This window comes from Nocardia sp. NPDC019395 (assembly GCF_040632335.1).
Classification (GTDB): domain Bacteria; phylum Actinomycetota; class Actinomycetes; order Mycobacteriales; family Mycobacteriaceae; genus Nocardia.
The window spans coordinates 922382-1153067 of the sequence record NZ_JBEYBT010000001.1 but is presented as its reverse complement, the minus strand read 5'-3'; the positions used below and the strand labels follow the sequence as shown (position 1 = coordinate 1153067).

General features: G+C 66.7%; 173 protein-coding genes, 3 pseudogenes and 1 riboswitch (2 of these 177 cut by a window edge). Of the genes and pseudogenes, 76 read left to right on the top strand and 100 right to left on the bottom strand.

What is annotated here, in order from left to right; all coding sequences use genetic code 11:
* On the top strand, positions 1–527 hold the final stretch of the coding sequence (locus ABZ827_RS04700) for an LLM class flavin-dependent oxidoreductase (protein ID WP_357232812.1). Its footprint begins 829 nt before the window's first position; only the last 527 of its 1356 coding nucleotides appear in the window; its start codon lies off the left edge, out of view; its stop codon occupies positions 525–527.
* A 164-nt stretch (positions 528–691) separates the two neighbouring features.
* Positions 692–2026, top strand: coding sequence for a DUF2252 domain-containing protein (locus ABZ827_RS04695; protein ID WP_357232810.1), 1335 nt, complete (start codon positions 692–694; stop codon positions 2024–2026).
* Between the two features lie 48 nt (positions 2027–2074).
* Here the strand turns inward: ABZ827_RS04695 and ABZ827_RS04690 are convergent, their stop codons facing one another.
* Positions 2075–3115, bottom strand: a complete 1041-nt coding sequence (locus tag ABZ827_RS04690; protein ID WP_357232808.1) for an NAD(P)-dependent alcohol dehydrogenase — start codon at positions 3113–3115, stop codon at positions 2075–2077.
* Between the two features lie 90 nt (positions 3116–3205).
* Between ABZ827_RS04690 and ABZ827_RS04685 the strand changes: the two genes are divergently transcribed.
* The 5 genes from ABZ827_RS04685 (at position 3206) to ABZ827_RS04665 (ending at position 8213) form a co-directional block, all read left to right on the top strand.
* Complete coding sequence (locus tag ABZ827_RS04685; protein ID WP_357232807.1) at positions 3206–3793, top strand: TetR family transcriptional regulator; 588 nt, start codon at positions 3206–3208, stop codon at positions 3791–3793.
* A 10-nt stretch (positions 3794–3803) separates the two neighbouring features.
* Positions 3804–5339 carry a helix-turn-helix domain-containing protein gene (locus ABZ827_RS04680; protein ID WP_357232805.1) on the top strand — a complete coding sequence of 512 codons (1536 nt, stop codon included), beginning with the start codon at positions 3804–3806 and terminating at the stop codon, positions 5337–5339.
* A gap of 339 nt (positions 5340–5678) precedes the next feature.
* Positions 5679–6143 carry a GreA/GreB family elongation factor gene (locus ABZ827_RS04675; protein ID WP_357232803.1) on the top strand — a complete coding sequence of 155 codons (465 nt, stop codon included), beginning with the start codon at positions 5679–5681 and terminating at the stop codon, positions 6141–6143.
* The gene (locus ABZ827_RS04670; protein ID WP_357232801.1) at positions 6143–6658 is read left to right on the top strand and encodes a hypothetical protein; all 516 of its coding nucleotides are present in this window, start codon (positions 6143–6145) and stop codon (positions 6656–6658) included. The genes ABZ827_RS04675 and ABZ827_RS04670 overlap by 1 nt, the downstream gene beginning before the upstream one ends.
* Positions 6659–6839: 181 nt before the next feature.
* Positions 6840–8213, top strand: coding sequence for an alpha/beta hydrolase-fold protein (locus ABZ827_RS04665; protein WP_357232799.1), 1374 nt, complete (start codon positions 6840–6842; stop codon positions 8211–8213).
* Between the two features lie 9 nt (positions 8214–8222).
* Here the strand turns inward: ABZ827_RS04665 and ABZ827_RS04660 are convergent, their stop codons facing one another.
* From ABZ827_RS04660 to ABZ827_RS04650, 3 genes are read right to left on the bottom strand one after another with little or no spacing between them, the layout of a single operon-like run.
* Entirely contained in the window at positions 8223–9131 is a 909-nt protein-coding gene (locus ABZ827_RS04660) for a formylglycine-generating enzyme family protein (RefSeq protein WP_357232797.1), read from the bottom strand.
* On the bottom strand, positions 9124–10032 hold the full coding sequence (locus ABZ827_RS04655) for an HAD family hydrolase (protein ID WP_357232795.1): 909 nt from the start codon (positions 10030–10032) through the stop codon (positions 9124–9126). The genes ABZ827_RS04660 and ABZ827_RS04655 overlap by 8 nt, the downstream gene beginning before the upstream one ends.
* Positions 10033–10035: 3 nt before the next feature.
* Positions 10036–11586 (bottom strand): arylsulfatase, encoded by a 1551-nt coding sequence (locus ABZ827_RS04650; protein WP_357232793.1) that lies wholly within the window; start codon positions 11584–11586, stop codon positions 10036–10038.
* A 474-nt stretch (positions 11587–12060) separates the two neighbouring features.
* On the opposite strand from ABZ827_RS04650, the gene ABZ827_RS04645 reads away from it, so the two are divergent.
* Genes ABZ827_RS04645 through ABZ827_RS04635 form a run of 3 tightly spaced genes read left to right on the top strand, consistent with a single transcriptional unit; the run spans position 12061 to position 14268 of the window.
* Positions 12061–12480: a nuclear transport factor 2 family protein gene (locus ABZ827_RS04645; RefSeq protein ID WP_357234487.1), complete on the top strand. Its 420-nt coding sequence runs from the start codon at positions 12061–12063 to the stop codon at positions 12478–12480.
* Positions 12481–12488: 8 nt separating this feature from the next.
* On the top strand, positions 12489–13379 hold the full coding sequence (locus tag ABZ827_RS04640; RefSeq protein ID WP_357232791.1) for a TIGR03619 family F420-dependent LLM class oxidoreductase: 891 nt from the start codon (positions 12489–12491) through the stop codon (positions 13377–13379).
* 55 nt (positions 13380–13434) lie between these two features.
* The gene (locus ABZ827_RS04635; protein WP_357232789.1) at positions 13435–14268 is read left to right on the top strand and encodes an enoyl-CoA hydratase/isomerase family protein; all 834 of its coding nucleotides are present in this window, start codon (positions 13435–13437) and stop codon (positions 14266–14268) included.
* A 426-nt stretch (positions 14269–14694) separates the two neighbouring features.
* Here the strand turns inward: ABZ827_RS04635 and ABZ827_RS04630 are convergent, their stop codons facing one another.
* Positions 14695–14937 carry a hypothetical protein gene (locus ABZ827_RS04630; RefSeq protein WP_357232788.1) on the bottom strand — a complete coding sequence of 81 codons (243 nt, stop codon included), beginning with the start codon at positions 14935–14937 and terminating at the stop codon, positions 14695–14697.
* Between the two features lie 376 nt (positions 14938–15313).
* Here ABZ827_RS04630 and ABZ827_RS04625 point away from each other — a divergent pair, with 376 nt between their 5' ends.
* Both ABZ827_RS04625 and ABZ827_RS04620 read left to right on the top strand, forming a co-directional pair.
* Positions 15314–16138: a Mut7-C RNAse domain-containing protein gene (locus tag ABZ827_RS04625; protein WP_357232786.1), complete on the top strand. Its 825-nt coding sequence runs from the start codon at positions 15314–15316 to the stop codon at positions 16136–16138.
* Positions 16139–16501: 363 nt separating this feature from the next.
* Positions 16502–16864 carry a cupin domain-containing protein gene (locus ABZ827_RS04620; RefSeq protein ID WP_357232784.1) on the top strand — a complete coding sequence of 121 codons (363 nt, stop codon included), beginning with the start codon at positions 16502–16504 and terminating at the stop codon, positions 16862–16864.
* Between the two features lie 12 nt (positions 16865–16876).
* Here the strand turns inward: ABZ827_RS04620 and ABZ827_RS04615 are convergent, their stop codons facing one another.
* Positions 16877–18430 (bottom strand): AMP-binding protein, encoded by a 1554-nt coding sequence (locus tag ABZ827_RS04615; RefSeq protein ID WP_357232782.1) that lies wholly within the window; start codon positions 18428–18430, stop codon positions 16877–16879.
* A gap of 277 nt (positions 18431–18707) precedes the next feature.
* Between ABZ827_RS04615 and ABZ827_RS04610 the strand changes: the two genes are divergently transcribed.
* Together ABZ827_RS04610 and ABZ827_RS04605 are read left to right on the top strand one after the other, a co-directional pair.
* Positions 18708–19358 carry a hypothetical protein gene (locus tag ABZ827_RS04610; protein ID WP_357232780.1) on the top strand — a complete coding sequence of 217 codons (651 nt, stop codon included), beginning with the start codon at positions 18708–18710 and terminating at the stop codon, positions 19356–19358.
* A gap of 197 nt (positions 19359–19555) precedes the next feature.
* The gene (locus ABZ827_RS04605; protein WP_357232778.1) at positions 19556–19759 is read left to right on the top strand and encodes a cold-shock protein; all 204 of its coding nucleotides are present in this window, start codon (positions 19556–19558) and stop codon (positions 19757–19759) included.
* A gap of 101 nt (positions 19760–19860) precedes the next feature.
* Here the strand turns inward: ABZ827_RS04605 and ABZ827_RS04600 are convergent, their stop codons facing one another.
* The 11 genes from ABZ827_RS04600 to ABZ827_RS04550 form a co-directional block, all read right to left on the bottom strand.
* Positions 19861–20172: a gas vesicle protein K gene (locus tag ABZ827_RS04600; protein WP_357232776.1), complete on the bottom strand. Its 312-nt coding sequence runs from the start codon at positions 20170–20172 to the stop codon at positions 19861–19863.
* Positions 20169–20360, bottom strand: coding sequence for a gas vesicle protein (locus ABZ827_RS04595; RefSeq protein ID WP_357232774.1), 192 nt, complete (start codon positions 20358–20360; stop codon positions 20169–20171). Before ABZ827_RS04595 ends, ABZ827_RS04600 begins: the two co-directional genes overlap by 4 nt.
* Entirely contained in the window at positions 20357–21127 is a 771-nt protein-coding gene (locus ABZ827_RS04590) for a GvpL/GvpF family gas vesicle protein (RefSeq protein WP_357234485.1), read from the bottom strand. The genes ABZ827_RS04595 and ABZ827_RS04590 overlap by 4 nt, the downstream gene beginning before the upstream one ends.
* A gap of 14 nt (positions 21128–21141) precedes the next feature.
* On the bottom strand, positions 21142–21534 hold the full coding sequence (gvpJ, locus tag ABZ827_RS04585; RefSeq protein WP_357232772.1) for a gas vesicle protein GvpJ: 393 nt from the start codon (positions 21532–21534) through the stop codon (positions 21142–21144).
* Positions 21531–21863 carry a gas vesicle protein GvpO gene (gene gvpO / locus ABZ827_RS04580; RefSeq protein WP_357232770.1) on the bottom strand — a complete coding sequence of 111 codons (333 nt, stop codon included), beginning with the start codon at positions 21861–21863 and terminating at the stop codon, positions 21531–21533. The genes gvpJ (ABZ827_RS04585) and gvpO overlap by 4 nt, the downstream gene beginning before the upstream one ends.
* On the bottom strand, positions 21853–22122 hold the full coding sequence (locus tag ABZ827_RS04575; protein ID WP_357232768.1) for a gas vesicle protein GvpG: 270 nt from the start codon (positions 22120–22122) through the stop codon (positions 21853–21855). The genes gvpO and ABZ827_RS04575 overlap by 11 nt, the downstream gene beginning before the upstream one ends.
* Positions 22123–22126: 4 nt before the next feature.
* Positions 22127–22915: a GvpL/GvpF family gas vesicle protein gene (locus tag ABZ827_RS04570; RefSeq protein WP_357232766.1), complete on the bottom strand. Its 789-nt coding sequence runs from the start codon at positions 22913–22915 to the stop codon at positions 22127–22129.
* Positions 22915–23319 (bottom strand): gas vesicle protein GvpJ, encoded by a 405-nt coding sequence (gene gvpJ, locus ABZ827_RS04565; protein ID WP_357232764.1) that lies wholly within the window; start codon positions 23317–23319, stop codon positions 22915–22917. Before gvpJ (ABZ827_RS04565) ends, ABZ827_RS04570 begins: the two co-directional genes overlap by 1 nt.
* Positions 23316–24497, bottom strand: a complete 1182-nt coding sequence (locus ABZ827_RS04560) for an SRPBCC family protein (RefSeq protein ID WP_357232762.1) — start codon at positions 24495–24497, stop codon at positions 23316–23318. Before ABZ827_RS04560 ends, gvpJ (ABZ827_RS04565) begins: the two co-directional genes overlap by 4 nt.
* 5 nt (positions 24498–24502) lie before the next feature.
* Positions 24503–25108, bottom strand: coding sequence for a hypothetical protein (locus tag ABZ827_RS04555; RefSeq protein ID WP_357232760.1), 606 nt, complete (start codon positions 25106–25108; stop codon positions 24503–24505).
* Positions 25109–25390: 282 nt separating this feature from the next.
* On the bottom strand, positions 25391–26989 hold the full coding sequence (locus tag ABZ827_RS04550) for a GMC oxidoreductase (protein ID WP_357232758.1): 1599 nt from the start codon (positions 26987–26989) through the stop codon (positions 25391–25393).
* A gap of 718 nt (positions 26990–27707) precedes the next feature.
* On the opposite strand from ABZ827_RS04550, the gene ABZ827_RS04545 reads away from it, so the two are divergent.
* Both ABZ827_RS04545 and ABZ827_RS04540 read left to right on the top strand, forming a co-directional pair.
* Positions 27708–28805 carry an exo-alpha-sialidase gene (locus ABZ827_RS04545; RefSeq protein ID WP_357232756.1) on the top strand — a complete coding sequence of 366 codons (1098 nt, stop codon included), beginning with the start codon at positions 27708–27710 and terminating at the stop codon, positions 28803–28805.
* Between the two features lie 4 nt (positions 28806–28809).
* Entirely contained in the window at positions 28810–29082 is a 273-nt protein-coding gene (locus ABZ827_RS04540; RefSeq protein WP_357232754.1) for a ubiquitin-like small modifier protein 1, read from the top strand.
* Between the two features lie 60 nt (positions 29083–29142).
* Here the strand turns inward: ABZ827_RS04540 and ABZ827_RS04535 are convergent, their stop codons facing one another.
* Both ABZ827_RS04535 and ABZ827_RS04530 read right to left on the bottom strand, forming a co-directional pair.
* Positions 29143–30093, bottom strand: a complete 951-nt coding sequence (locus ABZ827_RS04535) for an acyl-ACP desaturase (protein ID WP_357232752.1) — start codon at positions 30091–30093, stop codon at positions 29143–29145.
* Between the two features lie 338 nt (positions 30094–30431).
* Complete coding sequence (locus tag ABZ827_RS04530; protein ID WP_357234483.1) at positions 30432–31574, bottom strand: Glu/Leu/Phe/Val dehydrogenase dimerization domain-containing protein; 1143 nt, start codon at positions 31572–31574, stop codon at positions 30432–30434.
* Between the two features lie 322 nt (positions 31575–31896).
* Here ABZ827_RS04530 and ABZ827_RS04525 point away from each other — a divergent pair, with 322 nt between their 5' ends.
* Both ABZ827_RS04525 and mug read left to right on the top strand, forming a co-directional pair.
* Positions 31897–32895 carry a LysR substrate-binding domain-containing protein gene (locus tag ABZ827_RS04525; protein WP_357232750.1) on the top strand — a complete coding sequence of 333 codons (999 nt, stop codon included), beginning with the start codon at positions 31897–31899 and terminating at the stop codon, positions 32893–32895.
* A gap of 41 nt (positions 32896–32936) precedes the next feature.
* Positions 32937–33530, top strand: a complete 594-nt coding sequence (gene mug, locus ABZ827_RS04520; RefSeq protein WP_357232748.1) for a G/U mismatch-specific DNA glycosylase — start codon at positions 32937–32939, stop codon at positions 33528–33530.
* Here mug and ABZ827_RS04515 read toward each other — a convergent pair.
* The gene (locus tag ABZ827_RS04515) at positions 33515–34192 is read right to left on the bottom strand and encodes a DUF3159 domain-containing protein (protein WP_357232747.1); all 678 of its coding nucleotides are present in this window, start codon (positions 34190–34192) and stop codon (positions 33515–33517) included. The two genes, mug and ABZ827_RS04515, sit on opposite strands and share 16 nt — an antisense overlap.
* 168 nt (positions 34193–34360) lie before the next feature.
* Positions 34361–35328: pseudogene (locus tag ABZ827_RS04510) on the bottom strand (nitronate monooxygenase).
* Between the two features lie 218 nt (positions 35329–35546).
* Between ABZ827_RS04510 and ABZ827_RS04505 the strand changes: the two are divergent.
* Positions 35547–37715 carry an acyl-CoA dehydrogenase gene (locus ABZ827_RS04505; protein WP_357232745.1) on the top strand — a complete coding sequence of 723 codons (2169 nt, stop codon included), beginning with the start codon at positions 35547–35549 and terminating at the stop codon, positions 37713–37715.
* A 239-nt stretch (positions 37716–37954) separates the two neighbouring features.
* Positions 37955–38740: a TetR/AcrR family transcriptional regulator C-terminal domain-containing protein gene (locus ABZ827_RS04500; protein WP_357232743.1), complete on the top strand. Its 786-nt coding sequence runs from the start codon at positions 37955–37957 to the stop codon at positions 38738–38740.
* A 175-nt stretch (positions 38741–38915) separates the two neighbouring features.
* Here the strand turns inward: ABZ827_RS04500 and ABZ827_RS04495 are convergent, their stop codons facing one another.
* From ABZ827_RS04495 to ABZ827_RS04485, 3 genes are all read right to left on the bottom strand, one after another.
* Positions 38916–39686: an SDR family NAD(P)-dependent oxidoreductase gene (locus ABZ827_RS04495; RefSeq protein WP_357232742.1), complete on the bottom strand. Its 771-nt coding sequence runs from the start codon at positions 39684–39686 to the stop codon at positions 38916–38918.
* Between the two features lie 50 nt (positions 39687–39736).
* Positions 39737–40498 carry a crotonase/enoyl-CoA hydratase family protein gene (locus ABZ827_RS04490; RefSeq protein WP_357232740.1) on the bottom strand — a complete coding sequence of 254 codons (762 nt, stop codon included), beginning with the start codon at positions 40496–40498 and terminating at the stop codon, positions 39737–39739.
* 82 nt (positions 40499–40580) lie between these two features.
* On the bottom strand, positions 40581–41762 hold the full coding sequence (locus tag ABZ827_RS04485; protein WP_357232738.1) for a thiolase family protein: 1182 nt from the start codon (positions 41760–41762) through the stop codon (positions 40581–40583).
* A gap of 272 nt (positions 41763–42034) precedes the next feature.
* Here ABZ827_RS04485 and ABZ827_RS04480 point away from each other — a divergent pair, with 272 nt between their 5' ends.
* A complete protein-coding gene (locus ABZ827_RS04480; protein ID WP_357232736.1) occupies positions 42035–43255 on the top strand; it encodes a CoA transferase in 1221 nt (406 codons plus the stop codon).
* A gap of 25 nt (positions 43256–43280) precedes the next feature.
* Here the strand turns inward: ABZ827_RS04480 and ABZ827_RS04475 are convergent, their stop codons facing one another.
* The 7 genes from ABZ827_RS04475 to ABZ827_RS04445 form a co-directional block, all read right to left on the bottom strand.
* Entirely contained in the window at positions 43281–43901 is a 621-nt protein-coding gene (locus ABZ827_RS04475) for a cysteine hydrolase (RefSeq protein WP_357232734.1), read from the bottom strand.
* 27 nt (positions 43902–43928) lie between these two features.
* Entirely contained in the window at positions 43929–44939 is a 1011-nt protein-coding gene (locus tag ABZ827_RS04470) for a Rieske 2Fe-2S domain-containing protein (protein ID WP_357232732.1), read from the bottom strand.
* Positions 44936–45832, bottom strand: a complete 897-nt coding sequence (locus ABZ827_RS04465; protein ID WP_357232730.1) for an alpha/beta fold hydrolase — start codon at positions 45830–45832, stop codon at positions 44936–44938. The genes ABZ827_RS04470 and ABZ827_RS04465 overlap by 4 nt, the downstream gene beginning before the upstream one ends.
* A gap of 195 nt (positions 45833–46027) precedes the next feature.
* Complete coding sequence (locus tag ABZ827_RS04460; protein WP_357232728.1) at positions 46028–47224, bottom strand: acyl-CoA dehydrogenase family protein; 1197 nt, start codon at positions 47222–47224, stop codon at positions 46028–46030.
* Positions 47225–47238: 14 nt separating this feature from the next.
* Complete coding sequence (locus tag ABZ827_RS04455; protein WP_357232726.1) at positions 47239–48279, bottom strand: acyl-CoA dehydrogenase; 1041 nt, start codon at positions 48277–48279, stop codon at positions 47239–47241.
* A 27-nt stretch (positions 48280–48306) separates the two neighbouring features.
* Entirely contained in the window at positions 48307–49140 is an 834-nt protein-coding gene (locus tag ABZ827_RS04450) for an amidohydrolase family protein (protein WP_357232724.1), read from the bottom strand.
* A gap of 2 nt (positions 49141–49142) precedes the next feature.
* Positions 49143–50768: an AMP-binding protein gene (locus ABZ827_RS04445; RefSeq protein WP_357232722.1), complete on the bottom strand. Its 1626-nt coding sequence runs from the start codon at positions 50766–50768 to the stop codon at positions 49143–49145.
* A 518-nt stretch (positions 50769–51286) separates the two neighbouring features.
* On the opposite strand from ABZ827_RS04445, the gene ABZ827_RS04440 reads away from it, so the two are divergent.
* Positions 51287–52093, top strand: a complete 807-nt coding sequence (locus tag ABZ827_RS04440; RefSeq protein ID WP_357234480.1) for an enoyl-CoA hydratase-related protein — start codon at positions 51287–51289, stop codon at positions 52091–52093.
* Positions 52094–52164: 71 nt separating this feature from the next.
* On the opposite strand, the gene ABZ827_RS04435 is transcribed toward ABZ827_RS04440, so the two are convergent.
* On the bottom strand, positions 52165–53400 hold the full coding sequence (locus ABZ827_RS04435; RefSeq protein WP_357232720.1) for a cytochrome P450: 1236 nt from the start codon (positions 53398–53400) through the stop codon (positions 52165–52167).
* A gap of 157 nt (positions 53401–53557) precedes the next feature.
* Between ABZ827_RS04435 and ABZ827_RS04430 the strand changes: the two genes are divergently transcribed.
* The 4 genes and pseudogenes from ABZ827_RS04430 to ABZ827_RS04415 form a co-directional block, all read left to right on the top strand.
* A complete protein-coding gene (locus ABZ827_RS04430; RefSeq protein WP_357232718.1) occupies positions 53558–54343 on the top strand; it encodes a coniferyl-alcohol dehydrogenase in 786 nt (261 codons plus the stop codon).
* A 190-nt stretch (positions 54344–54533) separates the two neighbouring features.
* A complete protein-coding gene (locus ABZ827_RS04425; protein ID WP_357232716.1) occupies positions 54534–55745 on the top strand; it encodes a cytochrome P450 in 1212 nt (403 codons plus the stop codon).
* 210 nt (positions 55746–55955) lie between these two features.
* Positions 55956–56756 carry an enoyl-CoA hydratase-related protein gene (locus ABZ827_RS04420; RefSeq protein ID WP_357232714.1) on the top strand — a complete coding sequence of 267 codons (801 nt, stop codon included), beginning with the start codon at positions 55956–55958 and terminating at the stop codon, positions 56754–56756.
* A 26-nt stretch (positions 56757–56782) separates the two neighbouring features.
* Positions 56783–57454, top strand: a pseudogene (locus tag ABZ827_RS04415) (TetR/AcrR family transcriptional regulator C-terminal domain-containing protein); the annotation flags it as partial.
* A gap of 132 nt (positions 57455–57586) precedes the next feature.
* Here the strand turns inward: ABZ827_RS04415 and ABZ827_RS04410 are convergent.
* The 3 genes from ABZ827_RS04410 to ABZ827_RS04400 all read right to left on the bottom strand — a co-directional run bounded on the left by ABZ827_RS04410 (position 57587) and on the right by ABZ827_RS04400 (position 59722).
* Entirely contained in the window at positions 57587–58015 is a 429-nt protein-coding gene (locus ABZ827_RS04410; protein ID WP_357232712.1) for an NUDIX domain-containing protein, read from the bottom strand.
* Between the two features lie 79 nt (positions 58016–58094).
* Positions 58095–58994 (bottom strand): enoyl-CoA hydratase/isomerase family protein, encoded by a 900-nt coding sequence (locus ABZ827_RS04405; protein WP_357232710.1) that lies wholly within the window; start codon positions 58992–58994, stop codon positions 58095–58097.
* 35 nt (positions 58995–59029) lie between these two features.
* The gene (locus ABZ827_RS04400) at positions 59030–59722 is read right to left on the bottom strand and encodes a PaaI family thioesterase (protein WP_357232708.1); all 693 of its coding nucleotides are present in this window, start codon (positions 59720–59722) and stop codon (positions 59030–59032) included.
* 116 nt (positions 59723–59838) lie between these two features.
* Here ABZ827_RS04400 and ABZ827_RS04395 point away from each other — a divergent pair, with 116 nt between their 5' ends.
* The 5 genes and pseudogenes from ABZ827_RS04395 (at position 59839) to ABZ827_RS04375 (ending at position 66618) form a co-directional block, all read left to right on the top strand.
* Positions 59839–60642: an enoyl-CoA hydratase-related protein gene (locus ABZ827_RS04395; RefSeq protein WP_357232706.1), complete on the top strand. Its 804-nt coding sequence runs from the start codon at positions 59839–59841 to the stop codon at positions 60640–60642.
* The gene (locus ABZ827_RS04390; RefSeq protein ID WP_357232704.1) at positions 60639–61526 is read left to right on the top strand and encodes an enoyl-CoA hydratase/isomerase family protein; all 888 of its coding nucleotides are present in this window, start codon (positions 60639–60641) and stop codon (positions 61524–61526) included. The genes ABZ827_RS04395 and ABZ827_RS04390 overlap by 4 nt, the downstream gene beginning before the upstream one ends.
* Positions 61526–62998, top strand: a pseudogene (locus ABZ827_RS04385) (AMP-binding protein); the annotation flags it as partial. The gene ABZ827_RS04390 and the pseudogene ABZ827_RS04385, both read left to right, overlap by 1 nt.
* A gap of 277 nt (positions 62999–63275) precedes the next feature.
* Complete coding sequence (locus ABZ827_RS04380) at positions 63276–64883, top strand: class I adenylate-forming enzyme family protein (protein WP_357232702.1); 1608 nt, start codon at positions 63276–63278, stop codon at positions 64881–64883.
* Complete coding sequence (locus tag ABZ827_RS04375; protein WP_357232700.1) at positions 64876–66618, top strand: class I adenylate-forming enzyme family protein; 1743 nt, start codon at positions 64876–64878, stop codon at positions 66616–66618. Before ABZ827_RS04380 ends, ABZ827_RS04375 begins: the two co-directional genes overlap by 8 nt.
* 144 nt (positions 66619–66762) lie before the next feature.
* Here the strand turns inward: ABZ827_RS04375 and ABZ827_RS04370 are convergent, their stop codons facing one another.
* Positions 66763–67905 carry a spirocyclase AveC family protein gene (locus ABZ827_RS04370; protein WP_357232698.1) on the bottom strand — a complete coding sequence of 381 codons (1143 nt, stop codon included), beginning with the start codon at positions 67903–67905 and terminating at the stop codon, positions 66763–66765.
* A 123-nt stretch (positions 67906–68028) separates the two neighbouring features.
* Between ABZ827_RS04370 and ABZ827_RS04365 the strand changes: the two genes are divergently transcribed.
* The gene (locus ABZ827_RS04365) at positions 68029–68520 is read left to right on the top strand and encodes a MarR family transcriptional regulator (protein WP_357232696.1); all 492 of its coding nucleotides are present in this window, start codon (positions 68029–68031) and stop codon (positions 68518–68520) included.
* A 67-nt stretch (positions 68521–68587) separates the two neighbouring features.
* On the opposite strand, the gene ABZ827_RS04360 is transcribed toward ABZ827_RS04365, so the two are convergent.
* A complete protein-coding gene (locus ABZ827_RS04360; protein ID WP_357232694.1) occupies positions 68588–70237 on the bottom strand; it encodes a GMC oxidoreductase in 1650 nt (549 codons plus the stop codon).
* Between the two features lie 424 nt (positions 70238–70661).
* On the opposite strand from ABZ827_RS04360, the gene ABZ827_RS04355 reads away from it, so the two are divergent.
* From ABZ827_RS04355 to ABZ827_RS04310, 10 genes are all read left to right on the top strand, one after another.
* Positions 70662–71525, top strand: a complete 864-nt coding sequence (locus ABZ827_RS04355) for an ABC transporter permease (protein WP_357234477.1) — start codon at positions 70662–70664, stop codon at positions 71523–71525.
* Entirely contained in the window at positions 71525–72388 is an 864-nt protein-coding gene (locus ABZ827_RS04350; protein WP_357232692.1) for an ABC transporter permease, read from the top strand. The genes ABZ827_RS04355 and ABZ827_RS04350 overlap by 1 nt, the downstream gene beginning before the upstream one ends.
* A gap of 4 nt (positions 72389–72392) precedes the next feature.
* Positions 72393–73451 (top strand): MlaD family protein, encoded by a 1059-nt coding sequence (locus tag ABZ827_RS04345; protein WP_357232690.1) that lies wholly within the window; start codon positions 72393–72395, stop codon positions 73449–73451.
* Complete coding sequence (locus tag ABZ827_RS04340) at positions 73451–74455, top strand: MlaD family protein (RefSeq protein WP_357232688.1); 1005 nt, start codon at positions 73451–73453, stop codon at positions 74453–74455. Before ABZ827_RS04345 ends, ABZ827_RS04340 begins: the two co-directional genes overlap by 1 nt.
* Positions 74443–75483 (top strand): MlaD family protein, encoded by a 1041-nt coding sequence (locus ABZ827_RS04335; RefSeq protein ID WP_357232686.1) that lies wholly within the window; start codon positions 74443–74445, stop codon positions 75481–75483. The genes ABZ827_RS04340 and ABZ827_RS04335 overlap by 13 nt, the downstream gene beginning before the upstream one ends.
* Positions 75483–76577 (top strand): MlaD family protein, encoded by a 1095-nt coding sequence (locus ABZ827_RS04330; protein WP_357232684.1) that lies wholly within the window; start codon positions 75483–75485, stop codon positions 76575–76577. The genes ABZ827_RS04335 and ABZ827_RS04330 overlap by 1 nt, the downstream gene beginning before the upstream one ends.
* Before the next feature lie 8 nt (positions 76578–76585).
* The gene (locus ABZ827_RS04325) at positions 76586–77665 is read left to right on the top strand and encodes an MlaD family protein (RefSeq protein WP_357232682.1); all 1080 of its coding nucleotides are present in this window, start codon (positions 76586–76588) and stop codon (positions 77663–77665) included.
* Positions 77662–78618: an MlaD family protein gene (locus ABZ827_RS04320; protein ID WP_357232680.1), complete on the top strand. Its 957-nt coding sequence runs from the start codon at positions 77662–77664 to the stop codon at positions 78616–78618. The genes ABZ827_RS04325 and ABZ827_RS04320 overlap by 4 nt, the downstream gene beginning before the upstream one ends.
* Before the next feature lie 42 nt (positions 78619–78660).
* Complete coding sequence (locus ABZ827_RS04315; RefSeq protein ID WP_357232678.1) at positions 78661–79284, top strand: hypothetical protein; 624 nt, start codon at positions 78661–78663, stop codon at positions 79282–79284.
* A 153-nt stretch (positions 79285–79437) separates the two neighbouring features.
* Positions 79438–80631, top strand: a complete 1194-nt coding sequence (locus ABZ827_RS04310; protein ID WP_357232676.1) for an acyl-CoA dehydrogenase family protein — start codon at positions 79438–79440, stop codon at positions 80629–80631.
* Between the two features lie 13 nt (positions 80632–80644).
* On the opposite strand, the gene ABZ827_RS04305 is transcribed toward ABZ827_RS04310, so the two are convergent.
* The 3 genes from ABZ827_RS04305 to ABZ827_RS04295 form a co-directional block, all read right to left on the bottom strand.
* Entirely contained in the window at positions 80645–82282 is a 1638-nt protein-coding gene (locus ABZ827_RS04305) for an acyl-CoA synthetase (protein ID WP_357234474.1), read from the bottom strand.
* A gap of 76 nt (positions 82283–82358) precedes the next feature.
* Positions 82359–83954 carry a coniferyl aldehyde dehydrogenase gene (locus ABZ827_RS04300; protein ID WP_357232674.1) on the bottom strand — a complete coding sequence of 532 codons (1596 nt, stop codon included), beginning with the start codon at positions 83952–83954 and terminating at the stop codon, positions 82359–82361.
* A 20-nt stretch (positions 83955–83974) separates the two neighbouring features.
* Entirely contained in the window at positions 83975–84784 is an 810-nt protein-coding gene (locus ABZ827_RS04295) for an NAD(P)-binding domain-containing protein (RefSeq protein ID WP_357232672.1), read from the bottom strand.
* Positions 84785–84960: 176 nt separating this feature from the next.
* Between ABZ827_RS04295 and ABZ827_RS04290 the strand changes: the two genes are divergently transcribed.
* The 3 genes from ABZ827_RS04290 to ABZ827_RS04280 are packed head-to-tail and all read left to right on the top strand — an operon-like array spanning position 84961 to position 87790.
* Positions 84961–85404: an endonuclease/exonuclease/phosphatase family protein gene (locus ABZ827_RS04290; RefSeq protein ID WP_357232670.1), complete on the top strand. Its 444-nt coding sequence runs from the start codon at positions 84961–84963 to the stop codon at positions 85402–85404.
* The gene (locus tag ABZ827_RS04285) at positions 85364–86905 is read left to right on the top strand and encodes an aldehyde dehydrogenase family protein (RefSeq protein WP_357232669.1); all 1542 of its coding nucleotides are present in this window, start codon (positions 85364–85366) and stop codon (positions 86903–86905) included. The genes ABZ827_RS04290 and ABZ827_RS04285 overlap by 41 nt, the downstream gene beginning before the upstream one ends.
* A 36-nt stretch (positions 86906–86941) precedes the next feature.
* Positions 86942–87790 (top strand): mycofactocin-coupled SDR family oxidoreductase, encoded by an 849-nt coding sequence (locus ABZ827_RS04280; protein WP_357232667.1) that lies wholly within the window; start codon positions 86942–86944, stop codon positions 87788–87790.
* Between the two features lie 313 nt (positions 87791–88103).
* Here the strand turns inward: ABZ827_RS04280 and ABZ827_RS04275 are convergent, their stop codons facing one another.
* From ABZ827_RS04275 to ABZ827_RS04260, 4 genes are all read right to left on the bottom strand, one after another.
* A complete protein-coding gene (locus tag ABZ827_RS04275) occupies positions 88104–89600 on the bottom strand; it encodes a carboxyl transferase domain-containing protein (protein WP_357232665.1) in 1497 nt (498 codons plus the stop codon).
* Between the two features lie 224 nt (positions 89601–89824).
* Positions 89825–91159: an NAD(P)-binding domain-containing protein gene (locus ABZ827_RS04270; protein ID WP_357232663.1), complete on the bottom strand. Its 1335-nt coding sequence runs from the start codon at positions 91157–91159 to the stop codon at positions 89825–89827.
* A gap of 55 nt (positions 91160–91214) precedes the next feature.
* Positions 91215–92363, bottom strand: a complete 1149-nt coding sequence (locus tag ABZ827_RS04265; protein ID WP_357232662.1) for a thiolase family protein — start codon at positions 92361–92363, stop codon at positions 91215–91217.
* Positions 92360–92797, bottom strand: a complete 438-nt coding sequence (locus ABZ827_RS04260; protein WP_357232660.1) for an OB-fold domain-containing protein — start codon at positions 92795–92797, stop codon at positions 92360–92362. The genes ABZ827_RS04265 and ABZ827_RS04260 overlap by 4 nt, the downstream gene beginning before the upstream one ends.
* A 138-nt stretch (positions 92798–92935) precedes the next feature.
* On the opposite strand from ABZ827_RS04260, the gene ABZ827_RS04255 reads away from it, so the two are divergent.
* From ABZ827_RS04255 to ABZ827_RS04235, 5 genes are all read left to right on the top strand, one after another.
* Positions 92936–93328 (top strand): pyridoxamine 5'-phosphate oxidase family protein, encoded by a 393-nt coding sequence (locus ABZ827_RS04255; RefSeq protein ID WP_357232658.1) that lies wholly within the window; start codon positions 92936–92938, stop codon positions 93326–93328.
* A 20-nt stretch (positions 93329–93348) separates the two neighbouring features.
* Positions 93349–94587 (top strand): amidohydrolase family protein, encoded by a 1239-nt coding sequence (locus ABZ827_RS04250; RefSeq protein WP_357232656.1) that lies wholly within the window; start codon positions 93349–93351, stop codon positions 94585–94587.
* A 36-nt stretch (positions 94588–94623) separates the two neighbouring features.
* Positions 94624–95925, top strand: coding sequence for an amidohydrolase family protein (locus ABZ827_RS04245; protein WP_357232654.1), 1302 nt, complete (start codon positions 94624–94626; stop codon positions 95923–95925).
* Between the two features lie 20 nt (positions 95926–95945).
* Positions 95946–97163: an amidohydrolase family protein gene (locus tag ABZ827_RS04240; protein ID WP_357232652.1), complete on the top strand. Its 1218-nt coding sequence runs from the start codon at positions 95946–95948 to the stop codon at positions 97161–97163.
* A 220-nt stretch (positions 97164–97383) separates the two neighbouring features.
* Positions 97384–98313, top strand: coding sequence for a patatin-like phospholipase family protein (locus tag ABZ827_RS04235; protein ID WP_357232650.1), 930 nt, complete (start codon positions 97384–97386; stop codon positions 98311–98313).
* Between the two features lie 23 nt (positions 98314–98336).
* Here the strand turns inward: ABZ827_RS04235 and ABZ827_RS04230 are convergent, their stop codons facing one another.
* Positions 98337–99206: a DUF5995 family protein gene (locus ABZ827_RS04230; protein ID WP_357234471.1), complete on the bottom strand. Its 870-nt coding sequence runs from the start codon at positions 99204–99206 to the stop codon at positions 98337–98339.
* 305 nt (positions 99207–99511) lie between these two features.
* Between ABZ827_RS04230 and ABZ827_RS04225 the strand changes: the two genes are divergently transcribed.
* Positions 99512–100573, top strand: a complete 1062-nt coding sequence (locus ABZ827_RS04225) for a hypothetical protein (protein ID WP_357232648.1) — start codon at positions 99512–99514, stop codon at positions 100571–100573.
* Between the two features lie 116 nt (positions 100574–100689).
* On the opposite strand, the gene ABZ827_RS04220 is transcribed toward ABZ827_RS04225, so the two are convergent.
* A complete protein-coding gene (locus ABZ827_RS04220) occupies positions 100690–101283 on the bottom strand; it encodes a hypothetical protein (RefSeq protein ID WP_357232646.1) in 594 nt (197 codons plus the stop codon).
* 141 nt (positions 101284–101424) lie between these two features.
* Between ABZ827_RS04220 and ABZ827_RS04215 the strand changes: the two genes are divergently transcribed.
* Positions 101425–102504, top strand: coding sequence for a saccharopine dehydrogenase NADP-binding domain-containing protein (locus ABZ827_RS04215; RefSeq protein ID WP_357232644.1), 1080 nt, complete (start codon positions 101425–101427; stop codon positions 102502–102504).
* A 42-nt stretch (positions 102505–102546) separates the two neighbouring features.
* Here ABZ827_RS04215 and ABZ827_RS04210 read toward each other — a convergent pair whose 3' ends face one another.
* From ABZ827_RS04210 to ABZ827_RS04195, 4 genes are all read right to left on the bottom strand, one after another.
* Positions 102547–103320, bottom strand: coding sequence for an ABC transporter ATP-binding protein (locus tag ABZ827_RS04210; protein WP_357232642.1), 774 nt, complete (start codon positions 103318–103320; stop codon positions 102547–102549).
* Positions 103313–104101 carry an ABC transporter permease gene (locus ABZ827_RS04205; RefSeq protein ID WP_357234468.1) on the bottom strand — a complete coding sequence of 263 codons (789 nt, stop codon included), beginning with the start codon at positions 104099–104101 and terminating at the stop codon, positions 103313–103315. Before ABZ827_RS04205 ends, ABZ827_RS04210 begins: the two co-directional genes overlap by 8 nt.
* 37 nt (positions 104102–104138) lie before the next feature.
* On the bottom strand, positions 104139–105173 hold the full coding sequence (locus ABZ827_RS04200; RefSeq protein WP_357232640.1) for an ABC transporter substrate-binding protein: 1035 nt from the start codon (positions 105171–105173) through the stop codon (positions 104139–104141).
* The gene (locus ABZ827_RS04195) at positions 105158–105862 is read right to left on the bottom strand and encodes a TenA family protein (RefSeq protein ID WP_357232638.1); all 705 of its coding nucleotides are present in this window, start codon (positions 105860–105862) and stop codon (positions 105158–105160) included. Before ABZ827_RS04195 ends, ABZ827_RS04200 begins: the two co-directional genes overlap by 16 nt.
* A riboswitch (TPP riboswitch) is annotated at positions 105856–105951 on the bottom strand. (Overlaps the previous gene by 7 nt.)
* Positions 105952–106118: 167 nt before the next feature.
* Between ABZ827_RS04195 and ABZ827_RS04190 the strand changes: the two genes are divergently transcribed.
* Genes ABZ827_RS04190 through eutC form a run of 3 tightly spaced genes read left to right on the top strand, consistent with a single transcriptional unit; the run spans position 106119 to position 108462 of the window.
* A complete protein-coding gene (locus ABZ827_RS04190; RefSeq protein WP_357232636.1) occupies positions 106119–106328 on the top strand; it encodes a hypothetical protein in 210 nt (69 codons plus the stop codon).
* On the top strand, positions 106325–107728 hold the full coding sequence (locus tag ABZ827_RS04185) for an ethanolamine ammonia-lyase subunit EutB (RefSeq protein ID WP_357232634.1): 1404 nt from the start codon (positions 106325–106327) through the stop codon (positions 107726–107728). Before ABZ827_RS04190 ends, ABZ827_RS04185 begins: the two co-directional genes overlap by 4 nt.
* On the top strand, positions 107725–108462 hold the full coding sequence (eutC, locus tag ABZ827_RS04180; RefSeq protein WP_357232632.1) for an ethanolamine ammonia-lyase subunit EutC: 738 nt from the start codon (positions 107725–107727) through the stop codon (positions 108460–108462). Before ABZ827_RS04185 ends, eutC begins: the two co-directional genes overlap by 4 nt.
* 85 nt (positions 108463–108547) lie before the next feature.
* Here the strand turns inward: eutC and ABZ827_RS04175 are convergent, their stop codons facing one another.
* Positions 108548–109702: an acyl-CoA dehydrogenase family protein gene (locus ABZ827_RS04175; RefSeq protein WP_357232629.1), complete on the bottom strand. Its 1155-nt coding sequence runs from the start codon at positions 109700–109702 to the stop codon at positions 108548–108550.
* Between the two features lie 230 nt (positions 109703–109932).
* Here ABZ827_RS04175 and ABZ827_RS04170 point away from each other — a divergent pair, with 230 nt between their 5' ends.
* Both ABZ827_RS04170 and ABZ827_RS04165 read left to right on the top strand, forming a co-directional pair.
* Positions 109933–111126 carry a CoA transferase gene (locus tag ABZ827_RS04170; protein WP_357232626.1) on the top strand — a complete coding sequence of 398 codons (1194 nt, stop codon included), beginning with the start codon at positions 109933–109935 and terminating at the stop codon, positions 111124–111126.
* Positions 111123–112550 (top strand): amidohydrolase family protein, encoded by a 1428-nt coding sequence (locus tag ABZ827_RS04165; protein ID WP_357232623.1) that lies wholly within the window; start codon positions 111123–111125, stop codon positions 112548–112550. The genes ABZ827_RS04170 and ABZ827_RS04165 overlap by 4 nt, the downstream gene beginning before the upstream one ends.
* A 25-nt stretch (positions 112551–112575) precedes the next feature.
* Here ABZ827_RS04165 and ABZ827_RS04160 read toward each other — a convergent pair whose 3' ends face one another.
* From ABZ827_RS04160 to ABZ827_RS04150, 3 genes are all read right to left on the bottom strand, one after another.
* Positions 112576–113646: an enoyl-CoA hydratase/isomerase family protein gene (locus ABZ827_RS04160; RefSeq protein WP_357232621.1), complete on the bottom strand. Its 1071-nt coding sequence runs from the start codon at positions 113644–113646 to the stop codon at positions 112576–112578.
* Between the two features lie 274 nt (positions 113647–113920).
* Positions 113921–114061 (bottom strand): hypothetical protein, encoded by a 141-nt coding sequence (locus tag ABZ827_RS04155; RefSeq protein WP_357232618.1) that lies wholly within the window; start codon positions 114059–114061, stop codon positions 113921–113923.
* 642 nt (positions 114062–114703) lie between these two features.
* Positions 114704–115321: a TetR/AcrR family transcriptional regulator gene (locus tag ABZ827_RS04150; protein ID WP_357232615.1), complete on the bottom strand. Its 618-nt coding sequence runs from the start codon at positions 115319–115321 to the stop codon at positions 114704–114706.
* A gap of 162 nt (positions 115322–115483) precedes the next feature.
* Between ABZ827_RS04150 and ABZ827_RS04145 the strand changes: the two genes are divergently transcribed.
* From ABZ827_RS04145 to ABZ827_RS04135, 3 genes are all read left to right on the top strand, one after another.
* Complete coding sequence (locus tag ABZ827_RS04145) at positions 115484–116524, top strand: Rieske 2Fe-2S domain-containing protein (protein WP_357232612.1); 1041 nt, start codon at positions 115484–115486, stop codon at positions 116522–116524.
* Between the two features lie 81 nt (positions 116525–116605).
* Positions 116606–117691, top strand: a complete 1086-nt coding sequence (locus ABZ827_RS04140; RefSeq protein ID WP_357232609.1) for a dihydrodipicolinate reductase — start codon at positions 116606–116608, stop codon at positions 117689–117691.
* Positions 117692–117835: 144 nt separating this feature from the next.
* Positions 117836–118741, top strand: coding sequence for an SAM-dependent methyltransferase (locus ABZ827_RS04135; protein ID WP_357232607.1), 906 nt, complete (start codon positions 117836–117838; stop codon positions 118739–118741).
* Between the two features lie 134 nt (positions 118742–118875).
* On the opposite strand, the gene ABZ827_RS04130 is transcribed toward ABZ827_RS04135, so the two are convergent.
* The gene (locus ABZ827_RS04130) at positions 118876–120276 is read right to left on the bottom strand and encodes an acyl-CoA reductase (RefSeq protein WP_357232604.1); all 1401 of its coding nucleotides are present in this window, start codon (positions 120274–120276) and stop codon (positions 118876–118878) included.
* Complete coding sequence (locus ABZ827_RS04125) at positions 120273–121622, bottom strand: hypothetical protein (RefSeq protein WP_357232601.1); 1350 nt, start codon at positions 121620–121622, stop codon at positions 120273–120275. Before ABZ827_RS04125 ends, ABZ827_RS04130 begins: the two co-directional genes overlap by 4 nt.
* Before the next feature lie 116 nt (positions 121623–121738).
* Here ABZ827_RS04125 and ABZ827_RS04120 point away from each other — a divergent pair, with 116 nt between their 5' ends.
* Both ABZ827_RS04120 and ABZ827_RS04115 read left to right on the top strand, forming a co-directional pair.
* Positions 121739–122386, top strand: a complete 648-nt coding sequence (locus ABZ827_RS04120; protein WP_357232598.1) for a TetR/AcrR family transcriptional regulator — start codon at positions 121739–121741, stop codon at positions 122384–122386.
* 17 nt (positions 122387–122403) lie between these two features.
* Positions 122404–123324: an SDR family NAD(P)-dependent oxidoreductase gene (locus ABZ827_RS04115; RefSeq protein WP_357232595.1), complete on the top strand. Its 921-nt coding sequence runs from the start codon at positions 122404–122406 to the stop codon at positions 123322–123324.
* A 91-nt stretch (positions 123325–123415) separates the two neighbouring features.
* Here ABZ827_RS04115 and hydA read toward each other — a convergent pair whose 3' ends face one another.
* Genes hydA through ABZ827_RS04095 form a run of 4 tightly spaced genes read right to left on the bottom strand, consistent with a single transcriptional unit; the run spans position 123416 to position 127303 of the window.
* Positions 123416–124804 carry a dihydropyrimidinase gene (hydA, locus tag ABZ827_RS04110; protein ID WP_357232592.1) on the bottom strand — a complete coding sequence of 463 codons (1389 nt, stop codon included), beginning with the start codon at positions 124802–124804 and terminating at the stop codon, positions 123416–123418.
* A complete protein-coding gene (locus tag ABZ827_RS04105; RefSeq protein ID WP_357232589.1) occupies positions 124801–125187 on the bottom strand; it encodes a gamma-glutamylcyclotransferase in 387 nt (128 codons plus the stop codon). The genes hydA and ABZ827_RS04105 overlap by 4 nt, the downstream gene beginning before the upstream one ends.
* A gap of 12 nt (positions 125188–125199) precedes the next feature.
* Positions 125200–126348 (bottom strand): FAD-dependent oxidoreductase, encoded by a 1149-nt coding sequence (locus ABZ827_RS04100; RefSeq protein ID WP_357232586.1) that lies wholly within the window; start codon positions 126346–126348, stop codon positions 125200–125202.
* A complete protein-coding gene (locus tag ABZ827_RS04095) occupies positions 126338–127303 on the bottom strand; it encodes a dihydrodipicolinate synthase family protein (RefSeq protein WP_357232583.1) in 966 nt (321 codons plus the stop codon). The genes ABZ827_RS04100 and ABZ827_RS04095 overlap by 11 nt, the downstream gene beginning before the upstream one ends.
* 174 nt (positions 127304–127477) lie before the next feature.
* On the opposite strand from ABZ827_RS04095, the gene ABZ827_RS04090 reads away from it, so the two are divergent.
* From ABZ827_RS04090 to ABZ827_RS04075, 4 genes are all read left to right on the top strand, one after another.
* Positions 127478–128524, top strand: a complete 1047-nt coding sequence (locus ABZ827_RS04090; protein ID WP_357232580.1) for a LacI family DNA-binding transcriptional regulator — start codon at positions 127478–127480, stop codon at positions 128522–128524.
* Positions 128525–128675: 151 nt separating this feature from the next.
* Positions 128676–129533 (top strand): ABC transporter substrate-binding protein, encoded by an 858-nt coding sequence (locus ABZ827_RS04085; RefSeq protein WP_357232577.1) that lies wholly within the window; start codon positions 128676–128678, stop codon positions 129531–129533.
* Between the two features lie 28 nt (positions 129534–129561).
* Entirely contained in the window at positions 129562–130302 is a 741-nt protein-coding gene (locus ABZ827_RS04080; protein WP_357232574.1) for an amino acid ABC transporter permease, read from the top strand.
* Positions 130299–131078, top strand: coding sequence for an amino acid ABC transporter ATP-binding protein (locus ABZ827_RS04075; protein WP_357232571.1), 780 nt, complete (start codon positions 130299–130301; stop codon positions 131076–131078). Before ABZ827_RS04080 ends, ABZ827_RS04075 begins: the two co-directional genes overlap by 4 nt.
* A gap of 143 nt (positions 131079–131221) precedes the next feature.
* Here the strand turns inward: ABZ827_RS04075 and ABZ827_RS04070 are convergent, their stop codons facing one another.
* Positions 131222–132157, bottom strand: a complete 936-nt coding sequence (locus ABZ827_RS04070; protein WP_357232568.1) for an NADP-dependent oxidoreductase — start codon at positions 132155–132157, stop codon at positions 131222–131224.
* Between the two features lie 269 nt (positions 132158–132426).
* On the opposite strand from ABZ827_RS04070, the gene ABZ827_RS04065 reads away from it, so the two are divergent.
* Positions 132427–132900: a MarR family winged helix-turn-helix transcriptional regulator gene (locus ABZ827_RS04065; protein ID WP_357232565.1), complete on the top strand. Its 474-nt coding sequence runs from the start codon at positions 132427–132429 to the stop codon at positions 132898–132900.
* Positions 132901–132996: 96 nt separating this feature from the next.
* A complete protein-coding gene (locus ABZ827_RS04060; protein WP_357232562.1) occupies positions 132997–133185 on the top strand; it encodes a hypothetical protein in 189 nt (62 codons plus the stop codon).
* A gap of 64 nt (positions 133186–133249) precedes the next feature.
* Here the strand turns inward: ABZ827_RS04060 and ABZ827_RS04055 are convergent, their stop codons facing one another.
* The 12 genes from ABZ827_RS04055 to ABZ827_RS04000 all read right to left on the bottom strand — a co-directional run bounded on the left by ABZ827_RS04055 (position 133250) and on the right by ABZ827_RS04000 (position 145850).
* Positions 133250–134011, bottom strand: coding sequence for a GntR family transcriptional regulator (locus ABZ827_RS04055; RefSeq protein ID WP_357232559.1), 762 nt, complete (start codon positions 134009–134011; stop codon positions 133250–133252).
* The gene (locus ABZ827_RS04050) at positions 134008–134853 is read right to left on the bottom strand and encodes a carbohydrate ABC transporter permease (protein ID WP_357232556.1); all 846 of its coding nucleotides are present in this window, start codon (positions 134851–134853) and stop codon (positions 134008–134010) included. The genes ABZ827_RS04055 and ABZ827_RS04050 overlap by 4 nt, the downstream gene beginning before the upstream one ends.
* The gene (locus ABZ827_RS04045; RefSeq protein WP_357232553.1) at positions 134843–135829 is read right to left on the bottom strand and encodes an ABC transporter permease subunit; all 987 of its coding nucleotides are present in this window, start codon (positions 135827–135829) and stop codon (positions 134843–134845) included. The genes ABZ827_RS04050 and ABZ827_RS04045 overlap by 11 nt, the downstream gene beginning before the upstream one ends.
* Complete coding sequence (locus tag ABZ827_RS04040) at positions 135826–137202, bottom strand: ABC transporter substrate-binding protein (RefSeq protein WP_357232550.1); 1377 nt, start codon at positions 137200–137202, stop codon at positions 135826–135828. The genes ABZ827_RS04045 and ABZ827_RS04040 overlap by 4 nt, the downstream gene beginning before the upstream one ends.
* Before the next feature lie 11 nt (positions 137203–137213).
* Positions 137214–138332, bottom strand: a complete 1119-nt coding sequence (locus tag ABZ827_RS04035; protein WP_357232547.1) for an ABC transporter ATP-binding protein — start codon at positions 138330–138332, stop codon at positions 137214–137216.
* Positions 138332–139174, bottom strand: a complete 843-nt coding sequence (locus ABZ827_RS04030; protein ID WP_357232544.1) for a metallophosphoesterase — start codon at positions 139172–139174, stop codon at positions 138332–138334. The genes ABZ827_RS04035 and ABZ827_RS04030 overlap by 1 nt, the downstream gene beginning before the upstream one ends.
* Before the next feature lie 16 nt (positions 139175–139190).
* The gene (locus ABZ827_RS04025) at positions 139191–139916 is read right to left on the bottom strand and encodes a tyrosine-protein phosphatase (protein WP_357232541.1); all 726 of its coding nucleotides are present in this window, start codon (positions 139914–139916) and stop codon (positions 139191–139193) included.
* A 324-nt stretch (positions 139917–140240) separates the two neighbouring features.
* A complete protein-coding gene (locus ABZ827_RS04020; RefSeq protein WP_357232538.1) occupies positions 140241–141239 on the bottom strand; it encodes an ABC transporter ATP-binding protein in 999 nt (332 codons plus the stop codon).
* On the bottom strand, positions 141239–142360 hold the full coding sequence (locus tag ABZ827_RS04015) for an ABC transporter ATP-binding protein (protein WP_357232535.1): 1122 nt from the start codon (positions 142358–142360) through the stop codon (positions 141239–141241). The genes ABZ827_RS04020 and ABZ827_RS04015 overlap by 1 nt, the downstream gene beginning before the upstream one ends.
* Positions 142357–143268: an ABC transporter permease gene (locus ABZ827_RS04010; protein WP_357232532.1), complete on the bottom strand. Its 912-nt coding sequence runs from the start codon at positions 143266–143268 to the stop codon at positions 142357–142359. The genes ABZ827_RS04015 and ABZ827_RS04010 overlap by 4 nt, the downstream gene beginning before the upstream one ends.
* Entirely contained in the window at positions 143265–144230 is a 966-nt protein-coding gene (locus tag ABZ827_RS04005; RefSeq protein WP_357232529.1) for an ABC transporter permease, read from the bottom strand. The genes ABZ827_RS04010 and ABZ827_RS04005 overlap by 4 nt, the downstream gene beginning before the upstream one ends.
* A gap of 90 nt (positions 144231–144320) precedes the next feature.
* A complete protein-coding gene (locus ABZ827_RS04000; protein ID WP_357232526.1) occupies positions 144321–145850 on the bottom strand; it encodes an ABC transporter substrate-binding protein in 1530 nt (509 codons plus the stop codon).
* Positions 145851–146261: 411 nt separating this feature from the next.
* Here ABZ827_RS04000 and ABZ827_RS03995 point away from each other — a divergent pair, with 411 nt between their 5' ends.
* The gene (locus tag ABZ827_RS03995) at positions 146262–147128 is read left to right on the top strand and encodes an alpha/beta hydrolase (RefSeq protein ID WP_357232523.1); all 867 of its coding nucleotides are present in this window, start codon (positions 146262–146264) and stop codon (positions 147126–147128) included.
* 33 nt (positions 147129–147161) lie between these two features.
* Here the strand turns inward: ABZ827_RS03995 and ugpC are convergent, their stop codons facing one another.
* From ugpC to ABZ827_RS03970, 5 genes are read right to left on the bottom strand one after another with little or no spacing between them, the layout of a single operon-like run.
* Positions 147162–148274 (bottom strand): sn-glycerol-3-phosphate ABC transporter ATP-binding protein UgpC, encoded by a 1113-nt coding sequence (gene ugpC / locus ABZ827_RS03990; protein WP_357232520.1) that lies wholly within the window; start codon positions 148272–148274, stop codon positions 147162–147164.
* Positions 148275–148320: 46 nt separating this feature from the next.
* Entirely contained in the window at positions 148321–149187 is an 867-nt protein-coding gene (locus ABZ827_RS03985; RefSeq protein ID WP_357232517.1) for a carbohydrate ABC transporter permease, read from the bottom strand.
* A complete protein-coding gene (locus ABZ827_RS03980) occupies positions 149187–150155 on the bottom strand; it encodes a sugar ABC transporter permease (RefSeq protein WP_357232514.1) in 969 nt (322 codons plus the stop codon). The genes ABZ827_RS03985 and ABZ827_RS03980 overlap by 1 nt, the downstream gene beginning before the upstream one ends.
* 2 nt (positions 150156–150157) lie before the next feature.
* Positions 150158–151510, bottom strand: coding sequence for a sugar ABC transporter substrate-binding protein (locus tag ABZ827_RS03975; protein ID WP_357232512.1), 1353 nt, complete (start codon positions 151508–151510; stop codon positions 150158–150160).
* Positions 151507–152499: a sugar-binding domain-containing protein gene (locus ABZ827_RS03970; RefSeq protein ID WP_357232509.1), complete on the bottom strand. Its 993-nt coding sequence runs from the start codon at positions 152497–152499 to the stop codon at positions 151507–151509. The genes ABZ827_RS03975 and ABZ827_RS03970 overlap by 4 nt, the downstream gene beginning before the upstream one ends.
* A 207-nt stretch (positions 152500–152706) precedes the next feature.
* On the opposite strand from ABZ827_RS03970, the gene ABZ827_RS03965 reads away from it, so the two are divergent.
* The gene (locus ABZ827_RS03965; RefSeq protein WP_357232506.1) at positions 152707–154212 is read left to right on the top strand and encodes a mannitol dehydrogenase family protein; all 1506 of its coding nucleotides are present in this window, start codon (positions 152707–152709) and stop codon (positions 154210–154212) included.
* Here the strand turns inward: ABZ827_RS03965 and ABZ827_RS03960 are convergent.
* The 4 genes from ABZ827_RS03960 to ABZ827_RS03945 form a co-directional block, all read right to left on the bottom strand.
* On the bottom strand, positions 154195–155607 hold the full coding sequence (locus ABZ827_RS03960; RefSeq protein WP_357232503.1) for an FGGY family carbohydrate kinase: 1413 nt from the start codon (positions 155605–155607) through the stop codon (positions 154195–154197). The genes ABZ827_RS03965 and ABZ827_RS03960 overlap by 18 nt on opposite strands.
* A gap of 78 nt (positions 155608–155685) precedes the next feature.
* The gene (locus ABZ827_RS03955; RefSeq protein WP_357232500.1) at positions 155686–156930 is read right to left on the bottom strand and encodes an MFS transporter; all 1245 of its coding nucleotides are present in this window, start codon (positions 156928–156930) and stop codon (positions 155686–155688) included.
* An 85-nt stretch (positions 156931–157015) separates the two neighbouring features.
* The gene (locus ABZ827_RS03950; protein ID WP_357232498.1) at positions 157016–157618 is read right to left on the bottom strand and encodes a TetR/AcrR family transcriptional regulator; all 603 of its coding nucleotides are present in this window, start codon (positions 157616–157618) and stop codon (positions 157016–157018) included.
* 257 nt (positions 157619–157875) lie between these two features.
* The gene (locus tag ABZ827_RS03945; RefSeq protein ID WP_357232495.1) at positions 157876–158583 is read right to left on the bottom strand and encodes a TetR/AcrR family transcriptional regulator; all 708 of its coding nucleotides are present in this window, start codon (positions 158581–158583) and stop codon (positions 157876–157878) included.
* Positions 158584–158668: 85 nt separating this feature from the next.
* Here ABZ827_RS03945 and ABZ827_RS03940 point away from each other — a divergent pair, with 85 nt between their 5' ends.
* Positions 158669–159571 (top strand): aldo/keto reductase, encoded by a 903-nt coding sequence (locus ABZ827_RS03940; RefSeq protein WP_357232492.1) that lies wholly within the window; start codon positions 158669–158671, stop codon positions 159569–159571.
* Positions 159572–159647: 76 nt separating this feature from the next.
* On the opposite strand, the gene ABZ827_RS03935 is transcribed toward ABZ827_RS03940, so the two are convergent.
* The 12 genes from ABZ827_RS03935 to ABZ827_RS03880 form a co-directional block, all read right to left on the bottom strand.
* On the bottom strand, positions 159648–159956 hold the full coding sequence (locus ABZ827_RS03935; RefSeq protein WP_357234465.1) for a hypothetical protein: 309 nt from the start codon (positions 159954–159956) through the stop codon (positions 159648–159650).
* Positions 159957–160137: 181 nt separating this feature from the next.
* The gene (locus tag ABZ827_RS03930) at positions 160138–161175 is read right to left on the bottom strand and encodes a phosphotransferase (protein WP_357232489.1); all 1038 of its coding nucleotides are present in this window, start codon (positions 161173–161175) and stop codon (positions 160138–160140) included.
* Positions 161172–162242: a phosphotransferase family protein gene (locus ABZ827_RS03925; protein WP_357232486.1), complete on the bottom strand. Its 1071-nt coding sequence runs from the start codon at positions 162240–162242 to the stop codon at positions 161172–161174. The genes ABZ827_RS03930 and ABZ827_RS03925 overlap by 4 nt, the downstream gene beginning before the upstream one ends.
* Before the next feature lie 22 nt (positions 162243–162264).
* Positions 162265–162705, bottom strand: coding sequence for a nitroreductase family deazaflavin-dependent oxidoreductase (locus ABZ827_RS03920; RefSeq protein ID WP_357232483.1), 441 nt, complete (start codon positions 162703–162705; stop codon positions 162265–162267).
* Positions 162706–162736: 31 nt separating this feature from the next.
* Positions 162737–163999 (bottom strand): cytochrome P450, encoded by a 1263-nt coding sequence (locus tag ABZ827_RS03915; RefSeq protein WP_357232480.1) that lies wholly within the window; start codon positions 163997–163999, stop codon positions 162737–162739.
* Between the two features lie 6 nt (positions 164000–164005).
* Positions 164006–164785: an SDR family oxidoreductase gene (locus ABZ827_RS03910; RefSeq protein ID WP_357234462.1), complete on the bottom strand. Its 780-nt coding sequence runs from the start codon at positions 164783–164785 to the stop codon at positions 164006–164008.
* A 5-nt stretch (positions 164786–164790) separates the two neighbouring features.
* Complete coding sequence (locus ABZ827_RS03905) at positions 164791–165021, bottom strand: ferredoxin (RefSeq protein WP_357232477.1); 231 nt, start codon at positions 165019–165021, stop codon at positions 164791–164793.
* A 3-nt stretch (positions 165022–165024) separates the two neighbouring features.
* Positions 165025–166233: an amidohydrolase family protein gene (locus ABZ827_RS03900; RefSeq protein ID WP_357232475.1), complete on the bottom strand. Its 1209-nt coding sequence runs from the start codon at positions 166231–166233 to the stop codon at positions 165025–165027.
* A 26-nt stretch (positions 166234–166259) separates the two neighbouring features.
* Positions 166260–167729 (bottom strand): aldehyde dehydrogenase family protein, encoded by a 1470-nt coding sequence (locus tag ABZ827_RS03895; RefSeq protein WP_357232472.1) that lies wholly within the window; start codon positions 167727–167729, stop codon positions 166260–166262.
* Between the two features lie 43 nt (positions 167730–167772).
* Positions 167773–168996, bottom strand: coding sequence for a thiolase family protein (locus ABZ827_RS03890; protein ID WP_357232469.1), 1224 nt, complete (start codon positions 168994–168996; stop codon positions 167773–167775).
* Positions 168993–169415, bottom strand: a complete 423-nt coding sequence (locus tag ABZ827_RS03885; protein WP_357232466.1) for an OB-fold domain-containing protein — start codon at positions 169413–169415, stop codon at positions 168993–168995. The genes ABZ827_RS03890 and ABZ827_RS03885 overlap by 4 nt, the downstream gene beginning before the upstream one ends.
* Positions 169412–170623 carry a CoA transferase gene (locus ABZ827_RS03880; RefSeq protein WP_357232463.1) on the bottom strand — a complete coding sequence of 404 codons (1212 nt, stop codon included), beginning with the start codon at positions 170621–170623 and terminating at the stop codon, positions 169412–169414. The genes ABZ827_RS03885 and ABZ827_RS03880 overlap by 4 nt, the downstream gene beginning before the upstream one ends.
* Positions 170624–171217: 594 nt before the next feature.
* Here ABZ827_RS03880 and ABZ827_RS03875 point away from each other — a divergent pair.
* Positions 171218–172786: an AMP-binding protein gene (locus tag ABZ827_RS03875; RefSeq protein WP_357234459.1), complete on the top strand. Its 1569-nt coding sequence runs from the start codon at positions 171218–171220 to the stop codon at positions 172784–172786.
* A gap of 86 nt (positions 172787–172872) precedes the next feature.
* Here ABZ827_RS03875 and ABZ827_RS03870 read toward each other — a convergent pair whose 3' ends face one another.
* Positions 172873–173577 carry a TetR/AcrR family transcriptional regulator gene (locus ABZ827_RS03870; RefSeq protein ID WP_357232460.1) on the bottom strand — a complete coding sequence of 235 codons (705 nt, stop codon included), beginning with the start codon at positions 173575–173577 and terminating at the stop codon, positions 172873–172875.
* A 264-nt stretch (positions 173578–173841) separates the two neighbouring features.
* Between ABZ827_RS03870 and ABZ827_RS03865 the strand changes: the two genes are divergently transcribed.
* Positions 173842–175482, top strand: a complete 1641-nt coding sequence (locus tag ABZ827_RS03865; protein WP_357232457.1) for an ABC-F family ATP-binding cassette domain-containing protein — start codon at positions 173842–173844, stop codon at positions 175480–175482.
* A gap of 19 nt (positions 175483–175501) precedes the next feature.
* Here the strand turns inward: ABZ827_RS03865 and ABZ827_RS03860 are convergent, their stop codons facing one another.
* The 4 genes from ABZ827_RS03860 to ABZ827_RS03845 all read right to left on the bottom strand — a co-directional run bounded on the left by ABZ827_RS03860 (position 175502) and on the right by ABZ827_RS03845 (position 226813).
* Complete coding sequence (locus tag ABZ827_RS03860) at positions 175502–175816, bottom strand: hypothetical protein (protein WP_357232454.1); 315 nt, start codon at positions 175814–175816, stop codon at positions 175502–175504.
* Positions 175817–176230: 414 nt separating this feature from the next.
* Entirely contained in the window at positions 176231–225853 is a 49623-nt protein-coding gene (locus ABZ827_RS03855) for a T3SS effector HopA1 family protein (protein WP_357232451.1), read from the bottom strand.
* Between the two features lie 92 nt (positions 225854–225945).
* A complete protein-coding gene (locus ABZ827_RS03850) occupies positions 225946–226479 on the bottom strand; it encodes a YbaB/EbfC family nucleoid-associated protein (RefSeq protein WP_357232448.1) in 534 nt (177 codons plus the stop codon).
* Positions 226480–226483: 4 nt separating this feature from the next.
* Positions 226484–226813: a hypothetical protein gene (locus ABZ827_RS03845; RefSeq protein WP_357232445.1), complete on the bottom strand. Its 330-nt coding sequence runs from the start codon at positions 226811–226813 to the stop codon at positions 226484–226486.
* Positions 226814–227082: 269 nt separating this feature from the next.
* On the opposite strand from ABZ827_RS03845, the gene ABZ827_RS03840 reads away from it, so the two are divergent.
* Together ABZ827_RS03840 and ABZ827_RS03835 are read left to right on the top strand one after the other, a co-directional pair.
* Positions 227083–227418, top strand: coding sequence for a hypothetical protein (locus ABZ827_RS03840; protein ID WP_357232443.1), 336 nt, complete (start codon positions 227083–227085; stop codon positions 227416–227418).
* 1056 nt (positions 227419–228474) lie between these two features.
* A complete protein-coding gene (locus ABZ827_RS03835; RefSeq protein WP_357232440.1) occupies positions 228475–229092 on the top strand; it encodes a TetR/AcrR family transcriptional regulator in 618 nt (205 codons plus the stop codon).
* 63 nt (positions 229093–229155) lie between these two features.
* Here ABZ827_RS03835 and ABZ827_RS03830 read toward each other — a convergent pair whose 3' ends face one another.
* Complete coding sequence (locus tag ABZ827_RS03830; RefSeq protein ID WP_357232437.1) at positions 229156–229992, bottom strand: NAD(P)H-binding protein; 837 nt, start codon at positions 229990–229992, stop codon at positions 229156–229158.
* An 82-nt stretch (positions 229993–230074) separates the two neighbouring features.
* Between ABZ827_RS03830 and ABZ827_RS03825 the strand changes: the two genes are divergently transcribed.
* A protein-coding gene (locus ABZ827_RS03825) for an AraC family transcriptional regulator (RefSeq protein ID WP_357232434.1) crosses the window boundary here: on the top strand, positions 230075–230686 show its 5' portion. 327 nt of this gene lie beyond the right edge of the window; 612 of the gene's 939 nt are visible here — the first part of the coding sequence; its start codon is at positions 230075–230077; the stop codon falls past the right edge of the window.

The window sequence follows — 230686 nt, the reverse complement described above, 5'->3', positions numbered from 1 at the left end:
TCACCATGCTCACCCCGATCGTGGCCGAAACCCGGGAACAAGCGCTGGCCGAACTGCGGTCCTACGAAGAGTTCGTGAGCGTGGAGGGAGCGCTGGCCCTGTTCGGCGGGTGGACCGGAGTGGACCTGTCCCAGGCCGACCCGGACGAGCCGTTGCAGCATGTCGAAACGGAAGCCAACCGCTCGGCGCTGACTTCCTTCACCTCGGACCCGACTCGCACCTGGACACCGCGGGACCTCGCCACCTCGCTCGGGATCGGTGGGCGGGGGCCTGTTGTCGCCGGGTCACCCGGGGAAGTCGCCGATGAGCTGGAACGCTGGGTCGACGAGGCCGATATCGACGGCTTCAATATCGCCTACGTGACCACACCGGGGACCTTCGCCGATTTCTCCCGTCACGTGGTGCCGGAGTTACGCCGCCGCGGGCGGGTTCCGGAGTGCACCGAGACCTCCACCTTGCGGGAGAAGCTGGGCGGTGACGGTCCGCTGCTGTCCGCCGACCACCCGGGCTCGGCATACCGGCGATAGCGGCAGATCCACCGGGACCACATCCGTGTTCGAGGCAGTGCGGACGCGGCGGGCGTGGTTCTGGCACGATCGAACCCACCGCCTCCGCTGCCCGGTCCGGGCGCCCGGCGGAGAAAACTTCCGGACGAGAGGACCGAGCCGACACCGTGGGTACGCAGAACGGGATGAACGAGCGCAGTGCACACGACCGTAAGGCCGAGATCGTCGAGGTCTTCGCCGGCGCTTTCGGGGATATGATCGCCGCCGACCCGAGCGCGTTCCGCAAGAAATTCCGCAAAATGGCGGACAACCCGTTCGCCTTCTACCGCGGGTCCGCCTGCCTGTTCTACAACGATATGGCCACCGCCGAAGACCGGTGGGCCGATGAGCGGACCGGCAGGATCTGGATTCAGGGCGATCTGCACGCGGAGAATTTCGGCACCTATATGGATTCGGCGGGTCAATTCGTCTTCGACGTCAACGATTTCGACGAGGCCTACCTGGGCTCGTTCACCTGGGATATCAAACGGTTCTGCGCGAGCGTGGCGCTACTGGCCCGCCGGAAGGCCGTTTCCGATGCCGATATCGAGGCGTTGATCGCGACCTATGTGCGTTCCTACGTGCGTATGGTGCGCGACTTCCACGCCGGCACCCGCGACGAGCAGGATTTCAAACTGCATCTGCGCAACACCGAGGGCCCGGTGCACGATGTGCTGCTCGATGCCCGGATGAACACCCGCACCGCCCTGCTGGCGAACACCACGGTTGTCGAGAACTACGAACGGCGGTTCCGCCCCGGCAAGGATGTCCGACCGGTGGGCGACGAGGAGCGCGCACTCGTACTGGACGCGTTCACCCGATACCTCGAAACGATCCCGGAGCACAAGCGTTTCCGGAGCATCACCTACGAGGTCAAGGACATCGTTGGCCGCAAGGGTTTCGGGATCGGTTCGGCAGGCCTGCCCGCATACAACATTCTGGTGGAGGGCCAGACCGAGGCGCTGGAGAACGACGTGATCCTGTCCATGAAACAGGGGAACGTGGCCGCGCCCAGCCGGATCGTGCGCGACGAGCGGATCCGCGACTACTTCCACCACCACGGGCACCGCACCGCGGTCTCCCAGCGCGCGCTACAGGCCCACGCCGACCCCTGGCTCGGCTATACCGAGATCGACGGGGAAGGCTTCGTGGTCTCCGAACTCTCCCCGTATGTCGACGATCTCGACTGGTCCGACCTCACCGAGCCGATGGAGATGCAGCCGGTGATCGAATACCTCGGCCAGGCCACCGCGGGTATGCACTGCGTCTCCGACGCCGACTCCGAGCAAACCCTCGTCGAATTCCAGAGCGAGGACGCGATCATCGCGGCCATCGGCTCCGACGAGGAACAATTCGTGCGGGATATGGTCGCTTTCGGTCAGGCCTATGCCCGCCGCACTCGCGAAGACCACGAGCTTTTCGTCGACGCCTTCCGCAACGGCGAGATCCCCGGTCTCGAACGATCGGCACCGGTCGCCTGAGCCGGATACGCCGGGCGATGCGGTGAGATTCGGCGACTCGCTACTCGGTCAGGCCAGGTCGGACAGGTCGAGCACGAAGCGGTAGCGGACGTCGTTACGTTCGAGCCGATCGAGGGCTTCGTTCACTTGTGCCGACGGCAGGACTTCGATATCAGCTGTGATGTCGTGGCGGGCGCAGAATTCCAGTAGCGCGGCGGTGGCCGGGCGGCCACCACTACCTCCCGAGCCGAGTTTCTTGCGTCCGATGAGCAGATCGGTGGTCTGCACGGTGACCGGTCCCAGGTACCCGACCTGACTGAGAGTGCCGTCCAGAGCGACCAGCCGAAGGTAGGGCCCGAGGTCGTGTGGAACCGAAATCGTATCGATAACGACGTCGAAACTGTCTCTGGCGGCGTCCATTTCGGTCTCATTCGCCGAGACCAGGAACTCGTGCGCGCCGAGCCGGCGGGCGTCGGCCGCTTTGTCCCGGGATCTGCTGACCACCACGGTCTCCGCGCCCAGCGCGACGGACAACTTGACCGCCAGATGCCCCAGGCCACCGAGCCCGACCACCGCGACGCGGCTACCCGGCCCGATGCCGAGGGCTCGCATCGGCTCCCAGACCGTGATTCCGGCGCACAGCAGGGGAGCCGCTCCGGCGGGGTCGAGTCCGGCGGGCAGGTGGTAGGCGAACCGCTCGCGGACGAGGTATCCGCGGGAGTAGGCCCCCAAGGTGGTCGACCCGTCCCGCCTATCGGTACCGCCGTAGGTGAGCGTGGGGAATTCGCGGCAGAAGTTCTCCTGACCGGCTCGGCACATGGCGCAGGCACCGCAGGAGTCGACGATATTGCCGACCGCTACCGAATCGCCCACACCGAATCCGGAGACATCACTGCCGACCTCGGTTACCACGCCGGTGAACTCGTGTCCCGGCACGAGCACCGGGTCCGCAGCGCCGTGATGCTCACGGACGGCATGGAGATCGCTGTGGCATACGCCGCAGTAGTCCACCCGCACCGCGAGATCGTCGGGCCGCAGGTCCCGGCGCGGGACAGTTGCCCGCCGTAACGTCATGGCGCTGTCCGCCTGCCATCCGACCGTCGTTCTCATACCAGCTCCCTAAACAGACTGTTCTGTCTATTGAGCATAACCGCCGATCGGCCAGAGGTAAACAGACTGTTCTGTTGTAAGTTGGATGGTATGACCGATCGGCCGCTGACCGCCCGCGGCGCCGCCACCCGCGAGCGCATCCTCGAGGCGGCGAACCGGGAGTTCGCCGCGCACGGTATCGCCGGGGCCCGTATCGAACGGGTCGTCGCCGACGCCCGCACGAACAAGGCACAGCTCTACGGCTATTTCGGCAGTAAGGAAGGCCTGTTCGACGCCATCTTCGCCGATTCGCTGGAACGAATCGTGAACGTCGTCCCCATCGACGCGACCGATCTCGCGGACTGGGCCGTGCGGTTGTACGACGAGTACCTCCGCCGCCCCGACCTCATCCGGCTGGCCACCTGGGCGCGCCTGGAGCGCCGGCCAGCCGGCCATCTGGTCGACGATGCCGACCGGCTCGACGATCACAAACTCCGCGCCATCGCCGAGGCTCAGACAGCGGGCCTCGTATGTCCCGGCGACCCATTCGACGTGATGGCGCTGGTGATCTCCATGTCCATGGCCTGGTCGCCCGTCAGCAACGTCTATGCCGCCACCGGCGAGGAGCCGCGGGAGGCGCACGACCGGCGCCGCACGCTGCTCCGCGAAACCGTCCGGCGTGCGGTGATGACAGCCTGAGGAGTCGCTCATGGTGCGGTTGGATCATCTCGTCAACGTGCTCGGCGGGTACGGCGTGCGGTTGCGCTGCTGTCCGGTGTCGCGGGCGACCATGATCCGCAGTGTCGCGATGCTCGACGCGACCGGGTCGGAGGCCGCACCCGGCGATATCTTCCTCGCCGTCGGCGCCGGGTCCGTGAACGAGGCGGTGCTCGGGGCTCGGGCGGCGAAGGCGGTCGCCGTGCTGGTACGCGGGGGCGCCGACGCCGAACGGGAGACGGCCGCGATCGGGCCCGGCGGCGGGGTCGCGGTGCTGCTGATCGACCCCGCGGTGTCGTGGAGCCAGCTCGCGGGAGTGGTCTTCGGGCTGGTGCTGGAAGGGCGGGAAACCGCGTCCGGACGCGGTCCCACGGACCTTTTCGCGCTGGCGGACAGTCTCGCGGACGCGGTCGACGGGGCGGTGACCATCGAGGATCCGCTATCGCGCGTGATGGCCCACTCCACCCTGCACGGCAATGCCGACCGAGCGCTGGCGGAGACGGCGTTGTACCGGCAGCAGCCGGCCGGGCTGCGGGAACACTTCGAATCGCGCGGTGTGCACGCGCACCTGCTGAGGTCCGACGAACCGCTGTTCGTCGAACCGGATACCGCGCACGGCCTCGACGGACGAATGGTGGTTGCGGTGCGCGTGGGCCGGGAACTGCTCGGCTCGGTATGGGTGGCCTGCGCCGAGCCGTTGCCGAGCGCCCGCCGTGCCGCGCTGGCCGACGGCGCCCGGACCGTGGCGCTGCATCTGCTGCGGTCGCGGGCCAGCGCGGATTTGGAACGCCAGGTGGAATCCGAACTGGTGATCCGGCTACTCGAAGGCAGCCCGGACGCGGCGACCGTGGTCGGCCGCCTCGGGTTGGCGCCGGCCCCGTTGCGAGTGGTCGCGGTGCGTGCCCAGATCTCGGCGGAACGCCATGCCGGGTTACTGCTTGCCTTCGAACAGGCCACCTTCGGTTTCGGCTGGTCACGCCCGGGCCGCAGCACACTGTCCGATAACACCGTCTACACGATCCTGCCCGGCGAACAGGTCCGGACCGCACGCGACTGGGTAGCGGCGCTGCGGGCCGCCCTCCCCGCCCGCGTCACACTGTCGGCCGGTATCGGCGGACCGGCCACGGCCACCGATCTGCCGGCCTCGCGGCAGGAGGCGGACGAATGCCTGGCGCTGCACGAACAAGGCGCGACCGATATCGCCTCCCCGGCCTATGACGAATCCTGGGGCCAGATCCTGCTGCAGCGGTTGCGTGCTGCCGCGCGGACCGGCCGGATACCGGCCCGCGGGCCGGTCGCGGAGCTGCGCCGATACGACGCGACGCACGCCACCACTTACGTCGCGACGTTACGCGCGTGGCTCGACAACCAAGGCGATCTCGCCGAAGCCGCCGGCCAGCTCGGCGTCCACCCGAATACCGTCCGCAATCGGCTGCGGAAAATGCGCGAAGTCGCCGTGCTGGAGCTCGACGATGCCCGCACCCGGCTGGCGATGACGATCGATCTCGCGGCCTTCGGCGACGATTGACCACCGTTGTAGAAATCGAACAACTGGTTGGGCCCGGACTGTGCCGCACGGACATGCGCGCCGCTGATTACCGCGTCATCATGGCTGGGACAGCGCATCGTTCGACGTGGAGGTGAGCATGGCGCGCGTAACGAGTCGGCTCGACCGCGAACGAGCAGCACGAGGCCGGGTGGCGGCCCCGGCATCCGGCTGAGCTCTCGGCCTTTTCCCCATCCGTGGAGCCGGTGTCGTCAGAACCCGGCTCCACGGAGCTCTCTGCCGTCGGGTCGGCGGCGCTGATCCCGCCCCGCCACCCGCCACCCGGCATCCGCTTTCCCTATCGAAACCTGTAGGACGGTTATGACCAGCAGCCCGCCCATCTGGCTGACAACGCACGCCCGCGAACAACTCGAGGCCGAGCTCACCGAACTGCTCGCCGCCGAGACCGCCGGTGACCCCGAAACCGCCGACACGCAAGATCGGCTCGCCGCCCGGCACCAGCGCACGGCCCGTATCGCGCATATCCGGAACCTGCTGAGCAACGCCGTATTCGGCGAAGATCCGCCGGATGACGGAATCGCGGAGCCCGGCATGGTGCTCACCGTCCGCTACGACGGCACCGACGATACCGAGACATTCCTCCTCGGCAGCCGCGACGCCGAACACGCCGATCTCGAGGTCTACTCCCCCGACTCCCCTCTGGGCGCCGCGCTCACCGGGGCCCGCCGCGGCGACCAACGCCGCTACCAGGTACCCAACGGCACCGAAATCGCGGTCACACTGCTCGACGCCGTCCCGTACGGCCACACCGTCACAACCGCCTGATGACCGACCCAGCGACCTCGGGTATGCGCATACGCAACAACGAAATCACCCTGCTGCACATGGATTCCCCGGCGATCCCCCGGAACGACCGGACGATCGCCCTGCCGATCCACTCCTGGCTGTCGGCACAGTTCTGGGACCTCTTCGGTCTCCCCAGCGTCGATTGGGCGCTGTCCGCGCTGTCGTTCGGCACCGAGTCCGCACCCCGCACCTATATCGCCCGGTACTACGACTACCCCACCACCTGGACCGCGGAGCCACTGGCCGTCGACATCCCCGCGACCATCGGACCGGGCCCCGGCGTGCTGGAAGTTTCGGGCCCGATGACCTGGGAGCGCCGCCGCCTGGTCGAACGCACCACCCTGGTCATCGCGCTGGCCCAACCCCTGGAACACCGGCTACACACGGACCTCCCCGCAAATCTGTGGGAAGAAGACCGCTGGCACACCACCGTTCTGGTACCCGACGTCCGCCCGGGCGCGCACTCACCACTGCGGTACAGCGAATCCTGGTAGCGCGGCCGGTCGTCCGTCGAGTCCGGCGCCGAGCCGTTCGAAGCGGCAGTCGAAGGCCGTGCGGGACGGCCGTTCGTTCTCCTGCAACGGTTTCCGCTCGACAACCATATGCGGCCGAGTATGGACAACGAATCCCCAGAGTTGGACACTAGAGCCATCTGCTATTGAACGGGTGGATCGTATGGTCACAACACACACCGTTGTCGCCGGGGAAACGCTGCCGGCCTTGGCATTGCGCTTCTACGGCGACGCGGAACTATACCGCCTCATCGCCACAGCAAGCGGAATCACCGACCCCGATGTCGTCGAGACCGTCGGCCGGATCGCCGATGCCGACGTCGTCGATATCGGGCAACAGCTGGTAATTCCCGACTTCACGAGATACGAATTCCTCGCCGGGGACACGGTGCCGGAGCTGGCGTCACGCTTCTACGGCGACCCGGAACTATCTCGACTGATCGCCGCGGCAAGCGGGATCACCGACCCCGATATCGGTCGGCAACTGATCATCCCCGACCTCACGAGATACAAGGTTGTCGCGGGAGACACGTTGCCGGAGCTGGCGTCGCGCTTCTACGGCGACGCCTCGTTCTCTCCGCTGATCGCCGCTGTCAACGGCATCGACGATCCCGGCGTCGTCGATACCGGAGAGGTCCTGGTCGTATTCGCCGGGCGCGGCAACGGGTTCGGACTATCGATCGTGGACCGCAACGAGGACGACCCCCGCATGTGGTATTACCGGTTCCAGACCAGCGCGATCGGCTGGAACCCCGGAATCAACGTCTTACTTCCCGACGACTACCGCACCAGTGGGCGCACCTATCCCGTCCTCTACTTGTTCCACGGCGGCGGCGACCAGGATTTCCGCAGTTTCGAATTCCTGGGTATCCGCGACCTCACCGCCGGAAAACCGATCATCGTCGTAATGCCCGACGGCGGGCGCGCGGGCTGGTATTCCAACCCGGTCAGCTCGTTCGTCGGCCCACGCAACTGGGAGACGTTCCATATCGCCCAACTGATCCCCTGGATCGAAGCGAATTTCCGGACGTACGCCGAGTACGACGGCCGTGCCGTCGCCGGGTTCTCGATGGGCGGCTTCGGTGCGCTGAAGTACACCGCCAAGTACTACGGCCACTTCGCCTCGGTCAGCAGCCATTCCGGCCCGGCGAGCCTGCGGCGCGACTCCGGCCTGGTCGTGCACTGGGCAAACCTGTCCTCGGCAACCTCGGACCTGGCCGGCGGAACGATCTACGGCGCGCCGGTGTGGAACCAGGCCAGGGTCAGCGCCGACAACCCGGTCGAGCGTATCGGCAGCTACGTGAACAAACGGATCTTCCTGGTCGCGGGCACCAGTCCGGACCCGATCAACTGGTTCGGCAGCGTCAACGAGACCGAAGTGCTCGCCGGCCAACGAGAGTTCCGCGCCCGCCTCGGCGACGCAGGCATCCCGCACGAATGGCACGAGGTACCCGGCGGCCACGTCTTCCGGCCCGATATTTTCGCCGTCGACCTCGACGGCATCATCGCCCGGCTACGACCAGCTGCACTTGTGTAACCCTCGTGGTCAGCGCAGCACGCAGCGGAAGCCGATATGGCTCATACCCGTATCGACCATCTGGGGCCGGCGGGCCGAGGGCCGGTAACGCATGCAGTAGCTGTCCGCGCACAGGAACGATCCGCCCTTGACCACTCGTCGCGGGATGGGGAACTGCGGCTGGGAGCGGTCGTAGGATCCCTCGGCGCAGCACGGTGTGGTGGCGCGGTCCTCGCCGTAGTAGTCGGTGGTCCACTCCCAGACGTTGCCGGCCATATCGAACAGGCCGTAGCCGTTGGCCGGGAAGTTGCCCACCGGGGTGGTCTGCCCGTATCCGGTGTCCGGGAGGTACGGGAATTCACCGTGCCAGTAGTTGGCCAGCTTCCGGCCCGCCGGTTCGGGTTCGTCGCCCCACGTGTAGGTCGCGTGGTCGAGTCCGCCGCGGGCCGCCACCTCCCATTCGGTCTCGGTCGGCAAGGCGAGTCCCGCCCAGTCCGCATAGGCCTCGGCGTCTTCGAACGCGATATGCACCACGGGATGGTTCTCGCGATTACGCAGCGACGAGCGTGGTCCGCGGGGGTGGTTCCAGCATGCGCCCGGCGTCCAGGTCCACCACTGACTCATATGCTTCAGGTCCACCGGGCCGGCCGTCCGGCGGAACACCATCGAACCCGGTTGCAGATTCTCCGGCGGTGCTCCTGGGAAATCGTCGGGATTCAGCGGCCGCTCGGCGACCGTGATGTAGCCGGTGGCGGCGACGAATTCGGCGAACCGGGCGTTGGTCACCTGGAACTTCTGCATCCAGAAACCGTCGGTGGTGACTTCCTTGGACGGTCCTTCCTCCGGATATTCGTTATCGGCTCCGACAGTTGCGGTCCGGGCCGGGATCCAGACCGAATCCGCGGCGACCGCGAGTTCGGATATGCGAGTGTCAGTCACCGAAAACCGTGGTCCAATCGTTTTTGATACCGGCCACGGTCCAGCCCGCGGCGGCCGCCCGGTCCAATATTTTCTCCGCGCCCGCGGTGTAGTCGAATTCGCGTTCGGCATCATCGTGCAGAACCAGCAGTTGCATCGAGGGGTGCTCGGACGCGGCGGTGAACTCCAGCATTTCGATATCGCCGTTCGAATTACCGGCCGCGAAGATCGGCCGGCGCCCGATCCGGCTCCACAGCCGGACGGGTTTGCCGGGCCCGTCGTCGACGAACTCCATTTCGGCGGTCGTGTACACGTCGGTGTTCTCGTAGACGAGACCAACGGTGCTGCCGACCACCCGCTCCGGGGGAATCCCGTACATCGGCCCTGAAACGGGCCGCATGAAATCGCGTCCACCGCCGGAGACGATGTAACAGGTGAATTCGTTCGCTTCCAGATATCGCAGCAATTCGACCATCGGCACATACCCGCATGCCGTGTACGGCCGCCCGAGCGTCGGATGCCGCGCCTCGTCGAAGAACGCCGCGATCCTGGCGGCGTGCTGCTCGACCGTGATCGCCGGATGCGCGGCCAGGATCGCGGCCATCAGCGGTTGGAGATCGCTGTCGTCACCCTGATAGTGCTTGGTCACGGCGTCGCCCAGCCAAGTCAGGTCTCCGGTGTAGGCGGCCCGGTAGGGCTGCTTGTCCCGTAACGACGGGTCCGCCTCGGCCTGTTCCTTGAAGCGGCGCAGCAGGAAGTCCAGCTGGATGTACATGGGTTTTTCACACCACAGCGTGCCGTCGTTGTCGAAAACGGCTACGCGGGCGTCCGGCTCGACATAATCCGGCCCGTCGGTCGTGACCCGGCCGACGAAGTCGACGATCGCCGACTTCGTCCGGCCGTCGGTCCAGGTATCGAGCACGCCTCAGTCCTTGGCCAGGAACTTCTGGAGCTTCTCGACCGCATGGTCGACATTGAAGCTGGCGGGTTCGTGCCGCGGCGGGAATTCCCGGAACGTCTCCAGGAACTGCGATGCCATCGCGCTCATATAGAGGATGAAGTAGTCGTGGCGTAACAGCCACTCGTAGTAGGTATTCGAGGTGACATCGGCGAATTCGAACGGATCGGTGCGCAGATTGAAGAGCTTGGGCACACGTAGATGGACGAACGGTTCGGCCCACACCTTCAGGGTCCCCGGGCACCGCTGCTCCAGGAAGACCGCTTTCCAGTTCTCGAACCGCATGGCGACCAGATCGCCGTCATCGGAGAAATAGAAGAAACCGCGCCGCGGGCTCGTCTCTTCCTCGCCGGTGAGGTACGGCAGCAGATTGAAACCGTCGATATGGACCTTGTACTCGGTCTTGCCGTCGGCACCGGCGACGTGCCCCTTCTTCAGTTTGCCGGCGATATCCGGCTCGCCCGCCGCGGCCAGCAGCGTCGGGAGCCAATCGTGATGCTGGATGATGTCGTTGGACACCGAACCGGCCTTGATCTTTCCCGGCCAGCGGATCAATTCCGGGACCCGGAACGCACCCTCCCAGTTGGTGTCCTTCTCACTCCGGAACGGAGTCATACCCGCATCCGGCCAAGTGTTGCGGTGCGGGCCGTTATCGGTGGAGTAGATGACGATGGTGTCCTCGGCGATACCGAGTTCGTCGAGCACATCGAGCACGGTTCCGACATTGTTGTCGTGGTCGATCATGGCGTCGTGGTAGGACGACTGCCACAGCCCGGCCTGGCCGCGGCTCTCGGGCTTCACGTGGGTGTAGAGGTGCATATGGGTGAAATTGCACCAGACGAAGAACGGATTTCCTTCCGCGTGCTGGCGCTTGATGTAATCGACCGTCGCGTCGGCGATATCGTCGTCGATGGTCTCCATACGTTTTGTATTCAGCGGACCGGTGTCCACAATGCTCTGCTTGCCGACCGGCCCGAACCTCGGATCGTCGGGTTCGGTGGAGACCTCGGGGGTCGCCTTACACCGGAGTACGCCGCGGGGCAGTGCGAATTCGTGCAGCCGGGGGAAGCGGTCGGCGTGCGGGTAGTCGTAGCTTTCGGGTTCCTCTTCGGCGTTGAGGTGATAGAGGTTGCCGAAGAACTCGTCGAAGCCGTGCACGGTCGGCAGGTACTTGTTCAGATCCCCGAAGTGATTCTTGCCGAATTGGCCCGTCGCGTAGCCGAGCGGTTTCAGCAATTCTGCGATGGTCGGGTCTTCGGCGGCCCAGCCGATATCGGCTCCCGGCATACCGACCTTGCTCATACCGGTGCGGTACACGCTCTGTCCGCTGATGAATGCGGCCCGGCCCGCGGTGCAGCTCTGCTCGCCGTAGGAATCGGTGAACCGCATCCCCTCGTCGGCGATCCGATCGATATTCGGGGTGCGATAGCCCATGAGACCGTCGCTGTAGCAACTCAGGTTGGTGATTCCGATGTCGTCACCCCAGATAACGAGAATATTCGGCTTTCCATCAGGCATATCGGCATCCCTCGGTTGTCGCGACCTGCACAGCGTGGAATATCGATCATCGACCGCCGCAGCGGTCCGGCAGCCCTCCCCCGAGATGAGCGTCGAGGGTTGATTCCGGGCGTTGGTCAGCGTACTCGGCCCGCGGCACCTTCCAAGCCTTCGTGCATACGCGTGTTCCAGTGGTGGACCATGCCGACCCGGCCGCCGACTCTCCCCCTCCCTCTCGTCGATTACGCGATTTCGCGAAACCCCCCAGCCGTCCTGTGTGATCACCTAGGTTGGAGAAGGCCATTCTCTCATGAGTAGAGGGCCATTTACCGCGCAGGTCGGAAGGAGTGAACCGTCCATGGCCGTCAGGAACCGGTCCCGGCACGGTGCCGCGACGTGCGTCGGATCATCGGACGCAGTGTGTTCGGGGCGGCGCACTACTCGCAGGACGAACAGGAGAGAACCGAAGTGACGAACGCGCAGGACGCCGGTGCGATCGCCGGTGATGCCCAGATCGCCGCGCTGTTGTATCAGTACGCCCGCGCCGTCGACACCAAGGACTGGGAGCTGTACCGCTCGGTGTTCACCGCCGACGCCCACATCGACTACTCGTCGGCCGGAGCCGCTGTCGGCAGCCGCGACGAGGTCGTCGACTGGTTCGCCGCGAATTTCGGTGCGTTGCCGTGGAGCATGCACTACATCACCAACATCGAAGTGCTCGCGCGCGGTCCCGGGACCGCGACCGTGCGCGCCATGTTCTACAACCCGATGCAACTCCCGGGTTCGACAGAAGTAAGCGCGTGTGGCGGTTATTACCACCACGACCTGGTACTCACCAGCGACGGTTGGCGCAGCCGGGCGCTGCGCGAGGAGAACATCTGGTTCACCGGCCGCCCCACCGATTCCCCTGGCTGAGGACGAGAATGCAGATCTGGACCGGCACAGCGTTCATGCACACCACCGAAGCCGTCCCCGTCGCGCGCATGCTCGATGAGGCGGGCTTCGACGGAATCGCGGTCTCCGACCACATGATCTATCCCCGGCACCTGACGTCTCCGTATCCCTCGCCCACCGGTAAGCCGATGTGGACACCGGAGACCGCCTGGCCCGACTCGTGGGTACTCATCGGCGCGATGGCCGCGGTGACCCAGCGAATCCGGTTCACCAATGCCGTGTACATCGCTCCGGCTCGCCCATTGCTCGAGGTCGCCAAACAGGTCGCCACCGCGGCGGTTCTCTCGGCGGATCGGGTAGCGCTGACCGTCGGCGCGGGATGGATGCGTGAAGAGTTCGAAGTGATGGGCCAGGACTTCACCAACCGGGGCAAACGACTCGACGAGATGATTCGGGCGCTGCCCGCGCTATGGCAGGGCGGCTGGGTGTCGTGGTGTGGAAAGCACTACCAGGTGCCGGAATTGATGCTGGAGCCGCACCCGCGTAATCCCGTGCCGATCATGTGTGGCGGCGAGTCCCACGCGGCGCTGCGCCGGGCAGCACGGCTGTGCGACGGGTGGGTGGGTAACGCCTACACCTGGGAAGACGCCGCACAGAAAGTCACCGAGCTCAATGCCATGCGCCGCGAGTACGGACGCGATCACGAGCCTTTCGAGATCATGCTGGCCCTGCGCGACCAGCCGACGGTCGAGACGTTCACCCGCGCCGAGGATCTCGGCGTGACCGCGGTGATGTGCAGGCCGTGGGCGACGACCGGCGATACCGCTTCCCGTGCCCACCACGGCCACGAACTGCCCGCCGAACGCTACCGGGAACCGATCGAACGGTTCGCCGAGAACGTCCTCACCAAAATCCCGTAGAGCTGCGTACCCGGCACCCGCCGCCGGCAAGACAGTTCCGCTGCGAAGGAAATCAATGACCGAACCCCCTGAAACAACACAACATCCGAGACCTCCGGAAGGCGACTGGCTGGGCACGAAGTTCCTCCGGTTCGACCGCGAGGGCCCGTTCGGGGTCTGTATCCTCGACCGGCCGGAGGCGCGCAACGCCATGACGCCGGCGATGTACTTCGGCATCAAGTACGCGGTCACCCACGTGGCTTCCGATGCCGATCTGGCGGGATTGTTGATCACCGGTACAGGTGATGTCTTCGCTCCCGGCGGCGATATGGGCGGTGGCGGTGACGACAACTGGATGACCTTCGGCCGTGCACTGGGCATGGACGCACTACCCTTCGATACCCTGCGCCAGTCGGCCAAACCGGTGGTGGCCGCCGTCAACGGGTTGTGCCAGGGCGGCGGCCTCCAAATCGCCCTGTGCGCCGATATGGCCGTCGTCAGCGACAAGGCCACTTTCCGGGTGCCCGAGCTGTACCGCGGAATCGCCGACACGTACTACAGCCACATGCTGGCCCGGCTCATCGGACCGGTCCGGACCCGCGACCTGATGTTCACCGGCCGCACCCTGTCGGCCCAGGAGGCGCTGGACTGGGGCATGGTCGCCCGCGTCGTTCCACACGACGACCTACCCGAGGCTGCCCGCGAAGTGCTCGCACAGTGTTGCCGCACCGCGCCGAGTGCCCGCACGGTGGTCAAGGCCAGTCTGGACAACTACATCGGCCTCTACGACCGCATCGGAATGCAATCCGGTCTGGGCGCGCCCGAATCGATCGAGGGCTTCCGCGCCTTCAAGGAACGCCGATCCCCGAACTGGGTGCACCCAGCATTACGAATCGACGGGCGCCTCTAGTAGTGGTAGCGAAAGGAGGCGATCCTGTGAACAGGCCGAATGCAAAGACTATTGTGGTCGCCGCTGCGGTGTTTGTCGCCGTGGCCGCCGGAGTTTTCGCAGCGGCGACGAGCGTCAGTACCCCACCATCCCAATCCGAGACAATGGAGGGCCGACCCGTGACAGCAGAACCCGGAGACCCTGACGAGGACGCCTAGGAACAAGCGCTACTCGACGCCGAGGAACCAGTGGTCGAGGGCGACCCCCCTCCACCGCCGGTGAGTACTACCGCGACTCCGTCGACGGCGAATCGGAATGGGGCGTCACCGGACCCTCGGTCTCCGGTGACGGATGGACAGCTGCAGCACCCGAGACGGAGAATTGACAGAGCGACGATAAGACGCAGCCCTGATCGGCGCACGCCCGAACCAAACCTTTCCGTTTCACCTACAGACTCCGGTGACCCACCACCGCATCACCCACCGCGCCGAAACCGACGCTCACCGCCACGCGCACAACGACCGCGCGGTGATCGCGGCCCGCGACGCCGGTACCCACGCCTTCGTGCCGGTCACCATGAGCGTGCCCACCCTCACCGTTGACACCACCGACGGCTACATCCCCGACCTCGCGGCGATCACTCGATTCGCCACCACACAGCACGGTGATCGAAGCCGCCGCATCGAACACGACCGCAGAGGAATACCGGCCTGTCGTCCCTCCCGTCCCCGACCTCACCGGCGAAAAGGCGCGCGAATGGCGCCGATTCACGCCCTCGCCGGCAGCCACCGACCAGTAGGAGCTGCCCGGTGGCGGATATCCGGCCGCCGTCGTGCTGGCCTACCTCGACGGTTCGATCGTCGCACCAGGATTGTCTCTCGCCTACTTCTCCTGCCGTCTTCTTCAGTTTCTCAGCGATCTCGGAACAGTCCCGGGACAAGCCGGCTGGCCTGGTAGACGGTGCGGATTGCGTTTTCCAGCGCCCGCCGGGCATTGGAAAGTCGCGAGTAGACTGCCAGGTCGGAAGGGTTTCGAGCGGAGTCGGCATTAGCCACGGAGTTCGATCATGAGCACTCATACCGACGATATCGCGGACGGACGGAACACCCTCGAGCTACGCGTGTACGCCGAACTGAACGACTTTCTGCCCCCACGGTCCCGGTTTTCGGTGCTCCGTCGGCCGGTACGGTCCCATCAGACGGTGAAGGACGTCGTCGAGGCGGCAGGCGTACCGCACACCGAAATCGACCTACTGCTGGTAAACGGGGAATCCGTCGGCTTCGGGCATCGGCCCCGCCCGGGCGACCGGCTCGCCGCCTATCCCGTATTCGAGAGCCTCGATATCGCCGCGCTGACCCGAGTACGACCCCATCCGCTCCGTGAACCGCGCCTGCTCGTCGATGTGAATCTCGGCGGCGCCGCGCGGCTGCTACGGCTGATGGGACTCGATGTCCGCTGCGAATTCGACGCAGAGGACGCAGAACTCGCCGAAATCGCCGTGGATGACCACCGCATCCTGCTCACCAGGGACCGCGGATTGCTCGCCCGCCGTATAGTCACCCACGGGCTCTTCGTACGCGCCGGCCTCCCGGTCGATCAGGTGGTGGAGGTGATCGACCGGCTGGACCTGTCCAACTGCCTGACCCCGCTCACCCGATGCCTCCGCTGCGGCGCACCGCTGGCCGATGTGGCCAAGGCCGACGTTATCGACAGGCTCCCTCCCCTCACCCGCCATGAACACAACACCTTCCGACGCTGCACCGGCTGCGACCGGGTCTACTGGGCGGGAACCCACCGAGACCGGCTCGAAGAACTCGTCGACCGGATCCTGTCGAAGATCCGGCGTGCGTCGCCGCCACCGGCTGCTTCACCTCCGGAGAATCGGCTGTGACCGGGTACTTCGGTGATTTCGATCCGAGCTGTTCCCGGAGGACGAACCTCCGATGTTCGAACCGATCCCCCTCGCCTCGGCCGGCCGAGTGCCCGACCTTGCCGCCGCCGCACCCACCGAAGTAAAGTGTGATCCAGCTCATATTCGATTCTTTCTGGTGCGCCGGTATCGACAGCGCCGCAGGTGGGTGGGGATCACGTCGACACAGCGCAGCGAAACTCGACGCTTACCGATCTCGGAGAACAGGTGCTGCGCGAGGGCATATCAGCGATCGGCTGCGTGCCCGGATTCGGTCGCAGTGAGGCGCCCGAGGAGATTCCCATCCATCGGAAAACGGGGACCGCAGTACCGAGGAGAACGGTCATGTCCGGTTTGGTACGCAAGAATTTCGATTCACCCGAGGAAACCCGCCCGTTCGACGCGGGCAAAGGCAAACTCGACCTGGTCAATATGGACGGCGGCCCCGTCGGCCGAGCGGTTTTCGAACCCGGCTGGCGGTGGTCGGAACATGTCAAACCGATCGCCGGAACCGACAGCTGCCAGGCGCCCCATATGGGCTACTGCGTATCGGGTCATCTCACGGTGGTCATGGACGACGGCGAGAAACAGGAATACGGCCCCGGCGATTTCATGATCGTTCCACCGGGACACGACGCCTGGACCGTCGGCGAGGAACCCTGCGTCATGATCGACTGGCAGGGTGTCGCCGATTACGCCAAGCCGTGACGGCAGCGGATATCAGTTGACCTGGCGCCCGCGTCCACTCCAGTACGGTGCGCGGAGTTTGAACTTCTGCAGCTTGCCGGTAGCGGTCCGGGCCAGCTCGTCGCGGAATTCCACCGAGGTCGGTGCCTTGTAACCGGCCAGCCGCTGTTTGCACCAGGCGATCAACTCCGATTCGGTCACGCTGCCCGGTTCGGTATCCGGGCTCAGTACGACCAGCGCTTTGATCGTCTCGCCCCATTTCTCGCTCGGCACCGCGATCACAGCGACCTCGGCGACTGCGGGATGGGAGAACAGACAGTCCTCGACCTCGATCGAGGAGACGTTCTCGCCGCCGGTGATGATCACATCCTTCTTGCGGTCGGCGATTGTCAGGTAGCCGTCGTCGCCGAGGGCGCCGCCGTCACCGGTATGGAACCAGCCGCCGGCCAGTGCCGCCGCGCTTTCCTCGGGCCGGCCCCAGTAACCCTCCATCACTACGTTGGACCGGGCCAGCACCTCCCCCGCGCCCTCCGCGGCCTCCTCGACCTGCAATCGGACGCCCAGGGCCGGTGCGCCGGCGCGGGTCAGCTCCGCCGCCCTCGCCTCGGGGTCGAGGCCGTCCCATTCCGCCCGCGCGCGGTTGACGGTCAGCAGCGGAGAAGTTTCGGTCAGACCGTAGATCTGGATGAACTCCCAGCCGAGTTCCTGTTCGACGCGAGCGACGGTCTTCGTCGGCGGCGGGGCACCGGCCATGATGATCCGCACCCTGTCGCGCCCGGGGATCTCGCCCTCCCATGTCTGCGCGGCGTCGAGCACCGCGGCCGCGACCGCGGGCGCCGCGCACATCACCGTGACGCCGTGATCGCGGACCCTGCGCAAAATCTCGGCGCCGTCGATCTTGCGCAACACAATATGCCGGGCTCCGACACCGGTCATCGCGAAGGGCTGGCCCCAGCCGTTCGCGTGGAACATGGGCAGAGTGTGCAGGTACACATCGCGGTCGCTGATCGTGGCGTGCAGTCCGAAGGTGACGGCGTTGACCCAGATGCTCCGATGAGTGATCTGCACACCCTTCGGGCGCGCGGTGGTCCCGGACGTGTAATTGATGGTGGCGGTAGCGGATTCGTCCGGTTCCCACGCCCGCGGCGTTGTGCCCGGGGCAGCGTAGAGGTCGGCATCGGAGCCCAGCACGAATTTGTGTTCGCATTCGACCGCACCGAGCGAATCCGCGAGCTCCGGATCCACATACAGAACCCGGGCGCCGGAATCCTCGACGATGTAGCGCACCTCGTCCGGGCGCAGGCGGAAATTGACCGGAACCAGTACCCGGCCCCAACCGCTCACCCCGAAGAACGAGGTCAGCAACCGGCTCGAGTTGTGGCTGACGATCGCGACCCGTTCACCGGCTCCGATACCGAGTGCGTCCAGCCGGGCGGCCTGCCTCCGGGCGAAGTCGGCGACCTGGGCATATGTCAGTGCGCCCTGGTCCGGCGCCGGCTGGGCGGGTTCGTCGATCACACCGATCCGGTCCCCGTACACGGTTTCGGCGCGGTCGAGGAAATCGGAGACACTGAACGGAACAAACATGGTTCTCCCTATGGATCTGCCGGCGCCTGAGAGACGATTGTGCGGACCTTCCGACGGCCCGACGATTGTGCGGACCTTCCGACGGCCCGACGATTGTCTCTCCTCGAACCGTCCCGGCGGGCCGGAATTCTTCCGGCAGTCTCCCGCGGGCACGCCGTTCACCGATCCCGCCCGGCCGGAGCACGTGACCCATGTGAGCCAGCTACCGTGACTTCACCGCGACCCTTTCGTAATCTAACGGTGATCTTGTCTCCGAGCGTAATGAGTGGTCACGATAATGCCAGGTCAACACCGCAAACCGGCACGCGCCAAGAAGATCGCCCCATTGGCCGGAAGCGCGATCGCGGCAACAGCGGTGATCGCCCTGTCGGTGACGGCCCGGCCCGGCCCGGATGCGGAACCCGCCGCCACGGCGGTCGACTCGCCGGCAGTACCGGCAGCGGGCATGGACAAGGCCCCGCGGCAGGAGCCGGCGGCACCCGGAGCACCGATAGCCGTCGCCGCGGTCGACCGGCCCCAGGAGCCCGCCAGATACGCGAAGCGCCTCGCGCCCCCACCGCCGCCCCCGATCCCGTGCTCGACGGAACTCGCCGGGGCACAACCGCAGGTGGCCGAGGTCGGCAACCTGATCGACCAGACCTTCGGGGTCGGCGATATCGGTGGCGCCAACGGCCGGTACGACGGCGATCACGGTGCCGGTCTGGCGCTGGACTTCATGACATCCGATCCGGCACGTGGTGACGCGATCGCCGATTTCGTGCTGGCCAACAAGGAGCGCTTCGGCGTGACCTACGTGATCTGGCAGCAGCGGTACAACGACGGCAGCGGCTGGTCGTATATGGAGGACCGCGGGAGCCCGACGGAAAATCACTACGACCACGTACACGTCTCCTTCGACTCGGCCGCCGACGTGCACGTGACCTGCTGATTTCCCACCGGATCACCGGTGTGGGCGAACTCACGACCGGGGATATTCTGTTAACACCGACGACTTTTCGCAGGTAGACGACGATTCGACGATATAACCCTGCGCGCGGATCGCCCCGGGTGTGGCAGGATGGTGTTCGAGACCGGGCCAATCGAAGTGATCTACTCGGCTCACCTACAGAAATGAAGTTGTAAAGCATGGCGCAAGGCAGTGTGAAGTGGTTCAACGGCGAAAAGGGCTTCGGCTTCATCGCCCAAGACGGAGGCGGTCCTGACGTCTTCGTGCATTACTCGGCCATCAGTGGCTCGGGTTTCAAGTCCCTCGATGAGGGTCAGCGCGTGGAGTTCGAGATCGGCCAGGGCCAGAAGGGCCCGCAGGCTCAGGACGTCCGCGCCATCTGAGACGCGTGAGTTCGAGGCTCCGCACCCAGTGGGTGTGGAGCCTTTCTCATTGGTAGGCAGATGTCCCCCGCTTCAGCGTGCGGGACGGCTATGCGGTGGTGTCACGCGCCGCGGCCGGACGGGTTCTCCGGAAGCAGGGGGCCGAGGGGGCCGAGGTCGATATTGAGATCTTCGGGTGTGAGTCCGAAATGCTCGCGTAGCTCGTCCATACGCTGTTCGAGCAGCATCAACGTGGTGCCGATACGTTCGACCTGTGCGTCACTGAGATTTCCGTCGTCCACTCGCCGCAGGGCTTGGCGTTCCATCAGTTGCCGCAGCAGTTCCACCAGGGTGAGGACAAGCGTGACCAGACCGCGTTCGACCGATTCGGGATCGGTGTCGATCCGCGGCGACAGGCCTTCGAATTCGGTCATCGCGGCGGCTCCGGTGGAGGAGCGGACAGCGCACTGATCGAAGAGATCAGAGCTCGCAGCGAAATCTGGACGAGATCCACGTCCGCGATGGCGAGCTTGATATCCCCGGAGACGACCACACCCCCGGCGAGTACCCGGTCCAGCAGGTCGACGAGTGCGACACGGCGCTCGCCGTCGGCGGTACTCACAACGGCTCACGTTCCACGCCCGCGAACGAATACGGTGGCCACGGGCCCGTGAGCTCGAGCCGGATACCGGGGAATTCGTTACCGAGGGCCTCCACTGTCGCGGCGAAATCCCCGGATCGGTCGTTGTCCACCAGGTAGGTGCCGTTGAGTACCATCCAGTCGCGTCGCCCGCTCAACGCCGGATCTGTCGTCGCCTGACGCCGTCCGGCCGCGGCCCGGCGGGTCAATCGAGAGTGGATCGTCTCCGCACGTTGCGCCGCATCGTTTTCCACGGTTTCCTGGGCGGACAACTGCGCACGCCGGCGAGCCAGGTAGGCCGTCCCCGCACCCCGCGCGCTCCCTTCACCCGCGGCCCGCGCCTCGGCCACCGCCGCGGTGAGGGCGCCCCGGTCGCCATAGACTTTCACACCCCACTCGGTCCGGCCACTCACCAGAACCAGTGCCGCCTCCAGGGCCGGCCGCTGATCGCGCAGCAGCTCGCGCACCCGCTCGTCGTCGAGGAAAACGGTGGCCAGGCGTAGCGGAACGGCGGCAGCGCGGCCCACCACGGCGGCGACCACGACATCGTGCGCCCGGGCCGTCGCCGCCAGCCAGTCCAGATCCTCCAGATTCCGGCGCAGCGGCGCTTCCCCGAACACCTCGAGCGGTACCGAACCGACGATCGCGGCCAGCGGATCCTCGGCCACGACCCGCACGGTTTCCCCTGCCACACCTTTGGTCTCGTCGAAGCCGGCCGCGGCGTCCGCGGCGAGCGTCACCGCGTACAGCCAGACTCCGTCGGTCACGACTGCTCGCCTTCCCGGTGCTCCCGCCGGGCTTCGAGGGCTTCACGGCGTTCGTCTCTCGCCTCGAGTTCCGCGATACGGTCGCGTAATTCGCGGTTCTCGAGTTCCAGTGTGCGCTGCGGCCGTTCCACCGACCGGGCTTTGCTGTTCAGCCACGGATCGGTCTCCCACCAGTCGATGCCCACCGCCTTGGCCGTCTCCAGCGAGGCGACCACCAATCGCAGTTTGATGGTGAGCAATTCGATATCGAGGAGGTTGACCTGGATATCGCCTGCGATCACCAAGCCCTTGTCGAGTACCCGCTCGAGAATATCGGCGAGGTTCGACGACTGATGGCCGCCGCCGTAGGGTTGCGGCGCATACGAGCCGCCGCCGCCGACGACCGTCATCGCCGGCCACTCCCACCGATATCGGTGCTGCCGCGGGCGTAGCGGGCCGTTCTCCGGTAGGCGAGCAGATTACCGTCGAAGTCGATCTCCACTTCGTAGAGCGCGAGCATATCCGACGACGACGGAATGCGGTGGTCCTCGAGAACCTCGATCTCCACCAGGCGGCCGTCCTCGATCGGCTCCATCGAGGTGACACCTTCCACCGATTTCGAGGTCAGTTCCACCAGCTGTTCGATCGCCGCGGCCGCGGCGGCCGTGGCGGTCAACGGCTGCCCGGCCGATTCGGTCCCGACGTCTCCGGAGTCGCCCGCGGTTGTTCTACGGTTCACGCTGATCACTCCCTTCCTCGGCCGGTATCGCCCCGGGCGGCCGATTCATCCGGGCGATGACCTCCCGCAGCGCCTGGTCGCGCTCGTCCTCGGAGATCCGCCCGGCCTCGGCCGCCTCCTCGATCTCCTCGATCTCCCGCCGGATGGCGGCGGGGCTGCGCAGCTCCTGTTCGACCTGGTCCTGGATCACTTCACCCAGCCAGATCACACCGCGGACCGGGGCCAGCGGCAACGAAACGATCGCGGAGAGCAATCCCATGACCTCACCCCGTGGGCTCACGTGCGGTGACGAAGTCGTAGGGCGCCATCGGCCCCAGCAGAGTGAGCCGGACCCGTCCGTCCCATTCTTCGCCCAGATCGGTCAGCGCCCGCTCCAGCGCGTCCTCTCGGGACAGATCGATGAGCACAGCGAGGTGAGCGGCGTCTTCTTCGTGCGTGGGCTGCCGCTCCCGCACCGTCGCGTCGACCTCCCCGAGTGCCGCGACCACCCGGCGCGTGTCCTGGGCGCGTTTGGCCTCGATCGCCTGATTCACGATCTCCCCCAGCGCGATCCGCGCGTCCCTGGTCGCGTCTTCGGGTTTGTCGCGGATCTCCGTTCGTAAGCGTTCCGCGTCGGCGTTCTCGTCCAGCACCTCGCGCAGGATCGCGTCCTCGGCGTAGCGTCCCCGGATCACGAACTGCGCGCGGCCCTCGAGCTCGGTCAGGGCGGTCCGGAATTCGTCGTAATTGGGGGCGAGCAGATCGTTGTCCACCGCGTCCGAGTCGGATACGACGCCACCGAACCGCAGCGGCAGCACCGGGGCCACCGCCGCTGTCCCGTCCAGTAACCGCGCGTGCGCGGTGAGGTCGTCAGGTGTGCCGAGCGGGCGATCGCGTGGAACCTCGCTGATCAGGGCGGCGATATCGCCGTGGCGCACGATGGCCACACCGGCGGGGGGATCGCCGATACCGCGGGCGTGCGGTTCGGGTTCGACATCGGCGGTCACGATGCCGTAGACGTATACGGCGGTGCGCTCCGCATGGCCGTTCTCCCGCACTCCGCCGGCGGACATCAGTCGTCCTCCCGCCCCGAAGACCGCCCGGTCGTCCGCTGTTTCTCCTGTACGTCCCCGAGGAAGTCCTGGACCTTCTGTCCCGCGGCTTCGATCGCGCCCTTGGTCTTGTGCTCGGCCGCGCCTTCCGTGATATCGCCGACCAGATCGGTGAGCCCCTTGGGTTCGCTCCCGGAGATCTCGAGGCGGTCCACGGCCTCGGCGAAACGCAGGTAGGTATCGACGCTGGCGACCACGACCCGGGCGTCTATGGTCAGCAGTTCGATTCCGACCAGCGAAACCCGGACGAACGCGTCGACGACCAGTCCTTTGTCCAAAATGGTGTCGACTACCTCGGCGAGTCCGGACGAATTCGGCCGGGCCAGGGTGCCGGCTCCGGCGCCACCGGCGGGTTCGATCGTCATGACCGCGCTCCTCGCCTCTCACGCGTACGCCGTGGCGACGCGGCGCGAGGTCTGGTCGAGCGGCGCCGTCCCGCGGATTCGCCGGCCCGGTCCTGCGCATCGTCCGATGCGTCGGCTTCGTCTGCCTCCTCGTCCTCGTATTCCTCGTCGGTTTCGCCGGATTCCTCGTGCTCCCCCTCCGCCGGTTCGCCGTCGTCCTCCAGCGCCTCATCGGCGCCCTCGTCGGCTCGCTGCCGAGCGGTTTCGTCGTCCTCGACGACCTCACCGTCGTGGATCTCCCCGTGCCAGCCCACGATATCGTCGGGCCGGAGAACGGCCTCGGTCATCAGATACCGCTCGAACAATTTGAGTTCCAACCGGCAGCGGCGACCGGCCGCGCGCCATATGTTGGCGGTCTTCTCGAAGAAGCCGTTGGGGTGATATTCGAGCACCACGATGATCCGCGTCAGATCGGGCCCGATCTCGTGGAATGTCACGGCCCCGTCGATATAGCCCTTGGCCCCTTTCGATCGCCAGACGATCCGTTCGAAAGGCACCTGTTCGAGGATTGTGGATTCCCAGGTCCGCCGGGACCAGAACACATGGCCGGTCCACGAGACCTTCTCGTCGGAGACCTGCTCGACCTGTTCGACCTTCTTCATGAACTTCGGGTAGTCCGCGAACTGGGTCCACTGGTCGTAGACGATATCGATCGGCACACCGACATCGATATGTTCGACGATATTGGTGACCTTCGGCTTCTTCGCTCCGGCCCCCTTGCCCCCGCCACCGGTGAGCGATTCCTTGGCCGCCGAGACCGTGTCCTTGACCGAGTGACCGAGTTTCGTCATACCGGCACTGAACGCCGCCTTCACCGGGGACGCCCCCTCCGCCAGCTTCTCCGCCCCCGTCACCGCGGAGAGAAGATTCCCCCCATCACCCCCGGCGTACTGATCGAGCCGGCCGGCTGCCCCCGACACTTTGCCCGACAGTCCGGACACAGCGCGTTCGGCCAGGGTAACCCCGAGATTCTGCACCGACTGCCGGAGCATATCGGTGGGCGTGGGGACGGCGTCCCCGGTTTTCTGCCGGGCCGCCGAACCTGCCGCCGTCGCCGATCCCGCGGCCCGCCCGGCACCGCCGGAGGCCGCCCGGCCGACGCCGGACACTGTGTCGCGCAGAGCTTTCGCGGCCGCCATGACTCCTACTTTCTCGTACGCCGCACCGGTGCGTCCTCGGCACCGGCCCGGGCACGCCGTCGATTCGGTGCGGCGGAGGCGCTTTCGGTAGCGGCGGTGGATCGACGGGAGGTTCGCGGACCGGCCCGGCTCCCCTTCCCCGTCTCTTCCCGGCGTGCACGCGTCCGCGGCGGGGACTCCCCGGTATCGTCTCGGCCCTTTTCCTCTTCGGGGTACTCGTCGAGATCGTCTTCGACCGACTCCCGCTCTTCGTCCCCGGGAGGTTCGGCATCGGCCTCGGCAGCGCTTCCGCGGTCTACGTCATCTCCGTCGCCGAGTGCGGCGGGAGGCCGCTGCAACCGAGCGTTCAGCGCATCGACCCGATTACTCGCCGCGGTCACGGCGGCGGAGCGCACCGCATCCACCAGTTCACCGCGCACGGTTTCGGTGATCTTGGTCAGCTCCGGAGATTTCAGGGATGCGGCTCCTTGTTCGAGCAGCTCCCCCGCGACTCCCGAAGAGCGCTTCGACATCGCCGCACCGGCCAGTGCCAGCGCCCAGCGCATCTTGCGTGTACGCCCGAGCAGATAACCGACCCCCACCCCTATCGCAATTCTTGCTCCGCCTTTCATGCGCACTCCTGACTTGCCCCGACTGCCGCTGCACCGGCGACGCGGAAGCGGCCGAGACTCGAGAATCCCCAACTGTGGAATAGACCACATCATGGTGGATGGGACTCCAGCGTATTCCTGGTTATCCCCGGGGTCGATAGGTAGGAGTCGCAAAATCCGGCAGTTCGAATATCGAGCGATCACGTAGCGGCGGGTGCCCGGAGATCGCGGTCGGGTTCATCGGGGGCCCGCATCACCGACATCCACCCCCGCGTCGGCGGGCGCGGCCGATCCGTCAGTACGTCAGATCACCGATCCGACGTCCTGGGCGACGAGATTGTCCATGGCGCGTTCGGCCACTGCCGCGATGGTCATCGACGGATTGCACGCCGCGGCGTTGCCCGGCAGCAGGGCTCCGTCGAGAACGTACAACCCCCGCTGCCCCAGAACGCGCCCGTCCAGATCGCAGACCGACCCCATACAGGCCCCACCCAGACCGTGCCAGGTGGACGGGAAGGCCCGGTTGGTGTCATTGACGATCGAGGCCTGACCTGCCACTTTGTGCACGGCTTTCTCGATCTGCCGGTACTGGATCCCGGCATCGCCGTCGGCCGGCCAGGTCAGCTTCGTGGCATCGGTGGCCGAATCGTAGACGAAGTGCCCACGCGCGTCGCTGACCCCGTAACCGACGAGCATCGTGGTGTGGACATCCATTCCGACGGGCGGAATCGACGCCTGGATCACGGTATGCGCCGTGGCGGGGTTGTCCCAATTGAGACTGCCGTAGACGACCGGCCCGCCCTGCTGGGCGCCGAACCCCTCGGACAGGCAGGTCCAGGTGTAGATCCGGTCCGCGTTGGTGCCCCATCCGGAACCGAGGGCGTCGGGCATATCCGGTATCGCCCCCTTGGACGCGGCCCGGACCAGCAGGTCTGTGGTGTTGAGACTGCCCGCGGCCATCACCAGAGTTCCCGCGGTCAGGATCTTCTGCTCGAGTACCCGCGCCGATTCGTCGGTCCGGTCGGCATGCACGATCCAGCGGCCGTCGGCACCGCGTTCGATTCCGGTCACGTTGTGCATGACCTGCACGTCGACCAGGCCGGTGGCCTCCGCCTCGGCGAGATAGGTGACATCCACGGAGTGCTTACCACCGTTGTTGACCCCGAGTGCGCCGGATCCATTCGTGTAGGAAGCCTTCACCTCACCGCGAGTTTCGGCGAGCGCGTAGTTCCAATCGATGGGCATCGGGATCTTCGAGACCGGCAGCCCGGCAGCACGGGCCTTCCGGGCGAAAACGCGGGCGGCGGTGTAGTTCGGATGCGCGATCAACTCGTCGGGCGCCACCGCCAACTGCAACATCCGCGCTACCCGCGGATAGTGCACGCGGTTCATCAGCCCCCAGTCGAGTTCCTGCGGGAAATGCGTGTTGAATACGTCCTCCGACGGCTGCAACGACATGCCCTGGTAGATCAGGGAGCCGCCGCCCAGCCCGGCCGCGCACAGGGCGGTCATATTCTCGCCGGCCACCGCGTCGATGAGACCGACGTAGGGATCGAACTCGACTGGCTTTCCGAACAATTCGGGCATCGAACCGTGCCAGAGCATCCGTTTGTCAGGGCTCGTCGGGTCGGGAAAGGTATTCGCGTTCGGGCCGGTCGCCCAACGCCTTCCCCGCTCCAGCAACAGAACCGGGACGCCGGCCTGAGCCAATCGCAAAGCGGCTGTACCGCCGCCGAAGCCCGATCCGATGATGATCACCCGATGGTCTTCGCGCACCAGCGGCGTCCGCCTGCGAGGGGCACGGATACCGCTGTCTGCCTGGGCGATTGCCGTCCCGGTCAGGGCGATACCGGCTGCCGCCGCGGATCCGCCGAGGAAGCGGCGTCGTGAAATTGCGGTCAAGACCGACCTCCGAACAAACTGCGCATACGACTCCGCACGACCAGCGCCGACACGCCTCGGCCCCACCCAGGCGCAGTGGCCGGGGGCTCGGCGAGCGAAGTGCCCGTGGGGGTTTCCCCAGGGCGCGGCCAAAATTAGATACACGGTGTGGCATATGTCAATAACCACCCCACCGTTGGCCGAAGAGTTCCGGCGATCCTGTAATGCCAGGTCACAAGCGTTTGCCCGGCAACCTCAGCCGTTATCATGCTGTGACATATACAACATTCCGGCCACGGAACCGGCCGAGGTCGTGTACAGCGGCAGCCCCGAATATGTTGCGCCCCGGCGATTCACCGCATCACGAACCCCGCCGAGGTCGATCGGGGGCTCGAAACCAGTAATTTTGCAAAGCTTATAAAGATTCCATTGACAAGGCGGACATCAGCCGGTGAAATGGCTCGTTACCGAAGCAGCTCGACCGGAGGCGGTGCATGATCCTGAACCGATCGCGCAGATCCCCAGTGCCCGAAGGTGTTTCGGCGGCCGATCTTCTCCCGTCAGGGCTCGTGGACCTCCGCACCGGAGTTCTCACGGGCGATATCAGCGGGTCCGGGACCTCTCCGGACCTCACCATGCCTCCCCGGGCATTCGCTGCACGCGTCCTGACGGACCCTGTCCTACCTGCGGAGTACGCTCACACACGTCCGCGTGGCGGTGACGGCATGGAGGCTCGGCAATGGACGTATTGCTCGGTATCGGCACACGTAAAGGGTTGTTCCTCGCGCGTAGCAAGAATGGTCGGTCGAGCTGGACCGTGAGCGCGCCGCAATTCGCGGTGGCCGATGTCAAAGCGCTCGCCATCGACACACGACACGAGACGCCCCGCATACTCGCGAGCGTGCTGGACAGCCATTTCGGCCCGACGATGGTGGCCAGCGACGATCTCGGCGAAACATGGAGCGAACCGGACGACGCACCGCTCGCCTTCCCGGCGGATACCGACGCCGCACTGCAGGGGGTCTGGCAGATCGCCCCGGCGACCGACGCGGAGCCGGATGTGGTGTACGCGGGCGTCGAACCGGCGGCGCTGTTCCGCTCCTCCGACCGAGGCCGGACATTCGAACTGGTCAGAGGCCTGTGGGATCATCCGCACCGGACCGAATGGATGCCCGGTGGGGGCGGGCTGGCATTACATACGGTCCTCCCCCATCCGGCCGACTCCCAGCGGATCGCGGTCGCGATCTCGACCGGTGGCGTCTACCAGACCGCCGATGGCGGGGCATCGTGGAAACCGACGAGCAAGGGCGTCACCGCCGATTTCATGCCGGGTGAACTGCCGGAGTGGGGGCAGTGCGTGCACAAGGTCGCGAGGGACGCCGGAACGCCCAGCACCATGTACCTGCAGAACCACGGTGGGGTTTTCCGCAGCACCGACGACGGCACGAGCTGGCAATCCATCGACGGCGGACTTCCTGCTTCCAACTTCGGTTTCCCGATCGTCGCGCATCCCCGGCGGCCGGGCGTGATCTACACGTTCCCGCTGGTCGCGGATATGGAACGGTTCCGGTTCCCGCCGGAAGCCCGCTGCGCGGTGTACCGCAGCGAGGACGGCGGCGAAACATGGTCCGCGCATACCGACGGGCTCCCGGAGGAGCCGTTCTGGGCGGCTGTTATGCGCGATTCCATGTGCGCGGACGACGCCGACCCGGCGGGAATCTACTTCGGCACCCGCAACGGCGAGGTCTATTGCAGCCCCGACGAAGGCGAACATTGGCAACTCGTGGCCGATAAGCTGCCGGACGTTTTGTGCGTGCGCGCACGAGTCATCGGATAGCGCCGTGGCACGCGTACATCTGCCGTCCATGCTGCGCACCTATGTCGACGGTGAGAAGGAGATCGATGTCGACGGGGCCACGCTCCGCAACGTCCTGGATACTCTGCGCGAGCGGTCGCCTGCTTTGGAACGCCGCCTCCGCGACGAGGCCGGCACGCTGCGCCGCTACGTGAACTTCTATATCGACGGCGACGAATGCCGCACCCTGGACGGCCTGGACACGCCCCTGACCGCCGGGACCGAGCTCATGATCATCCCGTCGGTCGCAGGCGGGTGATCGCACCGGGCCCGGCGGGTACGTAAACGCGGCGGTCGGCCCATCGCAGGTCGTCGGCGGTCAGCCCACTGCCGCGGCCCGGGCGGCCGCCCGCTCGAGCAGACGAGCGCGCTGTTCCTCGAACCGTTTCACATCTTCGGCCAATTTCTCGAGATACTTGCCCAGTTCCTCACGGGCGCGTTCACCGCGCGCGGTGAAATCGGTGCGGTCGAAGACATTCCAGATCCGCAATACCGGCCAGAGCACCTCGTCGAGATGCTGACGCAGATCGTAGATACCGTGCTTCACCATCAGCACCCCGTTGCGGCGCCAGTTCGGCATACCGTGACCGGGCATGGCGAAATCCGTCACGATCTTGGTGACCGATTCCATCGCCTGATCGGGAGCGATATCGAACGCCGCACCGGCCACATTGCGGTAGAACAGCATATGCAGGTTCTCGTCGGCGGCGATCCGCTTGAGCATCCGGTCGGCGACGGGGTCATCGCATACCTTGCCCGTGCAGCGATGGCTGATCCTGGTCGCCAATTCCTGGAAGGTGACATAGGCGACCTGATCGAGCATGCCGTGGAAATAGTCCGGTGCGTGCACACCGCGCGTCATATGCACCATCCGATCCTGTTCCAGGGCAACCGGATCGACTCCCCGGGTGACGACCAGATAGTCGCGCATGGCGATACCGTGCCGGTTCTCCTCGGCGGTCCACCGGCCGACCCACGTCCCCCAGGCACCGTCCTGTGAGAAGTGCTCACTGATCGTCCGGTGATACGAGGGCAAATTGTCCTCGGTCAGCAGATTGGTGATCATCGCGACCCTGGCGACCTCCGATAACCGCGATTGCTCCGGGTCCCAATCGATTCCGCCCATGGCGGCGAAATTCCGGCCCTCGTCCCACGGCACGTAGTCGTGGGGATTCCAGGCGGTGGCCGTGGCCAGGTGCCGGTCGAGATTCTCGGCCACCACCGGCTCCAGCTCGACCAGCAACTCCAACTGCGTCAGATCCCGGCTCATACCGTCTCCTTGTCAGCGTCGACTCGACCGTGGAATACCAGCGCTACCGGCGCCGCACCCGTATCGCGAACCGGGTGTTTCCGGATCAGCGGCAACAGTAGCTCCCCGGCGGTCGTATACCGATATCCGCGCAGTGTCGGAGAGTCACGCACGAAACGGTGTGGAGGGCGCTGCCGGATATCCAGGTCGCGAAGTCGTCTATCGACGTCAGTGGCCGTTCGCGCGCCGGTCACCGCGAGTAGTCGGCGAGATCCGGGTGCCGATTCGGACGCAATCACGACAGGACGGGTCCGGCCGAAGCCGGACCCGTCCTGTGACAGATCATGAATTGCGGGCGATCAGGGGATCACGACCGGGCCGGCGACCGGCAACGGCTCGTCGGCCCAGCGGTGACCGGTCTCGCGCGGGGTGGAGCCCCCGTCGGCCCACGCGGCCAGCAATTCGGCGACCTTGCTGTGCATGATGGTGCGCAGCCGGTCGAAGGAGTTCTCCGGAGTGTCGTCGACCTCGCCGAGCAGGAGCCACCAGGCCCAGGCCACGGCGCCGGCGTTCGCGACGAAATCCGGCAGCACCGGGATACCGCGGGCGGCGAGCATGGCCTCCGCCTCCGGTGTGGTGGCGGCGTTCGCGGCCTCGACGACGACGCGGGCGCGGACATCGAACGAGTTGTCCGGCGTGATCGCGTAGGAGATCGCCGCCGGAACCAGGATATCGACGTCGGAGGACAGGATCGCGTTGCGCGGCAGCTCCTGAACGCCCGCGGGCAGCCGGGTGCGGTCTACCTCGCCGTAGCTGTTCCGCAGATCCAGCAGTGCCGGGACGTCCAGTCCGTCGGCACAGTACAGAGTGCCCGCGGCATCGGCCACGGTGGTGACCTTCATCCCGGCCTCGTGCAGGTAGTAGGCCGCCGCCCCGCCCATGGTGCCGATGCCCTGGATCGCGACGGTCGCCTCGGCGGGCGCCTGGCCCCACCAGACCGCGGCCGCGAGGCAGGCGTGCGCGACACCGTAGCCGCCGATCACATCGCCCAGCAGGAACCCGCCCTCGACCGCCGCGTTCAGCCCGTTGCGGACCCGCTCCAGCGTGGCGGCCGGATCATCGGCGCGGCTGATCGCGGCGTGGTAGCTCTGCCCCAGGCCGAGCTTCTCGAAGACTTCGTCGATCAGGTGCTGCGGGACCCCCAGATCCTCGGCGGTAACCCAGTGCGAGTCGATCCACGGGCGCATGGCCTCGCAGAACCGCTCCAGCACCTCGACGGCGCGCGGATCTTTGGGATCGAAATCGATCCCGCCCTTGGCGCCGCCGACCGGAAGATCGAAGGTGGCCGTTTTGTTGGCCATACCCCGGGCCAGATCCTCGACCTCGCCCAGCGTGCACCCGGCGCGCATCCGGGTGCCGCCGGTGGCCAGACCGGCGCGCATGGTGTGCACGACCAGATAACCGACCGCACCCGTGAGGGAGTCCGTCCAGTGCAGGCGCATATACGGCTCAGGGCGCCGGATCGCGGGGGCAACGGGTACTGCCGCCGGGATGGGCGCAGCAGCCTGCGTGGTCACCTGCGGGGCGCCCCCGGCCGGGTTCTGCATCATCGTCACGACGAACCACCTCCTCTTCATGCTCGTGCCGGTCGCCATCACCCACGGCAACGCCCTGTCGCGTTCTCATCCGTCCCGGGCCTCGTCGCCCCCGGCCGATGGCTCGAGTCCGGTCCAATCAGATTGCATTCGCACCGGTCCGCGCGTCTATTTACGGTTCGTTCACGGGAGTGTTCAGCGTTCCTGCACAAGGAATAGGCTCGGTGTTATGGACCTTTCGCTGGCCCGGCTGCGAATGCTGCGCGAGTTGCACCGGCGCGGCACGATTACGGCAGCCGCGAACGCGCTGCATTACACCGCGTCGGCCGTATCGCAGCAGCTCGCGCAACTGGAACGTGATGTCGGCACCCGGCTGTTCGAACGGCGGGGACGCCGGGTGCAGCTCACCGACCTCGGAGTACTGCTCGCCGAGCACGCCGAGGAGATCCTCGCCTCGGTCGAACGCGCGACACAGGCTCTCGAAGAGGCCGGCGAAACGGTGACGGCGAAACTCACCGCCGGTGTGTGGGCATCGGTGGCGTCCGGACTGCTCCCCGACGCGCTCACCGCCCTCGCCAGTAACCATCCGGGCATCCTGGTGCGCACGCGCGAACTCGCCCCGGAGTCGACTGCCGCGGCCGTCCGGGACGGCGCACTCGACCTCTCCTTCGTCCTCGACTACTCGAACTATCCGATGACCTGGGACCGCGGCCTGGAGCGCGCCATCATCGCGGTGGAACGGATCTACGCCGCCGTCCCCGCCGGTTCGATGCCGGCGGCCAGTGTGACGCTGACCGAGCTCGCCGAGCACCCGTGGATCCTCGCGCCCGCCCGGTCCCATTTCGGGCACGCGAGCCGGCTGGCGTTCCAGTCCGCGGGGGTGAAACCACGGATCGACCACGAGGTCGAGGAGCAGGCGACGGCGATGGCGATGGTGGCGGCCGGGCTGGGCGTGACCCTGGTGTCCGATCTGGGTCTCGCACTGCGCCCACCGGGGGTGGATATCGTCGCGCTCGGCGATCCGCTCACCCGGACGGTGTCGCTGGCCTACCGCACCAATACGGCGCGACGGGCCGCGCTGCTTCTGGTCGTGGACGCGATCCGGACCGCGGCGGCGGAGAAGGGGCTGGGCGCCGATACGGCACTACCGGCCCCGGGCACCGTCCAGCCCGTACCGCCGCCACCGGCGCTGCCCGCTGAGGCCGATAAGAGCCTGGGGTTCGGCTGATCGGCCGGGATCGCGGCCACGGACTCCGGCAGACTGGTCGGATGGCACGTTCCGCTGCGTACCGTCCCACACCGGCCGATCTGGCCGCCGCCGAGGGGAAGACCATTCCCGATGTGGTGGCGCCCGATCTGCGCGTGCTGTTCTGCGGGATCAATCCGGGGCTGTGGTCGGGGGCGACCGGCCACCATTTCGCCCGGCCCGGAAACCGCTTCTGGCCCGCGCTGTTCCGATCGGGGTTCACACCACGGCTGTTCCGTCCCGACGAACAGGAGGAACTGCTTACGCTCGGCCTGGGCATCACGAATGTCGTACCGCGCACGACCGCGAAGGCGGCCGAACTTTCCGCGGACGAGCTGCGGGACGGCGGCCGCGCACTCGTCGACCGGGTCGCGCGGTATCGCCCGCGGGCTCTCGCCGTTCTGGGTATCGGCGCGTACCGCACCGCGTTCGGGCATCCGGGTATCACCGTGGGACGCCGGCCCGACGGGCTCGGCACGACCGAAGTCTGGGTACTTCCGAATCCGAGCGGCCTCAACGCGCACTACACCCTGGACGCGCTGGCCGCCGAATTCCGCACACTCCGGCTGGAGGTGGAACGACTTACCGGCGGCGGTGCGGATCACTGCACGGGCTGAGTGACCAGACGCCGGGTGGTCCGCCGGAACGCCCAGACGACGAGCAGTGCGGCCAGGACCGTCAGCGGAGTACCCATCGCGATCTTGGCGACGGCGAGCCAGGTCGTGGAATCGGCGAGATACAGCCACTCTTTGACGAGGAACCGGGCACCGAACACGATCGCCGCGGCGAGGGTCGCGATATCGTGTACGCGCAACACCACTTTGTCGGCGCGCCAGGCGAATTCGCCACCGTGTACTGCGTTCCAGATCACGCCGGTCAGTGGCCGCCGGGCCAGCACCGAGGCGAAGGTCACGACGAAACCCGCGAGCGCCGCCCAGATCCCGATCACGAAGAAGTCCTTCGCGGATCCGGTCACCATCACGATGCCCACGGCGGCCGCGATTCCCAGTAGTCCACCGATCGCCGAGGCGAAACGTTCGCCCCGGATCAAGCGGAACACGGTCAGCGCGATACCGACCGCGATCGAGATACCCACCGTTATCGGCAGCGACAGGAACGCGTTGGCCGCCACGAAGACGACGACCGGGACGGTCGAGTAGACGAACCCCATCGGGCCGCCCATCTGGTCGAGCACTGTCGGCCGTGCCGCTGTCTGCTCGGCATCTGCCAGCACTTCGGCGGACACGATGGTTTCGGGGGAATCCTTCTGGTCGGTCATGCGTTCCGGCCTTTCCGGGGTTGAGAAGCTGTGCGGTAACTACATGAAAAACCATGCCGCTGCGGCACCCTCAAGCCCTGCAGCGAATTCACGGTGAAACCGGCCGAGACTCCGGTCCCTTTGGGGCGACGGCGTTTTCCGGATCCCCGATCGAAGACGGTGCCCGTTCTACCGGCTTTCGGGTGACGCCCAGGCCCGCAGCGATCGCTCAGCGATCGCGCACATCTCCGCCACGACCCGGCCGGCCGGACTGCTCTCGGTCAGGAATCCGACGCCTTGGCCCGCATCGATCGGGGCGAGGGCCGGATCGTCGGCGGAAACCGCCGCCGCCAACTCGTCCCGGGCCCGCGGCGCACCGGCCAGGTCGACCTCACGTTGCTCCCACCGCTCGGTGAAATCGTTGCGCAGGACGCGTGCGGGAAAGCGGGCCGGCCATGGCAGGCCTTGGCCGATATCGAAGACGCGTGTGGTCACGGTTCCGGTTCCGGAAGCTTCCGTCAACGCCGTTCGGGCGCGGTCCGGCGTGAGGGCTTCGGTGCATATCGACAGCCGGGTGCCCAGCCAGGCACCGGCCGCGCCCGCGGCGAGCACGGCGGCCAGCGTCCGCCCGGAAGAGATCCCGCCGGCCGCGAGCACCGGCACATCGACAGCGTCCAGGACGGCATCCAGCAGCGGCAATGTGCCCATGGCCGTGTCCCGTGACCGCCGCCTTCCGCTCCCCTGGCGACGATCACATCCACCCCGGCATCCCGGGCACGGCGCGCGTGCTCGGCGTCGTAGACCTGGGTCGCTGCCTGGATACCGTGCCGGTGCAGTCTGTCGACCCACCCGAAATCCTCGGTGAAACCGACCGAGATCAGGGCCGGTCGCGCGGCAACCGCCGCGTCGAGTAATCCGGCCTCCCGTGCCAGCACCCAATCGACCAATCCGATTCCGAACGGCCCGGAGGTCTTCCCGAGCGATTCCAGTTCGCCGGCCAACCGCGCTACCGAACCGGCGCTCCCCATCCCGATCATCCCGAGCCCACCAGCGACCGTCACGGCCGATGCCAGGCGGCCACCGGCGACACCACCCATCGGGGCGTTGACGATCGGGGCACGTAACCCCGTCTCCCGCGACCAGGGAGTCGACAGCATGACGGTCCACCTCTCTTGTCTGCGCACCGGCGTCGGGAATATACCGGGTCCTGTTGCCCGCCGGCCTGCCATCGCCGGCAGAAGCTCCGATACAGCCCCCGGTATTTCCGGAGTAAATTACTGTATTGAATTCAGTAATCGAATTGTGCTTACCCCGGGCACGGGTCGCGGTTCGGACTCGGACGAGTACAACAGCTCCACCCCCCAGGAGGAATCCGATGGGCATTGCAGTAACCGACGTCCACCGCGAGCTGGCGTCGGTAGCCCGCTCATTTCTCTCGGCCGGCAAGGCCCGCGCCGCGGCACGCGCACTGCTGGAGGCCGAGGAGGAGAACCGGCCGCAGTTCTGGTCCGATTTCGCCGAGCTGGGATGGCTGGGGCTGCATATCGGCGAGGAATTCGGTGGGTCGGGCTCCGGGTTCCCCGAACTTGTTGTGGTTGTCGAGGAACTCGGCCGCGCGGTGGCGCCGGGGCCGTTCGTCCCGACCGTGATCGCATCGTCGATCCTGTCGGCGTCCGGTGATGCCGGGCAGCAGGCGCGGTTCCTGCCGGGTCTCGTGAACGGCTCCCTGACCGCGGGTATCGGTCTCGGCGGGAAGATCACGCTGTCGGACGGGCGAGCCGACGGTAATGCCGGAGTGGTGCTGGGCGCGGGTACCGCCGATCTTCTGGTACTGACTGCCGGCGCGGATGTGCTCGTCCTCGAGACCGATCGTGACGGTGTGACAGTGGAGGTGCCGCCGAACCTGGACCCGACCCGCAGATCCGGGCGGGTACACCTGGACAACGTCGCTCTCACCGACGAGGACGTGCTGCGCGGGGCCGGACCGGGGGCGGTGGCCCGGGCCCGCACACTGCTGGCGGCCGAAGCAGTGGGCGGGGCCGGTGATTGTGTGGACAGTGCTGTCGAATACGCGAAAGTTCGTGAGCAGTTCGGCCGTACCATCGCTACTTTCCAAGCGATCAAACATCACTGCGCGAATATGCTCGTGGCTGCCGAGTCCGCGGTCGCAGTCGTGTGGGACGCCGCCCGGGCGGAAGCCGAGGACGAACAACAGTTCCAGCTGATCGCCGCCGCGGCCGCGACGCTCGCCTTCCCCGCGTATGTCCGCAACGCGGAACTCAACATCCAGGTGCACGGCGGTATCGGATTCACCTGGGAGCACGACGCGCATCTGCATCTCCGCCGCGCACTGACCACCAGAGCCGTCGCCGGCGGCGACGGCCCGGCCGGCACCGTGTTCACACTGACCTCGGCCGGCGTCACCCGGGTCAACAGCCTCGACCTGCCGCCGGAGGCAGAGGCGTTGCGCAGCCGGATCCGTGAGGATGCCGCCGGGATCGCCGCGGCCGGAGACGACCGGGCACAACTGGACCGGCTGATCGCCACCGGTTACGTGATGCCGCACTGGCCGAAACCGTGGGGCCGGGCGGCCACCGCGGTCGAGCAAGTGGTGATCGACCAGGAATTCCGTGCCGCGAAGGTCGAACGCCCCGACTATTCGATCACCGGGTGGGTGATCTTGACTCTCATCCAGCACGGAACCGCCTCGCAGATCGAGCGTTTCGTCGACCGTGCCCTGCGTCGCGAAGAAGTGTGGTGCCAGTTGTTCTCCGAACCGGCGGCCGGTTCGGATGCCGCGGGGATCAAAACCAAGGCGATCCGGGTCGAAGGCGGCTGGCGCGTTACCGGGCAGAAAGTCTGGACCAGCGGTGCCCATTACTGCCGGCGTGGACTGGCTACGGTCCGGACAGACCCCGCCGCGGCCAAACACGCCGGTATCACCACCATGATCATCGATATGCACGCGGACGGCGTGACCGTGCGGCCGCTGCGCATGATCAACGGTGGCGCCGAATTCAACGAGGTGTTCTTCGACGACGTGTTCGTTCCCGATGAGGATGTGGTCGGCGAACCGGGAACCGGATGGACTGTCGCCCGGGCCACACTCGGCAACGAACGGGTCAGCATCGGCGGCGGATCCGGTGCGGGCACGGTACCGGCGGGCACACTCGTGTCCCAGGTCGGCGACCACCCGGATCCACCGGCCGGAATCAGGGCCCGGGCCGGTCGTTATGTGGCCGAGGATCATGCCTTGCGCTTACTGAATCTGCGGCGGGCCGCGCGCAGCATAGAAGGCGCCGGCCCCGGGCCCGAGGGGAATATCACCAAACTCGTCCTCGCCGAGCATATGGCCGAGTGGGGGGCGATCTCAGCCGCGCTGCTGGGCGAGGAGACGGCACTCACGGATGGTCGCGGTTCGGCGGTTTCGCTGATGATTTTCGGGGCGCGCGGAATGGCGATCGCCGGGGGGACGTCGGAAGTTACCCGCAACCAGATCGCCGAACGGATACTCGGTATGCCGCGCGATCCCTTGATCCGCTGAAACCGGCCGGACCTCGAATGCGACGAGGTCCACCGGCCGCGGCCGCATTCCGATCCGCGGCCGGCGCACAGCCCGCGCCGACCGCGGCGGAAGGGTCGACAGAATACCCTGTGGTAACGTCAACGGTGACAGTTTCGGCAAAGACGCGCGCTGCGGAGGATGTATGGCTGTGTAGCCGGTGCGGAACCCTGGAGTGCGACTGCGCCGAAATCACAGCAGCCGAGGAAATGGGGTTCGAAATGGCGAAGCAGGGAACCGCGACGAAGCGCCCGAGACGCGAGCGTGGCTCTCTCAACCCGGACGATATCGTCGCGGGCGCATTCGAACTCGCCGAAGAGATTTCGATCGATAATCTGAGTATGCCGCTGCTGGGGAAGCATCTGGGCGTCGGCGTCACGAGCATCTACTGGTACTTCCGGAAAAAGGAAGAGTTGCTCAACGCGATGACAGATCGAGCGCTACGGCAGTATGCGTTCGAAACACCGTTCATCGAGGCCGAGGACTGGCGGGAGACGCTGCGCAAGCACGCACAGACCATGCGGCAGACCTTCCTCGGCAATCCCATCCTGTGCGATCTGATTCTGATCAGGTCGGCCCTCAGCAAGCAGGCGGCGCGGCTCGGTGGGAAGCAGACAGAACGCGTCATCGCCAGTCTCGTCGAGGCGGGATTCTCCCTGGAGGATGCGGTCGAGACGTATTCCAGGGTCCAGCTGCACGTGCACGGTTTGGTTGTCCTGCAACGGCTCTCGGACAAGAATCGCGAACTCAGTCCCGATTCGACCGCGTACTACGAGAACGTGATCATCGATCCGGACACCACTCCGCTGCTGGCCCAGGCGGCCGCCAAGGGGTACCACTCGGGCGCACCCGACGACCGGAACTTCGAGTACGGGCTGGATTCCATCCTCGACCACGCGTCCCGGCTGCTCCCGGGGGCGAGTGATGCGAAACCGGCGCGCCGCACCACACGGACGAGGGCCACGAAATCCGGTAAGCCGCGCACACGCGCGGCGGCGGCGAAGTAACGCGCGACCTCTCGAGCTGATCTCACGTCCCGCGGGCGGTCGGTATGCCGCACCGCCCGCGGGCTCACTCCCGTCGAACCCAGCCCTGTGGCACAAGGCTTTACGACCACCACACCCGGACCGGGCCACGGTCGGGCGCCTGGACTGCCCCGCCGTCCAGGGGCGCGCCGCCGGCTCAGCGAGGCTGAAAACGCTGCGCGCCGTCGATCCGCACGACTTCCCCGTTCATATAGGGGTTCTCCAGCAGATGCTGGGCCAGATTCGCGTATTCGTCCGGCGTACCGAGCCGTTTCGGGAACGGCACTGTCGAGGCGAATTTCGACAGGCCGTCCTCCCCGATCAGCTCCATGATCGGAGTCAGCATGGTGCCGGGGGCGATGCTGTTGAGCCGGACCCCGACCGAGCTCAGATCGCGGGCGCCGGTAAGGGTCAAGGCGATCACTCCACCTTTGGCCGCCGAATACGCCGATTGGCCGATCTGTCCTTCGTACCCGGCGATCGAACTCGTCATCACGATCGAGCCGCGTTCGCCGTTCGCCTTCGGTTCGAGTTTCGCCATCCGCGCCGCGGTCAGCCGCAGGACGTTGTACGTTCCGGTGAGGTACAGCGCGATGGTGTCGGTGAAACCCTTCAGGGTGTGCGCGCTGCCGTCACGGTTCACGACCTTCTCCAGAACACCGAAACCGCCGTGTGCGATCACCGAGTATCGCAGTTCGCCCAGCTCCGCGGCGGCGTCCAGTGCCACGTTCACCGCATCCTCGTCGAGGACATCGGTCCGGACGTAGACGGCCTTGTTGCCGAGCTCGTCCGCGAGCTCCTGGGCTTTCTCGTCGGCGACGTCGGCGATGACGACCGCAGCGCCGGCACCGTGCAACCGGCGCACGGTAGCGGCACCGAGCCCGCCGGCACCACCGGTCACCAGAACGACTTCTCCCTCGAACGACACGGAGTTCTCCTTATTTTTCGTGATCGACAGGCCGGGATCCGGTGTACCGGTCAGGTTCCGGTCCATTCGGGAGTTCGCTTCTCCGCGAACGCCCGGGCACCCTCTTGCGCGTCCTTCGAACCGAATACCGGTCCGAGAAGCTCCATCTGCTTCTGCCACATCTCGTCCTCGCTCCAGTACCGGGACCTGACGAGAATCTCCTTGGTCACCGCGACCGCCAGTGGGCCGTTGGCAGTAATCCGGTCGGCGAGCCGGAGGGCTTCGGTCAGCGCTTCACCGGGTTCGGCGAGCACGTTCACGAACCCCAGCGTCGCGCCCTGTTCAGCGGTGAAGTTCTCACCGGTGAGGGCGAGTTCGAGCGCCTTCTGATAGGGAATGCGCTGCTGTAGCCGCAGCAGTCCGCCACCCCCGGCCACCAGACCTCTCTTGACCTCGGGGATACCGAACTGCGCGGTCCGCGAAGCGACCACCAGGTCGGTGGCAAGGACCAGTTCGGTGCCACCGGCCAGGGCGAAACCCTCCACCGCGGAGATGATCGGCTTACGCGGTGGCCGCTCGGTGAATCCCATCCCCCGGCCGGGAATATAGGGGTACTCACCGGCCGCGAAGGCCTTCAGATCCATACCGGCGCAGAAATTCCCACCACTGCCGGTGAGTACGGCGACCGACAGTTCGGGGCTGTCGTCGAGTTCGTCCATCGCATCGGCCAGACCCTGGCTCACCGCCAGATCGACGGCGTTACGCGCGTCCGGTCGATTGATCGTGATCACCAGCGTGCGCCCGCGGCGCTCCACCAGAACTTCGTCCGACACCGGTCACCTACTACTCGTCATGAATTGGACAGGGTTGTGTTGTGTCCGGATGCCCCGTGCACCCGGCGAAGCGGTGGCGGCATCAGACCTCGACCACCAGGGCACCGCCCATTCCGCCACCCGCGCACATCGCGGCGACACCGATACCGCCGCCGCGACGTCGCAGTTCGTAGACCAGCGTGGTCACCATGCGGGCGCCGCTGGCCGAGATCGGGTGCCCCAGGCTGCATCCGCTGCCGGAGAAGTTCACCCGCGCCTCGTCCATCCCGTATTCCCGGCAGGCCGCGATAGGGGTCGATGCGAAGGCCTCGTTGATCTCCCACAGCGCCACATCCGAAACGCTCAGTCCGGCCCGCTCCAGTACTTTGCCGATCACCTTCACCGCACCGAGACCGGTATCCCGTGGCGCCACACCGACATTCGCCCACGCACGTACTGTCGCCATGACATCGAGGCCCTCGGCGGCGGCGTAATCGTCACCGACCAGCGCCACCGCGGCACCGGCGTCGTTGATCCCGCTGCTGTTCCCGGCAGTGATCGAGAAGCCCTCGATCTCGGGATGCAGCACCGGCAGCGCGGCCAGACGCTCCAGCGTGGTATCGCGGCGCGGGTGTTCGTCCACGGCGAAGTCGATCATCGTGCCGTCGGCCCGGGTGACCTTCAGCGGTACGATCTCGTCGAGGAATTTCCCGGCTTCGATGGCGTCACAGGCACGCTGATGTGACCGCAACGCCCAGGCGTCCATCTCCGCCCGGCTGATACCGACCGCTTTCGCGGTATTCCAGCCCACCGTGACCGACATATCCATGGTCGGGGCGTCGGGAGTCTCCGGATGCGACGGCGGCATCCAGGGTTCGACGAACTCCATCTCCGGTCCCGAATCCGGTACCCGCCACTTCATCAGGGGCGCGGTGGACAGCGACTGCACACCGCCCGCGACCAGTACCCGCTCCATATCGGAGCGGATATGCGCCGAGGCGTTGGCGATCGCGGTGAGACTGCCCGCGCAGTGCCGGTTGACCGCCTGCCCCGGGACGGTCTCCATCCCGCAGGCCACGGCGGCGTGCCGTGCCAGATCGCCGCCGCCGTAGTTCAATTCGGCGAACACCACATCGTCGACCGCGCCGGGATCCAGACCGGCCCGGCGGACCACCTCCGGAAGCACAGTGGTCGCGAGGGTTTCGGTCGGCACGTTCGCCAGCGCGCCCTTGAACGATCGCCCGATCGCTGTCCTGACGGCGCCGACGATGACGGGTTCGGCCATATCTCTCAACCTCTGCTCGAGCCACACCCGCGGGGTGTAGCGGTTTGCACCGTACAAATTTTTCAACAGTATTACATACAGTATCGACATCCGGAATGACTGCACGCCGGATGCCACATCATCGGAGGTCGATACGGCCGGTGGCGCCGACAAGCACCCCGCCGCACGTGTGCCGCTGCAGTTCCATCTCGGAAACGTAATCCTGTGCACTCAACTGTAATGATTACCGTATAGTACTTCAAGACAGCTGATCGTTCAGGAAGGGAGCGCCGATGACTGGCCTGCTCAACGGCGTCAGGGTGGTCGAACTGGCCTCGTGGACCTATGTACCCAGTGCGGGTGCGGCGTTGGCGGACTGGGGTGCCGACGTGATCAAGATCGAGGACACCTGTGGTGGCGACCCGTGCCGGAATCTGGTCGTCGGCGGGCTGACCGTCGACGATTCCCCGGTGCGGGCCAGCTTCATGATGGAGGTCGGCAATCATGGCAAGCGCAGCATCGGCGTGGACATCAAATCCGATCTCGGCCGGGATATCTTGGCGAAGCTGCTCGCCCAGGCCGACGTTTTCCTCACCAACTGGCTGCCGGGCCCGCTGGAGCGCGCCGGTCTCACGGTAGCGCGGCTGCGCGAGATGAATCCCGCGCTGATCATCGCCCGGGGCAGCGGGCACGGCACCCGCGGCCCGGAGCGGGACCGCGGCGGATTCGACGCTTCCAGCTACCTCGCCCGCGCCGGGGTCGCGTACGCACTGAGCCCGGCGGACGCCGAATATCCGACCTCCCAGGGGCCCGCATTCGGCGATCTGCAGGGCGGCATCACATTGGCGGGCGGTGTCACGGCAGCGCTGTTCCACCGCGAACGCACCGGGCACGCACCGATCGTGGACAGTTCGCTACTCGCCCAGGGCATGTGGGCTGTGGCACCGGATATTTCGGCTGCGGACTACTACGGGATCGATCGGATCCCCGCCGGGCCGGCTGGTTCGGCCCTCAACCCCGCGGTGAACCGGTATCGCACTCGCGACGACCGCTGGGTCCAGCTGATGTTCCTGCAGACCGACCGCTACTGGAAGGGATTCTGCGAACGGATCGGCCGACCCGATCTCGGCACCGACGAACGATTCGTTCCGCTGGCGAACCTCGTGCTGAACCAAGAGGCCGCCACCATGGAATTGCGCAAGATCTTCGCCGAAAGGGACCTGGCCGAATGGCAGCAGGCGCTGGCCGACGAACCGGGCGTATGGTCGACGATCGCCAGCCCCCAGGAGGTCCTCGACGACCCTCAGGTCGCGGCCAACGGCTATCTGATGTCCGTGCGTGACGACGCCGGCAACGACTATCGGACTGTTGCCGCCCCGGTGCAGTTCGACGAGACTCCCGCCGCCCCGGCCCGGGCCCCGGCCTACGGCGAGCACACCGAAACCATCCTGCTGGAACTGGGCATGGACTGGGACGAGATCATCACCGCCAAGGACGCGGGAGCGATCCTTTGACCCGCACCTCGAAGGAATGGAGCGGTCAGGCCTTCCAGGTATCGAGAAGTTCCTGGGTCGTGGTGACAGTCGCCAGCAGCGACAGGGTGTTGTCGATCACCGCCGCGCCGTATTCCGCCGGTACCCCGGCCACCGCGTCCCGGGGCAGGACCACCTCGTAAGCCGCGTTCACCGCATCCATGACGAGGTTCGGAATGGCCACGTTCAGTGAGACGCCCACAGCGACGATCGTCGAAACGCCGAGGTTACGCAGGACCGCGTCGAGGTCGGTGCCACCCATGGGCCCGAGGCCGTGGCCGCGCGTCAGCACCAGATCGGCCGGGTCGGGCCCGAATTCGGGGAGCAACTGCGCACCGGAACTGCCCGGGGTCACCTCGACGCCGCGGCGGCCGAGCGCGAACAGTTTCGCGTTGTGGTTCGAGCCCAGGCCGTCGGACCGGCGCGTGACCAGGCAGTGCACCACGCGAACGCCCGCGTCGCGGGCGGCCGGCAGCAGCGCGGCGATATTGGGTAGCGCCTCCCGGCGCGCCTCGCCGGCGAGCGCGGCCAAACCCGCGTCCGGTCCGACCACCGCACCCTGGCACTCCTGGGTGACCAGTGCGGTGCGGGCCGGGTCCACCAGATCACTCAACACACGCCTACCCACGATCGACTCCTCGGCCATTGCCCGGCTTCATGCCCGGCTCCCGGCTTCCACGGGCGGAATATCGTAGAACTGCTGTGCCCACTTACGCAGCGACAGATACGGTTTAGCATCCTTGGGTGAGAGCGGCGGATGTTCGACGTACTTCTGGTACCGCCAGATACTCAGGTCCTCCCACACCGTGACCAGGAACTGGCGCTCCACCCGTTCCCGGACCTCGGGCGGCGGAACATCGGATTCGTCGCCCGGTTTCCTGGGCCACCAGATGGAGTAGAACAGGTCCGAGCATTCGTCGTCGACGGGTGTGGTCGCGAAGATGAGCCGGTGGTTCGACGACCCCTCGAATGCGCTGATGGAGCCGCCGAGGCCGAACATCTGGGCGTGGATCTTCAGCGCCATCTTGTCCGGGTCGTCGCTGCGGGCGTCGGGCCAGCCGGTGAGGAACGACCAGGTGTGGCCCTCGGCGCTGTAGTCCAGCATCCGCGGGGTCACGGTGGCGCCGTGGACGTATTCGAAATGCAGGCTGTCCGGGCCGTTCTCCAGGACGACCTGCGGATGTACCGGCTCCTGCTCGGTCTTGCGGGAGAATTCCGGGTAAGGGCGGTAGTAACCCTCCGGGGCGCTGCCCAGCTCGGGGAACATGCGGAGGATATCCGGCATCTCCCACCGCGGTTCCTCCCCGTCGGGCTGGTGCCACATGAATACGCAGCCGTTCTGCTCGTGCACCGGGTAGACCCGCAACCGCAGGCCGCGATTGACCCGGTCCTCTCCGGGTATCTTGCGGTTGCGCCCGTCCGGACCCCACCGCCAGCCGTGGAACGGACATTCGACGCAATCACCGACCACCTTGCCGCCGTGGCCGATATGCGCGCCGAGGTGGCGGCAGTGACCGGTGAGGATATGCAATTCGCCGGCTTCGTCGCGGTAGGCGACCAGATCCTCACCGAAGTAGCGCAGGGGGCGCACCTCGCCGAGGGGGAACTCGGCCGACCAGCCGACCATGAACCAGCCGGTGACCTTCCAGGTGAAGGGGACCTTCACTGGACACCTCCGATGTCTACGAGAGAGTTGACGAACGAGAACACACCGCGGTGGTAGGACTCGGCGGCGAAACTCACGCTGATGTTGTGCCCGGTGCCGGGCTGCCGGTGGATGAGGAAGCGCGGAGAGGCGGTGAAGAAGCCCGTGATCTCGGCGAGCGCCTCCGGGTCACAGCGCCACACCCGTTCGTATTCGGCATAGGTGAATCGCACCGGAACCCGGGCCCGCGCGGCCAGCCCGGGGAAATCCGCCGGCCAGTCCCGCACGACCACGCTCTCGTACGGCGGTGACACCGACGAGATCGCCCGCCCGCCGGCGAGTTCCGCCGGGTAGACGTTCTCCGGATGCCACAGCAGTGCGCGCACGGCAGCGCCGCGACCGGTCCGGCGGACCTCGTCGATCCGGCGCAGCGCTTCGGGGTGTTTACGCCGGCCGGTACCGGCCAGTTCGACACCGAGCAGGGAATCACCTCGCGGGTCGGCGACCATGTTCATGGCCAGATCGCAGCCCGCGGAATGGGCCATCAGGAAAACACCGGCGCCCCGGGAGCCCGAACCGAGAAGCGCATCGATCGTCCGGTAGGTCGCGTCGGCCCGGTGAGCGGGCGGGTCGAAAACGCTCCCGTACGGTTCCGACGCACCGTATCCCGGGCGGTCCAGAGCCAGCACACTGAAACCCAGCCGGGCGCCGAGCCGCAACAACGAAAGCCGCGGCAACCCGGGGAAGTCGAAGTATCGGGCGGTGGTCGCCCCGCCGTGCACGGCGACCACGATCGCCCGTGGCCGGTCTACTTCCGCGCACAGCGCGGACATCGGGATTCCGTCGACCTCGACGATCCGTTCGGCGATCTGCGGCGGCGGACCCGCGAGCAGACCCGCCTCCTCGGCCCTCACCGGTCCGCCCGTAACACGAGCACACCGCATTCTGTTCCTGATTCACCGGGGGCCATTGTCGCCCTTCGTCTCCGCCGATACGGCCGTCACCGGCCGGCCGGATTCGTCCAGGGAGTCGTCGCCGTCCGCAACCGCTGAGCCGGCTCGGCGTCGAGGCATGTTCGCACGCTCCTTCGTCGTTTCCCGCGGACCCCGTCAGGCGGATTTCGGTTTGGCCGGTAACGAGTAGTTGGGCCTCCCCAGTCCGAGTACGTGCTGGGCGATCATGTTCCGGAAGACCTCGAGGGTGCCGCCGTAGATACCGCACAGCGGAGCCCAGCGGTAGATGTATTCCGCTCCCCCGTCGTCGGCGGCGCCCTCGGTCTCCACGGGTAGCGCCGCGGCCGGGCCGAGCAGGTCCATCAGATCCGGTGAGATATCGCGCATCGCCTGCGCGATGGCGACCCGGCCGAACATATGCGGCGCGGCCAGTGCCGCCTCCATCCGGGCGGCACTGCGCCCCAGCCGGTACGCCACGGAGGAGTCGTCGAGCAGACGGCGCCCGTCCGGACCCGGCTGCGCGGCCAGCCCGGCGATCCGGTCGACCGCTACGGCCATCATGGCGCCCTGGTGGGTCATGATCGACACGTCCTGCAATCCGTCGCCCGCGGCGTCCACGACGCCGTGCTCGGTGTTGAGCGGGCCCATCAGCACCGACCAGCCGTCGTTCACCTCGCCGAGGCGGTACTTGTCGTCGACCCGGACATCGCTGTAGTAGACGATATTGGTGCGGTCGCCGTCGACGGTGCGGATGCCCTGGATCTCGATACCGGGGGTATCGAGTGGAACCAGGAACATGGTCAGGCTCTTGTGTTTCCGGGCTTCCGGGTCGGTATTGGTGATCAGGAAGACGTACTGGCAGTTGTGCGCGCCGGTGGTGAACATCTTCGAGCCGTTGATCACCCATTGATCCCCGTCGCGCACCGCACGGGTCTTACACGTCGCCACATCGGATCCGCCCTCGGGTTCGGTATACCCCAGGCACAGTCGTACCTCGCCGCCGGCAACCCTGGGCAGGACCTCTTCCTTCAGTTCGGGCGAACCGTAGTCGCGCACCGAACCGAGCACGATCGCGGTGGTACCCCAGGTCACCCACGGCACCCGGGCGCGCCGCTTCTCCAGATCCCAGATGCGGCGCCGCAACCGGTTCAGTCCGCCCTCGCCCGGCTTGTTCAGTTCCGCGGCCAGCCAGCCCTCGGCGCCCATCGCCAGGTGGACGCCTTCATCGAAGTTGTCACCGGTCTCGCGATCTCGGCGCCGGACTTCGTCGGTCACGTGGGTGTCGAGAAACGCCCGCGCGTTATCGCGAAAGGCCAGGTCGTCATCGGACAGTTCGACCACTGAGAAATCCATCGATGTACTCCGTTCTAGCTCTGGGCCGCGGCGTAGAGTTCGGCGGCGCGTACCGCGCTCGTGGCGGCATCGCCCGCTGCCAGCGGCCACCCCTTCGCGCGCAGCAGATACGCACTGGCCGCCGATTCCGCCGCGACACCGAGTCCGCCCTGGACATGGACCGCCATGGTGGCGGCCCGGGGTGCTTCCTCGGCCATGTACACGAAGGCCGCCGGCGCGAGGGCCGGTTGTACATCGGGCTCGTATTCGAGGAACCAGGCCGCGCGCCGGGCCAGGTTGCGCGCTGCCTGCACCGTGATGGCGATATTGGCCAGCGGATGCGAAATACCCTGCAGCGTGGAGATCGGGACCCCCATCGTGTACCGGGTGGTGGCGAATTCCGCCGCGATACGCAGTGTTTCCTCGACCAGGCCCACCAGGCCCGCCGCGGTCAGCAACCGCCATTCGTCGAGTGCCCTGTCGTGGTGGGCGATCGCCTCGGCGCCGGCGGCCAGCACGGTGCGCCGGTCGGCGGCGGCCGGATCGATCCACGCCATCGGCAGCTGGCCGATGTTCTCGACGCGGGCGGGGCGGGTATCGAAGCTCAGGCGCACGATCTCGTCGCCCTCGCGGATCACGATATGGTCGGCTATCGCCCCGGCGGGTATCAGTCGGACACCGGCCGGCGCCCCGATCCGCGATTCCAGCCCGACCAGCTGCCGGCCTTCCACGACCGCTGCGTCACCGTCCAGCGCACCCAACCGCGCCAGCAAGCGTGACGCACAGACGTGGTCGATCCACGGGACCGGGGCGAGGACGCGACCGAGTTCCTCCGCGACGAGGACCAGATCGACGAGCGTCGCACCGTCGCCGCCCGCGGATTCGGGCAGCGCCATCGTGGTCGCGCCGGTACCGCACAGCTGCTCCCACAGGTTCTTGTCGAAACCGGTGGGTTCGGCGGCCCGCACAACCTCCAGCGGGCATCGGGTTCTGAAGAATTTCGCATAGACGGCCTGTAATTCGGACTGGTCCCCGGAAAGGCTGTAGTCCTGCCGGCGCAATTCGTAGCGATCCATTGTGCGTGCTCCTTGATCTGGCGCGACTCAGTCGTCGGCGGATCGATCGCCGAAAAAGAAATCCTGCGCGTTCTGGTAGAGGTAGTTGCCGAGGACGTCGGCGGAAAGGTCGAGGGCCCGGGCTTCCGGGACCACCCGGCGCATGGTGAGCACCGGCCAGTCGGAACCGAAGATCACCTTGTCCTTGCCCCGGGTCCGCATGAAGTGGAGCAGGCTCTCGGGCAGGCGTTTCGGTGACCATGCCGAGGTCATCAGCCGCAGATTGCGGTATTTCAGGAGCAGCCGGATCGCGATGTCCCACCATGGGTCGGCACCGTGGATCATGCACAGCCGCAATTCGGGGAAGCGATAACAGACGCGATCGAGGTAGATCGGGTTCTGCACCTCACCGGGAATCGGCGGGCCGGGCAGCCCGGTGTTCATACACAGCGGCAGATCCATTTCCGCGCATTTGTAGTACAGCGGATAATAGAGAGCATCCGTGGGCGGATACTGCCCGTCACCCCAGAAACTTGGTCCCATGGTTGTGTAGGCGACGGGAAGATCTTTCACCAATGCTTCGAGTTCCCGGAGGGAAGATACCGGGTGCAACAGATCCACCCCGTTGAGCGCGAGAGCGAACCGTTCCGGCTGGGCCTCGACGAATTTCAGCGCGGTGGCCGAAGGCTTCTTCATCGAATACATCAGGACGGCTTTCTCGACGCCCTGTTCGTCCATCTCGTCGAGCAGCGCCCCGAGTTCCACCTGCTCGTACAGCGATTCCGGGCCCTTGAAGTAGTCGTCACGGACCTTCAGCATCCATGCGGGCTGTTCCTGCTCGCCGAAATGCACATTGACCAGGCAGTCGATGACCTTGTGCATTTTCAGACCTCGTTTTCTTCCACGACCTGCACGGTGACGCGTTGCGATGCCCAGCGATAATCCGGTTTGCCGTTGCCGAGCCGTCTGATCTCGGTGACGAAGATGATCTCTTTGGGCACTTTGAATCCGGCCAGGCGCAGCCGGCAGGCTTCCCGCAGGACCAGCTCGGTGATTTCCAGGCCGTCGCTGATGCACACCAGGGCCACGACTTCCTGTCCCCACCGCGGGCTCTGCCGTCCGACGACGAGCGCGTCGTGCACACCGGCCTGGGCCCGCAGCACCTCCTCCACCTCTTCGACGAAGACCTTCTCGCCGCCGGTGTTGACCACCAGCGAATCCCGGCCGAGCAGACGCAGGCTCCCATCGGCGGCTACCGTGGCCCGATCGCCGGGAATAGCCAGGCGCCGGCCGTCGATCACCGGAAACGTGCGCATCGTCGCCTCCCGGTCGTCGAAGTAACCGAGCGGAACGCGGCCGGTGCGTGCCGCCCACCCGATCTCGGTGTCCCCGGGCTCCAAGAAGCGGCTGCGGTCCAGTGAGACCGCGGTTCCGCCCGGCATCGGCGCGAAAGTGTCGACCTCCGCGCCTTTACTACTGCGGCCGTAGCCCATACCGCCGGTTTCCGAGGAGCCGTACCCTTCGACCACGGTGGCATGCGGAAGCAACTCGAGCAGCTCGTGCCGATGGACCGGATTCGTTGCGGCTCCACCCGTTCCGATCGCCATGAGCGAGGCGAGATCGTAGCGCCGCGCCCGCAGTTCCCGGACCAGCGGCCCGGCGTAGGCGTCGCCGACAATGGTCATCAGCGCGGCCCGTTCCCGCTGCGCGGCCGTCAGGGCGGTGCGGGCGTCGAACTTCATCCGGTCGTCGTAGAGCAGAATCGTCTGCCCGGCGAGCAGACCGGCGAACGATGTCCAGATACCGGCGGCATGGGACAGCGGTGAGACGGCGAACCATACATACCCGGTCGCCGCGACGAGTTGTCCCAATGGCTCGAGCGATTCGTGATCGGCGCCGTTCATCGACGATACGTACATATCGCTCTGCCGCCACAGCACACCCTTCGGGCGCCCGGTCGTACCGCCGGTGCACAGCATCACCACATCGTCCGGCGAAGTCTCGATCACCCGGTCGGGGTCACCGGAGGCCACCGCCTCCTCGAACCGCACGGCACCCGGCCGCTCGTCGATATCGCTGCCGTCGTCCACCGATACGAGGAGATCTACGCCGTCGGGCGCGGCGGCCGCTACTACCGGCCCGAACGAGCGGTGGTAGACGATGGCGCTCGGCCGGATATAGGCGAGCAGATCGGCGATTTCGTGCTCGGTGTAGTGATAGTTGATGTTCACCGGCACCGTGCGCGCCTTCATACAGCCGATCATCACGTCGAGGTACCGGTCGTTGCGCATGATGAGCGCCACCCGGTCCTGGCCGCACTCCCAGCGATCCAGCCCGTCACGCGGAGTGTGGGCGCCGAGCCCGCGGGACGCCAGGAAATTGGCAAACCGGCGGGTCAGCAGCGCGGAGTCGGTGAAAGTTGTCCTGCGATCACCACAGATGGTCATGGTGCGGTCCGCGGCCGCCGCCGCCACCGCATCGAATACGGCTCCGATACTCCATTCGGTCACCGCGGGCCTCCGGAAACGAGGGCCGACCGCCGCACAGGTGCGCCGTCGGAGACGAGGGTGGTCATAGCAGGTCCTCTCATTTCGTCCCGGAAGTCGCGCCGACCGACTGGGGGCGCGCCGAGCCGGGAACGGGTCTGCCGATCGGCGCCGATACCGAACCCACGACCCGATCGAGCCGAGGGCGGGCGGATCCGTCCACAGACCACCTCCACTGCCGCGCGATCTGTCGCACACCAAATAGTTGCATCTACTGTATAGCTATCAGTACGGCTTGGTGCAAGGTTTACCGAATACCCGATGAGCCAGCACCGAAGGGCTGCCGGAAGCGAGATCACGACGGCGGTGATGCCGAACCCGGACGCGACACAGCCACCGCCCCCTCGACCCCGAGTGCTCCGCCGCCCATCGTCGGAGCAATTCGCCGAGCCAAGTATGGTTCGAGTTACGGTATGGTCAACGGTAGTTTCGATGAACAGGCCGGACACCCAGGAAGAGCGGGCTGAACAGTGAGCGACAACATCCAGGACCCACCGCCGGACGGAACAGTCCGGCGCGACCAGGACGGTCCGGTGCTGCGGCTGACCATCGACCGGCCGGCGCGGCGGAATGCGCTGGCGCCGGGGATGGTCGCGGAACTGATCGACGCGCTCACCGACGCGGCGACCGACGAAAGCCTGCGGGTGGTGCATATCGAGGGCGCCGGCCCGGATTTCTGTTCCGGAGTGGACTGGGTGGCCACCAACAGCGACAGCCGCCGACCCCGCACCGGCGACCTGATACGCCGCATCCCCCATACCGCCAACCGGCTGATCGAACTCGTCCACACCATCCACCTCCCCGTGGTGTGCACCGTGCGCGGATGGGCGGCCGGGATGGGGTGCAACCTCGCCCTGGCCGCCGATTTCACCGTCGCCGCGAGCGACGCGATGTTCTGGGAGCCGTTCCTGAGCCGCGGATTCAGCCCCGATACCGGCTCGACCTGGCTGCTGCCGCGACTCGTGGGCCTCGCCCGCGCCAAACGCATGCTGCTACTCGGCGAGAAGATCGGCGGCAGCGAGGCAGCCGACTGGGGGCTCATCCACCAGGCTGCCGAACCCGGCGATCTCGACCGGCACAGCGCGGAGCTGGTGAGCCGGCTCGCCGCCGCGCCCACTGTGGCACTGGGACTGAGCAAACAGGCCATCCACGACAACCAGGACGCGAGCCTGTCCCAGGCGTTGTCCCACGAACTGCTGACTCTCGAACTCGCCTGTCGTACCGCGGACTTCAAGGAGGGGCTGGCCGCGTTCCAGGACCGCCGGGCCCCGGAATTCCGGGGTCGATGACCTTCCCGGATCTTCGTGATCGAACCAGCCGAACGATGCTCACGCCGAGCGGACGGGCACCGGCGCGGTAATCAGGTGAGCGAGAACCGGATCGGCAGATGTTTGAGGCCGCCGACGAATGTCGTCGCGATCAGTTCGGGTTCACCGGCCAGTTCGGCCGATTTCAGCCGCGGCAGCAGTTCGGTGAAGAATTTCCCGACCTCCATCCGGGCCAGCGCGGCACCCAGACAGAAATGGATACCGAACCCGAATGCCACATGTTTGTTGGGTTCGCGGTGGATATCGAACCGGAAGGGATCGTCGAAGACCTCCTCGTCCCGGTTCGCGGAGACATAGGACAGCAGCAGCGATTCCCCCTCCCCGATCGGCACGCCGTTGACGGTGGTGTCCCGCGCAGCCGTCCGCATGAACGCTTTCACCGGGGTGACCCAGCGGATCATCTCCTCGGTGGCCTGCGGCATGAGGTCGAGATGCGCGCGCAGTTCCTCACGCTGTCCGGGATGTTCGATCAGCGCGCGCATTCCGCCCGCGATCGTGGCGCTGGTGGTGTCGTGCCCGGCGGTGGCGATGATCGCGTAGTAGGACATGGTGTCGATATCCGACAGCTGTTCGCCGTCGATCGTCGCGTTGGCGATGGCCGAGGCGAGATCGTCGGTCGGGTTCTCCCGCCGCGCGTCGGTCAGCGATTTGAAGTAGGCGAACATTTCCGCCAGCGCGTTCATCGTCTCGGTATCCGACATCGTGCGCTTGTACTCGTCGTCGTCGCTGCCGATCAATTCCTGGGTGAGTTTCAGCATCAACGGAAAATCGGATTCGGGGACGCCGAGCAGCGACATGATCACGTACAGCGGATAATTGACCGCGACCTCTTGGACGAAATCGCATTCACCGCCCGTATCGCGCATCCGGTCGACGTAGCGTACGGCGAGCTGTTCGATGCGCTCTCCCATGGCCCGCATGGATTTGGGGCTGAACCAGTCCGCGGCGATCGACCGCACGATCCGGTGCTGCGGATCGTCCATATGGATCAACGTCCTGATGCCGACCGCGGCCTGCATCTCGTCCGAGGCGGCGGGCATCAGCACCGGCCGCGGCCAGTTCGTGAACACCCGGTTCGCCCGCTCTACGGCCATGACGTCGGCGTGCTTGGTGATCGCCCAGAACGGTTTGTAGGACGGCACGTCGACCAGTGATACCGGGGCATTCGCCCGGAGCGAACTCAGCGCGGCGTGCAATCGGGCATCGTCGGCGTAGGCGGCCGGGTCCGCAAGTACCTTCGCGGCATCATCGACGATCGGCATGCTCATATGCGGTTCTTCCGTTCCGTATCTGCGTGTTACTCCTGGTCGGACCCATCGCCCAGGGGCCGGTCCGGCGCGTTGTGTCGCCCACCAGAGTGATTTATAGTCAGGCTTACTGTCAAGCATTCAATAAGCCGTACCGGGCAGTAGAGCGGTGGTAGTCATGTCCTCTGAGCAACGCAAGATCGTGGTTGTCGGCGCCGGGTCGGGAATCGGCGCGGCAACCGCGGCGCACTACCACCGGCAGGGCGATTTCGTCCTCGCGGTGGACCTGCGCCCGAGCGATACACCGGCCTCCCGATACGAACTGTGCGATCTGCGCGATGCCACGGCGATCGACGATTTACTGGAGCGCATCGGTGCGGGATGGGATGTCTTGGCCTACGTCGCGGGCGTGCCCGGCACCGCCCCGGCGCACGATGTGCTGGCGGTGAACTACCTCGGCATGCGGCTGATGACCCAGGGGATGCTCCCGCGCCTGCGCGAGGGTGGCGCGATCGTGACCGTGGCGTCGGTCGCGGCGCTCGGCTGGCAGCAACGGATCGAAGAACTTGCGGGCCTGCTCGGCGCGACCGATCTCGAAACGGTCCGGAGCTGGCAAGACGCCCAGGATCCCGCCTACCCGGTGTACAGCACGTCGAAGCAGGCCGCGATCATCTACGCCAAACGCCTGGCACCGGCCGCGTGGCAGAAGTACGGGGTCCGGATCAATACAGTGAGCCCGGGGCCTACCGAGACCCCGATCCTCACCGATTTCGAGACCAGTATGGGCAAAGATGTCCTCGATATGGTCAAGGCGACGGTCGGGCGGCACGCGAGCGTCGACGATATCGTCCCGGTGATCGATTTCCTGGCTTCCCCGGCGGCCCGCTGGATCAATGGTCAGGACGTGCACGTGGACGGCGGTTTCGTGGCCCCGATGGCGGCCGGTGCGCCGATACAACTCTGAGACAACTCCCGAAACCGCCGCCTCGAATCCCACCGGCCCGGCGGCGATTTCCGGGACCCTCACCGGACCACCGAGGGAGGTCGCCGCATCGACGAAGATTGCCGATGCGAATGATTCCATTTACTGTATGCATTACAGTATGTTGGAGTTCGCGGATTCCGCAAGGTCCCGACGATGCTAGAGGTGAGCTGTGGACAGCCCTGTTCAGGACGAATCGACCCCAGTCGGGGACACCCTCGACCTACGCGACCCCTACCCGCACTTCGCCGCCCGGCGCGCCGAGGCCGGTGTTTCGCACGGCACGGTGATGGACTACTCCAGAACCCCGGAGTCGCTGCGGCCCGCGGACACCTATGCCGCGTTCTCCTACGACGCGGTCAATTCCGCCCTGCGCAACAGCCAGGTGTTCAGCACCGGGCTCTACGACTCCACTATCGGTGTATTCATGGGGCCGACCATCCTCGCGATGGACGGCGCCCGGCACAGAGCGCACCGGGGTCTCGTATCGGCGGCGTTCAAACCGCAATCCCTGCTCACCTGGGAACCCGAAATCGTCCAGCCGATCTGCGACGCGCTCATCGACGAGTTCGCCCAGCGCGGCCATGCCGATCTCGTCCGCGATTTCACCTTCGAATTCCCCACCCGGGTCATCGCCCGCCTGCTCGGCCTGCCCGAGGAGGATCTGCCGTTCTTCCGCAAGGCCGCGGTGTCGATCATCAGCTACGCCGGGAACGTGGGGCGCGCGCTCCAGGCGTCGGAGGATCTGCAGGAGTATTTCCTCGGGCATATCGAACAGCGCCGCAGTGCCCCGACCGACGACATCATCAGCGATCTGGTGACCGCGGAGATCGACGGTGAGAAACTCACCGACGAGGCGATCTACTCGTTCCTGCGCCTTCTGCTGCCGGCGGGCCTGGAAACCACCTATCGGTCCGCCGGCAATCTGCTCTACCTGTTGCTGAAGCATCCCGAGCAGTTCGCGGCCGTGCAGGCCGATCGCCGCCTGCTGCCCCCGGCGATCGAGGAGGGATTGCGCTACGAGACGCCACTCACCCTGGTGCAACGCTATGTCACCGAGGACACCGAACTGGACGGCGTCGCGATCCCCCGCGGCGCGGTCCTGGACCTGTGCCTGGGCTCGGCCAACCGGGACGAGAATCGGTGGGAACGCCCGGAGGAATTCGATATCCACCGGCGCCGTATCCCGCACATCACCTTCACCGCGGGCGCCCACACCTGCCTCGGCCTGCACCTGGCGCGGATGGAGACCCGGGTCGCGCTGGACCGTCTGCTCACCCGGCTGACCGGATTCGAACTGCGAGACTCCGGCGATCCACATATCTTCGGCCAGCCCTTCCGATCGCCGAATGCACTCCCGGTGACCTTCGATGTCGCCGCTTGAACCACGCAGCGGCACAACCACTTCGAGAACCCCGCCATGGCCGGCCTGTACCTCTTCGACCTGTCGATGGGCGCGATTCCCGCGCTCGGCAGCACACCGACGCGGTGCTGGCCGAAGCCGGATGCGACACCGACCCCTCGCCGCACTGCGCGATCGAGGTGCGATAAGCCCCGCGGTCACCGCCAGGGCAGTAGTGGAAAGGACCAGACCGTGACCGACGAACCCGTACTGCTCAGTCACCAGAGCGGGGGCGTGCGAACGCTGACGTTCAACCGGCCGCACCGCAAGAATGCGATCACCCGCGCGATGTGGTCCGCGCTGCGCGACGAACTCCGTGAGGTCACGTACGGCGGTGAGGTCCGTGCGGTTGTTCTCACCGGGGCGGGCGGTGCGTTCTGTTCCGGCGCCGATATCGCCGACGCGTCCGGGATGGACGAATTCCCCGACCCCGCCACGGAGATCCGCGCGATCAACGAGGCGGTGCTGCAGTTGCACGATCTGCCGGTACCCACAATCGCGAAGGTGCGGGGTGTCGCGGTCGGCGCCGGCTGGAATCTGGCGCTCGGCTGCGATTTCGTCGTCGCCACCCCGGGAGCGAAGTTCTGCCAGATCTTCACCCGCCGCGCTCTCTCGCTGGATTGCGGCGGCTCCTGGCTGCTGCCCAGACTGGTCGGACTCCAGCAGGCCAAACGGCTCGCGATGTTCGCGGACACCATCGATGCCGCGGAAGCCGAATCGCTCGGACTGGTCACCTGGATACGCTCCGAGGACGCTATCGACGAATTCGTGGACGAAGCGGCGGCACGGCTGGCGGCCGGACCGCCCACCGCCCTCACCCAGACCAAATCCCTCTTGAACGACGGCGCCGACCGCACCATGCGTGAGGCGCTGCTCAACGAAGGTCACGCGCAGCGGATCAATCTGTCCTGCCCCGATGTGCTCGAGGCGTTCGCCGCGTTCAGCGAGAAGCGCGATCCGGTGTACACCGCCACGCGCGGTGCGGGCGCCTGACACCTCCGGAAGAAACGAGATCCGTTGTGAACCGAAAAGCTACCGGGGTGAAGCGCCGACGGCGCGAACGTGGTTCGCTGAATCCGGAGGACATCATCGACGGTGCCTTCGCACTCGCCGAGCAGGTATCGATCGACGGGTTGAGCATGCCGATGCTGGGCAAGCACCTCGATGTGGGGGTCACCAGTATCTACTGGTACTTCCGCAAGAAGGACGACCTGCTCAACGCCATGACCGACCGGGCGCTGAGCCGGCACGTTTTCGATACCCCCTTCATCGATCCGGCCAACTGGCGTGACTCGCTGACCCATCACGCCCGGACCATGCGCTACGCCTTCCTCGGCAACCCGATCCTGTGCGATCTGGTCCTCATCCGGTCATCCCTCAGCGCACCCGCCGCCCGCCTCGGCGCCCGCGGGATGGAACGCGCGGTGGCGGCGCTGGTCGAGGCCGGGCTGACCGTCGACCAGGCATTCGACACCTATTCGGCGGTGAACCTGCACATCCGGGGTTCGGTTGTCCTGCAACGGCTCTACGACAAGAACAAGGAACTCGACGATTCGGCCCGCGCCTATTACGAAGAGATCCAGGTCGACCCGGAGAAGACACCGCTGCTCTCCCAGGCGATGTCCAAAGGCCGCAAATCGGGTGCACCGGATGAACACAACTTCGAATACGGCCTGCGGTGCATCCTCGACCAAGTCGGTCTGCTGATCGACGCCAATCGATAGGCCAGCACCGCAAGACCGATGTAGGCCATCCAATGCGGCAATTCGCCGAAAGAAGTGGCGGCATCGGTCACCGGCCGGGCTCGATCCGGAAGCGGCCAGTCAACTACTGATCTGGTTCAGCCAAGCGTCCTGGTGATCCGCCAATGGCCTATCCAGTGGTAGCGGCACGAAATAGCAGGCGAAATCCAAACCCTCGTCTTCGCCCGCACCCACCACCCGGTGCGTCCAGGTGTCGGCCGTGTCGGCCGAGGTGCGCAGCTGGAAGTAGGTGGTGCGGCGGGCCCGGTTCGAATGCGGGTGCGGGCGGTGGTCGACGCCCAATTGTCCGACCACCTCCACCTCGAACAATCCCGTCTCCTCAGCTATCTCACGTCGCAGGGCGTCTTCGAGATCCTCGCCTGGACGGACGCCGCCGGCCGGTATCTGGGTGCCTGCCCGGGGAACGCCGATATGGTCGAATACCAGCAGTTCAGGACCGTCGCGGTATCGCAGGACATAGGCGGCTACCCTGATTCTCGGATCCTCCACTCGTCCATTGTTCCCGACGCCATCCGTCTCGCCGAGCGGTAACGGCGCGTCGCTCTCCTCCCCCGGGTAACAAAGAAACTCATGGGAGATCGGGTTCCGGGACGTGGAAATGTTCGTCGCGCAGGCGGAAAGCTTCCCGGGTGCCGTGTTCGGCGCGAGTTTTGACGAAGTTGAATTCCCCGGGGGCGAACTGCAGGTTCGTTCCGAAGGCGTGGAACAGGTAGCTCGCGACCTCTTCGCCCTGATACGCCTGGCTCTGTTCGACCAGGCGGAACGCCTCCTTGGCCATGACCACGCCGTCGGCCGGCATTTTCGACGCCTTCTCGGCCCAGTAGCGGGCGCGGGCGGTGACCGCGGCGGGGGCGCAGGATTCGGTGAAGACCCCCAGGTGTTCGACCGCGCCCGCTTCGATGATGTCGCCGGTCAGCAGCAGTCGCCGGGCGAGTACGGGGCCCAGGCGGTGGAAGAACATGTGCAGGCTGCCGAGGGCCGGTCCGAGGAAGCGGGTGGCCGGCATGCCGATTCTGGTGTCGCGGGCGATCACCGAGATATCGGTCATCAGCGCCATTTCGAAGCCGCCACCGAGGGCGTAACCGCTGATCTCGCCCACGGTGACCTTCGGATAGCCCATGAGGTTGTGGTAGAAGCCGAACGATTTCCGGTCCACGGTGAGCCTGCGGCGCTGGCTCGGGCGGCTTTTCGCCGGTTTGCCGTTGCCGCTGCCCGCGGGTTCGCCGTACCAGCCGTAAGCGTTGTTCATATCGGCACCGGTACTGAAGACCCCTTCGGTGCCGCGGAGCAGCACCACGGTGATGTCGTCGTCTTCGGCCGCGCGATCCAGGTGCCGGGCCAGTTCGTCACGCATGGCCGCGTTGTAGGAATTGCGGCGCGCGGGGTTGTCGAGGGTGATGGTGGCGATCCGGCCACCGGGGTCCACGTCGTAGTGGACTCGGCCGTCGGCGGCGGTGGAGCTGGTCATCGAGGGTCCTCTTCTGTTCGCATGTGGTGCCGGAGTCAGTCGCGCACGCGGCGTCGGCCGAAGCGGGTTCCGGTCAGTTTCGCCGCCGAGGCGGCGACGGTCTCCACCTCCGCCGTGCACAGCGGGGCGTCGTCGCGCAGCAGCCGGGCCGTCGACCGGATTCCGGTTTCGTGCACGACCCGTTCGATCTCGAAGCGCAACTCCACCAGGATCGGCGTCGGACGGCGGTAGGAGATGTTCATCGACCGTGTTTTCCCGGTGACGCCGACCGCGCAGCTGTGATGCTGGACCACAGCGTCGAAGAACACGCCGAGGAAACCACCGTGCACGAGTCCGGGTGGCCCCTCGTGCACCAGCGGGAAGGTGATCCGGCCGGCCGCGCGATCGGGGCCGAGCAGGTCGAAACGGTATTCGGGAAAGCAGGGGTTGTAGGCGCCGATATCGAAGGCGTGATCCAGATAGACACGCTGGGTATCGCCCGCATCCGGCCCCACCCGGGGCGCGAGGTCCGGGGGCGCCGCGACGGCGAGTTCCCGCTCCCACCGGTCGAGATGCTCGATCATCGTGTCGAGGGCCGGGTGGGGATGTTCGAGCGATATGAGCAATCCGGCGAGGCGGCGCAGTGCGCCGGCGGCGGCCACCGTCTGCGCGAGAGGTTTCTCGCCGAAGCGGAGAGGGGCCGTGGTGGCACCCACGGCCTCGGGGTCGGAGATCTCGTTCGCGGCCATCGAACCCTGCTTTCGTCGCCGATAGGTCTGCACAAACCTTGGCAGAATATCAACGGTATTGTCTACTGTATCTATATCAGTATGCACCCTGTCCCCCGCCCGCCCAGGAGGCGACCATGCCGTTCGACACCATCGACTATGTCGTCGACGGACATACGGCCACCATCACGCTGAATCGGCCCGACGCTCTCAACGCGCTCAGCCCGCATATGATCACCGAGCTGCGCGCCGCCTACGACGAGGCCGAGAACGACGACAAGGTGTGGTTGCTCATCGTCACCGGGGCCGGGCGCGCATTCTGCACCGGCGCCGACGTCAAGGCCATACCCGGCGACGGCAAGGTGATCAACAAACGGCCCTATCTGTCCAGTTACGAACAGTGGGAGGCGCCCCAGGAAGGCACACCCCCTTTCCGGACCATGACCAAACCGGTACTCACCGCGGTCAACGGAGTGTGCTGCGGAGCCGGACTGGATTGGGTGACCACGGGCGATATCGTCATCGCCTCGGACCGGGCGAGTTTCTTCGATCCGCACGTCAGTATCGGCCTGGTCGCCGGACGTGAGGTCGTCCGCCTGGCCCGGGTGCTGCCGCGCACAGTCGCACTACGGATGGCCCTGATGGGTAAGCACGAGCGAATGAGCGTCCAGCGCGCCTACGAACTGGGGATGATCACCGAGGTCGTCGAGCACGATCGGCTGCTCGAACGCGCCCACGAGATCGCGGGGATCGTCAATTCCAATGCGCCGCTGGCAGTCCGGGGGACCCGGCTGGCGATCGTCAAAGGGTTGAACATCCCGTTGCACGAAGCGGAGATGCTCGCCGAATCGTTCCGGGAACGCGTCACCCGCACCGAGGACGCGCTCGAGGGTCCCAAAGCGTTCATCGAGAAGCGCACACCGGACTGGCAGTGCCGATGAGCTCCGCACCCCGGGAACCCGGGCCCTCGAATCCCGGTCCGACGAACGATCGGACCGATACATCCCGTGGGACGAATACCGGCCCGCCGACGCACAACGACAGCGGCGAATTCGAAACGATTCTGCTCGATATCGATCCCGCCGACCACGTCGCGACACTCACCTTGAATCGACCCGAACGCCTGAACGCGTTCAACCGGACGATGTGCGAGGAAGTCGAACGTGCCTGGCACATTGTGAAACTCGACGATTCGGTCAACGCCGTGGTCATCCGCGCGGCCGGGGACCGCGCTTTCAGTGCCGGACTCGATGTCAAAGCCCCCTACGGGCAACCGGCCAGTGTCTGGCATCACGAGGATCCCGGTGAGCTGCTCAGTCCCAAATGGCAGAAGATGTGGAAGCCGGTGGTGTGCGCGGTACACGGGATGTGCACGGCGGGGGCGTTCTACTTCGTCAACGAATCCGATGTCGTGATCTGCTCGGAAGAGGCGACCTTCTTCGACTCGCACGTTTCCGCGGGCCTGGTCTCGGCGCTGGAACCGGTCGGGCTCATGCGCCGGATCGGTCTCGGGGAGACCCTGCGGATGGCATTGATGGGCAATGACGAACGGGTCGCCGCGCGGACCGCGCTGCGGATCGGCCTGGTATCGGAGGTCGTCGCCCGCGAGCATCTGTGGGCCCGCGCCCACGATATCGCCGCGACCATCGCCGCCAAACCGCCCGCGGCCACCCAGGGCACCGTCAAGGCGATCTGGGAATCACTCGACAAGCCCTACCGGGCGGCACTCGACCACGGGCTCATCTACACCCGCCTGGGCAATCCGATCGGCAAATCCGAATTGGCCGCCGGATCGCCCACCGCGACCGAACCGAGGATCCGCTGATGACCGATATCGGAGTACACACCCATCCGTTGAGCCGCCGGATAGCCGATGTCCTGGCATTGCAACCGGATTCACCCGCACTGGAATTCGATGAGCACTGGTACTCCTGGGAGCGCATCGGTGGGCTGGCACAGCGTATCGGGGCCGTCATGGAGCCGGAGGCGGGGCCGAGCCCCGTCGGGATCCTCTTGCGGAACCGGCCCGAACATGTGGCCGCGCTGCTGGCGGTACTGCTCTCCGGCGGCACGGTGGTGGTGATCAACCCGTCGCGTGGGGACGACCGGACCCGCGACGATATCGCCGCCCTACGGCTGCCGCTGCTCATCGGTGCAACCGACGACCTCGATTCGCTGGTGACACCCGGCACGGAGACTACGGTCGTCTCGATTCCGGGCCCCGATGCGCTGCCCGAGGTCCGTGCCACGGCTACCGCCCCGGACACCGGCACCGGCCGGCCGGGGGTGGCTGTCCGCATGTTGACCAGCGGCACCACCGGACCGCCGAAGCGGGTGGACATCACCTACGACATGCTGGCCCGCAGCGTTATGGGCATCGATCCCGCCGCGTCCGAGGCACCGGTGCGGCCGCGGAAGGGTGTGGCCATTGTCAACGCGCCCCTGGTGCATATCGGCGGTGTGTTCCGGGTGCTGCAGTGCGTCGCCGAGGCCCGGCCGTTCGTCCTGTTGCCCCGGTTCGAGCTGAAATCCTGGGTGCGGGCGGTGCGCGCGCACCGGCCGGGTGCGGTCTCGCTGGTACCGGCGGCACTGCGGATGGTGCTGCATTCGGATCTCCGGCGAGAGGATCTCGCCGGTATCCGCGTCGTCACTTCCGGGACCGCACCGCTGTCGGCCGACGACGCCGACGCCTTCTACGAGAAATTCGGCATACCGGTGCTGACCTCGTACGCCGCCACCGAATTCGGCGGTGGAGTGGCCGGCTGGACCCTGCCCGATCACCAGCGGTACTGGACCGCGAAACGGGGCAGTGTCGGCCGAGCCAGTGGCGGCGCCCGGCTCCGGGTGGTCGACGAACACGGCGCCGTTCTCGACGCCGGCGAGCCGGGAATCCTCGAAGTGATCCCCGGTCAGCTGGGGCCCGGGGCGGACTGGATGCGCACCACCGATATGGCGCGGATCGACGCGGACGGCTTCCTGTGGATCCTGGGCCGGGCGGATCAGGCGATCATCCGGGGCGGTTTCAAGATCATGCCCGAGGATGTGCGCGGTGCCCTGGAAAACCATCCGGCGGTGCGCGGTGCCGCGGTGGTCGGCCGGCCGGACGCGCGGCTCGGTGCGACACCGGTGGCCATGGTGGAACTCCGTGAGCGGGCTGCCGCTTCGGCCGGTGAGTTGACCGCGTTCCTGCGCGGCCGGCTGGCGCGCTACGAGATTCCCACGGAATTGGCTGTGGTAGACGCGATTCCCCGAACTCCTTCGGGCAAGCCGGACTTACGCGCGGTCCGGAGCCACTTCGACGGGACCGCGGCGGTGAGCGGGCGGGTACACGATGCCGGAGGCGAGACCGCTCGCGCCGCGGGCGAGGAGCCGGTCCGCTCCGCCGGAGTTCCGCACCCCGGCCTCACCGGGCATGAGCCCTCCAACATCACACGGCGCGATATCGCCGACCGTGCAGGACGCGGGCCGGTCGCCCTCCCCGGGCCCGAGCACGCCGGGCGCGCGTCCGCCGACCCCACTGGGCACCGGCACACCGACCCCACCGCGCACCGGCAGGTAGACCTCGGCGGCGACCATGCCGGCTGACGACAGCACCCTGGCCCCGCTGCTTCACCGGCAGGCGAGCGACCGCGGCGAGCATCCCCTGCTGATCTGTGATCACGAGCGGATCGGCTACGCCGAGGCGCAGGCCCGCTCCGCCCGGCTCGCCCGTGCGCTCATTGCCCTCGGCGCCGGCAAGGGTACGCATATCGGACTGCTCTACCCCAATGGCGCGGATTTCGTGATCGGCGCCTTCGCCGCCGCCCGGATCGGGGCGGTGGTGGTGCCCTTCTCCACCTTCGCCACCACGCGAGAGCTGGGCGAACAACTGGTGCGCAGCGATGTTCGAATACTGCTGGCTATCGATGGTTACCGTGCCAACGACTATGTTTCGCGGCTGGCCGAACTGCTGCCCGGCGCGTTCGAGGGTGGTCCGCCGCACGCCGGGGACCGGTTGCTGTGCCCGCGCTTCCCGCAACTCCGCCATATCGCGATCAGCCACGACACCGCCGGGCAGCGCCTCCGTGATATCGGCCGACTCGACCGGCTCGCCGACACCGTCGACGAAAAGCTGCTCGCGGCAATGGAGCGCGACGTCGGTGCCGCCGATCCGCTGGCGATCATCTACACCTCCGGTTCGACCAGCGCCCCTAAGGGCGTCGTGCACACCCACGGCGCTCTGCTCGGCCATCAGCGCAATCTCAACGAGATCCGCCGCCTCACCGCCGCCGACAGGCTGTTCTGCAATTCACCGCTGTTCTGGATCGGCGGCTTCGGTTTCGCGCTGCTGGCGACCCTGCTCGCCGGTTCTACCCTGGTGTGTTCCAACGCCGCTGACGCGAGTTCGACGCTCGATCTGCTGGAGGCCGAAAAGCCGACGGTCACCAATGGTTTCGCGGGCGGTGTCGCGCACCTCCCCCGGCACCCGAGCTTCGCCGGACGCGATCTGACCTCGATGCGCCGCGGCAACCTGTACGCGATCATGCCGGCCGAGGCGCGCCCCGCCGACCCGGAGCTGCGGCACAACATGCTCGGGATGACCGAAGCGGGCAGCGTGGTGTTGCTCAGCGGCGACGATTCCGATCAGCCGGAACACCGGCGCGGCTCCTTCGGCAGGCCGGCGCCCGGATTCGACACCCGGATCGTGGATCCGGACACAGGCGCCGATGCGGCGATCGGTGAGGTCGGCGAACTGTATATCCGTGGACCTTATGTGATGCAGGGCTATTACGGACGCGCCCGGGAGGAATGCTTCGACGCCGACGGCTGGTTCCCCACCGGTGATCTGGTCCGGGTGGACGACGAAGGATTCGTCTACTTCCTCGGCAGGCGCGGTTCCATGATCAAGACCGCGGGCGCCAATGTCTCCCCCGCGGAGGTGGAGAAGGCCATCGCGAAGGTCACCGGCACGACCGCGCATGTGCTCGGCCTGCCCGACTCCGACCGTGGGCAGATCGTGGCGGCCGTACTCGTCACCCCCGACGCGACCATCGACGAAACCGCACTGCGCGAACGACTCCGGCAGGAGCTCTCGGCCTACAAGGTCCCCCGGCGGTTCGTCGCACTGCGGCCCGCCGAGATTCCGCTGCTGGCCGGCGGCAAAGTGGATATCCAGCGACTCGGAAAGATCTTCGATGCCTGAACACACCACGGTGACCGACACCATCGACGCACTGTTGCGCCGGCACGCCGTCGAGCGCGGAGAGCACCCGGCGGTGATCGACCCGCACACGCGGACGACCTACGCCGACCTGGACGCCACCACGCGCCGGCTGGCCGCCGCGTTCGTCGCGGCCGGCGTCTCGAAGGGAACCCGGGTGGGTCTGGTGGCCCCCAACAGTGTCGGGTGGGTGCGGATCGCACTCGCACTCACCCGGATCGGCGCCGTCCTGGTCCCGATGAGCACCTTGCTGAAACCGCCGGAACTGATCGCCCAGTTGCGCGTTGCCGCCGTCGAGATACTGATCGCCGCCGAGGAATTCCGCGGCCACCGCTATCGCGACGGGCTGCGGTCCGTACTCGGCGACTCACTCGACACGGCACCGATCCGCGAACCCGAATTGCCCGCGCTGCGAAAGATATACACCGTCGAGGCCGCCACCGAACTCGTGGCGCTGCCGCCCTCCCACATTCCCGCGGCCCAGCAGGCGCCCGCAAACTCCGGCCCCGCACCGGCGCTCACCGGCACTCGGCCCGCATATGGACCCGCCGGCGCACAGCACACCCAGGCACCGCCCGACGCACAGCTCACGGTGACACCGGACGCGTGCGCGGTCGCCGAAGCACTCGCCGCTACCGTCTGCCCGGCCGACCCGATGCTCATCATGTTCACCTCCGGTAGCCGTGGCCTGCCCAAAGGCGTGGTCCATTCGCACGGTAACGCGCTGGCCGCCGTGCGATCCGGGCTCACCGCCCGCTGTATCGCCCCCGAGACCCGGCTCTATCTGCCGATGCCGTTCTTCTGGGTCGGCGGATTCGGTGGCGGTGTGCTCTCCGCGCTCGCGGCGGGCGCCACCCTCGTCACCGAGGAGATACCCGGGCCGGAATCAACCCTGGAACTACTCGAACGCGAACGGGTCACGCTGTTCCGGGGCTGGCCCGACCAGGCCGAGGCCCTCGCCGGCCGGGCGGAAACCCTCGGCACCGATCTGTCCGCACTGCGGCCCGGCAGCCTCGAGGCGCTGCTACCGCCCGCGCAGCGTGCGCGGCCCGGTGCCCGCGCGAACCTCTTCGGGATGACCGAATCCTTCGGGCCCTACTGCGGCTACCCTGCCGACACCGATATGCCCGAGTCCGCGCACGGCAGCTGCGGCCGGCCGTTCGATGGGATGGATGTGCGCATCACCGATATCGCGGGAAACCCGGTGCCCGCCGGGACGATCGGTGAGATCCAGCTGCGCGGACCGCATATTCTGCGCGGTATCTGCGGCCGCACCCGCGAGGAGCTGTTCACCGCCGACGGCTACTACTCCACCGGCGATCTCGGGCGGTTCGACGAGGCCGGTTTCCTCTTCTACCATGGGCGCCGCGACGATATGTTCAAGATCAACGGCGCCGCCGTCTATCCCGGTGAAGTCGAGAAGGCGCTGCGGTCGCTGCCGGACGTCTCCAGCGCTTTCGTCACCGATATCGACCGCGGCGACGGCGGCCGGGTGGCCGCCGCCCTGATCGTCACGGGTCACCCGGGCATCGAGGGGCTGCGCGCCGCGACCAAGGAGATACTGAGTTCGTTCAAGGTGCCCACCATCTGGCTACTGCTGGATTCCGATGCCGATATACCACGCGGCACCACGGGCAAGGTCGATATCGCCGCCCTGCGGAAGCTGCTCGCCGACCGTGGTCGCGACGCCGACACAGCCACCGGACCGGCCCGCTGAACACCTCCGGCCGGCGCACACGCACGGTGTCGATCCGGCACCCGAATCAGCTGCTACAGCGGCTGTTCGACGGGTCCGCAGCACAATCCGCGCTGCATACACAGTGACGGATCACGTGTAAATGCCGGGCATCGGGGAACAGCGTCAGTGGCCGGGGTTGCAGCGTTGGGAGTCCTGGTCGATGTGGGTGGGCCGGCCATCGGGTTGTCCGATCTGCCAGGTGCTTCCAGCGCCGGCAGAGAACGGTCCTGGAGCACCTTCGGATTCGTAATACCCGTGCGGATCCCACGTCTTCGCCGTCGGGTACGGCCACGGACAAGCGACAGTGGACGCGGCGCCGGTCGCACGCAAGACCCAGAACGCCGAACTGAAACTGAACATCATGACGCTCAGAGTGATCGCCATCACCAAGAAGGTGGCCAGTTTGGGACGCCGGTCATGGAACCTCAACCGCCGGGCGATCTTCTCCGCCTGTGAACGCCCGGTATCGTCTCGATAGAGCAGCAGCGACGCCGGAATCATCACGATCGTGATCAGCACGCTCGCCCACAGCATCGGAAACTGCGTGTTCTTTCCGGCATTGATCGAGCCGAACTCGACGACATGCGTGTAGGTCAGGAACTGGGTTTGCACCAGGAATATTTCCAGGAGTATGTCCCAGATCGCGCCACAGACGAACGTCAGCACCGCCAAGGAGATCAAGGGGTGACGCCAGGCGAAGGAGTCCGGTCCACGACGCCGCTGAACAGCGCGCAGTACAGGCATCACCAGGAAGTACGGGAGCAGTATGTAGGGCGCGTAGACGAACGAGGTCAACGGCTCGATCACCGGAGAAAGGTTGAGCCACGGCCACTCTCGTGGAAAGTGCCAGAGGTTCGGGTTGTAGACCAAGCCGATGGCCCAGTTGTTGTACGGGTCGACCCACAACAGCGTGCTGGTGGCGATGACCATCAAGATCACCGGGTGTCCCGGATGGCGCCGCCAGCCCCGGACACAGGCGATCACGGTGGCAATGAACAGGACGACACCCAAAACCTGTCCCACAGTGAGCCAGTCGATCCCTGACCACAGTGGCTCGACAGGCAGTGGTGCGTCCGCTCCGCCCGGATTGCGGTTGTCCGGTGCAACCGGTCCGTGCTTCTCGGCGGTCACGAACACGAAGACGGCCACCACCGCGGCGACAGCCCAGCACGCGAGTGCCTTCCATGACCACAACCGGGTGACGCCCGGTGGGGTGACGTAGCTGTCGGCTTTTGCCGGAACTCGGATTGGTTCGGATGATTTCATGACACTCCATGCTGATCCTCGAGCCCCCCATGGGCATGCAAACGGCTTTCGCCTCGATGTGAAGAGTAACCCAAAATAGTTCAGAAAACGTATATTTAGGCGAATGTAGTAATGTAGGGCGTCGTGACCGACACCATTGGCGCTGCCGACGACGCTGATATCGTCGACTTCCTCAGTGCCGTCACCGATGTCCGGCGGATGATCTCGAACCTGACTCTTCCGGTGGCGCGAAAACGCCGGATATCCGAACGCGCACTCGGCATCATCTTCCTGGTCCATGCCGGCCTCGACCGCCCGGGTCTCTTGATCGAATACCTGAATGTGCTGCCGAGCACGATCACCTCCGATGTGGAGAAGCTTGTCGCCGCGGGGCTGTTGCGGCGGACGCCATCCCCTACCGACCGCCGAGTCATCAAACTCGAAGTGACCTCGCGGGGTATTGCGACACAACAGCAGTCGTTGGGCAAGCTGCACGAGTTCTTTCGCGCCGGGGCCGCTGGAGTTTCGCTCGCCGAGCTACATACCTGCATCGCCACACTTCGAAAACTCAGTGGAGCACCGCAGCCGGTCGTGCCGAACCCGCTGCGACAGACCGGAACGATCGACCATCCCTGAGGTCGATGTACTCCGCAGCTTCCAGGAGGGGCGGCAAAAATTCTGCTCGCTGGCGCGCCGGAGCACGTCATCGACAGCCCGTTATCAGCTCGGCCGCGCGCTCACCGATCATCATCGCCGCGGCGTTCGTATTGCCGCCGACGATATGCGGCATGATCGAAGCGTCGGCCACCCGCAGTCCGTCGACGCCGCGCACACACAGTTGCGGGTCGACCACCGCATCACTGCCGGTGCCCATCCGGCAGGTCCCGACCGGGTGGTATACGCCTGACGCGTTGCGTCGCACGAAATCCGCGAGATCCGCGCCGGTCTTACCGGAACCGGGCAATACCTCAGGGCCTACCTTCCGGGCGAGGACGCCGTGTGCGACCGTTTCCCGGACAAGCTCCATGCCGGCGATCAATGTCGCGAGGTCCCGCGGTTCGGCCAAATAGTTCGGGTCGATCAGTGGGGCGGCGAACGGGTCGGTCGACGCGAGCCGTACCGTTCCCCGGCTCTCGGGATAGAGCATGGTGGGCAGGAGCGTCAACGACGGTGACGGGTCAGCGGCCAAGTGGAGTCCCGGCTCGTCCTGGTTTTCCGGATAGCTCATCGGGAGGATGAACATCTGTAGGTCGGGAACATCGCCGCGGGGCCGCACGCCGCTGTCCACGAAAGCTACGGCTTCGAACAGTGTGTGCGCCAGATACGTCGACCGCGGGCGCACATATTCACGCACCATCGCTCTGGCGAAACTCACCGGAGATGCCCTGCGTCCGCTGGGGGCGAGGTAGGACATCGGGACGAATAGATGGTCGTGCAAGTTATCGCCCACCGGCAGGTCGGCGACAACTTCGATCCCGTGCTCACGCAGGTGCGCCGCGTGACCGATTCCGGAGAGCATCAACAGGCGCGGCGAACCCAGCGATCCGGCGCTGACGATGACTTCACGGCCGGCCCGGGCAGGCTCGACCGGACGCCGGTTACCGGCCGAGACCAGTTCCACGCCGACGGCGCGGCCGTTCTCCACGAGGACCCGGGTTGCGGTCACGCCGCTTACCACCTGGAGGTTGGGGGGCGCATCCCATAGGTACCCACGGTCGGTGCCCACCCTCCGGCCCGCCCTGGCGCTTTGCTGTAGTGCGGCGACGCCGGCTTGCCGAACCCCGTTGTAGTCGTCGTTCGCCTCGGCTCCCGTGGTCGCCGACAACGCGGACATGAAGCTCTCGGTTACCGGCGCCAGTCCGGTGGTCCGCTCCACCGCGATCGGACCGGTCCCGCCACGCAGGTCACTCGGCCCGTCCTCGAAACTTTCCAGCCGCCGGAATGAAGGGAGCACATCGGGGAATCCCCAGCCGGCGGCACCGCCACTTGCCCAGTCGTCGTAGTTCTGCCGGTTTCCGCGCACGAACGCCATCCCGTTGATCACACTCCCACCACCGAGGGCACGGCCATGGGACTGGGGAAGTTTGCGGCCGCTCATGTGTCGCTGCGGAATCGTGTACGCGGGCCATGTGACACGACGTTGCAACAACGTCATCGCGTGGATCGCCCCGCACATTCCGGGGATCGTGACGAGTGGCCCTCGAAGCCTGCGACCCGACTCGATCAGGGTAACGGTGGCTCCGGTGTCGGCCAGCCGCCGAGCGACGATCGCGCCCGCGCTGCCCGACCCCACGACTACGTAGTCGGCTGATACCGAGTTGGTGAAGCCCTCGCTCGAACGTGCCCGCTTCATCCAAACCTCCGTAGTCCAACTGCCCTTGGGATAGTATTTCAGAATCCGAAATTACTGTACGACAGTACACTGTAATGCTTATAGTTGCTAATACTGTTGCCTAGTGACGACTAGTCGACGTGCAGTAGCCGCCGATAGCGGGAACCTATCGACCAGCACTTTTCGGAGGATCGATGGATCGACAGCGACGTATCCGCCACCTAGAGGATGGATCTCTTCCTTGCGAAGATCGGCGAGCGGTGATGCGAGATCCGAACTGTTCGTCATGCACAACTCGGCAAACGTGACGCCGTTGCTCCAGCGGCCGTCCAGCGCGCCGTTCCCGCGGATATGCACGCGGTTGCTGCATCGACGGCCGGTTCGCCCCGAGCTACATCACCGGTCGATGGAAGGGTGACCAATGGTGCGAACTCCTACCGGCCCGATGGATGGTCACGGTGCCGCGGTGGTCGAGCCGCGCGGTCCATCCGAGACGGCGGCACTGACTGTATTACGCCGAAATTTCTCCGAGACACTTGTTTCGAGCATCGCCACATTGGGCCGATGCCTGCGGATGGGTGTGCACGCGATCCGCATCGGCATCGTCGATGCGGCCCGGGGACAGTTTCAGACGCGCGAAACTCTCTCGCAGTCATGGTTTTTGATCAAAGTGACCGCGGTTCCGAGCGTGTTGATGGCGATTCCGTTCGGTGTGATCGTGTCCGCGCAGGTCGGAAATATCGTGTCGCAGTTGGGTGCGGATTCCATGATCGGCGCGGCCGGCGGGCTGGGGGTGATCAAGCAGGGCGCCCCGATGGCGAGCGCGCTCATGCTCGGAGGTGCCGGAGCCGCGGCGATCGCGGCCGACCTCGGGGCGAGGACGGTGCGTGAGGAAGTCGACGCGATGCGGGTCATGGGCTTGGACCCCGTCCAGCGGCTGGTCGTCCCGCGGATCGCGGCGATGATGCTGGTGGCGCCTCTGCTCAACGTTCTCATCGTGGTGGTCGGCATCGGCTCGGGATTCTTCGTCGCCGTCACCGCGCTGGACGTCACCCCGGGCAGCTACTGGACGTCGTTCGGCGCCTTCACCACTCCGATCGATATCTGGGTGTCGCTGGTCAAGGCATTTCTGTTCGGGTTCTCGGTGGTGGTCATCGCGTGCCAGCGAGGTCTCGAGGCCCAGGGCGGTCCCCGCGGGGTCGCCGACGGTGTGAATGCCGCGGTGGTGATGTCGGTTGCCGTGGTCACCGTCTTCAACACTGTGATCACACAGGTGGTGACCATGTTCTTCCCGCTGAGGATGGCGTGATGACGGCCTCCCCCTATATTCCGCCGGGACTGCGGTGGGTCGGCCGGTTACGTCGCCGGCTGCGTCCGTGGGCCCCGATCGAGTCGAGCGGGTTCGCGCTCGGCTTCGTGTGGCAGGCGGTCTCGGCGGTGCCGTACACGCTGGTACATTACCGCCGGCAGACGGTCATGGTGATCACGGATATGACGTGGGGACGTGGCTCGGTGATCGTCGGCGGCGGGGTGGTACCGCTGATGCTGCTGATGGGGGCGGCGATGGGCGCCTCGATCGGCATCGAGGCGTACAGTGCGCTGAATCTTCTGTCGCTGGGAGAGCTCAGCGGCCTGATGTCGGCGTTCGGTGTGACACGGGAATTGGCGCCGATTGCGGCGGGGGTCGGTTTCGCCGCGCAGGTCGGGTGCCGGATGACCGCGGAGATCGGGTCGATGCGAATCTCGGAAGAGATCGACGCGATCGAATCGCTCGGTGTCCGATCGGTTCCGTTCGTGGTCACCACCCGGATCATTGCCGGAATCGTTTCCGTGGCACCGGCTTTCGTCGTATCACTGATCCTGTCCTACTTCTCCTGCGAACTGATCGTGACAACGGTTCACGGCACACCGTCGGGCACCTATAACCACTATTTCGATCAGTTCGTACTGGGCTGGGATGTGGTTGCGGCCACCATCAAGGTGGTCGTGTTCGCGATAGCTGTCGTGTTGATTCACTGCTATCAGGGGTATTTCGCCACCGGTGGGCCCGAAGGGGTGGGGACAGCGTCGGGCCGGGCGGTGCGGGCGAGTCTCGTCTCGATCATCGCATCGGACATGGTCGCGACCATCGCGCTCTGGGGGTTCCAGTCTCCGATCACATTCACAGGATGATGCCGTGCCTGCCTATTCTCTGCCCGGTACCGAGATCAGTCCTCGGCGCGCCCGCATTCTCGGTGTGCTGGCTGTCGCAGTTGTTCTCATCGCTGTCGTGGTGCACCGAATGGTCCCGAGCGGTACACCGGCCGGGCAGATTCAGGTCGCTTTGCTGACCACGCAGGTCGGTGCGGGCGTGTCAGCGGGTACGGATGTGCGGCTGGACGGGGTACGTGTCGGTTCTGTGTCCTCGATCGACCGTCTCGGTTCGGGAAGGCAGCGCATTTCGCTGAGCTTGCGGAGTGCGCAGCTGTTCGGGCTGACCGACGGGGTGAGCGTCGATTTTGCGATGGGCAATCTGTTCGGTATCAGCGCTGTCGATCTCCACTCGGGTGGCGCCGGCGCTGTGCTCACCGACGGAGCCACGATCGACCTGACCGGCCACAACGCCGGCCGTCTACGAGACGCGACACTGGCGGCGCTGCTGGAATCGACCGGTGGCCTCACCACCGGTGTACTGACACCGAAGCTGGCGGCGCTGCTGGCGAAGGCGGCCCGCGATGTTCGGGCGCTGAGCCCGATATTGCAGGCCATCGGCACCACGGTGCGATCGTTCACCGATACCCAGGAGATACCCCTGTCACTGCTGTTCCACCGACTCGGGTCGACGCTGGAAGGTGTGCCGGCGCTGGTCTCCGGCGGAGTGGAGGTCTTGTACTCGGCCTATACGAACGAATACCTCTCGAACCCAGAGCATATGGACAAGTACGGTCGGCTATTCGCCGATATCCAGAGTCAACTGCTGCCGGCCACCGCGCAGACCCTGAGCACCGGCCAAAACTATTTCGCCGAGTTCATTCCCATCATGACCGCGATGCTGGACCGCTTGTCGACATCGGTCAGCACGCCGCAACGTTCGGACCAGCAACTGAGCGATCTGCTCGATCGCCTCGGCGCCGCGTTCACCGACACACCGAATGGCCCGGTACTCAACGCCACCGTCGATCTCGAGGTCGTGCCGGCACTGGCCGGGCCGTTGTCGACGTTATCCGGGCCGCATCCCACACCGGGAGGTCGCTGATGTCGACACGGTCGCTCCTACTTCGAGTATCGGCCGCCGTAGCCGTCATCGTCATCGCGTTGATCGGAGTGTTTCGCGTACTCGAGCGGCCGGTAGCCGGCACGACCGATACCTACACCGCGTTGTTCACCGACGCCAACGGCTTGCGCACGGGTGATGACGTGCGGATGTACGGGGTAGCGGTCGGCAAGGTGGGTGAGGTCGAGTTGGCGGGGAACCTCGCCCGGGTCCGCTTCACGGTGATCCGAGATCGCCCGGTATTCGTCGACAGCACAGCGGCGATCCGGTATCAGAACCTCACCGGCTTCCGCTACCTGGAAATCCAGCAGCCCGAGCGGCCGAGCACGCGACGCGAACCGGAGGCGGTGTTCGAGCCGTCGGAAACGGTGCCCTCCTTCGATATCACGCGACTTTTCAAAGGATTGCAGCCGGTGCTGAAGGAACTGTCGCCGGATGATCTGAACCACTTCGCGACCAGCCTGCTGGCCTTGATCCAAGGCAACGGGAGCGGTATAGGTCCCGCATTGGATGCCATCGAGAAACTGAGCCGGTACGCCTCGGACCGGCAAGCGGTGTTGTCGGCATTGGTGACCAACCTGGCAGAGGTCGCGGCGCACCTGGGAGGCAGATCCGGAAACTCGATGCAGCTGCTGACCAACCTGACCAGCCTGTTCACCGCGATCACCGAAAAACTTCCGGGACTGGTCGATTTCGCGATCACCATTCCCCCGGTACTGAAGCCTGTGCGGGACACGCTGGAGACGCTGGGGATCACCGGCGAACCCGACAAGGACTTGGACGCCCTCTTACGGCAGGCGTTTCCGTCGCCGCAGGATGCCGCGGCAGTATTCGGCCGGCTGCCGGGACTGATCCAGCGGATCGCGGCGACCCTGCCACCGACCGGCCCCGAAGCGGCGATGACCTGTACCCACGGATCTGCACAGGCACCTGCGCCCCTGCAGATCCTCATTGCCGGACAAAGGATCACACTATGCCATCGTTAACCCGCGTCCGACGGCTACTGGTCGCGCCACTGGGCTCGGTATTCACCGCGAAGTCCGAACGCGATGCCGAACTGCGCTGGGGTATAGCCGGAATATGCGGTGTGCTGGTTCTGCTCGGCGCGATCGGCGCGGTCCACATCACGCGAACGAGCAGTGGGCACATGTATTCCGCCGATATGGCCGAGGCCGGCGCTATCAGGCCGGGCGACGATGTCCGGCTGGCCGGGATAGTGGTGGGAAAGGTGGATTCGCTGACGCTGCTGCCCGACCGGGTCCGGATGGAGTTCACCGTCGAAGACGAGGTATTCCTGGGCGATCGGACCGGCCTCGATCTCCGTATGCTGACAATCGTCGGCGGCTACTACGTGGCGGTCGAGCCTGCGGGAACGAAACCGCTGGGTGCCACGGTGATTCCACAAGACCGAGTGGGACTACCCTATAACCTCACTCGGACGTTCCAAGATGCCGTACAGCCGGTGCGGCAGATCGACGGCACAGCGTTTCGTCGCGATCTCGCCGCGATGGCGGAATCCCTTGGTGAGAGCCCCGATTCGATTCGTGTCGTCATCGAGGCGGCCGACAGCCTTGTCGACGTCATGAACAGGCAGAACGCCGATATCTCCGATACGCTGGCGGTGGCCGATGAGTACCTGACCGCATTGAACGCCAATTCCGATGTGCTCGTGCAGCTGGTGACGACGCTGCGAGGCCTGGAAAACATCATCCAGAACAACAAATTCCAAGCCCAGCAGACCCTTGACGACCTGGCCACGGTGTTGGGCGCCCTCGGCCCGCTGGGCCGGGCATGGGACGACACGCTGAAACAGCGGGCACAACCATTCGCCGAGGCGATTCCGCAGTTGCAGCAGCTCGGCGACATGCTGGGCACACTCTTGGACTCTCTGCGCTCCGCGGAGCAGCGACTGCTTCCTTTCCTGCCGCCGGGCGAGGGCGTGGTGGTCGACCAGTCGGCCGCAACAATCCAGGCAGCCAGTTTCTGCGTACCGGTTCCAGGAGGGACGTGTTGATGCTGAAACGGGCTCTGGGATCGCGCGGGTTCATGTCGGCCCTCGTGATGGTCACCTTTGTGGGGGCAGGCATGGCCGGGTGGCAGTTCGCCCGGCCCGGGCCCGAGATGCGCACCTATTGCGCGCAGATGCCCGATGCGGTCGGCCTGTACGAGGGCAGTGCTGTCGCCATCATGGGGGTTCCCGTCGGCCGGGTCACCGATATCACCCCTGACGGAGCCACAGCGCGAGTGGACTTCACCGTACCCGCCGACCGCAAGCTGCCACCGGACGTCGGCGCTGTCACCGTCAGTGACACTATTATCGCCGACCGCAAACTCACCCTCGTCGGCGCCGAACCCCAGGGGCCGGGCTGGGACTCGAGCAAATGCATCACCAGCACACTCACTCCCAAAAGCCTCTCTGAAACCCTGGACGCCCTTGCCGAACTCGGACATCAGCTCAATGGTTCCGGACAACCCGGACAGGCGGGCGCCGGTCTCGAAGCACTGGACCGCGCCACCGCCGGATCCGGCGACCGGATCAATACCCTGGTTCTGCAACTCGGCAAGGCGCTGTCGGCTCCGGACGCGGCCATCGGCCATATCGGCAAGCTACTGGACGCTCTCACCGAGCTCACCCACCGTGCCCGCGGCGGCTGGCCGACCGTGCAGACCACCATAACCGGGCTGACCCAGACTTTCGTCGATATCAATACGCTCGAGTTTCCCGAAATCGTTCGTGTCGTAGCGAATCTGGTCGATGTACTCCCCCAGCTCAACGACGTGGTGATGATGTTCGGGTCTCCCGCCCTGCGCGAGATCGACTCGATTCCGAACCTTCCGCAATCGCTGGCAGCCGGAGTCGGATCACTGTCCGATGTCATTCGCATGACTCCTGCGATCGCGGCAGGATTTGCCGAGTCCATCGATACAACCACCGGCCGAATATCCATCGGCTACGCACCGCCGAAACTGGCTCTCCCGCCGTCGAACACAACCGGGGTGTGCGCGGCGATGGAACTCATCACTGGCCAGCGATGTCAAACAGCCGAGAACGGCGCGGTCACGATTCCGAGTCTTCCGGCAATTCTCGGGGCGGTGAGTGCACGATGAGGAGACTCGTGGCGCACTGGAGAATCGGCGCACACGCGATATTCGCGGGCGCCCTGGCACTTGCGGCCACCGGATGCGGTTTTCAGCCGGCCGATATCACCGTGCCCGGCACCGGAACCAGTGAACCGTCCTACCACCTGCGCATCGAGTTCGCCGATGTGCTGAATCTGCCGCAAGGAGCCGAAGTCATCGCGGACGGCGTGCCCGTCGGACATCTGAACAGACTCACCGTGGTCGACGCCGCGGCAGATATCCCGAGGCAGCCGGGCCGCCGCGGGTTCGTCGTCGCCGACGTCACGATCCGCGAGCCGGTCCGCTTACCGGCGGGCACCACCGCCGAACTGCGGCAGGAAACACCGCTGGGTGATGTGCACATAGCACTCACCGAGCCCGCGCAACCCGATACGGGGCAGTTGTCGCCGGGCTCGACGATTCCACTCTCCGATACGAAACAGTCTCCGCCGATCGAGGACATCCTGTCTCGGTTGTCCATCTTCGTCGGTAGCGGCGCCGTGACCGACTTCCAGGACATCGTGCACCGGATCAACACGATCATGCCGGCCGACCCGCAGGACACCGCCCGCATCTCTGACGGTCTGGGCGCGAACCTGGAGGATCTGGCCGCCGACACCGATTCGATCCACCACCTGGTGCGGGGCCTGCGATCGACTGTCGATGACGGTCTGTTGCACAACGCACCCGCATTCGACCAGCTCCTCACCCCCGATGGGGTCCAGCACACCACCGACGTGATCAACACCACCATCGGCGTCGTCTACGTGCTCACCGCCCTCGGGCCTTTGGCGCCGAGCGCGCTCTGGCTCGGTCCGGCGCTGCAATCCAGCAGCCGCGCCCTGCAGGCTTTTGTGCCGATGCTGTTCGGAACCCACCCCCTCGATACGGGCTCACCCTCCAACGTCAAGAAGCTCGTCGAAGTCATCCAGAACAAGATCATTCCTTTCACGGACCGCGGTCCGAAGCTGAATCTCGTCGGCGTCACCGTCGATTCACCAGCGGTTACCCTGTCGCCGCAGCAGCAGACCGAACGGATAGTCGACACCTTGCGGATGGTCGGAGCTGTGCGATGAACATGCGAGCGACTTTGTCACTCTCCGCGATCGCCGCGGTCCTTGTGCTCGGTATCGGATACATGACGATCGGCGTGCTGCACCTCGACCCGCGCCGCAACTACCTCACCGTCGACCTGCACCTGCCCAACTCCGGTGGTCTGGGTGTCAACGCGCCGGTGCTGCTCAACGGCATACAAGTCGGTCGTACAGAGCAAGTTCGCAAACAGGCCGAAGATGTGCTGGTGCGGCTGCGTATCGACGAGCGCTATCACATCCCGGCCTCCAGCACAGTGCGCGTCGAGCAACTCTCGGCGCTCGGCGAGCCCTATATCGAATTCGCACCGCTCGACGGCGCCGGCCCATACCTCGCCGACGGGCAGAGCATTCCGGCCGAACTCGTGTATGTCCCGGTGACCATCACAGCTCTGTCGGCCCGCTTCGTCGAATTGCTGGATCAACTACAACCGCAAACCATCGCACATCTTGTCGATACCTTCGACCGGGCGTTGTCGGGTACCGATGCGGCCGTGCAGACCCTGCAACGCTCGACCACGTTGCTGGCGGCCACCTTACTCAGCCGTACCGGCACCATGCGGCAGCTGTTCGCCGATATCCAAGCTCTGGGCGGCAACATCGAGTGGCTCGGACCGTCGCTGAGTACCAGTGGACCGGAACTCGGTGAATTCGGCACATCGCTCAGCAACGTCGTCCAGCAAGCTTCCGCACTCGTCGAAAGTCGCCCGGTTTCCGACTATTTCACCGGTGACGGACTGACACCGTTCCTGGGTAGGCTGACCGATTTCCTGAACAAGATCGGGCCGAACGTTGCCCCCTTGGCGCCGGTCCTTCAGCCCGTCGTCACCGATTCCCTGGACCGAGCACCCCAGCTCGATATCAGCGCGCTGATCGAGCAATCCCTGCACGGAATCGACCCGGACGGCACCTTGCACTTCCGGATCACCACCAAGTAACCGCGCTCACGACCGATGTCGACCCGCCAGGAGGACAGAATCATGGCCACGGCAACAGACGAAAAAGCGACAGATCCTGACAAGAAGACCGTCGCGACAAGCACGTCGGACGAATCCGAGCCCGAGAATCAGGCGTGGAAGGCGGTCACGCTCTCGATTCGGCGCTCGACCGTGCTCACCGCATTTTCGCTGGCTCTGTTCCTCGCCGGTACGCTGACATTCGGGTCCCTGTATTGGTCGGCACGATCAGAACTGAACCACCGCGATACAGTCGCGGCCGACAACCGGCAGGCCGAGAGCATCGCCATGACGTATGCCCTCGGTGCCTCGACGATCGACTTCCATGACATCAAAGGCTGGCTCACCCGCCTCGGGGCCGGCACCAGCCCCGAGTTGTCCGCCAAGTTCGACGCCACCGCCCCACAACTCGAACAGATCCTTCTACCGCTGCAATGGACATCCGAAGCAACCCCGCAGTCCGCGACAGTGATCTCCGAATCCGGTGGCGTATACAAGGTCAACGCCTACCTCACCGTCAACTCCACCAGCGTCCAGACCCCCGACGGGGCACCATCCACCGTCACGTACTCGGTGACCATCGACCGCAACAACAACTGGACCATCACCGACGTCGGCGGTCTGCAGAGCGCGCTACCGACAAAGTAAAATGATCGCCCCGGGAGTCCCGGATACCGGATATGCCGGGGTGAACCGCCCGCGCGACAACAGATGAGCCCTCGGTCCGCAGACACCGAGCGCATCGCGGATCCGCGAACGCGAGACGACACCGGCGCACCAGCCGGTACGAGGAGGCCCGCCATGACGAGCACGCCCACCGGAGCCGAACCGGTCACCGACGAAGATTTCCGGGAAATCCTGGCCCAGACCCGGACCTTCGTCCGCGGCGTCGTCATGAAGCGGGAACGCGATATCGCCGAGGAGAACCGGATGCCCGCCGATATCGTCGAACAGGCCAAGGCCATGGGGTTGTTCGGCTACGCGATCCCGCAGGAATGGGGCGGGCTCGGCCTGAATCTGGCGCAGGATGTCGAACTGGCCATGGAGTTCGGCTACACCACCCTCGCACTACGGTCGATGTTCGGCACCAACAACGGAATCGCCGGTCAGGTGCTGGTCGGTTTCGGCACCGAGGAACAGAAATCACGCTGGCTCGAACCCATCGCCTCGGGCGCCGTAGTGGCGTCGTTCGCGCTCACCGAATCGGGAGCCGGATCCAACCCGGCGGCCCTGCGGACGACGGCGCGGCGTGACGGCGCGGACTGGGTGATCGACGGGGAGAAGCGGTTCATCACCAATGCCCCGGTCGCGGACCTGTTCGTGGTCTTCGCCCGCACCCGGCCGGCCGACGAGAAAGGCCCGGGGATCGCCGTTTTCCTCGTCCCGGCCGATGCTCCGGGGGGCGAAGTCGGGCCCAAGGACCGCAAGATGGGGCAGGAAGGTGCCTGGACCGCGGAGGTGCGATTCCAGGATGTGCGGGTCGGGTCCGAGGCACTCGTCGGCGGCAGCGAGGACGTCGGTTACCGCGCCGCCATGACCTCGCTGGCCCGCGGCCGCGTCCATATCGCTGCCCTCGCGGTCGGCGCCGCCCAGCGCGCGCTCGACGAATCGGTCTCCTACGCCGCCACCGCCACCCAGGGCGGTACGCCGATCGGCGAATTCCAGCTGGTGCAGGCCATGCTGGCCGATATGCAGACCGGTGTGATGGCCGGGCGGGCGCTGGTCCGCGACGCCGCCCGGAGCTGGGTTTCCGGCGAGGATCGGCGCACGGCGCCGTCGGTGGCGAAACTGTACTGCACCGAAATGGTGGGCAAGGTCGCCGATCTCGCGGTCCAGGTCCACGGCGGTACCGGCTATATGCGCGATGTACCGGTCGAGCGGATCTACCGCGATGTCCGGCTGCTGCGCCTGTACGAGGGCACCAGCGAAATCCAGCGGTTGATCATCGGCGGCGGTCTGGTCAAGAACGCCCGGCGGCAGGGGCCGCCGGCCTGAGTCGCGGCGGTGGTCAGGACTGCCCCGCCACCTGTTCACGGGCCCAGCGGTAATCAGCTTTACCGGCCGGACTCCGCGCGATTTCGGGCCGGAACACGACCGCTTTCGGAAGTTTGTACCGTGCGAGGGATTTCGCCGCGTGGGCCACGAGCTCGTCGAAATCCGCGGTGGCACCCTCGACGAGCTCGACCACAGCCACCACCTCCTGACCCCAGCGCTCGCTGGGGCGGCCCGCCACCAGCACATCGGCCACGGCCGGATGCGAGGAGATCGCGACCTCCACTTCCTCGGCGAAGATCTTCTCGCCGCCGGAGTTGATGGTGACGGCGTCGCGGCCGAGCAATTCGATCGAACCGTCGACGAGGAGGCGGGCGCGGTCGCCGGGCAGCACGTAGCGCACGCCGTCGATCATCGGGAAGGTCGCCGCGGTCTTCTTCGCGTCACCCTTGTAGCCGAGTGGGGTGAACCGGCGCTGCGCGAGCCAGCCGATACCGTCGTGGCCGGGCTCGAGCACGGCGCCGCGATCCTCGGCGACCACCCGGGTATCGGCGCCCGCCGAGAACTTCCCGGTCGATACGAAACCCGCCGCGGACACATGATGCATCTGCGATCCGGTCTCCGAGGAACCGACACCGTCGAGCACGGCCAGCCCGGGCACCGCGGCGATCCAGCGCTCTTTGACCGCCGGACTGAGCACCGCGCCGCCGTTGGCGAGCGCCACCAGCGAGGACATCTCCGCGGTGCCGGCCTCCACGGCGGCCAGCACCGGGCGCGCCATCGCATCGCCGACCACGATGACGACCGACACCTTCTCCCGCTCGATCGTGCGCACGATCTCGCCGGGGTCGATCCGGTCGGTGACCGGGGACATCACGATCGTCTGCCCGCTGGTCATGGCAGTGAGCACCGCCCACTGCGCGGCGCCGTGGATCAGCGGCGGGATCAGCAGCAGTTTCATACCGGGATTGGCCCGCGTCCGTTCCGCGATTTCCGCGTAGGAGGCGACGGTGGCGCCGGTGTTCGCGTCCCTGCCACCGCAGGCGCCCATATAGATATCGTGCTGGCGCCACAGCACACCCTTCGGCATCCCGGTGGTGCCGCCCGTGTAGAGCACGTAGAGATCGTCCGGTGAGGGTTCGACCGGTAGTGGTTCCGGTTCGGTGGCGGCGAGCACCGTTTCGTAGTCGACAGCGCCGTCGAGCAGCTCGTTACCGGACGAGTCCGCGATCTGGATCAGCACCCGCAGCCCGGGCAGCTCCGGCAGTACTTCGGCGAGTATCGGCGCGAACGCGGCATGGTAGACCAGCGCGGTGGCGCCCGAATCGGCCAGCAGATACTGCAGTTCGTTCTTGACGTATCGGTAGTTGACATTGAACGGCGCCACCCGTGCCCGGAAGGCGCCGATCATGCTCTCGACGAACTCGGGCCCGTTGTAGGCGTAGATGCCCAGCAGGTCCTGGCCGACCTCATGCCCGGCCAGGTCGGGCCGTTCGGTGTGACAGCCCAGCCCCTGGGCGTGCAGATAGGCCGCCAGTCGCCGGGACCGGTCGGCGACCTGCGCATAGGTGCGACGGTGCTCGCCCTGCACGATCAGTTCCCGGTCGGGGATCACGGCGGCAGCGGTATCGGTGGCGGATACGAGCGTGAACAGCGGTTCGGATCCGGTCGCGGGAGAAGGGGACAACGGTGACTCCTCGTTCGTCTGTTGCGCGGTGGCGCGGGCCGGATCAGATCCGGGAGGACTCGGCTGGACCGCCGGCGGTGGGCCCGGCCGCCGGCAGAGTGTGCGGCGGTGCGGCGGGTGCGCCGCCGACCGGGGCCGCACGCAACCGGCGGTGGGCGCGACGGCGCGCGGTGCGCAACGCGAGACCGACGAGACGCGCGGTCCACCGGCCGAAGGGCGGCGCGGCCAGACTGGTGATCGGTACGGGCAGATCGGTGCCGACCACCGTGCGGTGATGGCTGAAAGTGTCGAACCCGGCTTTACCGTGGTAAGCCCCCATCCCGCTCTCGCCGACGCCGCCGAACGGCGCGTTGTCCGGGAACATATGGATGGCGAATTCATTGCGCGCCACGCCGCCGCTGCGGGTGCCGGCGACAAAGGTGCGGAAATCGGCCCGGTCCGGCCCGTACCAGTAGGCGACCAACGGCGCGGGGCGCCGGTTGATGTAGTCGACGACCTCACTCAGCTCCCGGTAGGGCAGCACAGTCAGGACCGGGCCGAATACTTCTTCCGAGGCGATGGCCATCTCGTCGGTCACGTCCCGGACGATCGTCGGCGCGATCTTGCGCAGGCCCGGGTCGGGCAGAGCTTCCGCCGCGGGAGCGATCGGCTCCACGCGGGCGCCGAGTTCCCGGGCATCGTCGATCAGCCCGACGATCCGCTCGTAGTTCGCCGAATTCACGACGGCGGTGTAGTCGTCGTTATCGAGTATCGAGGGAAACATCCGCCGCCAGGCACCGGCCAGGGCGTCGACGAAGGGATCCATCCGCTCCTGTGGCACCAGCACATAATCCGGGCAGACGCAGACCTGACCGCCGTTGACCATCCGTGCCCGGGCGATCCGGTCCGCGGCCCGGTCGAGATCGGCATCGGCAGCCACGACCACCGGGTTCTTGCCCCCGAGCTCCAGCGTGACCGGAACCAGATTCCGCGACGCGGCTTGCTGCACCAGCCGGCCCACCCGGGTGGAGCCGGTGAAGAACAGATGGTCGAACGGCATTTCGGTGAAGGCCGCCCCCACCTCCGGCCCGCCGGTGACGACTGCCAGTTCGGATTCGTCGAAATACTGCGCAGCCAGCCGCCGCGTGAGTTCCGCGGTGTGCGCGGTGATCTCCGACATCTTGATCATCACGCGGTTCCCGGCGGCGAACGCGGTCGCGGCGGGCAGGATCACCAGGTTGAGCGGGAAGTTCCAGGGTCCGACGATGCCGACCACCCCCAGCGGGCACGGCTGAACCTCCGCGCGGATTCCGTACAGGCGGGCCAGCCGGTCGGGTCGCCGCGGTCGCATCCAGCGGGTCAGATGCGAGCGAACGTATTCGATGGCGGTGAGCATGCCCATGATCTCGGCGAACAGGATGCCGGTTCGGGAGCGGGTACCGAAGTCTGCGACGAGTGCGTCGACATAGGCGTCGGTGTTGTCCAGAACCATGGCGATCAATCGGTCGATACGGTCCCGGCGGACCGCGGCGCTCGGCGGGCCCTCACGCAGAAACGCCCGCCGCTGGCTCTCCAGGAGAGCGGCCGGATCACTGCCGCCGGCCGCCGATATGCCCGCCTCGTTCAATTCCGCGGACGTATCCGGGGTCTTGCTGTTCATGGTCCGCACTTTCCGCTGGGCTAGCTGAGGTCGAAGGGACCGCCGTCGATAACGGCGCCGAGCCGGCCGAAATCGATTCCGAGGTCGGCCGTCGCAGACCGGCAGGCGGCCACGTCCTTGCGCAGGAACGGGGCCACCACCTGTTCGAACTTCACCAGCCCGCCGGTCCGGCCGATCGAACCGGCCGCGAAGCTACGGCCGCTGGATACGGCCAGCGCGTCCAGCAACTGTTCTTCCCCGATGCCCAGCCGCTTGCCCAGTTCCAGTGCGGCCGCGGCCATCTGGGCATTCGCCGCGAACAGGGCATTGTTCACGAGTTTGACGCTCAGTGCCGTGCCGAGCGCACCGGTCGTGATGATGGTGCTCGCATAGGATTCGAGTACCGGCCGGGCCCGCGCGACCGCCGCCGCGGCGCCGCCGAGCAGTACGGTGAGTTTCCCGGCGGCGATATCGTCGGCGGAACCGCTCACCGGCCCGTCCAGCAGCGTCGGTCCGCCGGGGTTTCCGGCGGCCAGGCCGGTCACGGTGGTGACAGTACCGGTGGTGTGTGAGACGACGATGGTATCCCGCCGCGCCGCGGCGAACACCCCGTCGGGCCCGCCCAGGACCTCGACGAGCTGAGCGTCGGAGAACAGGCAGAGGATCGCGATATCGGCGGACGAGACGGCCTCGGCGATCGAATCCACCACCGTCGCCCCGCGGGCCCGTAGTCGCTCCCGCACCGAATCCCGCCGGGCGTACACCCGCACTCGATGGCCCGCGGCGACCAGCCGGTACACCATCGGCTCCCCCATCCGGCCCGCTCCGACAAACCCGACGACCTGCGACATCGACGCTCCTCACTCGCGATCAGCCCGAGCTCGCCGCCGCGCGGCCCGGCGGGGCAACCCACGAACAGAGATATATCCAGTAATGGCAACAGTAGCACTCGGAACGACACCGGAAGGGCGGTTCACACGCACTCGGTCACACCCCGTAACCACGCACGCCTGGGACCATCTCCATCGTGATCGATCCGAAGCCGAACACCGGCCGCGAGATATCAGTGGGTTCAGTGCGCGTGGCAACTTTCAATGTCCTGTCGCCGCTGCTCGCCGATTGGCACCACCGAAAGAAGGTCGTTGCAGAACAATTACGGGCAGCCGAGCCCGACATCGTCGCTCTGCAAGAGGTCGACGCCGGTGCGGGTCGGAAGCAGAGCATTACCCGATGGCGACCGCATTCAGCGTCGACGCAGTCGTATGCGCCTCGGACCGTAACCACGAATGAATCCCCAGTTCGCGGAGCATTCCACACCGGCAATCCGTGCACACAGGGCAATCCAGTTCGACATACCGTAATATCTACGGTTACTTATACCGTACGATCGTTCCCGGCGGCTTGCGAAGGGCACCGAGCAGGAGGCAGATATGAGCGAGGTCGACGGGCAGAGCAATGCCCCCAGCCTTGAACTGGGGCGCCGGGCGGGTGAACGCTCCGAATCCCGGATGCTCATCGACGCGGAGCTGGTACCGGCCGTCTCGGGCGAAACATTCGACAATGTCAGCCCGGCCACCGGGCAGGTGCTCGGCAGCACGGCCGCAGCGGGTACCGAGGATATGCTGCGCGCGATCGCCGCCGCCCGGCGCGCCTTCGACGAGACCGGCTGGTCCACGAACCGGGCCCTGCGGCAGCGGTGCCTGGAACAACTGCAGCAGGCACTCGAATCCGAGAGCGAAGCCCTGCGCGACGAACTCGTCGCCGAGGCCGGCTGCCCGGTCGCCACCACGCGGATCGCCCAGCTGGACTGGCCGCTGGCCGAAGCGCTGCGCTACCCGGCCCGTCTGATCGACGAATTCCCCTGGGAGCGTGAACTCGCGGGCGGTGGCCTGTTCGGCGACCGCAACATCCGCACGGTCGTCCAGGAGCCGGTGGGCGTGGTCGCCGCGATCTGCCCGTCGAACTTCCCGGTCGAGGTCGTACTCAACAAACTGGGACCAGCGCTCGCCGCAGGCAATACAGTAGTGCTGAAACCGGACCCGAACACGCCGTGGAACGCGACCCGGCTCGGGCGGCTCATCGCCGAGCGCACCGATTTTCCCGCCGGTGTGGTCAATGTCGTGCCGACCCCGTCGAACGAGGTCGCCGAACTACTCGCCACCGATCCGCGAGTCGACCTGATCTCGTTCACGGGTTCGACCGCGGTCGGCCGCATGCTCATGCGGCGGGGCGCGGACACCATGAAACGGACCTTTCTCGAACTGGGCGGCAAATCCGCGCTCATCGTGCTCGACGATGCAGACCCCCGGGCCGCCCTGCGCAGTGCGGCCGGTGCCTGTGTACACGCCGGGCAGGCCTGTGCCGCGACCACCCGCATGCTGGTGCACCGGTCGATTTTCGACGATATGGTCACCGGCGTCGCCGCGGCGTTCACCGGGGTTCCGGTGGGCGATCCGGCGCTGCCGGAAACCATCGTGGGGCCGTTGATCAGCGCGGCACAGCGCACGAAGGTGCTCGACGCCTACGAGCGGGCGGTCCGCGACGGTGCCCGCCTGATCACCGGCGGCGGCGAACCGAAGGATCTGCCGGCACATCTGACCGGTGGTCACTACGTCGAGCCGACCGTGTTCGTCTGCGAGGATCCGAGCCTGTCCATCGCGCAGGACGAGATCTTCGGCCCGGTCCTGGCGCTGACCCCCTTCTCCGACGACGACGAGGCGGTACGCCTCGCCAACGACAGCGCCTACGGCCTCGCCGGTGCGGTGCTGTCCGCCTCGACCGAGCGCGGGATGGGGATCGCGCACCGGATCCGGGCCGGGGCGATCGGGGTCAACGGCGGCATGTTCTACGGCGCCGACGCCCCGTTCGGCGGCTACAAGAACAGCGGCGTCGGCCGCCAATGCGGGCTGGAGGGCTTCCAGCAATACCTCGAGACGAAGACCATCGGCCATCGGGCCCCGGCCGGCCGCTGACGAACGAATCTCGGCACAATCGGAAGGACAACTCTGGTGGGAAAACTGGATGGCAAGGTCGCGGTGGTGTCGGGCGCCGCGCGCGGGCAGGGACGGTCACACGCGGTGAACCTCGCCGCCGCGGGCGCGAGCGTTATCGCGCTCGATATCTGCGCGGATCTCGAGGGGAACACCTACCCGCTGGCCCGGCCGGATGATCTGGAGGAGACCGCCCGGCTGATCGAAAAGGAGGGTGTCCGAGCACATCCGGTGATCGTCGACGTCCGGGAGCGCAGCGCGGTATGGAGCGCGGTGGCGCGCGGAGTCGAGGCGCTGGGCCGGCTGGACGTCGTGGTCGCCAACGCCGGAATCGCGCCCCTGGGCAAGAACCAATCGATACAGTCCTGGTCCGACACCATCGACACCGATCTCGTCGGTGTATTCAACCTCGTACAGGCGAGCCTGCCGCACCTCGGGGCCGGAGCCTCGATCATCGCGACCGGGTCACTCGCGGCGCAGTTGGGCAGCTCCACGAAACAGGGACCGGGTGGCTCCGCCTACAGCTTCGCCAAACAGGTCGTCGCGCATTATGTCAACGACCTGTCGAACCAGCTGGCCCGCAAGATGATCCGGGTCAACGCGGTGCATCCGACGAATGTGAACACCGATATGTTGCACAACGAAGGGATGTATCAGGTGTTCCGGCCCGATAAGGAAGCCCCCACCCGCGAGGAGGCGGAAGCGGCGTTCCCCGCGATGCAGGGGATGCCGGTCCCCTATATCGAAGCCCAGGACGTATCGAACCTGATCGTCTTCCTCGCCGGCGACGATTCCCGCTACATCACCGGAAGCCAGTTGCGTGTCGACGCCGGCGGGTACGTCAAAGCCGTGCCCTGGGGCAGATAACCAGATCAGCGGCATTTCCCGGGCAATATTCGCGGCCAGGATCCGGCTCCCCCGGAACTTCCCACCGAAACACGAGTTCGAAGCCACCACCGAGCGCGAACCCCTCGCGTCCGGGGGGCCGGTCACGACCCGACCTCCGGGTCGGCGGCATCGGTTGTCCGAGGTCAGTGGTCGGCCATCGTGCTTCCTTCGTCGTAGGCGCCTGTCGTTGCCGGAAACTGTGCCATAGCCACACCACGAATCTCTGCGCGGGCGGGCCGGGTGTGGTCCGGCACCGTATTCGGGGTCTGTTCACCCCGAATACGCACCCGGCTCACGGGACGATCGCGGAGCGCGTCACCGGCTGCGCTACTTCCTGGCGTGCGAAGATCCCGCGCCGCAGGGCGGTGAGCAGGGCGTCGCGTGTCTCGTCCGGGCGGATGAGCTCGTCGAAACCCATATGTTCGGCGGAGTGGTAAGACGCCAGTAGTTCCATCTCCCGTAATTGCGCCGCGACATCCTCCTCCGCTCCCGAGGCCAGCCCCAGGGCCGCCGCGCTCATCGCGCCCATGGTCGCACCGGGGTAGGCGAAGGCCGCGGTCTGGTTGTCGAAACCGATGAGCGACATGACCATCGAACCGAATCCGTACGCCTTACGCAGCGTGACATGCAGTTTGAGCGTGGTCGCCGTGGTCTGGGCGACGAACATCCGGGCGCCCGCGCGCAGCACACCCTCGCGTTCGGATTCACTGCCGGGCAGCATGCCGGGATTGTCGGCGAGGAACACCAGCGGCAGATGGAAGGAATCCGCCACCGAGATGAAATGCGCGGCCTTGTCGGCGGCCGCGGTATCGATCGAGCCGGCCAGCACCTGCGGCTGGTTGGCGACCACCGCCACCGGGTGCCCCCCGAGATGGGCCAGGGCGCAGACGATCGCGGCGCCGTAGCCGGGCTGGACCTCGAACCAGTCGGGGGTGTCGAACACGGCGTCGAGTACGGCCCGGATGTCGTAGGTGTTGCGGTTGTCCCGCGAGATGATGTCCAGCAGTTCCGGGGTCGGCCGCGGCTCGGTGGAATCGTCGGAGAGCAGCGCGGGCGGATACGACCACGCGCTGGACGGGAAATAGGACAGGTACCGGCGGATATCGTCGAGCGCGTCCTCGTCGTTATCGGCCAGATTGTGGATCAGGCCGCTCGGCACCGCGACACCGGGGCCGCCGAGGTCCTCCTTGCTGATGTCCTCACCCGTCGACTCCCGCACCACCGGCGGTCCGGCGGTGAAAATGGCGCCCTGCCGGCTCATGATCGAGAAATCCGATACCGGGGCGATGAGCGCACCGTGGCCCGCCGAGGCGCCGAGCACCCCGGTGACCATCGGCACCCGGCCCGAACACTGGGCCTGGGCGAGCAGATCGGTGGGGGTCCGCCCGTAGTGCGCGCCGGTGGGCCGGAACCCCGCGCCCTCCAGCAGCATCACCAGCGGAACCTTGTTGCGTACGGCGAGTTCGGCCAGGCGATAGCGCTTGGCGTTACTGCCCGGCGCGATGGTTCCCGCCACGGTGGTGAAGTCCTCCGCGCCCACCATGACCGGTGCGCCGTCGATCAGGCCCGAGCCGGTGACGACGGCGTCGGCGGCGACCTCACCACCGACCAGGGCGCCGAACTCCTGGAACGTCCCGGGATCGAGCAGGTACGTGATCCGCTCCCGCGCCGTCAGCTTGCCCTTCGCCCGATGTTTGGCCACCCGCTCGGGACCGCCCATGGCCGCCGACCGTTCCCGGCGGCCGTCGAGATCCTCGAGCGTTTCCTTCCAGCCTCGCGCGTTGGTCATTCTTGTCCTCTCAGCGCAGTGGTCGGCTCATCGCAGCCGGTGGCGAATCGGCGGATACGAGTTCCAGCCTTATCGACCTGCTGCGAGATCTGATTATAGTTAACCTTACAGTCAGTATTTCCGTATAGGTTCCGGAGCAAACGGCGGCCCCCGGCCCGAGGCGCCATCGGCCGTTCCCACACCGCCGTGACCGATAGGTACCCGAAACTACGGAGCGGGCACCATCAGGCTGCCGCGCGCCGGGCTCGCTCCCGGCCCGCGGGTAATTCCTCGGCCCGCAGCTGCCGCTCGTACCGGTAGAAATCGATCTGCTGGGTGTGCCGCGGCCGGTCCAGCACACGCCCGAGGTGGTACTCCTCGTCCGCGGCGATAACGCGCTCCATCACCTCGGGCGCGGGCGGAAGGTACTCCCCCGCGGCGTAGGCCGCGATGAGCCGGGCCTGGCATTCGACGAACGGGAACAGCGTCGGCACCGATTGCGCGAACCCCGCGAAGGCGAGATCGGGCGTGCCGGGCCGGAAGATGCGTTTGTAGAGGCGGATCCGATTCCCCGGCGCGCTCACGAGCTCGGGGGCGAAGAACGGGAACGTGATGTTGTAACCGGTGGCGTAGACGATCACATCGATCGCGGCGGTCGTCCCGTCCGCGAACCGCACGGTGGCCCCGTCCAGCCGGTCGATATCCGGCTTCGGGATCACATCACCGGACCCGAGCCGCAACGGGAGCTCCACCGACTGGGTGCCGTGAGCGTCCAGGAAACGGTGCCGGGGCCGGGGCAGGCCCAACCGGCCCGGATCACCGGAGATGAACTCGGCGAAGGTATTGACCAGCGGACGGAACAGCGGTTTCGGGATGTACTGCATCATCGCCGCGTACTTGTCGAGCGGTTGCCCCGCCATGTATTTCGGCACGATCCAGGAGCCGGAGCGTGTGGACAGATAGACCATGTTGCGCAACGCCCGCGAGGACAGTTCCACGGTGATATCGGCGGCACTGTTGCCCAGGCCGACCACCAGGATTCGCTTGTTCGACAGATCGAGTGGGTCGGCGGGATCGATGTAGGCGTGCGAGTGCATGACCTGCCCGTCGAAATGCCCGGGGAACTCGGGGAAACGCGGATCCCAGTGATGCCCGTTCGCGACGATCAGGAACTCGGTCTCGTACTGCTCCCCGGTGCCGAGATGCAGGGTCCAGCCGCCACCCGGCCGCGGCTCGGCACGCACCACCGAGGTCTCGAAGCGGATCCGGTGGAGCAGATCGAAGGACTCCGCGTAATCGTCCAGGTACCGCTTGATCAGGCTGTGGTGCGGGAAGTCCGGATACTCGTCGGGCATCGGGAAATCACGAAACGACAGCTGGTACTTGGAGGTGTCGATATGCAGCGATCGGTAGGCGCTGGAATGCCCGTTCGGATTTCCGAACGCCCAGTTGCCACCGATTCGGTCGGACGCCTCGAAGCAGGTGTAGGGCACCCCGTAGTCGGCGAGCATCTTGCCCGCGGTGAGGCCGGCGATGCCCGCCCCGATGATCGCCGTCGAACCCGGCCGGAAAACACCCACGGCACACTCCCGTCTGTCGGTCCCGCCGGCTCGCGGCCGGTATCCCCGGAGCCCATCAGGTGGTGACGATCGTCGCCCCGGCAGTACCGGGCGCACCGTAGAGCAGCGCCAAACCCGCTTTCGGTTCGTTCGGCACCTGCCGCTCGCCCGCGGTGCCGCGCAGTTGCAGCACCAGCTCGTGCAGCTGCCGCATTCCCGAGGCGCCGATCGGCTCGCCGTTCGCGATGAGCCCGCCGTCGGTGTTCACCGGTATCGAGCCGGCGATCTCGGTGGCGCCCTCGGCGATCAGCTTCTCCTGGTCGCCGTGCCCACACAACCCGGTCTCCGCCATATGGATCACCTCGGCGCCGGCGTCGGTGTCCTGTAACTGGGCTACGTCGATATCGGACGGCTCGATCCCGGCCGCATCGAACGCGGCGCGCGCGGCGTACACCGACGGCGAGGCATCCTCCCGCACCGGTGCGTAGGTCGTGTTCACCTCGTACGCACCGTATTTACGTGTCCGGATCTCGACCGCGCGCACGTACACCGGCTTTGCGGCGAAGCGGTGCGCCAGATCGGCCCGGCACATGATCACCGCGGCGGCACCCTCGTCCGGCGCACAGAACATGTAATGGGTCAGCGGGTAGTTGAGCATCGGCGCTGCCAGGATGTCGTCCTCCGCGATCGGCTTGCGGCGGAACGCGTTCGGGTTCAGCACGCCGTTGCGGTAGTTTTTCGCCGCCACCTTGGCCAGGGTGCGCTGGGAGATTCCGTGATCGTGCAGGTAGCGGTTGGCCTTCATACCGAAGAACTGTGTGGTCAGATATTGGCCGTTCTCGCCGTACCACTTCGGCATACCGACGAGAGTGGGATCGACGGTGAAAGCGCCGCGCGGATGCTTGTCCAGGCCGATCGCGATCCCGATATCGTATTTGCCGAGCCTGATCGCGTCGGCGCACGCCTCGGTCGCGCTGGCCGAGGTGGCGCAGGCGTTGAACACATTGGTGAAGGGCAGGCCGGTGAGCCCCATCAGGCTCACGATCGCGTCCGGATTGGCCACTTCCCAGCTGCCGCCCACCGCGAACTGGATATCCTTCCACTCCAGTCCGGCATCGCCCAGTGCGGCCCGGATCGCGTCGGCGCCCATCTGCATCGCCGTTTTACCCTCGAAGCGGCCGAACGGATGCAGGCCGACACCGACGATCGCGACATCATTGGTCATGTGAAACTCCTGGTCGTCTCCAGCGGCTGGAAGGCGAAGGTGAGTACGTCGTTACCGTCGGCGTCGGTGCCGAGCGGAACAGTGGTCAGGACGACTCGCATACCGAATTCCAGCTTCCGCGGGTCGTTCTCGGTGAGCCTGCCCTCCACCCGGATGACGTCGCCGAGCTGCACCAGTCCGACGCCGAACGGGACGAACGTTTTCGCGGTCTCGTCGCCCAGGTAGGGCGCGCCGGGCAGAAATCCCTGGGTGGTCCAGGCCACCAGGACACCCTCGGCCGGCAGGTGCACGGCCTCGACCGACGGCCGGCTGCACCGCGGGCACAATTCCTGTACCGGGAAGACCGTCGCCCCGCAGTCACCGCAGGCACCGCCGACGAGCCGGAAGTCCGCGTCCGGCCAGGTCGATATCTCCGGTGCGATCATTCGCTGCATCGTGGTCCTCGCTTTTACCGATAGCCTTACAGTATAGATGCACGGGGGCGCCTGCCCGTGTCACATCAGCCAATGGAATGGTAGCTTACGGTAATATCAACGGTAACCATTTCTACCTGCTCGCTGCGAGGTGGACTCATGAGCTCGAAAATTCCCGGCGGCCTCGAGGATCTGCTGCACCGCCCCCTCGTCGGCATCCTCGCGACCGTGACCCCCGACGGGTCACCGGATCAGTCCCCCATGCGCTTCACCTGGGACGGCGCCCACCTGCGCATGAGCCATACGATCCCGAGAAGGAAATTCACCAGCCTGCAGGCCAACCCGAACTACTCGTTCCTCCTCACCGATCCGGACGCGCCGACGCGCTGCCTGGAGACCCGCGGCTGGCTGGTGACCGTACAGGGGGACGAAGACGGAAAGTTCTACGCGGAACTGGGCGAGCGCTACGGAGACACCGGATGCGAGCCCCCCGCGGACGTGGACGACCGGGTCGTCCTGATTCTCGACGCCACCAGGTTCGTCGCCAAATAGCCGTTCAGGAGAACATCGATATGAACCGAGCACCGGGTATCCCGATCTTCGACGCCGACTCGCATATGTACGAGACGGCCGACGCACTCACCAGGTACCTGCCGGACAAGTACCGCCGGGCGGTGCAGTACGTCCAGATCGGACGGCGCACCCGGCTCGCGATCAACGGCCGGATCACCGACTTCATCCCGAACCCCACCTTCGACCGGGTCGCCGCCCCCGGCGCGCACGAGAAGTTCTTCGCCGGCGAGAACACCGAGGGCCTGACTCTGCGCGAGATGCAGGGCTCCGCGATCGAGGCCCCGGCCGCCACCCGCAACCCGGCGGACCGGATCGCGGAACTCGACCGCCAGGGCGTCCGTGAAACGCTCAACTACCCCACGCTCGCCAGCCTGGTCGAGCACTCCGCCGCCGACGACCCCGAGCTGACCATGGCCATCATCCACGCACTGAACCGGTGGATGATGGAGCATTGGAGCTACGCGTACCAGGACCGGATCTTCAGCACCCCGATCATCAACTGCGCCGAGGTCGACGGCGCCCGGCGCGAGCTCCGGTACATCCTGGACAACGGTGCGAAGGTGGCGCTGATCAAGCCCGCGCCGGTGAAGGGCGTGAACGGCTGGCGGTCACCCGCCCTGCCCGAATTCGACCCGTTCTGGCGCGATGTCCAGGACGCGGACCTGCCGATCGTGCTGCACGCCAGTCAGCCGCCGCTGGACGAGTACGTGAACAAATGGGAGCCGCCCACCACCGAGAGCTTCATGGCCATGAGCTCGTTCCGCTGGCTGGTGCTCGGGCACCGGGAGATCTCGGACATGATCGGCAGCCTCATCTGCCACGGCACCCTGACCCGGTTCCCCCGCCTGCGGATCGCCAGCGTGGAGAACGGCAGCTCATGGATCCACCCACTGTTCCACGATCTGCGGGATCTGACCAAGAAGATGCCGCAGAACTTCCCGGAGGACCCACTCGAGGTGTTCCGCCGCAATATCTGGGTGAGCCCTTTCTGGGAGGGTTCGGTCGCCGATGTGGTCGCGACAGTCGGCTGGGACAAGGTGATGTTCGGCTCGGACTACCCGCATCCGGAGGGGCTGCCCGAGCCGAAGGCCTATTGGAAATACGCCGAGGGTATGGACAACCGGCGGACCTGGGACTTCCTGGGCGACAATGCCCGCCGATTCATGGGCCTGCCGATCGAGAACCCGGACCCGAGCGCCGCCGAACCACCGGTCACCGCCACGTCGGCAGCGTTATAGTTTTATTTACAGTAAAGGGCTCGAAGGGAGTACCTCGTGGACAAGAACGATATGATCCTCATCAGCGTCGACGACCACATCATCGAACCGCCCGATATGTTCGCCAACCACCTGCCCGCGAAGTACGCCGACGACGCGCCGCGCCTGGTCCGGATGGAGAACGGCGCGGATATGTGGAAGTTCCGGGATCGGGTGATCCCGAACGTGGCGCTCAACGCCGTCGCCGGACGGCCGAAGGAGGAGTACGGGCTGGAGCCGGAGGGCCTCGACGAGATCCGCCCCGGCTGCTACAACGTGGACGAACGGGTCAAGGATATGAACGCCGGCGGGGTGCTGGCGCAGATGAACTTCCCGTCCTTCCCCGGTTTCGCCGCCCGCCTGTTCGCCACCGAGGACTCGGACTTCTCCCTGGCCCTGGTGCGGGCGTACAACGACTGGCATATCGACGAATGGTGCGGTGCCTACCCCGGCCGCTTCATCCCCATGGCACTTCCCGTGATCTGGGACGCCGAGTTGTGCGCCGAGGAAGTACGCCGGGTGTCGAAGAAGGGCGTGCATTCGCTCACCTTCACCGAGAACCCGGCCGCACTGGGCTATCCCAGTTTCCACGACGCCTATTGGAACCCACTGTGGAAAGCACTGGTGGACACCGAGACCGTGCTCAACGTGCACATCGGCTCGTCGGGCAAGCTCTCCATCCCGGCCACGGACTCCCCGCCGGATGTGATGATCACGCTGCAGCCGATGAACATCGTCTCCGCGGCGGCCGACCTGCTCTGGTCACGCCCGGTCAAGGAATACCCCGATCTCAAGATCGGCCTCTCCGAGGGCGGCACCGGCTGGATCCCCTACTTCCTGGAGCGCGTCGACCGGACCTTCGAGATGCATTCCACCTGGACGATGCAGGACTTCGGCGGCAAGCTGCCCAGCGAGGTGTTCCGCGAGCACTTCCTGACCTGCTTCATCAGCGACCCGATCGGGGTCCGGCTGCGCCACGAGATCGGAATCGGCAATATCGCCTGGGAAATGGACTACCCCCACAGCGATTCGATGTGGCCGGGTGCGCCGGAAGAGCTGGACTCGGTGTTCGAGGCGGAAAACGTGACCGACCACGAGATCCAGCAGATGACCCACCTCAACGCCATGAAGTGGTACTCGTTCGACCCCTTCGCGCACGTACCGCGGGAGAAGGCGACCGTCGGCGCGCTGCGCTCGGCGTCGGCCGATCACGATGTCAGCATCAAGGCGCTCAGCCACCACCAGAGCAGCGCGCCGCAGAAACTGGCGGCGTTCCGCTCCCAGATCGAGGCGGCCACCGCGCACACCGCCACCGAATAGATCAGCCGAAGGACACGATAATGACCGAACTGGACTATCTCGCCATCGATGTCGACAACCACTACTACGAACCGCTGGACGCCTTCACCCGCCATCTCCCGAAGGAGTTCAGGACCCGCGGTGTGCAGATGGTCACCAGCGGCAGACGCACGCTGGCGGTGATGGGCGAGAAGGTCAACCACTTCGTCCCGAACCCCACATTCGATCCGATCGTCGAGCCGGGCTGCCTCGATCTCCTGTTCCGCGGCGAGATCCCCGAGGGGGTAGACCCGGGTTCGCTGATGAAACTGGACCGGCTGCCGGATCATCCGGAGTATCAGAACCGCGAGGCCCGGATGAAGGTCCTGGACCGGCAGAAGCTGGAAACGGTGTTCATGCTGCCGACCTTCGCCTGCGGCGTCGAGGAAGCACTCAAGCACGATATCCCCGCCACGATGGCATCCCTGCACGCGTTCAACCTGTGGCTCGACGAGGATTGGGGCTTCGATCGCCCCGACGGCCGGTTCATCTCGGCGCCGATCATTTCCCTCGCCGATCCGGAAGCAGCCGTCGCCGAGGTCGAATTCGTGCTGGAGCGTGGAGCGAAGATGGTGCTGGTTCGCCCCGCACCCGTTCCGGGGGTGGTCAAACCACGCTCGCTGGGCGATCCGCTGCACGACCCGGTGTGGGCCCGCCTCGCCGAAGCCGGTGTGCCGGTGGGTTTCCACTTGTCCGACAGCGGCTACCTCGCCATCGCCGCACTATGGGGCGGCAAGGCGACATTCGAGGGGTTCGGAAAGAAAGACCCGCTCGACAACGTCCTGCTCGACGATCGCGCGATCCACGACACGATGGCCTCGATGATCGTGCACCAGGTTTTCACCCGCCACCCGAAGCTCAAGGTGGTCAGCATCGAGAACGGCTCGTACTTCGTCTACCGGTTGATCAAGCGATTGAAGAAGGCCGCGAATACCGCGCCCTACCATTTCACCGAAGATCCGGTGGAGCAGCTGAGGAACAACGTCTGGATCGCGCCCTACTACGAGGACGACGTCAAGCTGCTCGCCGAGACCATCGGCGTGGACAAGGTCCTGTTCGGCTCCGACTGGCCCCACGGCGAGGGCCTCGCCGATCCCACCACCTTCACCGCCGATATCCCGCAATTCCCGGAATTCTCCTACGAGGACACCCGGAAGGTGATGCGCGAGAATGCTCTCGAACTGCTCGGTTCGCGGGTCCCGCTCGCCGCGCACAACTGATCGACGAGACCGCTGACTCCCGTGGTCTCGGACCGGATCGACAGGGCGTTCCGTGTCGTATCCGGTGTAGTCGGCGCCGCACACCTTAGGGTCGTCGGGATGACATGCCATTCCTGAAGTGAACAGCCTTCCAGACGCACTACCCGCCGATCCGGAGGAACACGATGATGGCAACCCGCGGACTCAGAAAGTGGCAGGCGCACCTCGAAGGTGCGCCGTCATGACACGGCGGGCCCTCGTCATCGGCTGCGGCGGCACGATCGGCGGGGCCTGGTCGGTGGCGGCGCTCGCCGCGCTGGCCGACCATCTGGACTGGGATCCCCGCGACGCCGAAATTCTGCAGGGCACCTCCGCCGGAGCCGAACTGGTGACCCTGCTCGCCGGCGGATACAGTGCCGACGACTTGGTGGATATGCATACCGGTCGCGCCACGGACCCCGTCCTCCGGCATCATATCGCCGCGGCACCGCGGAGTATCCCGCCGATACCACTGCCCGTACCCCTGGCACCGGCCGGATTCCTGCGCCACCGGGGCGGGCACACCCGCGCCGCCGGCATATTTCCCCGGGGCCGTGGCGACACGGCCTGGCTCCAGCGCCTGGCGGACTCCGTCGCGAGTCCCGCCGGCCCGCTCCCCCATCCGGGCGCGCGTCTGGTCGCCTACGATCCGCGCCGCGGCGAACGCGTGGCATTCGGCGCACCCGGCGCACCCCCGGCGACTCTGGACGAGGCGCTGCGCGCGTCGTGGGCAGTCCCGGGATGGATGCCGCCGGTACGGATCGACGGGCGTTATTTCGTGGACGGCGGCGCTGCGTCCACGGCATCGATCGATCTGATCGGTGCGGACGAGGCGGACGAGATCTACGTTATCGCCTCGATGGCCTCGTTCGGCGGTGCCCGCGCGCCCGGACTCGGCGGGGTGGTCGAGCAGAAACTGCTGCGGAATCCGATGTCGGAGGGGCTACGTCGCGAAATCGCCGAGGTCCGCGGGAGCGGCCGGACTGTCGTCCCGATAACGCCGGGCCCCGCCGATATGCGCGGGCTGGGCTGGAATTTCATGAACCGCCGGCACCGTCGCGCCGCCTTCGATTCGGCGCGAGCCCTGGCACCCGAAGCCGTCCGGCGAGGGCTGGCCGCGGCGATCGGCTGACCGCAGCACAGTCCAGCCGGATCTCAGAGCCCGCCGTTCGCCGACAAGACGACGAAAGCGGCGTCGGCGCTGCGCCACAGCGCATCGATCTCGGCACGAGTGGCCGGTGCGAGCGCGGGATCCTGCAGTGCCAGGCCGTTCGCGAAGATCACGGTGTTCGCCCCGGCATCAGCCAAGCGAAGCAGCGCACCGGAACCCACGCCGGCGCCCAAGACCGCATCGAGACCCTCTCCCACAAAATAGAATCGCCACAGCGGCCCGAGGTCGGCGCCGTAGCTGTTCTTCGTCGCTTCGACGATGAGCGAGCCCTGGCTTGCGATGGCATCCACGATCCGGAAGTAGTCCGGCGCGTTCGCCGGGGTGGCCCGCACCGCGGCGACCGCATCGGCCAGATCGACGGTGAGGTGGGCGTTGTACCCGGCCATCGCCACCCGGCCGGGTGATAATCCGCAGTCACGGGTGAGGGCGAAATAATGTGCCCACTGGGGTTCGGTCGCGGTCCCGGTGAATTCGGCATGGATATTGCGCAGGAAACGCAGAAGTAGGTCCAGACTTACCCGATGCGCGAACTCCGGATCGTCGAAAGCGGCCGGATCACGTTGTAATGGCATAACGGCGGATCGTTCGACGGCGTCGAGCCCGAGAGCGAACAATCCCCGCCGATCACGGTGCGCCACCAGGATCTCGGTGATCCGCTGGTGCTGTGCGACCGCCTGTTCCAGACGCTGCATCGATGTGCCGGCCAGGGTGGTGGTATCCGAAAGCCGGACGATGTCGTCCACCGCGCCGGGGGCCAGCGGGGCACCGCAGGCCACGTCGAGCCGTGCCGTGGTCGCGGAGGCCGGGGAGACGAGCGCCATCGCGGCCATCACGCTCACCAGCATTGTCACCATCACGGGCAGAAGGGAGCGGACCCGTGGGCGCCGGTGCGGGACCGGCTCGGCATCGACGCGCATGATTTCTCGCCTTCATCCGGTTCGAATCGGCAGCGGTCCGTCGCGCGCTCAGCCTAACTGCGGCAATGCACGGATCCCGTACGCGACGCGGGGCGCGTCGCAGCGACCCGAGGTACACCGATTCGATACGGCCGGAGTCGCCTTCTTGCAGGTGGCCGATTCGAGCCAGGTCGAAACGGCAGGAGGTTGCACTTCGACCGAATACCGGCGCCGGGAATCACGATTGTGAGACGCTGATTTCTATGAAGGGGAATATCGTTTCCGCCCTATCGGGCATAACCGCCGCGAAATCCGGGCTGACAAGATCCGTTTGTTCGCTGGCAATCGCGGCCGCGTTCTTCGCCGTGCTCACACCATCCGGCGCCGGTGTCGCCGGCGCCGAAGGCGTCTCCGCTCAACCGTCACAAGGATGCACCGCGACACCGGCGGCGCCCGGGAATACCGTCGAGCACTTCGCGACAGCCGGGCGGGCCGGCACCTATATCCGGGATATCCCGGCCGGCACGCCCGGACCCCACCCTGTCGTGCTCGACCTGCACGGCTACCTGGAACCCGCGGCGATCGCGCGCGCCGCCAGCGGACTGGGCGACTACGGCGCCACCCATGGATTCATCACCGTCACACCACAGATCGACGAGCCCGGATTCCCCCGCTGGGACTTCCAGCCACACAGCGCCGATATCGATTGGCTCACAGGATTGATCGACCACGTCGAATCGACCTTGTGCGTCGACTCCCGCCGAATCTTCGTCACCGGACTGTCGATGGGCGCGTTCACCACGTCCTCACTGGGGTGCCGGCTCTCCGACCGGATAGCCGCCATCGCACCCGTTGCCGGAGTGCAGGATTTCGCCTGGTGCAACACGTCCCGCCCGGTCCCGGTCATCGCGTTCCACGGCACCGCGGACCCGATCATCGCCTACACCGGCGGCGCGGGACCCAACGCGAAACTATTACCCTCTCCCGACGGCACCGGCTCCTCGGTAGGGACCGAGCGTGACGGCCCCTCGGTCAACGGTCCGGGACCCGCCGGCGTTCCGGAGATCATGGCCGGGTGGGCGCGGCGCAACGGCTGCGAAACCGCTCCGGACCGGCAGCAGGTGGCACCCGACGTCTACCGCGAAAGCTACCCCTGCCCCGCGGGCGCCGACGTCGAGTTGTATTCCATCCAGGGCGGCGGCCACGTCTGGCCCGGAAACACAGCGGTCCCGTTTCCGGAGCCTTTCGTCGGCAGCAACACCACCTCCATCGACGCCACGCAGCTGATCTGGGATTTCTTCGAAACCCACCCGCTACCCGAGTGAGCCGCCGCCGCATCCGGCATCGGATCGGGTTCGCCCCGCCGCCGGCCTGATCACCGCATCGACGCCGGGTCTCGGGGCGCCGGCGCCGCGCTCGGCCGACTACCGGAAACCCCGGTTCAGAACTTACCGGTGTGGTGCTCGATCCGGTGGCCGAGGCGGGCGGCGAACTCGGTGACGAAATCCTCGGTGAGGGGCGGCCAACCCCAGAAGTCGAAGGCCAAGGCGCCCAGGGCGAAGCCGTCTGCCCATTGCCAGGTGGTAATGGGACTCGGTAATGCGCAGGAGGGGCAGTTCGCCTCGCCGGTGCCCGTTTGTTTCCAGGCGTCGATCGCGTCCGAGAACGGCTGCCATACGACGGGATCGGCGTCCCATTCCTGCGGGTAGTCGATGATCACGGTGGTGGCCCGGCACCGTGGGCATACCGCCGAGGCCGGTTCGATACAACCCTGTCCGGCGTAGTGATCGTGGCGGCCGACGATGACGGCGACCGGGGCGGGGATCCAATCGGCGCCCCAGTTCTGGGTGATCTGCGGCCAGTCGGGCCCCGGCACATAGCCCTTGTCGACCTGGAGGCTGTACATCGCGTCGCGCGAAGTCTCGCGGAGCAGCCACCGCCGCGACACCATCCAGTCCACCATGTGCTCGGCCAGCGTGCTCGCCTCGGCCGAGGTCACATCGAGGTCGACGATTCGTTCGAAGAAGTCACCCACGCCCGAATCCTGTCATAAAGGGCCGACACCCGGACTCGGGTCGACGGGTGGGTGGCGGCCGCATAATCGGGACGACCTCCGCCGCCGTATCGTCGGCTACGACCTCCCTGACCGACGAGCAGAAACGGGAAGTACCAGCCGATGCCGAAGATCGTGTTGTTCGGAGCCACCGGGTACACCGGCCGCTTGATCGCCGAGACCCTGATCGCCCGCGGTGCCGCGCCCGTGCTGGCCGCCCGCAACGCCACCTCGGTCGAGAAACTGGCCACGGAAATCGGTGGCGCGGACACCGCGGTGGCCGATGTGACCGACCCCGGGTCGGTCGAAGCGCTCCTGGGACGAGGCGATGTACTGGTCACCACGGTAGGGCCGTTCCTGCGATACGGCGGCCCGGCCCTGGCAGCGGCGCTGGCGTCGGGGGCGCACTATTTCGACTCCACCGGGGAGGGCCCGTTCATCCGCACGGTGTTCGACCACGACGACGCGGCACGCAAGGCGGGCGTGGGGCTGCTGACCGCGTTCGGATTCGACTACGTGCCGGGCAATCTGGCCGCCGGCCTGGCGCTGCGCGAGGCGCCGGAGGCCGTCCGCGCGGATATCGGCTACTTCATCGCCGACCCGGGGACCAGCGGCGGTACGCGCGCGTCCATGGCGGGCATGTTGTTCGAGGAGGGTTTCGCGCTGCGCGGCGGCCGGATCGTCCCCGAACGTACCGCCGCCCGGACACGCACCTTCGACGTCGGCGGGAAGACGCATACCGGCGCATCGATTCCGGGATCGGAACATCTCGCCCTCACCCGTTCGTACCCGCAGCTGCGTGCCGCCGACGTCTACCTCGGACTGCCCGGCGTGGCAGCGCACGGGCTGCAGGTCACCTCGATGGTCACCGGAGCGGTCGCGCGGGTGGAACCGGTGCGGCGACTGGCCGAGAGCGCGCTGAACCGTGTCGTCAAGGGATCGACCGGCGGCCCGACTCCCGCATCGCGCGCCCGCACCCGCACCTGGGCCGTCGCCGAAGTATCCGATGACGCCGGCCGCGTCCTGGCGTCGGTGACCCTCGCCGGAGTCGACCCCTACAGCTTCACCGCGGCAATCCTGGCGTGGGGTGCGCAGTCCGCGCTCGACGGCGGTCTGCTCGGTACCGGCGCGCTCGGTCCCGTCGACGCGTTCGGCCTGGACGCACTCACGGCCGGCGCGGCCGGCGCCGGTCTGACCCGGTAACCGGCCGGCCGGGCACTCCCTCGGAGGCCGGGCAGGGCGACCCTAATTCAGTACGTCGAGCAGTTCCTGTTCCAGCGCGACGAACTCGGGAGCGGTGATCATCGACACCTCCCGGGGGCGCGGAAGGTCGACACGTACCTCGTGGCGCACCGTGGCAGGGCGGGCGGACAGCACGATCACCCGGTCCGACAGGTACACCGCCTCGCGGATGTCATGGGTGATCATCAGTACCATCCACCGGTACCGCTGCCAGACGTTCTGCAGCCACGACTGCATCTCGGTGCGCGTCAGCGAATCGAGCGCGCCGAAAGGCTCGTCCAGCAGTAGTAGTTCACGTTCCTGGACGACGGTCCGCAGCAGTGCCGCACGCTGCCGCATACCACCGGACAGCTGGAACGGGCGGGCGTCCTCGAATCCGGACAACCCGAAAACCGGGAACAGTTCGAGGGCCCGGCGGCGCGCCTCCGGTTTCGCGAGACCGTGTACCTGCAAACCGAGGATGGTGTTGTCGAGGACGGTCCGCCACGGGAACAACAGATCCTTCTGCGGCATATAGGCGCAGTGCGCGGCCACCGGCCCACCGTCGCTCGTACCGAAACGGATACTGCCCGAATCGGGGGATTCCAGGCCGGCGAGCATATTGAACAGAGTGCTCTTTCCGCATCCGCTCGGCCCGATGAGGGATACGAACTCGCCGGGCTCCGCGGTGAACGACAGACCGCCGAGAACTTGCCTGTCCGCACGGCCCCGGCCGGGCTGCGGAAACGATTTGGTGAGGTCGGCGACGACGATCCGGTTACCGCGTGCGTCAGCCATGACGGCTCCTGCTCTCCGCCCGCGACCAGGGCGCGACGATACGTTCGATCGCGAATGTCAGCAGATAGAGCGCGATACTGATGAGCGCGGTCACGAATACCGCTGCCAGCACCAGATCGGTGCGGAACGAATTCTTCTGCAGGCTCATATAGATACCGAGGCCCTGGCGGGCACCGACGTACTCGGCGAATACGGCGCCGACGACGGCGTAGGTGATCCCGATCCGCAACGCGGTGAAGAACCGGGGTATCGCGGACGGTAAGCGCACATACCGGAACACCTGGACACGGGAAGCTCCCATACTGCGCAACAGGGCGCCGGCCTCGCGGTCCGCCGCGGCGAAACCCTCGATCAGGCCGATCGCCATCGGGAAGAAGGTGACCAGCGCGACGACGAGGACTTTCGGCAGCAGCCCGAAACCGAACCAGATGATCATGAGCGGCGCTATCGCGATGATCGGCAGGGTCTGGGAGGCCACGAACAGCGGTACGAACGCACGCCGCAGCCAGGGCGAGAAGTCGACCACGACGGCCAGTAGCCAGGCCAGGCTCAGCGATACGGCGAAACCGATCAGGGTCACCTGCAGGGTCGCGGCGGCATGGGTGCCGATCTCGTCGCGGTGCGCCCACCCCTGCATCACCACACGCGACGGTGCCGGAAGCAGTTGCGGACGGATACCGCTGATCTCGACATAGACCTGCCAGAGCGCGATGAGTACTGCCACTGTCACGACGGACGGCACGGCCCAGCCGATCCCCGCGGTTCGGCCGGCTGGCGGGATCCGCTCGGTGGATTGCGGGTTATCGCGCACGGAGTCGCTATGTGGACGCGAGATAGTCATTGGTGAAATACGTCGACCAGTCGGGTTCCTCGGCAAGCGGTGCACCGTCGGGACCGGTCAGCAAACCCTTGTCGTACAGGAAGCCGGAATTCGCTGCCCACTGCTCCCGGGTCTGGCCGCCTACCCGGCCGCCGGGACCCTTCATGAACTGTTCGGCCAGCATGCGCTGACTCTCGAACACCAGCGACTCGTCGTTGAACGCTCCGGGGTTGGCGTCGAGGAGATCCTGCGCGGCGGCATCCGGATTGTCCGCGGCGAACTGGTACCCGCGTTGCAGCGCCTGCACGAATTTCGCCGCGCGGTCGGGATTCGCCGCCAGCCAGTCCTGGTTGGCGTCGATCACGATGGCGTACGACTCGGGAAAGCCGAAGTCGCTGTACCGGAAGTACTTCATCGGCCTGTTGTTGTGCTCGGCCTCGATACCTTCCCAGCCCAGATAGGAGACGGTGAAATCCGCCTCGCCGGAGTAGACGGCCTCGTACGCCGAGGTTCCCAGGGTGACCGATTCGAAATCTCCCGTACCACCGTCGTTCCGGATCACCTGCTGCAATGTCTCGACCTCGCCGGGATCTCCGAAGCCGGCGTAGGTCTTTCCGTCCAGATCCGCGGGGCTGGTGATATCGGCGCGGTCGGCCTTTACGCCGATTCCGGTCGCCCAGCGCTGCAGCGGCGCGAGCACGGACAGTGTGTGACCACCGGATGCCCGCGAGAAGGTCGACGAACTCTGTGTGCTGACACCGAATTCGGCGTTCCCCGCGTCGACAACGGTATCGACGGCGGTGTTGTTGTACGGCAGCACCTCCACGTCCAGGCCGGCATCGCCGAAATAGCCGCGCTGCTGCGCCACGAACAGGCCGGTGTGGTTGGTGTTCGGTGTCCAGTCGAGGGCGAACCGAATGGTCTCGCCGTCGCCGGGCCCCGGGGTGCAGGCCGTGAGCGCGGACAGTGCCGCCACAACCGCGACGGCCACACTCACGGCCCGGCGTAGGCCGCCGCTCACGAGGCGGGCCACGGCTGCGGGTTCAGGGCGGTATCCCAGAACATCAGCTCGTACCGGGTGGCGATGGTGAACGCCGTCTCCATCGCCGCACGCTCCCGCGGGCTCGCGACCTCGGCCGCCGCGTCGACCCACAACCGGGCCGCGGCGGCCGACTCCTGGAACTCGTCGGCTCCGTATGTGGTCACCCACTGCGCGTACGGGTGGTCGGGGTCGGCGGCGAGGACCGCGGCCGCGCGGGTGGCCAGGTCACGCCCGACCTCGGCGTAGATCCAGAAGCACGGCAGCGCGGCCGCCGCACCGACGGCGTACGACTCGGTGGCAGCGGTCGCGATCAGATAGGACGTGTATCCCAGGCACGCCGCCGAATGCTCCGGCTCGCCCTCCCGCTCGGGAAGCCTGCCCCCGCTGAGCAGGTCGTCGTGCAGTGCCGATTCGACGGAGACCGCCGAGGCCGCCGAACTCGCCCAGAACTGCGCGGCCTGCGCATCGGGGGATTTGGCCGACAAGATGGCCAGCACCTTCGAATATCCCGCGAGATACAGCGAATCCTGCTCGATGTAGGTGCGGAAAACCTCGGGCGGCAGGGTGCCGTCGCCGAGCAGCCGGAGGAACTCGAGGTCGTCGATGGCCGCGCGCAGATCCTTCGTCCGGTCCCAGAGGTGTTCGGTGAATCTGCCGGTATCAGTGGTGTGCGCGAGCAAAACCTGGACATCCCTTCGTCAGCATTACCTGGACAGGTTCTCGGGTGTGATCTCAGCCCCGCACTCGCGGAGCACCCCGTGTCAGAACAAAGCCGACCCTACCAGTGGCGCGTCGCATGACAAGTGGCCAGGTGGCCCGGATAATGCGCGCCCCGGCCCATGCCTGGTGGGTGTGGTTCCGGTAGCCGCCGCGGTGACGAATCCACCGGCGTGGCCGCGGCACCGGACCGAAACCGGTTACGCCTCCTCATCACCGGTGACATCCGTGGTGGCGACCGTGGTGACCCGCACCGCGACGGCGGTACCGGTGGTGAACGATTTGCGCGATCGGGGCGTGGTCGTGTCGACGGCCGGTGTCCACGGCAATATCGTGAAGGTGCGTCCACCGCCGGCCCTCGCCGCCGGCGATACCGGCTACTTTCTCGACGTGACGGCGGACGCATCGACGGAGGTGGCGGTGCGATGACGAGATACCGGCAGCAGCTCGCGGGCGTGTCCTACGAATTCCACGGACTGGTGGACCTGATGGCGAAAGCCACGCCGCTACGGTCCGGTGACGAGCTCGCCGGCTGCGCGGCCCACTCGGACGCCGAACGGGCCGCCGCCCAGTGGGCGCTGGCCGAGGTCCCCCTCGTCACATTCCTCACCGAAGCCCTCGTTCCCTACGAAACCGACGAGGTCACCCGCCTGATCCTCGATACCCACGACACCGCGGCGTTCGCACCGATCGCCCATCTCACCGTGGGCGGGCTGCGCGATCACCTGCTGGCCGGCGCGGCTGTGGACGATCACGCCGAACGGCTCGGCGCGCTCGGGCCGGGCCTCACTCCTGAGATGGTCGCGGCGGTCTCGAAGATCATGCGCAACCAGGATCTGATCGCGGTCTCCGCGGCGCTCACCGTCACCAGCGGCTTCCGGACCACGATCGGGCTGCCCGGCCGCCTGGCCACCCGGCTGCAACCGAATCATCCGGTCGACGCCCCGCACGGTGTGGCCGCGGCCGTGCTGGACGGATTGCTGCTGGGGTGCGGCGACGCCGTGATGGGGATCAACCCCGCCGGTGATTCGCCGGGCCGGGCCGCCGAACTGCTGTCTCTGCTCGACGAGATCCGGCAGCGCTTCGATATCCCGGTCCAGTCCTGCGTGCTCACCCATATCACCACGACGCTCGACCTGATCGAGCGCGGCGCCCCGGTAGATCTGGTGTTCCAATCGGTCGCCGGGACCGAGGGCGCGAACAGCGCCTTCGGTGTCGGCCTGGGATTGCTGCGCGAAGGCAACGAAGCGGGCCGGGCCCTGCGCCGCGGCACCGTCGGCAACAATGTGATGTACCTCGAAACCGGTCAGGGTTCGGCGTTGTCGTCCGGTGCCCACCTGGGCACCGGCGGCCGCCCGGTCGACCAGCAAACCCTCGAGGCCCGCGCCTACGCGGTCGCCCGGGAACTGGATCCGCTTCTGGTCAACACCGTGGTGGGGTTCATCGGCCCCGAATACCTCTACGACGGCAAGCAGATCATCCGGGCCGGTCTCGAGGATCAGTTCTGCGGCAAGCTGCTGGGTCTGCCGATGGGTGTCGATGTCTGCTACACCAATCACGCCGAGGCCGACCAGGACGATATGGATACCTTGTTGTCGCTACTCGTTCTCGCCGGAACAGCTTTCGTGATCACGGTCCCGGGCGCCGACGACATCATGCTGGGCTACCAATCGCTGTCGTTCCACGACGCGCTCTACGCTCGCGCGGCCGGAAAGCTTCGTCCCGCACCAGAATTCGAACGCTGGCTGCAGAACCAGGGCCTGGCCGACGACACCGGCCGTGTCCTGGAAATCGACCTGTCGGCGTCACCCCTGCGAGCCCTAGCATGACCGGCGACCCCTGGGACGCGCTGCGCCGGCACACCCAGGCCCGGATCGGCCTGGGCCGGGCCGGTTCCGGGCTGCCCACCCGCGAGCATCTCGAGTTCGTCGCGGCGCACGCCGCCGCGCGCGACGCCGTGCACACGCAGCTGGACGTCCCGGCACTCACCCGGCAACTCGGTGAGCTCGGGCTCGGCGAACCGCTCACCGCGGCCTCCGCCGCCCCGGATCGCGCCACCTATCTGCGGCGCCCCGATCTCGGCCGGCAACCCGCAGCCGCCACCCGGTTGCCCCGGCTCGGCGCCGATCTCGGTATCGCAGTGTTCGACGGATTGTCGGCGCGGGCAGTGGCCGCCCACGGGCCCGGTCTGGTCCGTGCGATCGCCGCCGCCCTGCCCGGCCTCACCCTCGCGCCACCGGTTGTCGCCACCCAGGCACGCGTCGCTCTCGGCGACCACCTCGGGGAACAGCTCGGCGTCACCACCCTGCTCGTCGTCATCGGTGAGCGGCCCGGGTTGTCCGTCGCGGACAGCCTGGGCGTGTACCTGACCCACCGTCCGCGCCCCGGCCGCAGCGACGCCGAACGCAACTGCGTATCCAATATCCGCCCGCCACACGGCCTGAGCTACGAACACGCGGCACGGGTGATCGCCGCCCTGGTCGACGGCGCGCGGCAGCTCGGTGCCTCCGGGGTCGGGTTGAAGGACACCACCCCAACGAATTCCGCGCCCCTCACCCCGTGAACGGCACCGGCGGACCCGATTGCTCGCCGAGATGGGTGCCGGCCGCGGCCGCCGCCTCGTCGATTCCCTGGAACACCCGCATGTTTCACAGGCCGCCACGGGCCACGAGTTGCGCGGCGATCACATTGCGCTGGATCTCGTTGGTGCCCTCACCGACGATCATCAGCGGCGCGTCCCGGAAGTAGCGCTCGACGTCGTACTCCGTGGAATATCCGTACCCGCCGTGGATGCGGACCGCGTTGAGCGCGATCTCCATCGCGACCTCCGAGGCGTACAGCTTGGCCATACCGGCCTCCATATCGCAACGCTCCCCGCGGTCGTACATCTCGGCCGCGTGCCGGGTGAGCTGACGGGCCGCGGTGAGTTTCGTGGCCATATCCGCCAGATAGTTGCCGACCGACTGGTGCTTCCAGATCGGTTCGCCGAAGCTCTCCCGCTGCTGCGCGTACGCGAGCGAATCCTCGAGGGCGGCCGCGCCGACCCCCAGCGCCCGGGACGCGACCTGGATCCGGCCGGTCTCCAGCCCCTTCATCATCTGCGCGAAGCCCTTGCCCGGCACACCGCCGAGGACGGCGTCCGCCGGGATCCGGTAGTCGTCGAACGACAGTTCGCAGCTCTCGACTCCCTTGTAGCCGAGTTTGGGCAGATCGCGCGATACGGTCAGCCCGGGGCCGTGTTCGACGAGCACGATGGATATACCGCGGTGCCGCGGGGTCGCGGCGGGGTCCGTTTTACAGAGCAGGGCGATTACTCCGGACCTGCGCGCATTGGTGATCCAGGTCTTGGCCCCGTTGATGACCAGATCGTCGCCGTCGGATCTGGCGTGGGTGGTCATGGCCTGCAGATCCGAACCGCCCCCGGGCTCGGTCAGCGCCATGGTCGCGCGGATCTCACCGGTGGCCAGCCGCGGGAGGTAGCGCCGCTGCTGCTCCGCTGTCCCGAACAGGCCGATCAATTTCGCGACAACGGTGTGACCGCCCATCGCGCCGGACAGCGACATCCAGCCGCGGGCCAGTTCCTCGGTGATCTGGACGTAGCAGGGCATCGACACCGGTGTCCCGCCGAATTCCTCCGGAACGGCCAGGCCGTAGATGCCGATCCGCTTCATCTGCTCGATCCAGTCCTCGGGGTACCGGTTCGCGTGCTCGACTTCCTGGACCGACGGTTTCACCTCACGATCGATGAATTCGCGCACAGTTCGCACCAGGAGCGCTTCTTCGTCGTTCAGGTAGTAGCTCACGGGCGCTCTCCTCGTGTACGGCGGGCCGCGCGGAGCCCGGGAGATATGTACGGCCACCGGCGGCGGGAACGTACCGATCGATCATGATCAGCATAGGCAGGGCCTCCGGGACACCGGCCGCCTCGTGTCCCGGATCGCGCACCACCGCGGCTCCCGGGCCGGGCCGCGCCCAGCCCGATAACGGGACGAATTCGTGCGCGTGATCACCGGTCCGGCGTAGCATCGGCCCGGTGTCCGAGGCCGCGGGAGCAAACTCGCGCCGGGTGCGTGACTGGGCCGAGAGCGGCGTACCGGCCCTCACCGGATTCCCGGACGGCCCGGCGCTGATACCGCCCGGCTCGGCGGCGACAGTCGCGCGGCGGCATACCGACCGGATCGCCGCGGTGACCGGCGGCCGGGTCCGGCTCGACGGTGCCCGGCTGCTGTCGGAACGCGCCGCGTTCACTGCCTTCGAACGCGGCGGCACGATATCGCCTGGCCGGCACTGCCGCCTACTGCCCACCGCGGACGGATGGGCTGCCGTCAGCTGTGCGCGTCCCGACGACGCCGCCCTGCTCGGCGCCCTGGTGGGCGGCGATATCGGCGACGATCCATGGCCCGCGGTGACCGACTGGTTGCGCACACGTCCCGGCGCGGAACTGGCCGAACGCGCGGAGCTCCTGGGGCTCGCCGCCGGACCGATCACCGCGGGGCCGGCGGCGGTTCCGGAACCCCTGAACGCACGCCCGGTGGCCGGACTGCGAGTGGTCGATTTCAGCGCGCTGTGGGCGGGCCCCCTGTGTGCCCACCTGCTCGGGCTGGCCGGCGCCCGGGTGATCAAGGTCGAGACGCCCACCCGCCCCGACGGGGCCCGCCGCGGGGATCCCGAGTTCTATCGGCTCCTGCACGGCGGCCACGAATCCGTGGTCCTCGATCCGGGTGACAGTGGCCAGCGGCGCGCGCTACGCGAACTCGTCGATTCGGCCGATATCGTGATCGAGGCATCCCGGCCCCGCGCACTGACCGGGTTCGGATTGGACGCGGAGGCCTTCGCCGATTCCGGCGGTACCTGGATTTCGATCACCGCACACGGACGGCAGTCGAACCGAATCGGGTTCGGGGACGATATCGCGGCGACCGCGGGGCTCGTCGCTCGCCCCGACGGGAGCACACCGGTATTCGTGGGGGACGCGATAGCCGACCCGATGACGGGTCTGACGGCGGCGGTACTGGCGATGTCCGCCCCTGCCGACGGCTCCGGCCGGCTCTGGGATATCGCCATGTCCGCGGTCGTCGCCGCGACGATCGACCCCGGATCGGTGACGGTGGCAGCCGGCGAATCGGTCATCGTCGCGCCGAGCCGGCGCGAGGCGATCGGTACCGCGCCGGACAGTGGCCGGGATACCGCCGCCGTCCTCGCCGAACTCGGTGTACGGCCCCGATGAGTGGTCTGCTGATCCGTGACGCCGAAGTAACCGGCGTGCCCCGCACCGACGTCCTGATCCGCGACGGCAGCGTCGTCGCGGTCGGGAACGATCTGATCACCACCGGTCTCCCGGTGCTCGACGCGGGTGGCGGCGCGTTGCTACCCGGTCTGCACGATCATCACCTGCACCTGTACGCGCTGGCGGCGGAGGCGAACTCGATCCGCTGCGGTCCGCCGCGGGTGAATACGCCCGGCGATCTGGCGAGCGCGCTCGCCGCGGCACCGGGCGACGGGTGGATCCGCGGTGTCGGGTACACGGAAACGGTTGCCGGGCTGCTCGACTCGGCCGCGCTCGATGCCCTGTGCCGTGAACGCCCGGTCCGCATCCAGCATCGCAGCGGTGCGCTGTGGGTTCTCAACTCGATTGCCGCCCGGCTGGCCGGCCTGGACACCGCAACGGAACCCGGGGTGGAACGCGACGGTGCCGGCCACGCCACGGGCCGCGTCTGGCGGGCGGATACCTGGCTGCGATCGCGATTACCGGATACCGGCCCACCGGATCTCGCGGAGGTGGGCGCACAGCTCGCCCGCTACGGGGTCACCGGAATCACCGATGCCACACCGGACCTGACCGATGATGCGCTCGAAGGACTCATCGAGGCGGCAACGTCCGGGACACTCCCCCAGCGACTGAACCTGCTCGGTGTTCCGCTCGGTCGCCTGGTCGATCCGGGAGTCGGCACGGGCGCGTACAAGATCGTCTTGGCGGATTCCGGCCTCCCGGAGATCGATAGCCTGACGGCCACGGTCGCCCGCGCACACGATCTCGGACGTCCGGTCGCCGTGCACTGTGTCAGCCGTGAAGCGCTGCTGATCCTGCTCGCCGTGTTCGACGAGACCGGTACCGTGCCGGGCGATCGGATCGAGCACGGCGCACTGGTTCCCGCCGAGTCGATCGACGCCCTCCGGCGCCTCGGAATCACAGTCGTGACCCAGCCGGGATTCCTCGCCGACCGCGGCGACGATTATCTACGCCGGGTCGACCCCGCGGATCTTCCCGATCTCTATCGCTGCCGGAGCCTGTGCGACGGCGGCGTACGGCTGACACTGTCCAGTGACGCACCGTACGGACCGCTCGATCCCTGGCAGGTGATCACGGCCGCCGTCGCGCGCCGAGCACCCGGCGGTGCCGTGGTGGGAGCCACCGAGACACTGCGGGCACCGGCGGCGCTCGCCCGGTACCTGGCGCCGTTGCACGATCCGGGCGGCCCGGCCCGTACCGTCGCGCCGGGTACGACCGCCGATCTGGTGCTCCTGGATCAGCCCGTCGCGCGGATGCTCGCCCGGCCGGCGGCCGGCGCCGTCCGTACCACGCTCATCGGCGGACAGGTCGTATTCGACCGGCAGTCGGCCGATCTCGATTCGCATCAGAAGCGGAAATAACTGTCCAGCAGCCGTATACGTACGCCTACCGTTGCGACGACCCGGTGATCTCATCGACGAGTCCCCACTCGAGCGCACGTTGCGCACCGAGCGGTATACCGGTGACGAACAGGTGCAGCGCCCGCCATCGACCGATGCGGCGGGGCACGCTCACGGTGCCTCCGGCGCCGGGAATCAGCCCCATACCCACTTCGGGCAGCCGGATCGTCGTATCCGGGGCGGCGACCACACGATCGGCGAAGGCGGAAATCTCGATCCCGGCCCCGACACAGTGCCCGTGCAACCGGACCTCGGTGCGATCGGCCAGCCGTGCTATCAGCCGGGCCGCTCCGCCACGCGTCCGGATCAGATGAGCGGTCGCGATATCGGGGGCGTGGCCGAACTCGTCGAGATCCCCGCCGGAGCAGAACGACGGACCGGCACCGTCGAGCACGATCGTGCCGAAGGTATCGGCGGCCAGCGCGGTCCGCAGGGCGTCGACGAGGGCGTCACGCAGAGCTGTGCCGTAGGCGTTACGGCGTTCCGGCCGGTTGAGCGTTATCCGCAGGGTATCTCCGTCGGCCGCGAGCAGGACCGGGTCCGCCTCGGGGGGCGGCGGCAGCGGCCGCCCGAGACGGCGTCGTTCACCGAGCCAGCCGCCGAACTCCACACCGCCCTGGAGTGTGGAATAGGCGAACGACTCCATATCGATCGCCGCGGGCACCGGGAGACTTTCCGAAGCCCGCAGCACCTGGGCGGCGAAATACGATGCCTGCGGATACCGCCCCACACACTCGACGAACTCGGTGATCGAGCGATCGGCGTTTTCGGCCGGGACGACCGCCCGATCCGCGGGGTCCGGTCCCACCGCATAGGTCAGATCCAGTGCCGCGGTCAGCGGCGCGAGTTCCGGTGACACCGGCCCGGAGCAGAATCCCACCGCCGGTCCCCCCAGCGCCGATACGCGAGCGGCGGCTTCGACCGCTGTCGCCCGACCGGCGCCGTCGAGATCGACCAACAGTACGGGCTCGAGCAGTGCGGACGGGTCCAGGATCGATTCGCCGGCTGCCCCCGCGGCCAGTTCCGCCGCGCTGAGGGTGCGCACGTCGATACCCATGTCCACCGTCCCGATTCGCGTCCTGGGCCCACCGCACCGGCCGGCGAGCAACGGTGCCGACGACGGGAGCCCACCGGTGAACCTATCCCATCCACGCTCGGCGGCACCCTCCCACCAGCGGATTATGACGGCTGAACACAAAGAAACCGCCTCCGGAACCCTGGTCACGTGGTTCGGAGACGGAGATACTCGCCGATTCCCGAGGGTCGGCGCTGCCGGAGAGCCTGCCCGGCCCGCCACGATCGGACAGCACGGGCGGCAGCGCCACCTGTTCTCAGATGATCAGCGCACCCAGCGCGCCCAGCAAACTGAAGGCAGCCACTGCCGCCGCGGAGCCGAGCCCGATTACCGCACTCATGACGTTTCTCTCTTCCTCCGAGGAAATATTCGGATTGTTCTCCGGTAAAGAAACCACAAAAACGACGCAGCTCCGCAAACGTCGACGACGGTCGACGGAATTCTCTATCCGGCAGAGCTACCGTCCCGCTGGGATCTCACCTTTCCCGGAAGATCCACGTGTGCAGATTAGCACCTCGGATCGGTATCGTCAGGACCCCTTTCAGCCAATAACGGTAGCGCGAACAGATTTTGCGTGATCCGCAGGTGAATCCGTTGAGGAATCACTCATCGCCGACCGACTCCGATATACACTCGCCCACCACCTACGGACCGGCGATCAGCGCTCCAACCCGGCACTACAGGAAACCATCCGCCCGCCGTCCGCGCCGGGATCCGCTCCGGCCACGTCCACCCACGACACCCCCCGCACCACATCGGCTAGACGGCGCTCGATCCGGTGTATCGGAATTGTTAGCCCTATCCATCCGTACATAACGAACCGGACGCCAGGAAATATCGGCGAACCACAACGTCATTGATTTCCAGCGCATAGCCGAGAAACAACCCTCTGATTGTGACGATCGGGCGGAATCACGCAAAAAGAGCGGCATCACGTAATCAGAATTTGCCCGACAGCGACGTCCGGATAATTTTCGCACCGAACACGACGGCTTCGTGGGCGATAAAAGGCAGTATTTCGCAACCCTCGCGACTGCGCTCAGTTCTCGAGATAGGCGACCAGTGCGCCGATCAGGCCGTCGAGTGCGTCGTCCAGGTCGCCGTAGGTGCCCAGCGTTCGTTCCGAGGTGATACCGCGCATCGCGGCCGGAATGAGTGCGGCCATCTGCCGGATCTTGATCGGGTCCACCCGCAGATCCGCGAACGCTCGTTCGCAGGTCTTGTCCCACTGGGGTTTCCAGGAGGACAGTTCGGCGGCGGTGCGCGGGTAGTCGCGTTCGAGTTCGGCGTGGTCGCGAGGTAGTGCCGCGCGGAGGGTTTCGATTGCCAGTGATTCCGGTTCGCGTAGCCCCTTGGCCATCGTGCGGATCAGCGCGGACACTCGTTCCTGCAACGTCCCGTCGGGTTTGAGACCGGCGGGCAGGTCGCCGCGTTTATCGGCTGTGTGGCGCAGGACCGCAGCCCACAGGCCGTCGATATCGCCGAACTGATACTTGATCACCCCCCAGGTCGAGCCGATATCGCGGGCGATCCGGTTGCCCGATACCGCGGCCGGATCGCCGGTGGCCAGCGAGGTTATCGCCGCCTCGAGCATGCTCTCGCGGGAGGCGATACCGCGCTTGTTCGCGCGTCGCCGGCCGATCACCGCATCAGTCACGAGAGCCGAGTGTACTGGTCCCGGCCGGATCGGCCCAGTTTCACAGAGGGCTCTTGTTTTCTTTCACAGAGGGTTCTATGCTCGGGATCGCCTTGCGGCCGGCCCACCAAGTGAAGGCCGCCACGGAATCGGCAACGCGCCTCGGAAGCCTGGAGGATCGAGATGGCAAAACCACCACTGTCGATGGAACCGACGGGCTGGTTTCAAGTGGCCTGGTGCGCCGAGATCACGGTCGGGGCCGTGCACAAGATGAAGTACTTCGGCCGCGAGATGGTCGCCTGGCGATCGGCGTCGGGCCGGGTCGCGGTGTTCGACGCCTACTGTGAGCATCTCGGAGCCCACCTCGGGTACGGCGGCCATGTCGAGGGCGAGAATCTCGTCTGCCCGTTCCACGGCTGGGAATGGAACCGGGAGGGCCGCAATGTGTGCATCCCGTACGAGAAGCATCCGAACAAGGGCCGCCGGATCCGCAGCTACCCGGTCGTCGAGCGCAACGAAGCCGTGTGGATCTGGTACGACATCGAGGGACGTGCTCCCTACTTCGATATCCCGGATCTGTTCGCCGCGTTCGACGACGGTAAGACCGCGGCCGATTACTACCCGCCGGTGCCCGCGGCCACCCTGTACCGAACCGGGCTGGAGCTGCATCCGCAATACGTCATGGAGAACGGCGTCGATTTCGCGCATTTCAAATTCGTGCACAAGACACCGTTCGTCCCGGAATTCACCCGGCACGATTTCTCCGGCCCGGTGTCCTACGTCGACTTCACCATCGCCTTCGACGAGAGCGTGGCCGAGGACCAGATCAACAGCGGGGTCGAGTCCATCAACGCCGGATTGGGATGTTCGGTGACCAAGAGCTGGGGCATGATCGACAATCGCACCATGCCGGCCGTGACACCGGTGGACGACCGCACCTGCGATGTCCGGTTCACCGTGTGGATCGGACGACAACCCGGTGACGACAGCCCGGAAATCAGCCGGTACGGCAAAACCATGGCCGATTTCGTCATCGAACAGTTCGACGCCGATATCGAAATCTGGTCACACCAGCGCTATTCGGACCCACCGGCACTGTCACGCAAGGAGTTCGAGGGGTTCACGGCGTTGCGGAAATGGGCCGAGCAGTTCTATCCCGGCGGCGTTCCGGCCGGTGCGGACCCGCGCAACCCGCACAGCGGCGCCGTTCGGCCCGCACCGTAGCCGTTCCCGGCCGACACCCGAGCGCGGCCGAGCCTGCACGCGCAGTAACGATCCGAGCCAATGACAGAAAGGCCCCACGCGATGAGCAGCTCCGAGAAGATCCGGGTTTTCCAGGTCGCGACAGGTAATCTCGGCACCGAGACGATCGGCCGTATCCGCAACCATCCCGATCTCGAACTCGTCGGGCTGCACTGCTATTCGCCGGACAAGATCGACCGGGACGCCGGTGAGATCGTCGGCATCGACCCGATCGGGGTGGTCGCCACCGGCTCGATCGAGGAGATCCTCGCCGCCCGGCCCGATGTTCTCACCTTCCACGGGGTGTTTCCCGACGAAGACCTGTACGAGAAAGTTCTCGAGGCAGGGATCGATGTGGTGACGACGGCCGACTGGATCACCGGCTTCCACCGCGATACCAACCATCCCCATCCGTCCGGCCGGAAGGTCAGCGAGATCATCCAGGCCGCCTGCGAACGCGGGAACTCGACCTTCTACGGCACCGGTATGAACCCCGGCCTGGCCCAGATCCTCGGCATCGTGCACACCGCGGACGTCGCCGAGATCGAGAACATCACGGTCACCGAATCCGTCGACGTCTCGTGCCACCATTCCGTCGATACCTGGAAAGCCGTCGGCTACGGTCGCCCGGTCGACGACCCCACCATCCCGGATTCACTCCACAAATACACCGCCGTATTCGCCGACTCGGTATATCTCATGGCCGATGCCTTCGACCTCGAACTCGACGAGGTGACGTTCAGCTACGAACTCGGCGCCTGCACCAAGGATGTCGATCTGGGCTGGTACTTCCTGCCCAAGGGCTCGCTCGGTGCCAACTACATCAAATACCAGGGCATGGTCGACGGTGTACCGCGGGTGGAATCCCACCTCGAATGGCAGATGACCCCGCATACCGACCCGGCGTGGAATATCAAGGGCTGCTATATCACCCAGGTCACCGGCGACCCGAACATCTACAGCAAACATATGATCTTCCCCCGCAAGGGATTCGACCTGTCCGATCCGTCGAACTTCGCCTCCATCGGCATGACCGTCACCGGCATGCCGGCCCTCAATGCGATCAAATCGGTCGTCGCCGCCCGGCCCGGAATCATCACCAGCGCGGACCTGCCGCTGCGCAGCTTCGCCGGACGCTTCGCGCTCTGAACACCCGGGGGTGGGTGCGGCGGTGAACGCCGGTCGGGCTTCCCGGGACATCTCGACGAGCGCCGGCCTGCTCACCGCGCGCCGGCCCGCGGCAGGCGCTCGCGCCTCCCCCTCTACCCCGCGGTCAACTCCTAGGCTGAGGCGGTGACCCCGAACGCCTCAGAATCCTCCAGCCGTTCACCCGACGACAATTCGCTACCGGCCGGGGTGGGCCGCACGGCGCTGATGGTCGCCGCGGCCCGCGCGGCCGAGAGCCGACGCGACGAACGCCTGTTCACCGATCCGTATGCCGCCGATTTCGTCGCCGCGGGCGGTCCCGAGATATTCACGGGCAATACCGCCCCCGCGGACTCCGCGGGGGCATCGGGCTCGTTCGCCGATTACGCCCCGATCCGCACCCGCTTCTTCGACGACGCCCTCCGCGAGAGCGCAGGCACGATCAGGCAGCTGGTGATCGTCGCGGCCGGGCTCGATACCCGCGCGTTCCGGCTCGGGCTGCCGGCGGATACCACGGTGTACGAGCTCGACAGCGCCGAAGTTCTCACCTTCAAACAACACGTGCTGGACCGGCGCGGCGCGCGACCGACCGGCGGGCGGGTCCCCGTGGCCACCGATCTGCGCGGGCCGTGGACGGGGGCGCTGGCCGACGCGGGATTCGATCCGGAGATCCCGTCCGCGTGGCTGATCGAGGGCCTGCTCCCCTATCTGAATCCGGAGCAGAACGATCAGCTGCTGGCCGCAGTCAGCGCTCGAGCCGCCGCCGGTAGCCGGCTGGCGATCGAATTCCTGCACGTGGACGCGGTAGCCCTGATGAACCAGGCGCTCACCGGCTCCTCCGACGCGGCCGAGATGTCCGAGCTGTGGCGCAGCGGCGGCGTCGCCGAGGACCCGGATTCGTGGCTGCGCCGGCACGGCTGGGATTCCGAGGCCTACGACGTTTACGAACTCGCGCACAGCTACGGACGCGACCTGCCGCCGCTCGGCGACACCCCGATCGACCGCTTCGCCGACGCCGCCCGGAAAAGCCTGATCATCGCGCATCGCCGCTGAACCGGAGCCGCATCTTTTCGGCAGTATCCGCGGTTCGCGTCACCGGCTACACCTAGCTGCATCTGGATCGCCGCGGACCGCTCGCGGAGTGACCCGGGCCCGGCCGGTGATCACTCCGACCGGACCGGACGCGTTCAGGGATGTTGCCCGTCCTCGTGTGCCATCCAGTGCACGAAACGGTGCAGCGGATACATCGCATCGTGCGGATTGCCGATAGTGCTGGGGCCGGCATCGCCCAGCCGGACAATGCGTTGCGCACCGCCGGCGGCCAGCCGGTCGCGATAATCCGGCATCCGCTCGAAGGGGTAGAAGCCGACGGTCTGCGTCGCCACGTTGACGTATTTCATCGCGTCGTCGAGCGAGTTCACCCGAACCACGTCGACCGTTTTGTTGATCGGGTGGAAGTCGACCGGCTCGTCCGAACGGATCACCAGCCCCTTCCCGTCCGTCCGGCCCCAGACCCGGAACTCGTCGTCGAGCATGGCCAGCGCGTCGATCTCCTCGCGGAGATCCGGATCGAGCGGCCGGGCATCACCCGAAGCGGCCGCCTTCTCGGCAATATGCGCGTGCAACCGCTCGCAGAAGCGGTCGGCGGCGGCGTAATCCGCCTCGACATAGACGATACGGCTGGCGACACATGCCTCCTGATTCAGGATCATGACATCGGACGCGGCCCGCTGCGCGGCGTCGTCCAGGGCCGCGCCGGACGCGAACGCCTCCCTGCCGACCATGGAGATCGATGTCTTGGGATCGAAGGACACCAGCTGGAGGCCCGGGCCCAGATATTTGACGACATTGTCGATCGCATCGCCGCCGCCCCAGGCGACGATCTTGTCGAAATACTGTGGCCGGTAGAGCACTCGCTCCACCGATTCGTCGCCGCCACGCCAGTAGACCGCGGACATGGACTTCACGACGGGGTGGCCCGGATCTATCCCCGCCATTGTCCGCAGGATGGCAACCGTTGTGAACGGGTCACTCGACGGCATCTTGAACAGGTTGACGGCTTTGACCAATGCCCCCTGAGCGATGGATTTCACCGCTACCCCCGGGGAATTGCCGGGCAGCACGTGGACCAGCCGGGGCGCGAAGGCACGGACGAAGCTCCTGCGGCCAGTGAAGTCCTGTTTGGGCACCCATTCATCCAGTGCCCGGGGATCCGGGAAATTCTGTTCGACCACGGTTTCCAGCAGTCGTTTGTCGAGGTAGCCGGTCGCGCCGTGCACCTGCTGGTGCAGCACCGCCCGCGGTAGGACGTGCGTGGCGGCCATCCGCTCGATGCACTCCCGCACGAAGGGGTTCTCCGGATCGCGGATCCGCAGGCCGGTCTCGACCAGGAAGTCGATGATCTCCGTGAGCGGAACATCCAGTAGCGGCGGCACCTCGGTCCGTGGATACACCGCACGGTCCAAGTCGATCGTGGGCGTGGCGAAAACGACACCGAGATCACGTGAGCGGTGTGTGGCCTGCCGGCCCTCCACCGACTCGCCACGCAGGAAGAACGGCGCGGAGACGACGGGTTCGGTCATGGTCATGACAGACCCCGCACATACGCATCGACGGTTCCCGCGCAGCCGATCTTGTCATCACCCTGGATATCCGCGTACCGAACGATGTTGTTGCGCACCGACGGTCCCGCGCAGCCGCAGGCGCAGGGGTCGAAATCGAGCGAGATCTTATCGCCGGATATGACGCCGCCCCAGCGACCGTCGAGCGAGAGGTCGAAGAACGCGGCGCGGCCCTCGACCTCACCGGTGTCGTGCGGCAGCAGCTCCTCGCCCTTCTCGTCGAGGACGAAGGGCACGATCCACGGCGGCACGTGATACCGGTCCCCCACCTGGCATTTGGGCATCCCGGAGTTGAGCTCCTGCATCGAGTAGTTCTGGAAGTCGCGGTTGTCCGGGATATTGAACGTCTCGTGGACGAATTCCCGGTAGTTCGGCGGTAGTTGTGCGCGTTTCAGTCCACCGCCGACATAGATGCAGTTATCGGGGTGGAAGTCCTTCGCCGAGTAGCCGCGTTCGCGAACGAGCTCGGCGACCTTGTACAGGGCATTCCACAAACCCGAGACCAGCAGCTTATCGGCGCGGTGTTCGATGAAGTGGTCGGCGGCGATGGCCATCGCCTTGTCGAGGGCAACCTGCCGTTCCACCGAAGTCCGCTCGAAATCGGCCAGCTCCTCGGGCCGTGCGGTGCCCTCGGCGATTTTCTTGCGCAGCACGACCATCTTGGTCAGCGAACCGACGGTGAGCGGCGGAATGGGTAGCCGGAAGGCCGCTTTGGCCGGATCGCAGAATGCCGCCGCCTGCGCCTCGCCGATGATGATGTTCTTCGGCACGGCGGCGGTGGCCCCCACACCGATCCTGCGACGGTCCTGCGCGGGCGCGACCCCGGAACCCCAGGCGAAGACATTGACGGTATCGATGCGCGACCAGTGCATATCCTTGTCCGAGGCGAGCAGCATCGCCGACTTACCGGTCGTGCCGCTGGAACAGGAAACGTAGTGCCCGGCGGCCTGCAGCCGCGCGATCCAGTCGTCGATATCGGTAATGTCCGAGGTCTCGATCGGGCTGATCGGGTACGGCGAGACGGTGCCCAGCCAGGTGCCGAGCCGATCCCAGCGCTGCCCGGTCAGGAAGCTCTCGGGATAGCTCTTGTAGGCCGTATGCGGGAACAGGAGTGGCACCATATCGGCGCGGTCGCGAATTTCCGTGGTACCGGCTTCACGGGCGCGGTGACCCAGCAGCTTGATGCGGTCCCGGCGCTCCTGGAACTGCTCGTTCAGTGCCGCGATCTGCGTCTCGCGCAGTTCGGAATGGGAGTGGTGGAAGCGGTCCTCGGCGGCTACCAGCCGAGTCAGTTGCTCCGTCGGTGACTTCACGGCGCCCCTTCGGTTCGAAGTTCCAATAATAGCAACTCGTGCGTATCATTAATTGGACATCCCCATACTGAGCCCGGATTACGTGTTGAGGCAAGAGGCAATTCCAGCGAGGCGACGTGACGGACGCGATTTCACCCACCCGCCGCGGGGCGGGCCGCCCTACCCGCGAGCAGGCCGAGGCACGCCACCGCGAGCTACTCGATACCGCGCTGAAGCTGTTCCTGGAGAACGGCTTCGAGATGACGACGGTCGAGATGATCGCCAAACGGGTCGGCATGACCAAACGTACGGTCTACGCCCGCTACCCCGATAAGGCCGCGCTGTTCCTCACCGCGGTACAACGTGCGATCGAACGACAGATCGTGCCGCGCGATGTGCTCGAGGATCTGGACCGCGGCGACCTCGCCGAAACGCTGGAAGCGATCGGGCGGCTGCGTATCGGCCAGGTGATGACACCCGACGGCCTGCGCCTGCAGCGAGTCATCAACGCCGAGGGGTACCGCTTCCCCACAATATTCAAAGCCAACGTCGAGCAGAGCGCCAGGCCGTTGATCGAGTTCGTCGCCGGACTGCTGGATCGGGCGATCGCTGCCGGTGATATCGCCCCTACCGATACCGGCCTCGCCGCCAATGCGTTCATGAGCATGGTGGTGGGCGGCTCGGTCCGCGCGATCGTGAGCGGTTCGACACCCACCAGCGAGCAACTGGATCGGAAGGTCCATTTCACCGTTCACCTACTGCTCGACGGCCTCCGGCCACGCTGAGAACCAGGAGTGAAGTTTTGCGATTCGATCCGGACAAGCCCGTTGCCGTCGTCACCGGAGCCAGCTCGGGGATCGGCCGTTCGACCGCCCGCGGGCTCGTGGTGCGTGGATGGCAGGTAATCGGAGTCGGCCGGGATCGGCAGCGCAGTGCCGCCGCCACCGTCCAGATCACCGAGGCTGCCCGCGGCGGCGGTGATTTCGTCATGGTGCGTGGTGACTTCACGCTGATGTCGGAGGTCGAGCGGGTAGCGGACGAGGTGGCGGCACTCACCCCTCGCCTCGACGTACTGGTCAACAACGCGGGCGGTGTCCGGAGCAGGCGGATCATCACCGCCGAGGGCACCGAGGCGACGTTCGCCGCCAACCACCTCGCGCCCTTCCTGCTGACACGGAAATTGATGCCGCTGCTCGCGGACACCGCCGCGGGCCGACCGCATGGATCGGTGCGAGTGATCGCCGTATCGTCCAACGCCCACCGCATGATCGGTGAACTCGATACGGCCGACTTGCAGAGCCTCGACCAGGACAACCCGGTCGTCGCCTACGGCAACGCGAAACTGGCCAATATCCTGTTCACCCGCGAGTTGGCGCGACGCGCCGGACCGGACGGAATCATCGCCCAGGCAATGCATCCCGGTGTGGTGGCCAGCAATTTCGCATCACACGGGCCCGACGCGCTGCAGGCTCATATGGCCGCCGCCGACACCGTATCGCCGGACGAACCCGCCGAAACTCTGGTGTGGCTGGCCACCGACCCCGAAGGCGGCCGTGACGGCGGGCGGTACTTCCACCGCAAGACCGAGGAAGTTCCGTCGGCAGCCGCACAGGACGACACGGCCGCAACCACCCTGTGGGCGGAGAGCGAAAACCTGCTGGCCGAACTCGGATTCGGTGGCCGGCTGCCCACCGTTCCGGGACAGGATGCTCCGGGCGCCTGAGACCGTCACCCGCCGCCAGGCGAATTCGGGCAGCAGAATTCTCGACGCTCGCCGCGGCGAATTTCCGGCGACGACGGTGGGAACCTGCGGCTCACATGTGGAAGGCACCACTGAAGTCCAAGGCGTCCGCCCGCAGATGCCGCCCGCGCGGCGTCGCGTCGACCAGTCGCCCTTTGTCGACGACAACCGACCCGCCGACCAGGACAGTGACCGGCTTACCTCGCAGACGCCGACCCTCATAGGGCGTGTAGTCGGTGGCCATATGCAGCTCGTCGATCGTGACCGTCCACTCGAATTCGGGGTCCCAGATCGCGATATCGGCATCGGACCCCGGCATCAGTGACCCCTTCCGCGGGAAGAGGCCGTTGGTACGCGCGGGATTCGTCGCGGTCAGTTCGACGAACCTGCTCGGTGCCAGACCCATACCGTCGACGTAGTGGGAGAAGATCACCGGAAGCCGGGTTTCGACGCCGGGTAGGCCATTGGGCATATGCCGCACATCGTGCCGGTGCGATTGTTTCTGCGCAGTGTCGTAGCAGCAGTGATCGGACCCGATGGTGGTGATGTTCCCGGTGAACAGCTGCCGGCCGAGACCCTCGACGATATCGGCGGAGCGCAGCGGCGGACAGCAGACGAAACGTTCCGGTTCCACGCCTCCGTAAGCGGTGTCGTCGAGCGTGAGATGGTGCGCGACGGCTTCGGTGAAGGCGATCAGTCCGCGTTTGCGTGCGTCGACCACCATTTCCACCGCGGCCGCGCAGGATTGATGCACGAAGTAGACCGGTGCACCCTGCGATTCCGCGATGGCGAGGATCGCCGCGACGGACGCGGTCTCGGCGATCTCGGGGCGTGTCCGCGACATATGAGAAGCGTCGATACCGGCGGTTGCCGCCGCGAGGTTCTGCGCATCGGTGACGATGGCGTCGGATTCACAATGGATCACGACCATGCCACCGAGGTCACGGGTGGTCTGCATCGTGTTCAGGATCGTATGTTCGTTCGCCATCGTCTCGCCGGCGTAGGTGGTGAACATTTTCACCGTGCGAATTCCGGCATCGGCCATGATCGCCAGTTGCCCGGCCGTTGTCTCGTCCCATTCGACGACACAGGCATGCAGGGCCGAGTCACACAATCCCTCGCCCGCTTTGGCGCGCTGCTTCTCGGCCGCGTCGAGCGGCCGCTGACCCGGACGTGGAATGGCGAAGTCGATAATCGTGGTGGTCCCGCCGAAAACCGCGGCGGTGGTGCATTCGCGGTAGGAATCCAGCGAAGTGAACTCACCGGAGGTGAAGCCGACGTGGCAGTGGGGATCCACTCCTCCGGGCATGACGAGTTTGCCGGTGGCATCGATGATTTCGGCGGTCTCCGCCACCGGAGCACCCGGCGCGACAACGGCCAGTACCTTGCCGTTGTCGATCACCAGGTCGGCCGGCGCCGACCAATTCGACTCTACGACAGTGCCTCCGCGCACGACCTTCATCGTATGCCCTCCAGATATGCCAGCCATCCGCCGCGATCGCTGATATCGGTGATATCGGCTGCTGCGAGTGCGCTCTCCCGCATACGCATGGACAGCGAACCGCGGCCGTCCGCCAGTTCGATAACGCCGAGTTCGAGTTCGGCGGGTTCGCGGGGCAGCAGTTCCTCACGCAGGACGTCGTATTCGACCTCGTACAGTTCACCCGGCACCGCGGTGCCACCCTCGGCCACGGGGTGCAGGCCGGGGAATTCGTCTCGGACCGAGTAGAACCGGTACTTGGGTGCGGTCACCACCCTGCCGAGGAATCGTGCGTTGTGCAGCGCGTCGTTGAGAGTGCCACCGGACATTGCCTGCCCGTTGACGAACATCGTGACCTGTGCCATGAGAGACGTCCTTTACTGCGTCGGAAAGTGAACGAGGCGGGAGGGAGAGAAGGCCGATACGTCGAGCCGGGCCGGTTTCCCGAGCGCCATCGCCGTGAGCAGTTCGGCCCACAGCGGCGCGAAGGTGAACGAATAGGTACCACCCGCGACGAAAATCCCGGGTGCGCCGTCGAGTTCACCGATGACGGGCATTTCGTCGGGCGTCGTGACGACGGGGCCGGTCCACGCCTCGAGAAGTCGACTGCCGGACAGGTCCGGCAGCAACCGGGCTACCTGGGCGAGGTTGCCGGTCGTGCTGTCCTCCAGGAGCGGCGCGGTACCGCTCGGGTGGAACGGTCCCGCGGGCCAGCCGCCCCCGAGCACGAGACGATCGCGGCGGTCCTGTTTGATCGACATACCTTCACCGACGTGCTGAACCAGCACCTCGAGGCGTTTCGGCGCGGCGGCCAGGGCATGCATCTGCAGTGACATCGGTGCCAGGTCGAGTCGGACACCGGCCAACGCGGCGATATCGGCCATCCACGGCCCGGCGGCGTCGATCACGACGGGTGTGTACCAGCTCCCGGCAGGTGTGCCGGCCTCCCATCCCTCATTGCCTCGGTGGAGGGAGGTCACCGGCGTATTCGAATGCACGGCCGCACCTTCGACGACCGCTTGCCGCAGCACCGCCGGGGCGGCAAGATCGGGTTCGGCGAAACCGTCCCAGTCGCACCAGGTGGCACCCTCGATTGCCGGGCCCAGGAGCGGTAGCGCGCGGCGCGCTTCGTCCCCCGTCAGCACCTCGGTCGGTATCCCGGCGTCGCGCTCCCACTCATGCTTGCTCCGCAGCCGGCGCATTTGTTCCTCGGTCTCGGCGACCATGAATCCGCCGCAGCGGACCAGACCGAGATCGGGAACGGATTCCCCGAGCGCATCCCACAGGGCACTGGTCGCCTTCTGCAGCGGAAGCAGTCGTTCGACGTCGACGGCGACGCCCTGGCCGGGCCGGCGCGCGTGGATGGTCTGGATGTGCAGATTACCCGCGGTGGTGCCCGACCCTGCCGTATTCGGTGTCGTACGGTCCACTACCGCCACTCGGAGTCCAGCCCGGGTCAGCGCCAATGCGGTTGTGGCTCCTACTATTCCGGCGCCGATAACAAGTGCGTCGACCTCAGCGTGCACGGCCGGCCCCCAGGGACTGCGCCGATGCCTCCGCTATCCCGGATTCGTCGATGATGTCCTGAAGTGCCGACAGGATGCTCGGATCCGTGACCGGGAGCAGCGGTTCACGCACCGCGCCACCCGGCTGGCCCAGCAGGTTCATCACCGCTTTCAGTTGCGGGATGGGCGAGGCGAACACGCCGCTGTAGTCGCCGTCGATGAGGCGTCCGGAGAGGGCGCGATACCTATCGGCCCAGGTTCGAGCGGCTTCGGCGTCGCGCGCCGCCACCGCGCGATAGAACGGCACAGCGAACGGCGCGCCGACGCCGCCGCCGTCGATATTGCCGTCCCCACCGAGTTCGAGCAGCGTCGCCAGTCCGCGCCGGTGCAGAAAACTGCCGAACACCCGGACCTTCCCGGCCACTTCTTCGACAGTGTCCAGCATCGACAGCCAGTTCCCGGTGCTGTCCTTGATCGCGACCACGTTGTCGAGGTCGGCCAGCCGGGAGAACAGCCCCGGGCTGATGCCGATATCGACGGAGACACCGCGCGGCCAGTTGTAGACCATGAACGGCAACGAGGTCGCGGTGGAGACGGTGGCGAAGAACTGTGCCGTCTCGTCCGGCGAGGTGTGGACGTAGGGCGGCGGTGTGGCGAGTACGCCGTCGGCGCCCGCCGACGCGGCATGCACGGCCAGCGCCGAGGACTGCTGTGCCGTGTACGCGCTGATGCCGATGATGACGGGGAATCGACCGGCGACCGCGTCGATCGCCGCCTCTGCCACGGTCCGGCGCTCATCGTCGGTCTGACTGAACCATTCCCCGGTACTGCCGTTGACGAGTACCCCGTTCACCCCCATGCCGGCGTACAGGTTCATCAGCGACCCCAGCGCGTCCGTGTCGAGGGCACCCGACGGTGTGAACGGTGTAGGAGCCGCGGGCCAGTATCCGGACCACGAGACGTCATCGCGATTCATATGCTGATGCCTTTCGAGCAGAAATCCATCGGAGATAGTCGTTTTGCCGACATGATGGGATCGATTGCATACACTGCCGTCAGGAAGCATCGCCGTCAAGCCGGAAATCTGGTTGTAACGCCGGCGGTGTCGAATATCGGTTGGCCGGACACGGAACAGAGATATGAGGGATCGATGGCGGTCACTTTGATCGATGTGGCGATCGCCGCGGGCGTATCGCGCAGTACCGCATCACGCGCGTTGAGCGGATCCGGGTTGATCTCGGCCGAGACCCGGGCCGCGGTGGAAACCGCCGCTCGCACGCTCGGATACCGGCCGAACCGCGCCGCGAGCGCGCTGCGGTCGAACCGATCGCATCTGATCGGGCTGGTGATGAACAACCTGCTCAACGCGACATTCCACACGGTCGCGGAGGTGGTGCAGAAAAGAGCTTCCGCCGACGGGTTCCAAGTGATTCTGTGCATCACCGACGCGGATCCCGACCGGGAGAACGACGTGCTGGCGATGCTCGGCGACCACGCGGTGGACGCGGCGATCGTCATCGGGAGCGGTCGTAGCGCGAAGGCCTCGAACGGGTTGCTGTCGCAGGGACGAGCGGTGGTGAACCTCATCAGATCGGTACACGGCAGCAGGGCCCCCACCGTGCTCGCCGACGATATCGACGGCGCCCGGGACGCTACCGCGCATCTGCTGGCGCTGGGACATCGCCATATCGGCTACATAGGCGGCACCGCGGACGCGACCTCGGGCCGGGAACGTTTCGAGGGTTACCGTCTCGCGCTCGCGGAGGCGGGAATCGAGGTCGACGACGACCTGGTGCGTAAAGGACCTTTCACCACCGAGTTCGGCGCGGAGGCAGTGAACTCCCTGCTCGATGGGCCCGCTCCGATGACCGCGCTGTACGCGGCCAACCACGAGGCGGTTTTCGGAATTCTGCCGACACTCTCGGGGCGCGGTGTCTCCATACCGGGCGAATTGTCCCTGGTCTGCCATGAGGACATGCCGTGGCTGGCAATGTGGCAACCGGCGATCACCGTCGTGGACAACGGCGCCGCCCAGCTGGCGAACGTGGCGATGGATCTGTTGTTCCAGCAGATCAACGACGCGGCCGAACCGGACGGCCGCACCTACCGGATCGGCGCGCGGCTGATCGAACGTGAATCGTGCCGCCCCCGTGACGGATCCCACGTGAATTCGTCGAGCGATCCGCCCGCGCGTTAACAGTTGATTACTTCGGTGCCGGACGCGTTAACCACATTGACGGCCCCTCAAGCTTTTGCCACTCTCAATGCAATCGATCCCACACCCTGGCGAATCGATTTCGACTTTCCGACACCAGGCTGCGGTGCAGTTCATCTCGAAAGGCTCGTCAATGCGCAAGATAATCGGATTCACGGCAGCGGTAGTCGTTGCCGCCGGCCTCACAGGATGCAGCTCGTCCGAGGAGGTTGCCGCCCCGACGAACTGCTCACCGACGCTCGGCGCCGCCGACCTCGCACAAGAGGGCGCGCTGACCATGGCAACCAACGCCACCCTCCCGCCCATGCAATACGTCGATGCCGACGGCGAGGTCACCGGTATGCGGGTCGATCTGGGCAAGGAGATCGCCAAGCGGCTGTGCCTCGCGCCGAAGTTCGTGAACATCGAGTTCGACGCGCAGATCCCGGGCGTCCAGAGCGGCCGGTGGGACATGATCGATACCGGGATGTTCTACACACCCGAACGCGCGGAGACGATCGACCTCGTGCCCTACGAGGTCCAGGCCGTATCCATCTCCGTTCCGTCGGGCAATCCGGAGTCGATCTCCAAGGTCGACGACCTGGCCGGCAAGACCATCGGGGTCGAAGCGCCCGGATACGAGTTCGATACCCTCACCGCGCTCGCCGACCGGTTCGCCCGCGAAGGCAAACCCGCGTTGAACGTCCAGACCTTCAAAACGAACGCCGACGCCTACCAGGCATTGTCCGCCGGCCAGATCGACGGAACGTCGATCGTGGAGTCGGTCACGTCCTTCTATCAGAAGGACGGCCGCTTCGAGACCGCGGTCGGTGGTATCAACGAAGCCCCCTTGGCCATGGGCTTCGCCAAGGGCAGCAAGGCGGCGGCCGAGGTGGCACGCGTTCTCACCGAGATGCGCGCCGACGGTTACCTCCCGGATCTGTTCGGCCAGTACGGCGTCACCGGCTACGAGGGCAGTATCGCCGTGAGCAAAGGTCCGCTGGACAGCTGATCCACAGCCCTATCCGAAAGGCATCCCCATGTGGTCCTGGGACGCATTCTTCTCCATTCTGACCAGCGAGCAATTACTGAAAGGCGCGTGGGTCACGATATGGCTCACCGTCGTGAGCATGATCCTCGGTCTCGTTCTCGCGGTGGTGGTCGCCGCGGCACGATCGTCACGATTCCTGCCGCTGCGCGCGGTATCCGGGTTCTACGTCTGGTTGATGCGCGGCACTCCCCTGCTGGTCCAGCTCGTCATCATCTACACCGGATTGCCGCAGGTCGGGATCAAGCTCGGGGTTATCCAGGCCGCGCTGCTCGGATTGGTGCTCAACGAAGCGGCCTATCTCTCCGAGATCGTGCGGTCGGGGATCATGTCCGTCCCCGCCGGGCAGACCGAAGCCGCGCGGGCTCTCGGAATGTCACCTTTCAAGGTGTTCCGAGTCGTCGTACTACCGCAGGCGCTCCGCGTGATGATTCCGCCCCTCGGTAACAGCTTCAACGGCCTGCTGAAAACAACGACATTGGTATCGGTGATCTCGGTTCAGGAACTGCTGCGGCGAACACAATTCCTCGTGCAGGTCAATTTCCGGGTACTCGAAGGCTTATGTGCGGCCGCGCTGTACTTCCTGGTGCTGACCACGCTGTGGGGATTGATCCAGCGGATGCTCGAAGCCCGCGTCGGGCGAGGCTACGACCGCAACTACAAACACAAGAGCACCGGCGAATCCAAGATTCCGGCCGAGAGTGCGCTCGAGGCAGAGGCGGTGAATCGATGACCACGGTGACGGAGAAAGCTCCGCTGATGGTCGAAGTCCGGAATATGACGAAGGCGTACAACGACCTGGTCGTACTGGACGGGATCGACTTCTCGGTGGGCAAGGGGGAAGTGGTCCTCCTACTGGGGCCGTCCGGGAGCGGAAAGAGCACACTCCTCCGGACGCTGAACTGCCTCGAAACCATCGAGGCAGGCACAATACGCGTCTGCGGCGAAATGATCGGATTCACCGACGACGATCGGCGCCGGCCCCTCCCGGAAGCTCAGCTCGCGAAACAGCGCCATCACACCGGTATGGTGTTCCAGAGTTTCAATCTCTTCCCCATGATGACCGCCCTGGACAACGTCGCCTCGGGGCCGCGGCATGTACTGGGCACCCCGAAAGACCTCGCGCGCAGGCAGGCCCGGGAACTCCTCGAACTGGTCGGGCTGGGAGATAAGGGTGACAACTACCCTTCGCAGTTGTCGGGTGGGCAACAGCAACGAGTAGCCATCGCCCGGGCTCTCGCCATGAAACCGGAGGTCATGCTGTTCGACGAGCCCACCTCCGCACTCGACCCCGAAATGGTCAAAGAAGTGCTCGACGTGATGGTCCGCCTTCGGGACGAGGGTATGACCATGGTCGTCGTCAGCCACGAAATGGGTTTCGCCAAGGCGGCCGCCGATCGAATCGTTTTCATGAGCGACGGAAAGATCGTCGAAGACGCGAGCCCGGATCAATTCTTCGATAATCCGCAGAATCCCAGAACCCGGCAATTTCTGCGCCAAGTTCTCTGATCCAGGGCGCGGACGCCGCTCGATAGATCCGCGCGCAGCACCGGACCGGCGAACCTTCCCGTCGATAACCGCTGTCTCGAGTGCGCGCGGCTCGGACGAGCCGCCCGCCGGTCCGAGAACGAACGGCGAGCGGCCCGGCCGGGTCAGGGCGCGAGCACGACAGTCTTTCCGGGCAGCAGCCCGGCACCTGCGTCGGCATGCACGGCGGCCAGTTCGGACGCCTGGCGGCGGGCGGCGACGTGGAGCCGGAGATCACCGGAGTCCACCTTGGCGACCAGCTCGGTCAGCTGGGCTCCGTCGCTGCGGACCCACAGGCTCGCGCTGCGCACTCCGCGGGCCGGATCCTCGGGAATCGGGCCCGCGGAGCTGGCGGCGGCCCCGCCGTCGGCGACGTAGTCCGTCAATTGCGCGAGCTCCGGCGGGGATACGCGTACATGGTTCACCACTACCTGGAACGGGCCGCCGACGGCGGCGGGGCCCGCGGCGAGGTCGAGTGGGCCGACCACCCGTTCCGCGCCGTAGCCCCGAAGGCGGTCGGCGTTCTGCGGCGTATCGACCGCGGTGACATGTGCTCCCGCGCCGGCGGCGAGCTGCACGACGAGGCTGCCGACCCCGCCTCCCGCTCCGTTGACCAGTACGGTCTGCCCGGGTTTCAGTTCGGCGAGCTCGAACAGCGTCTGCCAGGCCGCCAGGCCGGTCAGTGGCAACGCGGCGGCTTCGATCAAATCGATCGACCGGGGCGCCGGGGCCAGGGACGCGGCCGGAACGAGCGCGAACTCGGCGGCGGCGCCGGCGGAGTCCAGGGGCAGCATCGCCACGACCCGGTCGCCGACCTCGACACCTGTCACCTCCGCACCGAGCTCGGCGACGGTGCCCGCGAGGTCGATCCCCGGCACGTACGGGAGGCTGATCGGGATCATCTCGGCCAGGCCACCGGCGCGGATATGGTCGTCGACCGGGTTGAACGAGGTGGCCGCCACCCGCACCAGTACCTGCCCGATACCCGGGACCGGACGCTCGACGTCCTCGTAGCGCAGGACCTCGCTGCCGCCGAACTCGTGGAAACGCACTGCTTTCATGACACTGTCCTTCTGTGTGTTGTTACCGATGCCAAGGGGGTCGGCCCGTCGGAAGGGCTCCACGACCGCCGCTTGCGCGCCCATGGCAGGACCCTGGCGAGGAGGTCGTCGTATGCCGCGGCCGGTGCGCTGTGGTTCGGGGTCATCTGAGACCAGCTCCTTCACTTGCCTGAGAAAGCATTTTTACTTTCCTAGGCAAGTGAATACTAGCGCGGGATTACTTTCCTAGGCAAGTACTAGCAGTTGCCCGGGCAAGTACGATGAGCCTTATGACAAATCAGCCACCGTGGCTCGACGACGATCAGCAGAACCTGTGGCAGGCGCTGCTCACCGTCGTCATCGCCCTTCCCGCGGCGCTCGACCGCCAGTTACAACGTGATTCCGGCATCTCCAACTTCGAGTACGGCGTGCTGGCCCGGCTGTCCATGGCCGAGGAGGCCACGATGCGGCTCAGCGACCTGGCCAGGGACTGCGACAGCACCCAGCCCCGCCTGTCGAAGGTGATGGACCGCTTCGAGGCCCGCGACTGGGTCGTCCGCCGACCCGACCCGACCGACGGCCGGTACACCTTCGCCACGCTCACCGACACCGGCCGGCACAAGCTCACAGCGAGCGCGCCGGAGCATGCCGCACAGGTGAAGCGACTCGTGTTCGACCCCCTCACCGCCGCTCAGCAACGCCACCTCGGCACCGCGCTCACCCGCATCGCCGCCACGGTGCGCGGAGAACTCGACAGCAAATGAACACATATCCGTGAGACCGGCTCGAACACCCTCCCGGGCACCGGGACCGAGTCGAGCGCTATCGAGCGTGATCGCCACCACCTCGATCAAATTGCCGTGGACGACACCGCCACGCAGGGCGGTGATCCCACCTACGACGATGTCAAAACCCTTGTCGGCGAAGCGGACAAGATAGCGCGGCAGCTGCGGGGAGTCGCGGAGCGTGGCTACGGCGAGATCATCTATACCCCTGGCGGCCCGGATATCGCCGAGGAACTGCGCCGCTTCGTCACGGCCGGACGGTAACCGATCGGGCCGGGGTCGGGCGGCCGGACGCACCAGTGGGCCGCGATCACGTGCGGGACACGACCTACGCGCTGTCGTAACGCATGGTGAACCGGATCCGGTCGCCGCGAAGCCTGCGGCGTAGGTACATGGTCGGGCGGAGGTCGTCGTCGACGTTGACGCCGTCACGCAGCATCACCGGGCTTCCCGCGGGGACGTCGAGCAGTTCGGCGTCGGCCGTGCTCGCGACGGTCGCGGTGAGCCCCCGCCACGAGTGGCGGAGCCGGAGATCGTAGCGTTCCTGCAGGATCTGGAACAGCGCCACCCGCTCGGTGACCGATCCGGCGAAGTCCGGGAACCGGCGCGCCTCGAGCCAGTAGCTGCACACCATGAACGGCTGGTCGCCCGTTCGGACCAGGGTGTCGACCCGGACGAAGGGGCCCCCGGCGCCGAGCGCTTCAGCGGCGTCCCGGGCAGTATCCCGGTCGGTGATATCGATCAGGGTCTCGGTCTGGTCCTGCTGAACGAAGTCGGCGATCGACGCGGTACTGCCCGCGTCGGCGTCCGTGGACGGCATCGGGGGCAGGCCGAGCTCGACCACGACCGGGGGCTCGGCCACATAGGTCCCCGACCCCTGCCGGACGAGAACATGTCCGGCGCGGGCGAGTTCGCCGATGGCCTGTCTTATGGTGAGGCGGTTGACTCCCCATTCGGCAGCGAGCTCGGTTTCGGTCGGGAGCCGCCGGCCGGGGGTGAGTTCGCGGTCCCGGATCCGGCGCAGCAGTTCGGTTTCCACTTGACGGTAGAGCGGGATCCGGCCCTGTCTGCCGTTGCGTGTACCGGTCATTTCAGCCCGGAACGGACGAAGGCGTTGACGACCTGGCGTTGCAGCAGGATGTAGACGGCGAGGATGGGCAGGCACAGGGCCCCGGCGGCGGCCATCATCGCACCATAGTCGGTGCCGGCTTCGGTGATGAGGCTGCGCAACCCGATCTGCACGACCGAGGATGGATCCGACAGTACGAGCAGCGGCCAGAAGTACTCGTTCCACGCGGTGACGAACAGCAGAATGGCCAGCGCCGCGAGGGGTCCGCGGAGCGAGGGCACGACGACGGTCCACAGTGTGTTCCAGTGGGACCGGCCGTCCATACGGGCGGCATCGAGCAGTTCGCGCGGGAACGAGCGCATATGCTGGCGCAGCAGCAGCACTGCGAACGGCGCGGTGATCTGGGGGACGATCACCCCGGTGAGGGTGTTCAACCAGCCCAGGTCGGACAGCAGTACATAGTTGGGCAACATCGTGACCTGGAACGGGACCAGCCAGGTGGCCACGAAGATCAGGAACAGCAGCCGTTCACCGCGAAACCGCCAGCGCCCGAAGGCATACGAGGCGAGCAGCGCGGTGAACAGCTGACAGGCCGCGACCCCGACGGCCATGAGCGCGGTATTGCCGATCAGGCCCCCGAGCGGCAGCAGGTCGGCGGCGGCCCGCAGATTGTCCAGGCTGACCCCGGTAGGTAACACGGACTGGCCCAGCACATCGTCGCGCGGGCGCAATGCGGTGACATACATCCAGATGATCGGCACGAGACTGAACACGGCGATCGCGGCCAGGACCAGGTGACCGCCGAAGACATCGAATCGGCGAGTGCGGGCAACAGTTTCGGACGTGGTCGGGTCAGTCGTCATGGAAGCTCCAGCGGTCCATCAGCCACACCGCACCCCAGGCGATGAGCCCGAAGCCGAGGAAGAACAGCACGCTGGCGGCGGAGGCGAGGCCGACGTCGAACGAGCCGAATGCGGTGTCGTAGAGGAGGTAGTAGAGGTTGGTGGTGGAATCGCCGGGCCCACCCTGGGTGAGGGTTTGGATCATCGGGAACATCAGCTGAGCGGCGGACAGGATGGTCAGTGTCGCCATGAACAGCAGCGTCGGTGACAGCAGCGGCAGCGTGATGCGCCGGGTGATCTGACGTTCGGTGGCGCCGTCGGTGCGCGCGGCGGCGGCATAGTCGTCGGAGATGCCGGACATGCCCGCGGAGACGACGAGGACGGCGAACCCGAGCAGCTGCCAGCCGACGATCACCACGATCGACCACATCGCCCATTTCGGGTCGCGCAGGAACGAGATCGGCGCGACGCCGAACAGCCCGAGTACCTGGTTGACCAGCCCGCCGTTGGGGTCGAGCAGCCAGCGCCACACGATGGCGGTGACGATCGGGGCGATGAGATACGGCGCGAAGATCGCGGTCCGGTAGAAGGCGCGGGCCCGGCCGTGCACGCGTTGTGACAGGAGCACGACCACCACCGGGATGACGATGGTGAAGGGCAGCAACGCGAGGAGGTAGAGCAGGGTGTTGAGCGTGGCCTGGCCGAGCTGCGGCAGGTTGAACGCCTCGGAGTAGTTCGACCAGCCCGCCGGGCGGGCGGGTGAGGTGGGCACCAGATTCCAGTCGTAGAACGACAATTGGATGGTCTGGACGAGTGGCGAATACACCCAGACCACCAGTCCGGCCAGGGCCGGCACCAGATAGAGATAGGGCGTCACCACGCCGGCGAGCCGGCGCGGCAGCGGGCGGCGGGCCACCGGACGCGGTTCGCTCCGCTTCGGCGGCGGGGCCGGTTCCACGAAGCGTCCGGGAGCCGGCCGATCGAGGACGGCGGTCATTTCGGCATGAGGGCTTGGGCGCTGGTCTGCGCGGCGGACAAGGTCTGCTGTGGGTCGGCACCGCGGAACACGATCTCGTCGGTGGCTTTACTCAGCAATGTGCGGATCTGCTGGTAGTTCGGCCCGGGATAGGAGACCCAGGGTTCGAGCCGGTCGAGTTGGGCGACATTGGGCCGGACGAAGCCGGGATGCTCGTCGGCGAAGGCCTGAAGATAGTCGGGGTCGTCGATCAAGGAGGCACGCAGGGGGACGTACCCGATATTCGAAGTGATCGTGGTCTCGCTTTCGGCACTGGTCAGGAACTTGATCAGTTCCCAGGCAGCGCGCTGCTTCGCCGGGTCGCCGGTCATGACGAACAACGCCGACCCGGAGTTGGTGGGCACGGACGGGGTGCTGCCGAAGCCCGGCATGGGTGCTGCGGCCGCCTGCCATTTGCCCGCGGAGGATTCGAGTATCGCGTTCTGGAGGGCGGCAGAGGTCAGCAGCATGCCGAGGTTGCCGCGCAGGAACGCGTCCTGCGCGTCGGATCCACTGAGATTCGGCAGTGCGTTCGGACCGGCCTGGGCGATTTTCTGCATACCGTCGAACGCGGCGACCGATTCGGGATCGGTCCAGGTGAGGGACTTTCCGTCCTCGGACAACAGCCGGCCACCCGCGGATCGGACGATCCCGGTGAGGCACCAGTCGCCGCCCGATGCGGCATCGAGGCAACTGAGGTAGGCACCACCGCTGGTGCCGGGCACCTTGGCTATGGCCTGGGCTGCGGCCGCGACCTCGTCCCAGGTTTTCGGCGGGTTCGCGGGATCGAGTCCGGCCTTGCGGAAGAGGTCGGCGTTGATGAAAAGCATCGGCGTCGAGAAGACGTACGGGATGCCGTAGGTAGTGCCGTCGACATCGCCGAGCACGGCGGCCCGGGGAGCGTAGGGGTGCGGACCGTCGGTGAGCAGTCTCTGCACCTCGTCGCGGCCGACGAGGGCATCGAGCGGCTCGGCGCCGAGATCACTGGCGGTATAACGGAGGTCGGCGAAGGTCAGCTGGGCGACATCGGGCGGGCTACCGGCGATGACCTGGCGTTGCACGCTCTGCGCGATCTCGTTCGACGAGCCCTGCGGCGGCACCGCCTCCACATCGATATTCGGATGCAGGCGCTCGAATTCCGCCACCAGACCCCGCGTGGTGTCGCCGAAGATACCGGCGCTGGCGAGGTTGTAGCTCTCCCAGCGGATCGAAACCTGCTGGCCGGGGGCCAGTTCGGGGATGATCTCGGTAGCCGCGCCGGGCCCCGTATCCGAGGTCGTGGGGATGGTGGCACAGCCGGAAAGAGCGGCGGCGAGCGCGACCACCAGAACCGGTAGGACGCGTGGAAACTTCATGGGGATCACTTTCAGGAAACGAGGGCGGGAACCCGTTCGGGCTCCCAGGCGAGGCGCCGGCCGCTCTGCCGCGCGAAGAGGTGGACATACTCGGGACGCACCGCCAGGGTGGTGGTATCGCCGGGCGCGAGGTGGATCGGCCGGGCGCCGCGAACACTCACCCGCAGGTCGCCGATCTCGACCTGGGCGATCTCCTCGTTGCCGAGGTTCTCGACGATATCGACCCGCCCCCGCAGGGTGGGCCCGTCGTGATCGGCGGGCACCGGGACGAGATGTTCCGGGCGCACACCCAGCAGCACCTCGCGGACGCCGGAGTCGCCACCGGCTCGGTACGGAAGCTCGACTTCGATTCCGGGAGCATGTAATACGAGTTGATCGTCGAGCCCGGTGCCCAGCTCGGCAGGCAGCAGGTTCATCGGCGGCGCGCCCATGAACCCGGCGACGAACGCCGACGCTGGTTCGTCGTAGATCTCCACCGGGGTACCGAACTGTTCGACCCGGCCCTCGTTCAGCACCGCGACCTTGGTGGCCATGGTCATCGCGTCGACCTGATCGTGGGTGACGTAGACGAATGTGGTATCCAGCCTGCGATGCAGCGAGATGAGCCGGGTCCGGGTGCTCGAGCGCAGTTTCGCGTCGAGGTTGGACAGCGGCTCGTCCATGAGGAAGGCCATCGGTTCGCGCACCATCGCGCGCCCCAGCGCCACCCGCTGCCGCTGCCCACCGGACAGCTCCTTCGGGCGCCGGCGCAGCAGGTGGCCGAGGTCGAGCAGCTCCGCCACCTCGTCGACGCGACGGCGGATCTCCTGCTTGCCGGTCTTGCGGACACTCAGCCCGAAGCCGAGGTTCCGCTCGACGGTCAGATGCGGGTAGAGGGCATAGTTCTGGAACACCATCGCCAGGTCACGCTCTCGCGGTGGCAGCGTGGTGACATCCTTGCCGTCGACCAGGATGCGACCCTCGCTGGGCGGGAGGAGTCCGGCGATCATGCGCAGCAGGGTGGTCTTACCGCAGCCGCTGGGGCCGAGCAGCACGAGGAATTCGTTGCGTTCGGTGGTCAGCGAGACGTCGGCGACCGCGGTGGTGTCACCGAAACGGCGGACGATCCCGTCGAGTTCGAGTGTCGCCATCAGACCGCGGCAGCCGTCATGGCCTCGATCGCCTGGGCGATCTCGGGAACGTCATCGGTGGTGAGCTGCGGCATTCCCGGCACCAGCCGGAACTCGGCGGTTACCTCGCCGCCGGCCACGGTGTATTCGACGTAGCCCAACTCCTCCCGCGCTTCCGGGAGGCCGCCCTCGCCGGACGCGAGGAACGCGGTGGCGGGTGCCCACACCTCGATCGCGTTGTCCCGCTGGGTCTGCCGGTAGCGGTGCAGATGTCCGCAGCCCACAGCGCGCAACTCGATCTGCGCCAGCAGCCCGAGTAGCCGGTCGCGGGAGACGGGCCCGATATCGACCTGATGGTCGACCGGTTCGTCGGTGACCGCCCACAGCGGCTTGTGCAGGAACAGCAGCACCGGCCGACCCGCGGGCAGATCGACGAGGGTTTCTTCGAGCCAGCGCCACTGGTCGGCCTCCAGCTGCAGTCCGGAACCCAGCAGTTCGCTGTTGATCCCGAGCAGGATCGCCTCGTCGGTGTCATGGCGCCAGTGGCCCGGACCGAACGCGGTCTCGTGAGCGGCCACGCGCTCATCGGTCACACTGAGCCCGGCCCAGGCGTTGAGACCGGGCATGCCGATGTCATGGTTGCCCGGAACCACCAGCAACGGGGCATTGATCAGTTCGAGCAGCTCGCGCGAGTGGGCACGGTCGGCGGCATCGTCCGGATGCAGGACCTGGATATCGCCGGAGTGCACGACCAGGTCGGGGCGGACCTCCTCGTTGAGATGCTGTGCCAGCAGCCGGAAAGCGGCTGTGGTGGGACCGCCGGAGGCGGTCAGGTGGGTATCGGAAATCTGCACAATCTTCATGGATGTCTCCTCGAGATCAGTGGGTGAGGGTGTTGCGGAGCTGATCGATCGCCTCGTCCGGCACACCGTGACCGGTGAGGTAGGCGCGGGCGCCGCCGTATTCGGCGGTGAGCACACGCAGCATCGCGATCATGGATTCGGGGCGAGCGCCGTGTAGTGCCTGGTCGGCCGGGTCGGCGGCGCCCGATTCCGCCGGTATCGCGGCGAAGAAATCGGCGGTCAGGTAATCGGCGGTGAGTGCGTAGTCGAGGGCGACGACCTCGTCGGCCACCCCGATGGCGGAGAGCACGAGCGCGATCACGACGCCGGTCCGGTCCTTGCCCGCGGCACAGTGCACGAGAGCGGGCAGCGCATCCGGCCGAGCCAGGTCGGCGACGATCGTCGTCAGCTCGGCACCCCGTTCACGCAAGAGCGCCACATAGAGTTCGCCGAGCGGGTCCTCGGCGGCGTCGGACACTGCGGACAGCAGCGCGCGGGGGTCCAGCGGCCGGTGGAGAACATTCGGAACGAACGCATCGAGCCCGGTGGGTAGAGCCGCCCGCTCGGCGTCGTCGCGCAGGTCGATCACGGTCCGCAGACCGAGAGCGGCGATATCGGCGCCATCGGTGAATCGGGCGGCGTCGGATCGGAACAGCCGGCCCCAGCTGGTCCGTGCGCTGTCTTCCACCTGGTAATCACCGATATCGCGGAGGTTGTAGGTAGTGCCGACCGGAAGTCGGCGAAGCGGAGCTGATGTGGTCACGCCCCACATTCATCTAGATGAAAGTGTCGTGATGATCCCCGAGAAGGTGAACAGTCACCCACCAGGGGATGTCGAATTACCCGTTGACCCGTACGACCGGCCCACAGCCACATGCGCACGACCTGCGGCGCAAGGAGCACCCGCCTTACGCGGCGCCGGCGGGCCCGAGCTGGTTCCCCCCACCGGACCTCGCTTTATCGGCACCCGATCGGCCTCGCGGAACCGGGACGGACGCGGCATGATCGAGCACAGGTAGCAATAGGACTGCCGCCGGCGGTGATCGCAGCGCCCATCTGGTGGCCGACTCGACGATGGCACCGACGGTTACGCGTGCTCCAAGGGAAAATGGCACGCCGCGAAATGTCCGGATCGTATTTCGCGAACCACCGGTTCCTCGGACGCACAGATGTCCTGTGCGAAAGAGCATCTGGTGCGGAAGCGGCAGCCGCTCGGCGGATTCGAGGGTGATGGGGGGTCACCCGTCAGCACCACGTCCCGTACCGGCGCGTCCGGGTCCGGCTCCGGGATGGAGTCGATCAGCGCGCGGGTGTACGGATGCAGCGGCGAGGTGAAAAGCTCGTCGGAGCCGGCCACTTCGCACACCTTCCCGAGGTACATGACCACAACGCGGTCGCTGAGGTTCTTCACCACGGCCAGGTCGTGGGCGATGAAAACCAGCGTGAGCTGGTTACGATTCTTCATCTCCTCGAGCAGATTGATGATCTGCGCCTGCACCGAGACGTCCAGCGCGGAGACCGGTTCGTCACAGATCACCAGCTCCGGTTCGAGGACCATCGACCGCGCGATCGAAATCCGCTGACATTGACCGCCGGAGAACTCGTGGGGCCGCCGGTGCGCCGCGGTCTGCGGGTCGAGCCCGACGCGTTCGATCATGGAATGGGTTCGCGCCTCGATATCCTTCTTGTTCGCACCCCCGTGAATCCGCAATCCCTCCGCGATGATGTCCGCGACCGTGCGCATCGGATTCAGTGAGGAGATCGGATCCTGGAAGATCATCTGCAGTTTGCGCCGTTGCCGGCGCAATGCGGAGCCCCGGAGTCCGACGAGCTCGACTCCGTCCACCTGCACCGATCCCGACGTCGGCGCGGGCAGCTGCATGATCGACTTTGCCACGCTCGATTTGCCGCATCCCGATTCGCCGACCAGGCCGACGGTCTCGCCCCGCCGTACGTCGAAACTGATATCGGATACGGCGAGAACTCGCTCGCTGCCCGTTCCGGCGTACTCGACAACGAGGTTGCGTACGCGCAGCACGATATCGTCACCGGCGCGAAGGTGTGCGGTTCCCGCTCCGATACCCATCACGCCACATCCCGCGAATCGATACGGGTGCCGGCCGCGGTCACACCGGCGACAGCATTGTTCCGCCGCGCTGCCTCACCGGCCGGTGTACCGAGCGGGAAGAAACACGCGGCGGAATGCGCCGGGGAATCGGCTGCGGTTTCCAACCTCGGTGACTCGGTCAGGCACTTCGCCTGAGCGGACGGACATCGGGGCGCGAACCCGCAACCCGGTGGCGGGTCGACGACGGTGGGTGGCCTGCCGGGAATCGACGGCAGGTACGTGTGGCTCGGGTGGCCGAGCCGCGGGATGGCCTCGATCAGGGCGCGGGTGTACGGATGGCGCATATGAACGAACAACTCGCGCGTCGGCGCCTTCTCGACCAATTTCCCCGCGTACATGACCGCGATCGAATCGGCCCGGCCCGCCACGACACCGAGATCGTGGGTGATCAGGATCATGCCCATATTCGACCGTTCTTGAAGGTCCCGCAGAAGATTCAGGATCTGATGCTGCACCGTGACATCCAATGCGGTCGTCGGCTCGTCGGCGATGAGCAACTTGGGTGAGCACGAGATCGCGAGTGCGATGGTGACTCGTTGCCGCATACCGCCGGACAGGTTGTGCGGATACTGGTCGAAGCGCTTGGCAGGATCCGGAATACCCACCATCGTCAGTAGCCGGATCACCTCGTCGCGCGCCGTTCGGCGGTCCAGACCGAGGTGGTAGCGCACAGTCTCGGTCAGCTGTTTACCGATTGTCTGCACCGGCGTGAGCGAGGTCATGGGGTCCTGGAACACCATGGCGAGATCGACGCCCCAGAGATGTTTGTTCCGCTTCGGCGATACCGTAGCCAGATCGACACCGTTCAACAGGATTTCGCTACCGGGCAGCATCTCGGCGCTGGGCGCGAGGATCTTCATGATCGCGCGTGACAGCACCGACTTGCCCGACCCCGACTCCCCCACGACACCGAGCGTCTCACCTGGCGGCAGCCGTAGATCGACGCCGTCCACCGCGCGCACGTATCCCCGAGGGGTATCGAACCAGACCCGGAGATCACGTACTTCCAACAGCGTCTCTCGCAACGTGCCCGATTCCGGATCATCCGGACGGGCCCGCACTTCGACCTTGTCACTCATATCGACGACTCTCTGCCTATCCGGCCACGCATCCGATCACCGAGGCTGTTGAACGAGAACACCGTGAGGAAGAAGAAGACCGAGGGAATCAGCACCAGGTGCGGATATTCACTCAGCGATTCGCGGCCGGCGGAGAGCATCCCGCCCCAGCTCGGCGTGGGCGGTGGGACACCCAACCCCAGGAAGCTCAGACTCCCCTCGGCCACCACAAGCGTCGCCATCACCACCAGGGCGAGTGAGATGACGGGGAGCATGACGTTGACGAGTAGCTCGCGCGTCAGGATTCGTAGCGGTCCGGCTCCGAGCGCCTTCGCCGCGGTCACGAATTCGCGATCGGCGAAGGCGATGGTGTTCGCGCGGGCGACACGAGCGAAGTTCGGAACGCCGAGCAGTGCCAAGCCCATGACCAACGTCGGCAGGCCCGGCCCCCTGGCCGCGACCAACGCGATGAGGAAGATCAGCGCGGGGAAAGCGAGCAGGAAATTGACCAGTAAGGAGATCGTCCGGTCGATGGCGCCCCGGAAGTAGCCGGCGACCATGCCGAGCGCGACGCCGATAACCATCGCTATGGCAGTACCCCCGATCGCCACCGAGATCGACACCCTCGCGCCGAAGACACAGCGGGAAAGGATGTCTCGCCCCAGCGCATCGGTTCCCAGCAGATGCGATCCCGACCCGGGGCTCGCACTGAAATCATCGGTGATCTCGTTCGGGTCGGGCAGCGGTAGCCAATCGGCAGTCACCGCGGCGGCGACCACGAGCACGATCCATACCGCACCGATCAGGGCGCCATAGTCCCGGCGTCGTCGCCGGCGCGATCGGGCACGCGCCGGTGACGCTGTGCGCGACGGCTGTTCCACGACCGCTCGGCCGTCGCTGCCGTCGCCCTGCCGGATGAGATCGGTCATGATGTCTTCACCTGCCGCACTCTCGGGTCGAGCCAGGGATATGCCAGGTCGACGATGGTGTTGATCAGCAGGTAGATCAGTGCGCTCAGCAGCACGACGGCCTGCACCACGATGAAGTCGCGCGAGAGGATCGCGTTGATCACCAATGTGCCCACTCCCGGCAGGGAAAAGATCGACTCCACGATGATCGTGCCACCGATGAGTCTCCCGATCACCACGCCGGACACAGTGATCAGGGAAAAGGACGACTGCCGCAGGGCGTGGAACACGAGGATGCGCCAGGTGGGTAATCCCCGAGCACGGGCCGAGAGCACATGGTCCTGCTGGAGGGTCGCCATCATATCGCCCTTGAGGATTCGGGTCAGCAGAACGCATTCACCGGCAGCCAAGGTCAGGACAGGCAGCACGAGATATTCGATATGTTGCACCGGGTCCTCGGCGAACGGCACCCATCCCAGAATCGGCAGCAGGCCGAATTGCACGCCGAAAACGAAGACGAGCAGGATGCCGAGGACGAAGGACGGCGTCGCCAAGGTCGCCGAGGTGAACGCTGTCGCGATCCGGTCGAGCAGACCTCCGGGCCGGTAGGCCGACCAGACGCCGACAGGGATCGACACCGCCAGCGCCACCACCATCGCGAGCACTGCCAACTCCAGTGACACCGGCGCCCGCTCGAGGATCGAGGTCAGCACCGGTGTCTGTGTCGTGAACGAGCGGCCGAAATCGCCCTGCAGCACTCCGCCGATCCACGCGAAGTAGCGCTCCAGCAGCGGATCGTCCAATCCGTAGGCGTGCCGGGCGAGCTCGCGCATCTCGTCCGTCGCACCGGCGGGAACCAAGCCGTCGACCGGATCACCGGGAATCAGTTCCAGGAGCAGGAAGACCGCCACACTGACCATCACGATCAGCAGGGTCAAGTATGCCACCGGAACCAGATATCGCCGGAGCAGTTTCCCATTCATGCCTTGCTCACCTCCGTTCATGCGACAGGCCGACGCCGCTCGTTCCCGGCCGCGGCGCACAGTGGTGCCCGCCGCATATCGCCCGGGGTGCTATTTGTCGATCCATGCCCGATCGAGCTGCACCCCGGCGCCCCCATACGTGCCGACAACAACCAGGCCCTTGACATTTTTGGGCGTATAGATATAGCCCGTCTGGTATCGCCAGGTTCGCAGCGGCGCATCCTTCGAAATCTCCCCGTTGACCACCCTGTACGACTCGGCGACCACTTCGGGATCGTTGGATGTCCGGCTCGTTTCGAGCGCCTGATCGACCTTCGGATTCGAGTAGCGCGTAGTGTTGTCCGACCCACCGGAATGGAATACTTCGTAGATCGCACCCATCTGTTCCGACAGCGTGGCGCCCAATCCCAGTTGGTACGCACCGGACCGGAACTTGCCGTGCAACGTCGAATTATCCACCTGCTCGATGCCGACCTCGAGGCCCTTGATCTGCTGGAGTTGCGACTGCAGCATCTGTGCCACCTGATCGAGTGCGGGAATACCCGCGTAAGCGCTCAATCGCAATGTCAGGCCCGTCTTGCCGGTCTTCGCCAGATACGCGTCGAACAGTTTCTGCGCACCCGCCAGGTCCTTCTCCGGGAATTTCCCGCGCGAGTCGTCACGGTAGGGATTACCCGGGTACAAGAACGCGTCGACCGGCTTGTCACCCGGATACAGCGCGCTGTTGATCTGTGCGCTGTCGAAGGCCTTCTGCAGCGCCAGTCGCAGCTGGGGGTCCTTCAGGTCCGGGTCCTCGAAGTTGAATTTCAGACCGGTGCCGCCGATGAGCGGTAGCGAATGGACCGTGTAGCCCTCGGCTTCGATGGTTTTGGCATCCTTGCTGAGCAGCGACCAGTTGATGTTGATCTGTCGCGTGCGCAACGCGTTGAGACGCTGATCGTCCTGGCCGATCACCTTCAGCACGAAACTGTCGACATACGGCAGACCCGGATCCCAGTAATTCGCGTTCGCCGTGAACTCGGCCTGCGAGTTGCGAGTCCACTTCTTCAGCACGAACGGGCCCGCTCCGATCGGCGCATTGCCGAAGTCCTTGCCCAGCTGCGTGATCGCGGTCGGCGATCCGATCATGCCCAGGCCCTGTGTGAGAGCCCGGGGCAATTGGAAGTTGATGCTCTCCTGGGTGACCTCCAAGGTCAGTGGATCCACCACCCTCCACGAGAGCGGTTCGGCGATTCGGGCCGCCGGAGAAAGTGTCGCCGGGGCTTTGACCCGCTCCCAGTTGAATGCCACTGCAGCGGCGTCGAAGTCCGTGCCGTCACTGAATTTCACGCCTGGGCGCAGCCTGAGTGTCCAGGTTTTGCCGTCGACGGAATCGAATGACTCCGCCATGCCCGGTATGTACTGCTCATTCGCGGTGTCGTAACGCAGCAGCGTACCGAATACCGGTGCGCACCGGTCGTACGCGAGTGTCGCGCACCAGGCGGGATCCATGGATTGTCCCTCGGTGTTCACGGCCATCACCAGTTCTCCGCCGCGCACGGGTGTAGCCGAGCCACCTTCGCTTCCGGCCGAGCCCCCACCACTGCAGCCGGCGGTCACCATCACCAATGACACTGCCACGCCCACGGATCGTGACACCGTTCGCCAATTCACCATTCCTTATTGCTCCTGTCATAGCTACCCGAGCAGGCTCTGGATGCGAATGTGCCGCTGAAGCGCGCCCCTTGCGACCTGGGGCCTCCTCGCTGGTGAAAGGGGGATCGGGAACGGGCACTGCATGATCCGGCGATGCCGCGATCGTGACGCAGGCCACTTCTTTTGACGAACGCGAGTGTAATCAGCAACTGTCGTCCATTACAAGTATTGCCATACTTGTAATGATTACGTACCCTACTCAGGACACTTCACAGCGAGACCGCTGTCTGATCCACCACGTGATCCGCAGTCGTCCAGCCCCTGCGTGACACCGCGGCAGTCGCCCGGCAGCGTTGTGGTGCAGCGGATCGCAGCGGTTCAGAATCGAGGCACTCGATGGCCACAACAGCCGTGCACGGTCTCACGATCGGCTACGAGATAATCGGCAGCGGACGACCGTGGGTGATCACACCCGGCGGCCGTTTCGACAGGGAATCTCCCGGGATCCGCGAATTCGCCACCGCGCTCGCCGAATACGGCAATCAGGTGCTGATCTGGGACCGGCCCAACACCGGTGAGTCCGACGTATGCTTCACCGGAACGTCCGAATCCACGATGCAAGCCGATATTCTGGCCGGCCTGCTGGCCCAGCTCGATATGGCCCCCGCGATCATCGTCGGCGGATCGGGTGGTGCCCGGGTGTCGATGCTGACGGCCGCGCGACATCCCGAGGTATGTACCGCACTGTCGGTGTTGTGGATATCCGGCGGGGTGTACGGCCTGATCTCCATCGGCAATCACTACTGCTCCGGATCGATCGAAGCGGCGTGGACCGGCGGTATGGAGGCGGTGGCCGCACTGCCGGAGTGGGCCGAGGTCATCGCGAAGAATCCGGGTAACCGCCAGCGCTTCCTCGACCAGGACCCGGGGAAGTTCATCGCCACGATGGAACAGTGGCTGGCCGCGTACTGCCCGCGTGACGACGAGTTGGTTCCGGGATTGCCGAATGCGGATGCCGCGGCCATCGTCGCCCCCACCCTGGTATTCCGCAGTGGTATCAGCGATATACACCACCGGCGCGAGACGTCGGAACAAGTGGCCGAGCGGCTACCTGCCGCAAAGCTGGTCGAGCCGCCGTGGGGCGATACCGAATGGCGCGAACGTCAGGCGGCGCGCGCCGACGGTAGGGCGGCCGGACTCTTTGTCCGCTGGCCGCTTCTCGCGCCGATCCTGCACGAGTGGGCAAACGAGACCCTCACCTGATCCGCGAGCACGCCGCACCGGATAGGGCGTGTGCTATCCGTCGATACGCTCGCCGGATACCGGGTGGAACAGGTGGACGACCCCGTCCGGACGTACGGCCATAGTCGCCTTCTCGCCGAGTTCGGCCGGCGACCTGGTCGCCGACCGGGCGACGAAGGTCACCGGTGTTCCGTCGAGCCCGCGGATCGAACCGGCGGTATCCCGCGCATAGACATAGGACTCGCTGCCCAATTCCTCGACCAGCTCGACAACCACACCGAATCCGCTGCCGTCTCTGCGCAACTCGAGCTGTTCCGGTCGCACACCGACGGTCACCGTATCGAGCCCGGACGCCGCCAGCTCGTTCATCGAATCCCGGGGCAGCGCGAGCGTGGTTTCCCCGGCTTCCACACCGCCGGCGGTGATGCGTGCGGTGAACAGATTCATCGCGGGCGAGCCGATGAATCCGGCGACAAAAGCGTTCGCGGGGCGGTCGTACAGTTCGGTCGGCGAACTGAACTGCTGGAGCCGGCCGGATTTCAGCACCGCGACCCGGTCCCCCATCGTCATCGCCTCGACCTGATCGTGGGTGACGTAGACAGTCGTCGTGCCGAGCCGCCGTTGCAACGCCGCGATCTGGGTACGGGTCTGGACCCGTAGCTTCGCGTCCAGATTGCTGAGCGGCTCATCCATACAGAACACCCGTGGTTCACGGACAATGGCGCGTCCCATGGCCACTCGCTGACGCTGCCCGCCGGACAGCTTGGCCGGTTTGCGATCCAGATATTCGGTGAGGTCGAGCAGCTTCGCGGTTTCGGCGACCTTACGTTTGCGTTCCGCATGCGGCACCCCGCGCATTTTCAGCGCGAATCCCATGTTCTCACCGACCGTCTTGTTCGGATACAACGCGTAGTTCTGGAACACCATCGCGATATCGCGATCCTTCGACGGCACGCCTGTCATATCCTTGCCGTCGATCGTGATACTTCCACCGTCGATCTCCTCGAGCCCGGCGAGCATGCGCAGCGCGGTGCTCTTACCGGACCCGGACGGGCCGACGAGGACGACGAATTCCCCGTCACCGATATCGAGATTCAGTGAATCGACCGCGAGCTGGTCGGCGCCCTCATAGACGCACGACGCGTTTCGGTACGAAATCTCGGCCATGACGATTACTCCTGATTCTGCGAAAGGCGAAAAGAATGCGGGGAAATCATTTGATCGCGCCGAACGACAGGCCGCGTACCAGCTTGTTCTGTGCGATCCACCCGGCCAGCACCACCGGTAACGCGGTCAGCACCGCCGCCGCCGAGAGCTGTGCCCAGTACAGGCCCTGGCCGGTGATGAAACCGACCAGGAACACCGGGATCGTCTGCGCCTGCACAGCCGTGAGGTTCACCGCGAAGAAGAACTCGTTCCACGAGAAGATGACGCAGATCAGCGCCGTCGCGGCGATACCGGGCGAGACCACCGGCAGGATCACCTCCCGGACCGAGGTCCACAGCCCGGCGCCGTCCATGCTCGCGGCCTCGAGGAGTTCGCCGGGAACCTCGAGGAAGAACGATCGCATCATCCAGACCGCGATCGGCAGATTCATCGCGGTATAGAGGATCACCAGCGTCCAGATATTGTCGAGCATGCCGATATTCCCGACGATGACGTACAGCGGAATGATCGCCGCGACCACCGGGAGCATTTTGGTGCTGATGAAGAAGAACAGCGCGTCCCGGGTGTTGCGCACCGGCCGCAGGGACAGGGTGAATGCCGCGGGTATCCCGAGCAGCAGAACCAGCAGCGTCGAAATACCTGTCGCGAAAGCGGAATTCAGTAACGTCGTACCGACACCGCTGTCGAGGACATCGCGGAACTGCTGCAGTGTGGGGGTGAAGAACAGTTTCGGCGGGTCGGTATAGGCATCGCCTTCTTCTTTGAAGGCGGTGAGCACCATCCAGAGGACCGGGAAGAAGAATCCGATGGCGATCACCCAGGCCAGCACAGCCCACAGAGAGTCACGGCCCCGGCGACGCTTGGCCCCGACCGGCGCGGCCTCATCGATTCGTGCGGTCGTAGCGGAATTCATCAGGCCGCCTCTTCGTTCCCGGTGAAGCTCTTGAAGATCAGGCGTAGCGCCAGTGTCGAGACGATGATGGTCGCGACCACGGTGATCACACCCATCGCGGCGGCCTGCCCTATATCGAAGCCGAGGAACGCGCGCTGGTAGATGTAGTACGGCAGGTTGGCACTGGCCACGCCCGGTCCGCCGGAGGTCATCATGTACACCGCGTCGAAGGTGTTGACGAGGTAGATCGCGCCGAGAACAGCACCCAGTTCGATGAACCGGCGCAGATGCGGCAAGGTCAGTTCCCGAAATATCGCGAATGATCCGGCGCCGTCCACCCGGGCGGCTTCGACGGTATCGCGTGGCATCGACTGCAATCCGGCGAGAATCAGCAACATCATGAACGGTGTCCACTGCCAGACCAGATTCACCATCACCGCCGGAAGTGGGAACCGGCTGATCCAGTCGATCTCACCGACCCCGAACGGCTGTAGAACGAAATTCACCAAACCGAAGACGGGATCGAACATGGTCGTCTTCCAGATCAACGCCGCGGCGACGGGTGTCACCAGGAACGGTGTGATCAGCAGGGTGCGCACGATACCGCGCCCGAAGAACTTCCGGTCCAGCAGCAGGGCCAGCAGCAGCCCGAGGATCACCGAGATGACCACGGTGCCGGCAATCATCACGACCGTATTCAGCGCGACGGTACGGAACTGGCTGTCCCTGAAGACATCGACATAATTGTTCAACCCGTTGAATTGCTGCGAACCCGGCCGCACCATATTCCAGGACTGCGTCGAGTAGTACAGGGTCACCAGGAACGGGATCTGGGTGACGACGATCATGAAGATCAGGGCGGGCAGTAGCGGACCGCGCCGCCGCCAGCCTTCCGCCCGGGAGATCTGGCGGTACCCGGCTCGCGATACCGGACCCGCGGGCCCCGGATCCGCCGCCGGCGCCTCCGCGGTGGTGGTAGTACTCGACATGGCTACTGCGCCTCCCGGTAGGTCTCGCCGACGACCTCGGCATACTGCTGCGCCTGTTCGAGCGCTTCACCGACGCTGATCCGCCCCGCGATCGCGGCGCTGATCTGCTGACTCACCCGGGTGCCGAGATCCTGGAACTCGGGAATCGTCAGGAACTGCACGCCGGTGTAGGGAACCGGCGCGACGGTCGGTTTCTCGGGGTCGGCCTTCTCCATCGCCGACAGGGTCGGCGGACCGTAGGCCGCGGCCGCTTTCTTGTACTCGGGAATCTCGTAGGTCGACAACCGACTGCCCGGCGGTACGCGTTCCCATCCGAGCTCCGTGCCGACCATCTCGAGATACCTCTTATCGGTCATCCACGACACGAATTTCCAGGCCTCATCGGCCTTATCGCTGGTCTTGGGAATTCCCAGTGACCACGAGTACAGCCAGCCGTTATCCGATTTCGCCGCGGCCGGCGCCGGGACGTAGCCGATATCGCCGACCACCTTGCTCGACGACGGATCCTCGAGCACCGATACCGCGGCGGTCGAGTCGTACCACATGGCGGTGCGGCCCTGGGCCAGCTGCGTCGCGCACTCGCTGAAGCCGCTCGTCGCGGCTCCGGGCTGACCGTGGCGGCGGACCAGATCGACGTAGAACTGGACCGCCCGTGCGGTCTCCGGGCTGGTCAGCTGCGCGTTCCAGTCCTCGTCGTACCAGCGTCCACCGAACGCGTTGATCACCGTATCGAGTGGGGCGAGCAGCTCACCCCAGCCGGGCTTACCGCGCAGGCATATACCGGAAGTATCACCGGGTGCGTCGAGTGCCGCCGCGAATCCGGCCACCTCGTCCCAGGTCGGCTCGGCCGGCATCTTCAGCCCCGCCCGCTCGAAGAGGTCCTTGCGATACATGAGAAACGAGGACTCACCGTAGAACGGGACCGAATACATGCTCCCCTGATAGGAAAGCGAGCGGCGCAACGACGGAATGAAATCTTTTTCATCGTACCCCGGAGTCTGTGCGGCATAATCGGAAAGGTTGGTGAGCCAGCCGTTTTCGGCCCATTGTGGCGTCTCGTAGTTGCTGATCATCACGACGTCGAATTCGCCGCCGCCGGTCGCGACCGAGGCGGTGATCTTGGCTCGCGCCTCGTTCTCCGACAGCGAGACGAACTTCAGTTCGATACCGGGGTTCTCGCGTTCGAACCGGTCGGACAGGGCGATGGCGTCCTGCATCTGCGAGTTCGAGACGATCGCGATGGTCACCGCGTCGGTTCCGCCGCCGCCGAAGGAACCGGCGCCGGCGCATCCGGACAGGGTGAGCGCGGTCATCGCCGCGATCGTGGCGGCGAGATATTTCGAGCGAAACCTCATCGGGCCGGTGCCTCCTTCTGTTCGACCAGCCACCGCGCGGTGTCGGCATCGGTGACCACGACATTGGCCAGATCCGCGTTGAGTGCACCGAGAATGGCCTCGTGCTTGGGTTCGCCGCCGGACACCAGAACGGTTGTCGGGCAGGTACGGACGGCGTCGAGGGGAACCGAGACCGTCCGTGCGGTGAGCGAACTTTCGATATCGGCGCCGTCCCGGGAGTAGAAACGCCCACCGACCTCACCGACCGCGCCGAGCCTGCGTAGTTCGTCCAGCATCGCCGTATCGAGATAACTGCCTTCGAAAAGGGTCGTCCCAGTCGAGACGTGGCCGATACCGAAGATCATCACATCGGCCCGCCGGCCCGCGTCCAGAGCGCGGCCCATCAGCGAATCGTTCTGCAGTGCCGTAACAGTCGCCGCGTCCGCGTACAGCGGCGCGTGCAGGCGCAACGGGTCGGCCTGCAGCAGGCTCGCGCAGGTGCCGAGCGTGTAATCGACCCCCGTCTGATAGTTCGTTGTCGTCATCGAACCGTCCAGCTGGACGACGGTGGCGCAGCGCGCGGACCGCGGGCCGAGCGCCTGAGCCATCGCGACAGTTTCCGGGCCCCAGGTGAATCCGAGGGTGTCCCGCGGGTGCAGCCGCCGCGCGAGAACACCGGCCGCTGCCCGGCCGAGCGCCTGGTAGCCGAAGGGCAATCCATCGGGTACGTCGCTGATGACAACGGCTTCGGTCAGATCGAAGATCTGCTCGAGTTCGCGTTCGAGCTCGGTGTAAACGGTCGCGCTCAGATCGTCGGGGACGCCGATCTCGATACGGACGAGCCCCTGCGCGCGGGCCCGTGCGATAAGGCGGCCCACCGTCGGCCGCGACACTCCGAGTTTCGCGGCGATCTCGGCCTGGGTAGCGCCTTCCAAGTGGTACATGGTCGCGGCACGCAGGGCCAGCCGGACATCTTCGGATGCGGCCGGACGGGGTGGCTCGGTGGTCACGTGCACTCCTCGCTGAGCTGATCGGTCGATAGCCGGACCGGGCAGGCCTCTGCACGGATGGCGCTGCGCGTCGATACTCTGTGAGCAGATGATCAGACTATGAGCGATTGCTCACCCAAAGGTAGCATCGGCATGTGACGTGCACAACAGTTGGAGCGCCGGACAATTGAGCCGCCCGGTCCCCCCGGGCCAATGGGAAGGAAGCGGATGCACACACAGTCAGCGCGGGAGAAACCGGTACGGTTGCGAGCCGGCACGATCGGGAAATTGCCCGAAGTCGTATCCGTCCCGTCCTACGACCGCTCCGGTATCGAGACCGGAATCGTGCATTTCGGTGTCGGAGGGTTCCACCGCGCCCACCAGGCGATGTATGTGGACCGGCTGCTCGAACTCGGTGAGGCGCGCGAATGGGGAATCTGTGGTGTCGGCGTGCTCCCGTCCGACCGGCGGATGCGCGATGTCATGCACGAACAGGACTGTCTCTACACGCTGTCGGTGACCCACCCCGACGGCACCTGGCAGACCCGGGTGATCGGTTCGATCGTGGAATATCTCTACGCGCCGGATGATCCCGAAGCTGTGCTCGGCAAGCTCGCCGACGAACACACCCGCATCGTATCGCTGACGATCACCGAGGGTGGCTACAACTTCTCGGCGGCCACCGGTGAATTCGATGCGCACAATCCGGCGATCGTCGCCGATCTCGCCCCCGGCGCTGTCCCCGCGACCGCGTTCGGACTGATCGTCGAGGCGCTGGCGCGGCGCCGGGAGCGTGGACTCGCGCCGTTCACGATCATGTCGTGCGACAACATCGAAGGGAACGGGCACGTCGCCCGGAGCACTTTCACCGCGTTCGCCCGGCTGCGTGATCCGGATCTGGCGGACTGGATCGACCGGACCGGCGCGTTCCCCGATTCGATGGTCGACAGGATCACCCCGGCCACCACCGCCGAGACGGCGGCCGAAGTGACGCACCGCAGTTCCGTCGACGACCGGTGGCCAGTGGTGACCGAACCGTTCACCCAATGGGTACTGGAAGACGACTTCCCCCTCGGCCGGCCGGCCTACGAGAAGGCCGGTGTCCAGCCCGTCGACGCTGTCGCCCCGTACGAGCTGATGAAGCTGCGCTTGCTCAACGCGAGCCATCAGGCGATGTGCTATTTCGGCTATCTCAGCGGATATCGGCTGGTGCACGAGGTCGCACAAGACCCGGTGTTCGTGCGGTTCCTGTTGCGCTACATGGATACCGAGGCGACGCCGACATTACGCCCGGTACCCGGTGTCGACCTCGGCGAGTACAAGCGCACGCTGATCGAACGGTTCGCCAACCCGGCGATCCGCGACACTCTCGCCCGGCTGTGCGCCGATTCCTCCGACCGGATCCCGAAATGGCTGCTGCCGGTCGTCCGAAGCCAGCTACGGACCGGTGGTGATATCAGTTGCGCCGCGGCCGTGGTCGCCAGCTGGGCACGTTACGCCGAGGGCGTCGACGAACAGGGCGAACCGATCGATATCGTCGATCCGTTACGCGATGATCTCGTCGCGCTCGCCCGGGCCCAGCGCACGGAGCCCACGGCGTTTCTCAGCGATCGCACCGTATTCGGTGATCTCGTCGAGGAACCGCGGTTCGTCGAGGCGTATCGGGCCGCGTTGCGATCGCTGCACCAGCACGGCGCACGCGCGACGGTCGAGGTATTAGCCGAATGGCCCTGACCCCTCGGTGAGATCGCGCACGGCGGCATACCTTTCCCGGATGTCCGGGGCCGGTTCGGCCTCGAGATCCACTGCCGCCGGGCGCGGCCAGTCCGGCGGTGTGGTGGTTCCCGACAGCGCCCAGGCCGCCTGACGTGCCGCGCCGTCGGCGACATACTCACCGGGTTCGGGTACCGATACCGGTAGCGCGAAAATCGCCGGAGCGAGCTCGCGGACGGCCCGTGACCGCGCACCACCGCCGACGAGCAGTACCCGGTCGGTACGCACGCCCTGATCGCGGAGCCGATCGATACCGTCCGCGAGCCCGCACAGCAGACCCTCGACCGCGGCGCGCGCGAGATGCCCCGAAGTCGCGTTGGTCAGTCGCAATCCGTGCAGTGCGCCGGTGGCGCCGGGCCGGTTGGGGGTGCGTTCACCACTCAGATACGGCACGAGCACCAGGCCGTCGCTGGTGCCGTTCAGGGCGAGCTCGGCGAAGCGTTCATTGTCGACGCTCAGCAGTCCGGCCACCGCATCGAGCACCGGCGCGCCGTTGAGGGTGCATACCAGCGGCAGTTGCCGTCCCGTCGCATCGGCGAATGCCGCCACTTCGCCGGACGCATCACCGGCGACGGTCGAGCTCACCGCCGATACCACTCCCGACGTTCCGATCGAGACGATCACATCGCCCTCACGGGCGTCCAGTGCCAGCGCGGCGGCCGCGTTGTCGCCGGTCCCGGGACCGAGCACCGCGCCCGGGGCGAATATCCCGGCAGCACCCGTGTTCTCGTTCGGTGCGGCGACTCGGGGCAGTACCGGACGCCGGGTACCGAAGGCGAGTTCGAGCAGGTCGGGCCGGTAGCTGTCGGTCGCCGTCGAGTAGTAACCGGTACCGCTCGCATCGCCCCGATCGGTGACGAGGGTGTCGAGCCCGTCTGCGCCGGCGAGCCGCCAGGTGAGCCAATCGTGCGGCAGGCAGACGCCCGCCGTCCGGTCGGCCGCGGCGGGTTCGTTATCGGCGAGCCAGCGCAGTTTCGCCACGGTGATCGCCGCGAGCGGTACGACACCCACTTCGTCCGCCCAGGCCCGAGCGCCACCCAATTCGGCGACGAGCTGTTCGGCCGCTGCGGCCGAGCGGGTGTCGTTCCACAGCAGCGCGGGCCGGACACAGCTGCCGTCCTCGGCGAGGCAGACCATGCCGTGCTGCTGGGCGCCGACCGAAACGGCATCGACATCGTCGAGTCCACCGGCCGCACTCACGGCATGCTCGAATGCGGACCACCAGTGCCTCGGGTCGATTTCGGTCCCGGCCGGATGGGGCGCGCGGCCGTGCCGGATCAGCGCACCGGTCTCGGCGTCGCGAACGACGATCTTGCAGGACTGCGTGGAGGAGTCGACGCCGGCAACGAGTGGCATGTGATCGAGGGTAGGGCTCCGGCGCCGCACAGCGCGCGTTTCGGAAGCGGTGACCATTCACGCAGTCGTCGCCGAGCGTTACAGGATGTCGGACGTTGCAGGGAGTTCAGCCCCCTGCGTGCAAAGCTCTTCTGGCTGTAGGGCATTACCCGACTTTTCACCCGCTGCCGTCGCGGAACGGGGATCGGTGCGATTTACCTGCAACGCAAGCACGGCTGCTGCCAGCAGCGCAAACGCGCTGCCCGTCCACATGGCAGTGGCGGGGTCGTCGCCGAAGATACTGATCACGAATGCGCTCACCGCAGTCCCGGCGGTGATACCCAGAGTGATCACCGACGTATGGAAGGTACTGACAAGATTTCCGTTGCCGCCGACTTCCACGACGCGAGTGACCAGCGGCGGATTCATCGTTACCCCGGCGAGCCCCACGATGAGCACCATGGTGAGGACCAAGGGCTGGAACTGTCCCGCGAGTGCGAGCACCCCCAGTGAGACGACCAGCAACCCGTGGCCGAACCGCAGGACCCCGACCGCATGCTTGTCTGCCAGCTTTCCGGCGATCAAGTTGCCGACGAGTGAGCAGAGACCGTACGCGAGGAGTATCAGCGTCGTCGCATCGGCGCTGAATCCGGCGCTCGCTTCGAGGAGTGGAGTGAAGTAGGAGAACGCCGCATAGGCGGCTCCGATGGTCAGGAAGCTCACAAGGTAGCGCGACCACAGTCGGGGCAGGCGAAGATTGCGCAGGTCCTGTGCATTATCGTCGGCACTGGCTGCGCTTCTCGGGGCCAGGGTGAGCAGACTTACCACGAAAACAGCCAGGGCCGCGGCGCCGAGGATGTAGAAGGTGGCCTGCCAGTTCCAGCGGCCGGCGATGAAATGCGAAACGGGAAGCCCGATGACGGTGCCGACCATGATGCCGCTGAGCACAATCGAAACGGCCTCGCCGATTTTGTCCGTGCTCGGTGCAAGCCTGGTGGCGTAGACGATCGACAGCCCCACGGCCGCTCCCGCGAGGCAACCGGTCACGATGCGCATCAGCACCACCCACCAGTAACCGTGCACCGCAGGCACCAGCATCTCGGGGACCGCGTAGGCGGCGACTACGGTGAGTAGTGCATGTTTGGGGGGCCGGTGCCGTAGCGCATAGGCGATTACCGGCCCGCCGAGCGCCATGCCGAGTGCGAAGAGCGAGACGAGCAACCCGATCTTTCCGGTGTCGACTCCGAGATCCTGCGCCATCTCCGGCATCATCGCCGGAACCTGTAGCTCACTGGAGACCACAATGATCATGGTCAGCATGAGTAGGTACAGGTGTTTCTTCATCGGTTTTCCTTCGGTGATCGAAGCTAGTTTTGTATTTGAAAGTACATAAAGTCGCCGGAAAAATGGACGAGTTGTCCGCCAAGGCTTACGTCCGCAATGAGTCGAGGTTGAGGTTCGCAACCCGCCGTAGCTCGGCGGGGGTGGTGCCGGCCTGCGCGAGGACGCGGATCCCGAAGATTGCCGATGCGACCATGAGAGCGGCGTCATGCGGGGAGACGTCCGCCCGTAGAGTGCCGTCGAGCCGTCCCGCCCTGACAGCGGCGGCCACGAGGGAGTTCTGGTCATCGTGGAATCGGTCGAGGATCCGCTGCACCCGGGGTTCACGATCTCCGATGTCGGGCGCCATTCGCGAAGCCACGATCATGCAACCTGCGGCGTGTCCGTCGGCCCTGGCTTCGATTTCCTCGTCCAGAACGAGAGCGAAGAGAGCTACCAGGCGCTCTTCACCGGACAGTCCGGGATCCGTCAAGACTGCCTCCTGCTGCTCCCGGGCCACCGAAACACTGCGCTCCAATGATCGGATGAACAGCTCATCCTTCGAGACAAAGGTGTTGTAGAGGCTGCTTCGGCGCACTCCAGCCGCCTCGCACAGCTGCTCCGTGGAGGTATCTGCGAAACCGTGGGTGCGGAACTGTTTGACGGATGCATCGAGAACCGCCACTTCGTCGAAGTTTCTCGGTCTGGCCACGTGCGCAACTCTACCCGGTTTTGTACTTCGTTGTACAGAATGAGGTTCACGACCTTATGGACACGGCCGCCCAGCAGCATGCGGCAGCGCGATATCGGCGCACTACCGATCCGCGACGGAAAGGGGCATCCAGTCGCAGATCGTCACCGAGGCGGATATCGCGCGCGGAGTCTCCGAGGTGCTCGAATGCGGACCACCATGGGCCCAGGCCGATTTCGGCACCCGGAGGTGCTCGGCAGGGACACACCCAGGCCGGTTCATCGGGCGAGCTGGTTGAGCCACTCACGGAGAAGGGCGGTCTCGGCCGGACGGAGCGGGAGCTCGTCCTCGTCCGCGGCGCCGAGAGCGGCGTCGAGGGCGAGAGCCCGGGGCCCGAGACCCGGATCCACGTCCGAGGGTTTCGGATGGCCGGCGGCAAGAGAGTCGATGAGGGTATCGCGCATTCTCGCGGAGACCTCTGGGTCTCGGTCCTCGGGAGGAGCGCCGATCAGCGACAAGGTGACGCCCGTGATGGAAGCCAGCAGCAGGCGGGCGGCCGATGCCGGCGGGATCCGGAGACGGCCCGCGGCGGCCGTGCGGTCAAGGAATTTCAGCAGGAGTTCGCGGGCCTCGTCAGCGGCGGGCGGGCGGCGACCGGGGCGGTCGGTGCCGTACATCAGGACGTAGAGCGCGGGGTGGCGCAGGCCGAAGTCGACGTGCATATCCCAGGCATGGCGCATATCGCCGACCGGGTCGCCGGTGTGCGCCAGGGCCTGCTTCTCGGCCAGGTAGAGGTCGAAGGCGTGAATGGCCAAGGCGGCGAGGAGGCCGTCCTTGTCGCCGAAGAACTGGTACAGCGATGCGGCGCGGATCCCGGCCGCTGCGGCGACCGAGCGGGTGGAAACCGCCTCGGCGCCCTCCCGCTCCAGGATGCCGGTCGCCACCTCGAGGATCCGCCGGCGGGTCCTGGCTTTCTCGTCGTCCATCGTTGCAATGCTACAGAATGTCGCGTATCACTGATACGACAGTGATACGCATAATCTTGTAGCAGTGATACGTTTGGAGAAGCCGATGAACCGTGTCGGATACGGCGCTATGCAGCTCGCCGGGCCGAATGTGTGGGGGCTACCGGAGGACCCCGAGTCGGCACGGCACGTGCTCCGCCTGGCAGTCGAACTGGGAGTGACGTTCTTCGACACCGCGAATGCCTACGGGCCGCGTACGGTGAACCAGCTGATCGGGGAGGCACTGCGGCCGATCCCCGAAGGGGTGATCATCGGCAACAAGGTGGGCGCCGGACGCGGACCGGACGGGTCCTGGATCATCACCGACCATCCGGACACGGTCCGCAAGCAGGTCCACGAGGCGCTTGCCGACCTGCGGACGGAAGTCAGCGAGCTGACCTACCTGCGGCTCGGCGGCGACACCCCGGGAGCTCAGAGCCAGGTGCCCCTGGAGGATTCGCTCGGAGTACTCGCCGAACTACGCGATCAGGGACTCATCCGCCGCATCGGCCTGTCCGGCGCATCCCCGGAGACGCTGGCCCGTGCCCAGCGGATCACGCCCATCGCCGCCGTGCAGAACCGTTTCAACTTGCTCGACCGCAGCGGCGTACGGGTCCTCGCCGACTGCGAAGCACAGGGCATCATGTTCGTCCCCTACTTCCCGCTGGCCTCCGGACGGCTCACGGGCTACGAGGAGCTGGCCACTCCCGCGGAACGCCTCGGCGCGGCACCGGCCCAGGTCGCGCTGGCCTGGCTGCTGCGCCGTTCCCCTGCCATGGTCGTCATTCCAGGCACGGCGAATCCGGGACACCTGCGCGCCAACATCGCCGCGGCCGAAGTCGCCGAGAATCTCACCGAGGCCGAGGTAACCCGCCTGACCCGCCTCGCCGACGAGTCCGACCCCGTCCTCGATCAGCCACATCAGTCCACGGTCGATGCACATAACTCTGCCACGGAGCGCCGCCGGTGACTCCGGGCGCCAAGCCACCTGGGACCGCCGCCACTGGCGCATCGAAAACAAGCTGCCGGGTCCCTGGGGTGCCCGGTTATCGTGCGATTCTGCTCGCCACTCGCTCGATCGCGTCCATCGTCTGCTGGAGCGCGAAGGCCGGGTTCAGTTCGAGCGCCTCGGTGGTTTCCTCATAGATCAGGATATGACCGGCCGGAAAGAAATACGCCTCGCCCGCGGTCGCGACCTCGTCCGGTATATCGGTGTTCGGGTACGTGGCACGAATTGTCCCGGTGAAAATGTATCCGTAGTGCGGGCACTGGCATACCCCGCCGGGTAATCCGGCTACTTTGTAGAGCTCGGTGCAATCACGCTCTCCCACGGTGGTGGTGTAGCCGATTTCCATATCTCCCCACTGTGCGGAGCGGAATCCCGCTCCGCACGCGGGCCAGCGACCACCGCCGCCCACGGGCAACTGGTCCAATCTCGAATGCGGCACGGCTGTGTTCCTTTCGTCCGGTACCGGTTTCGGTGCGATTCATCGTTGAATTGTGGTGCGCCCGGCATTCCGGACCGAGAGGAAAAAATCAGACGTCGAGCAGATCGAGACTTCCGTGCCGGGCTACCGCCCTGGCCAACCGGCCGGCGAGGTGCTCGATGATCGGGCGATCCACGGCCCGCGTGATGGACCAGAGGAACAGGCCGTAGGGCAGGTACGCCCGGTACAGCCACCACGCTTGATCCCAGCCGGGGGCCGTTCCTCCGTGCGCGGCCAGCCGGTCGAGATAGTGGGCTACCAGATTGCGTTCGTTGCGGGCGAGTTCGTCCGGGTCGAGCACCGTCGCCAGGTGGTAGCCGACGTCCTGCGCCCAGTTGCCGAATTGGACCACCTGCCAATCGATCAAGCCCGGGCTACCGTCTGCCAGCTGGTAGATATTGCCCGCGTGCAGGTCGCCGTGGATCAGACAGGACGGATGCTCCGCGCTCAACGCCTCCATCGCCGTCATAGCTGCCGTCAAGCGGTCCGCGTCGCGAACCTGGGCCGGAACTCCCGCCGCCCGGCCGTCATCGAGTAGCCGTTGCAGCGCTTCGCGGCCCAGCACCCGGGTCAAACCGGTCAACCGTGGCGGGAACAGCTTCCGCCAGGCCGCATGCTCACCGTCCCGGGTCGCGGCGTGCAGCGCCGCCAGCTGGTCCAGCGTCGCCGCGGCTTCTTCGGCGGTGTAGCCGACCAGGGGGTCCAGAAACCGGGCACCCCGCGCCACCAGGTCGTGTAACACGATCAACGGGTGGCCGGATTCGTCGTCGACGGCCGCATGCAGCCACGGCGGGGTGCGAACCGGTAGCTGGTCGGCGGCCAGCCGGTAGAAGTCGGCTTCCGCGCGGGTCGCCCGGCGCAGCGCGGGATTGAAGTACCCCTTCGCGCACAGGGCGGTCGGGGCGTCGGTGTCCTCGGCATATTCGAGGCGGAAACGCAGCTTGGTGGCGACTGTCTCGATCCGCTCCACCACCTCGACCCGCATCGGGACCGCTCCCGGATATCGGGTGGACAGCATCCCGGCGAGCCAGCCGGGGGACAGCACCTCCTTCTCGTCGAAGGGCGCCGAGCCGGCCGTCACGTTCATAACAGCTCCTTTTGTGTTGCCACTCCGGTCATTTCGCAGGCCCGGCGCAGGAACGAGAACCGTTCGTGCTCGGTGCTCGGCAACTGGTGGCGCATCCGGCGGCTGCGCAGACTGAGCAAACCGGCCTTGAGGCTCGCGAACGCCTCGTGCCACGGCAGGTCGCCGCTGGGCAGTCCGGTCAGTTCTTCCCAGAGCTCGATCGTTTCGTCGCGGGTGCCGAGGCCGGCCAGGCGGGGCACTCCCACCCCGTGGCTGTGCGCTTCGTCGAACATCAGCCACCACGCCAGATCGGCCACCGGTCCCGCGAGGGATACCTGCTCCCAATCCATTACGCCGACCACGCGGAAGTTGTCGTCGAACATGATGTTGCCCATCCGGGCGTCCCCCCAGGACAGACCGGCAACGGGATCTCGGGGCCGGTTGTCGTCCAGCCACCCGAACAGCTGCAGGATTGTCTCCGGGACTTCGTCTTCCAGGGCCCAGGCGGCGAAATTCCGCCAGTAGGTGAGCTGCTGTTCGTCGCCCGTTGCTCCGTCTTCCGGACGGTCGACGAAGGACACCACGTCGGTGGGCACCCGGTGGATCGCGGCCAGTTGGTGCACGGCGTCGGTCCACAGTGTCCGTCGTTGCGCGGGGGTGGCGTCCACCAGCCAGCCGGTGGAGTTGTACACCGGCATACTCACCGGCACATTTCCGCGCATTCTGCGCATGAGATAAAACGGCCGGCCCAGCACGGCCGGATCATCCTCCAGCCACAGCACATCCGGAACGCGGACCGTCCCGTGCCGGCGCAGCGCGACCACAATGTCGTATTGCACCCGGAATCGGGGATCGTAGAACATCTGGTGCTCGGCTCCCGGCGCGATCCGCAGCACCAGATGGTCCACGGTCCGGCCGTCGCGCGCCCGGAACAGGATTGTTTCGTTGGATACCCCGGCGCCCTTCGGGTAGGAGAGATCATCGATCTCGATATCAGCGACGCCGAGTCGATCCGCCAGCCACGGGCGTAGCCGTTCAGCGGTGGCCTCGACATCGCCGCGTTTGGGAAAGACAGGTGCTTGCTCCATTGCTCACCTTCATCTCTACTTTTCACCGACCGGACGGCCGCAGCACCACGATCGGAATCGTGCGGCTGGTGCGTGCCTGGTAGGCGTCGTAATTCGGCCAGTAGCCGGTGACAATCCGCCAGAGCCGGTCACGTTCCCCGGGTCCGGCGGTATGTGCGATCACCGGGATGTGGTCGTCCTTGACCTGTATCCCGGCTTCGGGTTCGGCCTGGAGATTCAGGTACCAGGCCGGATGACTATCGGCTCCCCCCGCGGAGGCGACCACGAGATAGTCGTCGCCGTCCGTTCCGTAGATGAGCGCCGAGGTCCGCGGTTGCCCGGTCTTGCGCCCGGTGGTGGTCAACAGCAGGATCGGAACGCCGTTCCACTCGTATCCGATTCGTCCGTCGGTTTCCCGGTAGCGCTGTACGTGCTCGGCGCCGCGCAGCGAAATATCCGGCTTGCGGTAGGTGGGCTGTTCCATGGCATTTCCTTCTCGGGACTCTCGGCCGGCCCTAGCCGAAGCGGACCGGTATTTCGGTGGCGCCGCGCTCGTACATTCCGATGAACCGGGGCGGTTCCGCGTCCGGGTCGAGCCGCAGGTTCGGCAGCCGGTCGAGCAGGGCGCCGATTCCGGTGGCCATCTCGGCGCGCGCGACATGCATACCGAGGCAGGCGTGCGCGCCGCTTCCGAACGCGAACGAGGGCCGCAGACGCCGGGTGATGTCGTACTCGTCGGGGTCGTCCCAGCGCGCCGGGTCGCGGTTCGCGGCGGCCACACACAGGTGCAGGACCGCGCCTTCCGGCAGGTGCACGCCCTGAAGCTCGGTATCCTCCGTGACGTATCGCGCGAACATCGGATCGGTCGCCTGCCACCGCAGGGCTTCCTCGATAGCCGGGCGGAGCAGAGCCCGATCCGCTGTCACCGCCTGCAACACCTCGGGACGTTGCAGCAGAGCGGTGAGGGTTATTCCCATCTGTTTCCAGGTGGTGCCGGACCCGGCGGTCAGCAGCAGGACAGCGAAGGAATAGATTTCGGCGTCGGTGAGCCGGTGCCGGGTTCCGTCCTCGGCCTGCAACTCTGCTTCGACCAGCACACTGATGAGATCGTCGCGCGGCTCGTCGCGGCGGTCGGCCACCACCGGGCGCAGCATATCGACCACGACATCGAAGCGCCGGGTTGCCAGGGCCGCACGTATTTCCAGTGCCTGCGATACCGGCACACCGAAGCTGCCGGTAATGGTGAGAACAGGTATTGCGGCGCAGAAGTCGACATTGAGTTCGGCCCGTCCCTCGCCGGCGAAGCCGTCGATGAGATGGTGCACGACGTCGTCGATCCAGTTGCGTATCCACCATTGCGCGTTGGCCGGCATGAACGACGGCTGCACCAGCGACCGGTAACGACGGTGCTGGAAACCACCCATCGCGAGCATGCTGTTGAGCGGTTGCAGAAATCCTTCGTTCGGATCCACCGGCACCGGCGACGAAGCGAAGATATCCGGATTCCGGTATGCGGTATCGCAGGCCGCGAAACTGAACGCGGAATAGTGCGGGCGGTCCGGTTCCGGCAGCCCGGCGAACATCGCCGGCCGGGAATATCCGGTCAGCTCGTGCACCACACCGGGGTGGACCTCGGCCTCCGCCCGCAGCCGGTGCCATGCGGGATAGGGATCGGCATCGAAGTCACCGCCGGTCTGGACGAGATAGGCACTGCGCAGATCGAACAGTTCTCGGATCCGGCCGCGGTCCAGCGCCGCCAACGGGCTCGTCGGGGTCATCTCAACTCACTTCGCCACGTAGCCGCCATCGACCGGCAGCAGGACCCCGGTGATGTTGGCGGCGCGATCGGATACCAGGAATACGGCGGCCTCGGCACAGTCCTCCGCGGTGATCGGGTTGCCCAGTGGATGATTGGCGGCGGTGCTGCGCGCCGCCCGCTGGACCGACTCCGGATCGTCGCCCAGCCCACCCGTGGCCATGAACTGCGTATACGGCATACCGGCCGGGCACAGCGCGTTCGCGCGGATCCCGAACGGCGCACCCTCGATGGCCACCGACCGGGTGAGCTGGTGCACCGCGCCTTTCGTCGCCGCGTACACGGCACCGCCCCAGGCGACCAGGCCTGCGACCGAACCGGTGTTGAGGATGACTCCCCCACCCGTCTGCCGCTTGAATTGCCGGACCGCATGTTTACAGCCGAAGAACACGCTGCCCACATTGACCGCGACCAGGCGCTGGAAGTCGTCGGCCGAGTGATCCTCGAGGACGGCGCCCAGGCGCGGGGTCGGGATTCCGACATTGTTGAAGAGAATGTCCAGGCGCCCCAGCCGATCCACCGTGGTGGCGATCAGATCGGTGATCTCCTGCTCGCGGGCGACATCGCAGGCGACGGCGATCCCCGTCCCGCCGGCCTCCTCGATCCGGGCCACCGTTTCCTTCGCCTGTTCCACCCGGATATCGGCGCACACCACCCGTGCGCCCTCCGCGGCGAAACGCAGGGCCGACGCCGCGCCGACTCCCGACCCGGCACCGGTGACGATCGCGTTCTTACCTTCCAGCAGCACGTGTTTCACGCTTTCTTCTCGTAGTCGGCCCGGTCACGGTCGTCCGCGGACAACCGCAGCGCGCCGGTCGGACAGCCGTCGACGGCCATCCGGATATCCGGCTCCGGATCGGCCGGTGGGTCGAGGAAGACCGCCTGGCCCTCATCGTCCTGTTCGAAACTTTTCGGGGCGTAGGACACGCACACCCCGCAACCCAGGCACGCCGTGCGGTCGACCTCGACAGTCCATCCGGCCATATCTCAGACTCCGGCGACGACCGGCGGTTCGGCGGGCGTGAAGCGGTAGAGCCGCTCGGCGTTGCCGCGCAGAACCTTGTACTGGACTTCCGGCGTCAGGCCGGCCACCATCTTCTTCGCTGTCTCGATGCAGTTCGGCCAGGTCGAATCGGAGTGCGGGTAATCGGTTTCGCACATGATGTTGTCCTCGCCGATTTCGGCCAGGCTGGCGATTCCGTGCGTGTCCTCGATGAAGCAGCCGAAGATATGGTTCCGGAAGGTGGCGCGGATATCGAGGGTGTCGAGGTCGACATTGCGGCTCACTTCGTGATCGCCGAATTTCATCCCCTTCTTCACCCAGTGGCGCTGTTTGTCCAGGACCTGTTCGGCCCGCTCGAGGAAGTACGGCATCCAGCCGATCTCCCCCTCCGACAGGGCGATCTTCAGTTTCGGGTACCGCTGGAACATGCCGCTGAACAGCCACGACAGCATGGCACCCGAGGTCCGGGTGGCACCCCAGGCGAGGTTGGCCAGGAACGGGGAGTCGGGGGCGATCTGCGGAACTGTCGAGGACGAACCGACATGCATCGAGACGACCATTTCCAGGTCATTGGCCGCGGCCATCACCGGGTCCCAGTAGCCGTTCGCGTCGTGGATTGTCGGAAGACCCAGCGGTGCGGGGTTTTCCGAGAAGGCGAACGTGGTGGCGCCCTTGGCGGCGCAGCGCTCCAGTTCCGCGACCGCCAGCGCCGGATCCCACAGCGGGATCAGCACCAGCGGGATATAGCGGCCGGGCGCGGCGCCACACCATTCCTCGATGATCCAGTCGTTGTAGGCCTTCAAGCAGACCAGCCCGAACTCACGGTCGCTGCCCTCCATGAACATTTGACCGCAGAATCGGGGGACAGTCGGAAAGCACAGGGAAGCAAGGATTCCCGAGCGGTTCATATCCTCGATGCGGGCCACCGGGTCGTAGCAGCCCGGCCTCATCTCACTGTAGGAAAGCGGTTTGGGGCTGAATTCCTCTTTCGACTTACCCGCCACTGCCGACAAGCCCGAACTGGGGAACCTCTTGCCGTCGTAGACCCAGGCGTCCATACCGCTGTCGTCGATTTCGATATGGGGGGCACGGTCCCGGTCGGCCCGGGGTACGCGGTCCAGCCAGAGGTGCCCTGGCTCGAGGATATGGTCGTCGACCGAGATCAGCCAGTCGAGGTTCGGTTCAGTAGACACGATGTGCTCCTTCGGATCGAGGGATGTCACCGGAGTTCGCCGATGGCCAGATGTTTGACTTCCTGGAAGGCGCGGATGCCGTCCGGGCCGCGCTCGCGGCCGAGGCCGCTCTGCTTGTATCCACCGCTGGGGGCGTAGGCGCTGAACAGCGCGGTATTGACGTTGACCGCGCCGGTGCGCAGCCGGCGGGCGACGGCCGTCGCGGCGGCCGGATCGGATCCGTAGACCTGCGCGGACAGCCCGTAGCGGCTGTCGTTGGCAATGGCAACGGCCTCGTCGATATCGCGATAGCCGAGCACCGTAAGAATCGGCCCGAAAATCTCCTCCTGAGCGGCCGGATTCGCATTGTCCGGTACATCGAGCACCGTGGGCCGGACGTAATAGCCGCGGTCGAGACTCTCCGGGCGGGCCCCGCCCTCCATCACCGTGGCCCCGTGCTCGACGGCGAGGTCGACGAAACGCTCACAGCGTTCCCGGGCCGCGGCCGATATCACCGGGCCGATCATGGTGGCGGGGTCGGTGGGGGCGCCGACAACAAGCGCCGAATAGGTTTTCGACACCTGCTCCAGGACTTCGGCCTTGCGGTTCTGCGGCACCAGCATCCGGGTGGCCGCCACACAGGCTTGGCCCGCCGTTCCGGCGACCACGGCCGCGGCACCGGCTGCCACCTTGCCGAGGGCGTCGTCGAGGTATATCTGCGCCGATTTGCCACCCAGCTCCAGCGCCACCTGCTTCACCGTCGGCGCTGCTTGAGCCAAGATCTGCTTACCGACTGCCGTGGATCCGGTGAACGACACCATATCGACCGCGGGGTGGCCGGTGAGCAGCTCCGCTCCGGCGGCACCGGCTTCCACGACCACGCTGAACACCCCGTGCGGCAGCCCGGCGGCTTCGGCCGCCGACCCGAGGATCAGCGACGATACCGGGGTCAGCGGGCTGGGTCGCAAGATGACGGAGTTACCGGTCAGCAGCGCCGGTACCACCTTCTGCAGCGCCATGATCAGCGCCGCGTTGTACGGAGTGATCGCCGCGACGACGCCGACCGGTTCGTACCGCCGGATACTCAGCGCCACCCGGCCGCGGATCGCCTCGTCCACCGGCACCGGATTGGCTTCCTCGTCCGGCATCGAGCGGTACAGCTCGACCGTCCCGCGCGCGACGCCCAGCCCACCGAGGAACTGCGAGCGTTCAGCGAAGGACGTCGGCTGTCCCGCCTCGGCCACCATCGTCGCTATCAGTGCGTCCCGCGCGGATTCGATATGGTCGAGAAACGCCGTCACCGCCTGCACCCGTTCAGCGGCAGGGGCCTGTGCCCAGATACCGCTGTCGAAGGATCGGCGCGCCTCCACAATCGCGCGCTCGAACTCGTCGGGCGTGGTGGCCACCACGTCCACGAGATGCGACTCGTCCGCCGGATTCTCCACGGCGAGAAGGTCTTTTCCCGAGCCCCAGGTACCTGCTACATAGGATCGGCGCTCACTGATCAACTCTGCCACCGGAGTGCCTCCTCGCGACCACGACGGGGTCTGTTGTGCGATGTCATCGTGCTGGTCCTCCCGCTCGACGGGGTTCGGTGCTGTAGACGACCGCGCCACCGAAATGCGGCGAGGACTGGCATGCGAGACCGACCGTCGCCTTGTCGCGCTGGCGCGATCCCGCCCGCCCGGACAGCTGCAGATAGCACTCGAGCATCTGCGGCACGCCGTGCATACGGCCGTTGCCGAGGGCGCCCCCGCCGGAGAGCGCGGGGAGCCCGCCGGGGAGGTCGCTGTCGATACCGCCGTCCCGGACGAAGCTGTGGGCCTCGCCCACCGGGCACAGGCCCAGCGCTTCCAGCCAGAAGTAGACGAACGGCGAGAAGCCGTCGTAGAGCTGGGGCAGGTCGATGTCCTGTATACCGAAACCCGTTGCTTCCCACAGCCGCCGGACCGTGTCGACTCCGCCCGCCATGATGTCGTCCAACGGCCAGTGCAGCGGCAGCCGCTGCGGCGGCGGACCGCTCTGGGCATAGCCGGCCACGTAGACGGGACGGTGCGGAAGGTCGCGGGCCCGGTCGGCGGAGGTGAGCACGAACGCGGCCACGCCGTCGACGGGGATATCGCAGTCGACCCGCCGCACCGGATCGCTGATCATCGGTGCGGCCGAATACTCTTCCGGCGTCAGCGGCCGGTCATACCAGTACGACCACGGGATCCGGGCCCCGTTCTTACGGGCCTCGACCACCACGCTCGCCATGGCCTCCGGGTCGGCCCCGTAGCGCTGCAGATATTCGTTGTACGGCAGCGCGATCATCGGCAGCGGCCCTCCGAAACCCTGCGGTGCGGTCCACTGGTGGTCCCCGGAAACGGACCGGACCGGGTTGTCGTGGTAGCCACCGGCGGGGTTGTGCAGGGCCCGGTGCAGCAGAACGTAATCCGCGGCGCCGCTGACTATCGCGTTCACCCCCAGCGCGACAGCGCCCGGCAGCTGGCCGATTCCCTGGAAGCCGGCCACGTATCGCGGTTCCGGCGAGATCCGCCCGGCCAGCCACTGCGCCGATACCGTACTCACACCCTCGCTCACCGCGTGCGCGCCCGAGGTCGGGAACAGGGCCGAGGTGACGAACCCGTCGATCACCTCGGGTGTCAATCCCGCGTCCGCGATCGCCGAGCGGGCGACCTCGACGGCCGACACACCGAGCGGGCGGTCGGCATGCTTGCGCACGGCACTGTGCGCGAACCCCACGAGTGCGACCTCGCCGTTCGCCCGGAACCGCCCCGTCATGACCGGCCCGCCAAGACGAATGCCGGAACCGAAACCTCGGCGGTCACATCCTCGAACGCCACCTCCACCGGATCGCCTGCCCGCACCACGGCATCCGGGCCGTCCAGCAGACGCCCGATCATCCGGAGCTCGGCCTGGGCCGCGAGTTCGACATCCACGAGCAGGTAGGGCACCTCGCCGGCGAATCCGAGCAGGGACGCCCGCCGGACCACCGTCCACGATCGCACCGTGCCCCGGCCGCTCACCGGCTCGAACTCGTACGCCGGTTCCACCGTGTGGCAATGCGGGCAGGTGAGGCCGGGCGGAATCGCGAACCGACGACATCGGAGACACCGGGCCAGCGCGAGCACATGCCGGTTCGCATGGGTCCAATACGAACCGGACACCTCGTCCGGAACCGGGAGGGGCCGCTCGGTCACAGAACCACCCCCGCATCCTTCAGCTCACCGATCTGATCCCACGAGTAGCCGAGCGAGAGCAGAATCTCCTCGGTGTGTTCGCCGTGTTCGGGGGCGCGCCGCAGCGCCGGCGGGCGTCGATCGATCTGCACGGGCCCGGTCGGCAAGGGATAGGACCGGCCGTCCGCCAACTCGACCGTGCCGAGATAGTCGTTGGCGAGAACTTGGGGATCGTCGAGTAGTTCGTCGACGGACTGCATGGGTGCCCACGGCGCGTCCAGACCCGCCAGCAGTTCCTTCCACTCGTCGAATGTCCGGTTACCGAACTCCGAATCGAGTTCTGCCACACAGGCGTCCAGGTGGTTGCGGCGCGCGGCCATATCCACGAACCGCGGGTCCTCGATCAAGTCGTCCCGCCCGAGGAGGCGGCAGAAAGGTGCCCAGTATCGGTCGGCCTGCAGGAAGACCAGCTGAATGTGCCGGCCGTCCTTCGTCCGGTAGGCGCCCACGAGTGGGTTGACCGCACTGCCTCGGCCCGTTGCCGCGCGAGGGGTACCACCGGCCAGCGCCGACAGCACATCCGAGGACAGCATCCACATCGCGGTGGCGAGCAACGATACGTCGACCACCGCGCCCCGGCCGGAACGCTGCTGGCGCACCAGCGCGGTCGCGATCCCGAACGCCAGGGCCATCGCGCCGTTGCGGTCCCCCATCGCGCCGCGCTGGCTGATCGGATGCTCCCGCTCCGGCGGGGTGAGAATATGCGCGACCCCGCCCTGCGCCCAGAAGGCGGAGGAATCGTAGCCGGGCTTGTCGGCGTCCGGGCCGCGCGCACCGAAACCGTGGCCGCTCGCGTACACCAGACGCGGGTACCGCCGGGTGAGCGTCTCGGCGTCGAGACCGAGGCGGCGCAGTGCACCGGGGCGCAGATTCGTCAGGAAGACATCCGCCGTCTCCAGGAGCCGGTCCAGCAGCTCGAGCCCCTGTTCGTCGTGCAGATCGATCGATACCGAACGCTTTCCCCGATTGGCCAGTGCCACGGACAGATTCACGCCCGAGCTGTCACTGCCGATGCCCTGCGTCGCCAGATTGCGGTAGGGATCGCCGTCCGGGCGTTCGACCCGGACGACGTCGGCGCCCCAGTCGGCCAGCAGTGCACCCGTGACGGGAACGAATACCCATTGCGCGAGTTCGACCACCCGCACACCGTCCAAGGCCTCGTCGTCCACACGTACCTCCCGAGAGCGATCGCAGAATGCGACTCCACATAAAGGTAGAACATGACTCTCGTTTGAGGGAGTAAAACTCTGGAATCGGCGAGTACTCAACTTCATTCACCGTGCTGACCAGCACATTGCGCGTCGAAAGTGTGCGACGGCAACATGTCCAGGCACCGCCGCAGCCTCCCGAAAAACCCGCGAGGGCAATGCGAGGCACCCGGCAGGCAGCCGCCGGAAGGCCCGCCCACCCGCTGCGCCGACCGTCCCACTCCCGGCGAGAACCGGTGACCCCGCGTACCGACAACGGCAGACCGGCGGACACCCCGAGCATCAGCGAGAGACCCGCCGATAATCCAATTCTCCTTCGAGGGGAAGTCACGTTCTACATAATGACATCGGCGCTCTCGCGGATGCGGCGGATCCGGCAACCGAGAAAGACGAGGGGCCGCGCTTCCGCTCCACAGCCCGGAGATGAGCGCCGACGACCCGGGCACCCGTCCGGGCCGCACTCCGCCGGGTCGCCACGGCAGGCCGGTGACACGTTCCCGGACCGCGCCGTCGTCGAGGAGAAGTCAAGGGAGAACTGTGATGTCAGTGATCGGGATGGATGCGACAGCAGCCTTTACACCACGTCCACGCCGGATCCCCGACGAGCTCCGCCGCCGATACGAGCAGGAGGGTTGGTGGACGGACGAAACACTCGGGACCATACTGGCCGAGGGCCTTGAAAAAGCTCGGGAACTGGAATTCTGCGTGCATTCGGAGATCCGGCCGTACCGCGTGACAGTGGGCGAAGTGGAAACGACCGCCCGGCGGCTCGCCGCCGGACTACGCGAACGCGGCGTCGGGCCGGGCGATATCGTGGTCTTCCAGTTGCCCAACTGGCAGGAGGCCGCGGCCACGTTCTGGGCGTCGGCACTGCTGGGCGCGATAGTCGTACCGGTCGTCCATTTCTACGGCCCCAGCGAACTCGGTTACATCCTGTCGGTGACACGGCCACGGGTTTTCATCACCGCCGCGGAATTCGGACGGATGAAGTATCACCCCGAACTCACCACCGAGGTGCCCGTCGTGGGGGTCGTGGGTGTCGATTTCGACGAATTGCTCGCCGCCGATCCGCTCACCGAGCCGGCGCGGCACGACCCCGCCGAGCCCGCCCTGATCGCGTTCACCTCCGGCACCACCCGCAGCCCGAAGGGCGTCGTCCACAGCCATCGCAGCCTGGCCTTCGAAACACGCCAGCTGCTGGCCAACTACCCGGCCGATCAACCGGCGCAGCTCACCGCGCTACCGGTCGGGCATTTCATCGGCATGCTGGGCGCGTTCCTGCTCCCGGTCCTCCAGTGTTCTCCCATCCATCTGCTCGACGCCTGGGATCCGGGCCGAGTCATCGGATTGATGGACAGCGACGGCGTCGCAATCGGCGGCGGACCTCCGTACTTCGTCACCAGCCTGCTCGACCATCCCGATTTCCACCCCCGCCACCTCCGCTATATCTCGCATATCGGCCTGGGCGGATCGACCGTCCCCACCGCGGTGGCACAGCGGCTCACCGATCTCGGAATCATCGTGACCCGCTCCTACGGCAGCACGGAACATCCGTCGATCACCGGCTCCCACCACACCTCGGACGCGGCGAAACGGCTGTTCACCGATGGTGCCGCACGTCCGGGAGTGGAGATCAAGCTGAGCGAGGACGGCGAAATCTACAGCCGCGGACCGGATCTGTGCCTGGGGTACACCGACGACTCGCTCACCGCCGCTGCCTTCGACGAGGACGGCTGGTATCGCACCGGAGATATCGGAGAGATCGACGCGGACGGCTATCTGAGCATCACCGACCGCAAATCCGACATCATCATCCGGGGCGGCGAGAACATCAGCGCACTGGAGGTCGAGGAAACCCTGCTCTCGATGCCCGCGATCGCCGAGGCCGTCGTCGTGGCCGCACCCCATGAGCGTTTCGGTGAGCAGCCCGCGGCGGTGCTGCGCCTCCGAGAGGGTTCGGCCATGCCGACCCTGGCAGATGTTCGCGAGCATTTCGCGGCGGCCGGGCTGGCACGGCAGAAATGGCCCGAGGAGTTGCACCACGTCGACGACTTCCCACGCACCGCCAGCGGCAAGGTGCAGAAGTTCCGGGTGCGTGAACAGGTCGCCGCCGACAGGCCCTGATACCGGACCTCAGCAGTACGGTCTGGTATCCGGTGGGCTCGGTTACCGGAGCGGAGCGGACCCGCCGATAGACGGTAGTGGTCGCATCACGTGTCCTCCGCCGTCCCGGCCGCCGCCGGGGTCAACCCGCCGAAGGCGGCCAGACAGAAGGTCCACAGCCGCTCCGCGGCGTCGCCGCTGTCCCGGGTGGGTGTGTACGCATAGTGGTGGAACACCGACATCACCAGTTTCATCACGAACCACGCATCACCCGCGGGGTCGTTCGGCCGGAGCAGGCCCGCCGCTTCGGCCTCGCGGAGTTCACGTTCGATCAGCACCGCGAACGGCTGGTTGGCTCGCGCCATCTCCGCCGGGAACAACTGATGCAGCCGCCAGTGCTCCGCGGTGACGAACCGTGGGCCGAAATCGGCGTTCTCGCCCACCGACCGGAGCACGCGGGTGATATAGAAATGCAGCCGCGCGACCGGGTCGGGCAGTTCACGCGCGGCGACCTCGAGCTCTGCCGTCCGTTCGCTGATAACGTCCTCGAACACCGCCAGGAGCAGTTCGTCCTTACTGGGAAAATGCCGATAGAAGGTCTGCAGCGCGATGCCTGCTTCCTTCGCGAGCTCCTGGGTGGTGAGGGCCGCTCCGTCCGCCTGCAGCAGCCGGCGCGCTGCCGCCACGATGGCCTGCGCTTGTTCCACGCTGCGCGCCCGCGATCGCTGCACCGCGCGGGACCGATCGGCCGCGCGATCGGCCCATGCGGGCGGCGGCGCACCGTCGCCGTCGTTCGCCGGAGAACTCGACATGGTCACCAGGGTGTCCCTTCTACCTGACCGTTCACGACGACAAGGATGTCACTTCGGTGTGAGTCACCTTCCCGCAGGTGCGAGAGTGCGATTCCACCGAGAGACAGATTCAGGTTATCCCGCCGCGCACCGGTCTCCGCGCGCCGGACCACCGGGGTGTCGGTCCGGGCCTCGCCGCGATTCACCGAGCCGGCCCCGGCCGCTGTGTCGAATCCGGGCAGGGGCAAATCCCGGCGTTGCGGCCGGGGAGGCAGAATACCCCTGGTGAGCGCAACATTGCAGGCCAGCGGTCTATCGGCCGGGCACGCCGAACGCACCCTGTTCGCCGACCTCGATTTCACTCTCGCTCCCGGCGATGTGATCGGCCTCGTCGGTGTGAACGGTGCCGGGAAATCGACTCTGTTGCGAATACTCGCCGACGGAGCCCCGGACGAAGGCACGATCACGCTGAGCCCGCCCGATGCCACCGTCGGCTACCTGACCCAGGAGCCGGAACGTATCGACGGCGAGACCGTGCTCGAATTCCTCGCCCGCCGAACCGGCGTCGCGCACGCCCAGCAGGTCATGGACGCGGCGGCCGAACGCCTCGCCGACGGCGGTGCCGACGACTACTCCCCCGCGCTCGAACGCTGGCTCGCCCTCGGCGGCGCCGATCTCGATCAGCGCGCCGAGGAGGTCGCCGCCGATCTCGGCCTCACCGACGGTCTCGCCGGCGGACTGACCACCCCGATGACGGGCCTGTCCGGCGGACAGGCCGCGCGCGCCGGCCTCGCATCGGTCCTGCTGTCGCGGTTCGACATCCTGCTACTGGACGAACCCACCAACGATCTCGACCTCGACGGGCTCGACCGCCTCGAACGATTCGTCACCGGTATCAGGGTGCCGCTGATGATCATCAGCCACGACCGGGAGTTCCTGACCCGCACTGTCACCAGCGTTCTCGAACTCGACCTCGCCCAGCAGCAGGTCAGCTTCTACGACGGGGGCTACGACTCCTACCTGGCCGAACGCGAGATCGCGCGCAGACATGCCCGCGAAGCTTACGAGGAATTCGCCGATACCAGAGCCGGTCTCGAAGCCCGGGCGCTGATGCAGCGCAACTGGCTGGAAACGGGCGTCCGCAACGCGCGCCGCAAGACCAAGAACGACTCCGACAAGATCACCCGCAAAACCCGGGCCGAAGCCACCGAGAAACAAGCCGCCAAGGCCCGCCAGACGCAACGGCGCATCGAACGGCTGGACGTGGTCGAGGAACCACGCAAAGAATGGGAACTGCGTATGCAGATCGCGACGGCTCCGCGCAGCGGTTCGGTCGTCGCGACGGCGAACAATGCCACTGTCACACGCGGCGATTTCACACTCGGCCCGGTGACCACCCAGATCGACTGGGCCGACCGGATCGTCCTGGCCGGCGCCAACGGTTCCGGTAAATCCACCCTGCTCGCCCTGTTGCTCGGCAAACTCACCCCCGATACCGGCACCGCGGCCCTCGGTTCGGGCGTGCGGATCGGCGAGGTCGACCAGACGCGCGGCCTGTTCCGCGGCACCGCCGCCCTCGCCGCCACCTTCGGCACGGCAATGCCCGACTGGCCCGATGCCGAGGTCCGCACTCTGCTCGCCAAATTCGGTCTCCGCGGCCCGCACGTCAACCGTGCCTGCGACACCCTGTCGCCCGGCGAACGCACCCGCGCCGCACTCGCCTTGCTCCAGGCCCGGGGCGTGAACCTGCTGGTCCTCGACGAGCCGACCAACCACCTGGACCTGCCCGCTATCGAACAGCTGGAACAAGCCATCGAATCATTCACCGGAACGCTACTTCTGGTGACCCACGACCGCCGCATGCTGGATTCCGTACGAGCCACCCGCCGCTGGCATCTTGCCGACGGGCAGCTCACCGAGGTCTAGCGCATCGACACCCGCGCGCTCATACCGACCTCAGCCAGCTCTGCGGTTCGTAATCATGCTCCGATTCCTCGACGTACTCCTCGCGCGCGATATCCTCCGCCGTCGGCAGGCCGGTCAGCGCGAGCATGTCACTACTCATTCCGGCGGCCTCCAGTTCGGTCCGGCGAGCCAGGCCGGCCCTGTTCGCCGCCCGCCTGCACAATCTCGAGATCTCCCGGGCCAGCTCCTCGGGCGCCCGGCGCAATTCGTCCGGTTCGATATCGATTTTGATCGGCAGGCCCTGTTCGGTGGTCTCCACCGAGATCAAGCCACCCCTCGACGCTGCTCTTGCCATCGCACCTCACCCACTCATCGTTTACCCGCAAGCCTATGGCGGACCGTCCCCCTTCCGCTCCGATTCCCGCCACCCACGGGAAACGCTCGCCGAAAGGCGAAGCCGGCAGTCCACCAGCCGGCTATGAGATACGTTCCCAGGTGGCGTTCTTCATCACGTAGCGCCTACCGATGCCATGGACGACACCGCCCCCTTCCGTCCGGACGCCGGCGTCATCGCCTTCCGCGACGAGAGTGCCGGTGATCTCGAAGGCCGCTCTTGACTATCGGTAGTGACGCCGAGTCTGCTATTCGTTCACCGCGTTGTGCGGATCGACCGGAGGAGCCAACGGGCCCGCGGCCCGCGGCGGTGCGGCTTCGGCGGGAGAATTCTTCAGGCGGTCGCGGCTGTGGGCCCGCGGGGCGCCGCCACCGTTCATCTCGACCGTGCCGCCGCGTCGGGGCGCAGGTCAGAGCCGGTAGCGGGATGCCGGTCGGGGATTTCCGGACCCGAGTCCTGACGTGTATTCAACTGACCGGCCCGCGAGAGCCAGGCGACGGCGAGGACGAGACCGTCACGGACGCGCCAGCGGCCCCGGATCGGTTCGGTTGGCAGCCCGTATTCCTGGGCCGCGGCCGGGTCGAGCTGAGCACGGAAGGTATGGTCCGCGAGATCGAGGGTCACGTGGACAAGAGCATCGGCGGGGAGATTCACGCTGCTCGAATCGGCGGCGGGAGCGGGAAGCAAGGTCTCGTGGATGCCGGCTACCGCGTCTTTGGCGGCGCGCAGTACCCGCAGCAGATGAACACCTTCCGAGGCCATCTCGCTGCCTCCCGCCTCTTGAACCCAGGCCGATTCGCCGGTATCGACGAATCCGACGTGCTCGAGGTTCATCGGTTCGTTCAGTGCGAGGCCGAGACCCACCGCGCGGTACAGCTCCGCCGGTGCGGCCACCGCGGCGGCGTAGGGAGACTCCCCGCCGCCCAGGGTCGGGTCGAGGGTGATCGCGCCGACCGTGCCCTGCGGCCACGGCAACGGTTCCGGGTACGGCGGTGGATGATTCTGCTGGAAGCCCGGAGCCTCCTCGGCCGTGACCCCGAGGCGATGCAGAGCCATTCGGCCACAATAGAATTCGGGGTCGGAGCCGCGGTTACGCACCCTCTGCGCGCCAAGTTCCTCGTAGCCCGCGGTACCCGGTGGCAGCAACGGGCCGAGCATCGACTCGCCGAAGAGGAACCAGGTCGATTTCGCGGTGTCCAACCGGATCACGCCGGTCTCGTACTCCGCGGTGGAGGCCGGATCGTCTACCGAATCCGGGGTGTTGTCGATTACCTCGGTGACGAGGCTGCGTTCGCCGTACATGTCCGGGCTCACCCGGGCGACCAACCGGACCTCCCCTGTACTGGCTGCCAGCGCCGTACGCAGCTGCTTTTCAACCAGGGCCGCCGCCGTTTCCGCTCCTCCGGGGGTACGCCATTCATGCTTGCCGGTCAGCCACTGAGCGAAACGTTCCCGCGACCGGGTTGCCATGCCGGCCCGTTCGCTCTCGGTCAATCGGATGCCGCCGATCCCACGGGGCCCCAGAGAAAGGTCGAATTCGTTGTCGGAGCCACCGCCTTCCCGCCGGCCCGGATGCGCGGCCGTGACACCGGGACCGGGGCCGGGTTCGACAATACGGTCCGCCCAGGTGAAGTCGTCGGGGCCGACACGCAGAGTCCACAACCGGCTGTGCCCGATCCCGGTATCAGCGAGCGCATACCCGACCACGCTGATCAGGTTCTGCGGGTCGAACCGCAATAATGTCACCGCGAAACCTGGTGCCGCCCGCTGCTCGGCCCGCACGAGTTCATCCCAGAGACGACGGGCGTAATCCAGCAACTGGACTTCGGCGGGACTCAGTTCGGTCGCGGGACGCGCGGACAGATCTGCTACCACCTGACGCAGTACCAGTTCACATGCCATATTCGAGGATTCGGGAGACACGGCCGACACCGCCATACCATGGCGTGCCACAACATCCGGGGCATCTCGGACAACCGCGCGCCGCTGCTCCAGCGGCAGTCCGTGCCACCAGTTGGTGATATTAAGCCGCTTCGCAAAAGCGTCAGCAGGGTTACGGGGCTCGAAAATAGATTCGGCGGTTTTCCCCGCACCCGCCGCGCGATAGGCAGCCGCCGCCTGCTCACGCTCGGCCACCGACAGCTCGACGGGTGGTTCCGGCTGCGCCGGCCTGGGAAGATGACTCGCGGCGAACGCGGCATCGAGGAAGCGGGATACCGTTGTAACGAACTCGGCGAGCTGTGGGGTCCCGGTTTCCGCGGCGAGCCCGCGGATCTCGTGCAGGAGATCCGTGCCCGGCTCCGCACCACCGACGGCCTCCCCTACCGGCGGCCGCAGCTGCTCGTTCCCGGCGACACTCCCCGACACCGGACCCGACGAGCCGGGCTCCACAGCGGCCGGGCGAGTCGCCTCGACACCCAGCAGCCGGGGCAGCGCAGAATCCAGCTGTCCTGCCTGATAGTTCAGGTCCGCCACCCGCAACGCCGGGACGCCCCGCCGCTGCGCATCATGCAGCTCCCACGCCACCGCGACCCGTTCCCCGAGCCAATCCCACAACCCGGGTTCATCGATCTCACCGACGACAGGACGCGGCGCCCCATCGCGACCACGCAGCACGTTCTGGATCGGATTGATCGCATTCAACACAGTTGCCGCGGTGATCTGCCCCGGAGGCAGACCGAGCTGACCGGCGACCCGAAGGGCCTCGGGCACAATCACCGCCTCGTGGCCCTCGGCCACGGTGACTCCCGGGCCCGGTCCCGGTACATTGCCGTTATCGGTGGTGACTGCCCAGGAATCGGTCTGATTCGGCGGCTGCTCCGGACCGTGCTCGGTACCACGACGGATCGAATGCGGATACTCCGCGGCACCGTCCCGAACGTCACTGCCCGCTGTACTGCCGGAAACCGATCCCGAAGACGGGCTGCCACCGGTACCGAGCCGCGTCAACAGTTCGGGAGCGATTCGACCGATGGCTGCGAGTACGCGGCCGCGGATAGCAGGTGCGACCGCCTTGCCCGCAATCACATTGCGCACTGTCGGGCGAGAGGTATTCGCGTCGGCCGCGATCTCGCCCGTCGGCCAGCGGATGGTCGCCCGCGATGCTTGCTCCGGCATCTCGAACCCGAGTCGTTCGGCCGTGGCCATGATCGCGCGCCACACCCGATACTCCACCAGTCCGCCGGCCAGCAGATTATCGACGGCTTCGATCGATACCCCGGCCTCCCGCGCGAGCTCGGTCTTGGTGACCTTTTCTACCGGCGCCGGAGCCACCTCCGCCTCCAGCTCCGGGGCGATCCGGCGGAGAGCCGCGATCACCCGCCCCCGGACGCCGGGCTTCACCGGCTGCCCCTCGCGCACCCGGACCACAGTTTCGGGCGACACACCGGCTGCCGTCGCGATCTCCTGCGTCGGCCACACAATGGTCGCGTTCGATGCCGACTCCGGGAGGTCCCAGTCGAACGATTCGGCGGCGAGCACGATCGCACGCCAGGTCCGGTATTCGACGGACCGCCCGTTGCACACATTGTCCACCGCCTCCACGGTGACACCCGCGGCTTCTGCCAGCGCCGTCTTGTTGACCGTCGTATCCAGGGCCGGTGCAGGAGGTGCGAGCGGCACACTGTTCCGGAGTTCAGGAACGAAGAGATCGATCGCGTCGACAACCCTGTCGCGCAGTTCGGCCGGTACCCACTCACCGGCGTGCACCTTCCGCACGGTCGCCTGACTCACCCGGGCCACTCGCGCGATCTCGGCCGTGGGCCAGATGATCGGGCCTGCCAGCACCTCGGCGGTGAGGTCGAATCCGAGCTCCTCCGCCGCCGCGATAATCGCGCGGCGGGTCCGGTAGTGGACCGCGCCGAGTGCGAGGAAATGGGTGACGGTCTGCTTACGCACACCCGCTCGCCACGCCACATCCGCCCTGCGGGGCGGCTTCGGTGGCAGAGTCGGTTCAGGCGCAGGGGGTGGAACATATTCGACCAACCGTGGAGTTCTGTGCCGCATTGCGGCCAGAACTCTGGCGTATGCCTCCGGTTTCACCCATCGCCCGGCCCGGACCGCACGGACGGTTACCACCGAAACACCCGCGACATCGGCTATCTCCCCGACCGGCCACCAGATCCGCACATGGAAGATCTCTTCCGGAAGGTCGAACCCGCGCCGATATGCCGCATCGAGAACTTTCTCCCAGGACGCGTAGGACGCCCGATGGGGTTTCGAACCGAACATCTTCCGCATCGTGTTCGAGGAAATACCCGCATCACGAGCGACATCGTCTCGGCTCATACCCGCGGGTGGCGCCGGCGGAATCCGATGGGCCAATGCCGGGAAGCCGGCGCGGATGGTGCGAACGAGATGGTCACGCAAGTCCGGTTCCAGCCGGCCCTGGTCTCGCAGTGCCCGCACGGCGCCGACCGGGACATCGGCCGCGCGGGCGATATCGACAAGCGGCCACCGGATCGCTGCCCACCGGACCGGTTCCGGCAATACGACACCGAATCTGCGGGCCTCCTCGACGATCTGCTGCCACACCGCGAATTCCACACGCCGCCCGTCCAGCAACGTATCGATCTTCGCTTGCGAGATTCCGTCCACCTGTGTCAGGAGCTCGAATGCGGCCGCCGGTGGCGGTAGCCCGGCCCGCCGGGCGGCCGCCACCACCTGTGCTCGAATCTCCATGTCCACATCCAGGTCCGGCTCTCGGTACAGGTCCCATATCACCCCCTCGGCTACCTGCGATTCCTCCACGAGCAGCCGAACACGTTCCGCTGAGGGAACCAGTACCAGGGGGAGCTCGAAGTCGATCTCCCGCGCCGCGGCCACGATCTTCTGTCTGGCCTCGGCGCTGACAGGCCGGCCACGGAGTGCCCGGCTCACTAATGCCTTATCCACGCCTGCCGTCCGAGCCAGGTCGGCTTGGCTGGGTGACGAAGGCGCCGGAAGCCCCGCCAACCAGGCCGGTAGCGGGTAGCCGATGAATCGTGCTGCCACAACAATCTTGCGCTTCGACTCGTCGCTCACCGGCAGTCCGTCGAGGAAGCGGGATACGACCCAGATCGATAATCCCGCCTCCTGAGCCAGAACGGAACGCCCGGGCCGGTACAGCGGCTCGAGCACTTCCGGTGGGAGCGTCAAACCCTTGTGCAGCGCAGCCGCGGCGATCTTCCGCAACGTCGCGACGCGCACCGGACCGCCGTTGAGCGCGATGCGCAAACTATCTACCTTCGTCCCGGCCAGAAGCGCCATTTCCTTCCAATTGACTTCGCCGGCGAGTTCGTTCTCCGGTACGACACGGCCGTCCCGGAACACGGCTCCGAGCTCACGCATAGCCGCAGTGATCCGTTCCCGGGCGGCCCGGCTGACCGATTCTCCTTTGGCCATTCGAAAAACGGAGGTGGTCCCGACTCCGGCGCGTTCCGCGACGGCCCCCAGGCCGACTATCGGCGTATGGGTGATGTCCGGACCGAGCTCGAACCCGATCCCGGGCGCGGCCGCCAGCACTTTTTCGTACGAGTCTGCGTCGACCGGTTTGTTGTTCAGGACGAGAATGACTTCACGCAGGTCGACGCCGGCGGCTCGCGCCAGATCGGTTGCTGTAGGCACTGTCTCAGAGGGATGCCCGAGTAACTCGGCCAACCGTGCCGCACCTTTATCGAACAAGATCTGAGCCGGGGGAATCAGCATCCTGTGGCCCGCCTCGTTCGAGGAGGTTCCGACCAGGATCGTTTCGTAGCTCACCGCTCGCTGACGCGGATCCAGCAGATCCACCGCGCGAGCAAGCTCCACCACATTGCCGGTGAAAAGTCGTGCGAGCGCCGGTGGAAGCCGCGCACCGACAGACGCGACCAGCTCGTCGCGGTCGGGTCCGGTCGGTGGTAGCTCCGCCAACCAGCCATCTATATCGACCGCCGGCGGTTCCCCCCGGGTGACCAGTGCGAGCTTCAGCTCGTCCTCGGCTCGACGGCGCAGCGTGGATTCCGTCATCTCATAGATGCGCATTTCCGCCATGATCTGCTGCGGTGTCCGATTACGCAGATACCGCAGAGCGCTGTACTCGGCAACGGCCCCGGTCTGTCTGGACATTGCCCAGTTCAGCGTTGCCAAATCACCGTCCGCGGCGGCGATTACTCCGTCAGGGAAGCGCTGCTTCACGATGAATTTCAGCAGATCGAAGTCCAGAGTTCCCGGCGGCGGCAATCTCTTCAGCGAGATCGGAGACTTCGCGACAACCGCTTCCGCCAGCGCCTCTACCGCGCGCCGTTCCGGGTTCTCGGCCTCGATGGCCGCGCTCGACCCACGGAAAGCTTGCCGGGGCAGCCCCATGCCATGCCCCTGTCGCAGCCATTCACGCCAATTCCTTCCGAGGCTGTGAACCGCCTCCTGAACGACGGCGAAGGAAGCCCCGGCGAGCGCGTGGATCAGCAGTGGTGCAGCATCGGCGTGCGCCGATTCCTCCCACTCATATGTGCTCAGCAGGTCTGAAGCTGCTGCACGGATATTCTCGATAATTCGGCGTTCGACTGCTTCCCGTGCTTTCTCGGATAACCAGTCGTGCACGGTACGGCCTGCGGGCGCGGTCCAGCGGTAATACCAGGCGGTGGCCCGAATATCGTCGGTAGCTGCCCGAGCCAGCTTTTCGAGGGGCTCTCGCCCGGCCGGCGCGACATCCTCGTACCCGAGCATCGCCAGGACATCGTCGAGAATTTGCGGACCGACAACGGACCAGATCAGCGCCTTCGATCCAGGCCCGCCTGCCACAGGTACCCTGCCGGAGTTCTCGACCGGCGCATCGGGCGGCGCGGCCGCGGCCTCGACGGGTCGAACCGGGCCGGCTGGTGCCGACGGACCCCGTGACTCCCCATCACCCCAGGTAGCCGCCGGATCACCGTCCGGATGGTGGAACGCCTTCCAGGGCTGCTGCCTATCGAAGGTGAGTCCTGGTTTTGCCGGCGGTGATGTGGTGGCACTTGCCGGCCGCGGCCCGAGTGGCTTGTCGAGTCCCGCCGGTGGAGTCGGATCCGCACCGCCCGGCCGCTCCCGCGGTTCACCGTTCTCATCGGAGAGCCCGGTCCCAGCGCCCCCATCCGAGGACAGATCGAACGCTGCCCAGGTGATCATGCCGCCACCCCAGCTGCCCGCCCCTGCACGGTCTGCGCCGGGAACGATGCGATCTTCGACGCCCGACGGCGCGTCGGCCTGCGGATACCGGTCCGCTATCGCCACCCGGAATTCCAGACCGCGCGGCCCCATCGCGACGGCCGCGGTGACCGCCCCGTCCCTGGCGCCACCCACCGGCAGATTGTCGATCAGAGCACGGACCAGCTCCCGTGCCCGGTCCCCGGCATGCGGCACATCCCTTGTCACATGCTCGACCAGCGCCTCGATCCGCTGAACCGCCGTCTTCGGGTCCGTATCCGATTCGACCAGCCATTCGGCCTGCGCATACAGATCGACACCGTCGAAGGGATCACTCGCGTAGATGGTCGGTTCGGACCCGGCAGCCCGGAACAATTCGACCAGCCAACGGTTACCGAAGAACCGCATCGGCGCTGAACCGGCCTGCTCCTGATTGTCGACGAGTTGCAGGGTCCCCGGACTGGCCGGGTCCCATCGGATCGTGGATTCGAACAGTTCGAGCACCGGTACATCCGGTGCGCGGTCGCGGGATTCCCCGAGGGCGACAGTCAGAACGAAGCTGCCCGGGTCCCCGGTCACCGCGGCTTCCATCCGGCGGATCCGGTCGAGGTTGCCGTCCAGCGCGGCACGCAGTCGCCACGACACCACGGCCTCTGCCGCGGCGAGTTGATCGGGTTCGGTCCAGCCGTGCTGGACCATTTCGTCCCGGGCCCGCCGGACCACCTCCCAAACCGCCTCGTCGGCAGTTTGCATCGCACCGATCACCAGTCCACCGTCGAGCACACCCGACGACCGGATGACGATCCGGTCGCCCGGCACCGTCCGGGCAGCGCCGGTGACCTCCAGTGTGGTCAGCCCGCCGCGGGTGACCGTGACGGTCACGGTCTCGTCCGGGCCCGCGGCCTGCACCAGCCGTTCCGCCGCGGCCTCGACCACCGACCGGTCCGCCGCACGATGCGGCCCACCGTGGAACCCGAAAACTTCGCCGGCCGTCCGGCTCGGGTCGATCGAGGCCTGCCGCATCATCTCCAGCCGCAGTACCTGGGTTTTCGCGACCGGGTCGGCCCCGGTCGCGCGTTCGGTCACCCGCACCGCGCCGTCCCGGCATTCGAAATCGCCCACGACCCGGCGAGTGTGCGGCGTGGTCTCGATCCGCCACGTCGTGGCGTCGCTCTCCAATGCGCGGGCCAGCTCCGGCGGTACGTCACGATCTGTGTCGTTGTCGACTGTCACCCGCACATCGGTGCCGACGGGTTCGACGGTCACCGTGGTGGCACCGCGCCGGACCGCGTCGGCGACAACCACGCCGACGCTGTCGGCGACTGCGGCGCGGGCCGCGACCGGCCATGTGGGCACCGTATCGTCGATCATGTTGCGCAACGCGATCCGGTCGGCGTCCGGGGTCGCCGGATCGAGTGTGCGGACCTGCGGCTGCTCATCGGCCCGGCTGGTCTCGGCGTCGTCCGCGGAGGCGATAGCCGGTGCGCCGGATTCGTGTTCGGGCGGTGCCGAACCACCTTCCGCGGTATCCGGCGAAACAGGTCCGTCTTCCACCTCTGCGGAAACGCCTTCTCGGGCGCGACCGGTACTGGATTTCGGGTGGAGCGGCGTATCGGCGACCTGTCGATCGGTCGCGGCCTGTGCGGCTTCTTCGCTGTCTTCCTGGCTCGAGAGTTCGTCGGCCGCCGCGGCCGTCCACAGATTCATTTGCTGATGGTCGCGCCAACCCTTCGATCCCTTGTTCAGCCAGGGGTGCCGCGGATCGATTCCGTGATCGTCGAGCTTGTCGAGTACCCGCTGGAGCGCCACGGGGTCTCCGGGGGTGGTCGCCTTGAAAGCCGCTAGGAGAGCCAGGGCGCGCCGATTGCCGAAGCTGTTGCGGCCCTCCGGTTCTGCACCCAACCCCACGCCGGGGAGGACCTGGTGAGTCATGGCCGGGACAGACCACTCGAACACGTCCGGATGCAGCTCCTGGTAGCGGCGCAGCCACGGAACCAGGCGGAGGGCGTCTTCGAGTCCGTCGACGTAGACGACGATACTGTCGCTGCGCCAGTTCTCCCCGACGAAGATTTTCGCGCTTTCGATACCGCTGAATTCATCCGGCCGGTCGACGATCTCGTTGACGATATCGTGCATCAGTCCGGTTGCCGCCTCCGGACGGGCGTGAAGGTAGACGCGGAAGCCGGGGCCGCGCGGCGCGCCCGCCCGGAAGAACCTGAAGTCTTTCGTCGATCCGGCGAGCCGGACGCGCTGATACAGCTCATCGGGGGTCAATTCTTCGTGCCCGGTAACGGCCTTCACCATCGCGGTCTGCGCGCCGTCGGGCCGGCTGACCATGATGGCGCCGAGCGCCCGGATAAGATTTTCCCGATCGGCGGTCGAGCGTCCCTCGGACTCATCGGGAGTGTTCTGCAGGCGGTAGATCTCGCCCCAATCCGAATACGACGCGCCGGGAGCGAAGGCGGTCTCGAGGAAGTCCAGCAAATTCTCGTACGACAGGTCCAGCGGCACCACACCGTTCAACTGGTGCGAGCGGGTCCGCAGGGCGATGAGGAGATCGAACGGGGTCTCCGGACCGAATGCGCGACGCAGCGCCCGCAACCTTCGTGGCGCGTCGAACAGATCGGGGAAGCGGGCGACGGCCTCGGCGACTGTGGTCACACGGGAACCGGGGGCATCCTGGTGATCGGCGCGCGGCGGGTATCCGCTGCTGGGATGCCTCGGTTGCGACGCGATGATGAGCGCGCGGACTATTTCGTCGGCTCGCCGGTATTCTTCCCGCGCTCGAGCCGATGCCCGCCGATGCCCCTCGGGGTTGTCCGGAACCTGCTGCAACACCCGCCTCGCGGCGACCTCGCTCCGCATCGCATCCAACCGTTCCGATACCGCGTGGAAGTGGTGCACCAGCAGCCGCAACCGCGTCTGCCCCGGGGTATTGTCCGGCTGCTCGATAATCTCGGCCAACTCGGCCAACCGCCGCGCCATCGCGTCCAGCCGCCACCGCCTGGGGTCGTCGGTGTCTTCCACGGCGGTCAGCTCGGCGCCGATTTCCGCGGGCGCCGACGCCAATCGCTCGGTATCGACGGCGCGCAGCAGGGCTCGATCGCCTTCCTGTTCCCGAGGATCAGCTGGTCGATCCAGGTGGTCCGCGAGATCACCGACTCGCTCATCCGCGCTCTGGGAACGCTCGCGTGCGTCACGCAGCTGTGCTGCGGCGGCCGCGCGCAGCTGCGCCGGTGTCCGGGCCACGCTCTCGAGGTCGTGTGCCGCCGCCACCCATTCTTTCGCCCCCTCGAGGTGACGCACCAGGATCCGGGTCCGTATCGGATCCACCGCCGAATCCGGGTGGGCCACCAGCCCGTTCAGCTCATCCAGCAGGGCGAGCATTGCGCCCAGCTGCGACCGGTCCACACTCCCGGAATCCTGCTGCCCCGCCGCCTCGTGCGCCGCCGCGACCCCCTCCCGCACCACCCGCAACTGTCCGGTATCGACCCCCGAGACAAGCGCTACCGCCGCCGGGTCGGCTGCACGTCCTGAGGCGGCTGCCCCGGGGTTCCCCGAACCGTTCTCGCCGCCTCCCGACCCGGGTGCGCCCGCGATATCCCGTTCGAGTCGCCTGTGGCCGGGATCCGGTACGGTTTCCTCGTCCAGATCGGTGACGATCGGCTCCACCGGCTTACCGGTGGCGTCCAGCAGAATGCCGTGACTGTGGAGCACAGTTCCCTCGGCTTCGGCCGGATCGAATACGCCGATCACATCGCCGCTGAGGTCGATTTTCACCAGCACACCCTCGTGGTTCACCACGAGGTAGGCATGCGCGCCGGTCAGCGATACCACTCCGTCCCGGTAGGTGTCGGTCACCACCATCCCGCGGCCGGCGGCGCGCCGGTGTTCCTGGGTCACCGACTCCCCGGCCACGGCGCCCCCGAGCAGATCCGCTATAGCCCGGTGACCCGCCACGCCGTCACCGCGGGACTTCGAACGCCCGCCGAAGGTCCACGACAGGGCCGCACCCGGGGTCCCGTCTATACCGGCCTCCACGCCGGGCAACGTCAGCACAGGCCGCTCCACGCCCCGAACCCACTGGTAGTAGTCGTTGACGGCCAGCGCGGTCAGTTGCACGCACCTTCCGATGTCGGCCTCGTCGGCTTTCATCGGAGCGGATGAGTGTCCAGCCGGTGCATCCTTGGTGTTCCGCCGGATCCCGGCGACCGCGTCGGCGAGGTCACGCCGGAACTCCGCCGCGCCGGAACCGTTCTGCTGCTCGACCTCCCGGTCCAGCCGGTGGTATTCGGTGACTTCGGCGGCGATCTCGTCGGCCCGGGCCCAGGAGACCCCGTGCTCCTGAAGAACCGTCCGCGTGAACTCCGGCAGCGCCCCAGGGTGCTCGAGTGATCGTGGATATCCCAGCAGGGTATCCACGATCGCTCCAGCATCCTCGGACACAGCGGCTCGTATCGCCGCACTGACCGAATCGCGGACCCGCACCTGATGCACCTGCGTTCGTGCCCGCCGAGCGGGTGAGGCGGCAGGTCGTTTCCACTGCCGGTCGCCGCGGTCGAACGAGCCCGGCTTCGAGTAATCGGAAAGCCCTTCGGCTTCCGGATACAGGGTCATATCCGGGCTGCCACCACGAGCCGCTTCGCCGGATACCGTTGGCGGTGGTTTCTCTGCCAGCGCCAGGGCCGCAGTGATCTGCAGGTCGAGATCGTAGGTGAGCTGATCCGCCTCCCTGCCGAGTTCGGCCAGCCTGCGGTCGGATGCCAGTACAGTCTGCAAATCGATGCCCTCGGCTTGCTGATCGATGAGCTGCTGCTCGGCATCCCGACGCGCGATATCGGTCCCTCGCATCCGTTCTGCCAGCACTCGGAGCATATTGCGCTGCCGGAGCAGCTCGGTTCGATGTCGCAGTCGGCGGCGCACTTCGACTTCGGCGGCCGACAGCTCTTCCCGCGACCACAGTCCCGGCTTCGCCGACCGCAGTTCGGCGAGTCGCCGACGCGCCGCACGCAGTCGTGTATCCCTTTCGGCCAGCGCTACTTCCAGAACTCCCAGGCCGCGGAGCCGGATCTCATCGGCCAGGATCAGTTCCGTGGCCAGGGGCAAGACGTCGTCGAGAACGTACATATCAGCGATCAGTTCCGCCGCGCGTGACGTGTCATCTTCTGATCTCGACTCAGCGAGCTGCCGGATATATTCCGGCGTGAATGCCTCCGCCACATGCTCCTTCCACAGGCTCGCGAGTTCGACCGCGCGGGCGGCACGCCGGAACCGCAGGTTCTCCACGGTCGCGCTGTCCACGCCGTCGCCACCGATACCGAACGCGGTGCCCTTGGAACCGAGAACAACCCGGACCATGTCGCGCGATCCGGACTCGCGCAACCGTAGGGCCATTAGCTCGACGCCCAACTCCACACTGTGTCCGTTCGGCGAGCCCGAGCCGGGCGGCGCCAACTCCACCGCCGCGGCCAACAGCGCATCCAGTTCCGCTTCACCGGCACGGATCCTGGCTTCCCGGGCTTCCGCCAGAGCGATGAACTCGGGCAGTGCGCGAAGTCGGAGGAACTCTTCCGCAAGACCCTCGATTTCCGTTCGCCGGGCGAGGTCGTCCTCCGCCCGCACCAGGTGTGCGGCGGCCCCTTCGCGTGTCAGCGTTTCGGGGTCTACTCCCGGTAGCAGCGCGGCGAGCCGGATTTCCGCCCACTCGAGGTCCTCACGCAAATCGCGCTCGATTGCCGGCTCCGGAGTCGGATCACCCGGCTCCCGCACCAGAAGTGGCCGATCGCGGAGGTCGTCCAACTCAGCCACCTGCGTATTCAACCGGATGACGGCGGCGGTCAGCGGACCGATTTCTTCCGAAGAATCCTGGATGTCCGCATAGAGTTCGCGCAGCGATTCCTCTACGCGGCCCAGCTGCTCATACCGTCGTCGAAGGGTCTCCACCTCCTCCAGCAAAGCGATATCGTGTCGCAGCTGGGCCGGATCCTGCTGCGGTGGTCCCGAATCCGTCCGGTTCGACGACTTCGGCTCCTCACTGCCGGGCTCCGGCTGACGCGAAGCCAACTCGTCACGAAGGTCCGAGGCGGACGCCGGGTGGACGTAGTCGTCGTATTTGTTCAGCAATTCGGCCTGCAACCGCTGCAACCGGCGCTCGAGTGTGCGCCGCCACCGCACCAGGCGGGGCGGCAGCTCGCCGTCCGGTTCACCCGGGTCTCCCGGAACGGGTGCGGGGCCGTCACCGGCACCGTAACCGTTACCGGCCGAGTCCGCGGTATCGCCGCTGTCCTCCCCCGAATCGGCTTCTCGGTCGCCGCGCCCGGCATCATCCGCGCTGCCGGCCGACTCGTTCCCCACCCCATCGCGGGCCGATACCGCCGGGTAGATACGGGTCACGTTGCCGGATGCCGCGACAACCAGAATATCCTTCACTCCGATGACCGGGGGGATCAGCAATGAGTCTGCCAGCTTCCGCGGGTCCACCGTCGAATCGAGGAGATCGATCACCACCCGGTCAGCGTTCCCCGCGGCCGCGGTGTGCTCGAGCCAGGACCGGATGGCGCGCACGCCACCGTTCGACTTCGACGGCGCGTATCGCAAGAAGGACCGGCCGTCGATCCGCAGCACCGGCGCGAGCCGCACCGAATACCCCTCCCGGTGCAGCGCCTCGGCCATCCCTCGCTGCGCGAGCAGATGACGGCGCCACTCCTCGGGCGACATCGACTCGTAGGGCTCCGCCGGACCCGGCTTCGGCGGAATCTTCTCCGGCCCCATGCCATCATCCGGACTCGACCCCGGCTCGGCCTCCTCATCCATACCGATGTTCACGCTCGGCAGCGGGTCGTTCTCCATCTCCGGTGTCAGTTTCTCCACCGGCTGCCTGTTCGCGTCGAATTCCGCCGCCCACCTACCGACCACGACCCGATCCGTCAGCGGCGGATACCTGTGATATCGCTTACGCCCCGGATCGATCACTTTGATTCGGCCGTTCGCGTTCACCAACCGGAAAGTGTGCGCTCCCACCTGCTTTCCATCGACAACGTCATGATGCCGGTCGTCGTACTCCTCGACGATGACCGTCTGCGCACCATGCCCCGCAGCCTCCAACCGCCGCTTCACCGCCGCGTACGGATCGGCATTCGCCGGACCCCTGCGGACCGCGACAAGCCGCGCGCGCAACGCCTTCCGGAACACCTTCGGAGGCACTCCGGCCAAACCAACCTCACCGAGATCACCGACCCGCACCCCGGACGCCGCCAACTCGGCCAACACCAGCACCGCACACTGGTTGCGCATAAGATCCACCGACCGCGGCGGAGTCCAACTACGCTCACCATCCGCAGGGGTGCCGGCCGTCGGTGGACGTCTTCCGAACTCGGCGGTCGTCACTGCGCTCGGTGGTGCCGAGAGACTTTCGGGGGGCACACCGCCCAATTCCAGAACAGCCTTCCGGACTCGGGTCCGGACCTCGTCGCTTGCCCACGGATGCGCATCGACAGCGCGGGCCACGGCGGTGACGGTGATCCCGAGATGCCTCGCCACTACTTCGACGGACACACTTTCCACCGACTCGGCCTGATCTGCGCCGGTGCCGATCTCCGCGATTGCCTGCCGCACCCGTTGCCGATCGTGGTCCGATACCCCGGGCCGATCGCGTACCACCCGATTCACCACGCCGGTATCGAGTCCGGCGTACTCGGCCACCGCCCGTAGGGACAGAAAGCCCGGACGGCTACCGGTATCGATGGGGTGCAGCCGCTCGCGCACCTCCTCGGCGACCGTTCGTGCCGCGGTCCGCAGGGTTTCCGCGGCTCGCTCGGGCGTCACGCCCAATTGCTCCGCACTTTCGGTGGTTGTCAGGCCCGTACCGAAGTGCAACCGTGCTGTATCCCGCATCCGAACCGGCAGCGCTTCTACCGCGTGCCATATCGACAGTGCGCTCGCTTCGGCCAGAACGTACCGGTCACCGCGGTCCAGGGCGGAGTCGTACAGCCGACGCCGGACAGCCAGGAACTCGCGTCGCCACGGGCGTGTCCCGTCGGCCGCCGGGGAAGACTCCGGCCCCTGCTCCGCGGGCTCCACGGCATTCTGCGAAGAATCGTGGGCCGGCTGCTCGCCGCGCAGCACTGCATCGGCGATTTCCGCGAAGCCATTGGTGCGCAGCAGATGGCGGGCGAAATGGCTGATCGCCGCCACGAATGCCAATGAATCCGCGGCCCACCAGAGCGGATTGCCACGCAGGTGGTCCACTCCGAGCATCACATCGCCGGGTACGAGATCACCGGCGACCATTCGAGTCCGGACCTGGCCCGTCTCGCCGTATCTGGCCTCGACCGAGCTCGCCTCGAAGGCCCCGAAGATATCGAGAATGCGGCCGTCCGGCATACGAACCGCACTGTGCGTCGGCACCCACTCGCCGTCGTCACGGATTTCGAAAACCACCGTCTCCCAGCCGGTCATACTGTGCAGCGCAGCAGCCAGATAGTGGCAATTGCGGCGGCCGAACAGTTCTTCTGCGTACCAGTCGACGGTGGACTCCGTGACCACGATTCGAGAATGCCCGTAGTATGTCGGGCTGGGCATTTCGAAAACCAAACGGCCTGTGAAATTTCCCCGTAGCGCCCAGCGCTGCCAATCCGCCGGATCACTCCCGCCGTCGGATTCCGGAGTGGACGCCGAACCGGCCGGGGGGATCTCGCCGGTGGCCATTATCGTAGCGGCTTCCCCAGTGATCTCCGCGACCTGCTGGGACTCCTGCCCATCTCGCATCGCTCGCCGATAACGGCTGACAAGGGTTTCGAGTTCTGCCCACGCCGCGTCGGTCAACGGGCGGACTCGAGAGTGATCCCCGCCGAATACGAAGCCACGAACCGAAAGGATGTCGGACCGATCCGGCGATTCGAACTTCTCGATGGAATCACCGAGAATGCCGATTTTTTGGATCGAACCGCCGTTTTTCGCCACGACGTAACTGTCCAGGCGATCTCCGTAATCGTCGACGACCACCACCACCGCGGCATTCGAATCCGCCGATTCCAGCATCTCGACGATCTCGGCATGTCCCCTGAAATCGTGCGGCGCGGCGCCGAGCGCCGCGGCAATTTCGAAAACCTGCGCTCCGCTATCGCTCACGTTCCGAGTCAACGGTCGAATATCGGGGTTTCCCGTGATCGCCGCCACTGTTGCCACCGCAGCGGGCCCTTCGAAATGGCTGATCGGCCATTCGGGCAACGAATCCGACCGTTTCTTACCCCCTTCGATCGAGCGGCTGATGCTCCTGATCCGCTCATCTGTCGATGTGATCTGCACGGACAGATCTGCCACCGCTGCCGGTGGGTTCGACGGCAGGTTCTCCGGATCGATACCGTGTTGCTCCGCCAGTTCCTGCATTTGGTTCTGATAATTCGCCAGCCGCAGCTCCGCGCGCACTCGTTCACCGTTCAGCGCGTGTAAGCGGCCGGCCGTCTCATGCAGGCGCCGGTATCGCCGCAGTGAATCCTCGAGCTTCGCCAGTGACCATTCCCCCGCCGGATCGGCGATCCTGGACTTATCTGTTCGATATTCCCGCAGCGCGTTCGCCATCGACGCCGGATCGCCGCTGTCCATCGGAACGCCCGCCCGTCCGGCCAGATCGAGCAGATCATCGAGCGCCCGCTGCACGGCCAGATCGCGCCGATACAGTTCACCGAACTCCCTCACACGCTCCGACACGGGTTGAACCTCCGGCACCCCGCTCGTGCCGGGACCTGTTGCGACCCCTTCGAGCTCCCGCCGGAACGCGCGACCGGCCGCATCCGCCTGATCGTTCACCTGGAACCTCGAAGGTTGTTCGGTGAACGTCCCCCGCACGAATCGTCCGTCCACGAAATGCCCCGGGACGAACCGCCGCGCCGCGAACTCCGGATCGATCGCCCGCGGTAGATCGCCCGGCAGTTCGTATCCCAACCACAGTGCCGCCACCAGCACCCGCTGCCCCGCGTCCGTCGATCTCCGACCTTTGCCCGACAGCACCTGTTTCGCCGTTGAGATATTTACCCCGGACAGCGCGGCCACCTCCTTCGAGGTGGGCTTCTGGTTGAGCTCCCATGCGCCGAAACCCAGGAATCGTTCGGCCAGTTCGGCCAACCGGACGTTCTCCGGCGTTCGGGGTTGTGTAGCGACCCGGGTAGACTCCGCGGATACGCGCGCCCGATCGAGCATGCCCACCTGCACGTCGAGCAGGCCGGCCAGTTCGAACTGCAGCGCTCGGATCTCCTCCTCGGACCACTGGACGAACCGCCCCTGCACGAACTGGTCCGCGTCGAAATGCGGTGGAATGAACCGGCGGGCCGCGTACGCGTCGTCGACGACGACGTTCCGCATGCTCTCGGGGACTTCGTATCCCAGCCACCGTGCTGCGATGAGAACCTGCTGCACAAGCCCCGGCGCTGATCTCTCCCCGGACACAACTCGGCCGACCACCTGACGGCTCATGCCGACCAGACCCGCTATCTCCTCCAGCCTGGGCTTGCGATCCAGCTCTCGCTGATCCAGCGCGAGGAACCAGTCCGTAAGCTCGACCGAGCGCGTCGACGCGGCGGCCGCGGACGCGTCGATACGAGCCCGCGTCCGGTCCACCAGATCCGCCAATTCCGTGCGCATATGCGCCTCGGTGCTGTCATTGCCCGATTGGATCTGCTGCCTCAGCCACGAGATGACCTGCGCGACCTGCCCGCTGCGGGCCGCCTGCTGCCACCCGGCCTCGTGCAGTGCCTGCAGCTCCGAATTCGCAACGACGATGGCGCTTCGGACTCTCTCGTCCAGCTGGTCCGGCCGCACCCCGACCAGATCGGCAAGCTCTGTGATCAGGGCCCGGAACTGGCCGAAGGTCAGATCGTCCGGCACTGGACTCACCGAGTCTGTGTCGGGTGCCTGGGACACCGCCAGACCGGAGGCGCGCGATACCCGCCGCACCACTTCGGCGACGACCCTCTTTTCCAACCCGACCAGCATCTGCCTGCTGTGCCGGGCGAAAGGTTTGGCCCTGGCGGCTTCCGCCGGTTCGAGTCCCAGGAAAAACCGCCGCCACAACCACAGCCGCTGCGGGGCGGGTAGTTCCCGCAGATTGAGCAATGCCGCGTCGCTCGCCTCGACCAGGACGCGGTGTCCGTGCGGGGCATCTCCCGCGCCGTATCCGCGCAACCGCTGCGCGATCCGCGCGGCAATCTGCCGGAACACCTCGGTATCCACTGCGTCCCGGGCGAATCCACGCAGCCAACCGGCATAATTCGTCGCCTCGGGGAGGGCCCAGTCCGGGCGGCGGATCACCCGCAGTGCGTCCGCACAGATTTTTTCCACAAACGCCGGGCGTCCGCGATACCCCCGCGAAGTGAACAATTGCCATAGGACCTCTCGGCCGATCTGGCTCCGCAGCTGCGCGATCGCCTGCTCGTCGCCGGCACGCGCAGCAGCCAGCAGCCTGCTGAATTCTCCGCCCGCGTCTTTGCCCGGCCCCTCCGATCGCGGGTTCGCGTTCGAGGCCTTCCCGGCAGGGTGATCCCCGCCCTGATACTGAGCGTCACCATCGTGGTCGTGGTGCCACGCCCACACCTGGTCCGGCAGATTTCTCGCCGGGCGGGGAGGCTGTCCAGCGGTGGCTCTACCCCGTTCAGCCGGACGGTCCAGTGCCTCGAACTCGTCGAACCGCGCGGTCTCGGAATGGGGGGCGAGCCGGGCGACCTGTTGCCTCCCCACATCATTCGGCTGTTCGGTTCGAACCGCTCCGCCGCCGAATACGATCGCCTCGACTGCTTCCACACCGGCCGGGTTCTCGACGAAATCACGCGAGAGTGCCCGGACCACATCTCTGGTGTGGTCGATCATGATGATCGTGCCCTCGTAGTTGGTGAGCACGTACGGGCGCCAGTCGCCTCCCGAGGTGACCATCAAAGCCGTTGCGCCGAAACCCCTCTCGACCAATTCCGCGACCACCGCGGATTGGCTCGCGTACGGCACCACTGGCCCACCCGCAGCAGCGGGCAGTTCCGCCGGCCTCACGCCGAACCCGTCGTCTCCCGGCCGCAACACGGTATCGCCGGCGACCAGATCGGCCAGGTTGTGCATAGTCGCGACATCTTCGGAATCCGACTCGATCCGCACCCTGTCGGGCCTGATGCCGAGTTCCGCCAACGCGGCCACCAGCTGATCGTCGAGATCCTTGACCGTGACCGCGCCCTGGATGGCAGCCTGTGCGGCTTCCAGCGATTCGGGTGCGTTCTCGAGAAGATGGACCCGCCGCAGCAACGCGGCAAGGTAGCTGCGACTGAGCTCACGGACCCGCGCGTGGCGCTGTACTGTCTGGCGGATATCGGCCTGTAATTGCGCGTTATCGCCACCGTCGAGTTCGGCGAGCAGTCGTTGCTGCCGGCGCAGCAGTTCGCCACGTGCGAGTTCGGCGGCCCGCTGCGTCCTCGTCAGTTCCCACAACCGCCCGTGGTGCGGAACGGGTTGCCGGAACCCCGAGTACGGCGTCGCTTCCGGCTGCGCGGCAGCGGTTTCGGCCAACGGCGGCGCATGATCTCGACCCGTCCCATACAACAGGTCGTGCATCTCTCGCCCTAGCCTGTCCACCGTCGACAGGGTTTGTAGCACTTCACTGACCGCCGCCTCGAACTCGTCGATACGGTCCCTCGGTTGCGGATCGGTGGTTACCCGGCGCAGGCGCTCGATCTCCCGGTACGTTCCGACTTCGTCGAATATCAGGACTCCGTCGCGTTTGAATAGTTGGGGACGGACCCCCAACGTCCGGGCCAGCGCTTCGGCGGCGTCGCTCATCTCGTCCGCCATCCGGGCCTGACGCTGATGCTGCTGGTCCAGGCCGGCGAGCCGCGCCCGAATGTCGTCATCCATCGGATGCATGGCATTGACGCCGGCGAACACCACGCCTTCGACGTATTCCATCTCCGCGCCTTGCGGTGACCCGTCGAACTCGCGGACCACCGCAGCAAAGTCGTCCACCAATACCAGGATGCCGTGGTAGTTGGTCGCCGTGTAGGTATGCCCGCCGGGCCTGCCGTAGTTTTCGACCAGCTGCACGCTCGCACCATGCCCCAGCTCGGTCAGTACCGCCTTCACCTGGCGAACAGCACCGGGGAACTGACGTGGGTACGCGCCTGCCGCACTCGCGATTTCAGAGCCGGAGGTACCGGGCAGCACTCGCGCATCCGTGGCGATGGGGCGCATACCCGGGTTGCCGGACAACGCCGCAAGCTCCAGCGACGCCGATGGCCCGCAGCACTTGCGATACATCGACTCGATCTCATACGCGGGCATGGCCGCGGCCAACGTCCTGTCCAACCGGTCCACTTCGGCGGCCAGTGCCGCGATCCGGGCGGCCCGCTCGGCCAGTGCGGTCAGGCTGTCCGCCAACGGCCCGGGCGGCACCAGTTCACGCAGCCGCGCCAGATGCGCCGGTCCGATATCCTCCAATCCGGAATACCTATCGGTCAGCCTGCGAAAGTGCTTACTCTCCGCAAAATGGGCCACCAGCGCCCGCACCCGTTGCTGCACCATGGTGTGCAGGCCCTGCAGTTCGCTGTCCAGCTGGCCGTTGCGGCCCATCTGATCCAGGGTGGCGGCATACAACCGCAACCCCTGACGATTCCGCATCTCCGACTCGGCACCCGGGACCGACGAGAACAACGGCACCGAATCGGCACTCTCGGCGGCCCGCACCGGACGCCCATCGACATACAGCATGGCGCTATAGCGTCGATACCCATCAGGGTCCGGTTCCGGCGCGAATTCCTCGATCACACCGGCGGCGCGATCGATCCGCAACAGCAGATGGTTGTGGTTGGTCACCACGAACCGGCGTATATCCGGCCACCCACGGCCGATCTCCACGACCGATGCCGTGGCGCCCGGCCCGCGCTCGACCAGATCAGCGATCAGCAATTCGACTGTCGGATACGGCTCGTTCGGGCCGGACGCCCAGTCAAGCGCCATACCGGTCGGCTGGTAGCCCGACTCCGGCCGCCGCACCGCCTCCTCGCCGACCAGATCCGCAACCGTGGCCGCCACACTGGGGCCGTTCTGTGGCCCGATGTCCTTCGGCCGAATTCCCAGCTCCGCCAGTGCCGATGTCAACTGCCGGTCCAGGTCGGCAACCCGCTGCGCGGCCCGCGCAATATCCGCGGCGTCCGCCACATCGGCCCGAATCGTCCGGAACTTATGCTCCAATACGGCCGCGAGATGCGCACGGCGCAGGTCGAGCAGCCGCGCATGCCGCTGCATCGCCTCGTCGAGAGCCGCGATCTCACCAGGTCCGTCGGAGCTCGCCCTGTGAAGCGCCTCGTCCAGGGCCGCCCACTTGGCAGGTCCGTCATCGACCGCGTCGTAGCTCGCCCTGCGCAGATGCACCCGGTCGCGCTCATGATCGGCGATTTGCAGCGCCCAGGACAGTTCCGCCAGACGACCGGGCTCCGTCGCGGTCACCGCATCAACAAATTCGAGGGTGTCGGCCACCGGCTCGCTGGGGTCCTCCGGCTCCTCATCCGCCGACACATCACCCGCGGCATCAGCGCCGGTCTCGGGTGTCCACGATTCGAAGAGCGAGAAGATCGCGTCGAGCGGATCCTCCAACGCCCAGCCGCTCGCTCCGTCCGCGGCCGGTTCCTCGCTGCGCGGCGAGTGGTCGCCGGAATGTGCCGCGGGTGGAGCCACCTCGGGGCGCGGGCCCGCGTTCGGGACCTTCCGGGCAGGGTGATCCTCGCCCTGATACTGGCCGTCACCGTCGTGGTCGTGGTGCCACGCCCACACCTGGTCCGGCAGATTTCTCGCCGGGCGCGAGGGCCGTCCGGCGGTGGCGCGACCCCGTTCAACCGGACGGTCCAGCGCCTCGAACTCGTCGAAACGCAGGGTTTCGGGATGGGGGTCGGGCCGGGCGATCGGTTGCCGCCCAGCATCATTCCGCGCTTCGGGCGGGCCGAATTCGCAGACCTCGGTGTAGGCGACCCTGCTCGCGGCCCGGGCGGGGACGAACTCGCGGACCACCCCGGTGCTGTAGTCGACCTCGAGAACGATGCCCTCTCGGAAGACAACGAGATACGGGTGCGAGCGGGGAATCCCCGAACCGTCGTCGATGTAGGTGTCGATCACCAGGAGCGGGCGGCGTTCGATCGATTCGACCCGGCCCGAAGCCAGTGCCCGGGCTCGGACCGACTTGTGACCGGCCACCCCATAGCCGCACAGCTCGGCTTCACCGTTCACCGCGCGGGCAAGTGTGGCGGCCGGCGTGTCCGCAGAGTCGATCGCCACCTCCGATAGGTTGATCAACCGGTAGGGATGAATTTCACCGAAGCAGTAGTCGTTCACCGCCTGGGCGGCCAGCGCTACGCCGGTGTTCTCAGGTGGTGGGTCAATGGCCGCGAGCCCGGCGCCGGCAGGAACCCCCGCGGCGCGTTCCTGCCGGATACGGGCCACCGCCCCGCTCAGCACGTCCCCGAGCTGCCAACTCCCCTCGCGATCCAGTTTCCACACCCAGCTGTCGAGGTAGCAGAACTTCCGGAAGGCGGCTGCCAGGTAATCGCGGTCGCGCGGGGATACGCCTTTACTTCGCAATATCGTCAGCACCTTCGCCAGGACTTCACGACGGAGGATCACGCTGCCCCTCAGCTCGTCCTGATCAGGATCGGACCGGTACTGCACCAGGGTGTCGAATATCCTCCAGTCGTCGCCAGGGGCGCGTTCGGTCGCCGGCAGCGAATCGAAAATCGCCTGGATCAGGGCGGCCAGTTCCGCCCGCACCTCGAACAGCTCCTCGTCCGTCGCCAGACGCCAGCGCTGCCGGCCGGGCTCCAGTCGCGGCTCGTCGATACCCGCCCGCAGTGGGGCATACGCCGGCGTGGTTCCCACGGCAGGATGTGGCGCCGGTCGAGGACGGATCCAGGGGGCCACATCGCTTACCTCGGGGTCGCCGCCCCCCGTCAGCGCTTCGTGCCCCGGCAGGGCGGTGGTTCGCGGACTCCACCTGAGTCCTCCGGGCAGCTTCCCGTGCGAAGGTCGCAGCCCCAGCTCATTCCACTTCGATTCGGGATAATCGATCCGCATCGAGCGGACCTCATCGGTCTCGGATCCCGTGAGTGAGTCGGCGGCGAGCGCCGACCAATCGACCGGTGTGGCACCCGGTCTCATCGCCTCCGCGACCGGCCCCGAGGAAGTGAGGAATCCGCGCAATTCCGCCGCGACCGCCCGCAGCGTCGTTGCGCGCGGGCCGTCGTCCTGGGCCGCCGCGAGTCCCTCCAGGGCACCCGGGTTCAGCCTTGCGGCGACCATGGCAGCGGTTTCGGGGGAGGCGGTGAACGGCGACCCGAATTCGCGGAACGTCAGATATTCCGTGGGTGACATCGCCACCGAGGCGGGTCCCGTGCCGTCGTTGTACACCATGACCCCGGTGTTGAACACGTGCGACCCATCCCCGGGATTGATTTGAAAGAAGGCGCGCATCAGGGGCGCGAGCTCCGGATCGTTCTGCACAGCGGCCGGAAGGGTGCCGGGATGCCCGAGGTAGATGACCAGGTCGATCGCATCGTCCGCGCCGACCGCACCGACATACGGAACCAGGCCGTGCCGCGCATACAACTGATGGATACACAGCCATTTGAGGGCGTACTTCGTGCGCGTGTACAGGACATCGAAGTTCTCGACGCCGATTGCGGCCGGGGGTGAATTCGCCGGGTCCCCCGGAAGCGAGTCGCTCGGGTTCGCGGGTTCGGATACTGGTGCTCGCACCCCTTTTCGGCCCAACCGTTTCGCCACATCCGCCGGACTGGGTGCCCGCGACGCCCTGCCACCGGTGGACGCACCGCGCGCATCGGGGTCGCTGGGGTCGTGCTTGCCGATCCAGGTGAGCGGTTTGGGTGCGCGCGCATCGGTTTCCGGGTCGTAGGTCTCGACGGCGGTTCCGTCGGGACGGCGGAAAATCGCGTAGGTGGTATGTCCTGCCGACTGGGCGACACCCCGGGTGTGCGGGTATTCGTCCTCGGTCGTATCGGGGCGCTGCACGGCGTGGCGGTCCACCGGGTTGCGCTTGACCGGGTCCCGCCATTTCACCGTCAGATCGGTATCGACGAACATCTCCCGGGCGTGGGCGCCGACAGCGTCGGGGCGGTCCGGGTCGAACACCCCGTACTCGTCGACCACCACCGCCGTCGCCCCCACCCCGTAGGTGAGCAGCTCGTCGGCGATCTTGTCGTGGGCGGTTGCCTGGCCATCGGCTTCGAAGGCCGTGGGGTGCCAGCCCGCTTTCAGGCCCGCCGACAGTTCGGAACCGGTGCGCCCCGCGGCGCCGACGTCCGCGGCCCGCGCCAGACCGAGACGCGGCCAGCGTTCGGCCTGGGCGTTGATCAGGTGGGTGGTGCAGTTGGCGTCGTCGCCTTCGAGCAGGTGGTCGAGCTGCGGGAGCTCGTGGGTGTCCGGGGCCCGGTAGTCGGCGACGCCGCCGGGTGCGGAGAACCCGGACGGCTGCCAATGGATATCGAGATACCTCTCCAGGTCGCCTGCCTGACGTTCGGCCGCGGCAACGATCCCCCGGCCTCCGGGCAAGGCCGCGACTTCGATCTCGGCCATAGCCGTGCCGAGCACGACGCTGCGGTAGTGGAGCTGGGGCTCCATGAGCGCGGCGATATCGTCGACCAGCGCACGACCCGATTCGGCGTCCGTGGTGTCGGCGCCCCGGTAAACAACGATCGCGTTCCTGCCGTGAGCGCGGAACCCTTTGGACGCGGCAACCAGCGCCTCCACCATTGGTTCGGGTCCCGATTCGGACTCCGCCCGGCCCGCGACGGTCACTCTGATCCCCCGGGCGGTATCGATATCGCCGATGGCGATGGCCGGCCGCCCCGGCCGGCCGGTATCGCCGAGGCCGAGAGCGAGAACGTGGACCGGCGGATGGCCGGGCAGCGTCGCCGCGATGATTTCGGCTTCCCGTAGCTCCGCCAGCCGTGCCCGCAGGGTCGCGAGTGCGGTGCGATCGGCGGCGGTGAGGGTCCCGGCGGCCTCTTTCACCTCCAGCTCGGCGAGGGCGCGGGCCAGGATCATCCGGTTCGCGCGGTTGCGCCAGCGCGCCGGGACACCCTCCTGTTCGGCGAGTTTCTCCGGTATGCCCTCGACCCGGTCCCAGCGGCGGTCGTAACTCAGCATGTCCCAATTGGCGAGGAAGGAGTCCGGATCGCCGGCTGTCGCGTCGCCGAACAGCGGGTTCCACAGATCGCGGGCGGTCTCCGAACCACGTAGGTCCGGCACCCGCGGAAGGAGGGGCCGGCGGTACGGCGGGGTTTCGGTGCGCCGTGCCGCCTGCACCGCTTCGAAGGCGAGGTCCGGATTCCGATCGGCGGGACTGGCCTCCGCTACCCACGGGCTCTCGTCCTCGAGCCCGATGACATCGAAACGGGCCCGCTGCGATGCCAACTGTTCATCGGCCAGCGCCGCGCGCACCAGTGCGGCGGCGCCGGGGTCGACGACGAGCCGCAGGTCTGTACCGGGCTGAGACCGGGCCAGACGGCGCAGATCCCCCGCCAGCACTTCCGGATCCGTGCCCTGCCAGGCCGCTGCCGCGCCCCTATCCGATTGGCCCGACACCGCGGAGGGATGCAGGCCGGCGCGCAGCGCTTCGGGGGTCGGCGCCGTATCGGTGACGAAGACCGTTGTCCGGCCGGGGGTTTCCAGATTGCCGACCAGCACAAAGGAGCGTGCGGCATCCTCCGATATGGGCAGCGCGAGAGGCCGCGTGCCCAACTGGGCATCATCTTCGGAGATACCCGCTCTCGGCACGGTTCGGTCGGCGCGGTTCAGGCATTCGAGCAGCGCCGCCAGCCGGGTCGCTTCCACCGCGTCGCCGGACGCGGTCGCCTGCCGCGATTGCTCCGCCAGCAGGCACAGCAGCGCGCTCGCACGGTTACTTTCCCCGACCCCGTCCAGTCCGGCGATCAGATCCGGAGCGCCGCCGATGAGCGCCACCTTGTCCGCGTGGGAGAGTTCCGACCACATCCTCGTGATCTCGGCAGCGGTCAGATCGGGCGCTTCGAACAGCTCCCGCAATACCGCGGCCCGCGCCCGGACAGCCTCGGACAGCGTCCCATAACCCGCGAGGTCGAACCGCATCGTCCGTTCCGCGGGCATTTCGTGGAAATCCGCGACCGGCTCGGCCATCGCGTCGCGCACAGCCCGCGCCCCCGCCCGGCCGTCACCCTGACCGCTGATCTCGTATCTGGGCTGCACCGTCCGCAGGCGGGCTACCTTGCGCAGTTCGCGATGCAGCGCCTCACCGTCGCTCACCGCATTCGCGGCTCGGCCCGTGACGTCGAGATCGTCGTCGTAAGGCAACACCACGATCATCGCCACGGTGCCGCGGGTCCCCTGCCGGGCCGCCAGATCGGCCGCCGAGCCGGCCCGGCCCACCAGCTGACCCGCACTGTTCGCCGTTTCGGCGATATGGCCGATCACGATATCGGCGGTGGCCGGATCCCCGATCTGGATGATCATCCGACCGCTCGCGGCGTCGCCGCCGGATTCGGCCACGTCGATTTGCCGGTCGGCGGTGCCGGTTTGCGTGTCGTCGATATCGTCGGAACCGGTGTCGTTCGCCTTGTAGGCGAGCAGCCGGACTGCCGGGATCCGGCCGCGGGCGGCCCGGGCATCGACGTGATCGAGGGCTTCGGCCATCGCCTGGAGTTCCAGTCGGCGCGATGATTCCGGCCGGACGTTACGGCGATTCAGGTCGCCGTCCAGGCCGACCCGGTTCCGTTCGTTCCGTTCCCCGGAATCCCCGGGCGGCCCCCGGTCGTCCCGATACGTTCCCGTGAACAGCGCTGCCGGCTTGTCGTCGCCTGTCGCCATCCGTTCTCCGGCGACGTGGGGGATGACGGCGTTGCCGTCTTCATCGGCCACGATCCCGTTGACCCGCAGGATCTCCAGGTTGTCTTCGCCTTTCAATTCCGCTATCCGGTCCCACACCTCACCGTCACGCAATACCGTGGCATTTTCACCTTCACGTTCCCGCTCGTACCACCACAGGTGCCCGGCCCGGTCGAGCTCGACCTCGAACATGAGCGCCCCGACCCGGCGCCCGTGCCGGAAGGTCATCGCGCCGGCGGCCGCGCCGCCGTATTTGCTCACGTGGGCGACGAGGTGGTCCAGTGAGTCGAAATGCTGCCATTCGGCATCGGCTGCGGCGGCGACCTGCTCCTCGTTCGCGCCGGCCAGTCCGACCCGGGCAAGATCCGCGACACCCGCGGGTTTGCGCTCGAGCCCGCCGCGCCGAATCCGGAAGTCGGTGAACCGATCCACCGAATGGAAGGCCCCCAGAGGCGAACCGGTAATCGTTGCGTGGATCGGCACGGCCGCACCGGGATCGATCTCGGCGTACTGGTCCGATTCTGCGACCGTGGCGATCTCCGACAAACGTGCTTGCAGTTCGAGGGACGTGGCGCCGCGGCCGACGAGCCGCTCGAGTTCATCGATCTGGGCCAGCAACCAACGGCGCTTACGATCAGCCCGCTCATACCGCTCGATTCCGGACACTCGCGACAGCTGACGGTCGTGCCGTCTCAGCAGGTCTCTGACCTGCTTGTCCGATGGGTCGCTGCTGATATGCGCGCCCAGCGCCCTCCTCCGGTTCTCGCCGGTCAATTTCGAAGGCGGAATACCGAGTCGACCGGCCACCTGGCGATGCAGCGCCGCCCGAAGCGCGCGTTCTTCGCGCAGCGACCGCGCCGTCAGAGAGTCGGGGTGGATCCCACTCTGCCAGAGGTCGTACCGGGCTCGACCGAGCTCGGCTTCGGCCGTGCGCACGGATTCCAGCACCGGATCGAGAGCATCTTCGCCGGCGATCCTGCGGAACTGCTGCATCCGCGCCTCGCCGATCATAAGATCCGGGATCTTCCCGAGCAGCGAGGCGATCCGATCGGCACGCCCCTGCCGGATCGCGTGCCCGATCAGCGCGGACACAATCGCTCGCAGCCGCTCGGGAACCATATCGTCGAGCGTCAACGGCATTCCCACCACCCGCGCCACTTCGTCCCAGTGGAATTTGTCCATCCCGCCGGTCAACTCGTCGAAAAGTGCCTCCACATCGGCCAGGATCCCGGTGACGGCCCGGACCCGCCCGGCGTGCGCCACGATCAGTTCGCCCGCCGCGTCGATCTCGGAGACCGGACCCGATGCCGGGTGACCGGCCAGATGCTGTACGAAGCCGCGCACCTGGGCATCGGCCGAGATCAGGTCCGGCGCCGCCTCGAACAGACCCACCAATGCGGCCACGTATTCCGGGTCGTCGGTCGTCCTGGCAAGCTCGCCGACGATTTCCAGGAGTTCGACAGGCGTGGCCGACGCGGCGGCCGCCACCCGCGGGTCCGTGGCGCCGAACACGCGGAGCAATTCCTCGATCCGCGCGACCGCACGCTCCCGCGCCGCCCGCGCATCATGCAGGTGCCGAGCGATCCTCCGGTCGGCTTCGTGTGGCGCCGTGTCGATATCGGCGTCCACCGCCTCCGCCGAGGAAACCAGCGCGACCGCCATCGACGCCCTGTCGTCGTGGACCAGATGGGTTTCCGGCCTGCGCCGCACCGAATCCCGTTGCGCCCGGGCCGAATTGTGCGCCGCGATGCGCCGAGCCAGCTCCGCGGCGTCGGCATGCGCCCGCTCTTCGGCGGTCGAGACCGGGTTCTCGCCGGTACCGCGCACGATCACGATCATGGCGTCGCCGGGCTCTACCTCGGCGTCGAAGATATCCACCGCTGCCGACATCGCCGCGTGCAGCTCGGTCTCCTCGACAACCGCCCAGTGCACCCGGGATGCCGTATCGGGATCACCGAACGCCATCGTTGTTTCCGTGCCGTCGCCGGTGACGCGGCTCGACAGCACAGCCGCCGACGGTGCCCGCTCGGCCGCCCACCGGGTTTCCTCCTGGATCGCGGCGCGGTCCGCGGACGGTTTTCCGAAGCTCTGCGGCGCGGTCTCGGCGGCCCGAGCAGCTACGGACAGCGGGAGTCCGGGGGCCTGGACCAGTACGTCCGGATGTTCTGCCAGCAATACCGCCTGCACATACGGAGGCCAGTTCCGCCATCGCGATTCGTTGGTCCGAGCCAGCTGCCGATGTTCCTCCACACCCGACCCGGGAACGGGCAACAGCTCCTGGATATCGCGCATTCCCTCCCATCGCATTGCGGTGGCCACAATCCACTCGGGATCGTCCGGCAGCGGTGACAGGGCGCTGTCCCGCACCGAGTCCGGGCTGTCGTGGCGCCCGGCGGGCGAGACGAGTTCGACTCTGTCCACGTCCAAGCCCAGTCGCTGCGCGGCATCCTGGGCACTGTCCGGCTCCAGGCCGTAGCACAGCACCACCGCGACCTGTTCCCCGTCGGACCGGGCGAGCATGCTCATGGCGCGGGCGAGGGCGGCGTCCGGTGTGAGACCCGCATGCCGGGGCGTGGGCCGGTGCGGTACGGCGATGACCCGGATGTTGTGGGCCGCATCGGCATCGCCGAGCACCAGGGTGCTGGGACCACGAGCCTCGATATCATTCCCGGGATCCGGAATGCCGAGCTCGGTCAGCTGGACTGCGGGGTTTCCGGGCAGGTGGCTGGCCCAGCGCTCGGCGACGGCCAAACGGTCCGCCCATAAGGCTGTTTCGGCCGCCCACGCGACCCAGCCCGGGTTCGGCGGAGCCGGTTCGATTAGAGTCCGGTCGGCTACCTCTTCGATGATGGCGCGAGCCCGAGCCAGTCGCGTCCGGTTCAGCTGATCGCTGATCGAATCGGGCAGATCCGAATCCTTCAAGGTTTCGGTCAGGATCTGCAGGAGCCTCGGCTGGGAGCGCCGGGCCATTTCACTGTTCCAATGCTTCTCGAGAAGCTGCAACCGCCTCCGCCGGATGGTGGGCTCATTGTTGTCGAGGCTCGTGGTGAGTTCATCCCCGAGGTCCATGTCCACCCGGATCTTCAGTACTTCCCACAGATCCCGCAGACCGTTGAGACTCTGCCGGTCTTGCTCCGTCGGCATCCTCTGCTCGAATCGGCGCCGCATCTCGCTGAGGTCACGATCGATGGCCGGCAAGGCCTGTCGTGGCTCGATATACCCGGGCAGGCGCGCACCGACCAGGACGTTCTTGAAATCCAGTCCCGCCACCGCGATCGACGTGCCGTTCGGCCCGAGCCGGCGGCCGGGGGTCCCGTCCGGATGCACCACCATGCCGGAGATACTGTCGATCCGGCCCTCGTACCGGGCGGCCCATTCCGCGAACGTCAGCACTTCGCCGTCGTCGTTCACCATCACCCGGCCGCCGGCGCGGTATACGGCCACCGCGTGGGAACCCACCTCGTCCGGGCTGTCGTAACCGATGTGTCCGACCACGGCCACCACCGCATCGCCGGTCTCGTACACCCGGTAACGGAGTTCGTCGAGCGAAGACCAGCCGCCGGGTTCCCAGTCCGAGCCGACGATACCGGGAGCGTCGGCGGCCCGGACACCCTGCAGTTGGTCGAGCGCCCGGGCGAGCGATTCCGGCGGAGTACGGTTGATGGCTGCGTATACGGCCTCCACGGCATTCTTCAAGCACAGGTTGACGGCGCCCCGCCGCGATGATCCGGCCCCGGAATCCGGCGGCTGGTATGGGACCAGGTCGCCGGGCCGCCGGTCCGACGCCAGCATGGTGTCGAGCTGTGAGCCGAGCCCGGTTGCCAGCGCCTCGTCGATCCGCGCCAGCTGCTCCGTCGCGCCGTCTCGCGCCAACCGGAAGCGTTCGGAGGCGAGCGTTTCCATACGCGCCGCCAGCCCGCGCACCAGGGTGGCCCGCGCCGCCAATTTTTCGCGTTCCTCGGCGAGCGCGATCAACTGGTCCAGGGCCTCGATCCTGCGGCCGTGCAGATATGAGTTATCAGGACGTATCGCCGAGTTCTGCACGTGCTGCCAGGCTTTGCGGAGACCGGCGAGGTTGTCCGGGTCGTACTCGAACAAGACCCCTCCACCGGCCCAGTTCTCCCGCGCCTTGTCCTGGGCCCGGTGGAATTGTTCGCCGGCCACCTCCCACTGGACCTGGGTCTGCACCGCGGCCGACTGCAATCTCCCGATCGCGTCGAGCTGCCCCGTCGCACCGTCGGCAAGCGCGCCCGCCGCCATATCGCTGTCGATTGTGCGGATGAGTTCCGCTTGCCCGATGGCAAACGGCTGGTCGTGCTGACGGCGCAGAGTCTCGGCCACGGCGCTGACCCGGGCCGGGGTCAGATTCTCCACGGAGATACCGACCCGCGGCGCCAAAAGCGCCGCGGCCTTTTGCCGCTGCAGCGCCTGGGCGGCCCGAGCCCGGACGCCAGTGGGACCAGCCGTGGAGTCGGAACCCACCCCGCTGCGGTGGACGCCCTGTTCGATCCGCCATCGGGACGCGGAATGCGCCAGCCGGGTCAGCGCCGGCCCTACCGGGGTGGGCGGGTCAGCCGTATCCGCGGTCAGCCGTGCGGCGCGGACGAACTCCAGGGCGTCGGCCAGTCTGTTGTCCATCGCGGCGGCCGCCGCGCGAATAGCGGTGAGTTTCAAGGGCAACAGCTCACCACCCGCGCGCAGTGCCCAGGCGTCCGCCTCATATTCCCGCAGCCGACGCGCGTCCTCTTGCAGTACCTGCAGTCTCGTGAGCAACACGCGATGGGTCTCATCAGCCGCCGGGTGTTTTCCCTGCCGCGTGAGCACCCAGGAACGGACCAGAGCGGTCTCGAGAATATCCAGTCCGGCGGCGCGCACCTCACCGGTCGTGAGCGAAAGTACCGATTCCAGTGTTTCGGCGGGGTCGGGAATACCCTCCTGTGCGGGGTCCTTCACCCGCGCGACATACCGCAGCCGTTCCAGATCGATCCCGAGCCGTGGCGCCGAATCAGCGGCCACCGACCGCCTACGGCCCCACCTGCCGCCCCCCGTGACTCGATCCTTGACACGACCCCACCAGTGCCCGGCGCGACGCGTCGAATCGCCCGCTCCGAGCTCATAGATCTCGCCCACGGGAGTCGGCGGCAGGTCCGGATGCTCGCCGGTGAGTTCTTCTCTTCCACTGGCGAATCCGAGCAACCGCTGCGCCGCGGCGTCCCAGATCTCCCGGCCGTCACCCCGGTAGACGACCTCCAACGTCGGCCGCATTTCCGACGGCGACCGGGATTCCCGCGCGACCCGCGTGGTCACGACCCGCCGCACCACATCCTCGGCCGCGCCCGCTGCCTCCTGCGCCGCGGAACCCAATCGCGCGACCAGAACGGCGGCCCGCGGCTCGGCAGCGCTTTCCGCCATCGCCCCGGCATCACGAACCTGGCCGACCAGCGCGCTCCGGTCGCCCGCCGACTCGGGGACGAACCAGGCCACATGTTCCGCGGCCACCTTCGAATCACCGAATTCGATGACCAGCAGACCGGCCGACGCCGCCCCGGGGAAGGCCAGCAACCGAGCCGGGACCCCGAGCCTTCCGGCGAGCACGTCGGCTTCGGCCAAGGCAGCCTCGGCAGCAGTCAGCTCATCCAACCTGGCCTGCTGGGCCGGAGTGCGAATATCCAGTGCCCGCAGTTCCCGAAGCCTCGCCGCGAACAGCCGGCGGTTGTGCTTATCGCGGTGGTAGGGCGGGATCACTTCGAGCGCACCGAAGATATCCGGGTGTTCGATCCGCAGGGCTTCCCGCTCGAACCGGCCGCCCTCGTCGTGACCTGTGCCGTCCCAGAACGCCGTGGCCCCCCGCACCTGCGCCTCCATGGCCGGAGTTTCGGCTCCGTGCCGCGGTAGCAGCTCTCCCGGTTCGCGCAGACCGGCCCGCGCCAACGCGACCCGCAGTCTTTCCCGCCGGAAAGCCGGCATCATCGCGTCGGGCGGATCGGGGTCGCCGGAGAGAGCGGTCGCCGGGAAATCGCGGCCCTCCCTTCCGGTGGGTTCCGCGCCGCGGGCGAGGGGCCGAACCGGCTTGCCGTCCTTGCCGAATACGATGCCGAACAGTTTTCCTGTCGGCTGTGCCCACTTCGCGAACGGCTTGTCGATTACCTTGTTGCCCTTGCGTTCGTGCACCCAGACCTGTTGGTCGGGGCCCTTGTACAGCACGAACGCGTGCGCACCGGCATCGCCGTAACTCACCGCACCGAACACAATCTCCCCGGCGTCGGCGCGACGCCACATGGCCTTCATATCGGGGAACCCGCCCGGTTCCCAATTCGCGTGCGCCGCTTTCGCCACCGCTTTCGGCATCATCCCGTCCAGGAGAAAGGCGGGGTCGAAAAGGGAGGGCGCGTCCACCTTGACACCGAGTAGTTTCAGGAACCAGAGCGAGTCGACCGCGCAGATCTTGCGGAGGGCGGCCAACAGGTCTTCCGGAGTCCTCGCGGACAGCGGCCGCGTCGACTGTCCGTCGCCGATATCAGGCAACTCCCCGCGTGTGGTCGTTACCGGCGGCAACAGGTCCATGATGCCGTCGTGGGGCGCCCGGCGCGGCCGGGCCGAGCCATCGGATCCGTCACGGGAGAATCTCTCGGTGAACCCATCCAGATAGTCGTTCAGCTCCCGATCGGCTTCGGCGAGTTCGCCGCGGTAGATCTCGGCCTCCTCGACAGCCGCGACCAGCTCGTTCCTGCGGAGAAAAACTTGCGCGGCCTCGTAAACCTCGACCTGATCGGTGCCGCTGGACAGCCGCCGGACCTGATCCGCCGTCAGCTCTTCCGCTTCGGCAACTGGCGACGCCGGTAACAAATCGAGCAGCGCCTCGGCCTGCTCGGTGCGCAATTGTCGTGCACGAGCGGCGTGCTCGCTGATGTCACCGAGCTGTTCCCAGGAGACCTCTGGCGGATCGAGCAGCAGTTCGACTGCGGACTGCTGCTGGACGATCATCGTGTAGAGATCACGGCGTACCTGTGCGTTGTTGTCGAGTTGCTTAGCCGGCTCCACGAGCTCATCGAGCGTATTCCGGGCACCAACCTGGGTCTCGGCCGCCCGCATCAGATTGCCGAGCAGTGTATCGCGGGCCGTGCCGTCGACACCCTCGGGAACCGCCTCTGCACGCAGCGCCCGTACCTCCGCTGGATCCGATGTCCAGCCGAGCCGAACGGCATCGGTCGGAAACTGCCTCGCCAGGGCGCGGCGAAGGTCCGCCACCTCGAGCCCGGCCGCCCGCCATCTGTTGTGCGCCGCCCGCAGGGCCGCGGCCGCCGCGTCGATCCGACGCAGCTGGGCCGCTGTTTCGGTATGTGTACCGAAGGTGTCCGGGAGAGCGAGGGCAGCCTTGTGCGCTGCCCGCAACGTCAGCAGATTCTCGCCCAGTTTCGGCCGGGGTGACGGCCGGCGCGCGCGGGCGGTCTCGGCGATATCGGTCAGGCGCGCGTCCAGTAGCGCGCCGTGCAAGTGTTCGGTGACAGCGTCGCCGTCGACACGGTCGAGCAGGCGCTGCAGATGCCGGGACTCCTCGAAGCTCCGGACGAGGCGGGTGCGAGCGAGCTGCTTCCTTTCCGCATCGGTCGCATGATCGCGTTCCTCGAGCCCGTGGTCCAACGAGCGCAGTACCCTATCGCTCAGCCCGTCGGGGTCGGCACCGATTTCTGCTTTCAAACGCGCCCGGCTGGAATCCAGCTCGTCCGCCAGCCGGGCGCGGGCCGTACTGATCTGGCGCCTGCGGCCGGGATCCAGACCGTGGTCATCCATTCGCACATCGCGACCACGGAGCTGACCGGGTTCCGGCACCTGACGGTTGTTTCGCGCCTGCTCGAGGAACCGGCGCGCCAGACGGTCCAGATCTTTCGCGACTGCGGCGAATTTCTTGTGCTCGTCCTCGAGGCCGATTTCGCGATCGGCCTCGTCGCGGGTATCGCGCAGCACCCGTTCCAGTGCGATGAGCCCATCGATCTGCGTTTCGTAGCGCTGCACCAGGGCGGCGCCACTACGCAGAGAGTAGATGCGCAGGAATTCATCTTCGGCCGTGGTCGTCTCCGCTTTCGCGGTCAGATCCGCGACCACCTGGTTCACCAGCAGGTCGTCTTCGGCCAGGCCTTCCGGGATGCCGGAATGCGCGGTGAGCTCCGCGGCCGCGGCCCGGAACTGCTCGTCCCATTCCCGTCGAAGCTCCGAGGACGGATTCAGCGCCTGGGTCAACTCTCGCGGGCCGACCTCCTGGGCGAGCTCAGCCCGCAGCACAGCACGGTTCGCCGCTGCCCGGGCAGCCATCCGCACGAGACCGGTTCCGAGCACAGACCGGTTATCGTGCACCGTCCAGTTGATATGCGGCATACCCGGACCCTCGTTCCCCGCCGCGTACATCCGCGGCTCGAACACCCCCTCCAGATGAGCGGTGAGGGTCGCGACGTCCGGGCCACGCCAGATGAGGGTCGCCACCGACTCGCCACCGTCGAGCCGTTCCCGATGCCGATCGAACGCCTCCCGGGAGATCGTGTCGAATGATCCTTCATGCCCGTCACCCATCGCGATATGAACGACGATCCGGTCCGCCGTCTCGAGATCGCCGATCGCGACGAAATCCGCGCCGGTCCCTTGGAAGACGGGTAGGTCCAGCGACAGCATCCTGATCTGCCCGTCGCCACCCAGCGTGTGCGCCGAACGGGAAATACGGGTCAGCGCGCGCGATACTTCAGCGGGATCACCACCGCCCGCGGGCGCCCGGCCGGCCACATTGCGCGCGTGCGCGCTGCCTACATTGCGCGCGTGCGCGCGGCGCCGGGCTGCCTCGGACAGCAGCACGGTATTCGCCAGATGACGCGCATCCCAGGACGCACCCCGCAGGTTACCGATCCGCTCGGGTGCCGCATCCGCCAGCACCTCGAAATCATCGGGCCGATCCTCCATAAGTCTCGTGACTCGCGCGATCGACGGTTTCGGGCCGAGTTCGTCCAAGGCGCGCAACGCGGCATCGACTTGTCCCGGTTCGGTTTCCTGCCGGCTCGCCCGGGTGCGGCCGGTGAACGACTGCCACGGACGGTCGGTATCCGGTTCACCGAAGTATTCGGCGCGCATAGCCGGTTCCATGCCCACGGCTTCGACCGTGTCGGCGCCCTCACCCCGGCCCACCAATATGTTGCGGGGCAGCTTTTCCGCGCCGCGGAAGGAGCGAACGGCATTCGCGATGATCAGCTGTTCGGCGTAATCGACGATATCGCGGTTCGCCCGGCGATTGATCACATCCTGCTGGGCGGGCGGCGACTCGGCGGGGTCACGGAGATCGAAGTCGACGTGGACGACCATCGCGACCGTGCCAGGTGTACGAGACTGCTGCTTACGCAGCTCTTTCACGGCGTCGGCGGCCACCGACGCCAGCTGCGAATCGCCCGCACCGGTGCGCGACCGGTACCGGACCACCGTGCTGGCGGCGGCGGAATTGCCTATCTTCCAACGGATCTGGATCCGGCCCTGCGTGGACGGGTCCATCTCCGACACCGGATCGGGTAGGTAGGTCGCGTCGAGGAAGCGCACCGGTGATCCGTCGTTCATGCCGGACTCCAGCTCCAGCATCTGCCCCATCGTGTCGACCAGGGATTCCTCGGCGTTCCGCAGACGCTCGACCCATGAACTCAGCCACCCCGGCAGCGGATCGGGCCCACCGTCCTGGGCCCTGTCGATCTGGTCTCGCAGCTGTTCCCGCAGCATATCTTTCGCGATATGTGGCGGCAGCTCGCCCGGCAGCACACGGAGCAGGGCGGGAACCATTTCCGGATAGTGCTCGAGCAGTTCCTGCTTATGTCCGAGCTCGGTCACACGATCCCACATATCGGTGACGAACCGGGCGACAGCTCTGGACCTTTCGAGTCCACCCCCCAGCGCGTCGAAGTCCAGGGCCGTACCGAGACTGTCGGCTCCAGCGCGGTGCACCGCATTACGCAATATCGACTGCAGTTCGGGCGAACCGGCATCGATTCCGGTCGGCTCACCGGATTCCGGATCCGCATCGCGCGCGCCGACCAGGAAGTCCGAATCTTCGTACAGCGACCGCGACCGGAAGAAGCCTCCCGCAGGCTGCCTCGGCCAGCCGTCCGAGCCCAGATTCAGGACGTACACCGGGGTGTCCGCGCTGTCGGGCGGTACCTCGAAGTCCGGGAAGACGGTACCGAGATCGTGCAGGTCGATATGCTCACGACCGTCCTTGTCGCGGCGCCACTCGATCCAGTAGATGGGCCTGAGCTCGCCCGCACCGGTGGTGGCAGTAACCGTCGGGTCGATGATCACCGCACCGAGGCGGAGGACCTTGTACACCTGCGGCTGTCCTGGCGGCGGACCCAACCGGCGCAGGACGCGCCCGGGTTTCGCCCGCGGCGGCTGATTCGCTTTCTCGATCAGCCATTGCCCCTCCTCCCGCAGTTTGTCGACAACTTCACCGATATTGCGCATCTGGACCGACTCGCCGCCGCCGAGGGCCTTCTCCACCTCACTCACCCGCACGCCGCCCATATCGCCGGTCTCGTGCAGCTCGCCGACAGGGCGGTCGAAAGTCCGGGCGATATCGGCCACCACGGTGAATGCGCCCAGATTCAGGTCGTCCAGTGATATCGAACCGGGCGGAATCACCGGTTCGCGGGTACCGGGCCGGGCACGCGGCACCGCCCCGTCGCCGGGAGCTTCCGCTACCGACTCCGGACCCGCCGGCGTCACGAGGGTGTCCAGCTGGGCTTCCAGATCCCTGAGTTGAGCTGTTGCGTCGAGCAATTCGCGGGACGGATCGGCCGGCGAGCCCTCCTGCTCGGCGTCCAGTTCGGCCAGTCGTGCCAGCACTTCGACCCGGCGATTCGCCAGGCCGATGATACGGCGGGCGGCGGCCGCCAACTGTGCCTTGACCAGCGACCGACGCCGGAGTTCTGCCCCCGCGGCCAGCCGTTCCCCGACGGCTCTGCGCTGCTCCGGCAATGGAGATTCCGGTATGCGGGACCAGCCGTTAGCTCGGTACAGCGCCTGGTCGAGGGATCCGGCGCCATCGATCCAACGGTCCAACCGCTGAATCCGCGCGACGAGGTTCACGGTGTCGTTCCACCAGGAGAACGTGTGGATCGCCGCGACGACCGATTCCGGCGGCTGCTCCCGACTCGACAGGTCGCCCAGGATCTGCTGCACCTGCACGGGGTCGGACAGGTCCTCGGGCAACCTCGAGGAATCGGAAGCCGATTGCGCCTCGGGTAGTGCGGCGAGCAGTTCGTTGAGTTCGTCCCGGGCCCGGTCGCGTTCGGCGCGCAGCTGCGAGCTCCGATCGAGCAGATCCGAGCCGAGGGCCTGGTCGAGGCCGGCTGTCGCGATACCGCTGCCGTCGGGTCCAGACCCTATCCGACTCTCGAGTTGCGTGAGCAGCGTGCGCCGCTCGGCAGCCCACCGCATCCGCGGACGCGCCGCAGGAATGGGCGCCGAACCTGTTCCTCTGACATCCGGGCCGACCGGCACCGGCTGCTGCCCGGCAGCACCGTCCGCTGCCTCGTCGGAAGAGCTTCGGCCGAACGGCTTTTCGGGATAATCGACTCCCGGAACCTGCGGATCATCACCGGGACGCAGCCGCGACACCGGTTGCTTATTGCTACCGAAGACGATGCCGAAATGTTCATCTCCCTCGGGCCGCGGCCACTTATCGAACTCGAAATCGTTCTCGCCGTCTGTTCCACGCTCATGCACCCGGACCACACCGTCGGTGTCCCGGTAAACGATGAACAAATGGGCATCGACCTCGCCGTCGGCGGCGCCCAGTACGTATCCGCCGGCTTCGGCGAGTACATACATCTCGTCGTAGGAGAGGTTTCCGCCCTGCTGGAATTTCGCGTGCGCGCGTTCGGAGACCTCTGTCGCCGGAAGATGCTGCAGCCGGGTGACGGCCGTATACAGCGAGGGCGCATCCACCGGGAGACCGAGCACATGGGCGGCGAACCACAACACCTCGGCGGCGCACAGGGCCGGCAGCGCAGCGGCTTCGGAGACCACCTCGGGCACATCGGTTATGGTGCCGTCGCCGACCGCGGGCAACGTTTCCTGTGCAGTAGTCGCCGGGCTGCGCCGGCCGGGCGTGGCCGGTTCGGCAACGGTTCCCGGCGCCGGCGGCACAGCGGCCTCGATACGGTTCGCCCGATCCGCCGTCTCGGCCACCACGCGGGCCAGCTTCTCGTCCAGTGCCCGGTCGAGCGCCGCGACTGTTGCGGGTTCTTCCCAGCCGACGGCGCGGCGGGCCGCCGCGGCCGCCTCGTCCAGTTCGGCCACCTCGTCCTCGAGGCGGCGCAGCGCGGAAGACCAGGCGCGATGAGCACGGACTGTGCCGATGATCTGTTCCAGCAGTATGGGATCGACTGCTTCGGGAGCCAGAGCGAGCGTTCCCGCGGAGATCGCGGCAGCCAACGGATCCGCCTCTCCCTCGAGCGCCGTAGCAATACTCTGCACGGTTGCGGGGGAGATTTGCCCGCGCTGGTTGTGCAGTGCGTCGGTGTACCGGATCTGCGCGCACGCCGCCTTCCCGCGCACCGACCGCACGGTCTCCGACAGCTCACCGATCAGCCGCTTGCGGCGGTTCGCCGCGACGAATTGTTCCAGCTGCCGGATCGCCCCGTCGTACCGGCGCAGCGCCCAGAGCAGTTCACGCGTTTCGGCATCCGCGCCCTGCCGCTCCACCTGGGCCAGCAGTGCTGGGAAGTCCTCCCGTAGCTCGCGGCGGGAGGGCATCGCCACATCCAGATGCGACAGCTTCTCGGCGACCTCACCTTCCAGGCGCGTACGTTCCGCTCGCCACGCCGCCAGATCCGCCGGCCCCGGTGTTTTCCCGTCGGCCGTCGGCGGTTCCCCCGGATCGGGTAGTGGTTTCTCGGCATTCCGCAGACCGGTGGCGATCGCCGCGCGCCGCGCGGCAACCAGTTCCGGCTTCAGGGTGCCGCGGTGCCGGGGCCCGCCCCGGTTGCCGTGGCCGGTCGCGTCGGCCAGCATGCTGTCGAACAGGTCGTTCAGCATCCTGCTGGTTGTCGCAACCTCGTCGAGCCGCAGATAGCGTTCCCGGCGGTCGCGCAGCGCACGGAATGTGGCCGCAGCTTCGTCGAGTTCCCGCGTTGCCCTGGCGTCCTTACCGGCGGTGACCGCCTCGAGTTTCGCGGCCAGTTCGTCGGGAGTCAGCGTCCCGGGGTCGGTACCGTCACCCAACCGGAGTCGCAATTCCATCCGCGCGAGCCGGTAATCCAGGGTGAGCTTCTCGAATTCCGACCGGCTCAGGCGCTCGACTCCAGGTGCCCGCACGTTGGTACGCGCCAGTTCCCCGGCCAATTCCTCGAGGCGCTCTGTCCGCGTGACCAACCGGCTGTACTCGGCTGCGGAACCACCGGCCAGCAATCGCCGCCGGGTCGCGGCCAGCTTCTCGCCGAGCCGCGATACACGTTCGGCACGCACAGCGGCGCGTTCGGCCTGGTGCAACAGCCGCGTCACCCGGTGCCGAAACCGGAACTCTGCTTCCGCGCGCACCAATTGTTCGGACTTGGCGGGCCGGTCCCGCAGATCCGCCAGTTCCTGATCGACGAGTACATCGTCGCCGAGCACTTCGGGACGGATACGGGCCAGCTCCGCGAGCCGTGCGCGGGCGGTATCCAGCTCCGCGTTCCACTGGCGGCGGGCCGCAGAATCCGGTGACCGCACACCGTCCGGTACCTCGAGGCCCCGGCTCTCGAATTGCAGCCATACCGCATCCATCGGGTTCGGCACCGGATCTCGTTCCGCACCGGCCATATTCAGCAGGTTCTGGCCGAGATCGGGGCCGGCACGGTCACGGCGCGCACCGATCGACGCCACCGGGAAAGCCGTACCGGCACGGTCCTCCCACTCCTGGTCTTCGTCGACCGGAACCGCCGCGGTCCCATCCGCCTCGATAACGATCCCGTGCCAGCTGACCACCCCGGAAAGACTCTGCCGCCACTCGTCGAAATCCTTCGGCCGAAGGCCGGGTTCCTTGACCAGTAGCCGCCCGTTCTCCCGGTAGATCGCCACCGCGTGCGCACCGACGACGCCGCGTTGCTGGAAACCGTCGAACGCGACAGTCGCGATCATGGTGCCGCCTTCGGCGGGAACGGCCGCGGCCATTGCGTCGAAGTTCGCGAACCCCTCGTCATCCCAGCCCGCGCCCACCAGCAGCTCTCCGAGATCACCCGGCATTCCGTTCGCCGGGTTACCCACCAGCTCCACCCTTGCGAGCCCCTCGCGGCGATCGGCGAGTACCGGATCGTTGTCGTGGTCGATATCGGTCATCGCGAGCCGGACGTCGATCGCCCGCTGCGACGCGAACCGCGCCGTCTCGGGGAAACAGTTGGTGACCAGGTCGCCTACCCTGTGTGCCGGCTGCCAGGCGGCCATTCCCTGATCCGGCTCCGCCACGACCAGGCGATCCCGGTAGCCGGCCAGCGCGTCGTCGGTCTGCGCCTCCCGCAGGAGGTCCGCGAGGGGCGTCGGCCGGCCGGTATCCAGTTGCGCCGCGGTTTCGGAGTCGTGCCGTGTCAGCAATATATCGGCAACAGTTCCCGAGGACCGGGTTCCCAGGATTCGCGCCATATCCTGGGCCAGCGCATGCCCGTCGGTGCCGATCCACACCACGGTGGCGGTCGGGCGGGGGGCCGCACCCGCATCGGATACCGCGGCCGCCGTCGCCCGGCGCATCGCCGCGACGTCGTCGGCGGCATATTGATTCACCGTGTGGAAACGGATCTCCTCGGCCGCTTCCAGATCGCCGACCACCATCAGGGTGCCGGAGCGACCCAGCAGATTCACCTGCGGATGGCCGGGCAGCTGCGCCGACCAGCGCTCCGCCGCGGTCGCCAGATCGGCCCAGAAGTCGGCGAGCCCGGTCTCGTCGGGCTGTGTGGCCTGCCGGTCCTGTGCCCGGCGCAACGCCAGCCGCATCGCCTCGTCGCGCACGGGCACCGGGATACCGTCGAGCTCGGCGACGAGTTCCGGCACCGCCACACGCATCGCCTCCTGCGTCCGGCTGTCGGTCCACGACCACTCGATGCCCATCTGCTCGGGGGATGCCGCGGTCTGAATGACCCGCCAGCGCCGCATCGCACGCTCGTACTGCTCGGGCGTATAACCGGGATCGGTGTCGGGCAGCGCGGCGCGTGGCTGCGCCCGCACCGAATCCAGGCCACCATCATGGGCGGCTATCCGCCGCTCGAGGGCCCTGATGCTCTGGGCCGCCCGGTGGTAGCGCTCGGTGGAGTAACGCACTATTTCGACGGCCCGAGCGTGCGCGGTCGCCTGCTCGCCTTCCAGCATTGCCGTGTGCTCGGCCAGGACCTGGAAGTGGTCTCGGTAGTCGGCGCCTTGCAGCGCCGCGATATCGGCGGATATCTCCCCGGCCGCCGCGGCCAGGGCCCGCTCGGCACTTCGCAGCTCGATCCGCTGCATCCGGTAGGGCGTGCGCAGCCCGGGGGGCACCTCGGTTCCGCTGTCGGTGGTGCGGGCATCGGCCAGCCACTGCTCGACGGAGTCCAATCGCCCAGTCGCGGTGACGTATTCCGTCGTCGCGGCCACCAGGGCGGCGCTCGGCTCCGGCGGGACCGCGTCGGGGTCGCCCGACGGCTCGGGCCGGGAGGCGATCTCGCTCAGCTGGGCGTCCAATAGATCGCCCACCGCCGGCGCCCAATCCGAGAGCGCGGCAAGGTGATCGATATCGTCGTCCGACCAGAACGGCGGTCGGCCCGACGCCGCCTCGTCCAACCCGCCGCGCAGTTCTTCGGCCCGCTGACGCAGGTGGTGGAAGGTGCGGGTCGCCACCCCGAGGCCGGCGAGTGTCCGGTCCGGTGTCCCCAGCCGTGCCAGCTCCTGCAGATGATCGCGGTAGCGGTCCGGGTCGGTCAGTGCGTCCGCGTCGGCGAACATCTCCTGTGCCGCCAGTTCCCGCAGGGTGGTCAGGACGTACTCGTATTCCTCGGCGATCACGCGGTACCGGCCGAGCGACCGCGCCGGCAGTACCGCCGGTGGTACGGGCAGCCGCCGCGGCGGTGGTTCGCCCGGCGCGCAGGAGACGGCCAGCACGGTGATGGTGTTGCCGCCGTCCATCAGCGCTCGATCCATCAAACGCTGCACGATCGCATGCGGGTCGGTCGGTCCGCCGTCGTGCAGGACGGTCCCCAGATCGTCCGGCGACGAGTCCGCTCCCCACAGTCCGTCGCTGTCCACCAGCACGATATCGCCGTCGGCCACGGCGACTGAGACGACGTGGTCGCCGGTGGCGGCGTCCGGCGGCGGCGGACCGGCGTCGCGGCCCAGCGAATACGACACCGCACGCGCGTCCGGTGCCCGCAGAGCGCGACGCCGGCTCCAGCCCTCGGTCTCCATGAGCATCCGCACCGGCGTGTGATCCTCGGTCACCGTTTCGGACTCGCGGCCACGCCTGAGTAGCTGGACGCGGTTGCTGCCCACCGAACCGGCGGTGCATCGGCCCGGTCCGGACTGCACCATCACGCCCGAGAATGTGAGCCCGGGCGGCGTGCGCGCGAATTCCTCGGCCTGCTCGACCAGTTCGTCGACACGCGCCCGGGCCGCCCGCACTGCGCCCTCGTCCGCGCGATCGCCCGCGGCCTCCAGTTCCGCAACCACGGCCCGGGCCTCGTCGATCGCGGCCCGCAGTTCGACCTCGGCCCGCTCGGTCAGCTCGACAACCGTTGTCTGTGCCTCGTCGATCGCCCGCCGCATCGCGTCCTCGGCCTCCGCGTCGGTGAGCCCGTCGCCGGATTCCGACTCGCCGGCCGACCGGGCGAGGCTGTCGCGGGCCGCGGTCGCGGCGGCCTCCGTGATGCGGTTGACCAGTGAACCGGCTTCACCGTCGATATCCGGTGAGCCGGGTACACGGCCGGTCACTACCGCGATCCGTACCGGACCGGCCGCGGTATCCACGACGGCCGCGGCCATGGCGTCGTCGTTCCGCGCCTGCACCGCCCCTTTGTCACTCGTTCCGGCGATCGAGCCCAGATCGATATCCGCACGATCGGCCGGGCGGGTACGGCCGTCGACGGCGGCGAGGTCCGATGCCCCGTCGGCCGGCCGGACCCGGCCCCACGGTCCGGGCACTTCACCGGCGGGCCGGGTCACCGGATCGTCGGCGAGCACCTGCGCGGCGGCCCGCGCGCGAGCGGTGGCGTCCGCCAGGCGCTGCTCGGCGCCCACCGGAGATTCGTCACCGTCCGCAGCTGTCTGTGCCCGGTTCAGCTCCGCCGTGGCCGCGGCGAAATCCGCCAGGTTCTGCTGTTGCCGTGGCGAGAGCTCCGCGCGTGCCCGGTTCGCCAGGAAATCCGTGAACCGGCCGACATTCCGGTCGAGCGTGCGCCAGCGTGCGATGGCTGTCCGGGCCTGCGCCCGGGCCGCCAGCTCGGCCCGCCCGGGTGCATCATCGGACGGTCCGTTATCGGCCACAACGGTTTCGTACTCGGTGCGGCCTTCCCTGAATTCGTCCTGCGCAGCGAAGATTTCGGTTGCATCACCGGCCTCGAGGGCCCGGTGGTAGGCCTGCTCAGTTCGTGTGTACTGCTCCAGGAGACGAGTCTCGAGGTCTCGGCGGTCCTGCTCCCGCGCCGCACGCACCCGGTTCGCGGCGGCCTCCATCTCCGCGCGGGCGATATGGCGGGCGACCAGATCTTCCAGTCCCGTGCGAACCCGCGCCTCATCCCCGAGGTTCCCGCGGCCCGGCCCTTCCCCGGCATCCGGGGCCGCCGGTCCAGGCAGTTCGGCGCCCAGCACCGCGAGACCCGTGATGCTCCCGGTCTCGCCCGCTTCCCGCGCCTCGTCGGCCAGAACCGACAGCGCCCCTTCCGGGTCGCCGGGATGCTGTGCGAAAATTTGCGCGCTATGCGCCGGCCGCCCCGCACTGTCACCCCGCCCGCCGGCACGGACGAACAGCACATCGGTCTCCGAAAGCTCGCCCTCGTCCATGTTGTACGCGAGACCCGCACCGGAAACCGGCCGGTCGGCACCGGGTGGGTGATAGCCGAGTACGTCGCGCTGCGGCGAATCATCGGAGGTCACCTTTCGCGAACCGGCCGGATCGGCCGTATCGAGCTTGTCGACCTGTCCGTGTCCGACCCGACCGGTGGTGAAACGTCCGGGCTGCCCGGATTGCCCCTGCTCCACCACGACCACCGTGATACCGGTCTGCGGGGGCATCCGAACGCCCTCGGCGTCGGGATTCTCCGTGAGCGATTCTTCTGCCCGCGCGAGGGTTTCGGAGTATTCGCTCCGGGTCAGCTCCATCACCCCGGCCTGCGCCGTTTCGATCGCGTTCCGGACCAGGGCCGCACGGTCGACCGGCGTCCCCGCTTCCGGGGCCGCCCGCAACCCTTCCTGCAGACTTGCCCGCGCCGCTTCGGCCGCGACCGCCGACGCCCGATGGCTATCCGTGGACGGCCGCGACTCGTCCGTGGATTCCGGCACGCCCTCGGCCATGATCGCGAATCGGACGGGCACACCGTCGACCGTGACTTCACCACCGGCCATCGCATGGCGATTCCCGTCGTCGCCCGGGCCCCGCTCGCTCACCCCGGCCACCGCGGAGTCAACGGGTGTGCCGAGGTCCAGATGATCGCGACTCAACTGCTCGCGCGTCACGGCGACCTTTTCCCACGCCCCCGATACGCGCGCCGAGTCGGCCGCACCGGTTTCCGGGTCGCGGGCCCCGGCGGCCCCCATCCATTCCGTGAGCGCGACAGCGTGCTGCGCGGCGGCGGCGATCCACCCGGGTGCGTGCTGGGTGCGGTCACGCAGTTCGTCCAGCAGCACCGTAGCCTGCGCAAGCATCGTCGAAAGCTCGTGGTAGTGACGTACCGCGGCAGCCGGCGCCCCAGTGTCGGCGGTAGCGTCGCCGCCGGTCCGGCGTTCGAAATGCCTGAACAGATTCAGCTCTTCGCCGAACAACTCCGCCGAGAGCAAACGGTCGGCCGACGCACCGGGCGTATCGGCCGCGAGTGCCACCACGGCGTCCCGGGCCGCGGCACGATCCGCGGCGAGATCGGCCACCGCCCGCTGCAACAACTGCGTCGCACCCGCGACCAGGCGCGCCCGTTCGCTCGACGGACCGTACGGCGTGGGCACCGGGGCCGCGTTCAATTGTTCTTCGGCGCTGCGCATCCGGTCTTCCAGCACCTGTAACCGGCGTGCGACCGCGGTCAGATCCGGTGTATCGGCGCCGATCGCCCGCAGCCGCTCCAACTCGCCGCCGATAAAGTCGCTCACCAGCAGCCGGCTCGGATTCGCGTCCGGCACCTGTTCGGCCACCACTCGAACATCGTCGAGCGCGGCCAGCCAGCCCGCTACCGCCGTCGCATGCGCGAGCACCAGCATCGAACGTTCCGGTCCCGCGTCCGGATCCGACTGCATCAACTCGCCGAACGTTGCCACCATCCGGTCGAGATCGTGATATCGACGGACCGCCGCCCGCAGTTCGTGACGCGCCTCGAGAACTGCCCGGTTGTCTTCGGGTGTCGCCGTATCGTCGAGCGCCAGATCACCGAGCTCGTCGAGCGTGGTGAGGTAACTGTCCGGATCCAGTAGCGCGTCCAGATCCTCCGAGCGGATACGAGAGCGTGTCGCGGCATCCGCCATCTCGCCGCGCGCCCGGGTGTACTCCTCCCGGAGATCAGCGAGGCCACGCCGGAGCAGCGCCAGATTGCGGCGTTGCTCTTGGCGGAACAGATAGTCGTATTCTTCGTCGCTCGTGGGGTCGTTCGCACCGGCGCCCGCGGCCAGCGGATTCACCTGCGAACCGTCGGCACGGATCATGATGACCCAGGTCCGCTCGATATCGCCACGTTCGGCGAAATCGAATCGTCGCGGCACACCCACGTCGGGGTCCTCGGCGATGGGGACCCCGGCCTCGGAGTACAGCAGGAACGAATGCCCGTTCACACCGTGCTCGTCGGTGGTGCCGAGCTGGTCGACAACGATCAGGGTGCCACCGTCGCCCAGCTCCTCCAGTTCTTCCTGGAGCCGCTGCCGGCCGGGGATCTGTTTCCACTCCCGCTTGGGGACCTGTTTACGCCGGGCGGCCAGTTCCTCCAACCGAGTCCGCTCGGCATCACCTTGTCGTTCGAAACGCTCGGCCACCTGCTGGGCTTCGTCCCGCTCCCGCGCCAGCCGGGTATCGGACGTGCCGGTCATCGTCTCGATACGATGTGTCAGCACGTCTGCCACCGACACACCCTGCTCCTGCGCGGCCCGCGTCAGTTGCCGCTCGAGCCGTGGATCGATGGCCCTGCCTTCGGCCAGCCGGCTCCGGGCCTGCCGCAAACGCTGTTCGGCGGCATTCACCCGCCGATTCCGCTGCCGGGCCCGCTTCGTGGCCTGCTTCTGCATATCGTGCCCGATACCGGCCAGACGTTCGCCTTCGGCGTGCGCCGCAATCTGCAGGCGCCAGGATTCCTGCCGGGGGGTCACACCCCGGGTCGAACCCGACCGCACCAGCTGCCCACCCGCGGCATTCTGCAGATCTTGTACCTTCATACCCCCCAGACCGACCGGGCCCACCGGCCGGATCCCGCTGCCGGGATGGCGGTTCGCGGCGGCAGCCAGCGTTTTCGGACCACACTGATTCGTCTGGAGGTCGGGGGCGTCCCACTGTCCCGAATCATCGCCCGTTCGGTCACCGTCAGCTGTCCGAGTCGGTGTGTCGCCGCCCGAGCCACTGTCACCCGGGCTGCGGCCTTCACCGTCGCCGCTATCGCCCGGCTCGTCACCGGCGCGGGTTCCACTGTCGCCGCCGTGACGGCCTCCGCCGCCGTCGGCACTCGCGTTCGGCGCACCGCCGGGCTCTGGATTACCTTCGGGCTGAACAGAATCCGGTGTCGCGGTATCCGGATCACTTTCGACTCGGCCGGGATCCGGCGTCGCGGTATCCGGCGCCGCATTCGATACTCCCTCGTCGACGCCGGTATCGGGCGAGGGATCGGATACTCCGGCGGAATCCCGAGAGGTACGGCTACCGGAAGCCCCGGAATCCGTGCGACCCGCCCTGATACCACCGCGTGCGTCGCCGCCGGTATCGGCGTCTCCCGCGACCGGCCCGCCCCCGGCTCCTTCGGCCGCAGCGCCGGCATCCGAAGACAGCCGGGCCGCCGACGAACTCTCACCGAGAGTTCCGCCGGTTCGGCGTTGCGTATTCGTCACGCGCGCAGCCGCAGGTCCTCCGGCTGCGGGAGCCTCGGAACGACCGGATATCCCGCCCGGCCCGGAAGTCGCCGACGGAGTCGCGGAAGTGCCGGCGGCAGGCGGGCCGGTGCCGGAGAAGGCGTCCCCGTCAGAGGCGCTACCGGGCTCGCGTACTCCGGCGCCGGCCGCGGAATCCGGTGCTCCGGCAGTCATAGTCCCACCGGTCCCACCGTCGGCAGTGGGAGTATCGCCGCTGGTCCCCGCAGTCCCGGTATCAGCCGAAGTTCCGGTGACACCGTCCGCCACACCGGCCGCGTTCTGCGCATCGGCTCCGGAAACGGACCCCGGCGAGGTAGTAACCCCGGCACCGGCCGTAGATCCGGGTTCCGCACTGTTCGCCGGACCGGCCGGAGACCCACTCACCGGATCGGCACCCGTTCGTCCGGCACCATCCGTACCTTCCGGCGGCGTCACACCGACAACCCTGTCATCGCCGCTACGCGGCGCTGCTCCGGAATCATTCTGGCCGGTAATGCCGTTCGGAGCTGCCGAAGCGCCAGACGTTCCCCGCGGCTGCGGCGCTGGGCCTGCGGCCCGCGCCGCCCCGTCATCCGACCCCGTACCGGCCGGCCGCGCAGCCGATGAGCTCCCCGAATCTCCACCGTCCGTCGTGTCAGAAGCCGGACCGGAGGGGGAACCCGGGCCGCTGTCCCCCGCACCGGGTGCGGTGCCGTCGCCGCCCGGTCCCGGCGCGCCCCCCTGCCGACCGATCACCACGCGCCGGTAATCGTCCTGTGTCATCGGCGCACCCGAATAGTCCGACCCGCCCCGCCACCCGTAGATCATGCTGGGCCCGATACCGCCCAGCACACCACCGGTGAGCATCCGCGGGTCCAACGTCCAATCACCACTACTCGCACCCGTCGCGATATACGCCGCGACAGCACCCGCCAGACCCGCACCCGCCCCGACAATGGCACCCCGCCCCAAACCACCCAACCGGTCCGGACCCCAGGGCAGACGCCGCACAACGTTGTGCATCGAATACCCCGCCGCACCGCCGACCCCACCCGCTACACCGGAAATCCAGGCGTTATCCCACAACGCTTTCCCGTCGAAACCGTCCTGATACCCCTTCTCGATCAACTTGTTCTGCACCCACAACTCCTGGGCGGTGCCCTGGAACACCTCCACGAAGCCCTCCTGGAGCACTTCGTAACCCCCGTGCACAACAGCGGTGCGCAGCGCGGCATTGGCAAGATGGCTCCCCAACGCCCGGCCGATCCCCAGCAAAACCCTCTCACCGATCAACTGGAAAGTTCGCCGCGCCGCAGCGATCGCGGCGAACCTGGCACCCCACCCACCCGGACCCATCACCGCAGCCCACGCCAGTTCGGCAGCCAACCAGCCCAAAGCGATATTCGCATTCAACTTCGCCGACACGATCTCACCACCGAAATCGTGGATCCCCTCCGCGAGATCACCGAAATCCTTGGCCATCTTCTTTGCGCGGTCGTGTAATTCGTTGAGCCCCTGGAGGATCGGGTCTGCGCCGTAACCTTTCGGATAGGCCGATTCGACCTTGCTGATCGCCTCTTCGATACGCGGCAGCTCCTCAGCGAGGATCTGCTTCTTCAGCCCGGCGAAGCCCTCACGCATGACCTCCGCGAGATCCTCGTTGCCGATGGGTATTTCGGAGCCCGCAACCCAGCCCAACCAGGACAGCTCAGGGGGCGGAAACGTGATCGCCACCTCAGATCACCGCCACCCACACCGAACACAACCGTCTCCGAACGGCCGCCCCGGCCCACTCGGAGTCAGCAATCACCGTGTTCCAACACAAATCACCAGGTCGACTCGGTGGCCTTGGGGCCGCGTGCGCCCGCCTCCCGATGATCTGCGAGCTCCACGACGTCGTCGAAAACCAGCACCGGATCGTTCCCGGCGTCCGCGTTCTGCGCGGATACCCGCTCGGCAGCGTTGGGCGCGGCAGTCGAGACCTGTGGCTCGACGGGGACCACACTTTCGAAATCGGGTATACCGTCCACCAACTCCGATAGTTTCGGCTTACCCGCGCGCACTTCGCGCAGCGGCCGCATCAACTCCTCGGTCCGCCGGACCATCTCGGCCGCCGCCTGGTGGACGGCCTCGGTCACCGCGGTCGCGATTTCGTCGAAGGTCAGATCGCCGATATCGGGCGAGAATTCGGTGGCGATCACCAATCCGTTGGCATTGACCGTCACGGTGACCCGCTTGTCACGCACCGACGCCGAGGCGGTGAGCTGCGTACGTTGCCGCTGCAACTCCGCGACCAGGTCCATCTCCCGCCGGAAACTCTCCATCGCGTCCGCGGCGGAACGAGAACTGCCATCGGACATGAGCTCAGACCACCCGCCGGAGGTTGTCGGCCGAAGCATCCTCGGTGTTGTCCCATGCTCGCGCCGCACCGGTGTCGCCGGTATCTTCCGCGAAGACGTTGAAGGCCTTCCCCATATCGTCACTGCCGGCGGCCGCCTTGTGGCACCGGGCCCGATAACCGTCCGGCCCATCGGTGAACTCGTGCCCGAAATGATCGTCGCCACAGGCGCCGGTCATATTGTCCATCACCGCGTTTGCTCTCGCCCCGATGGAGGTCAAACTGTCCCCGATATCGCCGAGCAATTCCGCTGCCGACCGCAGCCCGTCGGCATCCACCTCTATCTCTCGCGCCATACCGGCTCCTCACCAGTCCTGGTGGGGACGTCCGCCCCTCATACTGTCGTCCCCGCGGCGGTTGCCCTGATCGCTCACTGCTCGGTCCCGCCGACCTTCCCTATCCTCGTTCGTGCTGATCGGCCGCAATTTTTCCAGAACCCTGGACGGCTTACTTCCCGTTGCCGGGAAGCGGCGTCGCCTGATCGGTCGCCGCATCGGCCGAACAACTCGAATGAAATCCCCGCGACGCCGTGGTACTGCAGGGCACCTCCACCGGAGCGGCCCTGGTGACCCACGACCGCCGCATGCCGGATTCCGTGCGAGCCACCGGCTACCGGACCGGCCGATCTACCGGACCCGGTTCCGCACCGCCCATCACGATATTGGGCGCATCCCGCAGCGGTATCGGGCAGACCGACCCGTCCACGTCGATCGTCGCCGCCGATGGACTGCTCAGATCCTCACGTATGGGCCACCGCCGCCGGGCCGGGCAAATTCAGGACGGCACGGAGATCACCCACACCTCCGCGCCGGAACAACACACTGACACGATCGAAAAAAGCGGGGGCGCGGCGCAATTCATGAATGCATATAACCGGGATCGGGCGGCGGCGTTCGGATAGCCGCTCGGAGAAGCGGATCCCATAAACCCGTTCGGTACAGAGAATTTCGAACCCATACGGCACGAAGGGAATTGCGTAGCATCGACTACCGAAACCCTAGGAGTGGGGCGGAACGAGCAAGAACCGAATATCTCGAGGTCGAGATACCGGGGCTGATCGAATTACGATCGGACCCAATGGTTCACGGATACCGCTGATGCGAAAGCCACTCTAGAACAGCTCCACAACCGCATAGAAGCGCACCGGGCCGAACCGGGTTTTCGTCATCTTCACAAGAACCGCAAAGCCGCTCTCCCCCTATCTCATTGAGATCACAGCGGAACCATCGATGCAGGTACAGGGCATACAGCCTCAGAGACTGGGCCGACACAGAAAAGGAGACGGTCCGCTGGATAATATCCAGCGGACCGCCCAAGCAGCATTGGACTGCGTTTACTACATCTTATTCGGCCGAGAGACTCGACAGGTCACCGAAACCACTGAAGATGCTTCCGAATGCACTAAGAAGGGTGCCGAGGCTGCCCAGATCCACTGAACCCATAGTTTCTCACTCCTGTCGGGTCTGCATTTACCAACGACACCGTTGCGCCGTTCCCAACATTGGTAATTCCGTAATCTTAACGTTACTGTCCAGTTATCTTAACGAGACCAATCCATAAGGTGAACTCCAGGTGAACTGGATCATAAAATATGGGTTTTCTCACATATACCCATAATTACACCGGTGTGATCTTTCGCGAAATCATCGAATCGCACTTTTCGACTGTCCGATAATTCCCTATTCAATATCGATAACGGCCTTTCGAAACACTCCGGGGACCGATTGCCGGAGCACCCGCGCGGAACCGATCCCTCGTCGGACCCGGCCCGGTCTCGGCTACCGGATGGCATGGTCATCGTGAGGCCGCCATCCGAATCCTCTGCCCGACCGCGGCCGGAGTTATCGAGCGCGCCGTGTCCGCCTCGGCATCGACAACGCCCGTCGCCGCCGAATCGCGTATGCGATGGGATCAGCGCACAGGATCCATGCCGCGGCCCGCCCTATGCTGTTTCGATATGAGCCGTGGTGACCGGGCGCGGGCCGATATCCTCGACGCCGCTGAGCAGCTGATCGCCGAGGCCGGAGTGCGGGTGCCGCTGCGCGATATCGCGATCGCGGCCGGACAGCGCAACAATTCCGCGGTCAACTACCACTTCGGGACCCGGCACGAGCTGATCCGTGCCGTGGTCGAACGCCGCCTCGGCCCCATGGAGCGTGAACGCGCCGAAATGCTGGCGGCCCTCGACGACGATGCGCGCCGCGACGTCGAGGCCCTCCTGTGGATTCTCGTGAAACCGCTGACCTCAGTAGACAGTGACTACTACGCCCGGTTCCTCCAGGCGGCCGCCCCGTATCTGCCGACCGACCTCGACGGAACCCAGGGGACGGTCTGGCCGCAAGTCCTCGGGCTACTCGCCCGCGCGATCCCGACCGCCGACCCCGCGGCGCAGCGCCGCCGGATCGGCGCGGTCGCGACGGCGATGTTCGCACTGCTGGCGGAATGGGAGCGCAAAACCCATACCGCGGCGGCCCCTTCCGACTTCCCCGAGGAAATCGTCACCATGCTCGGCGCAATGCTCACTGCCCCGGTACGCGCACCCGGTGAGATCGTCGAATCATCGGCTCCCGGGTGAGCGTCCGTGACCGGCCGATCTTTCGTCGGGGTGGTCACTGTCGTGGACGGCGCCGGGATGGGTTCAGCGGCGCCAGGTTCCCGCGGCCGCGACCCGCACGACATAGTCCTCGAAGGTGCGGGGCGTGCGCCCCAGCAGGGTGGCGATACCGTCGGTCGTCCCGGCGATCACACCGCGTTCCATCAGCACGAACATATCCGCGACGTGCTGTGCGGCGTCCTCGCTCCAGCCCTGCTCGATCAACGCCGCGGTGTATTCGGCGGGAGAAATCTGCCGGTAGCCGATGGACAGCCCGGATGCCCGGGAGATCATTTCGACGGCCTCCGCGAAGGTCAGCGCCCGCGGCCCGGTCAGCTCGTAGATCCGGCCGGCATGCCGGCCGGGCTCGGTCAGCACCGCGGCCGCGGCGTCGGCGACATCCTCCAGATCGATGAAGGGTTCGGGCACCGCGCCCGCCGGGAGCGCGAGTTCGCCGGCCGCCAGCGGGGCCCGAAAGAGGTCCTCGTCGAAGTTCTGGTCGAAATTCGACGGCCGCAGTACCGTCCACTCCAGCGCCGAACCGCGCACAGCCTCCTCGGCCGAGCGCATATCCAGTCCGAACGCGGAGTCGCCCCAGGTATCGGCGCCGTGCCCGGAGAGCAGGACCAAGCGCCGCACGCCGGCGGCCTCGGCGCGCGCCACGAACTCGTGCACGGGTCCGGGCACCGGCGGAGGCACCACGTAGACGGCGGTGATGCCGTCCAGGGTCGAATCCCAGCCGCCGGGGTCGGCCCAGTCGAAGCGGATCTCGCTGGAGCGGGAGGCGGCGCGAACCGGTGTGCCGTGCAGCCGCAATCGGGCGGCGACCCGCCTGCCGGTTTTACCGGTGGCGCCGAGGACGAGGACGGTGTCGTTGCTCATGGCTGTGATTCAACGGCACCGGATCGGACGAATCCATGGGTAAAGAGGCGGATTGCCTGTGTGATCGTCTAATCTCTGTGGGGTGGACGCGTTCGGTGACCTCTTCCGCGGCATGCGGGCCCGGGGCTCGTTGTTCGGCAGCTCGACCCTGTCCCCGCCGTGGGCGCTGCACTTCGTGGACGGCGCCCCGCTGACGTTGTGCACCGTCCTCGGGGCGCCGGGCTGGATCGTGCCGGAGGGGCACCCGCCCGAACAGCTCCGTCCCGGCGAAACGATCATCGTGCGAGGTCCCGCACCGTTCACTTTCGTCGACGCGCCCGGAACGCGGGCCGTGCCGATCGCATGCGGTGAACATTGTGCGACGCCCGAACAGGGCGGAACCCGGCACCGCCGCGGCTGGACCGACAGCGGCGGCTCCGCCGGGGCCACAACGTTCATCGTCGGCGCGTATCCGGTGTGCGGCGAGATCAGCCGCCGGCTCCTGGATGCGCTGCCCGTCGTGCTGCGTGTGGGTTGCGGTGGCGAGGCCGACCCCGTACTGGACCACCTCGCCGCCGAGGTCGCCACCGACACCCCGGGCCAGCAGGTAGTCCTGGACCGGCTCCTGGATTGGCTGCTGGTCTGCTCGGTGCGCGATTACTTCGACCGGCCCGGCAGCGAGCCGCCCGGCTGGTACGCCGCCCAGCGGGATCCC

Excerpts from the sequence above, each read along its gene's own strand:
- ABZ827_RS04695 (WP_357232810.1), top strand. The coding sequence starts at position 692 with ATGAACGAGCGCAGTGCACACGACCGTAAGGCCGAGATCGTCGAGGTC.
- ABZ827_RS04690 (WP_357232808.1), bottom strand. The coding sequence starts at position 3,115 with ATGAGAACGACGGTCGGATGGCAGGCGGACAGCGCCATGACGTTACGG.
- ABZ827_RS04685 (WP_357232807.1), top strand. The coding sequence starts at position 3,206 with ATGACCGATCGGCCGCTGACCGCCCGCGGCGCCGCCACCCGCGAGCGC.
- ABZ827_RS04680 (WP_357232805.1), top strand. The coding sequence starts at position 3,804 with ATGGTGCGGTTGGATCATCTCGTCAACGTGCTCGGCGGGTACGGCGTG.
- ABZ827_RS04675 (WP_357232803.1), top strand. The coding sequence starts at position 5,679 with ATGACCAGCAGCCCGCCCATCTGGCTGACAACGCACGCCCGCGAACAA.
- ABZ827_RS04670 (WP_357232801.1), top strand. The coding sequence starts at position 6,143 with ATGACCGACCCAGCGACCTCGGGTATGCGCATACGCAACAACGAAATC.
- ABZ827_RS04665 (WP_357232799.1), top strand. The coding sequence starts at position 6,840 with ATGGTCACAACACACACCGTTGTCGCCGGGGAAACGCTGCCGGCCTTG.
- ABZ827_RS04650 (WP_357232793.1), bottom strand. The coding sequence starts at position 11,586 with ATGCCTGATGGAAAGCCGAATATTCTCGTTATCTGGGGTGACGACATC.
- ABZ827_RS04640 (WP_357232791.1), top strand. The coding sequence starts at position 12,489 with ATGCAGATCTGGACCGGCACAGCGTTCATGCACACCACCGAAGCCGTC.
- ABZ827_RS04635 (WP_357232789.1), top strand. The coding sequence starts at position 13,435 with ATGACCGAACCCCCTGAAACAACACAACATCCGAGACCTCCGGAAGGC.
- ABZ827_RS04625 (WP_357232786.1), top strand. The coding sequence starts at position 15,314 with ATGAGCACTCATACCGACGATATCGCGGACGGACGGAACACCCTCGAG.
- ABZ827_RS04620 (WP_357232784.1), top strand. The coding sequence starts at position 16,502 with ATGTCCGGTTTGGTACGCAAGAATTTCGATTCACCCGAGGAAACCCGC.
- ABZ827_RS04615 (WP_357232782.1), bottom strand. The coding sequence starts at position 18,430 with ATGTTTGTTCCGTTCAGTGTCTCCGATTTCCTCGACCGCGCCGAAACC.
- ABZ827_RS04610 (WP_357232780.1), top strand. The coding sequence starts at position 18,708 with ATGCCAGGTCAACACCGCAAACCGGCACGCGCCAAGAAGATCGCCCCA.
- ABZ827_RS04605 (WP_357232778.1), top strand. The coding sequence starts at position 19,556 with ATGGCGCAAGGCAGTGTGAAGTGGTTCAACGGCGAAAAGGGCTTCGGC.
- ABZ827_RS04600 (WP_357232776.1), bottom strand. The coding sequence starts at position 20,172 with ATGACCGAATTCGAAGGCCTGTCGCCGCGGATCGACACCGATCCCGAA.
- gvpJ (WP_357232772.1), bottom strand. The coding sequence starts at position 21,534 with ATGACGGTCGTCGGCGGCGGCGGCTCGTATGCGCCGCAACCCTACGGC.
- ABZ827_RS04575 (WP_357232768.1), bottom strand. The coding sequence starts at position 22,122 with ATGGGATTGCTCTCCGCGATCGTTTCGTTGCCGCTGGCCCCGGTCCGC.
- ABZ827_RS04570 (WP_357232766.1), bottom strand. The coding sequence starts at position 22,915 with ATGTCCGCCGGCGGAGTGCGGGAGAACGGCCATGCGGAGCGCACCGCC.
- gvpJ (WP_357232764.1), bottom strand. The coding sequence starts at position 23,319 with ATGACGATCGAACCCGCCGGTGGCGCCGGAGCCGGCACCCTGGCCCGG.
- ABZ827_RS04560 (WP_357232762.1), bottom strand. The coding sequence starts at position 24,497 with ATGGCGGCCGCGAAAGCTCTGCGCGACACAGTGTCCGGCGTCGGCCGG.
- ABZ827_RS04555 (WP_357232760.1), bottom strand. The coding sequence starts at position 25,108 with ATGAAAGGCGGAGCAAGAATTGCGATAGGGGTGGGGGTCGGTTATCTG.
- ABZ827_RS04545 (WP_357232756.1), top strand. The coding sequence starts at position 27,708 with ATGGACGTATTGCTCGGTATCGGCACACGTAAAGGGTTGTTCCTCGCG.
- ABZ827_RS04535 (WP_357232752.1), bottom strand. The coding sequence starts at position 30,093 with ATGAGCCGGGATCTGACGCAGTTGGAGTTGCTGGTCGAGCTGGAGCCG.
- ABZ827_RS04530 (WP_357234483.1), bottom strand. The coding sequence starts at position 31,574 with ATGCGCCTGCACTGGACGGACTCCCTCACGGGTGCGGTCGGTTATCTG.
- ABZ827_RS04525 (WP_357232750.1), top strand. The coding sequence starts at position 31,897 with ATGGACCTTTCGCTGGCCCGGCTGCGAATGCTGCGCGAGTTGCACCGG.
- mug (WP_357232748.1), top strand. The coding sequence starts at position 32,937 with ATGGCACGTTCCGCTGCGTACCGTCCCACACCGGCCGATCTGGCCGCC.
- ABZ827_RS04515 (WP_357232747.1), bottom strand. The coding sequence starts at position 34,192 with ATGACCGACCAGAAGGATTCCCCCGAAACCATCGTGTCCGCCGAAGTG.
- ABZ827_RS04505 (WP_357232745.1), top strand. The coding sequence starts at position 35,547 with ATGGGCATTGCAGTAACCGACGTCCACCGCGAGCTGGCGTCGGTAGCC.
- ABZ827_RS04500 (WP_357232743.1), top strand. The coding sequence starts at position 37,955 with ATGGCGAAGCAGGGAACCGCGACGAAGCGCCCGAGACGCGAGCGTGGC.
- ABZ827_RS04485 (WP_357232738.1), bottom strand. The coding sequence starts at position 41,762 with ATGGCCGAACCCGTCATCGTCGGCGCCGTCAGGACAGCGATCGGGCGA.
- ABZ827_RS04480 (WP_357232736.1), top strand. The coding sequence starts at position 42,035 with ATGACTGGCCTGCTCAACGGCGTCAGGGTGGTCGAACTGGCCTCGTGG.
- ABZ827_RS04460 (WP_357232728.1), bottom strand. The coding sequence starts at position 47,224 with ATGGATTTCTCAGTGGTCGAACTGTCCGATGACGACCTGGCCTTTCGC.
- ABZ827_RS04455 (WP_357232726.1), bottom strand. The coding sequence starts at position 48,279 with ATGGATCGCTACGAATTGCGCCGGCAGGACTACAGCCTTTCCGGGGAC.
- ABZ827_RS04450 (WP_357232724.1), bottom strand. The coding sequence starts at position 49,140 with ATGCACAAGGTCATCGACTGCCTGGTCAATGTGCATTTCGGCGAGCAG.
- ABZ827_RS04435 (WP_357232720.1), bottom strand. The coding sequence starts at position 53,400 with ATGAGCATGCCGATCGTCGATGATGCCGCGAAGGTACTTGCGGACCCG.
- ABZ827_RS04430 (WP_357232718.1), top strand. The coding sequence starts at position 53,558 with ATGTCCTCTGAGCAACGCAAGATCGTGGTTGTCGGCGCCGGGTCGGGA.
- ABZ827_RS04405 (WP_357232710.1), bottom strand. The coding sequence starts at position 58,994 with ATGACCAGCTCCACCGCCGCCGACGGCCGAGTCCACTACGACGTGGAC.
- ABZ827_RS04400 (WP_357232708.1), bottom strand. The coding sequence starts at position 59,722 with ATGGCCGCGAACGAGATCTCCGACCCCGAGGCCGTGGGTGCCACCACG.
- ABZ827_RS04395 (WP_357232706.1), top strand. The coding sequence starts at position 59,839 with ATGCCGTTCGACACCATCGACTATGTCGTCGACGGACATACGGCCACC.
- ABZ827_RS04390 (WP_357232704.1), top strand. The coding sequence starts at position 60,639 with ATGAGCTCCGCACCCCGGGAACCCGGGCCCTCGAATCCCGGTCCGACG.
- ABZ827_RS04380 (WP_357232702.1), top strand. The coding sequence starts at position 63,276 with ATGCCGGCTGACGACAGCACCCTGGCCCCGCTGCTTCACCGGCAGGCG.
- ABZ827_RS04375 (WP_357232700.1), top strand. The coding sequence starts at position 64,876 with ATGCCTGAACACACCACGGTGACCGACACCATCGACGCACTGTTGCGC.
- ABZ827_RS04370 (WP_357232698.1), bottom strand. The coding sequence starts at position 67,905 with ATGAAATCATCCGAACCAATCCGAGTTCCGGCAAAAGCCGACAGCTAC.
- ABZ827_RS04360 (WP_357232694.1), bottom strand. The coding sequence starts at position 70,237 with ATGAAGCGGGCACGTTCGAGCGAGGGCTTCACCAACTCGGTATCAGCC.
- ABZ827_RS04355 (WP_357234477.1), top strand. The coding sequence starts at position 70,662 with ATGGATGGTCACGGTGCCGCGGTGGTCGAGCCGCGCGGTCCATCCGAG.
- ABZ827_RS04350 (WP_357232692.1), top strand. The coding sequence starts at position 71,525 with ATGACGGCCTCCCCCTATATTCCGCCGGGACTGCGGTGGGTCGGCCGG.
- ABZ827_RS04340 (WP_357232688.1), top strand. The coding sequence starts at position 73,451 with ATGTCGACACGGTCGCTCCTACTTCGAGTATCGGCCGCCGTAGCCGTC.
- ABZ827_RS04335 (WP_357232686.1), top strand. The coding sequence starts at position 74,443 with ATGCCATCGTTAACCCGCGTCCGACGGCTACTGGTCGCGCCACTGGGC.
- ABZ827_RS04330 (WP_357232684.1), top strand. The coding sequence starts at position 75,483 with ATGCTGAAACGGGCTCTGGGATCGCGCGGGTTCATGTCGGCCCTCGTG.
- ABZ827_RS04320 (WP_357232680.1), top strand. The coding sequence starts at position 77,662 with ATGAACATGCGAGCGACTTTGTCACTCTCCGCGATCGCCGCGGTCCTT.
- ABZ827_RS04315 (WP_357232678.1), top strand. The coding sequence starts at position 78,661 with ATGGCCACGGCAACAGACGAAAAAGCGACAGATCCTGACAAGAAGACC.
- ABZ827_RS04310 (WP_357232676.1), top strand. The coding sequence starts at position 79,438 with ATGACGAGCACGCCCACCGGAGCCGAACCGGTCACCGACGAAGATTTC.
- ABZ827_RS04300 (WP_357232674.1), bottom strand. The coding sequence starts at position 83,954 with ATGAACAGCAAGACCCCGGATACGTCCGCGGAATTGAACGAGGCGGGC.
- ABZ827_RS04295 (WP_357232672.1), bottom strand. The coding sequence starts at position 84,784 with ATGTCGCAGGTCGTCGGGTTTGTCGGAGCGGGCCGGATGGGGGAGCCG.
- ABZ827_RS04285 (WP_357232669.1), top strand. The coding sequence starts at position 85,364 with ATGAGCGAGGTCGACGGGCAGAGCAATGCCCCCAGCCTTGAACTGGGG.
- ABZ827_RS04275 (WP_357232665.1), bottom strand. The coding sequence starts at position 89,600 with ATGACCAACGCGCGAGGCTGGAAGGAAACGCTCGAGGATCTCGACGGC.
- ABZ827_RS04265 (WP_357232662.1), bottom strand. The coding sequence starts at position 92,363 with ATGACCAATGATGTCGCGATCGTCGGTGTCGGCCTGCATCCGTTCGGC.
- ABZ827_RS04260 (WP_357232660.1), bottom strand. The coding sequence starts at position 92,797 with ATGCAGCGAATGATCGCACCGGAGATATCGACCTGGCCGGACGCGGAC.
- ABZ827_RS04255 (WP_357232658.1), top strand. The coding sequence starts at position 92,936 with ATGAGCTCGAAAATTCCCGGCGGCCTCGAGGATCTGCTGCACCGCCCC.
- ABZ827_RS04250 (WP_357232656.1), top strand. The coding sequence starts at position 93,349 with ATGAACCGAGCACCGGGTATCCCGATCTTCGACGCCGACTCGCATATG.
- ABZ827_RS04240 (WP_357232652.1), top strand. The coding sequence starts at position 95,946 with ATGACCGAACTGGACTATCTCGCCATCGATGTCGACAACCACTACTAC.
- ABZ827_RS04235 (WP_357232650.1), top strand. The coding sequence starts at position 97,384 with ATGACACGGCGGGCCCTCGTCATCGGCTGCGGCGGCACGATCGGCGGG.
- ABZ827_RS04230 (WP_357234471.1), bottom strand. The coding sequence starts at position 99,206 with ATGGTGACAATGCTGGTGAGCGTGATGGCCGCGATGGCGCTCGTCTCC.
- ABZ827_RS04225 (WP_357232648.1), top strand. The coding sequence starts at position 99,512 with ATGAAGGGGAATATCGTTTCCGCCCTATCGGGCATAACCGCCGCGAAA.
- ABZ827_RS04215 (WP_357232644.1), top strand. The coding sequence starts at position 101,425 with ATGCCGAAGATCGTGTTGTTCGGAGCCACCGGGTACACCGGCCGCTTG.
- ABZ827_RS04210 (WP_357232642.1), bottom strand. The coding sequence starts at position 103,320 with ATGGCTGACGCACGCGGTAACCGGATCGTCGTCGCCGACCTCACCAAA.
- ABZ827_RS04185 (WP_357232634.1), top strand. The coding sequence starts at position 106,325 with ATGACGAGATACCGGCAGCAGCTCGCGGGCGTGTCCTACGAATTCCAC.
- eutC (WP_357232632.1), top strand. The coding sequence starts at position 107,725 with ATGACCGGCGACCCCTGGGACGCGCTGCGCCGGCACACCCAGGCCCGG.
- ABZ827_RS04165 (WP_357232623.1), top strand. The coding sequence starts at position 111,123 with ATGAGTGGTCTGCTGATCCGTGACGCCGAAGTAACCGGCGTGCCCCGC.
- ABZ827_RS04160 (WP_357232621.1), bottom strand. The coding sequence starts at position 113,646 with ATGGGTATCGACGTGCGCACCCTCAGCGCGGCGGAACTGGCCGCGGGG.
- ABZ827_RS04145 (WP_357232612.1), top strand. The coding sequence starts at position 115,484 with ATGGCAAAACCACCACTGTCGATGGAACCGACGGGCTGGTTTCAAGTG.
- ABZ827_RS04140 (WP_357232609.1), top strand. The coding sequence starts at position 116,606 with ATGAGCAGCTCCGAGAAGATCCGGGTTTTCCAGGTCGCGACAGGTAAT.
- ABZ827_RS04130 (WP_357232604.1), bottom strand. The coding sequence starts at position 120,276 with ATGACCATGACCGAACCCGTCGTCTCCGCGCCGTTCTTCCTGCGTGGC.
- hydA (WP_357232592.1), bottom strand. The coding sequence starts at position 124,804 with ATGAAGGTCGTGCGCGGAGGCACTGTCGTAGAGTCGAATTGGTCGGCG.
- ABZ827_RS04105 (WP_357232589.1), bottom strand. The coding sequence starts at position 125,187 with ATGGCACAGGTCACGATGTTCGTCAACGGGCAGGCAATGTCCGGTGGC.
- ABZ827_RS04095 (WP_357232583.1), bottom strand. The coding sequence starts at position 127,303 with ATGAATCGCGATGACGTCTCGTGGTCCGGATACTGGCCCGCGGCTCCT.
- ABZ827_RS04090 (WP_357232580.1), top strand. The coding sequence starts at position 127,478 with ATGGCGGTCACTTTGATCGATGTGGCGATCGCCGCGGGCGTATCGCGC.
- ABZ827_RS04085 (WP_357232577.1), top strand. The coding sequence starts at position 128,676 with ATGCGCAAGATAATCGGATTCACGGCAGCGGTAGTCGTTGCCGCCGGC.
- ABZ827_RS04080 (WP_357232574.1), top strand. The coding sequence starts at position 129,562 with ATGTGGTCCTGGGACGCATTCTTCTCCATTCTGACCAGCGAGCAATTA.
- ABZ827_RS04075 (WP_357232571.1), top strand. The coding sequence starts at position 130,299 with ATGACCACGGTGACGGAGAAAGCTCCGCTGATGGTCGAAGTCCGGAAT.
- ABZ827_RS04070 (WP_357232568.1), bottom strand. The coding sequence starts at position 132,157 with ATGAAAGCAGTGCGTTTCCACGAGTTCGGCGGCAGCGAGGTCCTGCGC.
- ABZ827_RS04065 (WP_357232565.1), top strand. The coding sequence starts at position 132,427 with ATGACAAATCAGCCACCGTGGCTCGACGACGATCAGCAGAACCTGTGG.
- ABZ827_RS04055 (WP_357232559.1), bottom strand. The coding sequence starts at position 134,011 with ATGACCGGTACACGCAACGGCAGACAGGGCCGGATCCCGCTCTACCGT.
- ABZ827_RS04050 (WP_357232556.1), bottom strand. The coding sequence starts at position 134,853 with ATGACGACTGACCCGACCACGTCCGAAACTGTTGCCCGCACTCGCCGA.
- ABZ827_RS04045 (WP_357232553.1), bottom strand. The coding sequence starts at position 135,829 with ATGACCGCCGTCCTCGATCGGCCGGCTCCCGGACGCTTCGTGGAACCG.
- ABZ827_RS04040 (WP_357232550.1), bottom strand. The coding sequence starts at position 137,202 with ATGAAGTTTCCACGCGTCCTACCGGTTCTGGTGGTCGCGCTCGCCGCC.
- ABZ827_RS04035 (WP_357232547.1), bottom strand. The coding sequence starts at position 138,332 with ATGGCGACACTCGAACTCGACGGGATCGTCCGCCGTTTCGGTGACACC.
- ABZ827_RS04030 (WP_357232544.1), bottom strand. The coding sequence starts at position 139,174 with ATGAAGATTGTGCAGATTTCCGATACCCACCTGACCGCCTCCGGCGGT.
- ABZ827_RS04020 (WP_357232538.1), bottom strand. The coding sequence starts at position 141,239 with ATGGGTATCGGAGCGGGAACCGCACACCTTCGCGCCGGTGACGATATC.
- ABZ827_RS04015 (WP_357232535.1), bottom strand. The coding sequence starts at position 142,360 with ATGAGTGACAAGGTCGAAGTGCGGGCCCGTCCGGATGATCCGGAATCG.
- ABZ827_RS04010 (WP_357232532.1), bottom strand. The coding sequence starts at position 143,268 with ATGACCGATCTCATCCGGCAGGGCGACGGCAGCGACGGCCGAGCGGTC.
- ABZ827_RS04005 (WP_357232529.1), bottom strand. The coding sequence starts at position 144,230 with ATGAATGGGAAACTGCTCCGGCGATATCTGGTTCCGGTGGCATACTTG.
- ABZ827_RS03995 (WP_357232523.1), top strand. The coding sequence starts at position 146,262 with ATGGCCACAACAGCCGTGCACGGTCTCACGATCGGCTACGAGATAATC.
- ugpC (WP_357232520.1), bottom strand. The coding sequence starts at position 148,274 with ATGGCCGAGATTTCGTACCGAAACGCGTCGTGCGTCTATGAGGGCGCC.
- ABZ827_RS03985 (WP_357232517.1), bottom strand. The coding sequence starts at position 149,187 with ATGAATTCCGCTACGACCGCACGAATCGATGAGGCCGCGCCGGTCGGG.
- ABZ827_RS03980 (WP_357232514.1), bottom strand. The coding sequence starts at position 150,155 with ATGTCGAGTACTACCACCACCGCGGAGGCGCCGGCGGCGGATCCGGGG.
- ABZ827_RS03975 (WP_357232512.1), bottom strand. The coding sequence starts at position 151,510 with ATGAGGTTTCGCTCGAAATATCTCGCCGCCACGATCGCGGCGATGACC.
- ABZ827_RS03965 (WP_357232506.1), top strand. The coding sequence starts at position 152,707 with ATGCACACACAGTCAGCGCGGGAGAAACCGGTACGGTTGCGAGCCGGC.
- ABZ827_RS03960 (WP_357232503.1), bottom strand. The coding sequence starts at position 155,607 with ATGCCACTCGTTGCCGGCGTCGACTCCTCCACGCAGTCCTGCAAGATC.
- ABZ827_RS03955 (WP_357232500.1), bottom strand. The coding sequence starts at position 156,930 with ATGAAGAAACACCTGTACCTACTCATGCTGACCATGATCATTGTGGTC.
- ABZ827_RS03945 (WP_357232495.1), bottom strand. The coding sequence starts at position 158,583 with ATGGACGACGAGAAAGCCAGGACCCGCCGGCGGATCCTCGAGGTGGCG.
- ABZ827_RS03940 (WP_357232492.1), top strand. The coding sequence starts at position 158,669 with ATGAACCGTGTCGGATACGGCGCTATGCAGCTCGCCGGGCCGAATGTG.
- ABZ827_RS03935 (WP_357234465.1), bottom strand. The coding sequence starts at position 159,956 with ATGGAAATCGGCTACACCACCACCGTGGGAGAGCGTGATTGCACCGAG.
- ABZ827_RS03930 (WP_357232489.1), bottom strand. The coding sequence starts at position 161,175 with ATGAACGTGACGGCCGGCTCGGCGCCCTTCGACGAGAAGGAGGTGCTG.
- ABZ827_RS03925 (WP_357232486.1), bottom strand. The coding sequence starts at position 162,242 with ATGGAGCAAGCACCTGTCTTTCCCAAACGCGGCGATGTCGAGGCCACC.
- ABZ827_RS03920 (WP_357232483.1), bottom strand. The coding sequence starts at position 162,705 with ATGGAACAGCCCACCTACCGCAAGCCGGATATTTCGCTGCGCGGCGCC.
- ABZ827_RS03915 (WP_357232480.1), bottom strand. The coding sequence starts at position 163,999 with ATGACCCCGACGAGCCCGTTGGCGGCGCTGGACCGCGGCCGGATCCGA.
- ABZ827_RS03905 (WP_357232477.1), bottom strand. The coding sequence starts at position 165,021 with ATGGCCGGATGGACTGTCGAGGTCGACCGCACGGCGTGCCTGGGTTGC.
- ABZ827_RS03890 (WP_357232469.1), bottom strand. The coding sequence starts at position 168,996 with ATGACGGGGCGGTTCCGGGCGAACGGCGAGGTCGCACTCGTGGGGTTC.
- ABZ827_RS03875 (WP_357234459.1), top strand. The coding sequence starts at position 171,218 with ATGGATGCGACAGCAGCCTTTACACCACGTCCACGCCGGATCCCCGAC.
- ABZ827_RS03870 (WP_357232460.1), bottom strand. The coding sequence starts at position 173,577 with ATGTCGAGTTCTCCGGCGAACGACGGCGACGGTGCGCCGCCGCCCGCA.
- ABZ827_RS03860 (WP_357232454.1), bottom strand. The coding sequence starts at position 175,816 with ATGGCAAGAGCAGCGTCGAGGGGTGGCTTGATCTCGGTGGAGACCACC.
- ABZ827_RS03850 (WP_357232448.1), bottom strand. The coding sequence starts at position 226,479 with ATGTCCGATGGCAGTTCTCGTTCCGCCGCGGACGCGATGGAGAGTTTC.
- ABZ827_RS03845 (WP_357232445.1), bottom strand. The coding sequence starts at position 226,813 with ATGGCGCGAGAGATAGAGGTGGATGCCGACGGGCTGCGGTCGGCAGCG.
- ABZ827_RS03835 (WP_357232440.1), top strand. The coding sequence starts at position 228,475 with ATGAGCCGTGGTGACCGGGCGCGGGCCGATATCCTCGACGCCGCTGAG.
- ABZ827_RS03830 (WP_357232437.1), bottom strand. The coding sequence starts at position 229,992 with ATGAGCAACGACACCGTCCTCGTCCTCGGCGCCACCGGTAAAACCGGC.